At 39.2% G+C, this 230,686-nt stretch carries 223 protein-coding genes, 1 tRNA gene, 2 pseudogenes, 1 riboswitch and 1 other annotated feature (2 of these 228 running past the window's edge); of the genes and pseudogenes, 153 read left to right on the top strand and 73 right to left on the bottom strand.

What is annotated here, in order from left to right; genetic code table 11:
* Positions 1 to 922 carry the 5' portion of a YeiH family protein gene (locus A5N88_RS11475; RefSeq protein WP_066266076.1) on the bottom strand. Its footprint begins 116 nt before the window's first position, so only the first 922 of its 1,038 coding nucleotides appear in the window; it begins with the start codon at positions 920 to 922; the stop codon falls past the left edge of the window.
* A 117-nt stretch (positions 923 to 1,039) separates the two neighbouring features.
* Here A5N88_RS11475 and A5N88_RS11470 point away from each other — a divergent pair, with 117 nt between their 5' ends.
* The 4 genes from A5N88_RS11470 (at position 1,040) to A5N88_RS11455 (ending at position 5,033) form a co-directional block, all read left to right on the top strand.
* Positions 1,040 to 1,948, top strand: coding sequence for a LysR family transcriptional regulator (locus tag A5N88_RS11470; protein ID WP_066266075.1), 909 nt, complete (start codon positions 1,040 to 1,042; stop codon positions 1,946 to 1,948).
* A gap of 394 nt (positions 1,949 to 2,342) precedes the next feature.
* Entirely contained in the window at positions 2,343 to 3,149 is an 807-nt protein-coding gene (locus A5N88_RS11465) for an SGNH/GDSL hydrolase family protein (protein WP_066266073.1), read from the top strand.
* On the top strand, positions 3,146 to 4,072 hold the full coding sequence (locus tag A5N88_RS11460; RefSeq protein WP_066266071.1) for an ABC transporter ATP-binding protein: 927 nt from the start codon (positions 3,146 to 3,148) through the stop codon (positions 4,070 to 4,072). The genes A5N88_RS11465 and A5N88_RS11460 overlap by 4 nt, the downstream gene beginning before the upstream one ends.
* Positions 4,053 to 5,033, top strand: coding sequence for an ABC transporter permease (locus A5N88_RS11455; RefSeq protein ID WP_066266069.1), 981 nt, complete (start codon positions 4,053 to 4,055; stop codon positions 5,031 to 5,033). The genes A5N88_RS11460 and A5N88_RS11455 overlap by 20 nt, the downstream gene beginning before the upstream one ends.
* A gap of 291 nt (positions 5,034 to 5,324) precedes the next feature.
* Here the strand turns inward: A5N88_RS11455 and A5N88_RS11450 are convergent, their stop codons facing one another.
* On the bottom strand, positions 5,325 to 6,134 hold the full coding sequence (locus A5N88_RS11450; RefSeq protein WP_066266067.1) for a YitT family protein: 810 nt from the start codon (positions 6,132 to 6,134) through the stop codon (positions 5,325 to 5,327).
* 246 nt (positions 6,135 to 6,380) lie between these two features.
* Here A5N88_RS11450 and A5N88_RS11445 point away from each other — a divergent pair, with 246 nt between their 5' ends.
* From A5N88_RS11445 to A5N88_RS11420, 6 genes are all read left to right on the top strand, one after another.
* A complete protein-coding gene (locus A5N88_RS11445) occupies positions 6,381 to 7,643 on the top strand; it encodes a glycoside hydrolase family 18 protein (protein ID WP_066266065.1) in 1,263 nt (420 codons plus the stop codon).
* Positions 7,644 to 8,002: 359 nt separating this feature from the next.
* Positions 8,003 to 8,311: a hypothetical protein gene (locus A5N88_RS11440; protein ID WP_066266063.1), complete on the top strand. Its 309-nt coding sequence runs from the start codon at positions 8,003 to 8,005 to the stop codon at positions 8,309 to 8,311.
* Between the two features lie 268 nt (positions 8,312 to 8,579).
* The gene (locus A5N88_RS11435) at positions 8,580 to 9,329 is read left to right on the top strand and encodes a GTP cyclohydrolase II (RefSeq protein ID WP_066266060.1); all 750 of its coding nucleotides are present in this window, start codon (positions 8,580 to 8,582) and stop codon (positions 9,327 to 9,329) included.
* Complete coding sequence (gene ribD, locus A5N88_RS11430; RefSeq protein WP_066266054.1) at positions 9,326 to 10,423, top strand: bifunctional diaminohydroxyphosphoribosylaminopyrimidine deaminase/5-amino-6-(5-phosphoribosylamino)uracil reductase RibD; 1,098 nt, start codon at positions 9,326 to 9,328, stop codon at positions 10,421 to 10,423. The genes A5N88_RS11435 and ribD overlap by 4 nt, the downstream gene beginning before the upstream one ends.
* Positions 10,424 to 10,910: 487 nt before the next feature.
* Positions 10,911 to 11,060, top strand: a complete 150-nt coding sequence (locus A5N88_RS24895) for a hypothetical protein (RefSeq protein WP_157090660.1) — start codon at positions 10,911 to 10,913, stop codon at positions 11,058 to 11,060.
* Between the two features lie 434 nt (positions 11,061 to 11,494).
* Positions 11,495 to 11,568: transfer RNA gene (locus A5N88_RS11420), tRNA-Gly, on the top strand.
* Positions 11,569 to 11,899: 331 nt separating this feature from the next.
* On the opposite strand, the gene A5N88_RS11415 is transcribed toward A5N88_RS11420, so the two are convergent.
* The gene (locus tag A5N88_RS11415; RefSeq protein ID WP_066266049.1) at positions 11,900 to 12,568 is read right to left on the bottom strand and encodes a B3/B4 domain-containing protein; all 669 of its coding nucleotides are present in this window, start codon (positions 12,566 to 12,568) and stop codon (positions 11,900 to 11,902) included.
* A 269-nt stretch (positions 12,569 to 12,837) separates the two neighbouring features.
* On the opposite strand from A5N88_RS11415, the gene queG reads away from it, so the two are divergent.
* From queG to A5N88_RS11295, 24 genes are all read left to right on the top strand, one after another.
* Positions 12,838 to 13,962, top strand: a complete 1,125-nt coding sequence (gene queG / locus A5N88_RS11410) for a tRNA epoxyqueuosine(34) reductase QueG (protein WP_066266046.1) — start codon at positions 12,838 to 12,840, stop codon at positions 13,960 to 13,962.
* A gap of 190 nt (positions 13,963 to 14,152) precedes the next feature.
* On the top strand, positions 14,153 to 15,031 hold the full coding sequence (locus tag A5N88_RS11405) for an amidase domain-containing protein (protein ID WP_066266044.1): 879 nt from the start codon (positions 14,153 to 14,155) through the stop codon (positions 15,029 to 15,031).
* 90 nt (positions 15,032 to 15,121) lie between these two features.
* Positions 15,122 to 15,595 carry a tRNA (uridine(34)/cytosine(34)/5-carboxymethylaminomethyluridine(34)-2'-O)-methyltransferase TrmL gene (gene trmL, locus A5N88_RS11400; RefSeq protein ID WP_157090659.1) on the top strand — a complete coding sequence of 158 codons (474 nt, stop codon included), beginning with the start codon at positions 15,122 to 15,124 and terminating at the stop codon, positions 15,593 to 15,595.
* Between the two features lie 554 nt (positions 15,596 to 16,149).
* Positions 16,150 to 18,045: a PrkA family serine protein kinase gene (locus tag A5N88_RS11395; RefSeq protein ID WP_066266040.1), complete on the top strand. Its 1,896-nt coding sequence runs from the start codon at positions 16,150 to 16,152 to the stop codon at positions 18,043 to 18,045.
* A 525-nt stretch (positions 18,046 to 18,570) separates the two neighbouring features.
* A complete protein-coding gene (gene yhbH / locus A5N88_RS11390; protein ID WP_066266038.1) occupies positions 18,571 to 19,740 on the top strand; it encodes a sporulation protein YhbH in 1,170 nt (389 codons plus the stop codon).
* A 1,013-nt stretch (positions 19,741 to 20,753) separates the two neighbouring features.
* On the top strand, positions 20,754 to 22,136 hold the full coding sequence (locus A5N88_RS11385; protein ID WP_066266033.1) for a peptide MFS transporter: 1,383 nt from the start codon (positions 20,754 to 20,756) through the stop codon (positions 22,134 to 22,136).
* 778 nt (positions 22,137 to 22,914) lie between these two features.
* Positions 22,915 to 24,246 (top strand): phenylacetate--CoA ligase family protein, encoded by a 1,332-nt coding sequence (locus tag A5N88_RS11380; RefSeq protein WP_066266031.1) that lies wholly within the window; start codon positions 22,915 to 22,917, stop codon positions 24,244 to 24,246.
* A 76-nt stretch (positions 24,247 to 24,322) separates the two neighbouring features.
* The gene (paaA, locus tag A5N88_RS11375) at positions 24,323 to 25,276 is read left to right on the top strand and encodes a 1,2-phenylacetyl-CoA epoxidase subunit PaaA (protein ID WP_066266028.1); all 954 of its coding nucleotides are present in this window, start codon (positions 24,323 to 24,325) and stop codon (positions 25,274 to 25,276) included.
* Positions 25,277 to 25,296: 20 nt separating this feature from the next.
* The gene (gene paaB / locus A5N88_RS11370; protein ID WP_066266025.1) at positions 25,297 to 25,689 is read left to right on the top strand and encodes a 1,2-phenylacetyl-CoA epoxidase subunit PaaB; all 393 of its coding nucleotides are present in this window, start codon (positions 25,297 to 25,299) and stop codon (positions 25,687 to 25,689) included.
* Complete coding sequence (paaC, locus tag A5N88_RS11365) at positions 25,613 to 26,473, top strand: 1,2-phenylacetyl-CoA epoxidase subunit PaaC (protein ID WP_083953126.1); 861 nt, start codon at positions 25,613 to 25,615, stop codon at positions 26,471 to 26,473. Before paaB ends, paaC begins: the two co-directional genes overlap by 77 nt.
* A 10-nt stretch (positions 26,474 to 26,483) precedes the next feature.
* Positions 26,484 to 26,981, top strand: a complete 498-nt coding sequence (gene paaD, locus A5N88_RS11360; protein WP_066266022.1) for a 1,2-phenylacetyl-CoA epoxidase subunit PaaD — start codon at positions 26,484 to 26,486, stop codon at positions 26,979 to 26,981.
* Positions 26,982 to 27,000: 19 nt separating this feature from the next.
* Entirely contained in the window at positions 27,001 to 27,294 is a 294-nt protein-coding gene (locus A5N88_RS11355; RefSeq protein WP_066266020.1) for an EthD family reductase, read from the top strand.
* Complete coding sequence (locus A5N88_RS11350) at positions 27,287 to 28,063, top strand: enoyl-CoA hydratase/isomerase family protein (RefSeq protein ID WP_066266014.1); 777 nt, start codon at positions 27,287 to 27,289, stop codon at positions 28,061 to 28,063. Before A5N88_RS11355 ends, A5N88_RS11350 begins: the two co-directional genes overlap by 8 nt.
* 2 nt (positions 28,064 to 28,065) lie before the next feature.
* Positions 28,066 to 28,851, top strand: coding sequence for an enoyl-CoA hydratase-related protein (locus tag A5N88_RS11345; RefSeq protein ID WP_066266011.1), 786 nt, complete (start codon positions 28,066 to 28,068; stop codon positions 28,849 to 28,851).
* 32 nt (positions 28,852 to 28,883) lie between these two features.
* A complete protein-coding gene (locus A5N88_RS11340; RefSeq protein ID WP_066266009.1) occupies positions 28,884 to 29,747 on the top strand; it encodes a 3-hydroxyacyl-CoA dehydrogenase in 864 nt (287 codons plus the stop codon).
* Positions 29,748 to 29,781: 34 nt separating this feature from the next.
* Positions 29,782 to 30,981, top strand: a complete 1,200-nt coding sequence (locus tag A5N88_RS11335; RefSeq protein ID WP_198160248.1) for an acetyl-CoA C-acyltransferase — start codon at positions 29,782 to 29,784, stop codon at positions 30,979 to 30,981.
* Positions 30,982 to 31,049: 68 nt separating this feature from the next.
* Positions 31,050 to 31,913 (top strand): phenylacetic acid degradation operon negative regulatory protein PaaX, encoded by an 864-nt coding sequence (gene paaX / locus A5N88_RS11330; protein ID WP_066270459.1) that lies wholly within the window; start codon positions 31,050 to 31,052, stop codon positions 31,911 to 31,913.
* A gap of 22 nt (positions 31,914 to 31,935) precedes the next feature.
* Positions 31,936 to 32,907 carry an NAD(P)H-dependent flavin oxidoreductase gene (locus tag A5N88_RS11325; protein WP_066266004.1) on the top strand — a complete coding sequence of 324 codons (972 nt, stop codon included), beginning with the start codon at positions 31,936 to 31,938 and terminating at the stop codon, positions 32,905 to 32,907.
* Positions 32,908 to 33,275: 368 nt separating this feature from the next.
* The gene (locus tag A5N88_RS11320) at positions 33,276 to 33,677 is read left to right on the top strand and encodes a thioesterase family protein (protein ID WP_066266002.1); all 402 of its coding nucleotides are present in this window, start codon (positions 33,276 to 33,278) and stop codon (positions 33,675 to 33,677) included.
* A gap of 43 nt (positions 33,678 to 33,720) precedes the next feature.
* Positions 33,721 to 34,833 (top strand): Leu/Phe/Val dehydrogenase, encoded by a 1,113-nt coding sequence (locus A5N88_RS11315; RefSeq protein ID WP_066266001.1) that lies wholly within the window; start codon positions 33,721 to 33,723, stop codon positions 34,831 to 34,833.
* 23 nt (positions 34,834 to 34,856) lie between these two features.
* Complete coding sequence (pdhA, locus tag A5N88_RS11310; RefSeq protein WP_066266000.1) at positions 34,857 to 35,924, top strand: pyruvate dehydrogenase (acetyl-transferring) E1 component subunit alpha; 1,068 nt, start codon at positions 34,857 to 34,859, stop codon at positions 35,922 to 35,924.
* Positions 35,921 to 36,916, top strand: a complete 996-nt coding sequence (locus A5N88_RS11305) for an alpha-ketoacid dehydrogenase subunit beta (RefSeq protein ID WP_066265999.1) — start codon at positions 35,921 to 35,923, stop codon at positions 36,914 to 36,916. Before pdhA ends, A5N88_RS11305 begins: the two co-directional genes overlap by 4 nt.
* Positions 36,917 to 36,957: 41 nt before the next feature.
* Complete coding sequence (locus tag A5N88_RS11300; protein WP_066270457.1) at positions 36,958 to 38,202, top strand: dihydrolipoamide acetyltransferase family protein; 1,245 nt, start codon at positions 36,958 to 36,960, stop codon at positions 38,200 to 38,202.
* A 1-nt stretch (position 38,203) separates the two neighbouring features.
* Positions 38,204 to 39,646, top strand: coding sequence for a dihydrolipoyl dehydrogenase family protein (locus A5N88_RS11295; protein ID WP_066265997.1), 1,443 nt, complete (start codon positions 38,204 to 38,206; stop codon positions 39,644 to 39,646).
* A gap of 737 nt (positions 39,647 to 40,383) precedes the next feature.
* Here A5N88_RS11295 and A5N88_RS11290 read toward each other — a convergent pair.
* Complete coding sequence (locus A5N88_RS11290; protein WP_066265995.1) at positions 40,384 to 41,673, bottom strand: NCS2 family permease; 1,290 nt, start codon at positions 41,671 to 41,673, stop codon at positions 40,384 to 40,386.
* A 225-nt stretch (positions 41,674 to 41,898) separates the two neighbouring features.
* On the opposite strand from A5N88_RS11290, the gene A5N88_RS11285 reads away from it, so the two are divergent.
* Complete coding sequence (locus tag A5N88_RS11285) at positions 41,899 to 42,549, top strand: HAD family hydrolase (RefSeq protein WP_066265992.1); 651 nt, start codon at positions 41,899 to 41,901, stop codon at positions 42,547 to 42,549.
* Between the two features lie 280 nt (positions 42,550 to 42,829).
* On the opposite strand, the gene A5N88_RS11280 is transcribed toward A5N88_RS11285, so the two are convergent.
* Positions 42,830 to 43,210: a Na-translocating system protein MpsC family protein gene (locus A5N88_RS11280; protein ID WP_066265990.1), complete on the bottom strand. Its 381-nt coding sequence runs from the start codon at positions 43,208 to 43,210 to the stop codon at positions 42,830 to 42,832.
* Between the two features lie 233 nt (positions 43,211 to 43,443).
* Positions 43,444 to 43,586, top strand: a riboswitch (cyclic di-AMP (ydaO/yuaA leader).
* Between the two features lie 1,818 nt (positions 43,587 to 45,404).
* On the opposite strand from A5N88_RS11280, the gene A5N88_RS11270 reads away from it, so the two are divergent.
* A complete protein-coding gene (locus tag A5N88_RS11270; protein WP_066265982.1) occupies positions 45,405 to 45,830 on the top strand; it encodes a CBS domain-containing protein in 426 nt (141 codons plus the stop codon).
* Positions 45,831 to 46,010: 180 nt separating this feature from the next.
* Here the strand turns inward: A5N88_RS11270 and A5N88_RS11265 are convergent, their stop codons facing one another.
* Positions 46,011 to 47,012, bottom strand: a complete 1,002-nt coding sequence (locus tag A5N88_RS11265) for an inorganic phosphate transporter (protein ID WP_066265980.1) — start codon at positions 47,010 to 47,012, stop codon at positions 46,011 to 46,013.
* A 6-nt stretch (positions 47,013 to 47,018) separates the two neighbouring features.
* A complete protein-coding gene (locus A5N88_RS11260) occupies positions 47,019 to 47,639 on the bottom strand; it encodes a DUF47 domain-containing protein (protein ID WP_066265977.1) in 621 nt (206 codons plus the stop codon).
* A 782-nt stretch (positions 47,640 to 48,421) separates the two neighbouring features.
* Here A5N88_RS11260 and A5N88_RS11255 point away from each other — a divergent pair.
* Genes A5N88_RS11255 through A5N88_RS11245 form a run of 3 tightly spaced genes read left to right on the top strand, consistent with a single transcriptional unit; the run spans position 48,422 to position 52,358 of the window.
* Positions 48,422 to 49,609 carry a CaiB/BaiF CoA transferase family protein gene (locus tag A5N88_RS11255; RefSeq protein ID WP_066265975.1) on the top strand — a complete coding sequence of 396 codons (1,188 nt, stop codon included), beginning with the start codon at positions 48,422 to 48,424 and terminating at the stop codon, positions 49,607 to 49,609.
* Between the two features lie 13 nt (positions 49,610 to 49,622).
* Entirely contained in the window at positions 49,623 to 50,837 is a 1,215-nt protein-coding gene (locus A5N88_RS11250; protein ID WP_066265973.1) for an acyl-CoA dehydrogenase family protein, read from the top strand.
* Between the two features lie 51 nt (positions 50,838 to 50,888).
* Positions 50,889 to 52,358, top strand: coding sequence for an NAD-dependent succinate-semialdehyde dehydrogenase (locus tag A5N88_RS11245; RefSeq protein ID WP_066265971.1), 1,470 nt, complete (start codon positions 50,889 to 50,891; stop codon positions 52,356 to 52,358).
* 355 nt (positions 52,359 to 52,713) lie between these two features.
* On the opposite strand, the gene A5N88_RS11240 is transcribed toward A5N88_RS11245, so the two are convergent.
* Positions 52,714 to 53,622, bottom strand: coding sequence for an RluA family pseudouridine synthase (locus A5N88_RS11240; protein ID WP_066265967.1), 909 nt, complete (start codon positions 53,620 to 53,622; stop codon positions 52,714 to 52,716).
* A gap of 246 nt (positions 53,623 to 53,868) precedes the next feature.
* On the opposite strand from A5N88_RS11240, the gene A5N88_RS11235 reads away from it, so the two are divergent.
* Entirely contained in the window at positions 53,869 to 54,276 is a 408-nt protein-coding gene (locus A5N88_RS11235) for a DUF5365 family protein (protein WP_066265964.1), read from the top strand.
* Between the two features lie 223 nt (positions 54,277 to 54,499).
* Here A5N88_RS11235 and A5N88_RS11230 read toward each other — a convergent pair whose 3' ends face one another.
* Positions 54,500 to 54,757 carry a YhdB family protein gene (locus A5N88_RS11230; RefSeq protein ID WP_066265961.1) on the bottom strand — a complete coding sequence of 86 codons (258 nt, stop codon included), beginning with the start codon at positions 54,755 to 54,757 and terminating at the stop codon, positions 54,500 to 54,502.
* A gap of 391 nt (positions 54,758 to 55,148) precedes the next feature.
* On the opposite strand from A5N88_RS11230, the gene A5N88_RS11225 reads away from it, so the two are divergent.
* Both A5N88_RS11225 and A5N88_RS11220 read left to right on the top strand, forming a co-directional pair.
* Positions 55,149 to 56,369, top strand: coding sequence for an MFS transporter (locus A5N88_RS11225; RefSeq protein ID WP_066265959.1), 1,221 nt, complete (start codon positions 55,149 to 55,151; stop codon positions 56,367 to 56,369).
* Positions 56,370 to 56,607: 238 nt separating this feature from the next.
* Positions 56,608 to 58,023, top strand: coding sequence for a SpoVR family protein (locus tag A5N88_RS11220; RefSeq protein WP_066265958.1), 1,416 nt, complete (start codon positions 56,608 to 56,610; stop codon positions 58,021 to 58,023).
* 696 nt (positions 58,024 to 58,719) lie between these two features.
* On the opposite strand, the gene A5N88_RS11210 is transcribed toward A5N88_RS11220, so the two are convergent.
* Positions 58,720 to 59,901 carry a chromate transporter gene (locus tag A5N88_RS11210; protein ID WP_066265955.1) on the bottom strand — a complete coding sequence of 394 codons (1,182 nt, stop codon included), beginning with the start codon at positions 59,899 to 59,901 and terminating at the stop codon, positions 58,720 to 58,722.
* Between the two features lie 12 nt (positions 59,902 to 59,913).
* Positions 59,914 to 60,222 (bottom strand): PadR family transcriptional regulator, encoded by a 309-nt coding sequence (locus tag A5N88_RS11205; RefSeq protein WP_066265954.1) that lies wholly within the window; start codon positions 60,220 to 60,222, stop codon positions 59,914 to 59,916.
* A 227-nt stretch (positions 60,223 to 60,449) separates the two neighbouring features.
* Here A5N88_RS11205 and A5N88_RS24335 point away from each other — a divergent pair.
* A pseudogene (locus A5N88_RS24335) lies at positions 60,450 to 60,671 on the top strand (transposase); the annotation flags it as partial.
* A 108-nt stretch (positions 60,672 to 60,779) separates the two neighbouring features.
* On the opposite strand, the gene A5N88_RS11200 reads toward A5N88_RS24335, so the two are convergent.
* Positions 60,780 to 61,301: a hypothetical protein gene (locus tag A5N88_RS11200; RefSeq protein WP_066265952.1), complete on the bottom strand. Its 522-nt coding sequence runs from the start codon at positions 61,299 to 61,301 to the stop codon at positions 60,780 to 60,782.
* A 176-nt stretch (positions 61,302 to 61,477) separates the two neighbouring features.
* Positions 61,478 to 62,449, bottom strand: a complete 972-nt coding sequence (locus tag A5N88_RS11195; RefSeq protein WP_066265950.1) for an FTR1 family iron permease — start codon at positions 62,447 to 62,449, stop codon at positions 61,478 to 61,480.
* 261 nt (positions 62,450 to 62,710) lie between these two features.
* Between A5N88_RS11195 and A5N88_RS11190 the strand changes: the two genes are divergently transcribed.
* The 4 genes from A5N88_RS11190 (at position 62,711) to A5N88_RS11175 (ending at position 66,153) form a co-directional block, all read left to right on the top strand.
* On the top strand, positions 62,711 to 63,034 hold the full coding sequence (locus tag A5N88_RS11190; RefSeq protein ID WP_066265948.1) for a metal-sensitive transcriptional regulator: 324 nt from the start codon (positions 62,711 to 62,713) through the stop codon (positions 63,032 to 63,034).
* Between the two features lie 13 nt (positions 63,035 to 63,047).
* On the top strand, positions 63,048 to 63,272 hold the full coding sequence (copZ, locus tag A5N88_RS11185; protein WP_066265947.1) for a copper chaperone CopZ: 225 nt from the start codon (positions 63,048 to 63,050) through the stop codon (positions 63,270 to 63,272).
* Positions 63,273 to 63,337: 65 nt separating this feature from the next.
* Positions 63,338 to 65,755, top strand: coding sequence for a heavy metal translocating P-type ATPase (locus A5N88_RS11180; RefSeq protein ID WP_066265945.1), 2,418 nt, complete (start codon positions 63,338 to 63,340; stop codon positions 65,753 to 65,755).
* Positions 65,756 to 65,928: 173 nt separating this feature from the next.
* Entirely contained in the window at positions 65,929 to 66,153 is a 225-nt protein-coding gene (locus tag A5N88_RS11175) for a hypothetical protein (protein ID WP_066265943.1), read from the top strand.
* Between the two features lie 190 nt (positions 66,154 to 66,343).
* Here the strand turns inward: A5N88_RS11175 and A5N88_RS11170 are convergent, their stop codons facing one another.
* A complete protein-coding gene (locus tag A5N88_RS11170; protein ID WP_066265942.1) occupies positions 66,344 to 67,141 on the bottom strand; it encodes a DUF4652 domain-containing protein in 798 nt (265 codons plus the stop codon).
* 174 nt (positions 67,142 to 67,315) lie between these two features.
* On the opposite strand from A5N88_RS11170, the gene A5N88_RS24890 reads away from it, so the two are divergent.
* From A5N88_RS24890 to A5N88_RS11155, 4 genes are all read left to right on the top strand, one after another.
* Positions 67,316 to 67,492 carry a hypothetical protein gene (locus A5N88_RS24890; RefSeq protein WP_157090658.1) on the top strand — a complete coding sequence of 59 codons (177 nt, stop codon included), beginning with the start codon at positions 67,316 to 67,318 and terminating at the stop codon, positions 67,490 to 67,492.
* A 362-nt stretch (positions 67,493 to 67,854) separates the two neighbouring features.
* The gene (locus A5N88_RS11165) at positions 67,855 to 69,330 is read left to right on the top strand and encodes a SulP family inorganic anion transporter (protein ID WP_066265941.1); all 1,476 of its coding nucleotides are present in this window, start codon (positions 67,855 to 67,857) and stop codon (positions 69,328 to 69,330) included.
* Between the two features lie 366 nt (positions 69,331 to 69,696).
* The gene (locus A5N88_RS11160) at positions 69,697 to 70,155 is read left to right on the top strand and encodes a hypothetical protein (protein ID WP_066265936.1); all 459 of its coding nucleotides are present in this window, start codon (positions 69,697 to 69,699) and stop codon (positions 70,153 to 70,155) included.
* A 155-nt stretch (positions 70,156 to 70,310) separates the two neighbouring features.
* On the top strand, positions 70,311 to 70,562 hold the full coding sequence (locus tag A5N88_RS11155) for a hypothetical protein (RefSeq protein WP_066265934.1): 252 nt from the start codon (positions 70,311 to 70,313) through the stop codon (positions 70,560 to 70,562).
* 359 nt (positions 70,563 to 70,921) lie between these two features.
* Here the strand turns inward: A5N88_RS11155 and A5N88_RS11150 are convergent, their stop codons facing one another.
* Together A5N88_RS11150 and A5N88_RS11145 are read right to left on the bottom strand one after the other, a co-directional pair.
* The gene (locus A5N88_RS11150) at positions 70,922 to 71,776 is read right to left on the bottom strand and encodes a CAP domain-containing protein (RefSeq protein WP_232317571.1); all 855 of its coding nucleotides are present in this window, start codon (positions 71,774 to 71,776) and stop codon (positions 70,922 to 70,924) included.
* A gap of 336 nt (positions 71,777 to 72,112) precedes the next feature.
* Positions 72,113 to 72,304 (bottom strand): hypothetical protein, encoded by a 192-nt coding sequence (locus A5N88_RS11145; RefSeq protein WP_066265924.1) that lies wholly within the window; start codon positions 72,302 to 72,304, stop codon positions 72,113 to 72,115.
* 178 nt (positions 72,305 to 72,482) lie between these two features.
* On the opposite strand from A5N88_RS11145, the gene A5N88_RS11140 reads away from it, so the two are divergent.
* A complete protein-coding gene (locus A5N88_RS11140; RefSeq protein WP_066265923.1) occupies positions 72,483 to 73,337 on the top strand; it encodes a VOC family protein in 855 nt (284 codons plus the stop codon).
* Between the two features lie 74 nt (positions 73,338 to 73,411).
* Here A5N88_RS11140 and A5N88_RS11135 read toward each other — a convergent pair whose 3' ends face one another.
* A complete protein-coding gene (locus tag A5N88_RS11135; protein WP_157090657.1) occupies positions 73,412 to 73,753 on the bottom strand; it encodes a YckD family protein in 342 nt (113 codons plus the stop codon).
* A 252-nt stretch (positions 73,754 to 74,005) separates the two neighbouring features.
* On the opposite strand from A5N88_RS11135, the gene A5N88_RS11130 reads away from it, so the two are divergent.
* On the top strand, positions 74,006 to 74,428 hold the full coding sequence (locus tag A5N88_RS11130) for a general stress protein (protein ID WP_066265920.1): 423 nt from the start codon (positions 74,006 to 74,008) through the stop codon (positions 74,426 to 74,428).
* 353 nt (positions 74,429 to 74,781) lie between these two features.
* Entirely contained in the window at positions 74,782 to 75,318 is a 537-nt protein-coding gene (locus A5N88_RS11125) for a DUF2812 domain-containing protein (RefSeq protein WP_066265918.1), read from the top strand.
* Between the two features lie 675 nt (positions 75,319 to 75,993).
* On the opposite strand, the gene A5N88_RS11120 is transcribed toward A5N88_RS11125, so the two are convergent.
* On the bottom strand, positions 75,994 to 76,629 hold the full coding sequence (locus A5N88_RS11120; RefSeq protein ID WP_066265916.1) for an FMN-dependent NADH-azoreductase: 636 nt from the start codon (positions 76,627 to 76,629) through the stop codon (positions 75,994 to 75,996).
* Between the two features lie 301 nt (positions 76,630 to 76,930).
* Positions 76,931 to 77,068: a hypothetical protein gene (locus A5N88_RS25520; RefSeq protein ID WP_198160246.1), complete on the bottom strand. Its 138-nt coding sequence runs from the start codon at positions 77,066 to 77,068 to the stop codon at positions 76,931 to 76,933.
* Between the two features lie 300 nt (positions 77,069 to 77,368).
* On the opposite strand from A5N88_RS25520, the gene A5N88_RS11115 reads away from it, so the two are divergent.
* Together A5N88_RS11115 and A5N88_RS11110 are read left to right on the top strand one after the other, a co-directional pair.
* On the top strand, positions 77,369 to 78,064 hold the full coding sequence (locus tag A5N88_RS11115; RefSeq protein ID WP_066265914.1) for a DsbA family protein: 696 nt from the start codon (positions 77,369 to 77,371) through the stop codon (positions 78,062 to 78,064).
* The gene (locus A5N88_RS11110; RefSeq protein ID WP_066265911.1) at positions 78,065 to 78,481 is read left to right on the top strand and encodes a disulfide oxidoreductase; all 417 of its coding nucleotides are present in this window, start codon (positions 78,065 to 78,067) and stop codon (positions 78,479 to 78,481) included.
* A 115-nt stretch (positions 78,482 to 78,596) separates the two neighbouring features.
* On the opposite strand, the gene A5N88_RS11105 is transcribed toward A5N88_RS11110, so the two are convergent.
* Positions 78,597 to 78,923: a winged helix-turn-helix transcriptional regulator gene (locus A5N88_RS11105; RefSeq protein ID WP_066265909.1), complete on the bottom strand. Its 327-nt coding sequence runs from the start codon at positions 78,921 to 78,923 to the stop codon at positions 78,597 to 78,599.
* Between the two features lie 193 nt (positions 78,924 to 79,116).
* Between A5N88_RS11105 and A5N88_RS11100 the strand changes: the two genes are divergently transcribed.
* Positions 79,117 to 79,647: a YceI family protein gene (locus A5N88_RS11100; RefSeq protein ID WP_066265907.1), complete on the top strand. Its 531-nt coding sequence runs from the start codon at positions 79,117 to 79,119 to the stop codon at positions 79,645 to 79,647.
* A 468-nt stretch (positions 79,648 to 80,115) separates the two neighbouring features.
* On the opposite strand, the gene A5N88_RS11095 is transcribed toward A5N88_RS11100, so the two are convergent.
* The gene (locus tag A5N88_RS11095) at positions 80,116 to 81,000 is read right to left on the bottom strand and encodes a YitT family protein (RefSeq protein WP_066265904.1); all 885 of its coding nucleotides are present in this window, start codon (positions 80,998 to 81,000) and stop codon (positions 80,116 to 80,118) included.
* A gap of 549 nt (positions 81,001 to 81,549) precedes the next feature.
* On the opposite strand from A5N88_RS11095, the gene A5N88_RS11090 reads away from it, so the two are divergent.
* The 6 genes from A5N88_RS11090 to A5N88_RS25515 all read left to right on the top strand — a co-directional run bounded on the left by A5N88_RS11090 (position 81,550) and on the right by A5N88_RS25515 (position 86,674).
* Positions 81,550 to 82,284, top strand: a complete 735-nt coding sequence (locus A5N88_RS11090; RefSeq protein WP_232317570.1) for an acyltransferase family protein — start codon at positions 81,550 to 81,552, stop codon at positions 82,282 to 82,284.
* Positions 82,285 to 82,703: 419 nt separating this feature from the next.
* Positions 82,704 to 83,258 carry a GNAT family N-acetyltransferase gene (locus tag A5N88_RS11085; RefSeq protein ID WP_066265899.1) on the top strand — a complete coding sequence of 185 codons (555 nt, stop codon included), beginning with the start codon at positions 82,704 to 82,706 and terminating at the stop codon, positions 83,256 to 83,258.
* A gap of 429 nt (positions 83,259 to 83,687) precedes the next feature.
* Positions 83,688 to 84,725, top strand: a complete 1,038-nt coding sequence (locus A5N88_RS11080) for an STAS domain-containing protein (RefSeq protein ID WP_066265896.1) — start codon at positions 83,688 to 83,690, stop codon at positions 84,723 to 84,725.
* A 106-nt stretch (positions 84,726 to 84,831) separates the two neighbouring features.
* The gene (locus tag A5N88_RS11075) at positions 84,832 to 85,500 is read left to right on the top strand and encodes a DNA alkylation repair protein (protein WP_066265894.1); all 669 of its coding nucleotides are present in this window, start codon (positions 84,832 to 84,834) and stop codon (positions 85,498 to 85,500) included.
* Between the two features lie 308 nt (positions 85,501 to 85,808).
* Positions 85,809 to 86,360, top strand: coding sequence for a superoxide dismutase family protein (locus tag A5N88_RS11070; protein WP_083953124.1), 552 nt, complete (start codon positions 85,809 to 85,811; stop codon positions 86,358 to 86,360).
* A 155-nt stretch (positions 86,361 to 86,515) separates the two neighbouring features.
* On the top strand, positions 86,516 to 86,674 hold the full coding sequence (locus tag A5N88_RS25515) for a hypothetical protein (protein ID WP_198160244.1): 159 nt from the start codon (positions 86,516 to 86,518) through the stop codon (positions 86,672 to 86,674).
* 273 nt (positions 86,675 to 86,947) lie between these two features.
* On the opposite strand, the gene A5N88_RS11065 is transcribed toward A5N88_RS25515, so the two are convergent.
* Both A5N88_RS11065 and corA read right to left on the bottom strand, forming a co-directional pair.
* Entirely contained in the window at positions 86,948 to 87,640 is a 693-nt protein-coding gene (locus A5N88_RS11065) for an SGNH/GDSL hydrolase family protein (RefSeq protein ID WP_066265887.1), read from the bottom strand.
* Between the two features lie 39 nt (positions 87,641 to 87,679).
* Positions 87,680 to 88,630, bottom strand: coding sequence for a magnesium/cobalt transporter CorA (gene corA, locus A5N88_RS11060; RefSeq protein WP_066265884.1), 951 nt, complete (start codon positions 88,628 to 88,630; stop codon positions 87,680 to 87,682).
* Between the two features lie 358 nt (positions 88,631 to 88,988).
* On the opposite strand from corA, the gene A5N88_RS11055 reads away from it, so the two are divergent.
* From A5N88_RS11055 to A5N88_RS11035, 6 genes are all read left to right on the top strand, one after another.
* On the top strand, positions 88,989 to 89,177 hold the full coding sequence (locus A5N88_RS11055; RefSeq protein WP_066265879.1) for a hypothetical protein: 189 nt from the start codon (positions 88,989 to 88,991) through the stop codon (positions 89,175 to 89,177).
* Between the two features lie 551 nt (positions 89,178 to 89,728).
* Positions 89,729 to 90,433, top strand: a complete 705-nt coding sequence (locus A5N88_RS11050) for a gamma-glutamyl-gamma-aminobutyrate hydrolase family protein (RefSeq protein ID WP_066265877.1) — start codon at positions 89,729 to 89,731, stop codon at positions 90,431 to 90,433.
* 17 nt (positions 90,434 to 90,450) lie between these two features.
* Positions 90,451 to 91,383, top strand: a complete 933-nt coding sequence (locus A5N88_RS11045; protein WP_066265876.1) for a dipeptidase — start codon at positions 90,451 to 90,453, stop codon at positions 91,381 to 91,383.
* Between the two features lie 310 nt (positions 91,384 to 91,693).
* Positions 91,694 to 92,317 (top strand): GDSL-type esterase/lipase family protein, encoded by a 624-nt coding sequence (locus tag A5N88_RS11040; protein WP_066265873.1) that lies wholly within the window; start codon positions 91,694 to 91,696, stop codon positions 92,315 to 92,317.
* A 272-nt stretch (positions 92,318 to 92,589) separates the two neighbouring features.
* Positions 92,590 to 92,733: a YjcZ family sporulation protein gene (locus A5N88_RS24330; protein WP_083953122.1), complete on the top strand. Its 144-nt coding sequence runs from the start codon at positions 92,590 to 92,592 to the stop codon at positions 92,731 to 92,733.
* Between the two features lie 391 nt (positions 92,734 to 93,124).
* Complete coding sequence (locus A5N88_RS11035; RefSeq protein WP_066265871.1) at positions 93,125 to 93,382, top strand: hypothetical protein; 258 nt, start codon at positions 93,125 to 93,127, stop codon at positions 93,380 to 93,382.
* 175 nt (positions 93,383 to 93,557) lie between these two features.
* Here the strand turns inward: A5N88_RS11035 and A5N88_RS11030 are convergent, their stop codons facing one another.
* Together A5N88_RS11030 and A5N88_RS11025 are read right to left on the bottom strand one after the other, a co-directional pair.
* Positions 93,558 to 94,667 carry a histidine kinase N-terminal domain-containing protein gene (locus A5N88_RS11030; RefSeq protein ID WP_066265866.1) on the bottom strand — a complete coding sequence of 370 codons (1,110 nt, stop codon included), beginning with the start codon at positions 94,665 to 94,667 and terminating at the stop codon, positions 93,558 to 93,560.
* Between the two features lie 665 nt (positions 94,668 to 95,332).
* The gene (locus A5N88_RS11025; protein ID WP_066265864.1) at positions 95,333 to 95,842 is read right to left on the bottom strand and encodes a universal stress protein; all 510 of its coding nucleotides are present in this window, start codon (positions 95,840 to 95,842) and stop codon (positions 95,333 to 95,335) included.
* A gap of 351 nt (positions 95,843 to 96,193) precedes the next feature.
* Here A5N88_RS11025 and A5N88_RS11020 point away from each other — a divergent pair, with 351 nt between their 5' ends.
* The 4 genes from A5N88_RS11020 to A5N88_RS11010 all read left to right on the top strand — a co-directional run bounded on the left by A5N88_RS11020 (position 96,194) and on the right by A5N88_RS11010 (position 101,300).
* On the top strand, positions 96,194 to 98,260 hold the full coding sequence (locus A5N88_RS11020; protein WP_066265862.1) for a transglycosylase domain-containing protein: 2,067 nt from the start codon (positions 96,194 to 96,196) through the stop codon (positions 98,258 to 98,260).
* A gap of 213 nt (positions 98,261 to 98,473) precedes the next feature.
* The gene (locus tag A5N88_RS24885) at positions 98,474 to 98,785 is read left to right on the top strand and encodes a hypothetical protein (protein WP_157090656.1); all 312 of its coding nucleotides are present in this window, start codon (positions 98,474 to 98,476) and stop codon (positions 98,783 to 98,785) included.
* 265 nt (positions 98,786 to 99,050) lie between these two features.
* Complete coding sequence (gene fumC, locus A5N88_RS11015; protein ID WP_066265860.1) at positions 99,051 to 100,439, top strand: class II fumarate hydratase; 1,389 nt, start codon at positions 99,051 to 99,053, stop codon at positions 100,437 to 100,439.
* 651 nt (positions 100,440 to 101,090) lie between these two features.
* Positions 101,091 to 101,300, top strand: a complete 210-nt coding sequence (locus A5N88_RS11010; protein WP_066265858.1) for a YozQ family protein — start codon at positions 101,091 to 101,093, stop codon at positions 101,298 to 101,300.
* Positions 101,301 to 101,537: 237 nt separating this feature from the next.
* On the opposite strand, the gene A5N88_RS11005 is transcribed toward A5N88_RS11010, so the two are convergent.
* Entirely contained in the window at positions 101,538 to 101,741 is a 204-nt protein-coding gene (locus tag A5N88_RS11005) for an alpha/beta-type small acid-soluble spore protein (protein ID WP_066265851.1), read from the bottom strand.
* A 538-nt stretch (positions 101,742 to 102,279) separates the two neighbouring features.
* On the opposite strand from A5N88_RS11005, the gene A5N88_RS11000 reads away from it, so the two are divergent.
* Positions 102,280 to 102,534, top strand: coding sequence for a hypothetical protein (locus A5N88_RS11000; RefSeq protein WP_066265844.1), 255 nt, complete (start codon positions 102,280 to 102,282; stop codon positions 102,532 to 102,534).
* Between the two features lie 55 nt (positions 102,535 to 102,589).
* Here the strand turns inward: A5N88_RS11000 and A5N88_RS10995 are convergent, their stop codons facing one another.
* The 8 genes from A5N88_RS10995 to A5N88_RS10960 form a co-directional block, all read right to left on the bottom strand.
* Positions 102,590 to 103,690, bottom strand: a complete 1,101-nt coding sequence (locus A5N88_RS10995) for an ABC transporter ATP-binding protein (protein ID WP_066265843.1) — start codon at positions 103,688 to 103,690, stop codon at positions 102,590 to 102,592.
* Between the two features lie 103 nt (positions 103,691 to 103,793).
* Positions 103,794 to 104,705 (bottom strand): PucR family transcriptional regulator, encoded by a 912-nt coding sequence (locus tag A5N88_RS10990; protein WP_066265837.1) that lies wholly within the window; start codon positions 104,703 to 104,705, stop codon positions 103,794 to 103,796.
* Between the two features lie 438 nt (positions 104,706 to 105,143).
* Entirely contained in the window at positions 105,144 to 105,341 is a 198-nt protein-coding gene (locus A5N88_RS10985) for a hypothetical protein (protein ID WP_066265833.1), read from the bottom strand.
* Between the two features lie 137 nt (positions 105,342 to 105,478).
* Positions 105,479 to 105,688, bottom strand: coding sequence for a DUF5342 family protein (locus A5N88_RS10980; protein ID WP_066265830.1), 210 nt, complete (start codon positions 105,686 to 105,688; stop codon positions 105,479 to 105,481).
* Between the two features lie 366 nt (positions 105,689 to 106,054).
* Positions 106,055 to 107,257, bottom strand: a complete 1,203-nt coding sequence (locus A5N88_RS10975) for a YheC/YheD family endospore coat-associated protein (RefSeq protein ID WP_083953121.1) — start codon at positions 107,255 to 107,257, stop codon at positions 106,055 to 106,057.
* A complete protein-coding gene (locus A5N88_RS10970; protein ID WP_066265828.1) occupies positions 107,254 to 108,615 on the bottom strand; it encodes a YheC/YheD family endospore coat-associated protein in 1,362 nt (453 codons plus the stop codon). Before A5N88_RS10970 ends, A5N88_RS10975 begins: the two co-directional genes overlap by 4 nt.
* Before the next feature lie 95 nt (positions 108,616 to 108,710).
* The gene (locus A5N88_RS10965) at positions 108,711 to 109,808 is read right to left on the bottom strand and encodes a YheC/YheD family endospore coat-associated protein (protein ID WP_157090655.1); all 1,098 of its coding nucleotides are present in this window, start codon (positions 109,806 to 109,808) and stop codon (positions 108,711 to 108,713) included.
* A complete protein-coding gene (locus A5N88_RS10960; protein ID WP_198160242.1) occupies positions 109,805 to 111,166 on the bottom strand; it encodes a YheC/YheD family endospore coat-associated protein in 1,362 nt (453 codons plus the stop codon). Before A5N88_RS10960 ends, A5N88_RS10965 begins: the two co-directional genes overlap by 4 nt.
* 702 nt (positions 111,167 to 111,868) lie before the next feature.
* On the opposite strand from A5N88_RS10960, the gene A5N88_RS10955 reads away from it, so the two are divergent.
* The 5 genes from A5N88_RS10955 to A5N88_RS10935 all read left to right on the top strand — a co-directional run bounded on the left by A5N88_RS10955 (position 111,869) and on the right by A5N88_RS10935 (position 116,570).
* Positions 111,869 to 112,222 (top strand): YlbF/YmcA family competence regulator, encoded by a 354-nt coding sequence (locus tag A5N88_RS10955; protein WP_066265826.1) that lies wholly within the window; start codon positions 111,869 to 111,871, stop codon positions 112,220 to 112,222.
* A 358-nt stretch (positions 112,223 to 112,580) separates the two neighbouring features.
* Entirely contained in the window at positions 112,581 to 113,447 is an 867-nt protein-coding gene (locus A5N88_RS10950; protein WP_066265823.1) for a Cof-type HAD-IIB family hydrolase, read from the top strand.
* A 286-nt stretch (positions 113,448 to 113,733) separates the two neighbouring features.
* Positions 113,734 to 115,251, top strand: a complete 1,518-nt coding sequence (locus A5N88_RS10945) for a coproporphyrinogen III oxidase (RefSeq protein WP_066265821.1) — start codon at positions 113,734 to 113,736, stop codon at positions 115,249 to 115,251.
* Between the two features lie 324 nt (positions 115,252 to 115,575).
* A complete protein-coding gene (locus A5N88_RS10940) occupies positions 115,576 to 116,358 on the top strand; it encodes an enoyl-CoA hydratase (RefSeq protein ID WP_066265820.1) in 783 nt (260 codons plus the stop codon).
* Positions 116,359 to 116,384: 26 nt separating this feature from the next.
* A complete protein-coding gene (locus A5N88_RS10935; protein ID WP_066265814.1) occupies positions 116,385 to 116,570 on the top strand; it encodes a YhzD family protein in 186 nt (61 codons plus the stop codon).
* Between the two features lie 86 nt (positions 116,571 to 116,656).
* Here the strand turns inward: A5N88_RS10935 and A5N88_RS10930 are convergent, their stop codons facing one another.
* Positions 116,657 to 117,325 carry a TerC family protein gene (locus tag A5N88_RS10930; RefSeq protein ID WP_066270448.1) on the bottom strand — a complete coding sequence of 223 codons (669 nt, stop codon included), beginning with the start codon at positions 117,323 to 117,325 and terminating at the stop codon, positions 116,657 to 116,659.
* 221 nt (positions 117,326 to 117,546) lie between these two features.
* On the opposite strand from A5N88_RS10930, the gene A5N88_RS10925 reads away from it, so the two are divergent.
* From A5N88_RS10925 to A5N88_RS10890, 8 genes are all read left to right on the top strand, one after another.
* The gene (locus A5N88_RS10925; protein WP_066265812.1) at positions 117,547 to 118,446 is read left to right on the top strand and encodes an ABC transporter ATP-binding protein; all 900 of its coding nucleotides are present in this window, start codon (positions 117,547 to 117,549) and stop codon (positions 118,444 to 118,446) included.
* A complete protein-coding gene (locus tag A5N88_RS10920) occupies positions 118,439 to 119,686 on the top strand; it encodes an ABC transporter permease (protein WP_066265810.1) in 1,248 nt (415 codons plus the stop codon). Before A5N88_RS10925 ends, A5N88_RS10920 begins: the two co-directional genes overlap by 8 nt.
* Before the next feature lie 752 nt (positions 119,687 to 120,438).
* Complete coding sequence (locus tag A5N88_RS10915; RefSeq protein WP_232317569.1) at positions 120,439 to 121,362, top strand: permease; 924 nt, start codon at positions 120,439 to 120,441, stop codon at positions 121,360 to 121,362.
* Between the two features lie 119 nt (positions 121,363 to 121,481).
* Positions 121,482 to 122,525 carry a TIGR03943 family putative permease subunit gene (locus A5N88_RS10910; RefSeq protein ID WP_198160348.1) on the top strand — a complete coding sequence of 348 codons (1,044 nt, stop codon included), beginning with the start codon at positions 121,482 to 121,484 and terminating at the stop codon, positions 122,523 to 122,525.
* Between the two features lie 177 nt (positions 122,526 to 122,702).
* On the top strand, positions 122,703 to 123,929 hold the full coding sequence (locus A5N88_RS10905) for a metallophosphoesterase family protein (RefSeq protein ID WP_066265806.1): 1,227 nt from the start codon (positions 122,703 to 122,705) through the stop codon (positions 123,927 to 123,929).
* Positions 123,930 to 123,985: 56 nt separating this feature from the next.
* Entirely contained in the window at positions 123,986 to 126,952 is a 2,967-nt protein-coding gene (locus tag A5N88_RS10900) for an ATP-binding protein (protein ID WP_066265804.1), read from the top strand.
* Between the two features lie 400 nt (positions 126,953 to 127,352).
* Positions 127,353 to 128,297: a 3'-5' exoribonuclease YhaM gene (yhaM, locus tag A5N88_RS10895; protein WP_066265799.1), complete on the top strand. Its 945-nt coding sequence runs from the start codon at positions 127,353 to 127,355 to the stop codon at positions 128,295 to 128,297.
* Positions 128,298 to 128,387: 90 nt separating this feature from the next.
* Positions 128,388 to 128,573 (top strand): sporulation YhaL family protein, encoded by a 186-nt coding sequence (locus A5N88_RS10890; protein ID WP_066265796.1) that lies wholly within the window; start codon positions 128,388 to 128,390, stop codon positions 128,571 to 128,573.
* Positions 128,574 to 128,722: 149 nt separating this feature from the next.
* On the opposite strand, the gene A5N88_RS10885 is transcribed toward A5N88_RS10890, so the two are convergent.
* A complete protein-coding gene (locus tag A5N88_RS10885) occupies positions 128,723 to 129,616 on the bottom strand; it encodes a peptidylprolyl isomerase (protein ID WP_066265793.1) in 894 nt (297 codons plus the stop codon).
* A gap of 463 nt (positions 129,617 to 130,079) precedes the next feature.
* Between A5N88_RS10885 and A5N88_RS24325 the strand changes: the two genes are divergently transcribed.
* Positions 130,080 to 130,166 carry a YjcZ family sporulation protein gene (locus A5N88_RS24325; protein WP_083953117.1) on the top strand — a complete coding sequence of 29 codons (87 nt, stop codon included), beginning with the start codon at positions 130,080 to 130,082 and terminating at the stop codon, positions 130,164 to 130,166.
* A gap of 263 nt (positions 130,167 to 130,429) precedes the next feature.
* Here A5N88_RS24325 and A5N88_RS25835 read toward each other — a convergent pair whose 3' ends face one another.
* On the bottom strand, positions 130,430 to 130,609 hold the full coding sequence (locus A5N88_RS25835; protein WP_066265790.1) for a hypothetical protein: 180 nt from the start codon (positions 130,607 to 130,609) through the stop codon (positions 130,430 to 130,432).
* Between the two features lie 471 nt (positions 130,610 to 131,080).
* Here A5N88_RS25835 and A5N88_RS26120 point away from each other — a divergent pair, with 471 nt between their 5' ends.
* Both A5N88_RS26120 and A5N88_RS10875 read left to right on the top strand, forming a co-directional pair.
* The gene (locus A5N88_RS26120) at positions 131,081 to 131,212 is read left to right on the top strand and encodes a hypothetical protein (protein WP_260525553.1); all 132 of its coding nucleotides are present in this window, start codon (positions 131,081 to 131,083) and stop codon (positions 131,210 to 131,212) included.
* Between the two features lie 31 nt (positions 131,213 to 131,243).
* Positions 131,244 to 131,594, top strand: a complete 351-nt coding sequence (locus A5N88_RS10875) for a DUF1878 family protein (RefSeq protein WP_083953116.1) — start codon at positions 131,244 to 131,246, stop codon at positions 131,592 to 131,594.
* On the opposite strand, the gene A5N88_RS10870 is transcribed toward A5N88_RS10875, so the two are convergent.
* Together A5N88_RS10870 and A5N88_RS10865 are read right to left on the bottom strand one after the other, a co-directional pair.
* On the bottom strand, positions 131,591 to 132,172 hold the full coding sequence (locus tag A5N88_RS10870; protein ID WP_066265788.1) for an HTH-type transcriptional regulator Hpr: 582 nt from the start codon (positions 132,170 to 132,172) through the stop codon (positions 131,591 to 131,593). The two genes, A5N88_RS10875 and A5N88_RS10870, sit on opposite strands and share 4 nt — an antisense overlap.
* 278 nt (positions 132,173 to 132,450) lie before the next feature.
* Positions 132,451 to 132,825, bottom strand: coding sequence for a YtxH domain-containing protein (locus A5N88_RS10865; protein WP_066265786.1), 375 nt, complete (start codon positions 132,823 to 132,825; stop codon positions 132,451 to 132,453).
* Positions 132,826 to 132,965: 140 nt separating this feature from the next.
* Between A5N88_RS10865 and yhzF the strand changes: the two genes are divergently transcribed.
* Positions 132,966 to 133,187, top strand: a complete 222-nt coding sequence (yhzF, locus tag A5N88_RS26570; protein WP_496197089.1) for a membrane protein YhzF — start codon at positions 132,966 to 132,968, stop codon at positions 133,185 to 133,187.
* Between the two features lie 146 nt (positions 133,188 to 133,333).
* Here the strand turns inward: yhzF and A5N88_RS10855 are convergent, their stop codons facing one another.
* Together A5N88_RS10855 and A5N88_RS10850 are read right to left on the bottom strand one after the other, a co-directional pair.
* Entirely contained in the window at positions 133,334 to 133,849 is a 516-nt protein-coding gene (locus A5N88_RS10855; protein WP_066265783.1) for a tryptophan transporter, read from the bottom strand.
* A 166-nt stretch (positions 133,850 to 134,015) separates the two neighbouring features.
* Positions 134,016 to 134,438 (bottom strand): HIT family protein, encoded by a 423-nt coding sequence (locus A5N88_RS10850; RefSeq protein WP_066265781.1) that lies wholly within the window; start codon positions 134,436 to 134,438, stop codon positions 134,016 to 134,018.
* A gap of 1,068 nt (positions 134,439 to 135,506) precedes the next feature.
* Between A5N88_RS10850 and A5N88_RS10845 the strand changes: the two genes are divergently transcribed.
* The 3 genes from A5N88_RS10845 to A5N88_RS10835 are packed head-to-tail and all read left to right on the top strand — an operon-like array spanning position 135,507 to position 138,241.
* On the top strand, positions 135,507 to 136,244 hold the full coding sequence (locus A5N88_RS10845; protein ID WP_066265779.1) for an ABC transporter ATP-binding protein: 738 nt from the start codon (positions 135,507 to 135,509) through the stop codon (positions 136,242 to 136,244).
* Positions 136,241 to 137,470, top strand: coding sequence for an ABC transporter permease (locus A5N88_RS10840; RefSeq protein ID WP_066265778.1), 1,230 nt, complete (start codon positions 136,241 to 136,243; stop codon positions 137,468 to 137,470). Before A5N88_RS10845 ends, A5N88_RS10840 begins: the two co-directional genes overlap by 4 nt.
* A 24-nt stretch (positions 137,471 to 137,494) precedes the next feature.
* The gene (locus tag A5N88_RS10835) at positions 137,495 to 138,241 is read left to right on the top strand and encodes an EcsC family protein (RefSeq protein ID WP_066265776.1); all 747 of its coding nucleotides are present in this window, start codon (positions 137,495 to 137,497) and stop codon (positions 138,239 to 138,241) included.
* A gap of 202 nt (positions 138,242 to 138,443) precedes the next feature.
* On the opposite strand, the gene A5N88_RS10830 is transcribed toward A5N88_RS10835, so the two are convergent.
* Positions 138,444 to 139,649 carry a M20 family metallopeptidase gene (locus tag A5N88_RS10830; RefSeq protein ID WP_066265773.1) on the bottom strand — a complete coding sequence of 402 codons (1,206 nt, stop codon included), beginning with the start codon at positions 139,647 to 139,649 and terminating at the stop codon, positions 138,444 to 138,446.
* Between the two features lie 830 nt (positions 139,650 to 140,479).
* Complete coding sequence (locus tag A5N88_RS10825; RefSeq protein WP_066265771.1) at positions 140,480 to 140,968, bottom strand: antibiotic biosynthesis monooxygenase family protein; 489 nt, start codon at positions 140,966 to 140,968, stop codon at positions 140,480 to 140,482.
* 284 nt (positions 140,969 to 141,252) lie between these two features.
* Between A5N88_RS10825 and hemE the strand changes: the two genes are divergently transcribed.
* The 5 genes from hemE (at position 141,253) to A5N88_RS10800 (ending at position 148,280) form a co-directional block, all read left to right on the top strand.
* Complete coding sequence (gene hemE, locus A5N88_RS10820) at positions 141,253 to 142,299, top strand: uroporphyrinogen decarboxylase (protein WP_066265769.1); 1,047 nt, start codon at positions 141,253 to 141,255, stop codon at positions 142,297 to 142,299.
* 292 nt (positions 142,300 to 142,591) lie between these two features.
* Positions 142,592 to 143,527, top strand: a complete 936-nt coding sequence (hemH, locus tag A5N88_RS10815; RefSeq protein ID WP_066265768.1) for a ferrochelatase — start codon at positions 142,592 to 142,594, stop codon at positions 143,525 to 143,527.
* A gap of 63 nt (positions 143,528 to 143,590) precedes the next feature.
* The gene (gene hemY / locus A5N88_RS10810; protein WP_066265767.1) at positions 143,591 to 145,009 is read left to right on the top strand and encodes a protoporphyrinogen oxidase; all 1,419 of its coding nucleotides are present in this window, start codon (positions 143,591 to 143,593) and stop codon (positions 145,007 to 145,009) included.
* A gap of 230 nt (positions 145,010 to 145,239) precedes the next feature.
* A complete protein-coding gene (locus tag A5N88_RS10805; RefSeq protein ID WP_066265762.1) occupies positions 145,240 to 145,812 on the top strand; it encodes a TetR/AcrR family transcriptional regulator in 573 nt (190 codons plus the stop codon).
* Between the two features lie 80 nt (positions 145,813 to 145,892).
* The gene (locus tag A5N88_RS10800) at positions 145,893 to 148,280 is read left to right on the top strand and encodes a YhgE/Pip domain-containing protein (RefSeq protein WP_066265757.1); all 2,388 of its coding nucleotides are present in this window, start codon (positions 145,893 to 145,895) and stop codon (positions 148,278 to 148,280) included.
* 156 nt (positions 148,281 to 148,436) lie between these two features.
* Here A5N88_RS10800 and A5N88_RS10795 read toward each other — a convergent pair whose 3' ends face one another.
* Positions 148,437 to 149,021: an SCO family protein gene (locus A5N88_RS10795; protein WP_083953115.1), complete on the bottom strand. Its 585-nt coding sequence runs from the start codon at positions 149,019 to 149,021 to the stop codon at positions 148,437 to 148,439.
* Between the two features lie 533 nt (positions 149,022 to 149,554).
* Here A5N88_RS10795 and A5N88_RS10790 point away from each other — a divergent pair.
* Positions 149,555 to 149,956 carry a FixH family protein gene (locus A5N88_RS10790; protein ID WP_066265751.1) on the top strand — a complete coding sequence of 134 codons (402 nt, stop codon included), beginning with the start codon at positions 149,555 to 149,557 and terminating at the stop codon, positions 149,954 to 149,956.
* A gap of 326 nt (positions 149,957 to 150,282) precedes the next feature.
* Here A5N88_RS10790 and yhfH read toward each other — a convergent pair whose 3' ends face one another.
* The gene (yhfH, locus tag A5N88_RS24320; protein WP_083953113.1) at positions 150,283 to 150,414 is read right to left on the bottom strand and encodes a protein YhfH; all 132 of its coding nucleotides are present in this window, start codon (positions 150,412 to 150,414) and stop codon (positions 150,283 to 150,285) included.
* A 184-nt stretch (positions 150,415 to 150,598) separates the two neighbouring features.
* On the opposite strand from yhfH, the gene A5N88_RS10785 reads away from it, so the two are divergent.
* From A5N88_RS10785 to A5N88_RS10750, 8 genes are all read left to right on the top strand, one after another.
* Positions 150,599 to 151,333, top strand: a complete 735-nt coding sequence (locus tag A5N88_RS10785) for an MBL fold metallo-hydrolase (RefSeq protein ID WP_066265749.1) — start codon at positions 150,599 to 150,601, stop codon at positions 151,331 to 151,333.
* A gap of 82 nt (positions 151,334 to 151,415) precedes the next feature.
* Entirely contained in the window at positions 151,416 to 152,402 is a 987-nt protein-coding gene (lplA, locus tag A5N88_RS10780; RefSeq protein WP_066265746.1) for a lipoate--protein ligase, read from the top strand.
* Positions 152,403 to 152,967: 565 nt separating this feature from the next.
* Positions 152,968 to 154,512 (top strand): fatty acid--CoA ligase family protein, encoded by a 1,545-nt coding sequence (locus A5N88_RS10775; RefSeq protein ID WP_066265744.1) that lies wholly within the window; start codon positions 152,968 to 152,970, stop codon positions 154,510 to 154,512.
* Between the two features lie 350 nt (positions 154,513 to 154,862).
* Positions 154,863 to 155,639 (top strand): enoyl-CoA hydratase-related protein, encoded by a 777-nt coding sequence (locus A5N88_RS10770; protein ID WP_066265737.1) that lies wholly within the window; start codon positions 154,863 to 154,865, stop codon positions 155,637 to 155,639.
* A gap of 177 nt (positions 155,640 to 155,816) precedes the next feature.
* A complete protein-coding gene (locus A5N88_RS10765) occupies positions 155,817 to 156,545 on the top strand; it encodes an AzlC family ABC transporter permease (protein WP_066265734.1) in 729 nt (242 codons plus the stop codon).
* Complete coding sequence (locus A5N88_RS10760; RefSeq protein ID WP_066265731.1) at positions 156,538 to 156,843, top strand: AzlD domain-containing protein; 306 nt, start codon at positions 156,538 to 156,540, stop codon at positions 156,841 to 156,843. The genes A5N88_RS10765 and A5N88_RS10760 overlap by 8 nt, the downstream gene beginning before the upstream one ends.
* A gap of 88 nt (positions 156,844 to 156,931) precedes the next feature.
* On the top strand, positions 156,932 to 157,600 hold the full coding sequence (locus A5N88_RS10755) for a GDSL-type esterase/lipase family protein (protein ID WP_066265727.1): 669 nt from the start codon (positions 156,932 to 156,934) through the stop codon (positions 157,598 to 157,600).
* Between the two features lie 212 nt (positions 157,601 to 157,812).
* Positions 157,813 to 158,238 (top strand): organic hydroperoxide resistance protein, encoded by a 426-nt coding sequence (locus A5N88_RS10750; protein WP_066265723.1) that lies wholly within the window; start codon positions 157,813 to 157,815, stop codon positions 158,236 to 158,238.
* A gap of 35 nt (positions 158,239 to 158,273) precedes the next feature.
* Here A5N88_RS10750 and A5N88_RS10745 read toward each other — a convergent pair whose 3' ends face one another.
* Together A5N88_RS10745 and A5N88_RS10740 are read right to left on the bottom strand one after the other, a co-directional pair.
* Positions 158,274 to 158,720, bottom strand: coding sequence for a MarR family winged helix-turn-helix transcriptional regulator (locus tag A5N88_RS10745; RefSeq protein ID WP_066265720.1), 447 nt, complete (start codon positions 158,718 to 158,720; stop codon positions 158,274 to 158,276).
* A gap of 147 nt (positions 158,721 to 158,867) precedes the next feature.
* Positions 158,868 to 159,404, bottom strand: coding sequence for a cupin domain-containing protein (locus A5N88_RS10740; RefSeq protein WP_066265718.1), 537 nt, complete (start codon positions 159,402 to 159,404; stop codon positions 158,868 to 158,870).
* Positions 159,405 to 159,601: 197 nt separating this feature from the next.
* On the opposite strand from A5N88_RS10740, the gene A5N88_RS10735 reads away from it, so the two are divergent.
* The 8 genes from A5N88_RS10735 (at position 159,602) to A5N88_RS10700 (ending at position 165,707) form a co-directional block, all read left to right on the top strand.
* Entirely contained in the window at positions 159,602 to 160,126 is a 525-nt protein-coding gene (locus tag A5N88_RS10735; RefSeq protein WP_232317568.1) for an alpha/beta hydrolase, read from the top strand.
* Between the two features lie 178 nt (positions 160,127 to 160,304).
* Complete coding sequence (locus A5N88_RS10730) at positions 160,305 to 161,087, top strand: dioxygenase family protein (protein WP_066265712.1); 783 nt, start codon at positions 160,305 to 160,307, stop codon at positions 161,085 to 161,087.
* An 11-nt stretch (positions 161,088 to 161,098) separates the two neighbouring features.
* Positions 161,099 to 161,884 carry a 2-keto-4-pentenoate hydratase gene (locus tag A5N88_RS10725; protein WP_232317567.1) on the top strand — a complete coding sequence of 262 codons (786 nt, stop codon included), beginning with the start codon at positions 161,099 to 161,101 and terminating at the stop codon, positions 161,882 to 161,884.
* A gap of 15 nt (positions 161,885 to 161,899) precedes the next feature.
* Positions 161,900 to 162,094, top strand: a complete 195-nt coding sequence (locus tag A5N88_RS10720) for a tautomerase family protein (RefSeq protein WP_066265710.1) — start codon at positions 161,900 to 161,902, stop codon at positions 162,092 to 162,094.
* A gap of 238 nt (positions 162,095 to 162,332) precedes the next feature.
* Positions 162,333 to 162,596, top strand: a complete 264-nt coding sequence (locus A5N88_RS10715) for a DoxX family protein (protein WP_232317566.1) — start codon at positions 162,333 to 162,335, stop codon at positions 162,594 to 162,596.
* 194 nt (positions 162,597 to 162,790) lie between these two features.
* A complete protein-coding gene (locus A5N88_RS10710) occupies positions 162,791 to 163,210 on the top strand; it encodes an RrF2 family transcriptional regulator (protein ID WP_066265708.1) in 420 nt (139 codons plus the stop codon).
* 109 nt (positions 163,211 to 163,319) lie between these two features.
* The gene (locus tag A5N88_RS10705; protein ID WP_198160240.1) at positions 163,320 to 164,027 is read left to right on the top strand and encodes a nitroreductase family protein; all 708 of its coding nucleotides are present in this window, start codon (positions 163,320 to 163,322) and stop codon (positions 164,025 to 164,027) included.
* 420 nt (positions 164,028 to 164,447) lie between these two features.
* Positions 164,448 to 165,707: a M48 family metallopeptidase gene (locus A5N88_RS10700; RefSeq protein WP_066265704.1), complete on the top strand. Its 1,260-nt coding sequence runs from the start codon at positions 164,448 to 164,450 to the stop codon at positions 165,705 to 165,707.
* A gap of 184 nt (positions 165,708 to 165,891) precedes the next feature.
* On the opposite strand, the gene A5N88_RS10695 is transcribed toward A5N88_RS10700, so the two are convergent.
* Complete coding sequence (locus A5N88_RS10695) at positions 165,892 to 166,125, bottom strand: IDEAL domain-containing protein (protein WP_066265702.1); 234 nt, start codon at positions 166,123 to 166,125, stop codon at positions 165,892 to 165,894.
* 352 nt (positions 166,126 to 166,477) lie between these two features.
* Between A5N88_RS10695 and A5N88_RS10690 the strand changes: the two genes are divergently transcribed.
* A complete protein-coding gene (locus tag A5N88_RS10690) occupies positions 166,478 to 167,047 on the top strand; it encodes a competence protein ComK (RefSeq protein ID WP_066270438.1) in 570 nt (189 codons plus the stop codon).
* Positions 167,048 to 167,087: 40 nt separating this feature from the next.
* Here the strand turns inward: A5N88_RS10690 and A5N88_RS10685 are convergent, their stop codons facing one another.
* Entirely contained in the window at positions 167,088 to 167,492 is a 405-nt protein-coding gene (locus A5N88_RS10685; protein ID WP_066265701.1) for a YhjD family protein, read from the bottom strand.
* A 447-nt stretch (positions 167,493 to 167,939) separates the two neighbouring features.
* On the opposite strand from A5N88_RS10685, the gene A5N88_RS10680 reads away from it, so the two are divergent.
* From A5N88_RS10680 to A5N88_RS10655, 5 genes are all read left to right on the top strand, one after another.
* Positions 167,940 to 169,931, top strand: coding sequence for a S9 family peptidase (locus A5N88_RS10680; RefSeq protein WP_066265699.1), 1,992 nt, complete (start codon positions 167,940 to 167,942; stop codon positions 169,929 to 169,931).
* 174 nt (positions 169,932 to 170,105) lie between these two features.
* Positions 170,106 to 171,284, top strand: a complete 1,179-nt coding sequence (locus tag A5N88_RS10675; RefSeq protein ID WP_066265697.1) for a thiolase family protein — start codon at positions 170,106 to 170,108, stop codon at positions 171,282 to 171,284.
* A gap of 454 nt (positions 171,285 to 171,738) precedes the next feature.
* Positions 171,739 to 175,224: a helicase-exonuclease AddAB subunit AddB gene (gene addB, locus A5N88_RS10670; protein WP_066265695.1), complete on the top strand. Its 3,486-nt coding sequence runs from the start codon at positions 171,739 to 171,741 to the stop codon at positions 175,222 to 175,224.
* A complete protein-coding gene (gene addA / locus A5N88_RS10665; protein ID WP_066265692.1) occupies positions 175,221 to 178,976 on the top strand; it encodes a helicase-exonuclease AddAB subunit AddA in 3,756 nt (1,251 codons plus the stop codon). Before addB ends, addA begins: the two co-directional genes overlap by 4 nt.
* Before the next feature lie 960 nt (positions 178,977 to 179,936).
* A complete protein-coding gene (locus tag A5N88_RS10655) occupies positions 179,937 to 180,551 on the top strand; it encodes an FMN-binding negative transcriptional regulator (protein ID WP_066265688.1) in 615 nt (204 codons plus the stop codon).
* Positions 180,552 to 180,781: 230 nt separating this feature from the next.
* On the opposite strand, the gene A5N88_RS10650 is transcribed toward A5N88_RS10655, so the two are convergent.
* From A5N88_RS10650 to A5N88_RS10630, 5 genes are all read right to left on the bottom strand, one after another.
* Entirely contained in the window at positions 180,782 to 181,174 is a 393-nt protein-coding gene (locus A5N88_RS10650; RefSeq protein ID WP_083953112.1) for a spore germination protein GerPE, read from the bottom strand.
* Between the two features lie 5 nt (positions 181,175 to 181,179).
* The gene (locus A5N88_RS10645) at positions 181,180 to 181,356 is read right to left on the bottom strand and encodes a spore germination protein GerPD (RefSeq protein ID WP_066265682.1); all 177 of its coding nucleotides are present in this window, start codon (positions 181,354 to 181,356) and stop codon (positions 181,180 to 181,182) included.
* Entirely contained in the window at positions 181,346 to 181,963 is a 618-nt protein-coding gene (gene gerPC, locus A5N88_RS10640; RefSeq protein ID WP_066265676.1) for a spore germination protein GerPC, read from the bottom strand. The genes A5N88_RS10645 and gerPC overlap by 11 nt, the downstream gene beginning before the upstream one ends.
* 72 nt (positions 181,964 to 182,035) lie before the next feature.
* Positions 182,036 to 182,260 carry a spore germination protein GerPB gene (locus tag A5N88_RS10635; protein ID WP_066265672.1) on the bottom strand — a complete coding sequence of 75 codons (225 nt, stop codon included), beginning with the start codon at positions 182,258 to 182,260 and terminating at the stop codon, positions 182,036 to 182,038.
* Between the two features lie 41 nt (positions 182,261 to 182,301).
* Positions 182,302 to 182,523 carry a spore germination protein gene (locus tag A5N88_RS10630; RefSeq protein ID WP_066265669.1) on the bottom strand — a complete coding sequence of 74 codons (222 nt, stop codon included), beginning with the start codon at positions 182,521 to 182,523 and terminating at the stop codon, positions 182,302 to 182,304.
* A 162-nt stretch (positions 182,524 to 182,685) separates the two neighbouring features.
* On the opposite strand from A5N88_RS10630, the gene A5N88_RS10625 reads away from it, so the two are divergent.
* The 3 genes from A5N88_RS10625 to A5N88_RS10615 all read left to right on the top strand — a co-directional run bounded on the left by A5N88_RS10625 (position 182,686) and on the right by A5N88_RS10615 (position 185,350).
* Positions 182,686 to 183,891, top strand: a complete 1,206-nt coding sequence (locus A5N88_RS10625; protein WP_232317565.1) for a DUF418 domain-containing protein — start codon at positions 182,686 to 182,688, stop codon at positions 183,889 to 183,891.
* A 73-nt stretch (positions 183,892 to 183,964) separates the two neighbouring features.
* Positions 183,965 to 184,861, top strand: a complete 897-nt coding sequence (locus A5N88_RS10620; RefSeq protein ID WP_066265656.1) for a fumarylacetoacetate hydrolase family protein — start codon at positions 183,965 to 183,967, stop codon at positions 184,859 to 184,861.
* Between the two features lie 117 nt (positions 184,862 to 184,978).
* Positions 184,979 to 185,350 (top strand): YisL family protein, encoded by a 372-nt coding sequence (locus tag A5N88_RS10615; protein ID WP_066265652.1) that lies wholly within the window; start codon positions 184,979 to 184,981, stop codon positions 185,348 to 185,350.
* Between the two features lie 348 nt (positions 185,351 to 185,698).
* Here A5N88_RS10615 and A5N88_RS10610 read toward each other — a convergent pair whose 3' ends face one another.
* Positions 185,699 to 186,265: a DUF2777 domain-containing protein gene (locus A5N88_RS10610; RefSeq protein WP_066265650.1), complete on the bottom strand. Its 567-nt coding sequence runs from the start codon at positions 186,263 to 186,265 to the stop codon at positions 185,699 to 185,701.
* Positions 186,266 to 186,618: 353 nt separating this feature from the next.
* On the opposite strand from A5N88_RS10610, the gene A5N88_RS10605 reads away from it, so the two are divergent.
* Complete coding sequence (locus A5N88_RS10605) at positions 186,619 to 188,163, top strand: alpha-amylase family glycosyl hydrolase (protein ID WP_083953111.1); 1,545 nt, start codon at positions 186,619 to 186,621, stop codon at positions 188,161 to 188,163.
* Between the two features lie 79 nt (positions 188,164 to 188,242).
* Here A5N88_RS10605 and A5N88_RS10600 read toward each other — a convergent pair whose 3' ends face one another.
* The 4 genes from A5N88_RS10600 to A5N88_RS10590 all read right to left on the bottom strand — a co-directional run bounded on the left by A5N88_RS10600 (position 188,243) and on the right by A5N88_RS10590 (position 191,436).
* Positions 188,243 to 189,115: an SDR family oxidoreductase gene (locus A5N88_RS10600; protein ID WP_066265649.1), complete on the bottom strand. Its 873-nt coding sequence runs from the start codon at positions 189,113 to 189,115 to the stop codon at positions 188,243 to 188,245.
* 565 nt (positions 189,116 to 189,680) lie between these two features.
* Positions 189,681 to 190,172 carry a YajQ family cyclic di-GMP-binding protein gene (locus A5N88_RS10595; protein ID WP_066265647.1) on the bottom strand — a complete coding sequence of 164 codons (492 nt, stop codon included), beginning with the start codon at positions 190,170 to 190,172 and terminating at the stop codon, positions 189,681 to 189,683.
* A gap of 191 nt (positions 190,173 to 190,363) precedes the next feature.
* On the bottom strand, positions 190,364 to 190,495 hold the full coding sequence (locus A5N88_RS24315; protein ID WP_083953110.1) for a DUF3941 domain-containing protein: 132 nt from the start codon (positions 190,493 to 190,495) through the stop codon (positions 190,364 to 190,366).
* Positions 190,496 to 190,578: 83 nt separating this feature from the next.
* Positions 190,579 to 191,436 carry a DegV family protein gene (locus A5N88_RS10590; protein WP_066265645.1) on the bottom strand — a complete coding sequence of 286 codons (858 nt, stop codon included), beginning with the start codon at positions 191,434 to 191,436 and terminating at the stop codon, positions 190,579 to 190,581.
* A gap of 192 nt (positions 191,437 to 191,628) precedes the next feature.
* Between A5N88_RS10590 and A5N88_RS10585 the strand changes: the two genes are divergently transcribed.
* The 3 genes and pseudogenes from A5N88_RS10585 to A5N88_RS24880 all read left to right on the top strand — a co-directional run.
* On the top strand, positions 191,629 to 192,483 hold the full coding sequence (locus A5N88_RS10585) for a YitT family protein (protein ID WP_066265642.1): 855 nt from the start codon (positions 191,629 to 191,631) through the stop codon (positions 192,481 to 192,483).
* Between the two features lie 56 nt (positions 192,484 to 192,539).
* The gene (locus tag A5N88_RS25510; protein ID WP_066265640.1) at positions 192,540 to 192,764 is read left to right on the top strand and encodes a hypothetical protein; all 225 of its coding nucleotides are present in this window, start codon (positions 192,540 to 192,542) and stop codon (positions 192,762 to 192,764) included.
* 12 nt (positions 192,765 to 192,776) lie between these two features.
* Positions 192,777 to 192,983 (top strand): annotated as a pseudogene (locus A5N88_RS24880) (hypothetical protein); the annotation flags it as partial.
* A 16-nt stretch (positions 192,984 to 192,999) separates the two neighbouring features.
* Here A5N88_RS24880 and A5N88_RS10575 read toward each other — a convergent pair.
* From A5N88_RS10575 to A5N88_RS10570, 3 genes are all read right to left on the bottom strand, one after another.
* Positions 193,000 to 193,197, bottom strand: coding sequence for a DUF3813 domain-containing protein (locus A5N88_RS10575; RefSeq protein WP_066265639.1), 198 nt, complete (start codon positions 193,195 to 193,197; stop codon positions 193,000 to 193,002).
* Entirely contained in the window at positions 193,197 to 193,352 is a 156-nt protein-coding gene (locus tag A5N88_RS25505; RefSeq protein WP_198160237.1) for a hypothetical protein, read from the bottom strand. Before A5N88_RS25505 ends, A5N88_RS10575 begins: the two co-directional genes overlap by 1 nt.
* 97 nt (positions 193,353 to 193,449) lie before the next feature.
* Positions 193,450 to 194,259 carry a Cof-type HAD-IIB family hydrolase gene (locus A5N88_RS10570; RefSeq protein ID WP_066265633.1) on the bottom strand — a complete coding sequence of 270 codons (810 nt, stop codon included), beginning with the start codon at positions 194,257 to 194,259 and terminating at the stop codon, positions 193,450 to 193,452.
* Positions 194,260 to 194,609: 350 nt separating this feature from the next.
* Here A5N88_RS10570 and A5N88_RS10565 point away from each other — a divergent pair, with 350 nt between their 5' ends.
* The 4 genes from A5N88_RS10565 (at position 194,610) to clpB (ending at position 199,128) form a co-directional block, all read left to right on the top strand.
* Positions 194,610 to 195,377 (top strand): alpha/beta fold hydrolase, encoded by a 768-nt coding sequence (locus tag A5N88_RS10565; RefSeq protein ID WP_066265631.1) that lies wholly within the window; start codon positions 194,610 to 194,612, stop codon positions 195,375 to 195,377.
* Between the two features lie 63 nt (positions 195,378 to 195,440).
* Entirely contained in the window at positions 195,441 to 195,749 is a 309-nt protein-coding gene (locus A5N88_RS10560) for a metal-sulfur cluster assembly factor (RefSeq protein ID WP_066265629.1), read from the top strand.
* Positions 195,750 to 196,045: 296 nt separating this feature from the next.
* A complete protein-coding gene (locus A5N88_RS10555) occupies positions 196,046 to 196,225 on the top strand; it encodes a YjzC family protein (RefSeq protein WP_066265627.1) in 180 nt (59 codons plus the stop codon).
* A 302-nt stretch (positions 196,226 to 196,527) separates the two neighbouring features.
* Complete coding sequence (clpB, locus tag A5N88_RS10550; protein WP_066265619.1) at positions 196,528 to 199,128, top strand: ATP-dependent chaperone ClpB; 2,601 nt, start codon at positions 196,528 to 196,530, stop codon at positions 199,126 to 199,128.
* 43 nt (positions 199,129 to 199,171) lie between these two features.
* Here clpB and A5N88_RS10545 read toward each other — a convergent pair whose 3' ends face one another.
* Positions 199,172 to 199,351 carry a YjzD family protein gene (locus A5N88_RS10545; RefSeq protein ID WP_066265616.1) on the bottom strand — a complete coding sequence of 60 codons (180 nt, stop codon included), beginning with the start codon at positions 199,349 to 199,351 and terminating at the stop codon, positions 199,172 to 199,174.
* A gap of 175 nt (positions 199,352 to 199,526) precedes the next feature.
* Between A5N88_RS10545 and A5N88_RS10540 the strand changes: the two genes are divergently transcribed.
* Both A5N88_RS10540 and A5N88_RS10535 read left to right on the top strand, forming a co-directional pair.
* Positions 199,527 to 200,267, top strand: a complete 741-nt coding sequence (locus tag A5N88_RS10540; RefSeq protein ID WP_066265614.1) for an alpha/beta fold hydrolase — start codon at positions 199,527 to 199,529, stop codon at positions 200,265 to 200,267.
* 126 nt (positions 200,268 to 200,393) lie between these two features.
* The gene (locus A5N88_RS10535) at positions 200,394 to 201,191 is read left to right on the top strand and encodes a type 2 periplasmic-binding domain-containing protein (RefSeq protein WP_066265611.1); all 798 of its coding nucleotides are present in this window, start codon (positions 200,394 to 200,396) and stop codon (positions 201,189 to 201,191) included.
* Positions 201,192 to 201,267: 76 nt separating this feature from the next.
* On the opposite strand, the gene A5N88_RS10530 is transcribed toward A5N88_RS10535, so the two are convergent.
* Positions 201,268 to 201,615 (bottom strand): hypothetical protein, encoded by a 348-nt coding sequence (locus tag A5N88_RS10530; RefSeq protein WP_066265608.1) that lies wholly within the window; start codon positions 201,613 to 201,615, stop codon positions 201,268 to 201,270.
* Between the two features lie 304 nt (positions 201,616 to 201,919).
* Here A5N88_RS10530 and A5N88_RS10525 point away from each other — a divergent pair, with 304 nt between their 5' ends.
* The 9 genes from A5N88_RS10525 to A5N88_RS10485 all read left to right on the top strand — a co-directional run bounded on the left by A5N88_RS10525 (position 201,920) and on the right by A5N88_RS10485 (position 211,915).
* Positions 201,920 to 202,858, top strand: coding sequence for a beta-ketoacyl-ACP synthase III (locus tag A5N88_RS10525; RefSeq protein ID WP_066265604.1), 939 nt, complete (start codon positions 201,920 to 201,922; stop codon positions 202,856 to 202,858).
* A 123-nt stretch (positions 202,859 to 202,981) separates the two neighbouring features.
* Positions 202,982 to 204,223 carry a beta-ketoacyl-ACP synthase II gene (fabF, locus tag A5N88_RS10520; RefSeq protein WP_066265601.1) on the top strand — a complete coding sequence of 414 codons (1,242 nt, stop codon included), beginning with the start codon at positions 202,982 to 202,984 and terminating at the stop codon, positions 204,221 to 204,223.
* A gap of 132 nt (positions 204,224 to 204,355) precedes the next feature.
* A complete protein-coding gene (locus A5N88_RS10515; protein WP_066265598.1) occupies positions 204,356 to 205,138 on the top strand; it encodes a DUF2268 domain-containing putative Zn-dependent protease in 783 nt (260 codons plus the stop codon).
* Between the two features lie 183 nt (positions 205,139 to 205,321).
* Complete coding sequence (locus A5N88_RS10510; protein ID WP_066265595.1) at positions 205,322 to 206,344, top strand: ABC transporter ATP-binding protein; 1,023 nt, start codon at positions 205,322 to 205,324, stop codon at positions 206,342 to 206,344.
* Complete coding sequence (locus A5N88_RS10505) at positions 206,331 to 207,257, top strand: ABC transporter ATP-binding protein (RefSeq protein WP_066265593.1); 927 nt, start codon at positions 206,331 to 206,333, stop codon at positions 207,255 to 207,257. Before A5N88_RS10510 ends, A5N88_RS10505 begins: the two co-directional genes overlap by 14 nt.
* Before the next feature lie 14 nt (positions 207,258 to 207,271).
* Positions 207,272 to 208,237, top strand: a complete 966-nt coding sequence (gene opp4B / locus A5N88_RS10500; RefSeq protein ID WP_066265591.1) for an oligopeptide ABC transporter permease — start codon at positions 207,272 to 207,274, stop codon at positions 208,235 to 208,237.
* Positions 208,238 to 208,256: 19 nt separating this feature from the next.
* Positions 208,257 to 209,165, top strand: a complete 909-nt coding sequence (locus A5N88_RS10495; RefSeq protein ID WP_066265589.1) for an ABC transporter permease — start codon at positions 208,257 to 208,259, stop codon at positions 209,163 to 209,165.
* A 16-nt stretch (positions 209,166 to 209,181) separates the two neighbouring features.
* Entirely contained in the window at positions 209,182 to 210,981 is a 1,800-nt protein-coding gene (gene opp4A / locus A5N88_RS10490; RefSeq protein ID WP_066265583.1) for an oligopeptide ABC transporter substrate-binding protein, read from the top strand.
* A gap of 181 nt (positions 210,982 to 211,162) precedes the next feature.
* Positions 211,163 to 211,915, top strand: coding sequence for a YjbA family protein (locus A5N88_RS10485; RefSeq protein ID WP_066265581.1), 753 nt, complete (start codon positions 211,163 to 211,165; stop codon positions 211,913 to 211,915).
* 66 nt (positions 211,916 to 211,981) lie between these two features.
* On the opposite strand, the gene trpS is transcribed toward A5N88_RS10485, so the two are convergent.
* Together trpS and A5N88_RS10475 are read right to left on the bottom strand one after the other, a co-directional pair.
* The gene (trpS, locus tag A5N88_RS10480) at positions 211,982 to 212,971 is read right to left on the bottom strand and encodes a tryptophan--tRNA ligase (RefSeq protein WP_066265576.1); all 990 of its coding nucleotides are present in this window, start codon (positions 212,969 to 212,971) and stop codon (positions 211,982 to 211,984) included.
* Positions 212,972 to 213,077: 106 nt separating this feature from the next.
* Positions 213,078 to 213,313, bottom strand: a binding site (T-box leader).
* A gap of 53 nt (positions 213,314 to 213,366) precedes the next feature.
* On the bottom strand, positions 213,367 to 213,714 hold the full coding sequence (locus A5N88_RS10475) for a DUF3899 domain-containing protein (RefSeq protein ID WP_066265574.1): 348 nt from the start codon (positions 213,712 to 213,714) through the stop codon (positions 213,367 to 213,369).
* Between the two features lie 552 nt (positions 213,715 to 214,266).
* Here A5N88_RS10475 and A5N88_RS10470 point away from each other — a divergent pair.
* From A5N88_RS10470 to pepF, 9 genes are all read left to right on the top strand, one after another.
* Complete coding sequence (locus A5N88_RS10470) at positions 214,267 to 215,955, top strand: peptide ABC transporter substrate-binding protein (RefSeq protein WP_066265572.1); 1,689 nt, start codon at positions 214,267 to 214,269, stop codon at positions 215,953 to 215,955.
* Positions 215,956 to 216,091: 136 nt separating this feature from the next.
* On the top strand, positions 216,092 to 217,021 hold the full coding sequence (gene opp3b, locus A5N88_RS10465) for an oligopeptide ABC transporter permease (RefSeq protein ID WP_066265570.1): 930 nt from the start codon (positions 216,092 to 216,094) through the stop codon (positions 217,019 to 217,021).
* Positions 217,021 to 218,034, top strand: a complete 1,014-nt coding sequence (gene opp3C, locus A5N88_RS10460) for an oligopeptide ABC transporter permease (RefSeq protein ID WP_066265569.1) — start codon at positions 217,021 to 217,023, stop codon at positions 218,032 to 218,034. The genes opp3b and opp3C overlap by 1 nt, the downstream gene beginning before the upstream one ends.
* Positions 218,035 to 218,050: 16 nt before the next feature.
* A complete protein-coding gene (locus tag A5N88_RS10455; protein WP_066265568.1) occupies positions 218,051 to 219,121 on the top strand; it encodes an ABC transporter ATP-binding protein in 1,071 nt (356 codons plus the stop codon).
* A 3-nt stretch (positions 219,122 to 219,124) separates the two neighbouring features.
* Positions 219,125 to 220,066 carry an ABC transporter ATP-binding protein gene (locus A5N88_RS10450; protein WP_066265564.1) on the top strand — a complete coding sequence of 314 codons (942 nt, stop codon included), beginning with the start codon at positions 219,125 to 219,127 and terminating at the stop codon, positions 220,064 to 220,066.
* Between the two features lie 1,124 nt (positions 220,067 to 221,190).
* Positions 221,191 to 221,586, top strand: a complete 396-nt coding sequence (gene spxA / locus A5N88_RS10445; protein WP_066265562.1) for a transcriptional regulator SpxA — start codon at positions 221,191 to 221,193, stop codon at positions 221,584 to 221,586.
* A 306-nt stretch (positions 221,587 to 221,892) separates the two neighbouring features.
* On the top strand, positions 221,893 to 222,549 hold the full coding sequence (gene mecA / locus A5N88_RS10440; RefSeq protein WP_066265559.1) for an adaptor protein MecA: 657 nt from the start codon (positions 221,893 to 221,895) through the stop codon (positions 222,547 to 222,549).
* A gap of 235 nt (positions 222,550 to 222,784) precedes the next feature.
* A complete protein-coding gene (locus A5N88_RS10435) occupies positions 222,785 to 223,999 on the top strand; it encodes a competence protein CoiA (RefSeq protein WP_066265556.1) in 1,215 nt (404 codons plus the stop codon).
* An 86-nt stretch (positions 224,000 to 224,085) separates the two neighbouring features.
* Positions 224,086 to 225,906, top strand: a complete 1,821-nt coding sequence (pepF, locus tag A5N88_RS10430; protein ID WP_066265554.1) for an oligoendopeptidase F — start codon at positions 224,086 to 224,088, stop codon at positions 225,904 to 225,906.
* A 182-nt stretch (positions 225,907 to 226,088) separates the two neighbouring features.
* Here pepF and A5N88_RS25500 read toward each other — a convergent pair whose 3' ends face one another.
* The 7 genes from A5N88_RS25500 to A5N88_RS10400 form a co-directional block, all read right to left on the bottom strand.
* Complete coding sequence (locus A5N88_RS25500) at positions 226,089 to 226,256, bottom strand: hypothetical protein (RefSeq protein WP_198160235.1); 168 nt, start codon at positions 226,254 to 226,256, stop codon at positions 226,089 to 226,091.
* 602 nt (positions 226,257 to 226,858) lie between these two features.
* Positions 226,859 to 227,005, bottom strand: a complete 147-nt coding sequence (locus A5N88_RS24875) for a hypothetical protein (RefSeq protein ID WP_157090651.1) — start codon at positions 227,003 to 227,005, stop codon at positions 226,859 to 226,861.
* 36 nt (positions 227,006 to 227,041) lie between these two features.
* Positions 227,042 to 227,344 (bottom strand): hypothetical protein, encoded by a 303-nt coding sequence (locus A5N88_RS10420; RefSeq protein ID WP_066265550.1) that lies wholly within the window; start codon positions 227,342 to 227,344, stop codon positions 227,042 to 227,044.
* A 281-nt stretch (positions 227,345 to 227,625) separates the two neighbouring features.
* A complete protein-coding gene (locus A5N88_RS10415; protein WP_066270435.1) occupies positions 227,626 to 228,471 on the bottom strand; it encodes a ClpXP adapter SpxH family protein in 846 nt (281 codons plus the stop codon).
* Between the two features lie 14 nt (positions 228,472 to 228,485).
* The gene (locus A5N88_RS10410; protein WP_066265548.1) at positions 228,486 to 228,887 is read right to left on the bottom strand and encodes a globin domain-containing protein; all 402 of its coding nucleotides are present in this window, start codon (positions 228,885 to 228,887) and stop codon (positions 228,486 to 228,488) included.
* 416 nt (positions 228,888 to 229,303) lie between these two features.
* Positions 229,304 to 230,290 carry a lytic transglycosylase domain-containing protein gene (locus tag A5N88_RS10405; RefSeq protein WP_232317564.1) on the bottom strand — a complete coding sequence of 329 codons (987 nt, stop codon included), beginning with the start codon at positions 230,288 to 230,290 and terminating at the stop codon, positions 229,304 to 229,306.
* A 303-nt stretch (positions 230,291 to 230,593) separates the two neighbouring features.
* Positions 230,594 to 230,686, bottom strand: the 3' end of a protein-coding gene (locus A5N88_RS10400; protein WP_066265547.1) for a CYTH domain-containing protein. It continues 495 nt past the right edge of the window; the window shows 93 of its 588 coding nt (coding positions 496-588); the start codon falls outside the window, past its right edge — the gene reads right to left on this strand; it ends in the stop codon at positions 230,594 to 230,596.

Genomic DNA, 230,686 nt, shown 5'->3' with positions numbered 1-230,686 from the left:
CCATAGCAGAAGTCAAAATAAATGTCGTAGCATTTGACAGAAAAACAAGAACAGTATTGGGTACATGAACTGTTTTTCCAAGAACATAACTCCCAAACAAGCTCATAGCAATGAATCCAACTAAAAACCATGGGAATTCAATTCTTGCTTTACTTTCTGAGTCCGCATTTTTCCGTTTTATCCAAAACATGAAAATAAAACACACAGGAATCAGAAGAAGAACACGCCCTAGCTTTGCCATTAAGGCGACAGCTAAGGCATTGGGACCTGCAGGTGCACCTGCAAGGGCCACCTGGGCAATCTCATGCAGACTGATTCCGCTCCAAATTCCATAATGAAGAGCGGATATGGAAAGAATAGGGCGAATGAAAGTGTAAACAATAGAAAATATAGTGCCAATTAATGCTATAATCCCTACACTCATTGCAGTATCTTCCTCTTTTGCTTTTAGAATAGGCGATACTGCAGCAATGGCAGCTGCTCCGCATATACCTGTTCCGACTCCCAGCAATAGTGTAAGTGAAGCTTCTGCTTTTAGCAATTTGCCTGCCAGAACGGTAGCGGCTATAGCAAAAGCAATGACACAGGCGTCACGCAGAAGGATGCCCATTCCTTGATGGATGATCAGATTAATATTTAATTTTAAGCCAAATAGGATAATAGCAAGCCGCAGAAGCCTCTTAGCAGAAAATTGAATTCCCTGGCGTATAGCTTCCGGATAACCAAACAACTGTCTATACATAATGGCAATGAAAATAGCACAGGCAAGAGGGCCGATATGCTGAAGAACCGGAATCTCTGCCAGCATAAAGCTCACTAGAGCGATTAAAAATGTAAAGGCAACACCGGCAATCCATCGTATTCTGGAAGTTGAATTCGAAGGCTTTTCCTTCGAGCTGTGATGTTCTTGAAATTTCTCCATGTTTTTTCCCCCAATGTATTTGCTGTCTACAATTTTAAATCGACCCATTAAATAAGGGAAATAATTTATTATAATATGGATAATAAGTAAATAGTTATAATTGAAGGGGGATAAAAAATGGATCAGCATCTTTATGTGTTTGTGACGGTTGCAGAGAAGCAGAATTTCTCACGGGCTGCAGAAGAGCTTCATATGACCCAGCCTGCAGTCAGCCAATACATACGTACACTGGAGCAAACAATGGGGACTCGGCTGTTAGAAAGGTCTAATAAATATGTCCGTTTAAACAAAGCGGGAGAAATTGTGTACCACCATGCAAAGGAAATTCTTGGACTTCACACGAAAATGCAGGGATTAATTGATGATTTAACAATGAAGGCAAAGGGCCCATTGGCAATCGGATCAAGCTATACTTTTGGAGAATATATACTTCCACACATCATTGCCAGGCTAAAAAAACAATATCCCCTAATTCAGCCTGCTATCACTATCCACAATACATCGGAAATAGCAGAGCTGGTAGAGAATCATCAGTTGGATATAGGCATTATTGAAGGACAATTTAAGCATAGCCGTGTAGACACAAGGAAGATTGCAGAGGACTCAATGGTATTAGTTGCACCTCCAGGGCATCCTTTGTCTGAAAAAAGTGAAATTGATATACACGAAGTAAAAGGGGAAACCTGGATACTGAGGGAGAAAGGGTCAGGTACACGGGAGGCCGCGGAAAACCTATTTTATCAATATGGAATAGAACCGGAACAGGTTATGGAATTCGGAAGCACACAGTTGATAAAGGAATCAGTTGAAGCGGGTCTTGGCATTTCTTTATTATCAAGCTGGACCATTCAAAAAGAGATGAAGAATGGTTATATCAGCATGCTTCCGGTAAGGGGCCTTCCGTTTAAACGCCATTTTTCAATTTTGACCAACTCACCATTTCAAACCAAAGCGTTAAAAACGTTTTTAGAATTAATGGAAGATTATTTGGAAGAGAATAAAAAAGAAAAGAATGGGAATCCTTAAAGCGATTTTACTTTTTGTTAATGCTCTTTTCGTAAACCTTATAGCTATTTAACACAATTAAAAGTATTAAAACGTGTGAATAGCTTACGAAAGATGCCGCGAAAACATACAGCATATGGAATTATCTTTTGTACGTAAAGAAACATTTTTACGAAAGCGCATTTGTTAAGTTTGACTGATTCGCAACCATGGGACACGCAACATAAAAGAGTCTATTTTTTTAATTTCTCTGAAAACTACTGTAAAATGGATAGATATGGTGGAACAATATTAAGATTCTGACAGTCCCTTTTAAAGGGAAGGCACTGTTAAATTTGTCTGTTGATTTCCTGCGGAGTCTTGCAATAAGAGTTTAGCGCAATATGGAAAGATTATTGAACGAAGGGGATGCAGGATGAAGAAACGTCTGATTACTACCATTATATTTATTTCACTATGTTCAACAGTTGTTTTCCTTTTCGGTCTTGGCTGGGTAATGAAGGACCAGCTTGTTAGTGCAGGAGCAGCGAATGCACCGGTAAAGCCTTTGAAGATGCCTGAAAGTAAAAGCAGCAGTCAAAGTAAACAGATTCATATTGTAGCACTTGGAGATTCATTGACCAGAGGAACGGGTGATCCTGAAGGAAAAGGCTACATCGGCTATATGATCAATGATTTAAAAACGAAAACCAAGAAGCCCATCCTTTTAACGAATGTAGCTGTAAAAGGTGCAACGACTGCTAATTTGCTCGCACAATTAAAACAGCCGCAAATACAAAGAGAAGTAAAAGGGGCGGATATTGTCCTTTTCACCATTGGGGGAAACGATCTTTTTCAGGGAGGAAATGCTCTGACGCATTTAGACACGTCTTATATGAAAAAGATTGAAAAATCATACTTGGTCAATTTGAACAGTATTTATTCCGAAATACGTTCAATTAATAAGCAGGCGACCGTCTTCCACATAGGGCTTTACAATCCGTTCAATGATCTGCAACAGTCGAAATTGACTTCTTCCATCGTACGGCAGTGGAATACAGACTCTGCAAATGAAGCAGCTAACTATAAGGAGATCGTTTATGTACCGACATTTGATTTGTTTGAACTCCATGTAAACGACTATCTCTTTAATGACAAATTCCACCCCAATACAGCAGGCTATAAATTGATAGGGGAAAGAGTAGCATCGCTGATTACCTTTAGCCAGGAGGGAAACAAATGAGCAGCATCCCAGCATTGGAAGTCAACAATTTAAAGAAAACAATTGGGAAAAGAGAAATTATTAAGGGGATTTCCTTCAGGCTTTTTCCCGGTGAGGTATTTGGGTTTTTAGGCCCGAATGGTGCAGGTAAAACGACTACCATTCGAATGCTGGTAGGGCTTATTAAGCCGACAGAAGGTTCAATTTTTATATCCGGAAAAAATGTTCAGACAAATTTTACAGAGGCAATGAAAAAACTGGGCTGCATTGTAGAAAATCCTGAACTTTATCCCTATCTTTCCGGCTGGGAAAATCTCGAGTACTTTGCAAGGATGGATCCTTCAATTCCGAAACATAGGCTGATGGAGGTGGCTAAGCTGGTTGGATTGGAAAAACGCATCCATGACAGGGTCAGTACGTATTCTTTAGGCATGCGGCAGCGTTTAGGGATTGCACAGGCATTGCTTGGGGAACCTCATCTATTAATATTGGACGAGCCTACCAATGGATTGGATCCTGCCGGTATACGGGAAATGAGGGAGTTTATTCGGTACTTGGCGAAAAAAGAAAAGTTAAGTGTACTTGTTTCTTCTCATTTGCTCAGTGAGGTTCAGCTTTTATGTGATCGAGTCGCCATTATACTAGATGGAGAAATTATTAGAACAGACACAGTGGAGGCACTTCTTGATGAGCAGGAGAAAGTCATTTGGAGGGTAGAGCCCCTTGAATTGGCAAAAGCTCTTCTGGAAGAGGAAACAGAGGTGAAGCTTGATGCAGATGGATCCCTCATTACACTATACAACGAGGAGGAAGTAGCGGAGTGGAATAAAAAGCTTGTAGATGCCGGGGTGCAAGTAAAAGAAATGTCTGCAAAGCTGCCAGCTCTTGAAGACCTATTCCTTGAATTGACAGGAGGCGGCAGCCATGATGAATCTCATTTATAATGAGCAGTTGAAAATTTTTCGGAAGAAACGTTTGTTTGTTATTATTTTAATTGTCGCTATTCTTGTTCCTCTTTTTACATATGCACAGTATAAACAGAATAAATCTGCAATGGAGAAGCTTGGTACAAAGGATTGGAGGGTCCATCTTCAACAGGACATTGTAGACATTCAAAATAGGCTCAGCTCGAGCACCTTGCAGTCTGATTGGGCGCAATTTTTGAAGATTGAACTGAGCCAGGATCAGTATTATCTTGATCACAATATTAATCCGAGCGCCCCGGGAGCTCCCACGTTCATGAGAGTATTCGCTGAAAATTCAATCGACTTATTGCTGCCGCTGCTTGTGATGGTGGTGGCTGCTGATATAGTGTCATCTGAAGCGAGTGGAGGAACCATGAAGCTCCTTTTAACAAGGCCGGTCAAAAGGTGGAAAATTTTATTAAGTAAATACATTGCCTTGCTGCTGTCTGTTTCACTCATTGTGCTGTGTGTAGCTATACTTTCTTATGTTATATCCGGGATTGTCTTTGGCTATGGAGGATGGAACATGCCGATGCTGACGGGATTTACTACAAAGGGAGAGGATTTACTGACAAACCACGTCCATCTCATCCCTCAATGGGTATACATTCTGATGGAATTTGGGCTGGTGTGGTTTGTGTGTGTAGTAGTAGGCAGTTTAACGTTTATGCTTTCGGTTTTAATCAAGAGCACTGCAGCTGTAATGGGTACGATGCTTGCTGCTCTCATTGCAGGTGCCATCCTTACCAATATGGTGTCTTCCTGGGAGAGTGCGAAGTACTTATTTATGGTGAATCTGGAGCTTACCGACTACGTAAGCGGAACCAAGCCTCCTATTGAAGGAATGACACTTGGCTTTTCAATGGCTGTTCTTTTTATATGGATGGCTGCATCACTAATCGTTTCTTTTACTGTTTTTACAAAAAGGGATATGTATTAGCATCTAATTGGTAAAGGCTCTTTTCGTAAACTTTGTTGCTATTGGACACAAAAATATCATTTTAAACATATATTCATTATTAAAATTTGTGAAGATCTTACGAAAAGATGCCACGAAGACAGACAACTCAAGGAATCATTCTTTGTACGTAAAACAACAACAATCTATGCGAAAACAGCCTTGGATAAAAGAAAATGAGCTGTTATCAACATAGAAATTTCACAGAGCCATATAAAAAGGACAAAGGCTGCGCTTTAGATTAAGCACAGTCTTTGTCCTTTTCTTCATTTCTCAGGTTCGATGGAACGACCCTATTACTTCGGTTGTTTCCGTTATGTTTACAAATGCACTTGAGTCGATTTGATTAATAATAGATTTTACGTCGGTTAATTGATAACGTGTAATCACGGTAATTAAGATTTTGCGGTTTTCCCCTGAATAAGCGCCTTCGCTGTCCAGGATGGTAACCCCTCTATAAAGATTGGAAAGAAGCTGTTTCTTCATTTCTTCCCCTTTTTTTGTAATGATCATTAATGTCAGCTTGATGTGTTTTGTATGGATGGCATCAATCACTTTGCCAGTCGCATATATGGCTATGATTGTGTTTAAGGCAGCATCCCATGTGAATACAAAGCCTGCTGCAAGAATGACAATCCCATTCATGGCCGATATTATGGTTCCGAGAGGGAAATCTTTTTTCTTAGCCAATAGCATTGCGATTATGTCAAAGCCCCCGGATGAGCCGGAAACCCTGAAAATTAAGCCTATTCCGATACCGGTCAATACTCCTCCGAATAACGAGGAAAGAATCGGCTCTGTAGATATTTCTTTTACGGGAATGACATAGAGACTCACAGACAAGGTAATAACAGACAATATTGTGTAAAGAATGAATCTTTTGCCCAACTTTAATAATCCGAGTATTAAGAGTGGGAGATTCAGCAGCAGGTTTAATATACCTGTATTAATGGGAGTAATTAAACCAAGCATAATGGCGATTCCGCTTATTCCGCTGCTTAGTATATGGTGAGGTATGAGAAAAAAATTATACGCAAATCCTACAATAATAGACCCAGCAATGATGACAAGAATCTTATACATATTTTCCCCCTGTTTCCGAAAAACTTTTCCCTATTTGCTTCATTATAGTAAAGGAATGGCCAAAACCTAAAATAAAAGTTTTTTCAGAAATGAGCGGAAATGGAAAAGCTACAGTAATGGCCATTTTGCCAGCAGAATCCATGAAGCATGGATTCGGTGAGGGCCATGTTAATTGTTTAGGAGAAGAATTCATGGCACAGAGGACAAAAGACGGAAATAGACTAATATAACAAAGGGGGGATCGTTATGTTTGTCTATACTGTAAAAACAGGAGATACGCTTTTTTCTATAAGCAAAAAATTTGATATTCCCACTGAAAACATTCGGCTTGTCAATGGATTGGCAGAGTTCAATATCGTCCCTGGTCAAGCTTTACTAATGAATTCGAAAATCTATATCGTGCAGCCGGGAGACACCTTGTTTTCGATTGCGCTTGCAGCCTCTGTTTCACTTGAAGAGATCAAAAAGGCAAACTCTGGCATAAGCCCTGCTATGCTGCAGCCAGGTATGAAGGTGAAACTGCCCCAAATACCTCAAACCAAAATTTCAACACTTGGGTATATATATATTACCGGCACACCACATGACCAGGAATTGATTCGGGATTTTGCTCCATACTTAACTTATTATCCATTTTTTGAATATCATTTTACAAGTGAGGGATCACTAAGCGAGTTAAATGATCTGCGGGCCATTGAAGCAGCATGGAGAAGCAGAACCATTCCGCTTGCGACCATAACAAATCTTACCCAAGCTGGTTTTAGTCCGCAGCTAGCCAGTCAGGTACTGAGAAATCCGAAAGCGAGAAATAGGCTGATTGAAAATATTTTCGCTCTTGTGTCGGAAAAAGGCTACGGTGGAGTGAATATTGATATAGAAGGTGTCAGGGCTGAGGACCGTGATCGTTTTTCTGGTTTTTTGCATGATTTAAAAGAGCGTTTGCATACAAAAGGCTTGCGACTTTCCATTGCGGTTCCTGCAAAAACAAGTGAGGATATTCCCTGGCTTAAAGGATTCGATTATGGCGCCATTGGCTCAGCTGTCGATTTCATGTTTATCATGGCGTATGACTGGCATTATTTAGGGAGTGAACCAGGTCCTGTTGCACCAATAGACCAGGTTATCAGAACCCTTGAATTTGCTCTTGAAAGAGTGCCGAGAAATAAGATTCTTATGGGGGTTCCTCTCTATGGATATGATTGGGTTATTCCATATAGTCCGGAGACCTCAGCCAAAACGGTTTCCAATCAGCAGGCTGTGGAACTGGCTATGAAAACAGGGTCACCTATTCAGTATTCAGAAGAATACCAGTCTCCATACTTCCACTATACGGATGATCAGGGCTTGCGGCATGTTGTTTGGTTTGAAGATACACGAAGTATAAGGAGAAAATTCAAGCTTGTGCGTGATTACAAACTATGGGGATTGGGTGCTTGGCAAATCAGTCTTGGATTTCCTCAAGGGCCTTGGCTCATTAGGGATTTCTTCACCATTCGGATTGTCAAATAACACCACTAGCGAGCAAAAGAGGAATGACTTTAGTGCGTTTAAGTGATAAAAGGGTCAGACCTCTTTCATGGTTTAACGCGCAATAGTGAATCTGAATGGGGTGATCATAAGGTGTTTATAGCGGCCTTTTGAGTCACCTCTTTTGTACTTTTGGACAGAAAAAGGGGAGAAGAACAATTAATTCGAATAATACCATGGGTCCGTATGTAGAAAATTTTTATGAGCATAAAAGAACAAGCAGGACGAACATCGCTGAGCATATCGAGTAATACCAGAAGATCGTATGGATTCAACGTTGATTAGAGTAGAAGGCAAAAGACATCTGCAGGTTAAGCAAGTTTAGGAGATTTCCCATAAGCATGCAACGATGTAGTTCCATTACCGCCAACGAAAAGCGAGTATTCGTTGTGAAAATCAACCTGCAGGAAAATCAGAACGCAGCCTTATCTATGTACAATCCTAATTTTGATTTAATTCAAAAGTTGATTGGAGAGGAAGGTGCGAGACTCCTGCGGGAAAAGCTGGCCAAAGGGAGACCCCGCAGGAGCTTGCGACGAGAAGGCTCCCGGCCGCCCGCGGAAAGCGAGCGCCTGCAGCGGAAATCAACCTGCAGGAAAATCAGAGCGCAGCCTATATCTATGTACAATCCTAATTTTGATTTAACTTAATGGTTGATTGAAGCAAAAAGAAATGTTTGCAGTGGAAACCAACAAACAAAAAAGTTGCTGTAGCCAGGGTCCCTTGATATCATTTGCATCATTTGGGCCAACCTCTTTTTATGCACGTTTTCATTCTATTAAGCTGTCAGCCACTTTTAGTGTACATATATATGGATAACTTGACTCTTTCGTCAGTACCATTGTACGCTTAGTTACATAAAGTAAGTCAGCAAACACAACACATGAAAAGAAAAGAAAAGTAAAAGAGGGGATAGAAATGATAGCAAAGGAAGTTAAAGACCTTCTTACAAATAAAATGACCATCATTTCAAGGGGAGAGGAAAAAAGCTTATGCTTGGTAGGTCCAGTAAAACTCCCCGTTCAGCTCGATGATGAAGTTATCCATTTTAACTGGTATACCTGGCTCCCTCTTGATGATAAAAAAATGGACAAAGAAACAGTTCTTGAGTCCTTGTCTGAGAAAAATCTTGCCGCTTTGCAGCAGTCTTCGGTTTTGGTGTATGGTGACCTTGAAAATGCTGATAAAGCTCTTGTGAGGATGCATAGCATTTGCCATACGGGAGATATATTTGGCAGCAAACGATGTGACTGTGGATATCAGCTGCGGCAGTCTATGAGAATGATTGCAGAAAATGGATGCGGGGCTCTGTTTTATCTTGCGGATCATGAAGGAAGAGGAATTGGGCTGGTTTCCAAAACCTTTGCCTACCTTCTGCAGCAGGAGGGATATGATACAGTTGAAGCAAACCATGCCCTGGGCTTTGATGACGACATCCGTAGCTATGATGATGCCCTAAGTGTATTAAATTACCTTCGAAATAAACCCGTTACCTTAATTACCAATAATCCAAAAAAGCTCGCTGCACTCGTAGCTAGAGGATTATCAGCAGAGGATCACCTTTCATTATGGGGGGATATCTCGGAATTCAATCAGCATTACCTGAAAACAAAAATTGAAAAAGCAGGGCATATACCTGAAAAAACAGCGGGGAGCTTTATTGGATGAAAACAGATCACGATTTTATGAGGCTCGCACTGGATATGGCAGGAACAGCAAAGGGCAAAACTAATCCTAATCCTATGGTGGGCGCTGTAGTCGTCAAGGATGGACAAATTGTCGGAACAGGGATTCACCGCAAGGCCGGGGAGCCTCATGCAGAGGTTCATGCTTTTCGTATGGCGGGAGAACATGCAAAGGGTGCCACCCTTTATGTGACACTCGAACCCTGCTCGCATTATGGGAAAACCCCGCCTTGTGCCATTCTTGTTAAGGATTCCGGTGTGAAAAGAGTAGTAATTGCGATGGAAGATCCGAATCCACAGGTAGCAGGAAGGGGGATTCGCCTCCTTCGCGAAGCAGGCATTGAAGTGGAAGTAGGGGTATTAGAGGAGGAATCTAAAAGGCTTAATGAGCGTTTTGTTCATAATATGCTCACCGGAAGGCCTTTTGTGATTTCCAAAGCAGCCATGACGCTGGATGGGAAAATAGCTGCATACAATGGGCACTCGAAGTGGGTAACTGGTGAGGAAGCGAGAAAAAATGTTCATGAGCTTCGTCATCAAACAGATGCCATTCTTGTCGGGATTAACACAGTGCTTGCCGATAATCCAAGGTTAACAACCAGATTGGAAACGGGTGCAGGAAAAAATCCCGTAAGAGTGATTTTGGATTCAGAACTAAGAACTCCTCTAGATGCCTTGTTAACAGATTGCTCTGAAGCCAGTACGTGGATCGCAGCCGCAAGTGATGCAGACCCTGTCAAGGCAAAGGCATTGGAGGAAAAAGGTGTTGAAATCCTTCTCCTTTCCAGAAATGAACATGGCCTCGACCTAAAGGAGCTACTGGCCGAGATTTATCAAAAGGGCATTACGGATATCATTGTGGAAGGCGGAAGCCGGGTGAACAGTGCTTTTTTAAGAGAAGGGCTGATCGATAAATTCATTGTGTACATTGCACCTAAAATATTGGGAGGACTTCACTCTCTTACTCCTTTTGCTGGAAGTGATCCAGAAAGAATGGGGGAAGCCGTAGATCTTCGAATTGAGAAGATAGAACAATACGGCGAAGATTTGTGCCTGACTGCTTATCCAAAAAATTAAAGGATGCAAGCTTTTGGAGATAAATATGCATTGGAAAAAAATGAGGGTGACTCAAAATACGATAGAGTCACCTCTTTTTTATTTTGGAACAGAAAAAGGAAAAAGGGAGAAGAACAATGGGTGCGAATGATACATGGTGTCTCTATTAAAAATTAATTTGACAGAAACGAACAGGCAACACGAGTGAAAATCAACCTCCAGGAAGATCAGAGCGTTGACTGTATCTATGTACAATCCCAATTAAGATTTATTTCAAAGTTGATTGGAGAGGAAGGCACGAGACTCCTGCGGGATCAGCATGTTTGGAGAGACCCCGCAGGAGCTTGCGAGGCCACTGAAAAAGTTCTTTTTAATAAAAAACTACAATTTTCGAAAAACCAAAACCCAAAAAACAAGTGTTTTTCACTTGAGAAGTGGGGGATAACATAATGTTTACAATGCATTTCATAAACCAAAGTAGGGCTGTATTTTTCAGGAAAATACCTTTGTGAAAAATTCTTGGACTTTTTCAGTGGCCTCGGAGCTTGCGACGAGGAGGCTCTCCAACCGCCCCGCGGCAAGCGAGTGCCTGCAGCGGAAATCAACCCAGCAGGATGAACGGAACGCTGCCTATATCTATGTACAATCCCAATCTTGATATTGCACCTTTTGGGACAGCCTCGTTTTTTATAGTCTCTGTAAGCATGATCCTTTCGCACTCTTCACCAGGGCATCAAATTTACAATAATCGTTTTTTGCCATTACGAAAAAAGGGTGTATTGTTTTTTGGATGCAAGCAGGAATCTGCCTAGTTACCATGATAACGCTATTGTTGAAACATTTTTTGATGAATTGCTTCTAAAGCTTCTATTATTATCATAGACTCATCATAAAGAATTGCTAAAACCCCCTATTTGAAGCTCTATCTTTTGGGAATACTTAAATTAACCAGTGAATGTATATAAATCCTTTGCTAGAGAAATCCAAGTAATATATTAAAGGTTAAACCGTTTTTGAAAAAAAACTTGAAATATGACGAAATTTGTTGTAAATTAAAATAGTTGAAACAAAGACTTGTAAAAAATTAAATATGCGGGTGTAGTTTAGTGGTAAAACTACAGCCTTCCAAGCTGTTGTCGTGGGTTCGATTCCCATCACCCGCTCCATACATACTTGAGCATAACGCAGTATCTCGTTTCCAAAGCAGAACGAGGTATTGCGTTTTTTAATTTGTTTTCTTTTTTGTATAAGGCTCTTTAAGTAAACTTTGTTGCTATATGATGCAAAAGAAATGATTGTATTAAAACTTGTGAATAGTTTACGAAAAGATGCCGCGAAGACAGACAACATACGGAATAATCCTTTGTACGTAAAGAAACAATCTATGCAAAAACAGCATTGTATAGAGTGAAGGTATCAGCACATGTAAAATGATTTAATTTTTGCCTGCTTTTAAATCACTCGTCTTTCTAAATAGAGAAAAGGATGCCTCAAATTCTAGCATCCTGAAATCGATATTTTGCTTTCTCCCCCATGGAACTGGAAAAAGAGCTTGCTCATCCCATTTAATAGCTTAAGGGCTTCTTCCATATCCATTGATGGCCGCAAATACACTATCTGTAAAGCATTTTGGGTTGAAGAAGTAACGGCTGTTCGGGCAGAGTCCACAAAAGGGCTTCCAAATGCGCCATTATCATCTGAGGAAATAATTATATTCTCTAATGAATTGGATCTCCCGTTTAACCCATCATAGGAGTCTCCGGATGTCCCCACACGGATGGAAATATTGCCGCTAAGCTTGTCTGCATCATAAATCCCAATAGGAATTTGGCATTGGAGGGAATACAGATTGTTAATGTCAATCGCCGTGTTGACTGTAGGCAAATAGCTTTGTTTCTTAATTCTCCGATATAAAGCTTCAGCAGAATGCCGGTAACGGTTAGGATCTTTCCCTGTAGCTTTAAATAGGCTTCTCCATTCCATAATTCCTTCAAGCTCTGTAACTGCCTGGCTGTCCAGGTCCAGGAAAAGGGATTCCTGAAAATATTGGAGCCGCCCCCTAAGCATTTGAGGAGATTCCCCCACAACAATATCTTTATACTCAATAATCCCAGCCTTAAATTTAGGGATGATACGGCATAATGGATCTTCTATATGTATTTCCAAGCTTTCCACCTCCAAATTCTTTTTAAAATAGTTTATTATAGATAACGACCTGATTTCAATTGAACCGTTCTAAAATGGTCTTAAGAAATGGCTGTTTTCTTATAGATTGCTGCTTTACGTACAAAAGATTATTCTGTATATTGCCTGTCTTCGGGGAATCTTATCGTAAGCTGTTCACAAATTTTATTGCTTAACCTGGAGTTTTAATCATTATTAATATTAAATAACACCATAGATAAAATAATAGCGAAACGAGGTGAATGAGTGCTATGAATATTACCATGCTGCAGAAAGAAGTTATTGAATATAGTAAATCGATCGGCATAGATAAAATTGGTTTTACCACAGCGGACCCCTTTACTGAGATGAAAAATCGGCTGATCCGCCAGCAGGAGCTGAATTACCAGTCTGGTTTTGAAGAGAAGGACCTGGAGAAAAGGGTGACACCCTCTTTGATTCTGGAAGAGCCGCGTTCGATTATTGCGATTGCATTGGCGTATCCTTCCAAATTGCCGGATCCCCCAAAAGGAAAAAAAGGAGAGCGCAGGGGAGTTTTTTGCAAGGCCTCCTGGGGTGTTGACTACCACACCATTTTAAAGGAAAAACTGAAAAAATTAGAAACATTTATCCTCTCTAAAGTACCGAATGCCCGATTTAAATCAATGGTGGATACCGGGGAACTGGTGGACCGAGCAGTAGCTGAGCGTGCAGGAATCGGCTGGAGCGGAAAAAACTGTTCCATTATTACACCTGAATTTGGTTCTTATGTGTATCTGGGAGAAACCATTACAAATATTCCTTTTGATCCCGATCAGCCAATGGAGGATCAATGCGGAACATGCACGAAATGCCTGGATGCTTGTCCGACAGGTGCTTTGGTGCAGGCGGGTCAGCTGGATTCCCAAAAGTGCATCGCATTTTTAACTCAAACCAAAGGATTTCTCGAAGAGCAATATCGTGTCAAATTGGGAAATCGTTTATATGGCTGTGATACGTGCCAAACGGTGTGTCCTAAGAATAAGGGGATGGATTTTCACCTGCACGAGGAGATGGAACCGGAGCCTGAATTGGCGAAACCTCTCTTAACCCCTTTTCTGAGCATGGGAAACCGTGAATTTAAAGAAACCTTTGGCCATGTGTCAGGTTCATGGAGAGGTAAAAAGCCTATCCAGAGAAATGCCGTCATTGCATTGGGGCATTTTAAAGAAGAAAGTGCGGTTCCTGATTTAATCGAAGTATTATTAAAGGATCCGCGTCCCGTCTTGCGCGGAACGGCGGCATGGACCCTTGGAAGAATTGGCGGAGAAGAGGTAATTGCTGCCTTGGAAGCTGCGAAACAATCTGAAAGAGACGAAGAAGTATTAGAGGAAATTCAGAAAGCAATGGCCAACTAGAGTAGTCTTTTCACAATTTTTTGTGTTGCTCCTTCCTTTTTTCACATATTTATAGAAAGGCACTGTTAAATTTCTATGTTGATAAAGCTTGTTTTTTTCGCTCATTTGTGAGAAACGTACGTATCACACAAATGACCGGAAAAACAGCAGAATCCTTTAACAAAGCCTCTAGAAAAAGGAGGGGGACAGCATGAAAGAACAACTGAGAATCCATTTGGCAAGAAGGCTGGATCAATTTGTTGGTTCCTGCAGAGATATTACATACTCAGATGTGGAAAAGAAGATTGACTCGCTATCTAAACGAAATGCCGAATTAGTAAAAGTCGATGCAAATGCAAAAATTAAGCGAGTGCATAAAGAGGAGGGACATTCCCTTATTGATTATGACGTGCACATGCGTTTTCTAATTAAACAGAAAAATAAGCTGTATATTGAAGAGGCTATTGAACACCGGGAGGCCTCATTTTATCAGGATCGACTGTATAATGATAATGAAAAAACAGTTGATTTCTCTGTGCCTGCGCCATCAATAGAAGAGTCTTTGAATGATAGCCATGAGGAAATGGCAGGTGAAATGAGGGGCTTCTATTATGACCGCCGAAAAGCAGTCCAGTATGCAGAAAAGTGGTGGAACAGCTATAATCCAGCATATAAAACCTTTGAGGTGGACTGTACAAATTTCATTTCACAATGCCTGCATGCCGGCGGATCGCCCATGAGAGGATATCCAAACAAAGGTCACGGCTGGTGGCTTCAAAATAGTCAGTGGAGCTTTAGCTGGGCCGTTGCCAATTCTTTGAGATTATATCTTGCCAGCTCCCGTAAAGGCCTGCATGCCAGGCAGGTTCAATCCCCTGAGGAGCTGTTATTAGGAGATGTTATCTGTTATGATTTTCAGGGAGATGGCCGCTTTGATCATAACACGGTGGTAACGGGTAAGGATGCAAACGGAATGCCGCTGGTGAACGCGCACACGTATAATAGCCGGGCGAGATATTGGGCTTATGAAGATTCAACTGCCTATACCCCCAATATAAAATACAAGTTTTTTTCTATTATAAGTGAATAAAATTTATAAATAGACAGCAAATTTTTTAGTGCTGCTACTGATTCAGAAGACTTTTTAAGAAATGCAGAGTAAATGTTTGAGGTGACATTTGTGGCAAATCATGTAGTTTTATATCAACCGGAAATCCCAGCTAATACTGGTAATATTGCAAGAACCTGTGCAGGAACAGGAACAAAGCTTCATTTAATTCGCCCCTTGGGCTTTTCAACGGATGACAAGATGCTGAAACGGGCAGGTCTGGATTATTGGAGATTTGTGGATATAACGTATTATGATTCATTGGAAGAATTCTTTATAAAGAATGAAGGCGGAAAGTTTTATTATATTGAAACCTTTGGCGAAAAGGCCCACTCTGATTTCGACTTTTCAAATGTTCAGGCCGATTATTACTTTATGTTTGGCCGTGAAACAACTGGACTGCCTCAGGAGCTCATAGAACAGAATAAGGATTACTGCTTAAGAATTCCAATGAATACCAATATCCGCTCATTAAATCTATCGAATACTGCCGCCATTTTAATTTATGAAGCGCTGCGGCAGCAGGGGTATCCAGAGCTTGGATAAATCGAAACTCACTCAATAAAAAAATCTTCCCAAGTGGAAGATTTTTTTATATGGCTGGAAAAGGATTATTGCTTATTCACGCCTGGCTTATCTTCATATCCAGCAGTAAAAATAGAAGATAAAAATGTTATCGTTACCAGAATGATAATAAATGTGTTCATTTATGAAATAAGCCTCCTTTTAAAATGTAGACGTACTAAAATAAATTATAGCACCTTTTTCCATCCGGTGTGTATGGTAATAGTAAGTTTTTTCTGAAAATTAATTATTGTTCAATTGAATTTATTGTTATCGGTATAGATTTGTTAGACTCATTTGTTTGAAGCCGCCGTTTCACCTGATAAGCTAAAAAACAAGCAGTTGCCAAAAAATTAAAAAAGCCATCAAAAGAATAAAAAGTGCAGCGAGCCCTTTTTTCAAGCGCTGATCATCTTTTTTATAATGGCCGAACATATTCAAATTTCAGCTGTCTTACTAAAACATTCATGTTCGTTTGCTTGGAAGCATAGAGTATATTAATCTCGTCTCTCAACAAGTGATAAGGGGAGGAAAATATGGATATTTTAAAAAGACTCGATACCTATCGTGAACAAGAAGAGAAGCTGAAGTGGGAAGGGACATTTGAGGAGTATTTGGAATTAATTAAGGAAAGACCATGGGTAGCACAATCGGCTCATTCAAGAGTTTACAATATGATTAACGATGCCGGAGTAGAAGAAGTGAATGGAAGAAAGTCCTACAGCTTCTTTAACAATCAGTTATTTGGGCTGGAAGAAGCACTTGAGAAACTGGTTGAGGAGTATTTTCACCCCGCAGCCAAACGTTTGGATGTACGTAAAAGGGTCTTGCTCTTAATGGGGCCGGTAAGCGGCGGTAAATCCACCCTTGTTACAATGCTGAAAAGAGGCCTTGAAGCATATGCCCGTACGGACCGTGGAGCTGTCTATGCTATTAAAGGCTGCCCAATGCATGAAGATCCTCTTCACTTGATTCCTCATTATCTCAGGGACGATTTTTATAAGGAATACGGCATTCGGATTGAAGGCAATCTGTCGCCGCTCAACTTAATGAGACTGGAACAGGAATACGGTGGCAGAGTGGAAGATGTTATGGTTCAGCGGGTTCTGTTTTCTGAAGACAAGCGGGTTGGGATTGGTACATTTAGCCCGTCGGATCCTAAATCACAGGATATTGCAGACCTGACAGGGAGCATTGACTTTTCTACGATTGCTGAATATGGGTCTGAATCAGATCCGCGAGCTTACCGCTTTGATGGTGAATTAAATAAAGCCAACCGTGGATTAATGGAATTCCAGGAAATGCTGAAATGTGATGAAAAATTCTTGTGGAATCTCCTGTCTTTGACACAGGAAGGAAACTTTAAAGCAGGGCGATTTGCATTAATTTCTGCCGATGAGCTGATTGTGGCACATACAAATGAAACGGAGTACCGTTCTTTTATCTCAAATAAGAAAAATGAGGCGCTTCATTCCCGTATCATTGTCATGCCTGTACCTTATAATTTAAAGGTATCACAGGAAGAAAAAATTTATGAAAAAATGATTAATGAGAGTGATGTGGCGGATGTGCATATTGCGCCGCATACACTGAAAGTAGCTGCGATGTTTACCATCCTAACAAGATTGAAAGAGCCCAAACGCGGGGATATTGATCTGCTGAAGAAAATGAGGCTGTATGATGGAGAAAGCCTTGAAGGATTCAATTCAGCTGATATAGATGAATTGAGAAAAGAGTATCAGGAGGAAGGGATGAGCGGCATCGATCCCCGATATGTCATTAACCGGATTTCGTCCACAATCATCCGGAAGGAAGTACAGTCCATCAATGCTCTGGATGTCCTCAGATCATTAAAGGAAGGACTCGATCAGCATGCATCGATTACCGCTGAATTAAAGGAAAAGTATTTGAATTTTATCTCCCTGGCAAGAAAAGAGTACGATGACATTGCAAAAAGTGAAGTGCAGAAGGCTTTTGTTTATTCTTATGAAGAGTCTGCTAAAACGCTTATGGATAACTACTTGGACAATGTAGAAGCTTATTGCAATAAAGCAAAGCTGCGTGATCCTCTGACAGGAGAAGAAATAAATCCAGATGAAAAGCTGATGCGTTCGATTGAAGAACAGATTGGGATTTCGGAAAATGCTAAAAAAGCATTCCGAGAAGAAATTTTAATAAGAATTTCCGCTTATGCACGTAAAGGAAAACGATTTGATTATAATTCCCATGACCGCTTGCGTGAAGCAATCCAGAAGAAGCTGTTTGCCGATTTAAAAGATGTCGTAAAAATCACTACATCGACAAAAACGCCAGATGAACAGCAATTGAAGAAAATTAATGAAGTCGTGGTACGTTTGATAGACGAGTATGGATACAATTCCACATCTGCCAATGAGCTGCTGCGATATGTCGGCAGCCTGCTAAACCGATAAATAGATTGAAGAGGGTAGGATCCTGATCCTACCTTTGTTTCATCATAAGAATGTAATATTTTTTAGTAGGCTTTGGTAGAGGAATCTGTTGTTTTTTAGCTCATTCGTGTGAAACGGCTGTTTCATACGCCTTTTTAGCAGGTTAATTACAGGTTTAATTCTGAACCTGTTGTTTTTATCAAATCAAATAGCAACAAAGGTAATGGAAAGATCCTTAATAAAATGTATCGTTCGTTTACCTGCAAATATTGCCCTCTTATACCCATTGACAAGACCTGCGCATGAAAATCCACCAGGAAGCTGCCGTCACCCATTTGAGATGCTTGTACCAGGATGTTGACACTAATTGCTTGTCCTATTTCCTCTGGGCCTTTTTACTAAAGTCGCAATTTTTTGTAAATATATTTCTCTTGTTGCATAGGATAGAGTAATCAACATTCTACAAGGATTTAGATAGCCAAAATAGTTTATGCAAGACGCTTGTCGTATGTGATTAAAATTGAAAAATTTTTAGGGGGGCATTGCATGTCACAGTCAGAGCATCAACCGTTTGTTATTTCACAAGAAGATTGGTCCCTCCACCGGAAAGGGCATGATGATCAGGTTCGTCACCAGGAAAAGGTCCAGGAAGCGATCAAAAATAATTTGCCTGATCTAATAACGGAAGAAAGCATTATCATGTCAGACGGTCGTGATGTGGTCAAAATTCCGATACGTTCATTGGATGAGTATAAGATTCGCTACAATTATGATAAAAATAAGCATGTAGGCCAGGGGACAGGAGACAGTCAGGTCGGAGATGTTATAGCAAGGGATGGTGCACCTCAGAAGGGACCCGGAAAAGGCGAGGGGGCAGGAGATCAGCCTGGGGAAGACTACTATGAAGCAGAAGTGTCTTTATTGGAGCTGGAGGAAGCCCTTTTTAAGCAGCTTGAGCTGCCAAGGCTGGAAAGAAAGGAACAGGATCTTAATAACATCGAAGACATTGAATTCAATGATATTCGAAAAACAGGTCTTATGGGCAATATTGATAAAAAAAGAACAATGATGACTGCGTTCAAACGGAATGCCATGAGCGGGAAACCGGCTTTTTATCCCATTATTCCCGAGGATTTGAAATTCAGGACATGGAATGAAATTCAAAAGCCGGATTCAAAGGCAGTCGTACTGGCCATGATGGATACAAGCGGCTCCATGGGAATCTGGGAAAAATACATGACCAGAAGCTTCTTTTTCTGGATGACACGATTCCTGCGTACAAAATATGAAACAGTGGAGATTGAATTTATCGCACATCATACAGAAGCAAAGGTGGTCTCTGAAGAAGACTTTTTCTCTAAGGGTGAGAGCGGCGGCACCATTTGTTCATCAGCATACCGAAAGGCATTAAGCTTGATTGAAGAGAAATATGACCCTTCACGATTTAATATTTATCCTTTCCATTTTTCAGACGGGGATAACCTTACCTCTGATAATGCACGCTGTGTAAAGCTGGTCGAAGAACTGATGAAGGTGTCGAATATGTTTGGCTACGGGGAAGTCAATCAATACAATCGCCATTCGACACTCATGTCAGCTTATAAAAATATAAAAAATGAAAAGTTCCTTTATTACATTTTGAAACAAAAAGCAGACGTGTTCCATGCGATGAAAAGCTTTTTTAAAAAGGAAGAAGAAACAGGGATATATGCGTAGAATAAGGACAGTCGAGAATTTCTCGGCTGTCCTGTTTATCGTATTATGCAATTTTATGGAGGTATACTTTTGCCATAGATTCATGCTAATCATGCAAATGGATAAATCCTTATTTAGTCAGTCATCCGAATCCCTTTTGCCTATTATTCAACAGTTTACATACTAAACCAGTGTTTTATCTGTTTTTAAGAACAAATAATATTGATTAAATTCATCTTCCATTAAAAACAAGTTGTTATCCAGATGGATATTGCAAATGATAAGAGCAAATCAATTGGAAGTTTACGCGAAAAGAAGAATTGTTTAAATGGCATAGTGAAATATTGTGTTACTGAAAGGACTACTACTTTAAAAGGTTCTGCTAAGGCTGTTTTCGCAAAGATTGTTGCTTTTCGCAAAAATGTTAAATTATGTGTAAAGAGAGTCTTCGTGGCATCTTTTCTAAACAATTCACAGGTTTACTACAGAGTCTGTGAAATTCATTATTTTTTGTTGTTAAATAGTAACAAAGTTTACGAAAAGAGCCTTTGCTAAAGATCAATGTTGATTTTACACCCAAATTGGTGCGGTATATACAAGGCACCTGATTAGTTGGGGAAAAATCCGCAGAGCTTTCGACATAGGTGGTGCACAGCCCGCGGAAAATGAGTACTTGGAGATGGAAACAACAAGCAGGAAGAACATAAGCGCTTCCAATATCATAGTACAACCCAGTTAAATCCGAAGTTGATTGAAGAGAGTGCCTGAAGTGGAAATCAACCAGCAGGAAACCTAGAGCCAACCATTAACAGCCGTAAGCTAAAGCTTTATGGTAATTTAAACGTATTATACAATATTTAATCTTGGATGGAATTGGTTGATATTATTATATAAGAATAATTAAAGTCGTAAGTAAAATGTTTCATTAATTAGAAATCATTCTAATTTTATTTTATCTCAATATATTATTGACTGTTAGTTAATTCACATTATGATTATTATTATGCCAAAAAACTATCTATGGGGGTCCCTGAATGGAAGCAACTACATTAGAGAAACAACTGGATTCCAGAAATAGGAAGAAAAAACATCCTCCTGGTCTTTATCTATTATTCGCAACGGAAGCATGGGAACGTTTTAGTTATTACGGAATGAGAGCCATCCTTGTCCTTTATTTAACTAAATCACTTGTCGAGGGCGGCCTAGGAATGAACCAGGCCTTTGCTTTAAGCTTATATGGATTTTTTACAGGTGCTGTATACTTAACTCCGTTAGTGGGCGGATGGTTGTCGGACCGCTTTCTTGGACAGCGGCTGGCCATTACCCTTGGCGGGATTGTCATGGCACTTGGAAATTTCGTTTTGTTCGCACATCACAGCCAGGCGGCGGTTTATGCGGGACTGATTATTCTAGTTATCGGGAATGGATTTTTCAAACCGAATATTTCCACTATCGTCGGAGAGCTTTATGACAAAGAAGATACGCGCCGAGATGCAGCATTTACGATTTTTTATATGGGTATTAACCTGGGGGCATTCTTTTCCCCTCTTGTTATAGGATTTATAACAGATAAATTATTTGCTGTTAACCATAATGGACATATTGCATCAGGCTATCAATACGGATTTCTTACATCTGCCATTGGCATGGTCATTGGACAAGTTCTGTTCAATGCCTTAGGAAATCGTTATCTTGGAGACATAGGGAAAAAACCAACAGCTAAGCGTAAAGTGGAAACACAAGGTGAAAAAATTACTGCACCTTTAACAAAAAAGGAAAAGCAAAGAACGGCAGTCGTTGTGATTCTTACAGCATTTGTTATCTTTTTCTGGGCAGGATTTGAACAAGCCGGCGGTGCTTTAACTGTTTATACAGATGAATTCGTTAACCGTGATGTTTTTGGCTTTGTCATTCCGACAGAGTGGTTTCAATCTGTAAATCCTTTATTTATTATTATTTTTGCACCAATGGTTTCAGCATTATGGATTAAGCTTTCCAGATCTAATCGTGATTTGCCGGTACCAGTTAAAATGGGTCTTGGTATGATCCTGTTAGGTCTTGGGTATCTGGTCCTCCTTTTAGCGATCATGAAAACAGGCAGCGATGAACACCATATTGTTAACAAAGCAAACCTCTTATATATTATTGTGACATACTTCTTCCAAACAGTAGGTGAATTATTTCTCTCACCAGTTGGATTGTCGACAACCAGTAAAATTTCTCCTCCAAAATATGCATCCTTATTAATGGGTGTATGGCTTGCAAGCTCGGGTATTGCAAATATTCTTGCTGGCCAGCTGGGCGGATTGACTGCAAGTCTTGGGTACTTGGAAGTGTTTGGTTTGATTGGGCTGGTTACCATTACTTTTGGCCTGATTCTTCTTGCATTTTCCAAAAAAGTTGTTCAATTAATGTAATGAAAAGTGTATCAAATAATGAGGGTGACTCAAAATGCGATTAAGCGGATTTTTGAGTCACCTCTTTTTTATAAGGAAAAGGGGACAATAACAATTGGTACGAATATTAGCATAGTGTCGCTCTGTTGAAAATTAGAAAAGAACAAGTAGGACGAATAGCGCTGAGCATATGTAGTAATCCCCAAAGATCGTTTGAATTCAACGCGGCTGGGAGCCCCCTTGTCATAGCTCCTGCGGGTCCCCCTAAGGCCGGCTGATCCCGCAGGAGTCCCGCACCTTCCTCTCCAATCAACCTTGGAATTAAATCAAAGATGGGGTTGTACATAGACATAGGCAGTGTTCTGATTGTCCTGCTGGGTTGATTTCCATTGCGTGGCTCTCTTTCCGTGGACGGTAGTGGAACCACATCGTTACATGCTTATGGGGGATACCCCAATAACTTGATTAACTTGAAGGATTCTTCTGTCCTTCCCCTCTAATTAACAGCGAAAAGAAATGCTTGCAGTGGAAACCAACAAGCAAAAAAGTTTCTGTAGCCAATGTCACAATATCACCGCACCATTTGGGACAGCCTCTTTATTTGTTCCTTACTATAGTTTCAAACAAATGAGCTAAAAAAGAGCAGTTTTCAACATAGAAGATTAACAGAGCTTTCAGAAAAAAATAATTGACAGCGCTTACATATAGGCCTATGCTAAATATATATGACGTTATTTGTAATAGACGGAATAAATACGTCATACGAATAATGTGTACTATGGACGCAAGGAGGGTGAATATGATATTGCATGAAATGGAGACTGCAAATCGAAACCTCATTGAAAAACAGCAGCTTCAAGATTTGCAGACAACTCTAATAAGCGTATACGAACATGTACCGTTATATCGCAGCCGATTTCAAGAATTGAATCTAACACCTCAGAATTTACAATCACTTCAAGACATTCAATCATTTCCCTTCACCACGAAAAAGGATCTACATAGACACTATCCATTTGGCCTTATGGCCGTAAAAACAAATACACTTGCCCGCATCCATGCATCTTCAGGCACTAGCGGAAAGCCAACGGTCGTGGGCTACACAAAACAGGATATACATAACTGGGCAAAGCTTGTAGCAAGGGCGATCTCTATAGCTGGAGGACAGCCGGGAGATATGCTGCAAAATGCATATGGATACGGTTTGTTTACCGGCGGGCTTGGTCTTCATCATGGTGCTGAAGAGCTGGGTGTAACGGTCATTCCGATATCTGGCGGCAATACTGATAGACAGATTATGATATTGGAAGACCTGCAGCCGACTATCTTATCTGCAACCCCGTCCTACGCTCTCAATATTGCCGAAAGAATGATAGAGCTTGGAAAGGATCCAAGAAAATCTTCCATTAAGATTGGCATGTTTGGTGCAGAACCATGGTCTGAAGAAATGAGAAAGACACTGGAGGAAATGTTCGCTATTAAAGCATGTGATATATACGGTTTAAGTGAGGTGCTTGGACCTGGGGTGGCGATGGAATGCTGTGAAGGTCAGGATGGACTGCATCTGGCAGAAGATCAATTTTTAATTGAGGTAATCGATCCGGAAACATTGAAGCCGCTTCCGGAGGGTCAGGCAGGAGAGCTTGTATTTACAAGCTTAAAAAAACAAGCGTTTCCAATTGTGAGATACCGAACAGGAGATATAGCCTCTCTGACTACAGAAAAGTGCAAATGCGGCAGAACAACTGCAAGAATGTCCAGGGTAAAGGGTCGCATAGATGACATGATGATTGTCCGTGGAGTTAATGTCTTCCCATCTCAAATCGAACATTATCTCATACAAGTAAAGAATATTGCCCCGCATTACCAGGTGTGTTTGAAAAAAAGTGCGACATTGGATGAAGTAGAGCTTCACGCAGAAATAACGGAAGACCTGTATAGTGCAGCGGGCTGTGATCTTTTCAATCCGCTAATCAAAGGGCTGGAAATGGAAATACAAGAAATCATGAAGTCAAAGTGTTTAGTTTCCATGAAAGTTATTCTGCATCCCCCAAAAAGCCTTCCGCGTTCTGAGGGAAAAGCAGTCCGAATTGTCGATCAGCGGAAACAGTCATTAAAGGCAACATTATAAGACGGTTTTTACAGTAAATGTCTTTAGGAAATAGTGCAGGAAGTAATCAAAATAGAAAAACAGAAAGGAGATTTACATGAGTCTAGCCGGTTTTAATCAATTGACAGAGCAGGAAAAAATGGATCGATTTATGGAACGGATTGAAAAGGGAGACAAGATAGAAGCCGATGATTGGATGCCGGATGATTATCGCATGGTTCTAATCAAACTGATTTCCATGCATGGCATTAGTGAAATTATGGGCGCACTGCCAGAGAAAGAGTGGGTGCCAAAAGCGCCATCCCTTCAGAAAAAATTGGGAATTATGGCAAAGGTTCAAGATGAAATGGGGCATGGACAGCTATTGCTAAGGGTAGTGGAGGATTTACTCGAGCCTCTGGGAAAAAGCAGGGAAGATCTAATGGAGGATTTATTTACAGGAGAATTGAAGTTTCATAATGTTTTCCACATGCCATCCCCTACATGGGGCGATGCAGGAATGATTGCATGGCTGGTGGATGGGGCAGCCATTATGACACAGACCAATATGCTTCAGGCATCCTATGGGCCATACGCCCGTGCCCTCCACAGAATTTGCGCAGAAGAGGTATTTCATGCACAGCATGGTGAATCGATTATTATGGCTCTTGCAGAAGGAACAGGCATGCAGAAGAAGATGCTTCAGGAATCCCTTAACCGTTGGTGGGAGTCATTATTGATGTTCTTTGGTCCTGCCACGGCTAAAACCACGGGTACATCTAAACAGGACCTAACAATCAAGTACAGGATTCGAACAAAGACAAATGAACAGCTCAGGCAGGATTTCTTCACGAAATATGTTCCAAGAGTACTTGCTATTGGATTACAGCTTCCGGATGAAACGATGTATTTCGATCAGGAAAAAGGAGAATGGATTTATCGGCAGCCTGATTGGGCAGAATTCAAGAATATTATTGCCAATAACGGTCCTATGTCAAAGTCGAGGCTTAGGCTGAGAAAAATTGCATACGAAAATAACCAGTGGGTCCGAGAGGCACTGGCGAATCCATAAGCCAAAGGAGTGGGGTTACCTTGAAAAAAACAGATGAAAAGCATTCATTTTATGAAGTTTTTGAGGTTTTCAGCAAGCGAAATTTCAAGTCGGAGTTCCAGCATCAATTTAGCCTATTGGCCCCGAATCATGAGGTGGCAATCGTGATGGCACAAGAAAATTTTATGCGGAGAGAGCCGGTGGTCGACATTTGGGTTGTCAAAAGGTCGGATGTACGCAAACTTGACCCGGAGGAAAAGGCATCGCTCCAGCGACTTGATAACAAAGAATACCGCCTGACCAAGGGATATGGATATTTGAAAAAGAAGTGGCGGCAATATGAACAACAAGTACTGGATGAAAAAGAAATTTTGTCCTGGGGAGGGGAACAGGGTGCACCAAATCCAAACAGCACAGGAAGCAATCCAAAATAATGATTATAAAAAAGCCCTGACAGAGCTATTGTATCAGCTGGCAGACGATGATTTCCTGCTTGCATTCCGCGGATCTGAGTGGCTTGGGCTAGCTCCGCATATCGAAGAGGACATCGCCTATTCTTCTATTAATCAGGATACGATGGGGCATGCAGTAATGTATTACCAGCTTTTGGAGGAACTTGGTGAGGGCAGTGCCGACAGTCTGGCACATGGACGCATTGCAAGCGAAAGAAAGAATGCGATTTTTACAGAGCTTGCAAACGGATCGGGTACTTACTTGGAAGAACCAAGATACGACTGGGCATTTGCGGTTGTCCGGCACTATTTCTATGACATTTATAAAAAATTAAAATTGGAATCTCTCCAAAAGTCTTCCTATCAGCCTTTGGTCACAGCTGCAGCAAAAATGAAGATGGAGCTGTACTACCATATCATGCATTGGAAGGTTTGGTTCAATCAGCTTTGTTTAAGCGGGGGAGAGGGAAAAACAAGGATGGGTGCCGCCATTCAAAAGGCTTGGGAAGAGATAGGGGGACTGTTGTCCAGTGGGCCTGATGAACGTTTAATGGCCGGCTTCGGACTGATTGAGGAGCCCTCCGCCTTTTTAGCCCGCTGGGAAAAGGAAATGAAACAGGTTTTTGAAGATGCAGGCCTTTCTTATCCCGGATCACCGCAAATGAAGCAGGGGGATGGAAGAGCCGGTACACATTCCAAAGATTTAAATCAGGCATTGGATACACTGAATGAGGTGTATGCCTTGGATCCCCAGGCATCCTGGTAAAGGCGGTGAAATGAGCATGTTGACGGAACGAAAGGATAAAGTATTAGAATGCCTTCTGGAAGTAAAAGATCCTGAAATGCCTTCTGTCAGTATTGTCGATCTTGGAATGATCAGCAGTGTCCATCTTCATGATAGGGGAGTAACCATCTATGTTTTACCGACTTTTACAGGATGTCCCGCATTGGAGATTATCCGAAAAAACATTAAAGAGAAGGTTGGTCGGTTGGAGGAAGCAGGGGTAGTTGAAGTCGAGTATGTATACGACCCTCCCTGGACTTCAGACCGGATTACCGACAAGGGAAGGGAAGAACTGAAGAAATACGGGATTGCACCGCCTCCGGAGTTTCTGAAGGAAAGCGGCATTTGGGAAGTGGATTGTCCTTATTGCGGATCACCGTATACCATGATGGAAAATCTTTTTGGGCCGACAGCCTGCAGAAGCATTCTTTATTGCAAAACCTGCCGCAATCCTTTTGAAGCAATGAAACCCATTTTAACCAATATGTAAAAATGAGAGGGGAAACAATATGTATAAAATGATCGCATTATTTAAAAATCCAGAAAATCCAGCCGAATTTGATGAGCACTATTTTCACACACATATTCCGTTAACGGAGAAAATTCCGGGATTAAGAAAAATGGAAGTCACAAAATTTAAAAGCGGAAGCCCTTACTATCTGATGAACGTTATGTATTACGATAGCAAGGAAGCCTTCAAGGAGGCATCAAAAACAGAAGAATCCAAGGCGTCAGGCAAGGACGTGATGTCTTTTGCAGGAGATTTAGCCACATTTATGTTTGGTGAGGATGTCAATGAGTGAACCGGCCTTTATCCAGGTTGAAAAAGAAGAGAAAATAGGAATCATTCGACTTAATCGGCCCAAGCAGCTGAATGCGATTAACCGAAAGATGGTCAGTGAAATTACGCAAGCTCTTGAAGAAATGGATAAGGATGAAGATATACGGGCAGTGGTCCTGACTGGAAATGGAAGGGCCTTTGCTGCCGGGGCAGATATTGATGAGATGGCCGAGGATACTTCTGTAAGCCTGGAAATGCTAAATCAGTTTGCTGACTGGGACAGAATTCATTGTTTCAAAAAGCCATTGATTGGAGCAATCCAAGGTTTTGCTCTTGGAGGAGGATTTGAACTGGCGCTTGCCTGTGATCTTCTATTTTGCGGTGAGGATGCACAGTTTGGCTTCCCGGAAATCAAATTGGCAGTGATGCCGGGTGCGGGCGGTACTCAGAAGCTCACAAAGCTGATGGGGAGAACAAAGGCACTTGAGTGGCTCTGGTCTGGAGAAATGATGACATGTAAAGAAGCGGTGAAATACGGAATTGTAAATAGAGTTATGCCTGCAGAATTACTGTGGGAGGAGACCATAAAATACGCTCATACCCTTGCTGATAAGCCGCCGCTTTCAGTGAGACTAATAAAGGATGCAGTCAACAAGGCAGTCGATTACACTCTCTATGAAGGCATGCAGTATGAGCGCAAGAATTTTTACCTGCTATTTTCCTCAGAGGATCAAAAAGAAGGAATGAAAGCCTTTATGGAAAAACGAAAACCGGATTTTAAGGGGAGATAGGGATGGAAAGGGAAGCATTCGAAACCATTTTATATGAAGTGAAAGAGGGAGCCGGGTGGATTACTCTTAACCGCCCGGATGTGCTCAATGCTTTTAATGCGCAAATGAATAAAGAAGTGACAAAGGTCTTAAAAGAGGCTTCCCGGGACCCTGAAGTAAGGGCGATTGTCATTACAGGCGCAGGACGTGCCTTTTGCTCAGGGCAGGATCTTCAATCTGTGAAAGAGGAAGCTGATTTTGGAGACGTACTTCGCAAACTATATAACCCGATGATTCAGCAGCTGGCCGCCATTGAAAAACCGGTGATTGCAGCAATTAATGGAACAGCTGCAGGTGCCGGTATGAGCCTTGCGCTTGCCTGTGATTTCCGATTGGCCTCCGAAAAAGCAAGCTTTCTCGAGGCTTTTATCCATGTAGGTCTGGTTCCGGATTCAGGAAATTTATATTATTTGCCCCGGATGGTCGGCCATGCAAAAGCCCTAGAGCTTGCCGTATTAGGAGAGAAAATTTCTGCTGAAACGGCAAAGGATTATGGATTGGTAACAAAAGTGATTCCCCTGGACACCTGGGAGGAAGAAGTTCATACATTTGTTCAACGCCTGGCAAACATGCCGACAAAAGCAATTGGCCTGATTAAACGCTACCTCATGCAAAGCTGGGATGCAGATCTTTATGAAATGCTGGAAAAAGAAGCGTATGCCCAGGCGATAGCTGGCCAAACATTGGATTATCAAGAAGGGGTAAAAGCCTTTATAGAAAAGAGAAAGGCGAGGTTTCAAGGCAGCTAAAACAATACTTTTTCAGGAGGGGGGAATGGATAATGATCGAACGGATTGCCGTCATTGGTTCAGGCGTCATGGGCAGAGGGATTGCCTATGTAGCAGCTGCCGCAGGATTTTCTGTTAAGCTTTTTGATGTTCAGGAAGAAATGCTTCTGAACGCAAGAGAAGAAATCAATCTGATTTTTCACAAGGGCATTGCTAGAAAAAAGCTTACTGAAACGGAAGCAGCTGCCGCAAAAGAAAGGCTCACACTGGAAACAAACCTTGAACTGGCTGTAAAAGATGCGGATATGGTTATTGAAGCAGTTCCAGAAAAAATGGAGATTAAAAAAGCAGTATTTGAGGAGATAGACCGCCTTGCAGGTTCCCATTGCATTTTTGCCACCAACACGTCAACCATGAGTCCGACAGAAATTGGGTCGTTTACAAGCCGGCCGCAAAAAGTGGCAGCGATGCATTTTTTTAATCCCGTCCATAAAATGCCGCTTGTTGAAATAATAAAAGGGCTGGAAACGAATGAAGAAACAGCAGAAATTATACGTTCTACAGCTAAAAAAATGGGGAAAGAGACAGTACTGGTTAATGAATTTCCCGGATTTGTAACAAGCCGTATCAGTGCATTAGTCGGAAACGAAGCTTTTTATATGCTTCAGGAGGGCATTGGCACACCTGAGGAAATTGATAAAGCGATAAAGCTTGGATTAAATTACCCGATGGGACCATTTGAATTGGCGGACCTGGTAGGGCTGGATACCCGTCTGCACAACTTGAATTATCTCCATCAGACACTGGGGGAAAAATATCGTCCGGCTCCTCTGCTTATTCAATATGTGAAAGCGGGCAGGCTTGGAAAGAAAGTTGGACGCGGTGTCTACGATTATCACGATAATGCAGAGTCCTAGAAGGACAGAGCTTTTTTGAAAGAGGTGAATGAAAGTGGAAACAGCTGTTATTATTGATGCTATTAGAACTCCGATTGGCCGCTATAAAGGTGCCTTAAAGCATGTTCGTCCGGATGACCTTGGGGCACATGCCATACGTGCGCTGCTTGATCGCAATCCCTCTGTTCCGGTTCAGGAAATAGAAGAAGTGGTGCTGGGGAATGCCAATCAAGCAGGAGAGGATAATCGAAATGTAGCGAGGATGTCTGCCCTGCTGGCAGGTATTCCAATTGAAACAGCAGCTACTACCGTCAACCGGCTTTGCGGATCTGGATTGGATGCGGTTATTTATGCAGCAAGAGCCATCGCAATAGGTGATGGTGATATTTTCATTGCCGGAGGAACAGAAAGTATGTCGAGAGCGCCATTTGTAATGGCGAAGCCCGAACATGATTTTCCGAGAGGCAATATGGAAATGTTTGATACCACAATCGGCTGGCGCTTTGTGAATCCAAAGCTGAAAGCCATGTATGGAACAGATTCCATGCCGGAAACTGCTGAGAACGTGGCACGAAAGTTTGGTATAAGCCGGGAGAGTCAGGATATTTTTGCCTATGAAAGCCAAATAAAAGCAAAAAAGGCAATAGAATCCCGGAAATTTGAGCAGGAGATAGCTCCCGTTTCCTGGAAGGATCGAAAAGGCAATATAATAGAGTTTACAGAGGATGAACATCCGCGGTTTGATACCACAATGGAGAAGCTTTCGAAATTGAAGCCTTTATTTGAAAATGGAACGGTCACAGCCGGGAATGCTTCGGGTGTGAATGATGGAGCAGCAGCCTTGCTGCTCATGAGTGAATCCAAAGCGAAAAAGCTCGGACTAAAGCCGCTCGCAAAAATAAAAGCTTCTGCAGTAGCAGGAACAGAGCCGGCACTAATGGGCCTCGGTCCTGTTTTTTCTACAAAAAAAGCATTTAAAAGAGCGGGAATTACCATTCGCCATATTCAATTGGCAGAACTGAATGAGGCATTTGCTTCTCAATCTCTGGAGTGCATCCGCCAGCTGGAGCTGGATTCTGCCATAGTAAATGTAAATGGTGGGGCCATTGCCCTTGGCCATCCTCTTGGAGCCAGCGGAGCAAGGATTTTGACTACACTCCTTTATGAGATGAAACGGAGAAACATGGAAATAGCCCTGGCAACGATGTGTGTAGGTGTAGGGCAGGGAATATCCCTTATTATAGAAAACCAGTAATCTGAAAAATAGTTATAGATAATAAAGGTAGTGAAGTTGAATTGAGCAGCCAATTAAATACGAGATCGATGATTTTTACACTTTACGGCGATTACATCCGCCATTACGGAAATGAGATTTGGATTGGAAGCTTGATTAGGCTTCTAAAGGAATTTGGCCATAATGAACAGTCAATCCGCGCAGCTATGTCAAGGATGTATAAGCAAGGCTGGGTCGATTCAAGAAAAAGCGGAAATAAAAGCTATTATTATTTAACAAAACGCGGCATGGAAAGAATGGAGGAAGCGGCTAAAAGAATTTTTAAGCTGAGTCCGGAGAAATGGGATGGAAAGTGGAGAATGCTGATCTATTCCATACCAGAAGAAAAAAGGAACATACGCGATGAAATTCGCAAGGAGCTTGTATGGAGCGGTTTTGGTAATTTGTCCAACAGTACATGGATTTCACCTAATGACCTAACGAAGCAGGTATATAGCTTAGTAGATAAATATGGTATTCAGGAATATGTCCATTACTTTATATCCAATTATGATGGGCCTCATCAGAACGAGCGCTTACTCAATGCATGCTGGGATATTTCTGAAATTAACGAGCATTATTCCGATTTTATCCGCCGCTATCAAAATCAATACGAAAAAGATGCCATAAAGCTGAAAAACAATGAGATGACGGAGGCAGAATGCTTTGTAGAAAGAACAAGGCTCGTTCATGAATATAGAAAATTTCTTTTCATCGATCCCGGCTTGCCAGAAGAGCTTTTGCCAGAAAAGTGGCTGGGAAATGAGGCAGCCAGCCTTTTTAGTGACTATTACCGCTTACTTGCGAAGCCTTCGGGAACATTTTTCGAATCTGTCTTTCAAAAGGGGAATGAGCTTGATAGAAAAGACAAGGAATACAATATGTATCAGCATCCTCTTATGATAGAAGGATAGTGGCAGAGAAGGGAGCCTCGTTATGGATTTAAAGAAAATACTCGGAATTGACCGTCCCATCATCCAGGGGGGGATGGGAAATATCAGCAATGCCCTTCTTACTTCGGCTGTTTCCAATGCAGGTGGGCTTGGTACAATCGGTGCAGGGACCAGGCCGCCTGCTGAGGTGGAACGAATAATCCAAGAAACCAAGGCTAGAACGGACCGGCCTTTTGCATTAAACATAGCTTTATCTGTCAGTCCGCATACAAAGGAGTTAATGCTGCTTGCAGAAAAGTATCAAATCCCGGTAATTTCCCTGTCTGCCGGCAATCCGGTTCCATACATACCGTTTCTTCATCAGATAGGTGCTAAAGTGATGGCGGTAACGGGAAGTGTAAAGCATGCCTTGAAGGCTGAAGCAGCGGGAGCCGATGTAATTGTTGCAGAAGGAGTGGAGGCAGCGGGAATCAATTCGCCCTATGAATCTACAACAATGGTTCTTATTCCGCAAATAACAGACGCTGTTACCATTCCAGTTGTGGCTGCAGGAGGGATTGCAGACGGGAGAGGAATGCTGGCTGCCTTTTCCCTGGGAGCACAGGGGGTGCAGCTCGGTACAAGATTCATAGCCACAAAGGAAGCTCCTTTTGCAAGTGCTTATAAAGAAAGGATAGTAGGAGCGGGAGATACAAGCACTATCATTATCGGCCGCACACTGGGGAGAATTAGGAGAGTCTTGGACGGCCCTTTTGCAAAGCGGATTGCTGTCAAAGAAAAAAGCGGATTAAGTCTAGAAGAATATGAAAAAGCGACAACTGAAATGCAGCACTGCCTGGGTGCTTTAGAAGGAAATGAAGAAGACGGGTTTATGAACAGCGGACAAATTGCAGGTCTTATAAAGGATATTCCATCTGTTCAAGAGCTCTTGGATCAGATAGAAGCAGAATACAGAACACAGCTTGAAAAACTGGCGGGAGTCCTCCCTGTTAAAAATCAGGCGGACAGAAACTAATTAACACTGTGCTGCAGTAAGTAATACTAAATACAAGACATTTTTAAGGCTTTGTTAGCGTAAGGCAAAATACTCCTGCGAGACTAGAGAGATCTCGCAGGAGCATGCGACGAGGAGGCTCCCGACCGCAAGCTTAAAGCGAGTGCCTGAAGCGTGAATCAACCAGCAGGAAGAACAAAGTAATTTTTTGAAAATGTAAGCGGTTTCTAAAAAGCTCGATGAAAGCAATTATTGCAGATCTTTTTAAAATGACTCTGTTCCATTTTTTAGTTGATAACTGTCAGTTTTTTAGTTGAGCTGAAAGGGCGAAACGGACGTTTTTAGCCTAAAAAAAACCAATCACCTGTAATTTAAAAGGAGGGAACTAGATGAAATCAGGAATGGAAATAGGCAGAACTTCCAATATTACATTTACTGTTACTCCGGAAATGTTTGCCCAATTTGAGGGTGAGATTGTACATGAGGCCTATTCCACTGTTTCCATGGTTTATCACATGGAGTGGGCCTCCAGGAAAATCATCCTTCCTTTTTTAGAGGAGGATGAGGAAGGAATCGGCGGAGCGGTTGAGGTCAAGCACATTGCTCCAACTGGTCCCGGAACCATTGTGAACATAAAGGCAACTCTAACAAAAGTGAAGGAGAACGTCATTATCACAGAAACGGAAGCAACGAACGAAAAAGGATTGATTGGAAAAGGCCGGGTTAAACAGGTCGTACTAAAAAAAGCGGATATTCATCGCAAATTAATGGAATCCGGAATCAAAAACTAGTCAATTACCCCTAGTAAAGAAAGCGAAAAAGGGAGAGATAGAAATGGATTTATTTAACCAAATATCGGAGCATGAACAGGTCGTATTTTGCAATGATCCAAAAACAGGGCTAAAAGCAATTATTGCTATACATAATACAACACTTGGTCCCGCAACAGGGGGCTGCAGAATGTATCCCTACGCATCGTTTGACCAGGCATTAAATGATGCCCTAAGGCTGTCACGGGGAATGACGTATAAATGTGCTGCTGCAGATGTCGACTTTGGCGGCGGCAAAACAGTGATCATAGGGGATCCCAGGAAAGATAAAACTCCTGAGCTTTTCAGATCTCTGGGACAATATATTGATTCACTTAACGGCCGCTATTATACAGGCACGGATATGGGAACTTCACCAGAGGATTTTGTTCATGCTATGAAAGAAACCAACTGTATAGTCGGCATCCCTGAAGAATACGGGGGCAGCGGTGACTCTTCCATTCCTACTGCGCAGGGTGTCATTTACGGAATAAAGGCAACCAACCAAGTATTGGACGGTTCCAATGAGATCGGCACAAAAACTTACGCTATTCAAGGACTAGGCAAAGTAGGATTCAAAGTGGCTGTTCAGCTGCTTGAAGAAGGCGCATCCCTTTATGTTTCAGATATCAATTCTGCTGCGGTAGAAGAATTAAAAAAATTTGGCAAAGGAATTGGGAATGAAGCCATTAAAGAAGTGGAAGGAAATGATATATATGGGATCGAGGCAGACGTATTCGTTCCTTGTGCCCTTGGCGGAATCGTCTCTGACGAATCTATTGAACGATTAAACGTGAAAGCTGTGGTAGGTTCAGCGAACAATCAATTAAAAGAAGAACGCCGGCATGGTGATGCGCTTCGGGCAAAGGGCATCCTTTATGCACCTGATTATATTGTTAACGCTGGAGGGTTGATTCAGGTATCCGATGAATTATACGGTCCCAGCAAGAAGAGGGTAATGGATAAAACGAAGGCCATCTATACTTCTTTATTGGAAATCTATAAAACTTCCGAAAACCATGGAATCTCTACGGTAGAGGCAGCAAACCATTTTGTTGAAAACAGAATTGAAGCAAGGAAGCAGAGAAACAGCTTCTTTTCCCATCATAAGCGGCCAAAGTGGAACATTAAACATTAAGCGCTTCCAAGGAGGAATAAGAGATGACGCAATTTAAAACTATATCCTATCTCGACACGGAGGGCAATCTATTAAATCAGGATATTAAGCCTTTCTTATCAAAAGATTTCATTCAAGCGCTATATCAAAAATTAATAACGGCCAGAACGTTTGACCGTAAAGCAATCAGCCTGCAGCGCCAAGGGAGGCTGGGAACCTATGCGCCCTTTGAAGGACAGGAAGCTGCGCAGGTGGGAAGTGCGATGGCTCTTTCCAGTGAGGACTGGCTTTTTCCAACCTACCGCGACCATGCCGCTTCCATTACCTTTGGACATTCCCTGAAAACGATCCTTTTGTATTGGAATGGAAGAGTAGAAGGATGTATTCCGCCAGAAGGAAAAAAAATATTTCCGCCGGCAGTTCCGATTGCGACGCAGCTGCCGCATGCAACAGGAGCTGCACTGGCAGAAAAGTGGAAAGGGACGAGAAATGCAGCCATTGTCTATTTTGGAGATGGCGCCACATCAGAAGGGGATTTTCATGAAGGCTTAAATTTTGCCAGTGTGTTTAAAGCACCTGTTGTCTTTTTTAATCAAAATAACCAATTCGCCATTTCAGTTCCAATAGAAAAACAGATGAATTCAAAAACGATTGCCCAAAAATCAGTAGCTTATGGCATCCCTGGCATAAGGATAGACGGAAATGATATATTGGCCGTTTATTTTGAAACTCAAAAGGCACTTGAAAAAGCAAGGGATGGAGAAGGACCCGTCTTAATTGAAGCTGTTACGTGGAGGTATGGAGCACATACCACTACAGATGATCCGACTAAATATCGCGACCAAGGTCTAAGCGAAATGAAAAGAGAAGAAAGCGATCCTATTGTCCGCTTGGAAAGATATATGAAAAATACAGGGATCTGGGATGAAGAATGGACCCATAAGGTTCAAGAGGCTGCCGCTGCAGAAATTGAAGAGGCTATTGCAGAAATGGAAGCATTCCCTAAGCCGAATGTGGAAGATTTATTTGATCATGTCTTTGAAAAAGCAACTTGGACCATTGAAGAACAGAAAGAAGACTATCTTGATTTCCTAAGAGGTGTTAATCAATGATTGCGACTGAAAAAACAAAGAAATTATCGTTGGTTCAAGCGGTGACGGATGGATTAAGAACCATGATGGCTGAAAAAAAGGAAATTATTGTTATGGGAGAGGATGTTGGCAGGAATGGAGGCGTTTTTCGTGCAACGGAGGGCCTCCTTGAAGAATTCGGTGAACAAAGAATTATTGATACGCCTTTGAGTGAAGCGGGCATAGTTGGAACAGGGATAGGCCTTGCCATTAATGGATTTATTCCTGTTGTGGAGATGCAGTTTTTGGGATTCATCTATCCTGCTTTTGAGCAAATTATGACACATGCTACCCGCATCCGAATGCGGACCCAGGGGCATTTTCATGTACCAATGGTCATTCGGGCGCCATATGGGGCGGGGATCCGTGCACCAGAAATTCACTCAGACAGTGTAGAAGCTCTTTTTACTCATATGCCGGGAATTAAAGTGGTCTGTCCATCAAACCCTTACGATGCAAAGGGTTTATTAATTGCCAGCATAGAAGATCCGGATCCTGTTTTGTTTTTAGAATCCTTAAGATCCTACAGGGCCTTTAAAGAAGAGGTGCCGGTTGAGAAATATACCATTGAAATTGGGAAAGCAAGCACCATTATCGAAGGGGAAGACCTTACTCTCATTGCCTGGGGAGCGATGGTGCCGGTAGCCATGAAAGCCGCCGAACTGGCTAGAGCTCAAGGTATACATTGCGAGGTCATTGATTTGCGTACGCTGTATCCATTAGATAAGGAAGCCATTGCTAAATCCGTCCAAAAAACAGGCAGAGCGGTTATTGTCCATGAAGCGCATGCCACCAGCGGATTAGGCGCAGACATACTATCCCTTATACAGGATACGTCCTTTCTGTATTTGAAGGCACCGATAGAAAGAGTCACAGGTTTTGACGTTCCGGTTCCTTTTTACTCCTTGGAAAAACACTATCTGCCTAACGAAGGAAGAATTCTCAGAGCCATTGAAAAAACGATCCATTTTTAAAAGTACATTCGATAAAGATAAGAGAGCTGGTGATTAAATTGATAGAGGTAAAGCTTCATGATATTGGAGAAGGCATGACAGAAGGAGAGGTCCTTGCTTATTTTGTGAAAGTTGGAGATCAGGTTGTAAGCGATCAGCCAATAGTGGAAGTTCAAACGGACAAAATGACCGCTGAGCTTCCTTCCCCTGTTTCAGGAACGGTGAAAGAAATTCTGGTAGAAGCCGGTACGAATGTGGATGTTGGTACAACACTCCTGCTTATTGATTCTGGCTCGGGGATGAAAAATAACCAAGTGGAAAAGAAGGAGCCTGTTGCCTTTCAGATTGGGAATGTGATTTCGGGAACAAAAAAGGAATTGTCCGTAACTTTAAGTCAGGCACCTACTCAGAAAGTGATATTAGCAGCTCCTTATACAAGGAAAATAGCAAGAGAATTAGGAATCGATTTGGGTGAGATCAAGGGGACAGGGCCCGCTGGACGCATTACAGATGAGGATGTATACGGTTATGTAAATCGTAAGCATGAAAAACCAGCCGTAATGCAGGAAGAAATGGAAACAATGGAACCCGCTCCAATTTTGCCTGAATCCCAATCTGTAGAGAAGACATTGCCTTTTAAAGGCCGCAGAAAACAAATTGCATCTAAAATGGCAAAATCACTTTACACCATTCCTCATGTTACTCATTTTGAAGAGGTGGATGTTACCAGGCTCATTTCTTTAAGAAGCGAATGGAAGGACCAGGGGAAAACAATTTCTGTAGCTGCTTTTTTTATAAAGGCTCTTCAGCTTGCCCTTGTAAAGTTTCCAATTTTTAATGCAAGACTGGATGAGGAACAGCAATTGATTCGATTGAATAGCGAGTGCAATATTGGAGTCGCAGTCGATACGGAAGAAGGGTTAATTGTTCCTGTAATTCACCAAGCCGGACAAAAAAGCATACTCGAAATTCATGCCGAAATGAAAGAGCTCATTCACAAAGCACAAAGCAATGAACTGACAGCCCGCGAAATTTCAGGTGGAACCTTTACCATGAGCAATGTAGGTCCGCTTGGCGGGATAGGTGCAACACCGATTATCAATTTTCCAGAAGTGGCTTTGATCTCTTTCCATAAAACAAAGCAGCAGCCAGTTGTAAGGAATAATGAAATTGTGATTCGATCGATGATGAATCTCTCGATGTCTTTTGATCATCGTGTCGCAGACGGTGCAACTGCAGTTGGTTTTACAAATTATTTTAGCGAGCTGATTGAAAATCCTGCAAGTATGTTATTGGAGTTGAAGTGAGATGGTTGTAGGGGAAATGATTCAAGAAAAGCAGGTTGTAGTAATTGGTGGAGGGCCGGCAGGGTACACGGCAGCGATAAGGGCAGCACAATTAGGAAAAGATGTCATGCTTATAGAAAAAAATAGGCTTGGCGGAATTTGCTTGAATGAAGGCTGCATTCCCTCCAAAACGCTGGCTTATGCTGCGGCACAGCTGAAACATACAGATGTCATGAAACAGATAGGTATACAATTTGACCAGGCAACAATGGACTTTGAGGTGTTTCGTAAACATCGTGACGGGGTTGTAGAGCAGCTGCGTAAAGGGGTAGAGGCTTTATGCAAGGAAAACATGCTTGAGGTTATCTATGGAGATGCACACTTTCTTGAAGAAGACCGTATCGCAATTGAGAGAGGACAGCAATTCGATATTGTTCAATTTGAAAAAGCGATTGTTGCCACAGGAGCTTCACGGGAAATGGATGAAGTGAAGTATGAAAGAAAGCTTAGCTCCGCGCATGTATTTCATTTGGATGAAATACCTGAAACACTTATATTGGCCGGGATAGACTATATCGTTCTCGAGGCGGCCTTTGCTTACTCATCTTTGGGGACAGAGGTTGTTATTCTTATGGACAAAAAAGAGCATTTTCCTGTTGATAAGGATATAGAGAAGGAATTAATCCGCCAGATCAAGAAACAAAAAATTAAATTTCATTCAGGCGTAACGGATCTGTCTCTAGCAGAGGACGAGAAAGCCATTACCTGTACTTTCAGGAATGAAAAAGGGGAATTAAATTCATTAACAGCTGAGTATATGTACGTACGTGAAGGCTGGAAAGGAAATACGGAAAGCCTTGGTCTAAATAGAATTGGACTTTTAACAGATCAAAAAGGTTTTATTAAAGTAGACCAGCAATGCAAAACGAACCTACCTTCTATCTATGCTGCAGGAGATGTAACGGGTGCTCCTCTTCTTGCCATAAAAGGCATTAAGCAAGGCAAGGCAGCAGCTGAAGCCATTTGCGGCATCCCTTCAGAAACAGACTTTACATGGATTCCAAGTGTTATTCACACTAGTCCTCCGATTGCGTATGCAGGCCTTACAGAACAACAAGCAGCCACATATGGATATTCCATTCAAACGGGACAATACCGGTTGAATGGAAATGGGTATGCAGTATTAACAGGTAAGCGGGATGGTTTATTAAAATTGGTGAAGGAATCAGAGTCGGGACGACTTTTGGGTATGCATATCATAGGCGAAGGGGCTATCGAATTAATTTCAGCTGGTGTGTTAGGCGGGGAGATGGTAGCCCGTGATGAAGATTTTCTATTCCCCAGCTATCCTCATCCAAGTTTTAACGAAGGAATTCTGGAGGCAATGGAGGATATGGCAGGTTTGTCTATTCATCAAAAGCCGAAAAAGAGAGAGCTCGCTAACCGTGTAGGTATGCGGCAATAATATATAAAAATTAATAGGCCGGGCAACCATTTTGGTTGCCTGCTTTTTTTAGTGCAGAGTGCGGGGCATTTACATATTGGCCTATCTCTTACAAGTGATAAAGGAAATAGCGCGCTGGTGTCCAGCGCGGCAAGTCCTTCATCGAGGGGATGAAGGACGAAAGGTCGAGAATAGAAACGAGAAAAGTCCTTCATAAAGGGGATGAAGGACGAAAGGACGAGGAGAGAAGCGAGAAAAGTCCTTCATCGAGGGGATGAAGGACAAAAGGACGAGGAGAGAAGCGAGAAAAGTCCTTCATAGAGGGAACGAAGGACGAAAGGACGAGGAGAGAAGCGAGAAAAGTCCTTCATCGAGGGGATGAAGGACGAAAGGACGAGGAGAGAAGCGAGAAAAGTCCTTCATCGAGGGGATGAAGGACAAAAGGGAGAGGAGAGAAGTGAGAAAAGTCCTTCATAGAGGGAATGAAGGACAAAAGGGAGAGGAGAGAAGTGAGAAAAGTCCTTCATAGAGGGAATGAAGGACGAAAGGGAGAGGAGTACAGCGCGCAAAGTCCTTTATTAAACCCTATAAAGAACCATAACTCCAACAAAAGCCTAAAACTTCACCCAGCTCTTCATAACGAACATTTGAAATGATTATCTGTGTCCTCTATATTTTTCGCCATAAAAAACAGCCTCGCAAATTTGCAAGGCTGTTGTTCGAACTTCGTTTTTAACCAGTGCTTGTCCGATTATGAATTACAAGAAGATAAGCTGATACAAGAACAGCACGGCAAAAATATAAACTAAGGGGTGAACCTCCCGCCACTTTCCTTTTACCAGCTTCAGTACAGGGTATGAGATAAAGCCTAAAGAAATTCCTGTTGCAATGCTGGATGTAAGCGGCATGCTTAAAATAATGATAAAGGCAGGGAAGGCATCATCAATTGTTCCCCATTTAATATGAGAAACACTTGCGATCATTAAACTTCCAACGATGATAAGCGCTGGAGCTGTAATCGCCGATAAACCGGAAACAGCACTGACTAATGGTCCAAAAAACATGGAAAGCAAGAATAAAATACCGATTGTCAGTGAAGTAAGTCCAGTACGACCTCCAGCCGCAACACCAGAGGAGGATTCGATAAATGCACTTGTTGGGCTGGTTCCAAAAATAGCCCCAACTGTAGTGGCAATAGAATCGGAAAGCAGAGCCTGGCGAGCGCGAGGCAGTGTTTTTCCTTTCATCAGACCTGCCTGCTGGGCAACTCCGACCATGGTTCCTGTGGTATCAAAGATCGTAACGAGCAAGAAAGAGAATACAACTGCGTATAAACTATGATGGATAACATCGCCAAATGCATGGAAAGGATTATGAATTACGACTCCTAACGGCATTTTAGGCATGGATACGACTCCTGTAAATTTCAAGTCGCCAATAAAAAAGGCAATAAGACCTGTAACGATCATGCCAATAAACAAAGCTCCTGGAACATTAAGAGTCATTAAAATTAAGGTTACAGCAAGTCCAATAATGGCTAAAACAGCAGATGTAGTATGCAAATTTCCAAGCTTCACCAGGTTATCCGGATCGGCAGCTATAATGCCAGTCATACGAAGCCCAATAAAGGCAATAAACAATCCCATACCCGCTGTGATTCCGTGCTTTAAATTTTCGGGAATAGCTTCTATTAATTTTTGACGGAAGGGGGTTAAAGATAGAATGATGAAAATAATCCCTGCAACAAATACAGCACCAAATGCCGTTTCATAGGTAATCCCATTTTTTCCTACGACTGAAAAAGCAAAGTAGGCATTCATCCCCATTCCTGGTGCGATGGCAATCGGATAATTCGCAGCAAGAGCCATCCACAATGTACCAAGGGCTGTAGCAATAACGGTTGCCATAAATACTTGATCAAAAGGAACACCGGCCTTAGAAAGTATGGCTGGGTTTACAATCACAATATATACCATGGTTAAAAAGGTAGTAAAACCGCCAACTATCTCCGTTTTGACAGTGGTGTTATTTTCCTTTAATTTAAACATGAAGTAAAACCTCCGGAACACGAACATTTTTTAAACACAGATTATATAATATTCGTTTTTGTAGTGTGTTGCAAGGGAAAATAAGATTTTGGATAAAAAAGTTGAGAGGTGAGAACAGGAAGGCGATAATAAAACTAAATTTTATTATTTACTTATTACTTATCCTGAAGCATAAAAAATATACTTTATTCTATATATGTAAAAAATGTAAAAGGGAGAGAAAACATGAAAGCAATTATATTTGACTTTGACGGTACGATTATTGATACAGAATCTGTATGGTATGAACAGTCCAAAAAGCTGCTTCTAGAACAGTATGAATTTGAACTAGAGCTGGAAGTATTTGCGCGATTTATTGGAACACATGAGGATGGAATTAATGTCTACTACAAAAAATCTGTTGGCGAAAGTTTTGATATTAAACAGTTTAATCAACAATTAAATGAAAGGGTCAATGAACATGTTCAGGCCATTTCTGCTAGAGAGGGATTTTCAACATTATTTGAAAAAGCAAAAGAAATAGGATTGAAAATTGGACTTGCAACAAGTTCAGGACAACAGTGGATTGAGCCTTTTCTTGCGAGGTTTGGCATATTAAATCAATTTGATGCCATTTGCACTCGAGATGAGGTATCGAGAGTCAAGCCTGATCCAGAGCTTTATGAGCTTGCCTTAAAAAAATTAAGGGTAGACCCTTCAGAGGCTGTCGCAATTGAGGACTCAGTTAATGGGTCACTATCTGCTTTGGGGGCAGGTTTGTCTTGCATTGTCATCCCTAATCCCGTCACAAGTCATTCTAGCTTTCATGCCGACACAATAAAACATCAGGATTTTAAAAGCGTATTGGAAGAAATAATCACATTAACAAATAAATGAGCTAATCACTCACTTTTTTCTTTAACCGATTAAAAGGAATAAGTTTAGTGGAAACCTTATTTTGTAGTATGCCAAATAAGCCTGCTTATTATTAAAGCCGTAAACAGGGTAGGAAAGTAGGATCCATCCTTTTTTTCCTCAAAAGGATGGATCCGATTATTTATTTAGGCTTTGTTAAAGGACTCGTTGTTTTTCAGCTCAACTGAAAAAAGTAGGGACTTAACTAAGCCTTGATGTAGGAAATGACAGAATACAAATAAGCTGTAAACGCTTAATTTTATTATTTTTTGCTTTCTTGTTCCAGGAGTTTTTCCAGATTGTGATCTAAAATAAATACCTCAATTCTTTCACCTGTTTTGGTGCTAATGTCACTATGGCTGGATAAAACAGTGCAGTCTGTATACTTTTCGACGATTTCTTCAAATTCCTCGCTGTGCATCTCACGAAGTACCTGTCTCATTTGTTTCACAAGCTTTCTCCCGTACTGGTTGCTTACAAGGTGTTTCTCTTCAATCGTCAATACGCCTTTGAATCTTGCGATGATCATATCCTGGACAATATAGGTTTTTATTTCCTGAGGGCCTCGCCCAATTAGATCACGGTGTAGCTTTATAAATGCCTCTGATAGTTCTACTTCAAGCTTCTTCTTAGACAATGCCATTTTTCTTTTTTCACCCCAATCCGTTTGTACAATGGAAAATATATAACTTTGATAATTAGAATGTCAATATAAATTTTTTACAGTAGCTATTTTGAGCATTTGCTTGTAAATGTTAGATATTATAAAAAAATATGCGCTTTTTGCTCGAATAAGCATTATTTTGAGCAATTTTGATTAAAAATAGTGTTTTACAATAAATTTCCTTGTAAGTAAAATTACCGCATAGAACAAAACAACTGAATCGGCCTAATCTCCTTTTGGAGAACGGAGGAACCATTTTTTTGGGGTTAATTCTGCAGCATTGCAGAAGGGATGAGATTTTCTCTTTCGCCATCCTACCCGTCAGCTAACTTCGTCGGCTAATGCGAAGGGGTCATAAAGACCGCCTTTACAAGGGGCTTTTTTTATTGGGAAAACAGTAAAAGAGCAGCTTGGTTGAAAAAGCAGGTCTTTTGTTATGCCTATTTTCAAGAAAAACGATGCAGAGAAGACAGAATGCAAAGAGAGCGAACGCTGGCTGGGCATTAGGTAGACTACTGTGTGCTTTTTTCCTGATGGTAATAAAACAGGGGATTTTTAATCTATTTCATGTAATGGAAATAAATAGATTCCCCCTTGGCGCCATTGGAGAAAGTATGCATTAGTCTATTTTTTAAGAGGGCAATCTGAGCCTTGCTGTTACTCAAATAATCTGCAATGGAAAAATAATTCAGAAGAGAAAAAGCCGATTGCTTTTCAAAAAAATGTTGTAGCATTGATTGCTGCTTTCACGTATAAAGGGTAAATCTGTATTTTGTCCGGCTTCGATATATCTTTTGATAAACTATCAGAAAGTTTCAGTGCAAAACTTTTTGCATTGTCAAGGCTCTGTGAATCTTACCTGTTGATTTCCGATGTAGGCAGTCGCTTTCTGCTGGCGTTAGGGGAGGATCCTCGGCTGAATCTTAACACTCTTTTCTAAGAAAGAGTCTGGCTCTTACCGCTCCAATCAATATTGTTCTTTATCAAACCCTTTTCCAAATAGCAACAAATTTCACAAAAAGAGTCTATCGAAAACATAGCCATACAGAATGTAAAACATTTTTCACTATATGACGGAGGTAATCACATGTTGGCCTTATGGATGGTTTCACTGCTTTTCGGAGGATTTATTCTTTTATTTCTGTATATCCTTTGGTGTGAAAGATTAAGTAATGATAAAAAAGGCTGATTCCGTTAATGTCTTTTTACTTTTGATATTACAGAAGCAAAGATTGTTATGTTTAATCATTCCGATACTGGCCGCCATGCATCTTTTTAAAAAGGCCGGTGTGAGGTTTTCGTCCATTATGGTAAATATTAAGTGAAATAATAGGCTGCTGCGTATATGGAGCTTTTAATGAGAAGTAAAGTTTGATGTGAAATCCTAAATAGGAATTGTGGGGCTGTATACTAGGCCTAGGAGAACAAATTTTCATTTTAAACTGTTATAGGAAAAATGAAGCCGCATGTATAAATATTTAGATAGGGGCGGTATGCTGTCCCTCCTTGAACCTCTTTCATTTTCAATGATCGTATCATGAATTCGTTGCTTGTCCGTGGGGGAAAATAAGTAACAGTAGCTTTATATACTGCTTATTTTTAGAAAAAAGGATAATGCAGCTGGCTAGAGATACGTTTCATGATGATTAATATGGACGGACCGAAAGGAGACTGACTCCTAATGCGGCAGTCAGTCTTTCTTATGCAGGAAAGAAAAATTGTTCCATTCATTTTCTCTGCATAAATTTATTTATGCGCCAAAGCCGGTCTGTGAATAATATACGAAAGGTTTTTTTATAACATTGAGCATGGATACGGAGCATTCATTCAAAATCATAAGAAATCTCAATCAAATGATATCAATCACTTCATAATGGGTATAGAAATACATATGTTTCCGCTTTCGAAAAAAGCGCAGAACACTTACTATTATAATGAAGAGTGATAAAATATGTAGGCTGTGTAATTCGGTACCGTATGCGTTGACGAAGTTTCTGCAGCGAAGGTTATGTTAGCAACTGCATTTTTATGCTCTTTCCTCTTTTCGGGAATATCTCGTTTTGGGAAAAAATGTATGAATCCAGCTAGGTGGTTTAATGAATTTTTAATCTTAAGCTAAGAAAGTTGAATTATAATTTAAAAGGTAAATGCAAAGAGAAGAAGGAGAATGAAGTTGAATATTGCCTTTTTTTTAATCCCTAAACATGAATTAGCGTATATCCATTTTGAATCAACAATGAGACAAGCACTCGAAAAAATGGAGTATCATCGATTTACAGCTGTTCCTCTTGTAGATAAGAAAGGAAAATACATGGGGACGCTGACAGAAGGGGATCTTTTATGGAAAATAAAAAATACTCCACAGCTCCATTTTGAAAATATTGAAAAGGTGTGGCTCAAGGATGTCCCCCTTCATCGTCGAAACGAAGCCATTTCGGTTAATGCTGAAATGGAAGACATCATTACAAAAGCGCTTGATCAAAATTTTGTTCCTGTTGTGGATGATAACCAAATATTCATAGGGATTATTACCAGAAGAGAGATTATCGAATATTTAAGAGGCCAGGTTGCTAAGAAAGAAAAGAACCTGGAGGAATAGAACAAAAAATAAAGAGCTCCGGATTTATTTAGCGGAGCTCTTTCTTTTTAGCCGGCTTTGTTAAAGCTCTTTGCTAATATTAATTATAGGATAATTATAGCAAGCGGCGCTATTTTTACAGGAAAGCCGGTTAAGGGCCCCATGCTTCAGAACCGTCCTTTATGAAGCGGGAGCCAGCTATTACGTTAAAAAATGGCTGGCTATAAAGTAAATAATGGCTGATAGTAAAGCAGAGATTGGCAGAGTAATGATCCATGTAATGACCATTCGTTTTGCAGTATCCCATTTTACCCCTTTGACTCTGTGAGAAGTACCCACACCCAGAATAGCGGAAGAGATGACGTGCGTTGTACTGACCGGTAAATGTATGTAGGTGGCACCAAAGATAATTAAAGCAGAACTGATATCTGCAGCCACCCCATTAATAGGACGGATTTTCATAATGTTTTTACCGACGGTTTTAATGATTTTCCAGCCTCCAATAGAGGTTCCGAGCCCCATGGATGCTGCACAGGCAACTTGAACCCATAAAGGAATATCGCTGGATGTCACATAATGATTGGCAATCAGCGCCATCGTGATAATCCCCATTGATTTCTGTGCATCGTTCGTCCCGTGGCTGTAGGATTGAAGAGCAGCAGTTAAAATTTGAACAATCCTGAAATTACGGTTTGTTTTTGCCAGATTAAACTGCCTGAATACCACCTTGAAAATACTATAAATAATAAATCCAATGAAGAAGGCAAGAAAGGGAGAAATAAGTAAACCCTCGATAATTTTTAAGAAGCCTGCATACTTCAAAGATCCAAAACCCTCTGCTGCAATGGCAGCACCGGCAATAGCCCCAATGATCGCGTGAGAAGAACTGCTGGGGATTCCGAAATACCATGTAATAAGATTCCATGCAACAGCAGCTATCAAAGCAGATATAATGACGGCAGAGCCATGTGGTATTTTAAAGGGATCGACAATGTCGCTTGTAATGGTTTTTGCCACTCCGGTAAATGTCAGAGCACCTAGGAAATTCATGAATGTTGCAAGGACAATTGCATGCCTCGGCTTCAAGGCCTTTGTAGAGACCGAGGTAGCAATTGCGTTAGCGGTATCATGAAAACCATTAATAAAATCAAATGATAGAGCAAGGACAACAATTATTAAGGTAACGATAAAAACACTGCTCATTTTGGCCTACGCGTTCTTCATTATGATGGTCTCTAAGGTGTTGGCAACAGTTTGGCAGTTATCTGCAATTTCTTCCAGGTCATCATAAATATCTTTATATTTAATTAGGCGAATGGGATCTTTTTCATTAGTAAATAGATGCTTGATCGATTCTCTGAGTACATCGTCGCATTCGGACTCATATGCTTTGATTTTAATGGAATGCTCGCGCATCGCAGGAAGTTTTTTATTAAACATTAATTCAATGGCTTTTTCAATTTCGATAACGGCATTGCGGATAGCATCCACAAATCTGAGCATAAACTCATCTGCATGAGTGATGGAGTACATTTCAAACAGACCAGCACATTGTTCAATTCCATCCAGCACATCATCCAGGCTGTTAGTTAGAGCCAACAAATCTTCTCGTTCAATAGGTGTGATGAAAGCATCGTTTAACTCAAGGATCATTTCGTGAACAAAGTTATCGCCTATTGTTTCGTATTCCTTCATCTTTTGTGCAAAAATCTTAAGATCGCTTTCATTATTTAATTTATAATCAGCAAAATAATTTGTGCTTTCTCGAAGATTTTCCGCAATGTTTCCCAGAAGAACGGCAAACTTGTCTTTTTTATTTTTAAAAACCATGAATAAGCCTCCTGTATTTAAAGCTTTAATTATCAAACAGATTTATTTTATCTGATTTTACTCGAAGATAAAAGAAAAATGTCGAATTTTTTTAGAACTGATCCAACAAAGAAATGAAAAGCTTTATTATTTTTTGCAAATAACTTCAGAAAGTGAAAGCTATCTTCTCCATGTAATTCTAATAAAAGAAAAGTTCCCCAGATAGTTGATTACTTCCCCAATTCTCTAATTGTAAACAAATGCATGTTTTTATTATGCGTGCATTTAAAAATAATTACTCCTCCATAATTTGAGGAATTTCACTTCAATGCATTAACGCGAAGAAGGGGTCAGACCCCTTTAGTGCTTTAAAGGAGTACATTTTCGGCTAGCGAATTTCTCCGTCATCTCCCTGCGATAAGTCAACATCATCTCGTTCCTCGCTGTGTTTCCTTTATCTCAGTCGAAGACTATGAAATTCGTACGCCGATAAGCAAGGCGCTTCCGCTTTTCATTGTCTAGCTCCAGCGCCTATCGGCTAGCGAATTTCTCCGTCATCTCCCTGCGATAAGTCAACATCATCTCGTTCCTCGCTGTGTTTCCTTTATCTCGGTCGAAGACTATGAAATTCGTACGCCGATAAGCAAGGCGCTTCCGCTTTTCTTGTGAAAAAACAGAAATATAAAGAAGAGGCTTATCATATATTGAAATGGGACAGCCAGTTATTCGCACCTTTTTCCATCTGCAGCAGGATTTCTTGCATCCGTAATCTATTAATCAGAGCATGTGAGGAGTGATGAAGCATGGGCAGCGCACTAAGTGGTATAAAAGTGCTTGATTTAACAAGAGTCTTAGCAGGCCCATTATGTACGATGACTCTGGGGGACCTGGGCGCCGAAATCATTAAGGTGGAAGCACCGGGAGGAAGTGATGATACACGGTACTGGGGGCCTCCTTTTCAAAATAATATCAGCGCCTATTATCTTTGTGCCAATCGCAATAAGAAAAGCCTGACTGTTAATTTAAAAGCGGACAAGGGAAAGGAAATTATCAAAAAGCTTGCTTTGGAGTCAGACGTCATTATCCACAATTTTAAAACAGGGACGATGGAGCGTCTTGGGCTGTCTTATGATGTACTATCCGAATTGAATCCCCGGGCTGTCTATTGTTCTATTACAGGGTTTGGGGAAACAGGTCCATATAAAGAGCTTGCAGGATATGACTTTATTATTCAGGCGATGTGCGGTTTTATGAGTATTACAGGCAGCAAGGAATCAGGGCCGCAAAAAGCAGGAGTGGCAATTACTGATATTTTGACTGGATTGAATGCGTGTATTGCCATACAGGCAGCTTTGCTTGAAAGAAGCCGTTCAGGTAAGGGGCAAAAAATTGATATCTCTTTATTTGATAGCGGAGTAGCATCGCTTGTGAATATTGCAAGCAATTACTTGATGTCGGGCTCCATTCCTAAACCTCTCGGCAACCATCATGCCAATATTGTACCCTATCAAACCTTTGATACTTCTGATGGGAAAATGGTGATTGCAGTAGGAAATAACTCTCAATTTGAAAAACTCTGCTCATTACTAGGCCTTGTTCATCTGTCATCTGATGAGCGTTTCCGTACGAATTCCGACAGAGTAAAAAATAGAGAGGAACTCGTTGGGATTCTGCAGAATATCTTGATAAAGAATGCCACCCGCCACTGGCAAAATTTGTGCAATGATAACGGAATTCCAAGCGGACCGATCTACAATGTCGAGGAGGTTTTCCAAAGTCCTCAAATAAAAGCACGTGAAATGATTGTAGAAATGGAACATCCCGAAGCAGGAATTATACAGCTTGTGGGAACTCCCTTAAAGCTATCAAGAACCCCTGTTACAATGAAGCACCATCCGCCATCTCCAGGAGAGCATTCGCAAGAAATCTTGGACAGGCTTGGATACTCTGAGGAAGAAGTGAAAGAATTCGCAGAACACCATATCATTTGAGGAGTGAAGAAAAATGGAAGCTAAATTAAGAGAAGAGCATGGAATGCTAAGAAACACGGTACGCAGCTTTGTCGATAAAGAGATTATCCCTTATATTGCAGAGTGGGACGCCAAAGGCCATTTTGAACCCGCTGTCATGAAAAGGCTTGCAGAATTAGGGTTTATGGGGGTTTGTATACCGGAGGCTTATGGTGGGAGCGGTATGGATTATAATTCTTTGGCCATCGTATGCGAAGAACTGGAAAGAGGAGATACGGCCTATCGGACAGCTGTTTCGGTTCATACTGGTTTAAATAGTCTGACACTGCTGCAGTGGGGGACAGAAGAGCAAAAACAAAAGTATCTCGTTCCACAGGCAAACGGAGTGAAGGTGGGAGCATTCGGGCTGACAGAGCCTGGTGCAGGATCGGATGTAGCCTCTTTAAATACGACAGCAGTGAGGGACGGAGACCATTACATTTTAAATGGACAAAAGACATGGATTTCTCTATGTGATGTTGCAGACCACTTTTTAGTTTTTGCTTATACGGACAAAAGTAAGCATCATCACGGCATATCTGCCTTTATTGTAGAACGGACAATGCCTGGTTTTTCTTCTAAGGCAATAAAAGGCAAGCTTGGCATTCGCGCAGGAAACACTGGTGAAATATTTTTTGACAGTGTAAGAGTGCCGAAGGAAAACCTACTGGGAAAAGAAGGAGAAGGGTTTAAAATCGCTATGTCAGCACTGGACAACGGCAGGTTTACAGTTGCTGCAGGAGCCTGCGGACTTATTATGGCTTCAATGGAAGCAAGTGTTAAGTATTGCAAAGAGCGAAAGACCTTTGGGAAAGAAATTGGAAGGCATCAGCTGGTTCAGCAAATGGTGGCCAATATGGAAGCAGGACTGCAAATTGGCAGGCTTTTGGTTCATCAGGCTGGTGAGTTGAAGAATCAGGGGAAACGAAATACACGTGAAACGTCTCTGGCAAAATGGCAGGCGTGTGACTATGCCAATAAAGCAGCGGATGATGCAGTCCAAATCCACGGGGCGTATGGATACTCTGATGAATATCCTGTTGCTCGTTATTTAAGAAACTCAAAAGCACCCGTTATATATGAAGGAACACGTGAAATCCATACCATTATGCAAGCGGAATATGTATTAGGCTACAGGGAAGATAAGCCTTTAAACAAAATGCTTCCTGCCTGGCCATTTGAAGTCGATAAGGCAGCAGCAAAATCTTGAATAAACTCTATGATTGATTCCTTGAGAATATGGTTATGGGAGGCGCGAAAAATGAAGATAAACGGTATAAAAGAAAACACCATCTTTATAGATGGCGTTTGGAGAGAGGCCGCCGGAGGAAAAACAGAAGCCGTTTTAAACCCGGCAACACTTGAGCACATCATGTCTTTTTCATATGGCGATGAAAAGGATGCCAGGCTCGCAGTTCAGGCCGCAAAGGACGCGCTCCCTTTATGGTCGGCTAAAACAGCAAGGGAGCGATCCGGATATTTATATCGAGCCTATCAGCTCATGATGGAAAGGCAGGAGGACTTAGCCGTTATTTTAACAACGGAACAAGGGAAGCCCCTGGCTGAATCGAGAGGAGAAATAGCCTCTGCTGCAAGCTACTTGCTCTGGTATGCAGAAGAAGCAAACCGGATATACGGAGAAATGATCCCCTCCTCCAATAAGGGGAAAAGGTTGTTTACGATTCCTCAACCTATAGGAGTCGTTGCTGCCATTACTCCATGGAATTTTCCCAGCTCTATGATTGCGAGAAAACTGGGTCCAGCGTTAGCAGCCGGCTGTACGGTTGTTTTAAAACCGGCAGAACAAACGCCGTTATCAGCAGTTGGGCTTGTGAAAATTTTTGAGGAGGCTGGTCTTCCAAAAGGAGTCTTAAACCTGGTAACGGGTGATCCTGCTTCAATAGGAAAAGCATGGCTGGAAGAACAGGATGTGAGGCTGATAACGTTCACGGGATCCACAGAGGTGGGAAAACATCTAATGCGGAGCAGTGCCGATAATGTAAAAAAGCTTTCTCTGGAGCTGGGGGGCCACGCTCCCATTCTTGTTTTTGAAGATGCAGATATTGACCAGGCTGTAAGCTTGTCGCTCATGAGTAAATTTAGAAATGCTGGACAAACCTGCATCTGTGCAAACAGAATTTATGTCCAAGAATCCATTTACAATCATTTTGTAAAAAAGCTCGTTGAAAAAGTGAAGCAATTGAAGATGGGGAATGGACTGGAAACCGGAATCGAGATAGGGCCATTGATAGACAATCATGCTCTTGAAAAAGTACAAAGCCATGTCCAGGATGCAATAAATAAGGGAGCCTCCATCACCGCAGGAGGCAATCGTCCATCTCTTTCAAAAAATTTAAAAGGCTTCTATTATACGCCTACCGTTTTAACAGGAATTACGGACGAGATGCTGGTAATGAAAGAGGAAACATTTGGTCCTGTAGTGCCTATCCAGTCTTTTACAAGTGAAGAAGAAGCCATAGAAAAAGCTAATCTGACAAGCTACGGATTAGCATCATATGTATTTACAGAGAATATTAATCGGGCATGGCGGGTCATGGAGCAGCTGGAGTATGGAATTATTGGGATAAATGATGTATTCCCTGCAGCGGCTGAAGCGCCGTTTGGCGGAATAAAACAATCTGGACAGGGAAAAGAAGGCGGGCGAGAGGGAATGATGGAATATGTGGAAATGAAATATATTTCCATGGGGCTAAAGGAAGCAGAGTATTAAGAGATGTCCCTTTTTGTTCTTTTCTTAATTGGTAACACAAGGAAGGGATGGAAAAAGGAAACAAAGTTTTTAGTTTGTTTCCTTTTTTCGGTAAATACTTATCCGGTTTATTCTCTGTCCAGCTCCAGTGCCTATCGGAAAGCGGATATCTGAGTTTTTTTAGATTGTTGCTTTACGTACAAGGCATCATTCCGTATGTTGTCTGTCTTCGTTGCATCTTTTCGTAAGATATTTTTACGATAAGAGTCTTTCCCTAAATATACTGGCTTAATAAATTTCATTATTAGACGATGAAAAAAGTAAGTACTTTAAATCAAAGGAAGCTTAATCCACTTTGAATACGATTCTTTCCGAGCTATTTAAGAAAGGCTTCAAAGATAGGAGGTTCATCAAGAAAAGGTGCAGTACACTCTATGTTTACCTTAGTAAAAGGATGCACAAATTGAAGCTTTCGTGCATGAAGAGCCTGCCTTTGATAGATAGGTTTCCCTCCATATAATGTATCGCCAGCCAGAGGATGCCCTAAAAAACTCATATGAACCCTAATTTGATGAGTTCTTCCAGTATCCAGGGTACATGCAACTAGTGAAAGTTTTTCCTTTTTAATAGTATCTAACACATGATAATGGGTAATGGCGTGCTGGCCAGATGGAGATACCCTTCTCCTTGTAGGATGGTGTCGATCGCGGCCAATGGCTTTATTAATTAGACCAGAGTCAGGATTTAAAAAGCCATGTACCAGTGCCCAGTATGTTCTTTTTACTTTTCTTTCAGTCAGCATGTGATCCAGGATAGCATGGCTCCAGGCAGTCTTAGCAAAAAGGACAGCCCCGGTGGTATCCCTGTCGAGGCGATGGACATGGCGCACTCTGCAGGATATATTGTTTTTTTCATAATAATAAGCAACCGCATTAGCCAAAGTATCTGTTTGTTCATCATTATTGGGGTGGGTATCCATTCCTTCCGGCTTATTGACAACCAGCAGGTGGTCGTCCTCAAACAATACATCAATAGGTCTTTTCCAGGCTGTAACACCTGGATCTTCATCCTTAAAGATGGCTATAGAAAATTTGTCTCCTGCAGATAAAGGGGCAGTCCAGCTCTTGTAATCGCCATTAATCATAACGGACTTCTCCATTCGAATTTGATGGAGCAGCTTTTTGGGCGTCGGCCAATATTCTCTAAGGATTCTTTCAATGGTAAAACCATTTAATTCCTTTGGTATAACAACATTGAATAAAGTGCCGTTTTTTGTTATCTCCATAAAATAATTCCTTTCTTATGGGCATAATTACCACGGTTAACGTCTTGAATTGTGTGATATATTCACTATATAAATTAACGTGTTTACCTAAATGTTCATCATATTTCCAATTTTTAAACAGAGTACTTCCTACTAATTGCCATACTTATTATACAAAGAAATACCTTGATTCGCACACAAGTTATTTGTGAATAGTTTAGAAAAAAAAATGGGAGATAAGCTACATTAGATAAGGGTGTGTTAAGAGTGAAAATTTTATATGCATCTACGGATGAGCAGCAACAAAAAATAATTGAACTAATGGAATATATGTATACAGAAATTTTTCCGCAGTTTTATTCTGGTGAAGAAATTGCTAATTTTAGGGATTTGAATATCCTTTGTCCCTCCTCATGCCGATTTGATTATTTCAGTACATTAAAGGGTTCCTACAGAGTGATAGCCAGTTTACAAACAATTATTACGATTTTAGAATTAAGAATTTTTAAAAAAGATGCAGTTGATTATGAAGTACTGTTTAATCGTAATCGAGCGATACTTGAGGAATATGACATTACGTTTCCGTTTTGTTATTCTCAATTTGAAATGTCGGTTCGATCGCTTCATTCCGCTTTTAGTATGTTTAAAAAACCCGCAAATGAATTGTTAATTTAATGTTTGGAGCTGGTTTTGAACTTTAACAATCTTTCCTGTTGATTTTGGCTTCAGATGCAACGACGGATAGGGTGCTTACAGCAGGAGTCTTGTGTATCCGCTATATTCCCCAGTGTGTCCAAATCAACACTAATAAAAAGCCTGCATTTAGGAGACCCTAAAAGCAGGCTTTTATTGGTGGATTTCTTTTGTTTGGATCTTCATGGCAGCCCAGCCATCTTGCCTACGTGTATAAATAACCATCCCCGGTAATTTCTTGTGTTGTTTTTAAGGCACCATTTGCATGATCAATATAGCGGAGGAGTGAATATAAACTCCTTTCGATAACATTATAATCATGTGAAAAATGGTACGCATGCAGAAGATGCTCAATTCGCTTCGATAGTAAATCGTCTTTTGTCCTTACCATTAAAATCAGCAGGTTATCCCACTCGGAACGATGGGTGTAATAAAGGGCACGATCATAATCAACATAAACCATTCGTCAGCCCCTCCTTTATTTAAGGAGTTGATGTTAGTGTATGTAGTTAGGCTTTTTTTTGTCGCTGTAAAAGTTGGAGATTATGCTGAATTTTGATCAGCGAGTATAAGAATAATCCGCTGTTAAATTAGTTCGTTCTTTGCAACTTCTGCATTTAACATTGAATTGATTTAGAAAAGTTGAACGCAAGTACGGACAAAACACGAATTAGTTATTTGAAAGTAAAAGCATCAAATTAATAGCAAAGAGCCTTAATGAACATTCATGATATAATAAAGGTAATTTAAACCATGAGAATGGGGATTCTTCCCATTCTAAGAAAGGTGATAATGTCCAATGTGATTTTCCTTCCTTCATTTAATCAACTAAATATTTTTAAGGAGGAAAGGAAATGCGTAATAAAGCCTTCCGGTATTTATGGGTAGGTCAATCCTGTGCCAATCTCGGAGATGTTCTGTATATTGTCGCCTTAATTGCGGTGGTGTATCAGTTAACCGGCTCGGCAGTTCAAATGGCATTGGTGCCTTTTATTATCACCTTCGCGAAATTTTTAAGCAGCATAATAGCCCCTATTGTTTTGGATCGATATACACTAAAAAATCTTCTCGCAGGAACACAGGGGTTAAAAACCATACTTCTGTTTTGTTTATTCTTTTTAATCTTTATGCATTATGACGGCCTGTTGTCCATCTTTATTTTAGCTGCGCTCATTGCGTTTCTGGATGGCTGGGCGCTTCCTGCTGCCAATGTATTGGTACCATTTATTGTCAGGCGTGAAGACCTGCTTAAGTCAAATGGCTTCCTTTCTACACTTGACCAAGCCATTCAATTTGCCGGCTGGACTGCGGGAGGGATGATGACTGCCATTATTCAGCCTGAAGGAACTATGTTGGTAACTGGTGTATGCTACATTATCAGTACTTTTTTTATGATGACCATCCCTGTGATAATGAACGATCAGAAGTCTGCTCATAGAGAAACTGTCACTGGTTATTTTGAAAAAGTAACAGAGGGTTTTTATGAATTATGGAGAAACAAACCTTTACGCTTCACGCAGATGGTTTATCTTCTTGAGTCAGCAGCAGGTGTGGTATGGATTGCGGCTATTCTATATATTTACGTGGAGAAACAGCTTCATACAAGTGTAGAATGGTGGGGATTTATCAATGGCGCCTTTTGTACAGGGCTTATTTTTGCCAGTCTTGCTTTGATAAAAATTCATTCGTTGATAGCAGGAAGGCAGGTAAGGATTTTCTGGGTATCAAGCTTTGTGACCGCGCTGGTAACAGCGGTGTTCGGGCTGACCCATAATTCCATATTTGCCCTTATTTTGTCATTGCTTTTTGGTTTTTTTGATCAAGTAAAAGGAATTATTTTACACACGTTTATACAAGCCGAAGCTTCTCTTGATAAGCTTCCAAATGTATTTGCCGCGCAGGGAGCCATTACAACACTTGTATTTGGCTTAGCCAGCCTGGGAGCGGGATGGCTGCTGCAGCATGCCGGAATTGAATGGGTCTTTATTTTATCATCGTGCCTTTTGTTTATTAGTATACTGCCGGTGTTTCTAGCTGGTATGCATGCTGGTGCACAAGGGAATAAAAGATTATAAAATTTGAGAAGGATTTGGTATTATAGCCAAATCCTTTTTGGGCTGATTGAAATGACTATTTGCATGATAAAGTCATAAAGCCATTTTGAAATTGATTTCCCCCGTTTGGAAAAAAATACTTTAATCGTTGCAGCCCCTGCTTTTAGAATACCACTGGAGGAAGTTTCGCTTTTCCTGTTTCATGATTTCCTTCTTTTTTTCATACATTGTCTTAAGAAGAAAAAAGGGGGAATGGCGAGTGAATCAAAGTGAGCATAAGGCATTGGAATATGCTATTGCTGAAATTACGGAAATCGCTTCTGGCTTTGGGCTGGATTTCTATCCAATGAGGTATGAAATCTGCCCAGCTGATATTATTTATACCTTTGGTGCTTATGGGATGCCTACTCGATTTTCCCATTGGAGTTTTGGAAAGCAGTTTTTTAAGATGAAGCTGCAATATGACTTAGGCTTAAGCAAGATATATGAGCTGGTCATCAATTCGAATCCATGCTATGCTTTTTTGCTGGATTCTAATTCGCTTATACAAAATAAACTGATTGTAGCCCACGTATTGGCACATTGCGACTTTTTTAAAAATAACATTCGTTTTGGAAATACAAAAAGAGATATGGTGGAAAGCATGGCTGCCACAGCTGAAAGGATTCGTGCTTATGAACTGAAATACGGTAAACGGGAAGTGGAAACGTTTGTTGATGCGGTTTTGGCTATTGAAGAGCATATTGATCCTTCATTAATGCGGCCAAAGCTGGCCTGGACGCTTGACGACGAGGATATATGGGAAGAGGAAGAGCGTGAAAAGTCTTCTCCCTATGATGATTTATGGTCATTGGATTCAAAGGAGAAAAAAGAACCTCCAAAGAAAAGAAAAAAGAAACTGCCCCCTCAGCCGGAAAAAGATATTGTGCTGTTTATTGAACAATACAGCCGGGAACTAACGGAGTGGCAGCGCGATATCATGACGATGATTCGCGAAGAAATGCTGTATTTCTGGCCTCAGCTTGAAACTAAGATCATGAATGAGGGCTGGGCATCGTTCTGGCATCAGCGGATTTTGCGTGAGTTGGACCTTACCAGCGATGAGGCCATTGAGTTTGCTAAGTTAAACGCAGGCGTTGTACAGCCATCCAGAACAGGGATTAACCCTTATTATTTGGGGATTAAGATTTTTGAGGATATTGAAGAGCGCTGGAATAACCCGACTGAAGAAATGAAGAAATTGGGGGAAAAGCCCAATTCCGGCAGGGAGAAAATGTTTGAGGTCAGGGAAGTTGAATCGGATATCTCTTTTTTGCGAAATTATTTGACCAAGGATTTAGTCACAAGGGAAGACATGTATTTATTCCAAAAACAAGGAAGGGACTACAAAGTAATTGATAAGGAATGGAAAAATGTGCGGGATCAGCTCGTAAGCATGCGGGTAAACGGAGGTTTTCCTTACATTACGGTCCTGGATGGGGACTATTTGCGTAATGGGGAACTTTATTTAAAGCACTGGTATGAAGGGGTGGAATTAGATCTCAAATACCTTGAAAAGGTTTTGCCGTATATCCATCAGCTTTGGGGCAGGAGTGTGCATATGGAATCTGTAGTAGAAGGCAAGGAAATGGTCTTTAGCTACGATGGCAGAGCGGTGCAAAGGAAATATCTATAATTGAAGACTTAGATACAAATATTCTAGATCTTTCTCTAGGGATTGGTAGCTATTTGTTACCAATCTTTTTTAGTGAAAACATTATAAAACTGGATTCACCCTCCATTTAAGTTGAGCTAACATTCAGGGAGCCTGTAAAGAGGCGCTTATTTGTATAGACAGAAGGGTTATTATTATCAAGACGGAAATGATGACTGGTCAACCTTTTGGGGCAAAAATATTTCAATTGACATATGCTCAAATTGCTGAGGTTCAAGTTAACCATAATTTTTGAGTCAAACGAAAAAATTGGGATTCTGCAAATACTCCCAACTATTTCTCAATCATGAGACGAAAATTTTAAATCCTGCAAATTTTTCATCACAAATATTTTCTCCTTTAACGAAGCAAAAAGATGATGCGATATCAATGGTAAAAAAACTTGGAGAACACAAAGAAGCAGGAATTATTCCAAAAGAAGAAATTTAAGTTTAAAAAGATGAATTACTAACATGAATTTGATACATAACAGAGACCTACCTTGAACTGCACCCCATTTGTTAGCCGTAACTACCAGTTAGAGGTGCAGTGTAAACTGAATTTTTTTCTTTGTTGCACTAACGTCTGTTCAGTAAGCATTGTTTCACAGATATGAATTTTTGATAGGTAATCTAAACATATATCGACCATTTATAAATTGTTTTGTGGATTTATCTCCTAAGCAAGAGCGGATATTACGATCCCGCCAAGTGCAGAAATAATTACAACAATCCAAGGCGGAAGTTTCCAAATCATGAGTAAACCAAATGCGATGAGTGCTAGACAGAAATCATATGGGGTCTTGATTGCACTCGTCCAAACAGGGTTATATAAGGCAGCAATTAAGATACCGACCACAGATGCATTGATTCCAGCAAGTGCTGATTGGAATCCTGGTCTAGAACGAAGGGTATTCCAAAAGGGAAGTGCACCTGCTACAAGTAAAAATGCAGGCAGGAAAATGGCAATGAGTGCTAGCACACCGCCAGTAATGCCGTTAGGAAACGTTTTTGACACAAAACCAAGGTAGGAGGAAAAGGTAAACAAAGGACCTGGCATTGCTTGTGTTGCTCCGTAACCTGCTAGAAATTGTGAATTTGTCATCCAGCCTGTTGGCACTACATCTCTTTGTAATAACGGCAGGACAACGTGACCTCCACCAAAAACTAATGCCCCTGCGCGGTAAAAGCTATCAAACATTGCCAATCCCTGATTGTGAATACCCAGTCTTAATAGAGGTAAAACAATTAGAAATCCAAAGAATAGCGTAAGAAAAGTAATGCCTGTTTTTTGGCTAATCGGAATTTTTATCGGTTGGATTTCTTGTGACGCATTTTTTTCGAAGAATTTCCATCCGATGATTCCTGATACAATAATAAGAAGAACTTGAATCATGGATGTAGGTACCAATAGTGTAGCGATAGCGGAAAGTATTGCAATCGTGCTTCGTAATCTCCCTGTTGCAAGCTTACTTGCCATTCCCCAGACCGCTTGAGCGACAACAGCAACAGCTACAATCATCAAACCATGCAACCAACCTGCGTGCTGGATATTTAGTCCTTTAAGTACCCAAGCAAACACCATTAGTGTAATGGCAGAGGGGAGGGTAAAACCAATCCAGGCCATAAGCCCACCGATCAATCCAGCGCGTTGAATACCGATGGCAATTCCAACTTGACTGCTTGCAGGTCCAGGAAGGAATTGACAAAGAGCAACCAAATCTGCATAACTCTTTTCATCTAACCAATTTCTACGTTTTACATACTCCTCATGAAAGTATCCCAAGTGTGCAATTGGTCCTCCAAATGATGTGAGTCCTAATCGGGTGGAAACCTTTAAAACCTCCAATATCCGTTTCAACTGACATTCCCCCTAATCTTTAATCTCTTTAAACAACTCGTATGCCTTTTTTCTGGCTTCATCAAGAACTTCCGTACCGAGAGTGGTTGTGGTGTAATATTTTCTGATTTTTCCTTCTACAAGCCGATTTTCTTTAAATAGAAGACCTTCCTTTTCCATCGTGTGTAATACGGGATACAACGTACCAGCACTTAAGTTGTATCCGTGTTCCGCTAATTCCTCTAACATCCACATGCCATAAATGGGTTCCATTTTTGCGTGATGCAAAATGTGAATTTGAATAAATCCAAGAAACAATTTTCGTAGAACACGTTCCTCGATATTATCACCTCATTTCGTACTTCGATATCGAATTTCGATATCAATTTATCAGAATAATTATATATTGTATAGAGTCTATATCAGTAGGTAACTAGTCCATTTTATTTGTCGTACATTAATTGATTGTACGATGTGTAAGTAAGAATCTAAAATCTGTTGACTTTGAAATGATGTCCATGTAAATGATTTCGGTGAGAGAAATGGATTTATACGAAGAATAGATAAAGTTGACTCAAAGTATGTCACGAGTAGGCAGAAGTATAGATAACGGACCTATGGAATCCTTTTGAGGCACCTTGAAATCTGAGAAGTATTACTTACATAAATATTCGACCTTTGAAGAGCTTTCTAACGCGATAGATGAATATATTCATTTCTATAATAATGACCGATATCAAAAACGACTAAACGGCCTTAGCCCTATGGAATATAGAGCTAAAGCCGCTTAGAGTATTTTTTATTATTTCCACTGTCTACTTGACGCGTTTTATTCTTGGTGATGAAGCCTTTGAGATATTATAAAGGAAGGTTCTGTATAATTAGAAACTAATCTATCGTTAATGATTGATCAAATTATCAAAGTTAGTTAGGTCTTCTTTTTCATCGTTATAGTTGTGAATATTCAACTTGGCAGTTGATAATTGATCATTGTGAAGAATAGTGGAAACAAGGCTTTTAATATCGTAATAATGTTTTTCTTCACTTGATGGAATGACCATATCAATGGTGATTGGTGAATTTTGCACACTAACATAAACGACATCATAATTTTGGGATTTCAACTCTTTAATTATTTGATTTGTAACTTGCCCAGCTGTGTCCGTATTTTGATGTGTAGTTTTTGAGCGCTCTGGAACTTTTTTTGTACTGGTTTGATATTGTTGGAAATGAGATAAATTGACGTGGGAAATAAACGAAAAAGTATTTAGCGGCAATAATTTTAAAACGATAAAAAGAGTCAATACTAATAAGATGATGGAAAAATATCCACTCTTATTTCTTGGGGGATTCGTCGATCTTTTTTGAACATTTACTTTTTGATGTCCAAAAGATTTTTTGTTAGCTCCAGCTCCATGCATTACACTATATACCCCCTATTAATTATGATTTGACTACGTAAAAGTATGTCCATGTTATTTTTATTCATTAAAAATCCTAGGTATTCTAAGGTATTGCTTTTTATTTGATCCAACGTGCTCTTGTAATATAAAAAAGGAGCAACTAAAAAAGTTGCTCCTTTTTGTTCTACTACATCTTAAGCTGTTTTTACTGAACTTAACTTTTTTAATGCTTTCCGCTTAGTAAGATAACGTTGTAAGAAATAAGAACCCACAACATAAACGACTGCAACTGCTTGAAGGGATAATCCTTCAACGTTAGGGAAGACACAGAACCATACTCCAAGCCAATCAGGAAAATGTAAGCCAATTTGTGTAGTGCTCATCCATCCAGCCTGCTGCATTTCTTGTACGGTTTCTCCCACCATCACGGCAAGAACCATAACCAAAAGTACTCCTGTAAATACCAGCATTTTTTTGTGAGGCAATTTCTTCTGGAACAAAAAGGTTAGTACTCCTACAACCATAGTGAAAGCCAATCCAATTAAAGTACCTTGAAGAATAATATCGGAACCCACTTTTAATCGTAAGTTTTGTAGGAACAGCACAACTTCGAAACCTTCTCTATAGACAGATGTTAAACCAACTATAAATAGAGACCAGAATGCGCTTGCAGATACTTCTGTATTTTTCTGACCGATCAATTGTTGTTTCTTATTATTGTGAAGCTTAATCCAACCAGTCCAATATATTTTATGGAAGAACCAATTAAGAATAATTAATAAAACAACTACTGCTAAAATTCCTGTAAAAGCTTGTATGTTTAATTGTGAAGCATTGACTGAAGAGATGATTGCAACAACGATAAACCAAGTAGCAAGAGTGGCAATGAATGAAACACCTGCTCCGATAGAAATCGGTTTCCAGTAATCATCTTGTTTTTTACGAATGAGCCCAGAGATAATAGCGGCTAAAACAAGTATAGCTTCTAGTCCTTCTCTAAACACTAATATGGCGGTATTGATAACAGCAGCTGTTGGAGAGATGTGCTTAGCGGTAGGATCAGGATTTCCATTGAAATAAACTCCCTGCCAAACCAAAACACCAATCAAAACAAGCACTGAAACGGTAATTAAGATTGTTTTGATGTTGATGATCTTGTTGTGCATTCTTAATCCTCCTATGTAAATACGATAATGATAATCGTTATCAATTGATTATTACTTACATCATAACTGTTTATAATTGTTAAGGTCAATAAGAAATATTGGAAGAATATATATTAGTTCTTAAAATGGGAACTCTTTTAACAGGTTTATACTCTTTAGAAAGGGGATATGTGAAATTGTATAGTACAAATGAATTCTAATTAACGCCTTTACATAGGGTAGGGGGGTATGGTAAAATGAATATATAAAGGAGGCATTGTTATGGAAAATAATGAAAATTTTGAGCGTCCTCTAGAACACAGTGACAAGAATAGCCACCATTCTGATAAAATTAAGAAAAATTTAGTCACACGTCTAAATAGAGTGGAAGGCCAGGTACGAGGAATAAAAGGACTAATTGAAAAAGATACTTACTGCGATGATGTCATTAATCAAATCGCTGCTACGCAATCTGCATTGAATAGTGTAGCAAAAATTCTTTTAGAAGGTCATCTAAAAGGATGCGTACTGGATCGGCTTAATCAAGGAGATACAGATGTGTTGGATGAATTCTTAGGAACTGTCCAACGGTTATTAAAAAAATAAAGGAGTGTTATGAATGGAAAAAATCACTTTAGAAGTACAAGGAATGTCATGTGGTCATTGCGTTAAAGCAGTTGAAGGAAGTGTTGGTGCTTTAGAGGGTGTTAAAGAGGTAAAAGTACACTTAAGCGAAAGTTTAGTAGATATAGAATACAATATAGAAAAAGTTTCACTCGATACGATCAAAGAAACCATTGATGACCAAGGATATGATGTTATCAAGGAACGTGCGCATGCTTAATGCATGTTTTCTTTTTTAATAAAATATACCCCTATGAGGTATAATGAAGGAAGGTGAAAAATAATATGAGTGTGAAAGAAAAAGAAGTTCAAATTCAAATTGGCGGAATGACGTGTGCTGCTTGTGCAAATCGAATTGAAAAAGGATTAAATAAGGTTGAAGGTGTAAATGAAGCGAATGTAAACTTTGCTTTAGAAAATGCAAAAATTAAATTTAATCCTGAAGTGACAAATGTAGGAGAATTCCAAGTGAAAGTCAAAAATCTTGGTTACAATGTCGAGCTGGATAAAAGTGATTTTATGATCACAGGCATGACATGTGCTGCTTGTGCTAACAGGATTGAAAAAGGGTTAAATAAGCTTAATGGGGTAACGAAGGCCAACGTAAATCTTGCCTTGGAAAATGCAACGGTTGAATATAATTCATCTGAAATTTCAACAGCAGATATTATTAAGAAAGTTCAAAGTTTGGGCTATGACGCTTCACTAAAAGATGAAAACAGCGGAGATAAAGCCGTTGATCATAAAGAAAAAGAAATTAAGAAGCAAAGAAACAAATTTATCTTTTCAGCTGTTCTATCACTCCCATTATTATGGGTAATGGTGAGTCACTTCAGCATTACATCTTTCATCTATGTTCCCAATCTATTAATGAATCCATGGGTTCAGTTAGTGCTAGCAACACCCGTACAATTTTTTATCGGAAAACAATTTTATATCGGAGCTTACAAGGCTTTGAAAAATAAAAGTGCCAATATGGATGTGCTCGTTGCACTTGGTACTACAGCAGCCTACTTTTATAGCTTGTATTTAACAATCCTTTCAATCGGTTCACAGGGATCAACCGAGCTGTACTTTGAAACAAGTTCTATTTTAATTACCTTAATTCTTCTTGGGAAACTGTTTGAAGCAAAAGCCAAAGGAAGATCTTCAGAAGCGATTAAAAAGCTGATGGGATTACAGCCCAAAACAGCGTTAGTGGAAAGGGAGGGAGTCGAACTAGAGATTCCTCTTGATCAAGTGGGGATAAACGACATTGTACTTGTTAAGCCAGGAAATAAAATACCTGTTGACGGTGTAGTTGTCGAAGGTAATTCTGCCGTCGATGAATCCATGATAACAGGTGAAAGTATTCCTGTTGATAAATCAATTGGCGATAACGCAATTGGGGCAACGATTAATAAAAATGGATATTTAAAGATTAGAGCAAAAAAAGTTGGGAAGGAAACTGCCCTGGCTCAAATCATAAAAATTGTTGAAGATGCACAGGGATCGAAAGCACCAATCCAACGTCTTGCTGACCAAATATCAGGTGTTTTTGTTCCTATTGTCGTAGGAATAGCGGCTCTTACATTTTTAACTTGGTTTATCTGGGTAAATCCTGGTGATTTCCCTTCTGCTCTTGAAAAGTTTATAGCCGTATTGGTCATTGCATGTCCATGTGCATTAGGTCTCGCCACCCCAACGTCCATTATGGCAGGTTCAGGTCGAGCAGCAGAAATTGGTGTCTTATTTAAAGGTGGAGAACACCTGGAAAAAACACATGATATTGACACAATTGTTCTTGATAAAACAGGAACTGTAACTAATGGTGAACCAATTTTAACTGATGTAGTTGTAAAGGATGGTTTTAATGAGAATCTGCTTTTTCAACTAATTGCTTCTGCCGAAAGGCAATCAGAACACCCAGTAGCGCAAGCTATTGTTCAGGGTGTGACAGAAAAAGGAACCGTATTTTCTCAAGTAGAGTCCTTTGAAAATGTTCCTGGATATGGAATTCAGGCTACTGTAAACGGATATTCACTATTAATTGGAACGCAGAAATTAATGAATCAACACAAAGTTGAATTTACATCCGTTCTAGACACTGTTAACCTATTGGAATCAAACGGAAAAACGGTTATGCTCGTAGCAGTGAACCAGGAATATGCAGGGGTCATTGCGGTGGCAGATACGGTTAAAGAAAATTCTAAGGATGCCATCAACCGACTAAAGAACATGGGATTAGAGGTTTTCATGATAACAGGTGATAATAAAAGAACCGCGTCCTATATTAGCGAGCAAGTCGAAATTGATCATGTCATTGCAGAAGTTTTACCAAGCGGTAAAGCAGAAGAGGTTAAAAAATTACAGCAACGAGGAAGAAAAGTGGCGATGGTAGGTGACGGTATCAATGATGCACCAGCACTTGCGACCGCAGATGTCGGCATGGCGATAGGTACTGGGACTGATGTAGCAATGGAAGCCGCAGACATAACGTTGATCCGTGGGGATTTGAATAGTATTGCAGATGCCATATTTATGAGTAAAAAAACCATTCACAATATTAAACAGAATTTGTTTTGGGCACTTGCTTATAATGCAATAGGAATTCCAATAGCCGCATATGGATTTCTCGCTCCTTGGCTTGCAGGAGCAGCCATGGCTTTTAGTTCCGTTTCTGTTGTTTTAAATGCTCTAAGATTACAAAAGGTAAAACTTTAAACATGTAAAAATAATAGCCAGTGACAGATTTTTTTATAATCAGCTGTCACTGGCTTTTTACATATCTCGATAGGGTTGTTTAAGAAAATTATATTTATTTTTACTTTGAATAAGAAAAGGCGGATTGAATATAATTTATCGGCGCTATGAGATAAATCAGCAGGATCGCTGGAATGGAGGTACCTGTCACACTTAAACCATCATATTCAGGCTGTCCTGTTGGATGCGGTGAACCTGTGGTAAATGATAGTGCAGTTCTTAAACGTGGAGAGAGGTTTGATATATTTATAGGTGGAAAGGCTAAAGGGCTAAAAGCCGAGTTAGGTCAGCTGTTTAAATCAAATCTTCAGGCTTTTGAAGTGTACGAAGTAATGGAGTGGGTTGATTGGATTTTATAAGGAGATTGGCAAAAAAAAGAAGACTTCTACAGGTTTGTCCAAAGAATTGGAGTTTTAGAATTCATATTAGTGTCACAGAATATTTTTAGGGAAACTTGTTTATTGTTTTTTTTTTGAGGCTGTATCAGTAACTACTTAATAATTATTGATACAGCCTTCACTTTTGTATTTATATCTAACCAATGTCTAACTAGTTTTGTCCTTCTGGAACTTTACCTTCAACTATATAAGATTTTGTGAAATTATCATCTGTATATACATTCTTTTTATACATAAAAACGTTATTGCTATTTTTATATACAGAGATGATCTCCTCTTTTTTAGGTAAATTAATTATTACAGGAGTAAGGGCATGGGTATCAATATTTAATTCATATAGATTCCCGCCTTCAGAAATAGTTCCATATGGATAACCAATAATAACATATAGAATATGGTTATTTTTCCATTCCACAAATTTAGGTGTTTGTGAATTCGCTACCGCACCTGTTAAAGAATATAGAGTAGTATGTTCTGTATCCGTATTTTCCACTAGAATGGTTCCTTGCCCTTCTTCTCCTGCATTTTCACCTCTCCCATCAATGGCTGCCTGATATGGAGATGAAGAAGATGTTTTCCAAGATGAAGGAAATTGAGGTGTATATTTGCCTTTTTCCTCTATATGAAAGGTTAATGAACTAACTGGTGCTTTTTTTGTTTGCACACTGTCGTTTGTATCAATCTTTGTAGCTTTGTCTTGGTTTGCTGTCACGTGATTTCTTGCAGTAGTTGTTTTTGTAGCGTTATCTTTTTTCTCAACGGCTGCTGTTTGTTCAGCAGTTGCTTCTTTGGAACTCTCTGATTTTGTTTGATCCTCAGAATTCGTATGTTTTTCAACAGCAACTTTGTTATCCGAAGCCACAGATGTATTTGTATGTGCACATCCTACAAATAAAACGGAAGATGCGACGATAAGACTGGTAAACAATGCTTTCTTGGAATGATTCATTTGGTGTAGTTCTCCTTCAGTTAGTTTGTTTCCATTAGTGAACATATCATATAAATATAGTATAAACAACGGGATTTTGGAGGATCTGGAATATTTTATTAATAAAAATCAGATGTTTTCATTTAGGGTAGGGGGGTATCCTAAATGAAAAGTTGTTTATAGGAGGGGCATTTAGTGAGTTTACTCATCACAATAGCTTATATCTGTGTTTTTGTTGGGATAATTTCAGCACTGGTCATTTTAGTGGATATTTTTAAAAATCCTCAACCCATGAAAATAATGAATATTGTCTGGGGTATTAACGGGCTTTATCTTGGTCCTTATGTGCGGGAAAATCTAGATAAAAGATAAAAACATTAAATCTTTCTTTAAGGATTGGTAGCTATTTGTTACTGATTTTTTTTGTGTTTAAGGAAAACAATTATTTTTTCGTAAACTTGGCTGCAATCTAAGCTCTATATAGAAACTTTTAAATAAAACTATGCTCGATGAATAACAATAAGGATTTGTCCATTGCACGAAAAGTAGTAATCTGTGCAAGAACAACCTTAGATAAAACAGTGGTACCAAGTACAAGTGCCAGCTAAACGTATCCATGTAATTACATTTTCTTCAATTTGTAGTTTATGTTATAATGGCTTTCGTTATCAACGGCCCCGACTTTCATGAGAGTTGAAAGTCATCAAATTTTGAACATATGGAGTGAGTTGTTTTTGAATCTTAATAAAATTAAATATGAATGGTTTGGCAATGTAAGAGGGGATATCTTGTCCGGGTTAGTTGTGGGATTAGCCTTAATACCAGAAGCCATCGCTTTTTCCATTATTGCGGGAGTCCCGCCGATGATAGGTTTATATGCATCATTTTGTATTGCTTTTGTTATAGCTTTGGTTGGGGGAAGACCTGCGATGATATCAGCTGCTACAGGAGCAACGGCCTTGTTAATGGGGGGATTGGTACGAGGCCATGGCCTCCAATATCTTTTGGCAGCAACTATTTTGACAGGAATTATCCAAATTATACTAGGATCAATGAAAATTTCCAGGTTAATGAAGTTTATTCCCCGTTCTGTTATGGTCGGATTTGTAAATGCATTAGCCATTCTAATTTTTATGGCTCAGCTGCCGCATTTCAAGGGAGCTACATGGGTAATGTATGCCATGGTGACAGGAGGTCTTGCCATTATCTATTTGTTTCCGCGGGTGACAAAAGTTGTTCCTTCACCACTGGTAGCCATTATTGTGGTTACTATTATTGCGGTTGCAACAGGAGCTCACGTACGAACTGTGGGAGATTTAGGACAAATTACCCCTTCTCTCCCAAGCTTTCTGCTTCCGCATGTGCCGATGAACTTTGAGACTCTTGCTATTATTTTTCCATATTCATTTGGAATAGCTCTAGTAGGGTTAATTGAATCCCTATTAACAGCGCAAATTGTGGATGATTTTACGGATACAGACAGTGATAAAAATAAGGAAGCCCGTGGCCAGGGAATGGCCAATATTGTTTCGGGATTGTTCGGAGGTATGGCCGGCTGCGCCATGATTGGGCAATCGGGAATTAACGTAAGATCTGGAGGGCGGGGAAGACTTTCCACTTTTGTAGCTGCTGTCTTTCTAATGGTTTTAATCGTTGCATTAAATCATGTCCTAGTTAAAATTCCGATGGCGGCTCTTGTATCAGTAATGATTATGGTGTGTATTGGAACGTTTGACTGGTCCTCTTTAACTAAACTACACATATTGCCAAAAACAGATTCTGCCGTCATGATCATTACAGTTATTACTGTCGTTGCCACTAATAATTTATCGATTGGGGTACTGGTTGGCGTAATTTTAAGTGCTGTCTTCTTTGCTGTGAAAATTTCAAAGATAGAAGTAAAACTAATGTCCAGCAATTCAATTAGACAAATATATAAAGTCACAGGACAGCTTTTCTTTGCATCAGTTACAGATTTTGTGAATGCTTTTGATTTTAAAGAAAATGTGAAAGAAATTGTTATTGATCTTTCACATGCTCATATTTGGGATGATACAGCAGTAGGCGCAATAGACAAAGTCATCATCAAATACAAGGAGCATGGAACAAGAGTCATCATCGATGGGCTGAATCAGGAAAGCTATCGCCTTGTTGAAAAAATATCTGTATTGGAAATGTCCAAGGTGCTGGGAAAAGTGGTTGGAGAGTAATAACTATACGCATGTAAAAACCACCTTTATGATAAAAGGTGGTTTTTTGCGGCTGTAACAGTCTGATTGAAGGGAAAAGGTGATGATTGATTTCGGTAAAGCATTAAAGGGGTCAGCCCCTAGTGTTAAAGCGGCATTATCCTATTTTCTGCGCCACTTTTTTTGTTTTTTAACTGCTCTTCTCTTGTATTACATGTCTGTACTTTAATCCTCTTGTTTTAACTGTTTGTGAGCACAAATATCACCAAGGTTAAAAGAATCTTTGAAAAAGTAAACATCATTATTAACCAGCAGAAACTGGTGATGGTAAAATTAGATCATTGTTATTTAATTATGAATACACTATAGTGATTATGGTGATCAAGTATGAAGAAGCGAAAAAGTTTGACAATAAAAATTAAAGCTCTAAGAAAACATGCAAACTATGAAAAGCTGCAAAGAAAAGCTTATTTTGATCTGCTGGTATTAGAGGAATATTACGGAAAATGGAATATTGAACAGAAGAAGGTCTTTCTTGAGATGAAAAAACATCTTGAAGCACAGCAAAAAGCCGATTCTTATTTTGGATTTAGAGGTTTTACAATCGGACTGATTGTGGCGCTTATTGTTTATTTGTTTATTGTTCAAATACCGACAAAATTTCTTTTTCTTAAGGAGCTTTCAGGAAGCTGGTTTTTAAAAACGGCAGGAGCCGTTATCGGGCTTGTTCTCATTATTTTATATTCTTTTATTGATAGAGAAAGAAGAAAACAAATTTATATTAGAGAATACATGGTCAAACTCATTGATGAAAAAATAGAGTGTAATAAAAGAGAAAACAGTTGATGCGCCTTATTATTAGGTGCTTTTTTTCTATATAAGATTTCAAATACGTTTGTCCTATTCCAATGCTTTGACAAAATGGTCCAAGAGTACCATGAAAAATCTAAAGGAAATCAATAGTCCTTGTCGAATTATTTGTTATGAGGAAGGTGAAAGGAATGCCAACTGAAATAGGCAACCAGATGCACAGCATATTTAATGCTTTAGAAAATGGAATAATGGATATGATGTTTCACTATTTTATTCTTCCATTATTCATTGTTTGGGTCATAAGCAAATATTTACTAAAGATTCGTGGAATCCCTTTTAAAACCATCATGGTTATAACTACCTTTACATGTTTCTATTTTTTTTCAAAGGAAGGATTAGGAACAGTGCTTAAAACATTTGCGGATAGTATTAGCCGCTAAGATATTAATTATAAAAAAATTTTGCTGCTATTATAATGAAAAAGTGGGTAAAACAGCGTTTCACTATACAAAATTAAATTTTCGCCAAAATCGGTTAGAAACCTGGCGTAATTTTATACTATTGTACGAAAACCAACATTCTATGCGAAAACAGCCTAAGGTGAAAAAATGCTTGGTATGCTTTAATGTGATAGGCTTTATAGGAAGCGAATACATTGAAATACAAGAGGAAGATAAACCCGGCCAGGTGTGATTTTTAAACGCTTTTCCGTAGATTAGCCGGCAAGGGAATAAAAAAAAGAAAACCGGGAAGAAAGCTAAGATTTCCTCTTTCCAGCTCCGATTTCCTTTTTCTTTATTTACTTACCAGTAAACATTTGTGACCAATAATTTCCATTTGTGTCATATCCTACACCGATATTAGTGAAATTAGGATTAAGAATATTTTTGCGATGCCCTTCGCTATTCATCCACTGATTTACTACATCCTGTGCCGATTGTTGTCCCTTTGCAATGTTTTCTCCAGCGGTATTATAGGTTACTCCAAAATCGCGCATCATATCAAAAGGAGACCCATAGGTAGGGCTTGTATGGGAAAAATAGTGGTTTTGCTCCATATCAGTTGCCTTTTTATCGGCAACTCCGCTTAATTGCTTATCTGCTTTTAAAGCAGGAAGTCCGTTTTGTTTCCTCTGCTGGTTTGTTAAATCAATTACCTGCTTGGCCATATTTCCAATAGAAGCGTTATTTTGGGCAGGAGACTGATTCTGTGTTCCAGGACTTGCGAGGTTGCCCCCATTTTGACTTGTTGAATTTCCTCCTGGAGATATACCTGCCTGTACTCCCGGAATGGGGCCTGCCTGAAAGCCTATCGCATTCTCTGGATTAACCGGTACTGATTCATATTTAGCATCCTGTGTTAACACTGCTTTTGTTTGCGGATAAACCGAGCTTGACTGGTTAGTATCCATAGCAGATATATTTACCCCTACAAGCCTATCCGGATAGCGGTACCTGGTTTTATCATTTTGATTGTGTGTAATTACACCTCTATGATAGGGATGCGGTACATTTCCTTCATTATAACTGACATTACGCAAAGCTCTGTCATCACGGGTATTATCCATGGCAGAGTTGTTCCCTTGATGATTGCAGGCAGCAAGGCCCAACAATAGCACAGGTGCTGCAAACAGCCTTTTCTTTCCTTTTATCAATGTTATCGCCTCCTTGTGGGATGTAGCTCCCATTTTATTTTTTTACAAGTTCGACGAAATATAGATGGTAATAATCGTACAAAAAGGAAAAGGATGAGGAATTGAAAGATTTAAACGGAAGAAGAATAAGAAGAAGTATAAAAAATGGCGGGTTTATGGATAGGTTGGATTTGCTTAGAAAGTGAAAAATGTCCAATGAATAAATATGTACTTATTGGTTAATCTATTTTATTAACTAATTCATTGAGAAACTGCACCAAAGCACACAAAAAGGATATGCTAAACAAAAGGCAGGATTCTTTTTAATGATTCCTGCCCGCTACGAAGTATTTTGCTTTACACGCATTGTTGATATTCTCCTAACCCGTTAAATAATTTTTCATACCGAATATATGTGTCAGCAAGCATTTTTTCATACTCTGAATCTCCATGGTAATCCCCATTTTCAATAGCTAAATAAATTCCATGTCCGCATTTACAATATACTCCGTTAACCATTCCTTTGTTTCCACAGATATCACATCTCATGAATATCACCTCCTCTCCATTTAACTATCTATACCCGTTTTTTTGGATAATAACCTCATAGATTCTGAAAAATCAATAAACTATATAAACTAGGAGGAACTTACTGCTTGACGTAATGTATTATCAAATATATAGTTACTTACATAAAGTAAGTTAATATAGAAAGGAATACTATAAAATGACATTTCACCAGCCCCCCAATATCTTTGCTGCATCCATTAACTTAATAGTAGAGGATATAGAAAAATCGATTGTATTCTATCAGGGTATACTAGGCTTAAAAATTCTACAGCAATTTGAACAAAAAGTTCTCTTAACAGCAGATGGTTATCAACCTCTGTTGACGCTCGAGCAGCCTGAGGGTGTGCTCCCGAAAGAATCAAGAAGAACAGGACTTTACCATTTCGCGCTTTTGTTGCCAAACCGTTCAGAGCTGGGTGTGTTTTTGTACCACCTTCTAAGGACTGGATATCCAATTCAGGGAGCATCTTATCATCTGGTTAGTGAAGCCATTTATCTGCAGTATCCTGATGGAAATGGTATTGAGGTTTATGCAGACCGGCCTTCTGAGGAGTGGGAATGGACGGAGGGCCAAGTGGTAATGGCGACAGAGCCCATTCAGGCTCAAGATTTGCTTGCGCAGGGGAAAGAAAAGGAATGGCTTGGTTTGCCGAAAGACACAATCATGGGCCACATTCATCTGCACGTAGCAAATCTAAAGGATGCAGGGGATTTTTATGTAAGTGGCCTTGGATTTAATATTGTCCAAAAGCTTAGTAATCATGCCTTATTTATATCGACAGGAGAATATCATCACCACATCGGTTTAAACATTTGGAATGGTGAAGGAATACCCGCACCATCGAAAAAAAGTGCAGGACTTCATTATTTCACTATTGTTTTAAGTGATAAAGAAACATTGAATCATATCATTTCAACATTAAGTTCCATGAAAGTAAAGATACAAGAGGAAAACAAAGCTTACTTTGTTCACGATCCTTCAGGCAATCTAATACAGTTAAAGGTTCATTAAAAGAAAAAAGGGGGGTGACAAAAAAGTCACTCCCCTTTGATTTGAAATTTCTCTTCATTCAACCAAGAATTTAATTAATCTTGATGATGCTGATGATGCTCATGATGATGCTTCCATTGAGGAATAAATCCATTTTTGTCCATTTCAGCGTAACGTTTGTCTAAATGGGCAATGATTTTGTCAGCCTTTTCTTTCGGAATTACACCAAATTCGGCGTATTTACTCACTAATTGTTTTTTCTTTTCCATTAAATCCTTTGTCAGATTTGCCAATTCTGCTTTTTGTTTTGCTGTGAGTTTTACATGCTGTTGTTCCATTGGCTGCTGCTTTGCTGTTTCCTGAGCATGAACGGAGGAAAATCCGGCAGCGGCTAATACCACGACTAGGGCCATAATGATCACTCTGATTTTATTCATTTTATCATCTCCTTATAAATGTTTAGTTATAGGTTGTTCCTCTTTTTGGATTTCATACACTATTTTTCAATATCATGAAAAAAATCTTAAGAAGAGCAGGCATAACTGTAAAACTTTGTTATCTAGATGAAATATGTACACAATAAAGTTGTAAAAGAAATACGTTATCCTGTTTAAAAAGGTAGAGTAAGTGGTAAGGGATGTTGTTTTAAACCTGCAGTCGAAAGAATTGATAAAGGAGGAAAAGGGTGGATGGATATGCAAAAAGTCGGTTCATTTTATACTGCTGAGGAAACGATCAGCTATATCTATCATTTATTGCTGGAAGGCTTTGAATGCGGTCAAATATCTGTCGTATCAAAAGCTGTTCATGACATGGAAGTCATTACCCAGACCATGCAGGTTTCAGAAAAACAGGCAATCAGCCACCGCTTCCTCGGCATACTATCAGGTTTGCTTGCTGGTCTTGGAGGTATTTTTATTCTTCCCCAGCTGCTTAATCCCGGCATTGGCCATATCCTGGCCGCAGCTCCAATAGCCTCTTATGTCTATGGGGAAACCCATGATGATCTGAAGCATCTGTTAGCAAGCTATGGGTGCCTTGATGAGGAAGCGGAAATGACAGTATCGGAGCTGGAGGTTGGAAAAATTGTTGTCTTACTTGAACTGAATTAAACTCTTATAATCCGGGTTTCGCTGTTTTATCAATGGATATATAGTTAACAGTTCCTTAAAAACCCGGCACCTACTGTCTCCATTCTGTATAACATTCTTCTTGTTCTTCTACTATTGTGTTCTCCGATTGTTCCAGCTTCTAATACAATAGGTTCTTTTCTAAAGTCTCCTTTCGTAAACTTTGTTGTATAGCCTTAAGATAACGGGTCCTGCGTTATAATTATGAATTGCTTCCGAAATAGCCTTGAAAAAAATAAACAATATGTTCATAAATAGCCCTTCAATGGATGGAGGAAAAGGGCTTTATATAATAAAATATAAGATATAAACTAAGCTTTAGAGGAAGGGAAATAATGAAAAAAAGAGTTTTTAAACCTTTTTTTGCCTGGCAAATTAAAAAGGAGGAAGACTGGCTGAAACAAATGGCCAGAAACGGCTGGATTTTAAAAGGCTGCCGCTATTTTTACTATTATTTTGAAAAAACTAACCAGCAACGATTTAAATATAGAACGGATTATGAGTGGATAAGGAGTAAACATAAGCAGGAGTATCTTAATATTTTTCAAAAAGCAGGCTGGACACACACTGCTGAATGGCTTGGATGGCATTACTTTCAAGCGGAAAGGGAGAACGTCTGTTTTCCTGATATTTCGATAAATGGCATTGCTAAGCTAAGAAAACTTAAAAAAATGAAAAATCAACTAGTCTTTGGTTTGCTGTTGGCTTTTGTTCTAGTCATCCTGGCCACTATTACTGTCATACTGACTGGAAAACTTTCAGCTGTTATGGTTTTGATTGTTTCTGGCCTTGTCCTGATGTCCATCCTTCATTTAATAGCTAATATCAGTGCAAGAATTGTACAGATGCAAAAAGAAGATTCGCTTACTTAAGAATAGCTTATGCGTCTTGCATATTGGTGTACGTTTCGTAGTCTTTCTGCTGGTTGATTTGCGCTGCAGGCACTAGCTTTCCGCGGAGCGGTAGTGGAGCCTCCTCGTCGCTGCGCTTCTGCGGGGTCTCCCCTTACCGTTGATCCCGCAGGAGTCTCGTGCCTTTAGCTCCAGTCAACGTTAGATTTACATTACCAATGGCCATTTACTTAGACTTGGGTATTGCTCTGTTCGTTTTGGTGGTTGATTATCGGTTAAGGTTCCAGCTTTTGAAAGCGAGAGGGGGGATTCGTCGTCCCTTTGCTTCTTGTAGGAAACTTCCTTAGACGAGGAAGTTCACGAGCTGATGATGACTTATCGGAAGGAAGAGACGTATAAATAAGCTAGCCGCTGAAGCTAAACTGAGACTACATTGGTTGAATTTTTAAGAATAAAAAATTTTATAATGGCTGTTTTCGCATAGGCCGTTACTTTACGTACAATGATTTTTTCTTACGTTGTCTATCTTCGTGACATCTTTTCATGTGCTATTCACAAGTTTTAATACTGAATATATATTAAAATGATTTTTTTGTCTCCAATAGCAACAAAGTATATGAAAAGAGCCTTTATAATAAAAATAAAAAGGACAGGATTTAGCCTGTCCTTTTACGCATTAATGGGTAATTAAACCAATTAAAATGTTTTTGCTGCGTCTTTTGCACGAGCAATTGCGTTCTCTTTGATTTCTTGAGCTTTATCTGGTTGTGCATTATGGCCTTCAACAAAGATTCCTTCGAAAGAAGGTACACCGAAGAAGCCCATGATTACGTTCAGGTAACGATGTCCCATTTCAAACTCTGCTGCAGGGCCTTCAGAGTAGAAGCCGCCGCGCGCTTGAATGTGAATCGCTTTTTTATCTGTTAAGAGACCAACTGGACCTTCTGCTGTATACTTGAAAGTTTTTCCTGCAACAGAAACTGAATCTAAATAAGCTTTCATAACAGGAGGGAAGGAGAAGTTCCATAAAGGAGTAACAAATACGTATTTATCTGCAGAAACGAATTGTTCGCTCAATTCAGAAAGACGGCTAACTTTTGCTTTTTCGTCAGCAGAAAGCTCTTCAAATCCTTTTCCTGATTGAAGCTTGCCCCATCCGCTGAATACGTCAGCATCAATGTGTGGAATATTTTCTTTATAAAGATCCACTCGTACGATTTCGTCATTTGGATTTGCTTCTTTGTAGCTCTCGATGAATGCTTTACCAACAGCCATGCTGTAAGATACGCTATCATCATGTGGATGTGCTGTGATGTATAGTACTTTTGTCATTACTTTCGACACCTTTCTTTTATCAATTTGATAATTTATTTTGTCACAAAGGGTAACAAAATAAACCTCCAAAATTTATTTTGGAATGAATTATCTTTAATTCAAGATAATAATATTCCATATTAAAAGCTATGTCAACAGATTAACTCTGTAGAAAAATTATTATCAAATATATTAGGAGTTTAGTCCCTTTAGATCTGGCTTGTTCTTAAAACTTTCTCACACACAAATACAAAAAAAGGACTACCTTTGTGTAGGCAGCCATAAACCAAACTCGCTAATAAATTTATTATTCAGTCAATTAGAAGGAAAAAGGATTTGCTGCCAGATTCTTGCGCACTTCGTCGGTAATAGGAAATGGAGAAGGAGTAACAGTCTCCTCATTCGAGGTTTCTTCAACATGAAAGCTTCCATCATAAAAAAACGCCTTTTGGTCCATATGCTTTTTCACCTCCAAGGAAATATTACTTATATAATATACTTTTTTTACCTTTATTTATATAGTGTTCCCAGTAAAATAGAAATTATTTAGTTAAATAATGTAAAAAAATTACACTTAGTTCTCTCATTCCAGTGGAGTTATTCCTTAAAATATGCTCCGCCAAAAAGAAGATTCCGGGTATGTTCTATCCTTGACGTAATAGGATTGATATAATATATTTACTTACTAATAGCAGGGCATCACGCTTTGCTTACTATAGAGGCAGTCTGATAAAATTGATATAAAAAGGGTGAAAAAATGGCGAATAAAACGAAAAATAAAAATCAATCATCACGTGCATTTTTTTATTGGATGGTAGGATTAGTCGTTGTCTGTATCGGTACGATCATCCTATTGGCAAAGGTCAATTCTGCCAGTCATCAGGATGCAACTTTCAATTATAATAATGAACCTTATTTGGGAAACAAAAATGCTCCAGTAAATATCGTGGAGTTTGGAGACTATAAATGTCCAGTTTGTAAAAATTTCAATGCAACAGTTTTTCCTGATATTATAAAAGATTTAGTCCAAACTGGAAAAGCAAAATACTATTTTATGAATGATCCTTTTATTTATAGGGATTCAACTCGTGCGGCCCAATTTGCAGAAACCGTTTATATAGAGTTAGGGAACACTGCTTTTTGGAAGTTTCATGATCATCTTTATGAAAAGCAGCCTGATGGATCAAAATATGAAAGCACAGACGTTTATTCTTTAAATTTTCTCCAAGACACCTTGAAGGATGTCGCTGGAGATAAGGATACTCAAAAAGTGGTTACAGCCTTCAAACAGCAAAAATATAAAGCGGCACTGAAAAAAGACATCAACTATGTTAATAAACTTAAAATAGACGGTACTCCTACTATTTTTGTTGATGGCAAACTATTTAAAGGACAATCCTACAGTGACCTAATAAACCTGGTAAACAAGAAGGCGAAAGAGAAGGGTATGTAGATGAGCAAATATTTGGGGATTGCTTGGATTGCTGCCATTTTTTCGATGTCAGGAAGCCTGTTTTTTAGTGAAGTCATGAATTTTGTTCCTTGTACCCTGTGCTGGTATCAAAGGATTTTAATGTATCCTCTCGTTTTTATTCTGGGGGTTGCTGTTTATAAAAGGGATTTTCGTGTATACCGGTATGTAATGCCGTTATCTGGTATTGGAATGTTGATTTCTCTCTATCATTACAGCATTCAAAAGATTCCTTTTATGAGAGAAGTACAAATTTGCAAATCTGGAATTCCCTGCACAGAGCAATATATTAATTGGCTGGGCTTTATTACAATACCTCTGCTGGCTTTAGTTGGATTTATTATTATTACTGTGAGCATGTTTTTATTGCGAAAACAATTTAAAAAGTCTATGCATTGATCAAAAAGTCACCATTCAATTTGAATGGTGACTTTTTAATTAGCACTTTTTACAGCTCAGTTAAATAAAAAGCCAATATTAAAAATAAACCGATTGTCTTGTAGGACAAATCGGTTTATTCCTCTACAGGTTCTATTTCAAGCCAGTTCTGTGACCAGCTTTCTATCCCTTTAAGAATTGGTTCTAATGCAAGTCCTTTTTTGGTGAGTGAGTATTCAATTCTTACGGGTGTTTCTGGAAAAACCTCCCGCTTTATAATTCCCTCATGTTCTAAGTCCTTTAACCTTTCTGAGAGGACGCGTGCACTGATAGTAGTTGCAGATTCTAAGTTGCAAAAACGCTGCGGTCCAATCAGCAGCTGATAAATAATTAGTCCAGTCCATCTTTGGCTCAAGATATTCATTGCCTTTTCAAATCTTGGACAAATGGCAGATTGATTCATATATATCACTCCTGGATTCCATTATACCTTATTAAACCAATAATATAAAAATAATTACTTTTTTCAATTTTATTACTTTACACAATTTGTTATCATATGTATACTTACTTACATAAAGTAAGTTGGTTTTAATTATATAGAATATTGGCTAGTGAAACCACTTATAACTGTTAAACTAAGGAGGTCATTAAAAATGACAAAACAAAAATGGGCAGTAGACGCAGTACATAGCAGTATTGATTTTTCCGTTAAACATTTAGTTATTGCGAAAGCAAAAGGAAATTTTCAAAGCTTTGAAGCAACAATTGATGCAGAACCGGAGGATTTAACAACTGCAGATATTGAATTTGTCATCGATATTGCAAGTATTGATACAAGAAATGCCGATCGTGATAATCATTTAAGATCCGCTGATTTTTTTGATGTTGAAAATTATCCAAAATTGACCTTTAAATCTACGAAAATAGTAAAAACAGATGATGGGGAATATAATGTTACAGGGGACCTTTCCCTGCATGGGGTGACTCGCCCGGAAACCTTTAAGGTGACGTATGAAGGTACAGCAAAAGATCCATGGGGAAATGAGAAGGTAGGATTTAGCGGAAGTGGAGCCATTAACCGCGAAGATTACGGGTTAACGTATAACGCTGCGTTAGAAACAGGTGGAGTATTACTTGGAAGCAAGGTCAACATCACCATTGAAATTGAAGCACAAAAAGCGTAAATAGACATCGAAAGGCCCTTTCCGAAATTTGAAAGGGGCCTTTTTATTTGCCGGTCTGTTGAAGTTATTTCTGCTAAAATAATTGCATCTGTTCGGAGGAGATGTTAATTAATATCGGAAATGTTTCCATTATCTCAGTCGAGGCCGACTAGTCTGTACGTCTCTGAACGGGCGCTTTCCGCTTTTCAATTGTCTAGCTCCAAGCGCCATCGTCTCGAGTCATAAGCTAATCCAGCCAGAAGGTTAAAGAGCAAACCTTCCTGTCTGGATCATCTTATGCTGGTCGACGATAACCAGGCGCTTTCCGCTTTTCTATTGTCCAGCTCCAAGCGCCCAGAGACTAGCAGACAACCCATCCTCTCCCTACGATAAGTCAACATCGAAAAGCTATTACTTTTCGTGTTTCCATTATCTCAGTCGAGGCCGACTAGTCTGTACGTCTCTGAACGGGCGCTTTCCGCTTTTCTACTAATGTATATCCCTCTTTTTGAAGTTGCCTCCACGCACTTCGGAAATGTCTCCTACTGCCAGGAAAGCAGAAGGATCTATTTCTTCTATGATGGTTTTTAATTTGGCTTCTTCCAGTCGGTTAATAATACAGAAAATTACTTTTTTGTTATCTTCGGTAAAGGCTCCCTCACCGTTTAGATAAGTAACACCGCGGCCTAGCCGAGCGAGTATGGTTTCTCCGATATCCTTTGCTTTATCACTGATAATCCAGGCCGATTTGGATTCATCCAGTCCCTGTACTACGACATCAATAGTTTTTGTAGCAATAATATAAGCCAGTATGGAATACATGGAACGATCCCATGAAAACACAAAGCCTGCTATTCCTAAGATGAAAACATTTATCACCATAATGATTTCGCCAACAGAAAAAGGAAATTTTTTATTAAGCAGGATAGCAAGAATTTCGGTTCCATCCAGAGCGCCTCCGAATCGAATGACAATTCCGACACCGACGCCTACAACGATACCGCCAAAAATAGTCGCTAACAGAATATCATCTGTAAATGGAGGAATAGGTGTAAATAATGCAGTAAAGAAGGAGAGAACTGCAATTCCAAAAAGAGTTGAAATCGCAAATGTTTTTCCTATTTGTTTACGGCCAAGGAAGAAAAATGGCAGGTTTAGTATGAAGATAAAAACACCTAGTGGAAGACCTGTAAGATGGGCTAGCATAATTGAAACCCCTGTAATTCCCCCGTCTATTACACTATTAGGAATTAAAAAGATTTCCAAACCGACAGCCATAATAACTGCTCCAATGAAAATGGCAACGGCTCTTTTAAGAATTTTTGATTTGGACAACGATCTGTGCCTGTAATTCAACTTCTCGAGTTCTGTCATTTGTTCGCTCCTTTCATTATTTATAAATATAATTATACCAAACATTGATATTATAAAAAAAATATTGCCTATATGAAAAATTTATTCCTTTTCTTTATCAACCTATTCATTGACCTTTTATCTTCATTACAAAATTTTCTGTTCATTGATTTCTTTTTTATGGTTTTTAGTATCCATCAAACGTGATCAAATTTTTCAGCAAGCCGAAATAATCATATTTTGCAGGTCATTTACTGCAATGAAAATTATGGCGCTCCATGATCCTTTTGTAAGAAAGGCTGTAAGTATCTTAAGAAACAAAAATTTTTAAGGCAGTGTGAATAAACTTAGACAGGCTGCCTGTCTATTTAATTTTCCTGTAACGAAAAAATAAAGGACTTTTTATACTAATGGCAGTCCCTTAATCCTCTTGTAATACAGATATTATAAAGTTAAAACGGAAGATAGAGAGAAGTTCAGTTGAATTTAAAAATAGAATGACAGATTAAAGGAGATTATGAAGGGGGGATGTTAATAAACAGCATTAAAGCTATAGCAAGGAGGGGATAAGTGGCTTCTCTTACGAATCGAAGTAAGTACTTTGATAATGCTAAATTGATCTTGATTTTTTTAGTGGTTTTTGGACATGTCATTAGTCCGTTAAAAGATAATGATAGTATTTTATTCACTTTGTATTCAGTCATCTTTCTTTTTCATATGCCCGCATTTATATTTATTTCCGGATTTTATTCGAAGGGCTACCGTAAAAAAGGCTTCTTCTTTAAATCTATTAAAATAGTTCTAATTCCCTATATTATTTTTCAAGTGATCTATTCGTTTTTCTACTATTATAAAGGTGGCGACGCAAAACTTAATATTAATTTACTTCAGCCGCATTGGACATTATGCTTTTTATTAAGTCTATTTTGCTGGAACATGCTGCTTATTGTTTTTGGAAGATTACGCTGGTATGGATTGGCCATTGCTTTTGCAGTTGGAATTGCTGCAGGTTATTTTCCGAACATTGGAGGATATTTGAGTCTGTCAAGGACCCTGGTGTTTTTCCCTTATTTCTTATTTGGATTTTTACTGGATAGGGAGCATATTAAAAATCTGGAAAAATCCAAGTTTTCCCTTCCGCTGGGACTGACTATCATTTCAGTGACGCTAGTGGTTTTTGGAGTTGCTTTTCCTAAGGATGCAGTGCCCTGGCTGTTAGGCTCACAGTCTTATGCGGGAATGGGGGAGGAACATTTCTGGGATGGATTTATACGTGCAGGCCAATATGCACTGCCTTTGATGTAACCTTCGGATTTCTATCGCTTGTACCAAAGGCAGAATTTAAATTAACGGTTATTGGGCAAAGAACCTTATAGTTTATCTGCTGCATGGCTTTATTATTAAAACGATAGAGGCTCGATGACTCCCTTAATGGTTACTCGCAAAATTATTTGCTGCTGCTGATTTTTTCAGGAATCATTTGCTTATTACTGGGAAATTATTTTACCAAAAAATATACCCGGTCATTCATTGAATTAAAGTTATGAAAAATTATTAAAGAGGACAGTGACGTGTGTTTTGGATACGTCCTTTTTTTTAATTTAAAGAGAATTCATACGTGTTAATCAATAGATGAGTGGTATCGTAGAACAGTAACAGTATAATTGTATCCTCAGTTAATTTAGAGGAAGGTTCATTTAATAAAATTTCATGAGGTGAGATGTATGCGATTGGTTTCTGACCGTATCTATATTCAAAAATTAACATTGGATGATCTTCAGCCATTACTGGATTTTAAACTACGTAATAGTAAGTTCTTTCAGCCTTTTGAACCCATTGCTCCTAGATCGCTCTACACTCTAGAAGGCCAGCGGGAAGCACTAAAGAAGCTGCAAGAGAATTGGGAAATGGAATTAGGCTACGGCTTTGGTGTTTTCTTAAATAGCAGTAACCTGCTCATTGGAAGGGTTAATTTGAGCAATGTTGTTTGGGGAGCGTGGGAAAGCTGTACAATGGGATATTCCTTGGATGAGAAATATAATGGACAAGGGTTGACTACAGAAGCTGTTCGTTTGGCTATTCAATTCGCCTTTGGATCTGCAGGGCTGCATAGGGTACAAGCAGCGGTATTGCCTCGAAACAAAGGCTCCATACGAGTTTTGGAAAAAGCGGGATTTCGATATGACGGTTTCTCGGAGTATTACCTGAAAATTAATGGTTTATGGGAACATCACAATTTATACAGCATTACATGTGAACATTGGCAAAGTATGAAATGAAAAGCATAGTATGAAATTTTTATAATTGGTTTTGAATGATTTATAGGTAAAAAGACTGTCTGACTATGGGTTTTTTTTTGAACATTTTTACCTGGTGTATTAGAATAAAATGTATAGATTCTTTCCTAAATAGCATGCTTATGCACAAATGACTCAAAGGAGCTGCAGGAAAAGCATCAATCTGGAAAGTTTGAATTTATAAAAAAAAGGTATTCTTAAAATCGATGTAGATTGTAAAACTAGATTGATTGGAGTGGAAGGCGCGAGAGTCCTGTATAGAAAATGAGTTAGGGAAGACCTCAGCAGGAGTATGTGCCTCGGAATCCCCCTGGATCCCGAGGCAATCTTGTACCCCAAAAGGAAATGAACAGGAACAAGAAAAAAATAAATTTTATAATAGAAACAGAGAATGAGAGGATGTACCTGTAAATGGAAGAAGAGTTGAGTAAAGGTAAAATAATAACAGAGGTAACTGTAGCTGGACAAAACTTTTCCTGGAATACGGAGGAAGGCAATTTCAACTTCCAAGGAGAAGCGGCTGTTCTATTTTGGATTTCCAGTGCTATGAAATCTTTTTTTGATACGATTGAAGAAGTGTCTGGCCATGAATCTGCGCGAATCGTTTTGGAAACAACAGGTTTTAGGCAGGGAATTGTGGTAGGGGATTATTTTAAAAGCCAAAATTTTTCCATTAAAGAGGTAGCGGAAGTTCTTCCTAATACATATGCATCCGCCGGATGGGGCAAGATCACCGTTAAAAGCATTTGCCAAAAAGAGAATAAGGCAATCATTCAAATGAAAGACAGCTGGGAATACCAAATTAATAAAGCACAAGGAAAAGAACAATACGGTACATTTATACCTGGACATTTTGCAGGAATGCTGACCGGTCTGTATGGAATGAATATTTGGTATCGTGTTAACAAGAGTCAAATTGAAGGGGAACCCTATTGCGAATTTGAATTTTTTCCATCAGAACAAACAATTGAGCGAAATATACATGACTTGGCAAGAAAGGAGCAGGCACAGCAGATTATCTCTCTTGAAAGACTCGTTGATGAGCGGACTCAGGAGTTAAATGAACTGGTAAAAGAAATTTCCTCCCCCATCATTCCCGTTCTCGAAGGAATTGTTGTCGTCCCTTTATTGGGAAAATATGATGAGAACCGTTCAGAGGATTTGATCCAGACTACTCTTTTTAACCTTCCAAAGTATCGTGCAGAGTATTTAATACTGGATTTAACAGGTTTAAATAAGGAAATTAGCCAGTATACTATTGAATTTCTCAACAAACTCGCTTCATCAGCTTCCCTGATTGGTACTCAGACCATTCTTGTAGGAATTTCTCCGCAGCTAGGGATTGCTATTACGGAGACGAACTTTAACCTTTCAAAATTTCATTGCTTTACTAATTTACAGTATGGTATTTATTTTGCATTATCACAGCAAGGAAGGAAAATACAATAAAATAGAGGTATCTGTAAAGGCTCTAGTTAAGGATCTAGAGCCTTTTCTGTGTCATTATGAAGAGCGATAGAATACAGTAAAACAAACCAAAAAAGGAGAAAAAAGCGTGGGAGATATAGAAGTATTGAAAAGTTTGTTTAAAGAGCGGGCAAATAAAGAGAATGCAGCCTCAATGGAAAAGTATATGAAGAACCATTTTATATTCTTGGGAATTAAAGCACCTGTAAGAAGGGATCTGATGAAGGAGTTTTATTTAAAAACAGGAATCCTTAAAAAAGATTTCTACGTTGATTTTGTGAAGGAAGTGTGGAGACTCTCTGAACGGGAATATCAATATGCAGCACTGGATTACGGATCGAAATTTCTGAGAAAGCTGGATCCTTCTCATTTGGCATTGTTGATGAGCTTCATTACAAGCAAGTCATGGTGGGATACCGTTGATCCTCTGGCTTCTAACTTTATAGGGACGCTTGCTTCGCGTTTCCCGGAGCTGATAGAGCAAATTGATCAGTGGGCGGTGGATGAAAATATGTGGCTGAGGAGGACAGCTATCTTATTTCAGCTTAAGTACAAAGGCAATACAGATGAAGAACGCCTATATAGAAACATCCTATTAAATGCAAACAGCAAGGAATTTTTTATCCAGAAAGCAATGGGCTGGACTTTAAGGGAGTATTCAAAAACAAATCCTGAGTCTGTTCAAATGTTTATTGAGAAAAATGAACTGCCAAGGCTCACTATCAGAGAAGGAAGCAAATATCTTGAAGTGGATTAAAGAAGACCGCAGGCAAGACTAAATGCATGACTTAGGCTCTTCTCGTAAACTTTAGTACTATTTGATAATATTCACAGGTTCGGTCGTAAAACCTGTGAATTACTAACCAAAAATTGCCTTGAAGGCAGACAAAATATAGATTTATGCTCATGTTGTTTAGAGCTGATACATAAGACTCCTGCTTTGAAAAACAAGTGCCTGAGCGGACAACGACACTCAGGATTAACAGACCTAAAATCAAACTCACATGGATAAGCATCCTTTCATATTATTTAGGCAGATGCACTAAATAGGGAGGGATGTTCACGATGGTTAATTATCATAATCGATACTATTATTACCCTACGCCTTCATACGTACCATTCAGAGCCCCGTCTACGGTAGCTCTTGCAAAAATTACAGGAGGACCCTTAGCCAGTCAGCTTCAGGGTAATGTCTTTTTTATGGAAAACCCTCATGGAACAGAGGTTTTTGCAGAAGTATTTGGACTTCCGGCCTACCAGCCTGCAAAAGACGGAAAAAAACCAATAGGGCCTCATGGCTTCCATATTCATGAAAATGGGACTTGTGAAGTAGGAGATCCTCAAACACCTTTCGAGGCAGCAGGCGGGCACTGGAATCCTCATAACCAGCCGCATGGAAACCATGCAGGAGATTTTCCAGCTCTTTTTTCAAATAATGGCTATGCAAGGATGTCATTCTTTACAAATAAATTTACAGTAGAGGAAGTTATTGGGAAATCAGTTATCATTCATGAAAGCCCCGATGACTACCGTACTCAGCCTGCAGGGGATGCTGGCAGGAGACTTGGATGCGGCATCATAAGGAAGGTTCAATTTCAAAATCAGCCCAAGCAATAAAAATGCCTAATTTGTTTCAAGGTAAATTAGGCACTAAGGGAGTCCGTTCATCATTCAGAATTACAGCTTATATTTAATTATGTATAAATAAATCTCTTCCATGGACAATAAAGGAGACAGGCAGGTAATGTTTTATGTTCAGGAGGAGAGAAATAGTGAAAAAGTGGAATGAAGAGGCGGCTACAAACAATAATCTTGGAGAAGACACGCTAAAGTTCGGCAAGAAAAAGGATGAACGAAATGCAGAGTTCGCAGAAGAACTGGCTGATGGAGGAGAAAGAAACAAATATATTGAAAATAGGCATAAAAAATAATATCAATTCACTAAAAAAGACAGCCTTGGGTGCAGTCTTTTTTAAAAGGATAACAAAGTATAAAATGTTTTATTAAAATCCGTACGCCGATGATCCAGGCGCCTCCGCTTTTCTTAGTGTCCAGCTTCAGCGCCTATCGGCTAGCGGATTTCTGCGTCCCCTCCCTACGATAAGTCAACATCAGCTCGTAAAAGACCTCGCTGTGTTTCCTTTATCTCAGTCAGAGACTCTGAAATCCGTACGCCGATGAGCCAGGCGCCTCCGCTTTTCTTATCATAGGCAGGCAGGGAATATGCGTGAAATGAGATCGCTGTGAATTTTTTGGCTTATAACGGAATACCCCTCAGGTGTTGGATGAATTCCATCATCACTTATCAAGCCTTTTAAATCTCCTGCTTTTTTTAAAGCACTGCGTACGTCAATACTCATAACATTCATCTGCTGAATGAGAGCATTAAGGCTTCGATTGTAAAGTCCATGCCAATGCTCAATTCCTCCAACTAAGCTAATCCAGTGGCTGATAGCATTTCCGTGAGTATTGGAAATGAAGCGGTAATACCTTGTGGGGTCAAGAGGCGGAAGTGTTACTAGAATAGGAGCAATGCCTTTGTCCCTGATTTTGCTCACAATGGTTTTTACATTTTTGATGTAGGATTCAATGGGGACAATAGGAATATGCTTGTCATCAGGAGCACAAGCTACTTCATCCCATTTAAAGTTACAATCGTTTCCTCCAATACAAATGAGAACTAAATCAGGCTTTTCTTGAAGGATATCTTTTTCAAGCCTTTGAATTAGGAGATTTGAATTATCATTGAAAACACCTTTATTTTGTATAATGATTTCCGGTGCTGTATGAAACAACTGCTGTAAGAAGGAGGGGTAATTTTGCTTAATGATTCTTAGCCGACCTTTTGCATATGATACCCCGCGTGTAATGCTGTCGCCAAAACAGGAAATATACATTACTGCGTCCACCTCTCAATAAAAAATTATTTTACAAAATTATTTAAACCAGCCCTTAAGGGTAAACCATAACCACATGCCTGACGAGATGACAACCATTAAGCCAAGGGTAAAAAAATAACCAGGCTTCCATTCGAGCTCAGGCATATATTTGAAGTTCATGCCGTAAATTCCTGCTATGAGTGTTAATGGCATGAAGATGGTCGTGATAACTGTGAGTACCTTCATAACTTTATTGGTTTGATGTGCATTCATGGATAAATAGCTGTCCCGGATGTCAGCTGTTATTTCTCTGCTCGCATCAATTAAACTGGATATTTTAAGCAAATGGTCATATATATCAGAGAAATAGGCTGTTTTCTTCTTAATTCCAGTTAAGCGATGGGAATTTAACATTCGATAGACTAGTTCACTCATCGGTGTTACGGAATGCCTCATTGCCAATAGATCATGGCGTATCGCAAATAAGCCTTCGAGCAAGTCCTCCATGGACTGCTTTGTTGAATTGGCTTCTATATGGTTAAGCTCATCTTCCAATTGATAGATAATGGGAAAATAATTATCTACAATTTTATCCAGGACATGATATAGAATTAAGTAAGGATCCCATTTCGCTGCATCCTTTGCTGCTTCCAATCGGTTCCATATTTCGTCAATTTCCTTTGAAACAGAATGGTGAAAGGTGACAGTATAGGTTTCACCTAAAAAAAGATTAAGCTCTTCCTTCTCCAGATTGTAGGGGAGAATGCAGTGCATGACAAAAAAGGTATACTCATCATAATAATCCAGCTTGGGTCGCTGTAGAGTGTGAATACAATCTTCAATGGCCAATGGATGAAAATTAAGGGGACTTCTAAGCTTTGCGATTTCCTCTTCAGCCGGCTGGTCGAAGTCAATCCAATACCATAAATAGTCATCAGATAAAATTTCTTCAATTGGCTTTCCTTTTACAATTTGATGCGTTTTAGTAATGGCAATCGTTCTAATCATAATGCCCCTCTTTATCTCCGAAATAATACTCTTTTACATTATAGCTTGATTTCCTTTGAAAAGAAAAATTATGGAATATATTGTCGGATGAAAACAAAAACAGATAGCCAGTTATAAATGACTCTTTAAGCTTGTTTTTACTTGAATAGCTTTCTATATGAGTGAGAGCTGTTTCTAATAATATTCATGGGCTTGCTCACCAAACCTTTTTAAGCCGCCATTAACAACAAAGATTGTAAAAAGCATACAAAAAAGTGCTTAAAAAAGAGAGAGAAGGGTACGGATAAGAATAGGAGTTCTAGAAGTTAAACCTTTGTGATCTTTTAGTTATATATAATGGAGAGAAGGTGCAGGAGATATGACCGATATCCGGCCAGAATTTATGGACAGTCCCTATTTTGTAGATCAACCAGGTAATTGGCATCTTAAACCTGAGGCACCTGAAAAATTAAAAAAAGAATTTGAAAGCTATATGCAAGACATGGAGGGAGAAAATGTACCGGGTGCGATAAATGGTGTACACATTGATTACCCTTATGAAAAATAAATTAAATAAAGGTAAGAAATAAAAAAGCAATGGCACTAAGCCTTTGCTTTTTTTTACGTAATTTTTTTCACTCATGTCTTTAAGTTGGGGTTACGGATTTGCCGGGGGCCAAGTGCTTTTTCTTAGTAAGATTGATAAACCTTGGTGTAAAAAAGACCAGTAAAAACATAAACTAATGATGAGAAGATGATAAAGCTATTGCGAAGGCTCTTTCGTAAACCTTTTAGCTGTTTAACACAAAAAATAATTAAAAATCTGGTTTAAGTAATAAATTTTTGAATAGATAACGAAAAGATGCAAAGAAGACAGACAACATACGGATTGATCCTTTGCACGTGAAAACACTTTTTGCAAAAACAGCCTATGCTAAAAATAAAAAAAAGTAGATTAGTGTGCAGGCTTATGAATAGTGGGCTAAAAGCTTCCTGCGAAGACAGACAAAATACTGGATCGTCCATTATACGCGGGCAACAATCTATGCAAGAGCAGACTTTGCGTAAGAGGACTGCATACCATATGTTCAGAAAACTAAACAAGTGGGAGAGTGAATGATGAAACCAATTATTGGTATCACATCAGATGTAGACTTAAACTCCAAGCATATTCTTTCAAATGATTATCCGCAGGCTGTTATACAAAATGGCGGTGTTCCGGTTATTCTGCCGATTGGCATTGATGAGAACGTAAGACAGATAGCTGAAACCATAGATGGTTTATTGCTAAGCGGTGGAGGAGATATTGATCCTGCCTTTTTTGGAGAAGAACCTATTCAGGGACTTGGTGAAATTTCTCCAGGCAGGGATAGCTTAGAGCTGCAGCTGGTCAAGGAGATGCTGGAAATAGATAAACCTGTGCTTGCCATTTGCCGGGGAATCCAAGTCTTAAATGTGGCCGCAGGCGGAGATATGTATCAGGATATCTTTAGCCAAGCATCAAACCCTATCCTTCAGCATAAACAGAAGGCAGCAAGAACGCATTTGTCGCATTCTGTAAATGTAGTTGAGCAAAGTATACTTGCATGTGTGGCGGGGCAAACCCATTTTAAAGTAAACTCTTTTCATCACCAGGCAATTCGAAAGGTTCCTAAACCCTTCATTGTGACGGCCTGGTCTTCTGATGGCATCATTGAGGCAATTGAAAGCAAAGAACACAAATTTGTACTTGGAGTCCAATGGCACCCGGAAAATTTAGCAGTGAATGGCGACATCATTTCCAAGAGACTTTTTGAACAGTTTATTGAAGCAAGCTTTGATTAGAAGGGGGAAGGGCAACTTTGCAAATAGTTGATTTACATTGTGACGCTCTCATGAAAATGTGGGAAGGTAAAGGAAGAATGTCTTTTTTGAATTCTCCTGAACTGGATACCAATAAAAACAGATTGTCTGATGGCGAAATAAAAATTCAATGTTTTGCTATTTTTATACCTCCTGAAGTCAAGTCTGATGAAAAATTTCAGGCGGCACTTGACCAAATTCATTATTTTTACACTGAGGTTCTTGGAAAGCATTCGGAAATGAAGCAAATAAAAGACTGGGAAGACATTCAGCTTTTGGCTCCAGGGGAAATAGGCATTATGCTGACTTTAGAGGGAGTGGATCCAATAGGAAATGATCTTCATCGTCTCCATATTCTTTATCAACTGGGGGTGCGTTCTGTCGGACTGACTTGGAATTATGCCAATCTTGCAGCAGATGGTGCAAGAGAGCCTCGAGGGGGAGGACTTACATTATTGGGGGAGGAAATTGTCCGTTTCCATAATGAACATAAAATTCTTACAGATGTCTCTCATCTCAGTGAAAAAGCTTTTTGGGATGTAATGGATCTTGCAGAATATCCAATTGCGAGCCATTCCAATGCAAGGGCACTTTGTAATCATCCGCGAAATTTAAACGATTCCCAAAGCTGTGCCATGTTCTCTAAGGGAGGAATGATCCATGTTGTTTTCTGTCCATATTTCGTAAAAAAAGAAGGAACTGTTTTTATATCAGATCTAATTAAGCATATTGACCATTTTTGTTCGCTTGGCGGGGTCAAGAAAATTGGTTTTGGATCTGATTTCGACGGAATTGATTCTTATATTAAAGGCCTGGAGAATGCATCCTGCTATCAGAACCTGATAAATGAATTGTTGAAGTATTACAGCGAGGAGCAGGTTGCGGGATTTGCCCATCAAAATTTTATCAATTATGTGAGTAATATTGGTTAATATTGTAATCTTTTAAGAATCAAGTTGATTTATACCCCATTGTTGATTGGAAAGCAAAGCGAGTGTCTGCAGCAGAAAATCAACAGGGAAGAATAAAAGAGTTTTTATATGAAAGGCAGCAATTTAGGAGCCAACCAATCAATCCCTCCAAAAAAATTGCTGCTGTTCCCTTTTAGGATCCCCCTTTATAAAAGCAATTAGGGAATCCGTTTATATAGAGCAAGCCTATTTTAATAAAATGGGTCGCTTCTCACTAATTATTGAATACATATAATTAATGAGATTTTGTGATATTTGGAGGGGGGATTTCATGAAATACTTAGCCATAGGTGATGGTTTATGTGCAGGAATGGGTGCATCTTTTTTGGCACCAGGGTTTGTTCAAAGGCATGCCCGTCTGTTAGAAAACTCTTTAAAAGAAAAGGTTCAAGTAACCACTATTGCCCGTGCTTCCAACCGTTCGAAAGATGTAATGGAGCTTCTGGATAATACTTTTGTTTTGGGTAAAGTGAAAGAAAGTGACTATATTGTTCTATCGGCAGGACAACAGGATTTTTTGGATGCTGTGAAAACCTTTAAAGTAGATAACAATGAAGAAGGATTTCAAAAAACATTAAGACAATGTAAACATAATATTGATGATACGATTAATAAAATCAAGGAAGTAAAAGCGAACCAAAGCTATACGATTACACTTTTAGGGTTTCATAATCCTTATCATGAAGATCCACTTGCTGAAAAGTGGATAAGGCACTTTCATAAGCATATGGCATGCCGGGCATGTTCTTCACATGTACAATCTATAAATCTGCATCAGCATTTTAAAGGGCAGGAGAAAAAATGGTGTACAAAAGACTCCCTGTATCCAAACAATGAAGGGCATATTGAAATTTCAAAAAAATTACATGAGCTGGGAACCGGTAATACAGAGTAAGCGGGGGGCCTTGCAAAGAATGTTTTATTATAATCATTCAATCTGTACAAAGCCTAAAATTAAGGCTTTTTTCTTTTGATCTCTTCTTGATAAGAATAAGGCAGTCTGCGTTCCAAGCTGTTAAAAGCAAAATCGTAAAACATAGTCTAAACGAAATATGATAATTATGTTTTAGTTGAAAATCTCCACATACGTCCATACCAATAGACGTTAAATGAATATTGTAAGGGTGTAAGGTAATTATCGCTACAAATGCCGGGAGGTGAAAAAGAATGTGCGGTAGATGTGGTGGCTATGGCGGTTATGGCTATGGCGGTTATGGTTATGGCGGAGGATATGGTGCCGGAGCTGGATTTGCTCTAATTGTAGTATTATTTATCCTTCTGATTATTGTTGGTGCAGCATACGTTTATTAATAACAAATAAAGAAGCCTTTCCTACACAGTGGAAAGGCTTCTTTTGCATGGGGAGATGGACGGACCGGTTATTATGGCTGTTTTTGCATAAATGGTATCTGTTTTTTTCTAACTTTTGTATACTAGGCATGTATTTGACTCAAATAGGGACTACATTTACGAGAAGAGTCTTATTTAAAGGCTTTTTTATCCTATAGGCCGATTTCCGCTGCTCTCCAGCGTGGTGTACATATTATCCTGAATACTTCTCCTCCATTCAAGTGGAGGTAAAAGTAACATTGATTTAACGAGTTTTATTAAAAATAGACAAACACCCTGTACGTTTGTCCCTCTCAAAAGCTTTTCAAAACCATACATTAAAGTGTAGGGACATATAACTGGAGGTGAACATATGAATTATTATCATCAATGCCGTGGGGGCATCGGAAAACCGGTAGAAATTCGTACTGTTGACGGGAGAATTCACAGAGGGGTCATTCATAGAGTCGATAATCGCCACGTATATCTTCGACCATTCCCAGGAAGAAATTATGGGGGATTCGGCTATCCATATTACGGCGGCTATGGCTGGGGCTGGGGAGCTGGCTTTGGTTGGGGCGTTGCATTAGGTGCAATTGCCAGCATAGCTTTTTTAGGATTATTCTGGTAAGTTTAAATGAAAATGAATTTATACTGAAGGAATGCCCCCTTTTAAAAGAAGGGGGCATTCCTTCAGTATATTGTAAAAAAGTATCTTCTTAAGTAAAAGAAGGATTTGATAAAGGCTCTGTTGTTTTTATCATATAAAAGAGCCGAAGTTTTTCAATATATGAGCACAACAGAGTCTAGTTTAAAGGAAGGAGTATTGTGAAATTTGTCCATCGATCATCTGAATGGCAGGTTAATGTACCCCTGTGCTTTTCAATTATTTCTTTGCATACGAATAGGCCAATCCCTGTACCGGATTTCTTCGTAGTAAAGAAGGGCTCAAAAATATTATCCAAAAGACTTTCAGGAATTTTTGGACCGTTGTTCGAAATCTGTATTTGAATGAAACCATTTTCTTCAGCCAGATGAATACGGATGGTAGGCATAGCTTTCTCTGCTAACACATCAATAGCATTAAAAATAATATTCACCAGTACCTGCCGGATCTCGTCCTTATACCCTTGAAAAGTATAATCCATTTCAATTTCTTTTATAATTTCGACATTGACCTCTAAGATACGGGGATACAGGAAGGATAAAACTTCCTCCAACAGTTCTTTAAATCGAAAGGCTATCTTTTCTTGCTCTATGATTTCCCGCTTAGATAGCAGTAAGAATTGGGAGATGCTGAACTTTAGCTGATCAAGTTCATTTTCAATGATATCTAAATAGGGAAGATTCGGCTGTTCCGCACGAAGAAGCTGAATAAACCCCAGAATGGATGTCAATGGATTACGGAATTCATGTACAAAACTAGATGTCATTTGGCCGAGGATTGTTAGTCTTTCTTGATGGGTAGAAGTTATGTATTGATTTTTTTCTTCTATAATTTGATTTTTTTTATCAGTATAAACAGTCACAGTATAGTACAGAAAGTAGCTAAAAGCATAACTAATGGATTCTATAACTTCTGGTAAATGCGGCCAATTTGGATAGGAGGAATGAAGCATTTTATAAAGGATGGTTTTTGCTGCTTCGACATTGTATACAAAATCTCCTATATTTGTTTTTCCTTCCAGCTTCGTCTTTGCAATTTTATTTGCCAGGTCTTCGATTAAATAATTGAGTTCTTTCTTAGGCAACATAAGAGACTGCTGAATAACTTCATAAAACATCTCCATGTTAGGGATCACAAAGCTTTCTGAAACTCCCTTGTCAGATTCGATAATCTCCTTTTTCCAATTAGAAAAAAATTCCTCTTTTGTGGTGGCCAAATGGTTTAAAATGCTTTCACTGACAGATTGCATATTTATCACCCCGTTCCATCTTCATTTAGTGAAATTTTTACAATAGGGAAAAAGCCTTACTTGGTTATGTATAAATGGTAATTAACTAACAAAATCAACAAGACAGATTTTAGTCTTAATATATCAAAATTATTGGAATATTTACAAGCGTATTTGAATATTTAAATTGAATTCTTTTTATTATGACAAATTGTGGCATCATTCTGTAGGCTTTTTCGTGAAGTTTGTTGATATTTGACAAGGCTCTTTTCGTAAATTTGGTACCTATTTAACAAAAAAATAATGAAATTTACAGGCTCTGTTATAAACCTGTAAATTGCTTATGAAAAGATGCCCCGAAGATAGACCAAATACGGACTTATCCATGTTGAGTATGGCAGAAATCTATCCGGTTTTGCTGGATTTGGTGTGAAATTTTTCTATGGAAACAAGATAAAAAGCGGCTTGCATTCAAGAATATTGTCTGCAAACCGCCTCTGTATACTTTTTTCAGACTCTGTTCATCTTGCCTGTTGATTTCCGCTGCAGCGGAGCCTTCTCGCCACAAGCTCCTGCGGAGGCTCTTTAGACACGCTGTTCTAAGCAGGAATTTCGCTTTTAAGCTCCAATCAAGGTAGGTTTAAAATCAAGATTGTTCTTTAACAAAGCCTTTTTTAAAGAAAGTGTTATTTTACAATCAGGATATCAATGTCCGTGCTTTTCATAATATCCTCACTGACGCTGCCGAGGAAAAACTTTTTAAAGGCACTTTTTTCACTTGAACCAACAATAATTAAATCGGTATCCGTACTTTCCGCAAAGCCGCAAATATTATCAACTGTATGGCCATCCAGCACCTGATATTCTGCTTTAATTCCCAGCGGCTCCAGTATTTGTTTTGCGTGCTGAATAGCTGTATCAACACTGTCTTCGATGATTTGATGGGTATTTTCTCTCTTTGGAACAGTATCGACCGGCATTGAACCTGTAAACACGCCAGCATCAATACGCGGCAATGATACATATTCATCTCTTACTCCCTGAATTGAGGGAGTCGTTGTTAGAGCTCTTTCTTTGTTTACATGTACAACGGTTAATTGAGAATTTTCTATAGCCGAGCATATTTGGCCAGCTCTTTCAAGTGCATGCCTGCTTGTTTCTGAGTTATCAAAGGCTACTAAAATTTTGTTATACATTGCAGTCACCTCATTTAATTTTATTTTAATGAAAGCATTGTAATCTACCTATACCCTTTTAAAAAAAAACATAACGGCCAATAGATTTATTGGGAATATTTACTTCTGTTTGTTGTTACCATTGATTTTTTATCCTATTAATACTATGCTTTTGCATAGATGAAAGATTGAGCTTTCATCTTTTTTTCTAGCTTCAGTTCGTAAAAGGATGGGATACCGTATCTTTTATCGCCATTGTGTAAAAATAAAAAAAGCAATCTCTGACATAAAGGAAGCGGTCTGTTTAGAGATTGCAAATGGATTCCTAAGAAGGATTCAGCCTATCGTCATAATGAAAGGGCAGGGAAGAAAATGGATATATTACAGCGGATTTGGACAGCTGTAAAGCGGCTTTGGAAAAAAGCCCATATGAATCAGATTGTCATTTTAATCGTGTCAGTCGGACTGCTGGTATTTTTGGCGTTTTTTGCTTATTTTGCCAGTACTGTAAATATTGCTGCATTGAAAAAGGGATTATCGCAATCCACAGAAATCATTGATAAGGATGGCAATGTTGCAAGTAGGATATCGTCTACTCAAATGGACCATGTCTCAATTAAAGAAGTACCAAAAAATATGCAAGATGCCATTGTTGCAATAGAGGATCATCGTTTTTATCAGCATCATGGCTTTGATATTATCGGAACAACAAGTGCATTATTAAAAGATATAACTGCAGGAGGAGTTAGGGCAGGAGGAAGTACGATTACCCAGCAATTAACAAAAAATGCCCTTCTTACTTCACAACGGACATTTAAGAGGAAAATTGAGGAATTATTTTTAGCAGTTGAAATTGAAAAACATTATACAAAAAGTGAAATATTGGAAATGTATCTCAACCAGGTTTACTTTGGAAGCGGTGCTTGGGGCATACAAAATGCTTCGAGAAGATATTTTGGGACGGATGTTCAAAATATTGATTTGAGTGAAGCCGCAACACTTGCCGGACTAGTCAATGCTCCAACGGCTTTAAACCCTTACCTGCATATGGATAGTGCCATTAATAGAAGGAACCTGGTTCTCGGAGCAATGAAGAAATATGGTATGATAACAGACAGCCAGTATAACTCGGCTGTTGCAGAGAAGTTGGTACTAAAGGATAAAGGGGAGGACCCTTTAAAGGGAAAATATCCGTACTATGTGGATGCCGTGATTAATGAGGCTATGTCAAAATATGGCCTTTCCCAGGACGAGATTTTAACAAGAGGATATAAAATATATACAGAATTAGATCAGAATATCCAATCTGGCCTTGAACGTGTATATAAGAATGACAGCTTATTCCCGCAAGGAATGGGCGGCCAGATGGTTCAGAGCGGTGCTGTCCTGATGGATCCCCATACAGGCGGTGTCCGAGCGCTTGTAGGTGGAAGAGGGGAGAAGGTTTTTCTTGGCTTTAACCGTGCAACTCAGCTGCAAAGGCAGCCTGGTTCAACTATGAAGCCTCTAGCAGTCTATACTCCCGCTTTGGAGCAGGGATATACGCCGGAATCCATGTTAAATGACACAAAAATGTCCTTTGGATCCTATCATCCACAAAATTATGATAATCAATATTTAGGACAAGTTCCAATGTACAGGGCATTGGAGGATTCAATCAATATTCCTGCTGTCTGGCTTTTGGACCAGATTGGAATTGATAAAGGGATGGATGCCGTTAAGCGTTTCGGTCTTCCGTTAACAAACCAGGATAGGCAGCTCGGGCTTGCCCTTGGAGGCATCCAAAACGGAGTTTCGCCATTCCAGATGGCTCAGGCCTTTTCTACCTTCCCTAATAACGGTGTAGAAGAAAAAGGGCATTTAATTACAAAAATCATTGGACCAACCGGTAACGTGATTGCTCAAAATCAACAGCAGGAAACAAAGGTCACTTCCAAAAAGGTCACAGATCAAATGACTTCCATGATGTTAAATGTTGTGGAATCAGGAACCGGTAAAGGAATCAATGTTCCTGGCTACCGCATTGCAGGGAAATCAGGCTCTACGCAAGTGGACTTTAGCAGGAATGGAACAAAAGATCAATGGTTTGTTGGCTACACCCCTAATTTGGTCGGAGCCGTCTGGCTAGGGTATGACCGTACGGACCCACAGCACTATCTAATGGGGTTAAGTGAACAGGGAGTAGTACCAATCTTTCAGGCAGTTATGCAAAATACCCTTCATTATACTAAGCCGGGAAGTTTTGATGCTCAATCGGTAAACCAGATACTCAAGCAACAACAAGCTACAACTAACCATCCTTTTACAGAACGAGCTAAAGAATTTAATCAAAAAATGCAGCAAGAGGCACAGAATATTAAAAAGAAAATAGAAGAAAATAAAGGCCGGTGGAAGGATCTTGAAGATACAGTGAGAAACTTTTTAAGCGGCAAACACTAAGGAAAGAGGGTGACTCAAAAGGCGGTTATATAAGCGGCCTTTTGAGTCCCCTCTTTTTTATTTTTAGGTACAAAAGAAGAAGAGGGGAAGAACACTTGGTGTTAATAATAGCAGGGTGTCTCTTTCATTAATTTTATTTGAGCAGAAAAGAACAAGCAGGACTAATAGCGCAAAGCATATCTAGTAATACCCAAATCTCGTTTGGATTCAACGTTGATTAGAGTGGAAGACAAAAGACTACTGCAAGTTAAGCAAGTTATTAGAGGGATTCCGCAAAAGCATGCAACGATGTGGTCCCCTACCGTCAACGAAAATCGAGTATTTGGAATGAAAATAATCGGCAGGACGATTAGAACGCTGCCTATATCTTTATACAATCCCAATTTGGATTTAATACAAAGGTTGATTGGAGAGAAAGGTGCGAGACTCCTGCGGGATCAGCTGGCCTTAGGGAGACCCCGCAGGAGCTTGCGACGAGGAGGCTCCCTTAGGCCGCGGAAAGCGAGCGCATGCAGCGGAAATTAACCCAGCAGGAAGATCAGAACGCTGTTTATGTCTAAAGTCTATGTCTATGTAAAATCCTAATTTGGAATTAACTGACAGTTTCGCACAACATTTATATAAGAGCAAACTCCTGAATGACAGCATAGCCTTACAATGCAAAATAAAAATCAATATTCATGCAATTTCAACACGAATATGGGAAAATATAGCTGTATTAGCAAAGACTCTTTTTTTTCGGTTTACAGAGTTAGGCTGAAGTTATCTCTAAGAAGGAGGAGTAAGGACTATGGATTATCGCATAGAGAAAGACACTCTTGGTGAAGTAAAGGTTCCTGCTGATAAATATTGGGGAGCCCAGACACAGCGAAGCAAAGATAATTTTAAAATAGGATCAGAAAAAATGCCTCTTGAGTTAATTCAGGCATTTGCACAATTGAAAAAATCTGCAGCTGTTGTAAATTGCAAATTGGGCAAGTTGTCCAGGACCAAAATGAAAGCAATTGTCCAAGCGTGTGAAGAAGTTTTAGATGGCAGATTTGATGATCATTTTCCTTTAGTAGTCTGGCAAACGGGAAGTGGGACGCAGTCCAATATGAATGTAAATGAAGTGTTGGCAAGACGGGCAAATGAAATCCTTCAAGAAGTAGCAAGTGATGAAAGCATTCATCCGAATGACGACATAAATATGTCCCAAAGCTCTAATGACACATTCCCTACAGCGATGCATATTGCCGTTTATTCTGAAATACAAAAACTTCTTATTCCTTCTTTGAGACAGATAAAGAAAACGCTGTTGAAAAAAGAACATACCTATATGAATGTCATTAAAATTGGGAGAACCCATTTACAGGATGCAACCCCATTGACACTTGGCCAGGAAATTAGCGGCTGGAGGGCAATGATAGAAAGAACGGAAAGGATGATTGAAGAAAGCTCCAGGCACATTCTTTCACTTGCTATTGGAGGAACAGCTGTGGGAACCGGAATTAATGCAGACCCTGCTTTTGGAGATAAAGTAGCAGAACAATTAAAGGAACAAACGGGCTATCCGTTTATGTCATCGAATAATAAATTTCATGCCTTAACAAGTCATGATGAAATCGTTTATGTGCATGGTGCTTTAAAAGCACTTGCCGCAGATATGATGAAAATCGCTAATGATGTCAGGTGGCTGGCAAGCGGACCACGAAGCGGAATTGGAGAAATTACCATACCTGCAAACGAACCAGGGAGCTCAATTATGCCGGGAAAAGTAAACCCAACTCAAAGTGAAGCCATGACTATGGTGGCAGTCCAGGTATTTGGAAATGATGCCACCATTGGATTTGCTGCAAGTCAGGGAAATTTTGAGCTAAATGTTTTCAAGCCTGTCATTCTCTTTAATGTATTGCAATCCATTCACCTTTTAAGTGGCGCTATTATTTCATTCGACGAGCATTGCCTTCAGGGATTGGAAGCAAATTACGATACGATCGAGGAAAATGTAAATCGTTCTCTTATGCTGGTAACGGCCTTGAATCCTCACATAGGTTATGAAAAGGCTGCTATGATTGCAAAACTAGCATTTAAAGAAGGATTAACTCTAAAAGAAGCTGCAATAAAAACGGGTTATGTAACGGAAGAACAATACGATAAATGGATTGACCCTGTTAAAATGGTCAACTTGCCTGATTAATTTTGCAAACCATATCCTCTTTTTCTTTGAAGAGTACAGGCAGAGTTTTTTTTCTTAATGTCAACTCCTTAACCTTAAGAGAATGTATGTGAAACCTGCAGCTAGGTGTAAGTATTAAGAGAACCTTAAAGGACTAAGTGAAGAGGAGGCTCATGGACAGACAGCTTGAGCGTAGGAAGAACAATGTGCCCCCAATGTCTCTGTTAAAGCCCAAATAGTGATTTGATCCTATTGTTAATTAAATAAGACACCAGCCGCTAGAGAAGGCGATAAAGGGATACGACGCAGGCTGCAGAGTGACAGGAGTCTCCTGTAACGGCCGTCTGCTAAAAGCTGGCACAGGAATAGGTGTTCATTAGAAAAATGAACAGAGTCCAATGGAAAAGTTTCAGTCTTCCCTCATAATCGTTGTTTTCGTTGGATAGTTTATTTCTGTTTAGCCAATAGTAAGAAGGGAATAGAATGTATAGGCAGAGGATATTTCCGAAAAGCCTCTTTTCGTCAGCTTTGTTGCTATTTCACACAAAAATTATCGAATTATGTAGTACTTATGATTGGTTTACGAAAAGATGCCAAGAATACGGATTTATCTATAATACGTAAAACAACAATCGATGCGAAAGCAGCTTACGCAAAGAAGGAGGAAGAACATTGGACAACAAAAAAGATAAACTCGATACATCAAAAATTGCTGGACGCACCTTTGAAAAGGATGATTACAACAGAGAAGATGAAACTTCTTCAGGGCTGGCGACGACTCATGAGCAGGCGAATGATAATTATGCAGAAGGAACAATAGATGGCAAGATTGAGAAAGAAAATGGAGAAATAATTGACATTCCAAGAAAAGGCAATAGCTGAGGACATTTTCCTCAGTTATTTTTTTAGAGAAAATAGTCCAATTTATTAGCAAATCTCTAAGGTATGATTAGTTTTTCTTAGGATGGTTAAAGAGGCACCCTTTTATATGATGAAGTGCTGCAAGCTATTTCAAACCAATTTATAAGCTATTTGCTTTTGGAAACATTGGTAGAAAAAATGGACGGGAGACACCATAAGGCGCCTCCCGAATAGCCAAATAATATGATGTTTTAATAATTATTTTTGGTATCCGCCAAGTTGAGATTCAGCCATAGATACTAGGCGTTTAGTGATTTCTCCACCAACAGATCCGTTTGCACGAGATGTAGTGTCTGCACCAAGGCTTACACCAAATTCTTGAGCGATTTCGTATTTCATTTGATCGATTGCTTTTTGTGCTCCTGGAGCAACTAGGTTGTTAGAGCTGTTGTTGTTTGCCATAATTCTGTCATCTCCTAAGTTGAGTTTTGTAATGGTTGGGTTAGCCGGAATTGCACCAGCCCACAAATTAAATTGACTTGTATTTAATTTATGACCTTCTTAGGTGTAACCCAGTGATGTGATGCGGTTGTTACTAAGTATTATGTTTATTTAGAAGTCAAATATACAAAGAGTAATAATGGTAATTTAACCCTTTTTTGTAGGGGAGAAAAGTATAAAATTTTTTTATTTAACAGGCTTTGTTAAAGATTAATGTTGAGTTTACATCCACACTGATTGGAGCTGCAGAGGCGAGACTCCAGCTTAAGAATGCAGGTTAGGGGAGACTTCGCAGGAGCAAGCGACGAAGAGGCTCCCCTTCCGTCTGTGAAAAGCGAGTGCCTTCAATATCTAGTTTCCTTTATCTCAATTGAAGATTAAGAAATTCGTACGTGGATGAGCAAGACGCTATCGTTTTTCTTAAAGCAGCAATAGCAGGGATATTTTCAGCTATTCATGCACACCTTATACATAACAATGTTTACAGCAGGTGATATGGATGGAATGGTGCGGTCTTTGCAATGGGGTGATGGAACTGACAATCCTCTGTCCCGAATGCGGAACCAACATGGAAGAAGAGGGAAGAATATTTGATTATTATGATGATTATAGTCCATACATGGAAATTGATTCGATGATGCTTGTAGATGGCGATCCGGATAGCTCTAAGAAAAAGGAGTGCTATCATGTATATAAATGTAATCATTGCGGTCATAGTCTAACTAAAGCGGTAAGCTATGCAAACTTTTTATAAAAACAAAAAGCAATCGTAAATAATACGATTGCTTTTTTTACTATATTGGCTAAGCTTAAGCTAAACCAATATTCGCTTCTGTTTCAACATCGAAGAAATGAGCTTTATTCATGTCAAAAGCAAGATCGATTTTATCTCCAGGGCGTACAATGGTTCTAGAATCAATTCTTGAAATAAAGTCCTGTCCGTCAATTTGTGAATAAAGCATTGTTTCTGCACCAAGCAGTTCAGATACTTCAATGGTTGCAGAAATTTTTGTACCTTCTGAGGCACTGATGAATACAGGCTCATCATGGATATCTTCTGGACGAATACCCAAAGTAACTTTTTTGCCTACATAGTTTTTAAGGAATTTCATTTTACCTTCTGGAATAGCAATTTTTGCTTGGTTAGAAATTACAAAGGCACCATTTTCAACTGTTCCTTTTAGGAAGTTCATTGCTGGCGATCCGATAAATCCGCCTACGAACATATTTATAGGATTGTCATACACTTCTTTTGGTGTTCCTACCTGCTGGATAACACCATCCTTCATAATAACGATCCTTGTTGCCATTGTCATCGCTTCAGTTTGGTCATGTGTTACATAGATTGTTGTTGTTTGAAGACGCTGATGCAGTTTTGCGATTTCGGCACGCATTTGTACACGAAGCTTTGCATCAAGGTTTGATAATGGTTCATCCATCAAGAATACTTTTGCATCACGCACAATCGCACGGCCTAGGGCAACACGCTGGCGCTGACCGCCTGAAAGAGCTTTAGGCTTTCTCTCTAAATACGTTTCAAGGCCAAGAATCTTTGCGGCTTCTTTTACGCGTTTATCAATCTCCGGCTTAGGAATTTTACGGAGCTTCAAACCAAATGCCATGTTATCATAAACACTCATGTGAGGATACAATGCATAGTTTTGGAAAACCATCGCAATATCGCGGTCTTTTGGAGCTACGTCGTTTACACGTTTTCCATCGATTAAGAAATCTCCTTTTGAAATTTCTTCAAGTCCAGCGATCATACGAAGGGTAGTAGATTTACCACAACCAGACGGGCCTACGAAAACGATGAATTCCTTATCTTGAATATGAAGATTGAAATCGCTTACTGCGGTTACCTTATTATCATAGATTTTATAAATATGTTCTAATTGTAATTCAGCCATTTGAAAGCCCTCCCTTATTTCTTTCTTTTATTGTAATGAAAGGCCTTTCATTAGGCTATGGTCACATTGCACAAAAAGGACGGAACATTTTTGGCAAGTTGTACTAAAGCTGATGTTCATTTTTAAAATCGAGGCAGGCGAGATAGACAGTAACAGCGTCCTTAAAGGACTTTAGGTCAAAGCCTGTGCGTTCTGTAAATTTATCAATACGGTATTGAAGGCTATTTCTGTGCATAAAAAGCTGTTTTGCTGTAAGACTCGCGTTTGAATTGTTCTCGATATAAAGCTTAATGGTCCTCCAAATGTCCTTGTCTTCTTGAAAGATAGATGTTAAAGGAGAGAAGCAGCTTTCTTTTGCTTTATAAGAAACACTTTTTAAAAGATACAACGGAAATATACTAGATAGAGTATATAATCTTTCTTTCCTCATTTCTCTTCTGCCAAATTCAAACAACTTCTTTTCAAATAAGAAATCATTCTGAATTTGATTATCTAAATCCCGAAACGGCCCAATAAAGAAATGGACAGTAAAGTAAAAATCACTTTCAAACGCTTCGATGGAGGATTTCAATTCTTCCTCTGATAAAACAAAACTGGCAGCTGTTTCTATTATCGTTCCGGAAGATGATGAAAGATAGACGAGGGTAACATTATTTGAAAATAAGCTTTTGACTGCTTCTTCCCAGGCAATTCGATCAAACCCTTCCTTTGTGGAATGAATAGCAAACTGAATAAACCGTAATCGGCTGCCTTCTTTAACAGGAAATTCAACATTTTTTCCGGATAAAAAATTATGCCAGTTCTGTGACTCAGTTGTGGGATTTATTAGCTTCTCTGCTTTGAAAATAGGGAATAGAGTGCCAAGCAGCTCCTTTTCCTCAGAGGTCATATCACTATCAGGAATTCCGAGATATTGGTGTTCATTTTCTATATGAAACCATGTGATGCCGGGGTGCAGAACTGGATATGTTTCCAAAATTGATTTTGGATACCTTTTTTGTAATTGTGTAATCATGGTCTCTCCTCTTTATGAAAGGCAGTTGCTCCTTGTTTAGTACTGAATAAAAAAATGCCTTTATATTCAGTAATCTTATTTTAAACATCTTAGGCTTCTTAAGCAAAAAATTGAGTCTCGTTTTCCGCTACATTCAACATTGGTTTCAATGCAAAATAGGGGTTAAAGGAATACATGGCGAGTGCTTTGATCTTCCTGCTCGTTGATTTAAGCTGCAGGCATTCGCTTTCCGCGGGCGGCCTGGGAGCAATCAAGTTTGCTTTTGTGTCCTTGCTTTACTGTAAAATAAGCTAAAAAACGAGCAGATTCACCATTAAAATTCAACTGAAAAGCAGCCCTATTGGAAAATAGGACTGCTTTCAACATCCGCGTCTTACGGTTTTACCTGTCGGCATGTAACCATTTGTCGGTCTCTATATGCCACAGAAAACGAGTCGCCTACGCTTTTTCCTCCGGCTGTGATTCTTCAAAAAACTCAACTGCTTCTTCAATGTTTGTGCAGTCCTGCCTCATATGAACAGAACCACCGGAAAGCCCTTCGTTAATGATTCGATCCACATCCAGATAGGCTTTATCTTTTCCTTCATAAACTGTATCTGGAAGGAACTCTAGCTCATCTTTGTTTTGGCTGTCCATATACCGTCCTCCTCATGAGAAGAAATGCAAGAGTGTACATTGTAAAGAACGGAATAAATTGCGTTCCGCGTTTATAGTTTAAGCAATAAAGCGGAAGAAACACTCAAAAAGGATTCTGGTAATTTTCCCTAAATTTCTTAGTGATCATAAACATGGTACAGCATTAAAGCATGTATTTGCTCTTTTAATTGTTCTTCATTCGGAATAGCTTCTTCTTGATTCCATTCGATGTTTCCATCTGGATGATATAGGCCTGTGTATTTCTTTCTCTTGTAAATAAAGGAAAAGGACCACCCTGGAAGCTGCTTGTTTGAGTAAAGGGACTGGAATTGGAAATGTTGAATCATAAATACACTCCTTGCTTTTATGTAGACGCAGTTAATCCTTCAGGTTAATTTCCGCTTCAGGTTCCTGAAATGAGAGGGGGAATGAGCTGCACTGCAGCTTCACTCAAGCTAAAGACTGCGTTTCACCCGCTTTTCCCTGCAGAAGTTTTTTAGGGTTTCAGTCACCAAGAATCTAACTCAGCCTTTAAATAAAAATGTATTGAAAGGGCTTTAATCTTGTATAGTCATTATAACGCAATGCAATCAAAGATTCATATAGGCTGTTTTCGCATAGATTATTGCTTTACACCTTTGTGGCAGTATTTCGTAGGCAATTGAAAAGCTTTAAAAAAGGCAGCCTATGCAAATGAAAGCACTGCTGCCTTGTTAACGATTATATAAAGTGTGTGTCAATTCGTGAAAAAGTCTTGATAAGCTTTTGATTTTATTTTCTTCAATGTCCTTTTCATCAAAAGCCATTGGTTTAGCGTTAACTTCATAAAGCCACAGCTTTCCATCTTTATCTTCCCCTACATCGAGGGTAAACTCTCCAAAAAAACCATATTCTTTCGTTAAAGCTTTACCGCATTCATTGGCAATCCATTCAAACTGTTTATCCAGGTCAGGATTTTGCAATTCTTTGTAGGGATAAAGGGTCCCGCCCCTTGGGACATGTGTAGTCAAGCCATTTTCTTTCGCAACCCTTATTCCAATACCGGTTAGGAGATAGCGTCCTTTATGATAATGAGAAAGAATTCTGTAATCGAATTTTCTTCCATTTAGTAAACGGCTTTCAATGGTTTTTTGTGCAAGGAAAGAGGTAAACCTGGAGTCACTTTGATGGTGCTTCCAGAATGCCTCAAAGGTAGGGAAACTCACTTCCTTTTTAGCAGTGGTAACATGTACCATGTCAAAACTGCTTTTTTTGATTCTCTTAATCCCGTTTCCTTGTGAACTGCTTGTAGGCTTGATATAAAGGTCTGTATGCTCTGAAAGAAAAGCATCCAATATGGAAGCATCATTGTCAATAAGAATAGTTGGAGGCAGGAGAGAGGATAATGTTTTATGTTTGGAAAAAAGGGAGTAGAGTGAAAATTTATCTATATAAGAAGGATTAAAGAAAGAGAGCGTTTTTTGCTTCATCTTTTCCTTAAACTGTATAAAGGATTGCTCCTTTTCTCCAAGACGTGAGGGGAGTCGATTGTAGATAATGTTGGGCAGGGGAAAAGTGGAGCGAATCCATTTCTTTTTCAAGGGTATATAACAGGTACCTTCTATATAATGATCAAAACAATCCTCCAATGTAAAAAGGAAAGAAACTCCTCCTGACTCCTGAAGTTCATTTTGTAAATTCATGAAAAGGCGGCGATTGCCCATCAACTCGCCGCTCTTCATTTTTCCGCACAAAATTCCTACCAGAGGACCTAGCCTTTTTCTTTTTTCCTGAAAATGAAGTGTCCATTCTTCCTGTATTTCTTCTCCCTTGACGTTATGCACCAATTCATCGTCAGCCCCCCAAAATAAATGCCCTAGTTCTGGTCTGGCATGAACAAAGGTATTGCGTTTTGGATCAAAGGAAACGGTAATCATGTAAATAGTTCCTCAGGTGTGTGAAGCCATCTATCAGTTAGATAAACAGAGTAAGCAAGGCTCAGCCTTCGTGTAAGGATATCGAATTCCTTCAATTCGGGATGGGAAAATATTGATCGTCCGGGCTTTGAATTTGCCTCAAAAAGCCAGATATGCCCATCGGAATCTATGCCAAAATCAAAACCTATTTCACCAATTATGCCATTCAAATTTTCTTCCAATGACACAGCAATCTCTAATGCTGCTGTTTCCAATCCTTCCTTTAGCTGTCTTTTCAGCCCAGAATCTGCAAAAAGCTCATCAATGGTTTTAATCGTTCCGCCATTTTTTATATGAGTGGTCGGACTGCCTACCCCTGCAACTTTTGCAGCTATGGCACTTATTTTCCAGGCACCTTTTGTATCCTTATTGGCATGAACTCTAAAATCAACAGGTCTATGCTGATAGCGGATGAGATCGATGCCCTGCTGAATAATCATTCGATCTAGCTGTTTATTCCTGAAAACACGGTCCATCAGCTGTTCAAGAGTAGGGTACTTAAGAAGGCGATTTTCAGTATCATGGAACTTGCAATAATAGGCTGCCTTTTGCCGGTCATAAATGATTTGGTGAATACCTAAACCGAGACTTCCATTTATTGGTTTTACATATACATGCCCATATCGTGAAAGCATTTGTTCCACTTGATGATACGAAACAAAAGGAGAGGTATCTGGAAGATATTCTGCCACCTTTTCATCCTGAAATAAATGTTCGTAAACATCAAGTTTGCTAAAAAAGCCTGGATTATACCATGGAATGAGATAATCTTTTTCAAGCTTTTCCTTCACTTCTCTAGACCCCTGTGTGCTTTCACTTTTTCGGTTGGGAAGGCGATCGTAAATTACATTGGGAAAAGGAACATTCCTTGTTTCCCATCCGGAATTTCCCTGGAAAAAACCTTCTATTTGCCCTTTTTCCCAATCAATATGCTGCTCACCAAATAAAAACGGGACAACCCCGACGGAAGACTGGACTGATAAAAGCTTCGTGAATAATTCGGACCGCTCCCCTATGGGATTTTCCTGAAATGGTGTAAAACCTGAGGAAAAAATACCAACTAATGGCCCCAATAAAAGCTGATCACTATTTTCAAATGCATATAAGGTTTTTATAAATTCAGGTATTTGCAAAAGCTCTGCCAATGCAGAACTAATAGAAAGCGTATTCCTGTCATATGGCTGCTGTTTACAGTCGGCATCGACAATGTTAGAGCCAAACGCAATTCTTTTAGGATCTTCTTCTAAACCAAAATTTGCTGGGTAATACATTATCGGTTCGTTCTGATCAAAAAATTCAACTTTATAACGTTTAGGCATTACATCACACCTCTTTTTGAAGGGAATATTTTCCCGAATTTGCTGAACCATATAAATTTCGTCCATCTTATCTGTCCGTGTCCCTTAAAATTAGATTAATTCAGTTTAATTGCTGCTGAATCAATAGACTGTTGGTTAGCTAAAAACTGACAGTACGCGAGGGGCGCTTTGTATAATGACTCTAATTCGTTTGGATGATTCAAACTGATAATTTTCCTTCCGGGTTTGGAATTCATATCCAATATCCACAGAGATTGGTCTCTGGCAATAATAATGTCGATGCCCAGTTCAAATAATGGGTGAAAGCTTTTTTCTAATTCTATGGGTAGGATGGAAAGCAGGCTCTGAAGTTCATTGGAAAGGTAGTGATGATCAAATGAAGGAACCGTAGGCAGCCATGAATGATAGGTTTGAACACTTGCTCCTGCACTAATATTTGTCAATAAGCCATATTTTTTTCCATTACGTACACCGCGGCCAACTTCCTTCCAATTTCCTTCTGGATCCTTTTGAATAAAGACCCTCAGATCAAAGGGTTCATTATTTTTATTGCGGTTATCCAATCGGGGCTGGATAAGAAATATATGTTTTATAAGGAGACTTTCCAGCCAAGGAGATATTTGTTCAATGTTCTCGAATTTTTTCTCCACAATCTTCCCTTTTTTGGTTGTTTTTACAACAATAGCTTTCCCGTCAGATCGTATGGAATAGACTGCATATCCATGTGCGCCATCTATAGGCTTCAGAATAATTTCTTCATATTTACTTAATTCATTTATTACTTTTTCAGCGGATGATGCTTTCGTCGTCATTGGCAGATAAGGAGAAATGAGAGGGTGATTTTTTAATCCCTCATAGAGAATCCATTTATTGGGTAACCCATAACCCAAAAATGTGATATCCTTGCGTGCCTTCAGCCAGGAAACGATCGTTTTAGCTTCTTTTGATCCTCTGTCAGCACCATAAAAGCATCGGTCATATAAAAAATGGGGGATACTAAACTCTGTTTTTATCCATTCTGCATTATCCGCATCAAATTGATATCCAAAAATAAGGCTGTTTTCCGGCTTAATATTTAAAGGAGAAAACAGGTATAGAGCAATATCAAATTCTACAGCTCTTTTTCCGATTTCTTTAAAATAGCCATCATTCTCCTCAGGTGTTAGAGTTAAAATTCCCATTGGAATTGTCACCGTTCATAGCTCCTTTCATTCCATCTATTTTCACAATAATGATATATAGCCTTTACAGAGGGACGGATTGCAGGACTAGGCTCATCCCTTAATTTAGAAGGCTTAATATTTATTTCTATTAAAAAAGGACTGCCATTCAAATCAACTCCGATATCCATGCCAAGTTCAGCCATGAGCCCATCTGTTCTCTCACTCAGTACAGCTGCTGCTTCGAGTGCCAATTCAGACATTAACTGCTGAGCCTGCCTTGCTTTTTCTTTAGGAAACATATCTTCCAACACTTTAGCTGGTCTTTCCAGCAGCCCGCCTTGAGCAAGATTGGATACAAATTGATGGTCGCCGGAAATTCTGGCAATAGATGAGGTCACTTTCCAGTTGTCAGCATTTACTTTATGGCAAAGAAGCCTGAAATCGACCTTTCTTCCATTAAATGATGCCAAAGGCAAACCCTGCTGGAGAATATAAGGCTTGTTTTGGAGCCATGTTTCAATTTTTAATAAGAGCTTAGAAAAGGAATGGAATGTTAGGGGCGAATCATTCGAAAAGGTCGTCTGTTCAAGATGATAGTTGTGGCCATTTCTATAAATATGAATAATATTTCTTCCCTGGCTTCCATGGATAGGCTTAAGATAGACATCCTGATATTGGTGTAGGAATTCCTCTAAGACAGGCGCTGTATAAATATCTGTGGTGGGAAGAAAGGGGTGCAGGTTTTCTTTTTTATTAATGATTTGATGGATCTCCCATTTAGATAGATAACGATCGTTAAAATAAGGAATCCCATCTGCTTGCCATTGTTTAGCCAAGTCTTTAAATACAGTGGTTTTTTCCTTAATCCGGGAATGAATTCGATTATAAATAATGTCAGGGCGGGGAACAGGGCCCTTTTGCCATTTCCCAGTGGAAAAGTAATAGCCTTCCCCAGGATAAAGTGACATGCTGGTTAAGTATATGAAACCTCCGCACTGTTCAATATATTCCTGAAGCTCTGTGCAAAAAGTGTGCAGTGTTCCAAAGTGGGCTGCTTCTTCTTCAAAGGCTTTCCATTCTGTTAAGATAGCGATGACTGGCCCAATGCAGAGATAATCATTCTTGACAGCTGCTTGAAAAGAAAAAGAGGAATAAGGCAGCCGCAGTTGTTGAAAACAAGCTTTATTCATCCAAATAATATTATTACTTGTTTCATTTGAAGGAGGGGCTAAGTGCACGACAGCTGTTTCTGTTCCCGCCCTTAATATAAGCTTTTTGCCAGGAGACATTGAAATATTCAGCTTCTTCATCAGTCCTTCTGAAATGGCAATGAAGGAAGACGTCCCCTTGTTGCTGGAAGAAGGAATAACCGTTATTTGATGAGCCATTGTCGTTTCCCCGCTTGCATCAAAATTTATGCCTGAATCCCGGCCGGCAATCGACTGCATTCCGGTTTGGCACTATGGCATGGTTTCTCAGTTTTTTCTCATTTGTTACCGATGACAGTTTTAAAAAGTGCAGCAACTAAGAATGAAAAATGGGCTTTTGCTGATATCCTATGTCGTTTAGGAGGAAAGGGTTCATCAAAAACTGTAGTGTAACCACGTAAAATTCTATCTTTGATAACCTTGCTGGACGATTCCCTGCTCTGGCATTTAGTTCTGTTATAGATTATTGTTGATTTTCCCAATGGCTGCTTCTGCATAGATTGTTGCTTTTCTTACATTGAATATATCCGTATTCTGTCAGTTTACATGGAATATTTTTGTAAACTATACAAAAGTTTACATATTGAACATTTTGTTTCACTCACTTTTTTAGCGGAAATAGCACAAAGTTTACGAAAAGAGCCATCCCATTTGTTGATTGGAGAGAAAGGCACGAGAGTAATGCTGAAACGGGTTAGGAGAGACCTCACTGGAGCATGTGAGAACCTGCTCTGCCGTCTGCAGAAAGGGGTTGCCTGCAGCGGAAATCAGCCGACAGGATTAACAGAGCCGGTTTTAAAGAGCTGGGTGTGTGTCATATTCGCATTCATACACATACTTTGTTATAGTGATAAGAGCTGAATTTTTTAGGAGGTTTTATTTTTGCCTACAACGAATCTGTATGATTATGCATATGAATTAGAAAAAGCATTGAGAACAAGCCAGGAATACCTGCATCTAAAAGCGATGTATGACAATGTCAACAATGATCCAGCTGCGAAGAAGCTTTTTGATGAATTTCGCCAAATCCAAATGACCCTTCAGGAAAAACAAATGACGGGGCAGGAAATCGGGCAGCAAGAGGTTCAAAAAGCCCAGAACATAGCCGCTGTTGTCCAGCAAAATGAAAAAATTGTGAAGCTGATGGATGCAGAGCAGCATATGAGTATGGCTATTAATGAATTAAATAAAATCATCATGAAACCTTTAGATGAACTATATGGTTCTATGAGATAAACACATAAAAGGAAACGGTCAGGTGACTGTTTCCTTTTATCTTTCTTTAAAGGGATAACCTGCTGTTTAATTTCTTTTAATACATTAAAGCAAGAAAGGGGTCAGACCCCTTTAATGCATTAAAGGGGCAAGATGGACCGTTTCGGAGTACGCATGCCTGCTATCCTATTGAGGTGATCTCCAGCACCCTTACTCAGGGGTTTTCAACGATGGAGTCTGTCTAGAGCTTTTATTTCTATTGCACTTGTTCTATAATATTGGGCTTTTTCATAAAACTATAGAAAGGGCAGGCTCAAGATATATTAACAAGAAAAGTCCATGAGTTCTATGACATGACACCATGATAAGGGGGAGCATCATGCTTTATAAAATGTTAGCATTGAATATTGATGGTACCTTGTTACAAGGTAATGGCCGTTTAAATAAAACAACAAAGGAAGCAATTGAATATGCCGGAAGTAAAGGGATTGCAGTCACGCTGGTTACGTCAAGGGATTTTTCGTCAGCTAATCGTATTGCAAAGGCCCTCAAGCTGAATACCTTTTTGGTTACTCATCAAGGCTCATACATTGCTGCAGACCTCAAGAAGCCTATGTTTGTAAAAAGGATCAGTGAGGAATCCTGTGCTGAATTAGTTCGCTTCCTTGAAAAGTTTCCGTCCAGAATACGGCTAGTTCATGAACATTATTCCCTTGCCAATAGAGTGAAGCTGCCAAGTAATTTGGTAGGCAAGGTTATGTTCCAAACCAGCAATGCGTTTTCATACTCAGAGCGTTACGTCGACTCATTAAGCGAGTCGCTCGCTGAATCGCCCATGTCTCCGCCTAAAATAGAAGTGATTTTTGAAGATACAGAAGATCGTCAGGACTGCAAAAAAGCCATCAATGCAATGTTTGATGAAGTAGATTGTATAGAAAATGAAGATGGAAAACTGGAAATCGTACCATCAGGAGTTTCGAAGCTAAAAGGTGTTCTTTATATATGTGATCGATTAAATATTCACCGTGAAGAGGTCGTCATGATCGGATCCGGTCCAGATGATTTGCCGCTCATTGAGTGGGCCGGTTTAGGGGTAGCCATGGGAAATGCATCACCCAAAATAAAGCGTGCTGCAGATTGGATAACCAGATCCAATAATGAAAACGGAGTATCCTATATGGTAAAGGAACATTTCCGTAAGCAGCAGCCAATACAATTTTTGCGAAAAATGAAACAAATGAAATAATATGACAAAGGGTCTCCTTTCTGGCAGAATGGATGGCCCTATTTTTATGTAAGTCTCTATTAAGGTTTCATGTTAATTGCGAAAAACCCAAAGACACGAGACAGCTGCTAAAAAAGCAGGTTAAGGGAGGCAATGGAGGCCAAGAACACCGAGGATGCTCCCGAGCAACTATTATCTCTCTAACATTCAGCATTACATACTCTCAAACCCAGCTTCATCGTTAGTTGACCTGACTAAGGTCATTCCAGTACACTTAAAGAAGTTTTTAAGGTGAAAGGTGATATCCATGAAAATTCAAATAGATGGACTGGAGGACGAACGATTTAAACGTCCCTTGCAAAATATAGCAAATTTATTTTTTGAGGAAACAGACATTTTTTTAGGTCAAGATAGTGATGCTGATATAAAAGTAGAAATTCTCCTTGATATAAAGGAGAATACAGTAACTGTTTCTGTATCCCTAGTAAAATCGGGCGATTCAGAAGTATATAGGGCAGCGTATTCCAAAGAGATAGAAGAGGGACTATCAGAAAAGGATTTTTTTACAAAAGTAAAAAATGCGGTCTCACATGTTTACTTATCCGTGTTGCAGAATTTCACTGGCATTTATCAAAAATGGGGAGTCCTTACAGGGGTACGCCCTACAAAACTTATGCACAAAAAAGTGCGGATGGGAATTGACAGGGAGCTGGCGCATAGTCAACTAAAAGAAGAATACATGCTTTCTGATGAAAAAATTGAGCTTATGCAATCCATCGTTGACCTCCAGCTTAAGGTAATACCCGACCTGTACACCTTACAGGATGAAGTCAGCATTTATATTGGTATCCCATTTTGCCCGACCAAGTGTGCGTATTGCACATTTCCTGCGTATGCCATTCTGGGCAAGCAGGGCCGTGTGGATTCCTTTCTAAGCGGTCTCCACTATGAAATGAGGGAAACGGGAAAATGGCTGAAGGAAAGAGGGATCAAAATTACAACTGTATACTTTGGCGGAGGGACCCCAACCTCTATTACGGCTGAAGAAATGGATCTTTTATATGAAGAAATGCATCAATCCTTCCCAGAAGTTTCTTCTATACGAGAGGTTACAGTTGAAGCTGGCAGGCCTGATACGATTACCCCTGAAAAGCTGGAAATTTTAAAAAAATGGAATATTGACCGAATCAGCATTAATCCACAGTCCTATACAAACGAAACGTTAAAGGCAATTGGACGGCACCACAGTGTAGAAGAAACCATTGATAAATTCCATTTAGCAAGAAGCATGGGCATGAACAATATCAACATGGATTTAATAATTGGACTCCCCGGTGAAGGGGTATCGGAATTCCAGCATTCCTTGGATGAAACGGACAAATTAATGCCCGAGTCCTTAACAGTGCATACCCTTTCCTTTAAACGTGCTTCTGAAATGACAAGAAATAAAGAAAAATACAAAGTGGCTGACCGAAGTGAAACGGAACAAATGATGTCGCTGGCTGAGAACTGGACGAAACAGCATCAATATGCACCTTATTATCTCTACAGGCAAAAAAATATCCTGGGAAACCTTGAAAATGTCGGGTATTCTCTTGAAAATCAAGAAAGCCTTTATAACATTATTATTATGGAAGAAGTACAAACCATTATTGGAATTGGATGCGGAGCAGCGAGCAAATTTATTGATCCTAAAACGGGACATATTCAGCAGTTCTCCAATCCAAAGGATCCCAAATCCTATAATGAAAACTTTAAGGAATATACAGAGAAAAAAATAGCTATTTTAGAAGAGCTTTATCCCGCACAAAGCACCCAAAAATAGCGTAATGTAAACCTGGCAGCTATATGCTTGCCAGGTTTATATTTTTGGTTCAGTTGTCTTGATGAGCGTTTTCTCCTGCAAAATTTGAAAGCTTCCAGGGCCTGTTTTAAACGTTCACTGCCAATGCCTGCTTTTTTAAGTTTCTTCAAGTGAAACGTTCATTTCACTTGTCATACAGCTAAGCTGAAAAAGATGTTATTAACATAAGAAATTTACATTGCCAAATTAAATAGCTGGAAATTTGAAAAAAGTGAAAAAGATATTGAAAAATGAATGGTCATTCAGTTATGCTATAGATAGAAAATTGTTAAAGGAGAGTGTACTATGATTTCCACTTATGAAACAATTGAAATTGATATACAGAAAGAAACAGCCTATATATCCTTGAATCGGCCCAAATCTCTTAACGCCCTGAATTCTACTCTTATTAGAGAATTACTTGATGGACTTAAATCCATTTCAATTAATCCAAATGTTAAAATCGTAGTGCTTAAAGGAAATGGAAGCGCTTTTTCGTCAGGGGGCGATATAAAAGAAATGCTTCAGATGAGCGGAGAGGATCTGTTTAAATCATTTATGGACCACATCAATGACTTAGTGACCACCCTTTATGGCATGCCAAAAATTACTATTGCTGCGATAAGCGGGGCTGCAGCAGGGCTTGGTCTTAGCATTGCGCTTGCATGTGACCATATCGTAGCGGAAAAGGATAGTAAGATCGCAATGAACTTTATCGGAATTGGACTTGTACCTGACGGGGGAGGTCATTTTTTACTTGAGAGAAGGATCGGCCAGGAAAAAGCTAAAAAGCTTATTTGGGAAGGAAAAGTCCTTTCAGGAGAAGAGGCAATAAATCTAGAAATTATTGATTCGGTGACAGATGACATTCATAGCGAGTTGGGAGTACTGCTGAAGGTATGGAAAGCAAAACCTCTTCTTGCCATGATTAAAACAAAAAAAATCTATACAGAATTAAATCGTCCAAAGTTTTTAAAATCCCTTGAGCTTGAAAAGGCTGCACAATGGAAGATGAGGCAAACCAAGGATCATTCAGAAGGAATTCAGGCGTTTGTAGAAAAAAGAAAACCTGAGTTTCATGGTGAATAGAGAAAGAACATGGAAGGAGAACGGGTATGGCTATTTTTAAATTAACTGCATTTGAACCAGATGGAGAAAAAATTCTTGATGAGTCTTTTGAAGCGGCATCTGAACAGGAGGCGAAACAAAAAGGAGAAACGCTGCTTAAGGAAAAGGGGGCCTTTGAAAAAACCCATCGGTGCACATCGCCTGCAGGTAAATTAATCTTGTTTCATCGATAGACCAGCAATTCACATACAAAACAATAAACGCAGCGGTTCATATACCGGCTGCGTTTTCTCTTATTAGGATGGGACTATTTCCTCGTTTAATGACTATGATGGAACCTGCGCTTTGAAGCCCGCCGGTTCACCCCGTATCCAGCGGCTACAACAGTAATGGTCACCACTCCAGTTAGGAAGTAGGTGAAATAGCCTTGGTCAAGATTAATTAGATTAAGGAACTGCTCGTCCTTAAAAAGCATATTGGCTCCTGTCCATGCCAGGATTCCAGAGCCAATGTAAGCAATCCAGCTATACTTATTCATCAGCTGTACAATTAACTTTGAAAAGAAAATCATGATAGGAATGCTGAAGGTTACGCCTATTGCAATGAGTCCTATATGGCCGTTTGAAGCTCCGGCAAGAGCTACGACATTATCTAGGCTCATGATTGCGTCTGCAGCAATAATAGTGCAAATGGCTTTTAATAGGCTGGATTCTGATTTTACCTTTACATTTTCCTCTCCGCCCACTAGAACCTTGTACGAAATCCATAAAAGAAGGATTCCGCCAATAACATTTACATAAGGAATTTTCATCAGTTCAACAATCACAAGAGCAAGGAGAATTCGAATAACAACGGCTCCAATTGTTCCAAATAAAATTCCTTTATTTTGTTGTTTGTCTGGCAGATTACGAGTAGCCATCGCAATCACAACAGCATTGTCTCCTGATAGGACGATATCAATTGCAATTATTTTTATGATTAACAGCATGGAAGCTGCAGAAAATTGAATATCATGGATCAAGAAATATACTCCTCTCTATTGCAGTCATATATCTATTCAATTTATCTTAACATAAAGAATTAACGATAGAAAAAATTTAATAGGATTTCTGAATAGAGTAAAAAATGGATCTTTTTTAGGGATGATTCGTATAACATAGAAGAGCAACAAAAGAAATTATTATAGAGAAGGAACCAGGGGGGAGTAGTTTGGTTTTAAAGCTGGAGAATGTAACAAAAAGGTTTAATGATTTTACCGCTGTTGATCAGCTGTCGCTAACCATACCAGAAAATGAAATGTTCGGATTTTTAGGTGCCAATGGAGCAGGAAAAACGACCACCTTTCGCATGATACTTGGGCTTTTGGAGCCTAATGAAGGGAGCGTTACATGGAATGGCAGCAAAATTGATTATTCGGCAAGTCCATATATCGGTTATTTGCCGGAAGAGCGGGGACTTTATCCGAAGCAGAAGGTGAAGGACCAACTAGTGTACCTGGCCAGACTTCGCGGAATGGAGAAGCAGGCTGCTGAAAAAGAGCTGTCAAAGTGGCTGGAAAAGTTTCATGTACCTGAGTATTCCGAAAAAAAATTAGATGAATTATCCAAAGGGAACCAACAAAAAATTCAATTTATTGCTGCTGTTTTGCATAGACCGCGGCTGCTTATTTTAGATGAACCTTTTAGTGGATTGGATCCCGTAAATGTTGAACTTTTAAAAAGTGCAGTTTGGGACTTGAAACACTCAGGTACAACCATTGTATTTTCAAGCCATAGAATGGAGCACGTGGAAGAGCTCTGTGAAAATCTTTGTATTATGCACCATGGCAGGCCGGTCGTTTACGGAAGGCTGAGGGATATTAAGAAATCCTTTGGCAAAAAAAGTATTTCAATCCATGCAGATTTTGACTTGGGCTTTTTAAAGAATTTAGAGGGGATAACAGCGTGCAAACTAACAGCACAGGGAGCAGTACTACAGTTAGAAAAGGAAGAACTCGCCCAAACAGTCTTGATAAAGTTATGTGAAAAAGGGTTCGTTCGTAAGTTTGAGCTGGAAGAACCCTCTTTAAATGATATCTTTATAGAAAAGGTGGGGGACCAGCATGGATAAGTTCTTTTTAATTCTGTCTTACACATATACGACAAAATTGAAGACAAAAGCCTTCATCATTACCACCATAATCATGATTGCATGTGTTACTCTAATGGGGAATATGAGCAGAATTATGGATATGTTTAAGGGGAATGATGTTAAAAAAATTGCCATTATTGATCAAAGTCATATACTTTTCCAGGTCTATGCCCTTCAGTTAAAGAAGATAAATAAGGACATAGAGCCTGTTCAGGTAAATAGTTCAGAAAAGCAGCTGCAAAAGGACGTCTTTAAAGGCAAATATGACGGATATCTTGTTCTATCTTTAAATGAGGGGCTGCCTTCCGCGATATATAAAGCACCGACACTTACGGATACTGATTTTTCAAATTATCTTGAGCAGGCACTTCAAATTGTTAAGGGAGGCGTTGCGGCAGCCAAACTGAATCTCTCGCCGCAACAGTTATCTTTACTGAGCGATCCGGTAAGCTTTAAACAGATGACTCTCGGGAAGAACGGAAAAACATCAGCACAGCTGGCAGAGGCAAGAGGGCTTGTGTATGTCCTGCTGTTTGCCATTTATTTTGCTGTATTGTCCTATGCCAATATGGTCGGTACAGAAATAGCAAAAGAAAAAGCGACGAGGGTAATGGAAATTTTGATATCCAGCGCAGCCCCAGTTCAGCAAATGTTTGCAAAAATTGCAGGGATAGCTTTACTGGGACTGACCCAAATGGCTGTTTTGCTGGGGATCGGCTACCTTGTGTTAAAGCAAAATATGAATACTATGCAGGGATCATTTTTCTCAGTGTTTGGATTTGGAAATACATCTCCGGCAACGATTTTGTATGCCATTATCTTTTTCTTGCTCGGATACTTATTGTATGCTACATTAGCTGCTTTTTTAGGCTCTTTAGTCAGCAGAATAGAAGATGTACAGCAAGTAATGCTGCCTATGACATTTTTGGTTATGATCGGATTCTTTATCGCCATGTCAGGACTGGGAAACCCTGAAGCTGGTTTTGTGACTGTTACATCCTATATCCCATTTTTTACACCGATGATTATGTTCATGAGAATGGGTATGCTTGACCTGCCAATTTGGCAAGGACTTATAGGAATCCTGATTTTAGTTGTTTCTATCCTGATTTTTGCTTTAATTGGAGCAAAAATATATCGCGGCGGTGTCCTAATGTATGGAAAAAACACCTATTTAAAAAATATTAAAAAAGCGCTGCAGCTATCCAAAAGCAAATGAGACAAAGAAAAGCGGATAGCGCCGTTAATCGGCGACCAGCATAAGACGATCCGGCCAGAAGGTTTGCTCTTTAACCTTTTGGCCGGAGTGGCTTATGACCTCGAGCCGATGGCGCAAGGAGCTGGACAAAGAAAAGCGGATTGCGCCGTTAATCGGCGACCCATAGGGGATCGCATATAGGATGGAAGCTATCATGTCAGTATTAAGAGACTTTAAGAACTTTTCTTTGTTCTTTAAAGTCTTTTTTTAGGATGGTTACCTTGAAAAAACAAACATTCTCTGGTAATAATCATTGTATTATTGTTATGTCGAGCACACATTTTCATGCGCCATAGTTCGAATGTGATTATCATGATGCTCTCTGTTAAAGAAGAATGTTGATTGGAACAGATACGCAAGGCTCCTGCTTAGAAAAGCGTGTTAGGAGAGAACTCCGCAGAAGCATGCGGCGAGGAGGCTCCCCTACCGCCTGCGGAAAGCGAGTGTCTGCAACAGAAATCAACAGGCAAGATTAATAGAGCCTTAATAAAAGTATAAAATTAGGGTGAAAGACAGGGATTTTCAATTATTGAGAAGGGCATCCATTTACCAAAACTCTATTTTATAGTATCCTTATCCACAGACGTTTTAGACTTATTTTAATTCGTAGCTTACTAGTACGAATCTGTCAGAATCAATGAAATACACTTCGCTATACTATTTAAGAGATAATGTAAATGTTTAGTGAATGGAAGTAGAGGGAGAGAACAACCTTGTTAAATCAATCCTTTTTACAAATGAATACAATTTTTATTAGTATTATTATTGAAGCACTGCCGTTTATTGTATTAGGTGTATTCATAGCAGCATTTATCCAAATGTTTATTACAGAAGAAATGATAGCAAAAATTATGCCAAAGAACCGATTTTTATCGATAGCAATAGGGACAGGCATCGGTTCATTGTTCCCTGCTTGTGAATGCGGGATTGTCCCCATTACACAAAGGCTTGTAAAGAAAAACGTTCCTCTTTATTCCGCAATGGCATTTATGTTGACGGGCCCCATCATTAATCCAGTAGTTATATTCTCTACGTTTATTGCTTTTGGTGATAGCTGGAAAATGGCGTTATACCGCAGTGCCCTGGCAATTGCGGTGGCAGTTGTCGTTTCAATTATTATTTCCTATGTATTTACGGAAAACCAATTAAGAGAATATATTGAAAAGAAAGTGAGCGGACTTACCCACTCACATGATCATTCCCATCATGACCATTCCAATATGAAATTCTCTGAGAAGCTAAAAGATATGGTTAATCATGCGATTGACGAATTCTTTTCTGTAGGTAAGTTTCTTGTCTTCGGAGCATTGATTTCATCAGCAATGCAAACCTTCATTAAGACAAGCACACTTCTTTCTTTAGGCCACACAAAGGCTACCGCTATTTTAGTCATGATGCTTTTAGCCTTTATTTTATCCATCTGTTCCGAAGCGGATGCCTTTATTGCGTCTTCTTTCAGCGGAATGTTTGGTACAGGCCCTATCATTGCTTTTCTGGTTTTTGGAGCAATGGTTGATATAAAAAATCTGTTTATGATGCTGGATGTATTTAAAAGAAAATTTGTCCTTGCTCTTATTGGGTTAATCTTTGTTTCGGTATTTATAGGCTCTTTGTTTTTATCAAGCTTTATTAATTAACAGATTAGACGCTCTATTAAATTTCGAAATTGATAACTGCTTGTTTTTTAACAGAGCCAATCGTTTAGTAGAGTGGAGGCCAACATTATCACTCTCAATGTTTATTGGAGGTGGACATTCTGATACGCTTTATCATTTTATTTGGATTTACGTACTTTTTTCTTCAACTGCATGTTTCTGGGAATATCAGTAAATATATTAATATGAAATATTCATATCTGTCCTTTTCTATGATCTTTGTAATGGGATTTCTATCCATCTATCAATTGGTCAAATGGGTAAAGGAAGGCGACGAGAAGGAAAAGGAAAGAGAAATTAAAAAGCAGTTAAAAAAGCAAAAGAAACTGGAAAAGAAGCAGGGGAAAGTACAGCCGCCTGTTGAAAAAGATGATTTATTCCACAACAGCCAAAAGGCTCATATTCAAGATGTGCATCACAGTCACGATCATCATCACACACACGAGCACGATCATGAGCACCACCACCACGATCATGGACATAGTCACAACGGTCATCATAGCCATGATCACTCGCATGAAGAAAACACTTGGTACAAAAAGGTTTTTGTATACGGACTGCTTCTCATTCCGTTGATTACAGGCTTGTTTTTGCCTGTCGCCACACTAAATTCGACGATTGTAAAAGCAAAGGGTTTTCACTTTGCAGCCATAGAGGATGATGATCCATACTCTAATCATCAGGTTTTACGCCCGAATTCCAGTCTTTATTATGGAAAAGATGAGTATTCATCCATGGAGCAATCAGACCTGAAAACCTATGGGTCTAAGCAGCATGTAACGCTAAATGATGGGAACTATTTCAGAGCCTTAGAAAGTATTTATAATTATCCTGGAAACTATGAAAATAAAACGATTACGCTAAAAGGATTCGTCTATCGTGCCGGTGATTTAAGTAATAATCAGCTTTATCTCCTGCGCTTTGGTATCATTCACTGTATTGCAGATGCAGGAGTATACGGCATGATGGTTGATTTTCCGAAAGATATGAAAGCAGAAAAGGAAAATACCTGGCTGCAAGTAACCGGAACACTAAGTACCATCTACAATCATCAATTCCAGGGAACCATTCCTTATTTACAGGTGACAAGCTGGAAAGTAATTCAGCAGCCGTCTGATCCGTATGTATATCGAAAATATAATTAAATTGAGTGGTAAGAGCCGTATCCATTTCGGCTCTTATTTTTCTATAATAAGAATAGAATCAGCTCCCTTTTTCCATGCTGATTCTATTGCAAAACCATGATGTTTAATGTTTAGAAAACAAGAATGTTCGTTTATAATAATAAGGGAACGTATATTCGAGAAATAGGAGTGGTCCAAGTGAAACAAATTCGTTTTATTCATGCAGCCGACCTCCATTTGGACAGCCCCTATGCAGGTTTAAGGAAGCTGCCTAAAGGCATTTTTAAAAGAGTCCAGGAAAGTACTTTTTCTTCTATGGAAAAAATGGTTGAGTTTGCAATAAGGACAAGAGTTGATTTTATGCTTCTGGTCGGTGATTTATTCGATGGGGAAGACAGAAGTATAAAAGCACAGGCAAGACTTAGAAAACAAATGGAAAAACTTCTTGAACATAATATAGAGATCTTCGTTTTGCATGGAAACCATGATCATTTATCAGGATCCTGGACGACTATTCATATGCCTGAGAATGTGCACACCTTCTCCGCTGAGGCCGAAAAGCTTGAATACAAGGCAAAAGACGGCACCAAGGTTAACTTATATGGTTTCAGTTATCCCACAAGACATGTCCTGGAAAAAGTGATCGATACGTATCCGCAAGCAGAAGGGGCAGATTTTCACATTGGCCTGTTACACGGACAGCTTGAAGGAGGAAACACTGATCACCAGCCATATGCTCCTTTTACTGTTCCTGACCTTCTTGAAAAAGGCATGGATTATTGGGCGCTTGGGCATATACATAAGCATCAAATCCTGCATGAAGATCCTTATATTGTCTATCCGGGAAATATACAGGGGCGCAACCGAAAAGAGTCCGGTCCCAAGGGCTGTACCATGGTTACCCTAACAGACGAAACTGCTTCGCTTCAGTTTGTTGAGACTTCAGATATTGTATGGCATTCAGCAGAAATATATATACAGGGAATCAACGATTTCTCTGCACTATATTTGGAATGCAGAGAGCAGGTGGAAAAGGTAAGGAGGAAAGAACAGGGAACCCTTCTGAAAATTGTACTTCATGACGATGGGAGCCTGGACGAAGAGTCAGTACAAAAAATGAAAAACGGCGAGCTTTTGGATGTGCTGCAGGATGGAGAAGAAGAGGAAGATGCTTTTGTATGGGTGTATGATATTGAACGGAAAATGAATGATGTCTCTCACCAAAACCAGGAAGCATCTTTCCTAAAAGAAATTTCACGTACAGAAGAGCATCTGATAGAGCGCAATGCATTTGAAGCTGCTCTAGGAGAATTGTATTTACAAAGGTATGCAAGCAGATATTTGGAAGAAATATCGGAAGAGGAGCAAAAACAATTGCTTGAAGAGGCACATGAGCTGATTTCCTTTTATATTGCCAAGTCATAAAAACAAAGAACTGTGCAAAAAATGAAGAAAATTTCATTGAAAAGGAGGAAAGACATTTGAAGATCAAAGAAATACAAATATATGGATATGGGAAGATAGTAGAATTGAATGTTGTCAATATTCACTCCCTCCAGGTGATTTTCGGAAAAAATGAAGCGGGGAAATCGACTATGATGGCTTTCATTCATGCGATTTTCTTTGGTTTTCCTACCAAGCAAAGCTCTGATTTGCGGTACGAACCAAAGAGCCATTCAAATTACGGAGGAAAAATTCTACTGGAAACGGATTCGCATGGCCATATCATAATTGAAAGGATAAGAGGCAAGGCTGCTGGAGATGTTCTGGTCCAATTGGAGGATGGAGAAACAGGCGGGGAAGAATTATTAAAACAAATTCTTAATGGAATAGATAAGTCTGCTTATCAATCTATTTTTTCCTTTAATGTTCAAGGGCTTCAAAATGTTGGGAAAATAAAAGCAGAGGATTTGGGCAGATATCTGTTTGCAGCAGGGACTATGGGAACAGACAGAATGTTACAGGCAGAACAGCAGCTGCAAAAGCAGCTCGATCTTCTTTTTAAACCAAGTGGACGCAAACCTGAGATGAACCAGCTCTTGGAGGAATTAAAGGAAAAGGACCGTGAATTAAAAACGGCAAAATCCAAGAACCAGGATTACTCATTGCTGCTTTCGAAAAAGGCTGACCTTCAAGCTATGCTTTCCGCATTACAGGCAGAAAGCAAAAATTTGCAAAACAGACTCAATAAAACGGAAGCACTGATTAAGGAATGGCCTTTATTTAAAGAGATGGAGCAGTTTCAAAGTAAATTAGTGTCATTAGGGAATACCGAGCCTTTTCCGATTGATGGGCTATCAAGAATGGAAAAGCTCGAAGATAAATATAGGAATGCAAAGAGTGAGCTTTCCAATATAAACATGCGATTGTCCGAGCTGGATGCCCCCTTATTGAATACCAAACCCGACCCTTTAATAAAAGAGCATCAGGAGGAAATTGATCACTATTGTGAGAACTGGCAGCATGTCCTCCAATGGAAGGATGCCGCTGTTTCGTGGTCATTTGAGCTAGAAAAATGCAGAGATCAAATCCAGCAGCTAAAAAAAGAACTCCACTTCCAAGATGAAGAGATGTCCAGGTTGTCCAAGATAGATTTGGGAATTAGTATGAAAGAGAATCTGCGTCTGGCTGTAAGGGAGGATGTATCTTTGAATGCCTCTCGCAACGATTTGAATGCAAGACTGGCAAAAGAGGGAGCAGAGCTCTCTGAAATTGAAAAATTGTGTGACAAACTGGAAGCACAAATGCTTTCGGAAGAACAATTTCGCCGCATGGCAGAACAGCAGCAAAATCTCTCCAACCACAAAATGTGGAGTGATGAATACGAACGTATCCATGACAAGCTCAGCTTTCTTATGAAATTAGAAAAGGATAGTCCAAAAAATTCATCTATACCTTATATCATCCTATGTATTTTCTTTATGATTCTCTTGGGAACGGGGATTATGACCAGGCAAATGTTACTTGCAGGAGGTTCTTTGGCAGGCGTATTCATCTCCTTCCTGTATCTTATAGTCCTTAAAAAGAAGAGCGATAATGGAAACACTAGCAAAGACATTAAAGTGCTGAAGGACAAAGAACGGGCGCTGAAAGCAAAGCTTTCAACTATTCAAGATACAGCTGGTACCGAAGAATATGCAGCTCAAATAAGGCTTAGGGAAGAATGGAAGGAAAGAATTCTTCAGTTAGAAAAACAGCAGAATAAGTATACAGAAATAAAAGAAAACTGGAAGCAATTAATGCAAAAACAAGAGGAAAATGACCGTCTTCTTATGGGAATCAAGCAGAGTCTTTTCTTAAAGAGCGATTTTTCTTCAGAGCAGCTAATGGACGCTTTCAATCTTTTGGAAAAACTAATTCAAATGGTGAGAAAAGAAGATGAGATTCTCAAAAAAATTGACCATCTTAAAAGAAAAATAAAAGAGTGGGAAACGAAATTTGTGGAGGTTATGTCAACCATTAAGGCCGACCTGCAGCCAACTGAAGAGGGCGTTATTCAGCTGAAAACACTTATAAAGATAGAGAAGGAAAAGCAAGTAAATTATAGGGAGCTAAATTCCTTATGCAATGATCTTTCTATCCAGAAAACAAAATGGCAATCAGAGTATGATGCGAATGTCCAGTCCATCCAGGAATTGTTGCGTTCTGCCGAGGAAAAGGATATAGAAGGCTACAGAGAAAAGGGACAACGGGTCATTCAAGCGGCAAAACTGCGGGAGCATCTTTCAATCATAAAGGACAAACTGAAAAAAGAAGATATTCAGCTATTGGTGGAAGCCGGTTCATTGCAAAATTTAGAAGAAGAGCATGTTCTATTAGAGCAAAGCCTTAAGAAAACAACGAAAAATACGGAAGAGGCTCAAACAGAATTGGCAAGGTTGGCTTATGAGATCGACCGTATGGAGGAAGGGGGAACCTTTACCGATAAACTCCATGAATTCTACCAGCTTAAATCGGAATTCAACGAGAAGGCAAAGGAATGGGGCAGACTCGCTCTATCAAAGAAAATCCTTTCTCAAACGCTCAGCAGATTAAAGGAAGAACGTTTTCCAAAGGTGATTCAAGCAGCAGAAAAATATCTGCAGATTCTGACTGGAGCGAACTATGATCATATCATTCTTCAAAAGGATGGCAGCATTCTTATTGAAAGAACTGACCATGTCTTATTTGAGCCAGGAGAGCTAAGCCAGGCAACGGCGGAGCAATTGTACGTAGCCCTGCGTTTTGCTTTGATTCAAATCTTAAAAGATGACTGCCCTCTTCCCATTATTATTGATGATAGCTTTGTAAACTTTGATAAAGAAAGGACATTACAGGTAATTCAGCTTTTAGAGGAAATGAGCGAATCGGTACAAATCCTCTTTTTTACCTGTCATGAACACCTTTTAAAATTATTCTCAAAAACTGGGGTGATTAATATTTCAGAAACGATGCAAATCGCTAGATAAACCATTTTTCAGAGGATAAATATAAAATATATATAAAATATGCTCGCGGCCTCGCTGTGTATTCTTTGTATCAGTAGGAGACTGTGAAATCCTTACGCCGATGAGCAAGGCGCCTGCGCTTTTCATTGTCCAGCTCCAACGCCTATCGGCTAGAGGATTTCTACGTCTTCTCCCTGCGATAAGTCAACATCAGCTCGTGACCTCACTGTGTTTCCTTTATCTCAGTCGGAGACAGCGTAATCCTTACGCCGATGAGCAAGGCGCCTGCGCTTTTCTTTTCGTGCTGCAGTGGTTATATTTTCAATTGCCAACAAGAAAAACATATGTGATATACTCAAATTATTGAATAGATCGAGAATCATGATAACAAGAATCTTGAGAAGAATTCGGGGGAATCTTAATGTCAAAAGGACTATTAGAACATGAAGTAGGAGAACAAGCAGAGCTTTTCTTATTGGTGAAAAACAGTACAAAGGGAATTGCAAGCAATGGCAAACCTTTTTTAACTCTGATATTACAGGATAGGACTGGAGATATAGAAGCAAAACTATGGGATGTTTCTGATCAGGATGAACAAAACTATAAGGCAGAGACAATCGTAAAGGTATCCGGTGAACTGCATAATTACCGCGGCCGTTTGCAATTGAAAATCCGGCAGCTGAGGCCAGCATCGCCGCAGGATGGAATGAAGATATCTGATTTTCTTGAAACAGCACCAGTAAGCCAGGACGAAATGATGGGGAAAATTACACAATATATTTTTGATATGAAGAACCCTAATATTCAAAGAATTACCAGGCATCTGTTAAAAAAATATAGTCAAGAATTTCTGGTATATCCTGCAGCTACCAAAAACCATCATGAATTTGTATCGGGATTAGCCTATCACGTTATATCCATGCTTGACTTGGCAAAAGTTATTTCCGGATTATATCCTTCTTTAGACCGAGACCTCCTTTATTCAGGAGTAATCCTTCATGACCTTGGAAAAGTGACTGAGCTCTCAGGGCCTATATCTACCGCTTATACAACAGAAGGAAACCTTCTTGGACATATTACCATCATGGTAAATGAAATTGGAAAAGCAGCAGAAGAGCTTGGCATTAAAGGGGAAGAAGTCGTTGTCCTGCAGCACCTCGTTCTAAGCCACCATGGTAAAATGGAATGGGGAAGCGCAAAGCCTCCAATGATTAAAGAAGCGGAAATTCTTCATTATATTGATAATCTGGATGCAAAAATGAATATGATGGACCGCGCTTTGCGCCATGTAAAACCAGGAGAGTTTACAGAAAGAGTGTTTGCTCTCGACAACCGGTCATTTTACAAACCTACTTTCCATCAATAAAGATGAATACCTCTATAATAGAGGTATTTTTTTTTGTAAGAAGCATACAATGTAGCAATAGGACAAACTGGGAAAAGGGGGAGACCGAAGATGGATTTGCCAATCTGGATATATTTTGTTGTTGCAGGTGTCCTTATTAGTGCATTTATGGCCATAAAGACATCGAAGGAAGATAGGGATCATGAAATGGAATGGATTGAGAAAGAAGGAGAAGTTTACATGAACCGGCTCGAGGAAGAGAAGGAACGCCGTAAACAAGTAACAGAAGCAGGATGATTTACAAGTCGAAGGTCTGCACCTATATTTATGAGGCCCCGTTAAATTTCTAGATTAATAATTGCTCGTTTTTCAGTTCGTTGAAAACAACAGAGTCCTTAAAATCCTAAAAGAAAGAACAAGGCCGGATAGCCTTGTTCTTTTTTGATTTATTGTCCTGAACCTGGAGTAGAAGTAGGAGCTGGCTGGGATAGAGAGTCAAAGGTGCTCTTTAAATCTTTATCCTCAATTTTAACACCAGCATCTTTTAATTCATTCTTCATGGCATTTTGAATATCCGTTTGAGTCACTTTGGAATCTTTTACTTCCTGAGTAATTTCATCCTTCATTTTGTTAAATGGCTCTTTGGTTTTTTCGCCTGTCAGTTTAATAATGTGCCAGCCATACTGAGACTTCACAGGATTACTGATTTGTCCAACCTTCAGCTTATAAGCTGCTGCTTCAAAGGCAGGGTCCATTTTTCCAGTTCCAAACCAGCCTACATCGCCGCCCTGATTTTTAGAACCGGTATCTTGAGAATATTTCTTGGCTAAAGTAGCAAAATCTGCTCCCTTATCAAGCTGAGCTTTAATGCTTTCAGCTGTTTTTTCATCACTAACCAGAATGTGGCTTGCTCTAATTTCCGGCTTAATGTTGTTGTAATAATCTTTAAGTTCTTTGTCTGTTACTTTTATGTTTTGTGTAGCTGCTTTTTCCTGAAGAAGGCTTAGCTTAATGCTATTACGGAAATCATTTTCGTCCTTGTATCCGTATTGAGCAAGGGCCTGGTCAAATTGGTCCCCCAATTGCTGTTTAGCTTGATTTACTTGCTTATCTATTTCGCTTTTAGAAACAGAATACTTTTTAGACAAAACTTTTTCATAAACTAACTGCTGAAGAACTTGCTGACCGTATTTATCTTTCATAGCAGTGTATAGTTCGTCTTTAGTAATGTTGCCAGCAGAAGTTTTGACAACAGCTGAATTGTCAGCTGCACTATTTCCACAGGCTGCCAGTCCAATCATACTTGCTGCAAGTGAAAGGGATAATACCCATTTCTTCATGTTTAAAACAACTCCCTATTAATTATTTCTTCCAGAAAAATCTACAAACCCTACTATACCATAAACCTAAACAGAAGAGAAATAGTATATTGGAATTCTAATGGAATTCTTCCTAGCTGGTTAAAGGGGAAATTCCAGATGATCATCAAGAAGACAAGCCAACGCCTTTATGCTGTTTTTCATATCTTGACTAGAAACCATAAGATTATGCACAGCTATTCAACAACAGATAATACGAAACGAATCTTAAAAAATAATGAATGAAAAAATAGGCATTTTCTTTAGGCAATTTGCTTAATGCTACATAAGATACATTATAGAAAATAAAAAGGCATTCAAAACAAGGGTTAGCTGCTTATAATTTGGTTTTTTCGCAGTTGATTTTCCTTATTAGCCAGAAAGCAGAAAATGGATGTGAATGCCTAAAAAAGTGGAAAATAATCTATTCAGGAGGTGTGTGCAGATGGGTGGAGCATACGGTGGAGGATTTGCATTGCTGGTGGTATTGTTCATTTTATTAATCATTATCGGGGCAGCTTGGATCTGTTAAAACCCCCGTTTAAGTATTTCAAGTCATAATAAATTGATGTGGAAATTTAACAGTCAGCTTTAACTGATTCTATAAAAAAAATGTCGGGTTCACCAGAACCCGACATTTTATTATTAGAATCTGTTTAATTATTGTGTTGATAGCTGCTCTTTTTTAGCTCGCATTTCAGCAAGAACGAAAATCAACCAATTGTTTAAACAAAGCCTATTATAAATGATACAAATAATAACAAGCCCTCCATTAAGAGGGAATTATGAATCCCGTTATGTAAAAAGGATTCCTACATAAGATGAAACCAAAAGAATTGTTATGAGAATATTGATCATCCTGAATATTTGAGGCTGTCTCTCTTCTGGTATTTCCTTTTGAACGCATAGTGAATTTGTCATTTTATTTATAAGGTAAACAATTATGACTGCAAAAAGTATGAAAGCGGAGACCATACTAAAAACCCCTCCTATTATCTCCTATATCTATAAAGATAACATAAAAATAGTCCAAAAAGATAGACTTATTCCTCATTTGAAGATGATCAATGCATGCGCTTACTAGGAAAATAATGAATAGATGAATGACAAACGGCCTAATCTGCGAAATATGATGGAAGGCTGACAAATAATAAGAAGTAGTGCACTTTCCTTGCTAAAGGGCGTATAATCATACTATAGTGAAATTCTCACAATTTAACAGCTTTTGATAAGTATGTTATTTTCAAATATAGACTTTGACACAGCTCAATGTTGATGTGGATGCTAATTAGACTAGAGCGTAGAATACGCGAGACTCTTGTGGGAAAAGCGCTAAAGGCTCACATGAACCTCGCGCTAAAAAGCGAAAGTCTGAAGTGGAAATCAAAAGACAAAATGAGGAGAGTTTTAATATAAAAGATTGCCTTTTCTATAAAGGAATTTGATATGTTAAAGACGAATGATACTTATGAAAAGGCACCGGAGAAGTTTTATATTGACTTTGCCTCAATTATCATTGAGGTGACAAGCAGGCACTTGGAGTGGAAATCCACAGGCATGATGAACACGGTCCGGTAAAAAAAGAAAAAGCCAAAGGGGAATATACATAGTGGAAGTAAGGGGAAACACAACAGAATTGCTTGAGCAAAAAATAGCCAGTCTTAAGTTTCACCAAAGACTTTTAATGAAGATGGTAAAAAAAGAAGGGAATGAATTTTTTACCCTAGTAATTGAAGAGAAGCTATCTGAAATGGAAGTTCAAGACTTTTATAAACTTTGTGAAACACTGAGCAAAGAATACAAAGAACAAAAAGCGGATAAATTCGTCTTTTTCTTCCCGCTTTTTAAAAAATTTATTGAAGAGCTGAATCCGAAATTAGACGCAAAAGAAACCATTATTGCCTGCCTGAAACAGAAGCTTTATCCGGAGCTCATGGAGGTTTTGGAGAAAAATCTCTAGCTCTTGGCAAAGTCTTCATTCTTATAACCTATCTTTTTAATTTTTCCCTCATCTTCGAAAAATTCTGACCCAATATTATGGAATGACCTTTCAAATATTTCCATAAAATCCTCTCCGTATATATTTCGGACAATAGCCATCAATTCAATGATATCAGGGAATTTCCCATAAATCTTACGAAGTGGAAGTGCCCCTTGGAACACGGAATTGTCTTCAGGATTAAATTTTTCTATGGATTCGAGTAAAATGTTTTCACCTTTTTCCGTAAGCTGAATATAGGTGTTGCGTTTATCGTTCTCTCTTTTTGAGAACTCTAGCAATCCCCGTTCTTCTAATTTTTTTGAGAAATTAAATGCAGTAGATACATGCATGACTCCGAATTTTGCAACGTCTGATATAGACGCCCCTTTTAAATGATAAGAAATCCATAAAATGTGATGCTCGTTTATATTTAGGTCATAAGGCTTAATCCATTGCTGCCAATCTTTTTCAATTGTTTTCCATAAAGCCTTTCCAAGCTGTGCCATTCTTTGGCTGAAAAGCAGTGCTTCTATGAGCGTGGCTTGTCCTTCTTTCATTCTTTCACCTTCTTTTTCTCTTTTTTATTATTATGCCAATAAAATAAAGATTAATAAAGATAAAAATTAACAAAATTTTTAGAACGTATTGTCAGGAAATAATCTGCTTATGGAATTGTTTAATTGTAAAGGTTGAATGGGCTTACAATTTGATTTCGAAAATGGAAGGGAAAAGGCAACCTTGCTTTTTACTTAATTATCTTTAAATAAGGTCTGACAAAGAGTATATGAAAAATGATTGTCAGACCTGAAAAGATTCTTGATATTATCTTTTAAAACTATTCCTCTTTTATTATTTCATTTTCCTGAAGCTTTTGCTCTAGTTCTTCAATGGTGGATTGAATCTCTGAGATATCCCTGTGTAAGTGTTGTTTATTGGGTTCTATGGATTCTTGCCAATCGTTTAGATTTACTTTAATGTCTGAAAGCAGATCTTTAACGATTACTTTACCTTCTTCCGTTAAAGCAGTAATAGACTTCTTTAAATCTTTTAGATTTTCCGAGATATCCTTCGTCATCTGTACCCATTCCTGTGTAGTGGCTTTAGCCTGTTTACGCAAATGCTTACCGGAAATGGGAGTAGTCAGAAGGGTTGTAAGTGCTCCTACAGTACCTCCAATCAAGATTCCATATGTAAATTGCCTTTTATTCATGTTTTTCACCTCGATAGCTAAGTTTCTCTATTTAATTCTTCTACAAAATGTTTCAAATTCCTTCCGGATACTTTTACCCCATTTAATCATGTCAACACTTTTTCAGGCATAGTTTTTAAAACAAGGATTGTTGTTCGAGGATGAAAAAGTGGCGTGAGGAGGAGAGAGGTATGGGCAGTATTATCGTTTTAATGTTTTTATTAAGTTTTTTTTTCCTGTTGGGTTTTTTAAAAAGTGTTCTTGCATTCCAGCGTCCAGGAATATATCCTTCAAAAAATGTTTTAAAGCAGAGACTTACCCTTTTTGGGAGCGGAAGTGCAATTTGTTTAGGACTCGCCATTATTCTTGTGCTGCTTTTTTAGATATTTCCATGGGAAGTAAATAAATCTACATGTTGAAATGAAATATAAAAAGACGCGTCAGACTAAGAAAGGTCTTTACGCGTCTTTATTTAAGGATAAAAATATGAAGCTATTAAAACATTATTTAACTCATGTAGTCTCTGTCACTAGTTTTGTGCAAGACTTGTTCGTTTAAATATTGACGAGACGATTGGATAAATGATGAACATGGTAACAGCATTTATAACTGTTGCAGGCAGCACAACCGTAGCAAACAATGTAACAAATGGACCTGGCAAACCTACGATGTAATACGCAGAACCCAAGAATGCTGATCCTGATACAAGGGTGCCTACTGCAGTCAGCAAAGCGATTTTTATTACTGATGTTGAACGGGGAGCAATTGCTAAGTACAATCCGTAAAAAACAAAAGCTGTAATCAATTTATCAATAATATTTGGCACTAAGCCTCCCGGGAAGCTGGTTGTAAGACCGGAAATAATGCCGGCTACAGCGCCAAGCAGAAACACATTTTTCTTATCTGTAAAAAAGATAATTCCCAAAAAGAGCATTGTTAGCATCATATCAGGCTTAATGCTATAAAATATCGGGGGCACAATCACGTGAAGCACAGTACCTATGCCAACCAGTAAAGCCATCCCAACCAGTGTTTTTGTATTCATTTTTAATCTCTCCTCTTCTCTTCTTCCTCAGCTGCTTTCCTGCTGTGCACTCATTGCCAACAGCGAAAGATGCACTCATTATATCATATAACAATATGAAATTGAATTGGAAACTCCCAATTAAAGATGAAAAATCCTGCCATTTTATGCAGGATTTTTAGATGCTTTAGTGAATATGATTGGAGATTGAATCTGCAATTTGTTTAAGATCTTCTGAGTTATACTGGTCCTGGTGACTTTTCCATACCGCCCCAAAACCATCTCCTTTTCCATATCTCGGAATAAGATGAAGATGGAAATGAAAAACGGATTGTCCGGCAAACTCACCATTATTATTGAGAGTGTTTAACCCAATTGGATTAAATTCCTCTTTAATAGCATTAGCGATAGCAGGAACTGCTTCATAAAAATTTCTTGCTATTTCTGGCGTAATTTCAAAAATATTCTCTTTATGTATCTTTGGTATGACAAGTGTATGTCCTTTTGTAACCTGGCTTAAGTCCAAGAAAGCAAGGACATGTTCATTTTCATAAACCTTTGAGCAGGGAAGCTCTCCATTTACAATTTTGCAAAAAATACAATCAGACATCGGTCATGCCGCCTTTCCTCTTGTTTAGTGCGAATTGGGCTGCCAATGAGAGTATTGGCTTATTAAGAATGATATTATTATACCTTATTCGGTTCGTGCTGGAAAAGGCTCAAACGAAATTTCAACTTCATAACAAAAAGGGACGGGATCACGTAAGTATCCCGTCCCGGTGAAGGGGGTTATAAAAGGGTTTTTACATCGACTTCTTTACCTTTGATAAACACCTCATTTTCATAAGTGTGTATATATCAATGGAATAAATGATCTTTGTTCAAAGCTACCATCCCCTAATTGTTTTAAAGTACCTTACAGTGACGTTTAAAACAGCAGATGATCTTCGATAAACACCTCATTTGATGTGTTTTTGTCCAGAATCATTTCAGTCAAGTGACTTGCCCAAACGCTTTTATTACGGATATAGGTCTTTAACAACCACCCCGATATGCGGTTTTTGTAACCCCTTCGAATATTATGATGCACCAATAATCTTGATTTATACATCAAGAAAAATAAAAAACAACTTTGGAAAATGTTTTGATTAAGCACAATGCGTAAGTGACACGAAATAACCAAAGCAGGAAGATATTTTGCGTAAGCAGAAATTAAAAGAGGGAAAAGATAGGATATAACCAATGCTATTGATTACACATAAATAATGTTAAAATGTCTGTAGTATAAGCTTTTTTAAAAGCAGTACTAGTGAGAAAAGTCCTTCATGAGGTCGATGAAGGCCAAATTGAGGTTAGGATCAACGAGAAAAGTCCTTCATAAGGTCGATGAAGGCCAAAACGAGGTTAGAATCATTGAGAAAAGTCCTTCATAAGGTCGATGAAGGCCAAAACCAGGTTAGAATCAACGAAGAAAAGTCCTTCATAGCCACGTTGTAGCCTTCTCTGTTGTTTTTTGGTCATTTGTGTGAAACACTCCCTCTATAGCTAAGCTGAAAGGTTACAGTAAATAAAGGAAACTAAAGCAACAAGGTTTACTTACTGTGAATTGAGCTAAAAACGAACAGTTATCAAATTAGAAATTTAACGGAGCTTTAGTACATAAGAAAGGATGTTGAATATGCCTTTACTAGAGGTTGAGCATTTAACCGGAGGCTATACAAAGAAGCCAGTATTAAAAGACATTTCCTTTACTATAGAAAAGAATCAGATTATTGGGTTGATTGGATTAAATGGTGCTGGAAAAAGTACAACCATTAAGCATATTATCGGTTTAATGGACCCTAAAAAGGGATCTGTGCAAATTAATCAAAAGCACTTGAGGCAAGCTCCTGATGAGTATAGAAAACAGTTTTCCTATATACCTGAAACACCTATTTTATACGAAGAACTGACATTGGAGGAACACTTAAAACTGACGGCCATGGCTTACGGCCTGAATGAAGAGGATTATCTTATACGTGCAGAGCCTTTACTGAAGGAGTTTCGTTTGGACAAAAAACTCAAATGGTTTCCTGCACATTTTTCTAAAGGGATGAAACAAAAGGTAATGATCCTGTGTGCCTTTTTAGTTGAACCTAGCCTTTATATCATAGATGAGCCTTTTTTAGGACTGGATCCCCTCGGAATTCAATCCTTGCTGGATTTAATGAAGAGAATGAAGGAGAAGGGGGCAGGAATTTTGATGTCTACCCATATCCTTTCCACTGCAGAAAGGTATTGTGACGGCTTTATTATTTTACATAATGGGGAAGTAAGAGCAAAGGGCACGCTGAAGCAATTGCAGGATGAATTCCAAATGCCTGACGCTACGCTGGATGACCTTTATATTCAACTAACAAAGGAAGAGATTGAATGAAAAAAATTGAAAATCTGTGGCGAGAAAGACTTCAATTATTTTCCCAGGAGCTCCGGCGCTATCTGAAGTACATTTTTAATGACCACTTATTATTTGTGGCTATTTTTGGTATTGCAGGTGGAGCATATTATTACAGCCAATGGGTAAAGACATTAGATACAAGCTTTCCAATTGGCTGGGTGATGGGACTAATCCTAGGGATTCTGCTCACAGTAAGTCCGCGGTTTACCTTGTTAAAGGAAGCCGATAAGGTTTTCCTTTTACCTATTGAATCGAAATTGAAGGGGTATTTTAAAAAATCGCTGTCATTGAGTTTTTTTATACAGGCCTATGTTCTGCTGGTCGGGCTTGCCATCTTGATGCCCATGTATGTTGCTGCCACTAGGCATGGCTTTCGATCATTTATTTACCTTTACTTTATTTTGCTGGCAGTGAAGTACTGGAATCTGGTACTTCAATGGCAAGTGCTTAAATATCAGGATTCCAATATATTGCTTATGGATGGTATCATCCGATTTGCTTTAAATGCTGTCCTAATCTTTTTCATTACAGTGGATGCACCGTTATGGCTGGCTGCTGTGGTGGCAGCTGTAATGGCAGGGCTTCTTGTTTATTTTTACAAAGCTGGAAAGGAAAAGACCCTGAACTGGGATCGATTAATTGAGCTTGAGGAAAAAAGGCTTATGGCCTTTTACCGCTTTGCGAATTTATTCACTGATGTTCCAAAGCTGAAAGGGCAGGTGAAACGCAGAAGCTGGCTGGACTTCTCATTAAAATTTCTCGGCTATGGACAAACTCATTCCTTTTCCTATTTATATGCCAGAACATTTATCCGAACAAATGCGTATTTTGGATTGTTTGCACGTCTAACCATTATTGGAGCCATTCTTTTATATGTAAGTGATCAAAGGTACTTGTTGATTGGACTTTCTCTTTTGTTCTTATATTTAACAGGATTTCAGCTCATCCCCATGGTGCAACATCATGATTTGAAAATTTGGGTACGCCTATATCCATTAAATCCAAAATTAAAGATAGAATCCTTTATGAAAGTTCTCAGGATTTGCTTGCTGATCCAGGCTATTATATTTAGCATTGTCGTTTTTGTTAGCAGCACCTATCTGAATGGGATTTATACCCTTGTCATTAATGTTATTTTCTCGTTTATTTTTGTGAAGCTTTATTTACCAGGGCGGATTCGAAGGCTGGTAAGTGAGAGAATATAAAGGAATCGCTAGGAGGCTCATGTTATGGAATACGAAAAGCTTGTAAGAGGAGATGTTGAGCTATGGAAACGAAAATTGATGAAGCGATCCAGTTTATTAAACCGCACCGCAAAAAAAGCGCAAACCAAAATGAATGGTCTTATTCCTGAAAAAGCCAATTCGGTTATTACTGAAAGTATTAAGAAAATGGTACAGGGGGCATTATTTGGTTCGGAATATTTGACTAAAACAAAAGCGGTACGGGCGGCCACCCTTGAAGAATTAGATAAAGAGGTAAAGGAAAAATTAAATTTTTATAAAAAAGCAGCAGCTGTAGAGGGGGCAGGAACGGGCGGTGCTGGTATTCTTCTGGGTCTTGCAGATTTCCCGCTCCTTCTTTCCATTAAAATGAAATACCTGTTTGAAGTAGCAGCATTATATGGATATGATACAAAACAATATGAAGAGCGCCTGTTCATCTTATATGTTTTCCAACTGGCATTTTCAAGTGATCAGACCAGGATGGAGACGATGGATAAAATAGATCACTGGGAAACATACAAGGAGGATGCTGAAGAAATTGACTGGCGGGTATTTCAGCAGGAATACAGGGACTATCTCGATCTTGTAAAGCTTTTGCAGCTTGTTCCTGGAATTGGAGCCATTGTGGGTGCGTATGCGAATTATAATCTTATGGATCAATTAGGGGAGACAGCCTTAAACGCTTATAGGCTCAGGTGGTTTAATGAACGTGAAAATGGTCAAAAACAAGAAAAGCAGTCAGGCCTGTAGCATGCCTGGCTGCTTTTATATTAAAGAAACAATAAGGTTTAAATTGAATGCCCTATAACAACAGAGTCCATAAGACTCACTCGTAAACTTTTTTGCTTTTGTCACAAAAAATGGTGAATAACAGGCTTTGGATTCAACAATGTGAATTCCTTATTTATAAAAACTTCATTGAAAAATGCCAATCAATGTGAAACTTCCTTCATTAAAAAGCTGCTAGTTTATCCTTATTTTCAGCTGTTTGATAACTGATAGCTGCATTTCCTAAAGTCTTAGCCGCATTCAGCATGGCTTTTTCATTAATATTGAATTTTGGATGATGGTGTGGATAAGCTACATCTGCATCATCGGGCTTTGCTCCTGTAAAAAAGAAGGTACCCTTCACTTTTTGCAAGTAATACGCAAAATCTTCGCCGCCCATTTCTGGTGATGCCTCTTCAATATTTGTCAGTTCTGAAACATCGTTTGCACAGTTGATAAGAAAATCTGTTTCATCTGAATGATTCACAACAGCAGGATATCCGCGTTCATATAAATAATCGTAATCACAGCCGGCAGCTAAGCAGGTGCCTTTTATAATTTGTTCTATTTCAGTTTCTATTTGATCGCGGACCTCTTCATTAAAGGTTCTAACGGTACCGATTAGTGTTGCGGTATCGGCAATTACATTAAAGGCATTGTCAGCAGTGAAGGATCCCACACTCAAAACGGCAGAGTGTATAGGATTTACTCTTCTGCTTACAACCTGCTGCAGGTTTATAACAAGCTGGGATGCTGTCACAATAGCATCCTTTGTTTTATGGGGCTGTGCTCCATGGCCTCCATATCCAAGAATCTTAATTGTAAATCGATCTGCTGCTGCCATAATAGGTCCTTTTCGATATTGAAGTGTTCCACATGGAACGGGTGCCCATAGGTGTGTGCCAAAAATGACATCGACCCCATTTAAGCAGCCATCCTCAATCATGGAAATTGCCCCTCCTGGAGCGTATTCTTCTGCATGCTGGTGTATAAGGATATATTCTCCCGATAACTCTTCTCTTAATTCGTGTAGAACTTTTCCGACAATAAGCAGGGTAGCTGTGTGTCCATCGTGTCCACAGGCATGCATAACACCGGGGACAAGAGATTTATAGGGAAGGTCGTTCTCTTCCTGTATAGGTAGCGCATCAAAGTCGGCTCGCAAAGCAACGGTTTTACCCGGATACTTTCCTTTTATCCTCGCCACCACTCCATTTCCTCCAACATGCTTTTGAACCTGTACCCCTATGTTTGTATAAAAATCACTAATGTATTTGGCGGTTTTCAATTCTTTAAAAGATAATTCAGGGTTTTGATGAAGGTAGCGCCTGATTTCAACCATTTCATTGTAATAAGACTCCAGCTTTTCAAAAACTTTTTGTTGAAGCATCTGTTTCACTCCTCATAAGCATGGTTTTACTCATTATAACATTTAATGGAGAAAATTATGATTTATGAGAATTATTTGCGAAAAAGCAATGATACAGATAAGTAACAGTAACATGATAGGTAAGAAGCTCGAGTGTCATTTCCTGGGGAATAAATAAAGGATTTGTCACATTAATTAAACAAGCTGAAGTGTTTATTGCCTATGAAGATAAAAGGAACCAAATAAAGAAAATGCAGGTTTGAAAGCAGGAATTTTATTTAGTATATAGAAATAAAAGGAAGAGAAGGAAGAGGATGAGTTTAAATAGAGGATTTGAAAAAGTTCTAATTGAAATTTATTTTCACCAAATTAAAAGGCTGGTTTATTAAAAATTTAGCAGCACAAAAATTTATAGCCTAAAACAAATTTAAAATAAAGACTCAGTTAGAGATATTGATTGAGCGGAAATGAACAGGCAGAAGAAACAGCGCAACGAATATCATAGTAAAACCAATATTAATTTAAATACAACGTTGATTGCGGTGTAAGGCACGAGACTCTGCTTAGAAAAGCGTGCAAAGTGTGACCTCCGCAGGAGCTTGCGATAAGGAAACTCCAACTCCACTACAGCCCGCGGAAATCAACAAGCAAGATTAACAGAAGCAAAATAAAAAAGCAGAGTCATTCTCTGCTTTTAAACAGGTTTAATCATTGTGATCTCTAACTGGCTCCAGCGCCTATCTGATTTATACGTTTAGTCTCTGGGATAAGTTAACATTGAGTTTTTCTTATCTCAGTCGAAGGCTGCGAAATCGTACGCTGTTGTAGCATTGCGCCTGCGCTTTTCTTGCTTACTCTTCGTTTTCAGTAATACTGTACTGTGAAACAAAGGTTGGATCTGCCAGTACACTTTGATTCTCTCCGACAATCTCCTGGCTGTCCAGGTTGTTGGCAAGGCTGGATTGAGAATAAGCGCCTGGGTTTTCCCATACAGTCAGAAATAAATACGTATCACCGTTTATAGGACGTAATAGTCTGTGAGCTGTGAGGCCTGATTCCTTTTCAAGCTTTGAGGCTTTGTCCTTAAATTGATATTCAAATACTGGACGCCCTTCTTCTCTTACTGGCACATGCAGAATCACAGCAAAACCAGAGTGGATATTTCCAGAGGCATCAAAGACTTCATACGTTCTGGGAGCCTGGAAAACGGTCTTCCCCTCTGTTTCGTGTATAAGCAAAGTTTCTTGGGCATTTTGCAATAAAACAATATCCTGGTCAGAATGTTCTTCTTTAATTTTTGCCATAAAGCTGTGTGTTCCCGATGTTATGTAAGTATTCATTCTATCATCCCCCCATATGTCTATTATAGTATTTCAAGTAAGAAAATTTATATACTTAGTTACCTTTTACCCAGTAACATTTGAGATAAAACTATTTATCAAACGGTCATTCGACAGATAAAAGGGACAAATTTATGACATTTGATTGGTAATAGTGTACTTTTAAAAATAAAACAACTATAGTGTAAACGGATATACACATTAGAGACGTGATTTTTTCTTTTTTAGAAGATTTATTATACAATGGGTAGAGATTTTCAGCCCGAAAGGAAGCCGTGAAAAAAATGACCAGAATAACGAATGATGCTCTTTTAAAGGCAGCTAGAGGAGAGGAGACGGACGTTACCCCAGTTTGGTTTATGAGGCAGGCAGGACGTTCACAGCCTGAGTACCGTGCGCTAAAAGAAAAATATTCTTTATTTGAAATAACACATCAGCCTGAATTGTGTGCATATGTTACGCGGCTGCCAGTGGAGCAATATGATGTCGATGCGGCTATCTTATATAAAGATATTATGACACCACTTCCTTCAATTGGTGTAGACGTAGAAATAAAGTCAGGTATCGGGCCTGTAATCAGCAATCCGATCACCTCTCTCCAAGACGTTGAAAAATTGGGAGAACACCATCCCAAGGAAGATGTGCCATATGTATTGGAGACCATTAAGCTTTTGACTGAGGAGCAATTAACTGTGCCGTTGATTGGTTTTTCCGGCGCTCCGTTTACACTTTCAAGCTATATGATTGAAGGGGGACCTTCGAAAGATTATAAAAAGACAAAGGCCTTTATGTATTCAGAACCGAAGGCATGGTTTTTGTTAATGGATAAGCTCGCGGATATGATCATTACTTATGTAAAAGCCCAGATTAAAGCCGGTGCAAGTGCCATTCAAATCTTTGATTCCTGGGTAGGTGCTCTGCATGCGGAGGATTATCGGTATTTTATAAAGCCTATTATGCAGCATATTTTTAGTGAGCTTAAAGAAGAAAACGTTCCTCTCATTATGTTTGGGGTGGGGGCAAGCCATCTTGCTTTAGAATGGAATGACCTCCCTGTAGATGTTGTAGGGCTTGATTGGAGGCTTCCGATTCAAGAGGCAAGAGCGAATGGAATCAGCAAGCCAGTTCAAGGCAATCTTGATCCTGCTGTTTTAATGGCTCCTTGGCCGGTGATAGAGGAACGGGCAAAAGCCATTATTGATGCAGGGCTGGAAAAACCTGGTCATATCTTCAACCTGGGACATGGAGTATTCCCTCAAGTACAGCCGGAAACGCTTAAAAGGCTGACTGCCTTTATTCATGAATATAGTGCAATGAGAAGATTTAAATAATAGGCACTGATAAAAATCACTGTTTATTTTGGACATAATTTGATTGTAGCTGGCGGAAAGCGAGTGAATTTGCGGTTATCAGCAGGCAAGATTAACAGAAGCTAAATAAAAGGCTCTTTCGTAAACTTTGTGGCTATTTGACACAATAAAATCCTGTTTCAGTATTAAAATTTGTTAATCGCTTACGTAAAGATGCCACCAGGTAGAATAAGGAATTACCATTTGTACGTAAAGCAACAATCTATGGGAAAACCGCCTTAATCAAAGCGAATAAAAAGTGAGGTATAAAGACATGGCAAAGAAGAAAATGGGACTATTGGTCATGGCATATGGAACTCCTTACCAAGAAGAAGATATTGAAAGATATTATACACATATACGCCATGGAAGAAAGCCTTCCCAAGAAATGCTTGACGATCTTACAAACCGTTATAAGGCAATCGGAGGAATTTCTCCTCTTGCAAAAATTACAGAAAATCAGGCATTTACACTACAGAATCATTTAAATCAAATACAAGATAAAATTGAATATACTGCGTATATAGGACTAAAACACATTGAGCCGTTTATTGAAGATGCAGTAAAGAAAATGAATGAAGATGGAATTGAAGAAGCAGTTTCTCTTGTCCTTGCCCCGCATTTTTCCACGTTCAGCGTGAAATCTTACAATGAGCGGGCTAAGCAGGCTGCAGAATCATTTGGAGGCCCAGCGATTACTTCTATTGAAAGCTGGTATGATGAACCAAAGTTTATTGATTACTGGGTAACAAAAGTGAGAGAAACCTACGAATCTATGCCTCCTGAAGAAAAAGAGCATGCCTGTTTAATTGTTTCTGCACACAGCCTGCCTGAGAAAATTCTTCAATATGGCGACCCATATCCGGAACAGCTTAATGAAACTGCCAAGCTGATAGCAGAAGGAGCTGGCATAAAGGAATATGCGGTCGGATGGCAAAGTGCCGGAAATACACCAGATCCATGGCTTGGGCCGGATGTTCAGGATTTAACACGAGACTTGTATAAAAAAAAGCAATATAAAGCCTTTGTTTACATTCCGGTTGGGTTTGTCGCGGAACACCTGGAGGTCCTTTATGATAATGACTACGAATGCAAGGTGGTTACAGAGGAAATTGGCGCTTCCTATTATCGTCCGCTAATGCCAAATGCTCGTGAAGAGTTTATCGACGTATTGTCAGATGTTGTATTGAAGCATTTAAATGAAAAATAATCTCTTTACTTTTATCTTTACTGCTCATTCAAGCAGTATGACCGAATAAGAAGGTGCTTATGGATGCCAAAAGGACAGCGGAAAGTTGCAGTTATAGGTGCTGGAATAACCGGATTAGCAACTGCTTATTATTTACAGCAGGCTATTAAGGAAAAAAAACTGTCTATTCAAGTATATTTAATAGAAAGAAGCCATCGTCTCGGAGGGAAGATTCAAACAGTCCGGCAAGATGGTTATATTATTGAAAAAGGACCTGAATCCTTTTTGACAAGGAAAAAAAGTGCCGCTAGATTAGCAGAACATGTAGGGATGGGAAATAAACTTGTCAGAAGTATTAATGGGAAAACCTATGTGCTTATTAATGATAAGCTTCATCCAATTCCTTCGGGTGCTGCAACCGGCCTGCCGTCAAAATGGAAGCCGTTTCTTTTCTCTAACCTTTTTTCCATCACAGGAAAACTGAGGGCCTCAGCAGATTTGATATTGCCGAGGTCCAAGGAAAGGCGAGATCAATCCCTTGGAGGCTTCTTTAAGCGGCGCCTGGGCGCAGATGTGGTGGAAAACTTAATAGAACCTCTTGTTTCAGGCATGTATGCAGGAGATATTGATCAATTGAGCCTTTTATCTACTTTCCCACAATATTATGAAGCGGAAAAAAGGTATCGAAGCCTGCTAATTGGTATGAAAAAGAAAGCCTTTAGTGTACCTCATGATAATTATGAAGATAAGGATTCTGATGATTTCTTGACATTGGAAGAAGGCCTTGAATCATTGGTCGAAGCCATTGAGAAAAAACTGGAGCCTGACTCTGTCATAAAAGGATTAAAGGTAGATTCAATTAAACATCAACAGCATAAAAATGACTATATTATATCCTTAAACAATGATGAAAAGTTGATTGTTGACAGCGTAGTTGTAACATTGCCGCATTATACTCTCCCAACGCTTTTTCCCGATCAAGATTTTTTTGAACCCTTCCGGCATGTCCCTGCTACAAGTGTTGCTACCGTTACGATGGCATTTCCAGAAGAAGCCATAAAAAATAAAATTGATGGGATTGGGTTTATGGTGGCAAGAAGCAGTGACTCTACCATCACCTCATGTACTTTAACGCATAAAAAGTGGCCGCATGCAGTTCCAAAAGGGAAAGCCTTGTTAAGATGCTATGTGGGCAGATCAGGTGCTGAAACGATTGTAGATTTATCGGATGATGAAATAGAACATATTGTTCTGGAGGATATCAAGGATACCCTCGGGATATCTGTAAAACCTGATTTTACGATTGTTTCCAGATGGGTACATGCTATGCCACAGTATACTGTAGGGCACTCTGAAAGATTAGAAGAATTACGACGCAATATAAAAAGTGAATTGCCTGGAATTTTTATTGCTGGCAGCTCTTACTATGGTGCAGGAATACCTGACTGTATTGACCAGGGAGAAGAAGCGGTAAAACAGGTATTGGAATATTTAGGGGAATAAAAATGACTGCAAAGGCAGTCATTTTTTTATTCGTTTTTTATTTTTTCAAAAAGGATTAGGAACTTTCATACAGTAAAGCGTAAAAGGGGTCTGACCCTTTTTGTATGTTAAAGCGTTAAAGTGCGTTTCTTCAAATTATTTACTTGTTTGAAATAAGGCAATATGGTATATTTTACAGGTAGTTAAAATGACTGAATTGTTCATATGGTCAATATTTTGAGGTGAGGATTGTGGCAGTGGATAGAAGGCAATTGATTATAGAGGCAGCAACAAAGTCTTTTTCCTTATTCGGCTATAAGGCAACAACAATGGATCAGGTAGCAAAGATTGCCAATGTGGGCAAGGGTACAATTTATACATTCTTTAAAAATAAGGAAGACCTGTTTGATGAAATTATAACTACGTTAATTAAAGAAATGCGGGTAGCAGCTGAGGAAGTAATGGATAAAAAGCTTTCACTGCACGAAAATGCTAATTTAGCTTTGTTTAAGCTGTTGGAGTTTCGAAAGGATCACCAATTGACCATTAAGCTTTTGCAAGAAGAAAGAGATATGGGAACACCTGCTGTGAGGGAAGTACTTAGAAAAGTGGAGCAGGCAATTATCAATTATATAAGTAACATTATTCAAGCAGCCATTGACAAGGGCGAAATTAAACCATGCAATCCGGAAATGACTGCCTTTGTTATGCTTAAGCTTTATACTTCACTTATCTTTGATTGGGAACAGTTTCATCGTCCATTGGAAAAAGAGGAGATATCAGAGCTTTTCGAGCTGTATTTGTTTAAAGGATTATCCCTTTAATGACAGATTTCTGTCATATTTTTAACTAAAAATGACTAAATGAATAATATAGTCATTATTTTTTGGAGGTGCACCCATCAATGAAAAAATCTTTATTTCTTGCAGAATGGGGAAGAATTTTTAAAAGTCCTCGGGATATCGTTCAAATTTCTGCCATCCTTTTAATCCCCATTTTATATGCAGGAATGTTTATTTGGGCATTTTGGGATCCATATGGCCATTTGAACAAACTGCCCGTTGCAGTTGTCAATAGTGATCAGGGAGCCAGCATGGAAGGGAAAAAACTTGAGTTGGGATCCAAGCTTGTTGACAATCTTAAGGAAAAAAAGGAACTTGATTTTCATTTTCTCAGCAAAAAAGAAGCTTACAGCGATTTAAATAAGCGTAAATATTACATGGTCATCGAAATACCTGAAAACTTTTCTTCAAATGCTACAACGCTTCTCGACAAGCATCCAAAGAAGCTCGAACTAAAGTATGTTCAAAATCCTAGTATGAACTATACCTCTTCAAAGATTGAAGATTCTGCTGTGAAAGAGATAAAGGCGGGCATTGCAAAAGAAGTTACAACAACCTATGCTGAAGAAATGTTTAAAAATATGAAGCAAATGGCAAATGGTTTTGCGAAAGCGAGAGATGGCGCAGGTAAATTGAATGTAGGTGCCATAAATGTAAACGATGGCTCCAATAAATTAAAAGAAAATTTAGAGACACTTGCCTCAAAATCAATCGACTTTAATAATGGTTTGAATAAAGCAGGCTCAGGTGCCGACAGTCTTGCACAAGTCTCCAATACTTTATCAAAAGGGCTAAATCAGCTTGCAACAGGCAGCAATCAGCTCCTGAATGCATCTAAACAGGTTGAGAATGGAACAGGTCAGGTTGCAAGCGGTTCTGCTAAACTGGAAAATGGTTTAGGAAATGTCGATAAAAACCTGCCTGCCTTAATAAGCGGAACTGACAAGGCAAAACAAGGGGCCCAGCAAATTCAAAATCAGCTCCCTGATGGTATTGCGTCCGGTATTAATCAACAATTGACTTCTAGTACCCAGCAGCTTAATGCCGGTTTAGATCAGCTCCAAACCCAATTAGGTTCACAATTATCACAAGGGATAGCAGATCAGATTTATCAGCAGCAAACCAGCCAGATTCAGCAGCTCTTTGCCTCCCTTAAAGGAAAGGTACCGGACAGTATGCTTGCGGAGCTGCAAAATCAGGTGCTGCAAAACGCACCTTCTAAGGATTCCTTAAAGCAGCAGCTTTCTAAAGGAATTAACAATGGATTAGATCAAGGCTTTAGCCAGTTTAAAGATCAGGTCAACAAGCAGATGTCGAGTTCTGCAGCTGGTATCCAAAACCAAATTAAACAGCAAATTGCGCCTTCCTTTAATCAATTAACAAGCGGTCTGGAAACGATCAACCAGAACCAGGTGAAACTGAAAAACGGTATAGATCAATTGTATAAAGGATCACAGGACTTAAATCAAGGGGCACAGAAGCTGAATGCGGGTCAGCAGAAATATGTTGATAACATGAATGAATTTAATCAGCAGTTAAATCGGGCTGCTAATGGCTCTCAATCGATCGCTTCAGGTGCAAGCCAGCTGGCAAGCGGGATTGGCCAGCTTCAAAATGGTTCTTCACAGTTACAAAATGGTGCAGGGCGCCTCGCCGATGGTTCAAAGCAGCTAGCTGATGGAACATCAAAATTAAACAATGGCTCAAATGATTTGAAAAACAGCTTAGGGGATGCTGCCAAAAAGGCTGGATCCATACATTCAAACAATGACACGTACAACATGGTAGGAGATCCTGTACTCTTAGATAAGAGTAACCTGAATTCCGTTCCGAATTATGGTACTGGATTAACCCCTTATTTCTTATCGCTTGGATTGTTTGTAGGTGCGTTATTACTAACTATTGTTTATCAAATAAAAGATCCTGTCCTTATGCCGAGAAACGGATTTACATGGTATTTGGGCAAATTTGGAGTAATGGTTTGTGTAGGGGTTATCCAATCCCTTATAGCAGATGCCATTTTATTGATGGGAATAGGAATTGAAGTTAAAAATGTTCCTCTCTTTATTATAAGCACCATTGTCACCAGTCTTACCTACATGGCCATTATCCAATTCCTTGTTGGTCTTCTGGGAAATCCGGGACGCTACCTGGCCATTATCGTATTAATTTTGCAGCTGACAACAAGCGCAGGAACCTTCCCGCTTGAATTATTGCCTCAAGGATTGCAGCATCTTCATTATGCACTGCCGATGGCATACTCACTGCAGGCATTTAAAGCAGTCATCTCTAGCGGTGATTTCTCGTTTATGTGGCACAATATAGAAATTCTGTGTACATTTATGCTGAGCTTTATGGTATTAACCCTTGTTTATTTCATCGTAAAACTCAGGGACAGTAAAGAAAGTATCATACTAATAGAGCAAGGTCAGGCAACTGAATCCCATTAAAATGAAGATTTTAAAAAGCAGGAGTAGACTGTTTTAAGCATCATTGGATCAAAAATCAATAAACTTTAAAAAGAAAAAAGGTTAGGGCGCAGCTAAAAGAAGAATTTTCTCTTAGGCACCCTAACCTTTTTGGCGCTTTTGCTTTTTTTACACATATTAACGAAGTGCATTTATATCGTTCATGATTTTATCTGCATCAAAGGGGTTTTTCCCTGTATTTGTTCCTGAGTAATCTGAAACGACCTGCCCCTTTTTATTGACTAGATAGAAGCTTGTTCCGTGGATGACCTGGTCGTCATTATCAGGTTTTACGACAATTTCTTTAAAATTATCTTTTGCAAAGTTTTCGATTTTGTTTTGAGAATAGCCTGTTAGGAAATGCCAGTCAGAAAGATTATTTGTAAATTTTAATCCATAGGTTTTTAAAGCCTTAGGTGTGTCCACAGAAGGATCGATGCTATATGAGACCAGCTGCACGTCTTTATACCCTTTATCCAAAATTTTCTTTTGCAGCTCACTCATATTGTAAGTCATTGGGGGACAAATCGTCTTACAGCTAGTAAATATAAAATCGACTATTGTAACCTTGCCCTTTAAATCCTTAAGACTAAATGATTTGCCATTTTGATCGGTAAAAGAAAAATTTTTAATGGGTATGCCTTCTTTATTAACGGAAGAACATGCTGACAGTACAAGCATAAGCATAAGAAACAAAAATAATGACATATACGATTTCTTCATTTTATCCCTCCCAATCATACTGACCAATTTTATTATAGACGATATGAGATTAAGAAGGGTTAAAATTCTGAATTTTACACTATGTACACAAAATGTTCATAATTTTCTGTTTTAATTTATGTGATATGAAAATTAAAATAATGATAAGATGAAAATATCTCTTTACTAGTACAATCTAAATGTTTAATTTAACGCCAATGCTTTAGCAATTCTAATCATAAAATATTATTTTTTATAATAGTCTCTTAAAGGTAAAGCTATTTTTATTTTTAGCACAATCTTGATTTTAACACTATGTTAATTGGAGAGGATGAGCGACACTCCTTTTTAAAAAACGCATGAAGGGAGCAACGTAGTCTGAGAATCATAGAGGAGACTCAAGGACAGCCCGCGAAAAAGCGAGCACCTGGAGAAGAAACCAACAACAAAATTAACAGAGCCTTTAGTTAAAAAGCTGAGAGTTAATAGTCAGAAACATATCAATTTCCAATTTGAAATCTAATTTGGATGAGGCAAGGAGGAGAATGAGAAAAATGAAGAAAATAGTATTCCTTTCTATTTTGGCTGTGATGATGGCAGTTACATCTGCCTGCAGTACATCAAACAGCAGCAGTGAACTGACGAAAACAATGCCTGAACCCATAGCCGTTACGTTGAAGGTTCAAAGCAAAGCCTCAGTTAATCAGGAGATCCCTTTAAAGTCCATCGTAAAACAGGGGAAAGATATGGTGAAGGATGCCGATGAAGTGATGTATGAAACCTGGAAGGAAAATCAGAAAGATAAAGACAGTATGCTGGATGCCAAAAACGAAAAGGATGGAACGTATACTGCCACAGTGAAATTTGATCAGCCGGGTGTTTATTATGTACAGGTTCATGTGACAGCCCGAAGCATGCATGACATGCCTAAAACGAAGATTGTTATCAGGAAGTGAATAGATAATACTTTGCTAAAGGCTGTTTTCGCATAGATTGTTGCTTTACGTATAAAGGATTATTTCGTGTGTTGTCTGTCTTCGTGGCATCTTTTCGTATGCTATTCACAAGTATTAATACTGAATATATATTTAAAATGATATTTACGAAAAGAGCCTTACAAAAAGACCTTGGCGGCAAAGCTAAGGTCTTTTTTTAGCCAGTATTAAAAAGTGCTCTGTATATCTTCAAATTATTTCGCTCCATTGCCATTGGTACAAAGTTTTTAATAAAGACTTATAGATGAGTGCCTTTGTTAATCGTTATTAGCTTCTTTTTCACAGAATTACCTTTTTACTTTTAAACAGTTAGTACACTTATTCCCGTAGCATTCATGCTGTTCTTCCATCTCTTCTCCACAGTCCATACAGTATTTTGGGGGCAGATTCCTAAAAAAATCAACAACATTATTTAACATAAAAACCTCTCCCTTACCTGATTTTTTTGTTATATAACTGTTATAATCTTATTGATTTGTATTATAACAACAAAAAGATGATTTTGTCTATACCGATTTTGAATTATGTGAAAATGGGTAAAATGAAGTATAGTAAATGGAGAACGCTGCAACAGTAAAGTATATTTTTAAAGGAGGGATAGGCATGAAACTGACTATAATTGGCCATTGGGGTGGATATCCAAAGCTGAATGAAGCCACAACAGGCTATTTACTCGAGCATGAAGGATTTAAGATGTTAATTGATTGCGGAAGCGCCGTTTTCTCCGCCATGCAGCAATTTGTGTTGCCTGAAGAGCTGGATGCGGTGATTATTTCCCACTATCATGAAGATCATGTTGCTGATATTGGCGTATTGCAATATTCTCTTTTAAATGGAAAATATTTAGGGAAAAAAACAGGCACCCTGCCGATTTACGGCCATTTAGAGGATCAAATGGGCTTTGACCGCTTATCCTTCAGGGATATTACTGAGGGAGTGGTATATCATCCTGATGAAATTCTTCAAGTAGGTCCCTTTTCCATTCGTTTTTTGAAGACGAAGCATCCTGTTCCGTGTTATGCAATGAGAATTGAAGCTGGCAATCAAGTTCTTGTATACACTGCAGATTCTGCTTTTATACATGACTTTATTCCCTTTTCAAGAGACGCAGATCTGTTATTGTGTGAATGCAATTTTTATGGAGATATGAATGGGGAACAAGCCGGCCACATGACAAGCTATCAGGCGGGGGAAATGGCTGAAGGGGCAAAAGTGAAGAAATTGGTACTAACACATCTTCCGCAATTTGGAGAAGTGGAACAATTGAAACAGGAAGCATCGGAACGGTTTTCCGGTGAAGTAGAGCTGGCAGCACTGGGACTAGCTCTGGAATTGTAGTTCCTTGTTTATAGTAATCTTGCAGCATAATGTAGAAGCCATATGCAAAGAAAATGCAGTGCAATAAAGGAGTGAGATAGGATTGTTATTTATAGATAATAAAGGAATTACAGATCCCCGTATTAATTTGGCGATAGAAGAATATGCGGTTAAAAATTTGGATATTAATGAGAGCTTTCTTTTGTTTTACATTAACCAGCCTTCCATTATTATCGGGAAGAATCAAAATACCATAGAAGAAATTAATACAGAGTATGTGGAAAAAAATAATGTTATTGTTGTTAGGCGACTTTCAGGAGGGGGAGCCGTTTATCATGATCTTGGAAATCTAAATTTCAGCTTTATTACCAAGGATGACGGCGAAAGCTTTCATAACTTCCTGAAATTTACCGAACCGGTTATAGCAGCATTAAAAAAGCTTGGAGTAGACGCAAAACTGAGCGGGCGGAATGATATTCAGGTAGGGGAAAGAAAAATTTCAGGTAATGCCCAATTTTCCACAAAAGGAAGAATGTTCAGCCATGGAACTCTCATGCTGAATTGTGAGCTGGACCATGTAACTCAGGCCTTAAAAGTGAAAAAAGACAAGATAGAGTCGAAAGGGATAAAATCGATAAGGAGCAGGGTGGCAAATATATCGGAATTCTTAGATCAACCGCTTTCCATTGAGGAGTTCCGCCAAATCCTCCTTGAAAATATTTTCGGTGGACAAGAAATTCCTGAATATACCCTGACCTCAGAAGATTGGGAGAAGATTCATCAATTATCAAAAAATCGTTACCAGCAATGGGACTGGAATTATGGTAAATCACCAAGTTTTAATCTCCAGCATTCCCGCAGATTTCCTGCCGGAAGTATTGACATCCGCCTTGATGTACAAAAGGGATTAATTGATGATTGTAAGATTTATGGGGACTTTTTTGGTGTCGGTGATGTAAGTGAGATTGAAAATAAACTTATGGGTACCCGATATGAGAAAAAGGAAATTGAAAAAGCAATCCAAAACACGGATGTAAGTCACTATTTTGGCAACATAACAAAAGAAGACTTAGTTGAATTAATCTATTAGGCTCTTCTTGTAAGGCTCTTTTCGTATACTTTGTTGCTATTGGTCACAAAAATATCATTTTAAATATATATTCAGTATTAAAAGCAGGTGAATAGCACACGAAAAGATGCCACGAAGACAGACAACATACGGAATAATCCTTTGTACATAGAGCAACAATCTATATAAAAACAGCCATCTATTAAAACAAAGCTGTCCTCCTCTTGGCAGGGCAGCTTTGTTTTTGTGCATATAAAAGTATAATTTTTACATTATTTAACCAGTGTCGTCTCTGTCCAGATCCAGCGCCTATCAGCTAGTGAACCCTGAAATAGGTCAGCATCAGCTCTAAAACAGTCTCACTGTGTTTCCTTTATCTCAGTTTTGAAGACGACGAAATCCGTACACTGATGAGCAAGGCGTGTGCGCTTTTCTTAGCTGTTAAAGCTGGATTCAGGGGAGAAACTCTATGAAATAAAAATTTTAAGTAAATCTGTGCGCCACTTGAATATGTAATATTCTTTCATTATAATTAATTTAGAAAATTTAAATGAATGATTATTCATTCAGGAAGGGGAAGGGAAAAATGAATTTAGCTTCTCACTTAAAAAAGACAGCAGCTGAAAATGCAGATAAAACGGTTTATTATTTTTTAGATAAACCTACTACATATGCAGAATTTGATACGGCTGTTACTAAATTTGCCGATGGTCTAAGTAAGCTGGGTATTAAAAAAGGCGACCATATTGCACTTCTTCTTGGAAACTCACCTCACTTTGTCATCTCCTTATATGGGGCAATGAGACTGGGGGCAACGGTCATCCCTATTAATCCTATTTACACTCCGGAGGAAATCGGCTATATCATCAACAATGGGGATGTAAAGGCCGTTATTTCGCTGGACCTTTTAGTTCCGCTTGCAGGAAAGCTTGGGGCAATGCTTCCTAAGGTGGAACACTATATCATATGCGAAACGAACCCTGCCAGCCCGCCGGATTTATCTGTTCACCCAAAATTGAAATCGTTTACAGAAGTGCTTGTATCAGGCAAAACAGATTTTCAAGCAGCAGATACTGACACGGATGATGTGGCAGTCATCCTTTATACATCGGGGACAACCGGTAAGCCAAAAGGGGCAATGCTTACACATAAGAATCTCTACTCCAATGCAAGTGACATCAGTAACTATCTGAAAATCAATGATCAGGATCGTGTCATTACCACATTGCCGATGTTCCATGTATTCAGTTTAACAGTTGTAGTAAATGCACCAATCATCAGTGGTGCAACAATGCTGATCATACCTAGATTCAGCCCGAAAGAAATATTCAGAGTGTCAAAAAAATACCAAGCGACTGTATTTGCTGGTGTGCCAACTATGTATAACTTTTTATATCAATATCCGGAGGGAGATCCAAAGGATTTTTCCACTTTTCGTCTGTGCATCTCGGGAGGGGCCTCTATGCCAGTAGCTCTATTGAAAAATTTTGAGACAAAGTTTAACGTCTTAATCTCTGAAGGGTATGGACTATCTGAGGCATCACCGGTCACAGCATTTAACCCTTTGGATCGACCAAGAAAACCTGGTTCCATTGGAACGTCCATCATGAATGTAAAGAACAAAGTAGTAAATGAGCTCGGTGAAGAGGTTCCAATAGGACAGGTAGGAGAGCTTGTGGTGCAGGGACCGAATGTCATGAAGGGATATTATAAAATGCCCGAAGAAACCGCTGCAGCAATACGTGATGGCTGGCTGTATACCGGCGACTTGGCAAAAATGGACGAGGACGGCTATTTCTTTATTGTCGATCGGAAAAAGGATATGGTCATAGTTGGCGGCTTCAACGTTTATCCCCGTGAAGTGGAAGAAGTACTCTATGAACATCCAGATATTGTTGAGGCAGCAGTTATCGGGGCTCCTCATCCCGAGCAAGGAGAGGTCATTAAATGCTTTGTTGTAACAAACAACACGTTATTGACTGAGAAACAGTTAATAGCCTACTGCAAAGAACGCCTTGCTAAGTATAAACTGCCCGCATCAATCGAGTTTTTAGAAGAACTTCCCAAAAATACAACCGGTAAAATTTTGCGGCGTGCACTGAAGGATAAGGTTCTTAACCAGCAGGCGTAATAGGTTAAAAGAATGCAGTGAAGATGAAAATATTTTCACTGCTTTTTTAACTGTTTTATTCTGATTACTAGTTGTCCAGTTCGGGCAGGAAGGTTACAAACAAATCTGCCTTGGCAGGATACAGTTCAATCATCCTAACTAAAGCGACTAGACGGCTTCTGTCTTTGCCCTCGGATAAGTCAACATCGAAAAGAAGCACTTTGCATTCCCTTTATCTCAGTCTAACCCGTAAAATCGGTACCCAGCTAAACAAGTGTCCTCTGCTTTCTGCCTTTTTGGAAGGTTTTTCAGTCAACTGTGTGGAATAAGTAGAGAGCATACTTACACTTTTAGAAGAATGGGGGATTTTCATGGAAAACATATTAGTGGATATTCATCATCATACTGCAACGGTTACCCTTAATCGTCCAGAAGCGATGAATGCTTTTAATTATGATACATTGTGTGAACTGGCAGGCACAGTAGAAAATCTTCGTACAAACCAGGATGTGCGAATAGTCATCTTCCGGGGATCAGGCGAAAGGGCATTTAGTGTAGGGGCAGATTTAAAAGAACGAAAAACGCTCTCAGAACAAGATGTCCGCCGAAATGTTTATAAAATTGGAGAGGTATTTTCTGCGGTTGAAAAACTGCCTCAGCCTACGATTGCGGCTATGAATGGACATGCCTTTGGAGGCGGTATGGAGCTTGCTCTTGCCTGTGATTTCCGCATTGTAGTGAAGGAAGCGCTCATGGGGCTAACCGAAACCAGCCTTGCCATTATTCCTGGTGCTGGTGGGACACAGCGTCTTCCAAGATTGATCGGCGAGTCAAAAGCTCTCGAGCTAATTTTAACAGCTAAAAGAATGACAGCAGAGGAAGCGCTTCATATGGGTATCGTAACATACGCAGAAGACAGAGAACATTTCGAGGAGTGTATAGATCAGTTTGTGAGTAAAATACAGGCCAATGGTCCGATTGCCGTGCAGCAGGCAAAGTTCGCTGTGAAAAATGGGATGAACACGGATTTGCAGACAGGACTTGAAATTGAAAGAAAAGCCTATGAGTTAACCATTCCCACAGAAGACCGGATTGAGGCTCTTGAAGCCTTTGCTGAAAAACGAAAACCTCAATTTAAAGGGAAATAAAATGAATCAAAGCCGCTATCTTGATGGCGGTTTTAGTTTCGACTGCTGCTTCAAGGCTTTAAAGCGCAAAAGGGGTCAGACCCCTTTAGTGGAGTAAAGTATTCTTGTATACTAAAAATTTAAAACATATAATAAATAGAATATAAGAAATGATTTGCAAAGGAAGGGTTGGAACGTATGGAAGCATCGGCTGCAGAAAGCAGTAATTCAAACTTTAGAAAAGGACTTCAAAGTGGCTTAAGTATTGCCATTGGCTATTTTCCTATCGCCTTAACCTTTGGGTTGCTGTCTAAAACGACGGGATTGAGCTTTTATGAAACGGTCTTGATGAGCCTGGTTGTATTCGCGGGTGCGAGCCAGTATATGTCATTAAGCCTCCTGGCAGCTGGTACCAATCCTATTCTGATCGTTTTGACAACCTTTATTGTGAATATACGGCATTTGCTTATGTCGGCATCCCTTAATGCCAAGGTTGAGGATGAAAAGATATGGAAAAAGGCTGTTTACGCCTTTGGAATCACCGATGAAACCTTTTCAGTTATGGCGACCAAAGACCAGACTGTCTCTACAGGTTTCGCATTCGGTGTAATCCTCATTTCTTATTTGAGCTGGGTAGTGAATTCCGGTATTGGCTTTATTATTGGTGCTGCACTCCCTAAGGTATTACAAGAGGGAATGACCGTGGCTCTTTACGCTATGTTTATTGGATTGCTGGTACCATCCATGAAAAAAAGCTTTAAGGTTGTATTTCTAGCCGGTTTGGCTGCCTTCTTTAATAGTTTCTTTTTTTTCTATAAGATTCTTGGAACAGGATGGGCAATTATTATTTCTACAATTCTATCAGCGGTAATAGTTGAAGTGGTAGAAACTATGAAACGAAAGAGGGGGCTGGAAGCAAATGAATAGTACGATTATCTGGATCATTATTGGTATGGGGCTCGTTACATACATTCCAAGAATGCTTCCGCTTGTCATCTTTCGCGGGAAAGAATTGCCTCCTTTTTTTGAAGGGATTTTAAAAAATGTTCCGTTCGCTATTTTAGGTGCATTGATTTTTCCTAATATCTTGATGATCCAACACAGTATTTGGTTTGGAATAACAGGGGCTGCAGCTGCCTTTATTCTGGCTGCATTAGGGGCAAATGTCATCATTGTGGTAGTAGGTTCGATTGCTGTTTTAAGTTTGTATTCGATCTTTTTTTAACACCCATTGTTTATGTCTACAGGCATTTTTCGTGTCCAACTAGCACAGCTCGAATATATAAATAGAAAAGGCCAGTTGGGGTGAATACATGTATACATCAATATCAGGAAAAAGAAGGGCATTAGGCTATTGCGCACTCGGAGATTCGCTCACAGCGGCAGTGGGATCCTCTTATTTTATGTATGGCTTTATTACCCGTTATCTTTATTTGACCAGGCAGGCATTTTCGGTTCCCATATTCCCAAACTTATTTGGAAAAAGCGGCGCCACTTCTCTAGAGATTGCAAAAAGTGTTCAGTTCCCTGTGATAAGAGAAGCGATTAAACATGCTGATATTATAACCATTACTGCAGGGGGCAACGACCTTATTCATGCTGCAAAAGCATTCTTGAAAACAAAAAATCAACAGGAGTTTATGAAGGCTTTGGACCATTGCCACGTAAATATCCAGCAGCTTCTCCATGAGATTGACTATATTAAGGGAAGGGACCCGTATATTATTCGTGCGTTGAATCTATACAATCCTTTTACGAGCATATCTGGCACCGATCAATGGGTCACGGCCTTTAACCGAAATATTGAAGGACTCTTAAGCCGGAAAAATGGCAGGGTAGCTGATATCCATAGCCTGTTTTTCGGAAAGGAGAAGGAATTGCTCGCCGGAGATCACTTCCATCCTAACGATAAGGGATATATTATTATTGCAAATGCTCTTCATGGCCTTGGTTATGGGGGCCTAGAGAAAATGGTAAACTAGAAGCAAGCAGAATAGTACACTTTATTCCCTGGTTTTTACCAGGGGTTTTTTTATGGAAAACTTTCCAGCCTATTTGGTTAGACACATCGGAACGAACAGCAGCCTTTTTATGTAAATAAATGCAAGGGGATTGAATTTCTTAAAAAAATTGTGTACAATTAAATTGTGCACAACCAAAATGATTTGATGTACAAGAAAAGGAGAGAGCAATTATGACAGAACCATTATTTACTTCTTCAGTAACAGCTATCGGAGGCAGAGAGGGAAGGGTGCAGTCGTCTGAGGGAAATCTTGCATGGGAAATCGCTATGCCGGGTACTTCCAGGAAGAAAAACATCCCAGAAGCTACGAATCCTGAACAGTTGTTTGCGGCAGGGTATTCTGCTTGTTTTGACAGCGCTCTGCAGTTAATAGCTAGAAAGGAAAGGATAAGCTTCGAGTCCGAGGTTACGGCGAATGTGAGTCTTTTGAAGGATGAAGAGGATCAAGGCTTTAAATTAGCAGTAACACTACAAGTAAAAGGTATAGGTGCTGACCGCGGTATATTAGAAGAGCTTGTTCGTAAAGCTCATGCGTTTTGTCCGTATTCAAAAGCTACAAGAGGCAATATAACTGTTGAATTAGAAGTAATAGAATAAAGTATAAAAAAGGTGCCTAGTCGAAAAGCACCTTTTTATTCATTATGTTGATGAAGGATATTCAACAGCTTTGTAAGAGATGCTTTTAAAGATTGGTATTCTTCCTCATTGTTACCAGAGAGTTCAAATATCCTTGCAGGAATACCTGAAGCTTTGTTTTTCATGGAATGTCCTTTTTCTGTAAGAGTTACTGTAACAGAACGCTGGTCTTCTGCGGTGCGTTCTCTCGTAACAAGTCCCTGCTGTTCCATCCTTTTCAACATAGGAGTCAAAGTACCAGAATCAAGATAAAGCAGTTCTCCCATCTTTTTAACACTCATTTCATCTTGTTCCCACAATAATAAGAGAACCAGATACTGAGGATACGTAACATCTAGTGCCTCCAGCAGCGGTTTATACTGTTTAGTCATCTCCCTGGAAGCGGCATAAAGCAGGAAACAAAGCTGATTATCCAGCTTTAGCTGTTCAAATTCTTTTACCATTATCTCTTCTCACCAACCTATAATTTTTAGATTAATAAATGAAAGCGGACCCATCGCTACCCTTTTCATTTTCCTATACATTAAATAAAATGTTTTAGTAAATCAACATGGAAACTTCCAATGTCTTTAAAACTCCCTTAGCATTTATTACTCGACCAAATTTGTTTTATAAACTGCGATTAGAATAACAGCTGTCTCATCCCCGATATTTTTAACAAAATGAGGCACACTTGCGCTCCAACTGAAAGTATCTCCCTCTCCAAGAATATAAGAATCTTCTCCCTGCTCAGCAAGGATTTGTCCTTTTATAACCAGGTGGCACTCTTCCCCTTCGTGGGCAATGCTTTCACCCGTTGATGTCCCGGGCGGAAAATCAACAAGCCGTAAGCTTAGTCCTCCTTGTGAGGCAAGGTGCTCAACCTTTAAGTCAGCGTCCTGTGAAACGGTGGACTTTCTTTCCTTTTTTCTAACTACGCTCATATGTTGGTCTTTTTCTAAAAGCAGATATGGGAGCGGGACTTTCAGGAAATTAGAGATTGTTTGTAGGGTATTAATGGATGGGGAGGTATTATTGTTCTCAACGTTACTTATAAATCCTTTTGAAAGTCCCGTTTCCTCACACATTTGCGCAATTGTTATTTTTTTTCTATTTCGGATTGCGCGAATCTTGGAACCAATATTCATCTTCATCACTCCGATAGTTTCTTATTAGTAAACATAATTACATATTAGCAAAAAAATGATTGACAATCCACTTGTTCGTTGGTATTCTTTTTGAGAACAATTATTCATATTTAAAAACAAATTTTATTTTTTATTTAAAAGTTCACTAATATGAAACTTTGTTTTTGTAAAAAATACAAAAAGAAGGTGAAGATGCAATGGAAGCCCCTATGTTATATGAACTCCGGCGTCCAAATCCTGTTAAGCCGGAAAAGAAATACCCTGCTTTATTTGTTATGCATGGCATTGGAAGCAATGAGCTCAATATGCTGCCGCTGGTAGAGGACCTAAAGGAAAACTTCTATATATTTAGTATAAGAGGCCACCTGCCGCAGACAACCGGTTACGCCTACTTTACGATTCAGGGATATGGCAAGCCGCATAGAGAGAGCTTTGACGATGGCATGGATCAGCTATCGAAATTTATTCAATATGCCTCTGATACGTATCCTCTTGATTTAAATGAGATCTATTTACTTGGATTCAGCCAGGGAGCTATTTCTGCTATGACTCTGGGAATAACACTTGGAGACAAAATAAAAGGTGTAGTTGCACTCAGCGGGCACATCCCTTTATTTGTGAAGGAAGAGTATCCCGTTCAGACTGGCAGCCACTTAAATGCCTTTGTATCCCATGGGGAATATGATCAAATTTTGCCGTACGAATGGGGAAGGAGAATGTAGAGTATTTTAAAAGGTTAGGTGTACCGGTTACCTTTAAAACCTACCCGGAAGCACACACGATATCTACCGAAAATATGAAAGACATTCAAGCATGGCTTCTAGATCATGTGAAACATTTATAAGTGCAAGTTTAAAAATAACCATCTTCATAACCATATTGATTAAGGAGGAAGTTAAGATGATGCCATCTTTATTTATCGCTCATGGAGCGCCATTGATTGCCATTGAAAAAAACGAATATACAAGTTTCATACATCAGTTAGGAAAATCATTGCCACGCCCTAAGGCAGTGGTTTTATTTTCAGCTCACTGGGAATCTCCTATTCAAAAAGTGAGTGATGTTCAGCAATATACCACTATTCATGATTTTGGAGGCTTTGATCCAGCCTTATTTAATATTGAGTACCCTGCAAGAGGTGAACATCAAGTGACGGAAGAAATTAAAGCACTTTTTAATGAGAGTGGGATTCAATTTGAGATCGACGGCCAACGTGGTTTAGACCACGGGGCATGGGTGGTACTCCGCCTCCTGTATCCAGAAGCGGATGTACCAGTGATCTCCATGTCCGTTAATCCGATACTTTCTCCCGAGGAGCAGTATAAAGTGGGAAAAGCATTGTCCGTGTTAAGATCCAGTGACATTTTAATCATTGGAAGCGGGGGAACGGTTCATAATTTAAGGGCATTAGATTGGGCGGATGATAAAAAAGTGGAATCAAGGGCACTTGATTTTGATAATTGGCTTGCAGAGCACTTAAATAAGTGGGATACAGAAGCTTTATTCCACTACAATACGCTTGCGCCATCAGCAGATTTTGCGGTACCTCCATTTGGCAAGGAGCATTTCATTCCTCTTTTCTATGCCATGGGGGCGGCAGATGAGAGCAGGAAAGCCGCCTTACTGCACAGGAGTTACCGATATGGAAACCTGAGCCACAGTGTATGGCAGTTTGGGGAATAGGATATGAAGGAATGATGATCAAAAAGGATATTAACATGATTGCCTCTGTAATAGCCCATCATCAAAAAAAGGCAGTAGAGCTTGAAAAAATCACATCCAAATACCTTGATATAACCCTGGAGGATGCTTACCTTATCCAGAAAGAATATATAGCTAAAGCTATTGAAGCCGGCGACCAGTCAGTTGGCTGGAAAATGGGATTGACGAGCCTTGCAAAACAAAGATCTGTAGGAGTAAACCAGCCAATTTACGGAAGACTGTTAAAATCGATGGAAATTACTGGGGAAATTCTTAACTTGAAGGGCTTAATCCACCCACGTGTGGAACCGGAACTGGCATTTTTTGTGAAAAAGGAACTGAAGGGACCGAATGTCCAGGAACAGGACGTGTGGGAGGCAACCGGATGTATAGCTCCGGCCTTAGAGGTGATTGACAGCAGATACAAGGACTTCTCATTCAGCCACATGGATGTTGTGGCCGACAATGCGTCAAGTGCTCGATTCATTCTTTCCGGTCTTTCTTTACCTCCAGGCCAATATAATTGGGACGAAATTGATGTCGTCATGAAGAAAAATAACCGGGTTGTTCAAGAAGGAAGAAGCTCAGCTGTTTTGGGCCATCCTGTCCAATCCATTATAAAACTCGTTCACATGCTTGCTGTTTCGGGACTTGGCATTGAGCCTGGCAGCTGGGTGCTGACAGGAGGAATGACGGAAGCGGTACAGGTAGAGAATGGAGATCATCTATCTATTGAATTTTGCGGCCTGGACACAATGCAAGTCCATGTAAGGCCCTAACAAAGGAGCTAGTAAATGCCAATTATTCACATCTATTTACGAGAAGGCAGGTCTAAGGAAATAAAGCGGGAATTACTATCGGAAATCACTGCAGCTGCCAGCAGGACGCTGGGAAACTCTCCAGAAACAATCAGGGTTCTATTGCAGGAAATTCCTGATGATCATTGGGGAGTAAATGGAAAGCCGATTAGTGATAGGGAAAACGGGTAACTTATAGGTTCCATTGATTTAATATCTCAGTTTAAAAATGATTGTTATCAAGATAAACTTGGTATTTTTTGAAGGAAAAGGAAATGACAAAGAGCGATTAAAAAGAGATAGGAACTTTTATTATACGTATTTGTTTAGGGATACCCTTCTTTATCCACGGATTTATGAAGTTTAGAGGAGGATTATCAATATTGTCCATTGGTTCCAAAGTATAAGATTACCGGGATTTATGGCATATATGGCAGGAATAGAAGTAATTGGAGGGTTAGCTTTAATCATTGGCTTTGCCACCAGGTATATCGCAGCATTAGATGTTTTGATAATGGCAGGTGCCACTATCAAAACATCTAATGCTGCAGGTTTTATGGGAAACACTCAGATGGCAGGATATGAGTTGGAATTATCCTTTTTAAGTATGGCGCTGTTCCTTGTTATTAACGGGGGTAAGTGGCTATTTATTGGCCATCTCATAATAAGGAAACATTTAGATAAGACTCATTAATATAAAAGAGATGATAACGGAAATGGTCTGCTGTGGTGGATCTCTTTTGTTTAAAATAAAAAAGCCACATCAGGCCGAATGGCTCGCCGTTCTTTTTCATCAGGCCAAAAAGGCAGCCCCTAATTATTTTAACCATTTTGACACAAGCCATTTCTATATCTAAAATAGGATTAGAGCAGTAGAGAGGTGAGGAAATGGTTAATAAGGTTTCTAGTTTAAAGTGGTTTGGTCTTGCGGTACAAGCGTTAATTGTTCTTGCCGATCGTGAAGAATTATGCCCGAGCGGAGCGGTAGCAGAACAATTAGGGACCCATTCCAATCTATTGAGAAAAATTTTGCCTCATTTAGTAAAGGCAAATCTTATTAAGGCAAAAGAAGGCAGGGATGGAGGCTATCTTTTAGCAAAAGATCCAGCCCATATTACGTTAGCGGATGTGTATTTTGCCATGAGATCTGAACCTTTTTCCAAAGGGTTTCTCGATACAAACGCAACGGATTGTTTTACTTCGTCAACACAGGATGCTTTGTGCAGTTTAAAAAATGAAATGGAAGGCTGGATTGTAGAAGGATTAAAGAAGAAAACCATCGCAAATCTGCTGGCAGACAAATCATGAGGGCGAAACAGCAGGTTTCTTTTTTTACCTATAACTGTGCTTGACAATAGAACAGTTAAAAACATATACTGTTCTTGTGAATAGAACAGTTAAAGGAGTGTATATAGATATGTCTAGTAAAACACTAAGCAAGGAAGAGTATCTTACAAAGGCAAAAGATTTATTGAGCGGAAACCAAAAGCCTTTGCAGCTTGAAAGCGCTGATTTTTTTTTAGTGGCAAAGGAAAGAAGGTCTGTGCGAAGCTATGATCCAACGTTTCAAATGCCTGATGAAGACATTCTTGAAATTTTGGAAACAGCCATTCAAGCACCTTCATCCTCGAATTTACAGCCATGGAGATTCCTTGTTATTAAGGATCAGGAATTAAAGCAAGAACTCCTTCCAATCGCCAACAATCAGCAGCAGGTAGTGGAAGCATCAGCTGTCATTGCCGTTTTATCTGATATAGAGGGCTACAAGAATGCAGATAAGATCTATGGGAAGTTGGCTGAAGAGGGCATGATGGATAAAGATTTAAAAGATGCCTACGTTAACTCCATTATCAAAGGATATGGCAGTTTTTCACCTGAAAAAGCACTTCAGGTAGCTATGATTGACGGAGGTTTAGTTTCCATGCAAATTATGCTTGCAGCAAAAGCAATGGGTTATGACACAGTCGCAATGGGCGGATATGATGAAGGTAAATTCGTAGAGGCATTCCATGTACCAGCGAATTTCAAGCCTGTCATGCTGATTGCTCTTGGGAAAGGGGAAAAAGCAGGCAGAGTGAAAAATCGTATGCCGCTTGAAGATGTGTTAACCTGGAATAAATACTAAGTATGTAGATTTTTTCGTTAAATTGATAAAATCAGATATCCGCCCTCTTTGTTTAGAATGTCTAAACAAAGAGGGCCTTTTTTGGTTTTATATATGGTGAATATAGGTTTTTATTCTAATGATTGGAGAGGAAAGCGAGTGCCTTCAGCGGAAATCAATAGCCAATTTTTTTAATTTAGATAGCAGCTTTTTGCGTCTTGCCTAGAATATCATGAAATGCAAAACCTGTGGATATTTTTCTTGTCTAGCTTCTGGGCAAGATTATTAAAAATGAATTTAACGTGCAGAGGAGAATATAGTTCTAATTTATAAAGCTTGTATCTACATTTATAAAGAGGACAAGGAGGAAACCTTTTTAAAGATTTATTTTTTGAGAATGGATGAACAAGTTGATTCTCATCCAGGAGGGTGGAGTAAAAAATGAAAAAGTGGGCATTACGGGCAATCGGCGTTTATATTTTATTTGGGATTTTAATGTATGTATACCTTTTTCACATAGCCAGTTCAACAATTCCGCATTCACTTAAAGGAACGAGTATGGATCCGGCCACTTTTCTAACCAAAAGACAATTAGTATTAAGTCAAGATTATTCCAGGATTCGCAATTTATTATTTTTCCTGAGCACACCGTATGAATGGCTATTCTATTTTTTGATCCTTATCCTGGGATGTTCGAGAGCCTTTGAAAAATGGGCAGTGAATACCTCACGCTTTCAAGTAATTCAATCTGCGGTGTATTTATTTTGGCTGTCGCTTGTATCTTTTATTGCAACCTACCCATTTGGATATGTGTCCTATAGGTTTTCGAAGGCATACCAAATGTCAAATCAGACCTTTGGAGAGTGGATGAAAGATCAGGTCATTGATTTTTGGGTGAACTATCTCCTCATGTTTATTGTCGTCGCTGTCCTATATGGTTTAATGAGAAAATTTAAAAAGCGTTGGTGGCTTCCTGCCTGGCTGCTGTCGATTCCCTTTACCATTACCGTAATGTTTGTTCAGCCCGTTGTCATCGATCCGCTTTATAACCACTTTTATCCGCTGCAGGATAAGGCACTTGAAACAAAGATTCTTGCTCTTGCAAATAAGGCTCACATACCGGCGAACCATGTGTACGAAGTAGATATGTCATCGAAAACCAATTCCTTAAATGCTTATGTGACCGGCATTGGCTCAAACGCCCGCATTGTCCTGTGGGATACCACCTTAAAGCAGTTAAATGACAGGGAAATCCTTTTTATCATGGCACATGAAATGGGACATTATGTGGAGCATCACATTTATTACGGCCTTGCGGGTTATTCACTTTTAACTCTGTTAGGGTTATGGTTAACAGCTAATATTATGAGATGGACCATTCAAAAAAACAATGGACGTTTTAAGGTATCGGAAGTTTCCAATTTAAGCAGCCTTCCTTTGTTCCTGCTTATTACCTCGGTTTTATTATTTGCAGTGAGTCCCATTACAAATGGGGTTTCGAGATATGAGGAAACACGCGCAGACAGCTATGCTTTAAAAACAACCCATGATAAAAAGGCCGCTGTCCAAACGTTTCAGGATTTGACAAGATCAGGTTTGAGCCAGGTCAATCCTCCGTTTTTAGTAAAATTCTTTCGATACGACCATCCCACCATGCTGGATCGTATCCATATGGTGGAACAATATCCTCTGAAAAAGTAATTTTTATTGAAAGCGTGTAAAAACCCATTCGTTTGAATGGGTTTTTGTTTCCGGCCTTTAAGCTATGCTGAAAGGTGTATGAAACGGCGTTTAAATGAGTTAATGAAGAACAATATATCCTTAACAAGTCTTATAAATAGAATAAAAATCCCGGCTTATTTTGGCCGGGATTTTCTGTTAAAGCTTATCCAAATTGTTTAGTCAAGCCTTTCAGTTCTTCTGTTAACAGCTTGAACGTCTCTTTATCCTTATTATCCAAAGCATCATCTATCTTTTTTAATAAACGTTCTTTCTTCGTGCTCAGCAGGAGTTCATTCAGCATCATGTCTGTAAAAAGCTCTTCCATAAAACGTTCACTCTGGATTCGTGTCATCGCGTAGGCTTTTACAATTTCAGCATAGGATTTCTTTTTTTCCATTAAGGATCACCCCTGGGCTTTTTATTATTATATGGGGTAGAAGGGGAAAAATCACTATAAAATTTGCAGCTTTTGAAGAAGAGAATATTTTTGGGCTGTATGTAGCTGAAAGAATTTTTTAAATCAAATAAACTATAAAACGTCACAGGCTCTGTTAATTTTCTTCGTTGAAAACAACTGGGGTCCTTGCATAATGTAATTTGAAAAGAAAATATCCATAAAAAACACAAAAAAGAAAATAAAAAGACAAAATTTTTAATTTTATGGTAAAAAAGTCACACAAGAACATGGGAATATGGTACGATATTATTGTTCTTGGAGAAATTTGGAGAAAAGGGAGGAAATAATATTGATGAAAAAAAATAATTTAATAGAAGAATATGAGATTAATCCCCATACGATGGCCATTCTGCCAACGACTTATGGTTCGAAGACGTATTCAGAAATATTGGAAATTGACAATCAATGTATTTCACCATTTAAACCATTGGAAATTGTGAAAAAAAGCTGTGAGTACTTTGGAAGCTCCTATGATGGAAGAAAAGATGGATCTAGAAGACTTACCGGGATTACTCACAAAGCCCCAATCATCGTGGATCCTCATACCGGTATTTTTTTATTCCCAACTACATCACCGTCAAATCCCCTATGCATATGGATTTCTCATGAGCACGTGTTATCATGGGAGCCTGGTGACAATAATATGACAGTTGTTACTTTCCGGAACAAACAAAAATTATTGATACCTATGTCCATTCGTTCCTTTGATAACCAGATGAGCAGAACATCCCGCCTGCGTATCAGCTTTATGCAGCATATTCAGTACATGGATCAAAAATATCCCATAAGGCCTGGAGCGATTATGCAGTTTGAGGCCTCTGAAAATAGAAGGCCATATAGAATTAGCCAGGACTTTAAATAAAATGAAGTGATGAAGCAATTGTGTGCAGGATGTTGCTTCATCATTTCCCGGTTTGCATTCTCGCAGCTTTGGAATCAAGGGGTGCTTCACCAAACCGTCCGTATAAATAGTAGCGGAGCAATTCCTCTGTCCTATTGCGCAAGCGGGGGTTGAAATAGTTGTGGTGCTCCTCATATCCCCTATATAAAAACATATACATGGTAAAAGCCTCATCGCTTTTTAGACGTTCCACCTTCATTTTATGTTTCTTCATATAGTATTTCGTTTGGGCCAGATCTTTCTGAATGACCCTCATTGTTTCCTCTACCCATTCCAGATAAGGTTTTTGCAGTTTAAAAGGACTTTTCTGAATTACAACTAAATCTCGATTCAATACAGTAAGCACCATTGGCAGGTATATTGCTTTCTCCAATATGTCTCGGTCGTATTCGGGTATTTTAGTCATAATGCAATCCTTCTTTCAGTGAAAAATAATAAACAAAGAACATATGTTCCTACTTATTTTAACGATTAAATAAAAGGTTATCAAGTAAATTATTTCGCTATTTTTCCCCAAAAAACACGATTTCATAAGAAAACACTTTGGAAAATTATTTATTAGCTTTGTTCATTCGGGTAGTTCCCGCTTCAAGCGCTGTGGTCCTGCGGGTCTTCCTTTTGAAACTCTCGCAATCGTTCCAATTACCATCGGAATACCGGCATGAGCTATAAGAAAGCTATTCCACAAGAAGATTTTGTGGAAATTTTCGAATAAAAGGAGGGGAATTTGTTTTGGTTATCGAAATAATTTTAATGGAATAAGTCTTTCGTTTCATACCGCAGTTAAGCTAAAAGGTACAATAGAATGGAACATGGCGAATAATCTAAATAGAAGAAGGAAAGGTGAAATGGTATGGGAAACAAAACAGGTATCCAGCCAGAAGATTTATATCAGCTAAAGTCACTTACAGATCCTCAGGTTTCTCCTGACGGCAAAGGAGTTATATACGTACAAACCCACATAGACGAAGAAAAAAAGGAATATGCCTCGAACCTCTATTACATAAGATTAGATGAAAAGAAGCCGGTACAATGGACATATGGCAGTGAACGCAATTATTCGCCGCGGTGGTCACCGGATGGAAGCCAGCTTGCATTTATTTCTACTCGAAAAGGAACACCGCAGATATTTCTCCTTTCCTCACATGGAGGAGAAGCAAAACAGCTAACGCATTGTAAGCATGGTACGCGAAATCCCGTCTGGTCTCCATGCGGGAAGAAACTTGCTTTTTCAGTGATCATTGGAAAAGATGAATCCATCCATGACACACAAGAAAAGGAAAAAGAGAAAGAAGTACTTAAGCCGCTTGAAGTGGATAGAATGAAGTACAAATCGGACAGCGGCGGCTTTTTAAATGCCTCCAATTATACTCAAATTGGTATTCTTGATATTGAAACCAATGGGCTTGAACAAATAACAAGCGGAAACAGCGATTATGAACTCGACTCTTGGTCACCTGACGGAAAATATATCGCCTACCATGCAGATTTATCCGAGGAACGTGATTTTTCATTTGCATCTGATTTTTACTTTTATAATGTTGAGACAAAAGAAGCAAAGGCCATTACAAAGGGAGATAGTGGATTCTGGCAAGGATCATGGTCTCCTGACAGCCAGTATTTCTCCTTTTTAGGAAGCCGGCAGGAATTTAAGAATGCGACACAAAGCAAGATTTGGATTTATGAAGTTAAGACAGAAGAGCTTCTATGCTTTACAAGTGATTTGGATGTACCGGTGGGAGACTATGTTGTGGGGGACTTCCAGCAGGGTGCGTCACTTCCCGGTGTAACATGGGCAGAGGATAATCAAAGCTTTTATTTCACTGCTTCAGACCATGGAAATACCATTGTATATTACGGAAATTTATCAGGAGAAATTTACCCTGCTCTCCATGAAGATCAGCATGTTTACGGCTTTTCTTTAAATAAAAAGGACCATACGGCTATTGCTGCAATCAGCAATCCTGAGCTGCCGGGGGAATTGTTTACGATAGATCTTCAAACAGGTGAAAAGAAACAGCTTACTCATGTGAATGATGGTTTCCTTAAGGATAAGCTCCTTTCTAAACCAGAGGCCTTTGAATTCCAAGGATCGAATGGGTTTACTGTACAGGGATGGCTGATGAAGCCCGCTGGCTTTGTTGAAGGGAAAAAATATCCCCTTGTTCTTGAAATCCATGGCGGTCCGCATGCAATGTATGCCAATACCTATATGAATGAGTTTCAAATTCTTGCAGGTGCAGGGTTTGCCGTTTTATATGCCAATCCGCGCGGCAGCCATGGCTATGGACAAAAATTTGTTGACGCGGTTCGTGGTGATTATGGAGGAAACGACTATAAGGACCTCATGGATGCACTGGACTATGCTCTTGAAAACTACAACTTTATAGATAAAGAAAAGTTAGGTGTGACTGGAGGAAGTTACGGCGGCTTTATGACAAACTGGATAGTAGGTCATACAAATCGGTTTAAGGCTGCGGTAACGCAGCGCTCCATTTCAAACTGGATCAGCTTCTATGGCGTCAGTGATATTGGTTATTATTTTACAGAATGGCAAATTCTATCAGATTTAAAGGACATTGAAAAGCTGTGGAAGCATTCCCCTCTAGCATATGCAGAGAATATACAAACGCCTTTGCTGATTCTCCACAGCGAAAAAGATTACCGTTGCCCGATTGAACAGGCTGAGCAGCTGTTTATTTCATTGAAACGGCAGAAAAAGAAGACGAAATTTATTCGTTTTCCGGAGTCAAATCATGAGCTTTCAAGAAGTGGAAACCCTGATCTTCGCATTAAACGGCTGGAATATATCAAAGAGTGGTTTATCGATTATTTAAGTGAATGATCTCTTGTAAGTCCCTAAGGCATAGCTTTAGGGATTTTTCTCTATTATCAGGATTGAATGGGATGACAGGAGTCCCTAAGAAATACCTTATACAGAAGGATTTATCCTGTGGTATGTAGAAAAAGTGAAGAAGGAGTTATGCGTTTTCATCGAGAAGGAATTGGAGGGGTTTTAATGAGAAATGTAGTGATCACATCGGCCTATAGAACACCTATCGGCACATTTGGCGGGGTATTTAAAGATCTTTTGCCAACGGATTTAATTGTACCGGTTCTGAAAAGAGCAGCACAGGACAGTCAACTGGAAAATGACGCGATTGATGAAGTTATTTTGGGCCATTGTATCCAAAGGTCGGACCAGCCAAATACGGCAAGAACAGCAGCTTTGTTGGCGGGTTTTTCAGAGGCGGTACCGGGATATACCATTCAGCGGCAATGTGCAAGCGGGATGCAGGCGGTTATTTCAGCTGCTATGCAAATTCAAACGGGCGCTTCCGATGTCATCATAGCAGGCGGAGTAGAGGCCATGAGCTCAAGCCCTTACCTTTTAAAGCAATACCGATGGGGCCAGCGTATGCAGCATGGTGAGATCAGAGATTCTGTATGGGAAACGCTTGAAGACCCGATACATCACATTCTTATGGGGGAAACGGCGGAAAATCTTGCGGAGCGCTACTCTATTTCAAGAGAGCAGCAGGATGAACTTGCTCTTTTATCCCACCAAAGAGCGAGCTATGCTTTGGAACGGGGATATTTTGAACAGCAAATTGTACCCATCACAGTGAAGAACAGGAAAAGTGAACTGGAGATTTCCAGTGATGAAAATCCGCGAACAGGCTTGACATCAGAGAAGCTATCAAGCCTAAAACCGGCCTTCCGAAAAAACGGAACCGTGACCGCCGGGAATGCTTCAAGCCTAAACGATGGAGCGGCTGCCCTTGTCTTAATGGCGGAAGAGGAAGCGGAGAAACGGGGCCTTATGCCTCTTGCAAAAATCGCTGGTTATTCTGTTGCCGGTGTAGATCCTAAGATGATGGGAATCGGTCCGGTACCAGCCATTCAAAATGGACTAAAGAAAATTGGCTGGAAATTGGAGGAGGCGGATCTGATCGAAATTAATGAAGCCTTTGCTGCCCAATATCTTTCTGTTGAAAAAGAATTGAAACTAAACAGGGAAATTACAAATGTAAATGGAAGCGGCATTAGTCTCGGTCATCCTGTCGGGTGTACGGGTGCCAGAATTCTTGTTTCCCTTGTTCACGAGCTTAGGAGGAGGCAAAAACAGAAAGGGATTGCTTCTTTATGTGTAGGCGGAGGTATGGGATCTGCTGTTTTCGTTGAAGCGTACTCGTAAGCAGTTCTTGCCTGGACCTTTTTAAAGGGTTATTCCTGTAAACTCTCTCTGATTACAGAAAATCTTAAGGAATGGGAAGGGTGTACCCTGATGAGTAGGCGGATGATGAGCTTCAATACAAAGCAAAATGGTATGGCAAAAAAGTAGTGGCTGTAGAGAAGAGGATCAACAGACGAGGGAAGCCTGACCAAAGGACTTTTTGGTTTGTTTGACGGAGACTAAAGAGCTATAAGGGCGGTAAAATAGATAGGCGTTTGAAAAGAAGCGAGAGGATTTTCCTTGAGCTTTTTTCTTTTGCCGCTTAAGAGGCAGAAAGATGGAAAAAGCGCGAAAATAAGAGTATGATAGAGTGAGAACGAATGTTTGGTTTTTCAAAAATATTCCCATCACGGTGCAGGTTATTTATATATTATAATAGTAGATATGCGATTGGAAAGATAAAGGGGTTGAAAACATGTCCTTTCGTTTTATAATTGGACGTTCAGGAACGGGAAAAACAACATACATCCTTGATGAAATACAAAAAAAATTAAAGGAGGAACCAAATGGTTCCCCTATACTTTATATAGTGCCAGACCAAATGACATTCTTATCTGAATACAGCATGGCATCATTGCCCGGCTTAGAGGGGATGATTCGTTCACAGGTTTACAGCTTTACGCGACTTGCCTGGCGAATCCTTCAGGAAACGGGAGGCGTAAGCAGAATCCATCTCTCCAGTGCAGGGTTAAATATGCTGCTCAGAAAAATAATAGAGGATAAAAAAGAGGATTTAAAGCTTTTTAATCGGGCAGCAGATAAAGCGGGATTCTTAGAGCATGTTGAAATGATGATGGCAGAATTTAAGCGCTACTGCATAGCGCCGGAGGATTTGCTTGAAAAGAAACGGATCGTAGAAGAAGAATCTCATACGAAAGCACTGACTGACAAGCTTCATGATCTTGAACTGATCTACAGCGAGTTTGAACGGAACCTCCAAGGTAAATACCTTGACGCTGATGATTATTTAAGGCTTCTTTCGGAATCTATCGACAAGTCTGCTTATCTAGAGAATGCAGAGATCTATGTAGACGGATTTCATAGCTTTACCCCTCAGGAATACCTTGTACTAGGCGAACTGGCAAAGAAATGCTCCCGCGTTTCGGTGGCATTAACAACAGATCAGTCTTATCGATATGAGGTGCCGAATGACCTCCATCTATTCAGAATGACAGGAGAAACGTATTCTTCTCTTTATCAAATGGTGTTAAATAACGGGATATCAGTGGAAGAAGACACTGTTCTTTCTCATACTTTGCGTTACCGGAGCCCTAGTATAAAGTTTCTGGAGGGGAATTTTGAATCAAGGCCGATTCAAGCATTTCATGATCATGCAGACATTCTTCTTTCACAGGCAGCGAACCGCCGTGCAGAGATAGAAGGTGTAGCAAGGGAAATTAGGCGGCTGGTGAGAGAGGGTTTAAAATATCAGGATATAGCTGTACTGGTTCGCAATGGGACTGATTATCAGGAACTGATTGAAACCATATTTTACGATAATGAAATTCCTTTTTTCATTGATGAAAAAAGGCCGATGCTGAATCACCCGCTGATAGAGCTTATTCGCTCTACCTTGGAAATAATGAATTCCCATTGGCGCTATGAACCGGTGTTCAGGGCAGTGAAAACAGATTTGCTGTTTCCTCTTGAAAGTCGGTTCCAGGAATTGCGGGAGAAAATGGACCGTCTTGAAAATTATGTTCTGGCACACGGCATCCAAGGGGATAAATGGGTTAGCAAAGAGCGCTGGCCATACAGGAGAATACGCGGATTGGAAATGGAAACTATCCCTCAAACCGATGCTGAAAGGGAAATTGAGCATGAAATAAATGAATTGCGCTTGTTTATTTCTGCTCCAATCCTAAGGTTTTCAAGGAGGCTGAAGCGTGCAAAAGATGGACGCAGCCTTTGTGAAGCTCTTTATCTTTATCTTGAAGAGCTCGATATTCCTGGCAAGCTTGAAAAGCTGCGATTGGAAGCAGAAGATCGTGAAGATCTGGTAACGGCACGTGAACACGATCAGGCATGGAACTCAGTCATTGATTTGATGGATCAATTTGTAGAAATGCTTGGAGATCAATCTATTACCTTAAAACAATTCTCTAAAATTATCGATGCAGGCTTGGAATCTATGAAATTTGCTATAGTACCTCCAGCGCTGGACCAGGTTCTTGTTGCGAATTTGGAGCTTTCAAGGCTTTCAAATATAACGGCCGCTTTTATGCTTGGATTAAATGATGGAGTTATCCCTGCAAGAATAACAGAAGATGGCATACTGGCGGATGATGATCGGGAAGCCCTTCTAAGTAAAGGTTTGTCCATTGCTCCAAGCAGCAAAACAAGGCTATTGGATGAAGAATTTATTGCATACAAAGCATTAACGACACCGTCACAGCAATTATTTATATCTTATCCATTGGCAAATGAGGAAGGTAAGGCCTTGCTTCCATCCTCCTATATTAAAAGATTGAAAGAGATGTTTCCTTATATCCAGGAAAAATTAGATGTAAATGAACCATCTGAACTAATGGAAGACATGCAGATAGACTATATATCTCACCCTAATACGGCTATTTCCTATTTAACAGCACAGCTTCAGTTGAAAAAACGCCTGTATCCTGTTGCGGATTTCTGGTGGGATGTCTATAACTTTTATGTGGAAAGCACAAAGTGGAAAGAGAAGGCTGTTCATGTCCTATCAAGTATATTCTTCCAAAACAAGGCTTTGCCGCTGTCAGAGACTACAAGCAAGAGCCTTTATGGCGAGGAGATATTGGCAAGTGTTTCAAGGATGGAGCTTTTTCATGGATGTCCGTTTTCACATTTCGCGACACATGGACTAAAGCTTCGGGAAAGAGAAATTTACCGCCTGGAGGCGCCGGATATCGGAGATCTTTTCCATGGGGCGCTGAAATGGATTTCTGAGGAGATTCTGCGGCAGGGATTAACATGGGCCTCTTTATCAAAACAACAGTGTGCATATCTTGCAAAGGAGGCAGTGAACTTTTTGGCTCCCAAGCTTCAGCACCAAATTTTGTTAAGCTCGAACAGGCATTTTTATATAAAAAGAAAATTAGAGCAGGTAATCGGGAGAGCATCTCACATCCTTAGTGAGCACGCAAAGGTGAGCGGCTTTGTTCCCGTTGGCATGGAGCTTGCATTTGGCCCGGAAGCCGCTTTGCCTCCGCTTAGTTTCTCATTACGGAATGGAACTAGGATGCAGCTGCAGGGTCGGATTGACAGAGTGGATAAAGCGGAGGACTCAAACGGAGTGTACTTGAGAATTATTGATTACAAATCAAGCTCCCGTGACCTTGAGCTGACAGAAGTTTACTATGGCCTTGCCCTACAGATGCTTACGTATTTGGATGTCATTGTGACGCATTCAAACAAACTGGTGGGATCGGAAGCTGTCCCTGCCGGCGTCTTATATTTCCATCTCCATAATCCTGTTGTTTCAAGCAACAAGGTCCTTACGATGGAGGAAATTGAAGAAGAAATTTTCAAGAGCTTTAAGATGAAAGGCTTGCTTTTAGGCAATACAGATATCATTAAGCTGATGGATCAGACTCTTGAAACGGGCAGTTCGCAAATTATCTCAGCAGGTCTAAAAAAGGATGGGAACTTAGCCGCCCATTCTCAGACAGCCAGCCAGGATGAATTTAAGCATTTAAAAAAATACGTTCGCAATCTCTACGAATCATCTGGAAATGCCATTGCATCGGGAACAGTGGATATCTCGCCGTATAAATTAAAAAAGAAAACGCCATGCGAGTTTTGTTCATTCCGGTCTGTCTGCCAATTCGATCAATCTTTGGAGGATAACCAGTATCGGATGTTGACACCGCAAAAATCAGGCGATGTATTAGCTCGCATAAAGGAGGAGGCTGGCCCAGTATGAAAACAAACATACCGGTTAAACCGGAAAATGCCACTTGGACCGATGACCAGTGGAAGGCAGTAATGGCCAAAGATCAGGATATCTTGGTCGCAGCTGCAGCGGGATCAGGAAAAACGGCGGTCCTTGTCGAAAGAATGATCCGCAAGATGCTGGCGGAAGAGAAACCTATTGATGTAGACCAGCTGTTAGTTGTAACCTTTACAAATGCATCGGCAGCAGAGATGAAGCACCGGATTGGTGAGGCTCTTGAAAAAGCCATTGACAGGCAGCCTGGCTCCTCTCATTTACGCAAGCAGTTATCGCTTTTGAATCGTGCTTCCATCTCTACACTCCATTCATTTTGCTTGGAGGTCATTCGCAAGTATTATTATTTAACGGATATTGACCCTGGCTTTCGAATTGCCGATGCAACGGAAGCCGAGCTTCTAAGAGATGAAGTTTTAGATGAGTTATTCGAGTCAGAGTATGGCAAGGAAAACAACGAGTCCTTTTATTTGGCCGTGGATACCTTTACAAATGATCGCAGTGATTTAGCCTTGCAAAATCTTATTCGTAAGCTGTACGACTTTTCACTTTCCCATCCTAATCCCGACAGGTGGCTGGACAAGCTGGTACAGATGTATGACATATCTGAAGATGCGACAATTGACTCCCTTCCATTTGCTGATATATTACGCTTTGATATTAACCTGCAGTTAAAGGGTGCATGTGATATGTTAAGGGAGGCGTTGGAGCTCTCGAAACAGCCAGGTGGTCCCTCTCCAAGGGCAGAGAACTATCTGGAGGACCTTGCCATCGTGGAAAGGCTGATGAGTGCAAGCAGTAAGACATGGGAAGATCTATTTGCTGAAATGCATGTTTGGAAATTTTCCAGGGCAAAGACCTGTAAAGGGGATGAATACGATCCAGCTCTTGTTAAAGCGGCGGATGACCTGAGAAAAAACGCAAAAGGGCTGCTTGAAAAGGTCCGGGATGAACTGTTTTCGAGGAAGCCTGAATATTTTATCCGCGACATGAGGGAAATGCGCGGAGTCATTGCAACCCTGATTGATCTGGTGAAGAAGTTTTCTGAACGGTTCTTGGCAGTAAAAAAAGAAAAGGGTCTTGTGGACTTTTCCGATTTGGAGCACTATTGTCTGGAAATACTGACGGAGCCTGGGGAAGCAGGCGAAGCCAGAGTGCCTTCTGAAGCAGCCAAAGCGTACAGGAAGCAATTTAAAGAAGTTCTCGTAGACGAATACCAGGATACAAACATGGTGCAGGAAACCATTTTAAACCTTGTTACGAAAGACAGTGAATATGACGGGAACCTATTCATGGTGGGGGACGTAAAACAATCTATTTATCGATTCAGGCTTGCCGAACCTAATCTGTTTTTAAATAAATATCAACGGTTTACAACGGATGGAGAACAGTCCGGACTGCGGATTGACTTGTCTCAGAACTTCAGGAGCCGCTCGGAGGTTTTAGAGGGAACTAACTTTTTATTCAAGCAGATCATGGGAGTCCAGGTGGGAGAAATCAACTATGACCGCCAGGCGGAGCTTGTAAAAGGAGCGGCTTATCCAGAAGCTGCAGCTTTCCCGATTGAACTATCTGTCATTGATCAATCGGATACCTTAGCAGCAGAGGATGATACCGCCGAAAATGATACAGTCGACGGCTTTGATGCTGCAGAGCTGGAACAGTCACAGCTGGAAGCAAGGTTATTGATTCGCAAAATTAAACATCTAATTAACGAAAGTAAACCGGTCTATGATCCTAAAACAGGAACGGAACGTCCTATTCAGTACAGGGATATGGTTGTTTTGGTACGTTCCATGACCTGGGCTCCAGAAATAATGGAGGAATTCAAGCAAGCGGGCATCCCGCTTTATGCAAACCTATCAATTGGTTATTTTGATGCGACAGAAGTCGCCATCATGCTCTCGCTGTTAAAAGTTATTGATAACCCATATCAGGACATTCCATTAGCCTCCGTATTGCGGTCACCCATTATCGGATTGAATGAAGAGCAGCTCGCACGTATTCGGATCCATTCTAAGCAGGGCACCTTTTATGAGGCAGTAAAACAGTTTACTGCGCAAAGGCCTGAACCGCAAGATGAAGAGATATACGATAAACTAAGGCGCTTTCTGGAGAGGTTAAGCAGATGGAGGACGATTGCACGGCAGGGTGCACTTTCTGAGCTGATTTGGCAGCTTTACCGGGAAACGCATTTTTACGACTTTGTAGGAGGGCTGCCAGGAGGCAAGCAAAGGCAGGCAAACCTTCGTGCTTTCCATGACAGAGCCAGACAATATGAAGAAACCTCCTTCCGAGGGTTATTCCGATTCCTGCGCTTTATTGAGAGGATGCAGGAACGGGGAGATGATTTAGGAGCTGCTCGTGCATTAAGCGAGCAGGAAGATGTCGTCCGTTTGATGACCATCCATTCAAGTAAAGGTCTTGAATTCCCAGTGGTTTTTGTGATTGGACTATCAAGGAAATTTAATATGATGGATATTAATCATTCCTTTTTGCTTGATAAAGATTATGGTCTTGCATGCAAGTATACAAATGCTGAAAAACGAATTACCTATCCTTCGTTGGCACAGCTGGCCTTCAAACGAAAGAAAAAGCTTGAAACCATAGCGGAAGAAATGCGTGTTTTATACGTTGCTTTAACAAGGGCTAAGGAAAAGTTATATTTAATAGGCAGCGTGAAAAATGCGGATAAAATGCTTGAAAAGTGGAAAACAGCCATGGTGCCGTCTGAATGGCTGCTTAAGGAATATTCACGTGCCCAGGCCTCTAATTATCTTGATTGGATTGGCCCCGCACTTCTAAGGCATCGTGACTGCACCTTTCTTCAAGAACCCATTTCAGGAATCAATAAGGAAGTGGCTGAACACTTATCGAAATGGCAAACAGAAATTTTAACAAAGCAAGCACTGCAGGATGCTGAAAACCTGAATGCAGAAGAGGACGGCAGCTGGACAGAGCATGTTAAAATGGGAAAGAAAATGGATAGTACTTCAACATTTAAAGATGAAGTGCATGAAAGACTACTGTGGAAGTATTCCAATATACAAGCAACAAAAATGCGTTCTAAGCAAACCGTATCAGAATTGAAAAGGATGTACGAAATAAGAGATGATGCTGCAGCCACGGATCTTTCGAAAAAGTATCAAAAGCCTATTTTTAATCGGCCAAAGTTCATGCAGGACAAATCTCTTTCCCCGGCAGAACGGGGAACTGCCATGCATATGGTCATGCAGCATATCCCATTTACGGAAACACCTAGTGAAGAGAGTATTGGCGCCTTACTAGACTCCATGCAATCGAAGGAGCTATTGACCGAAGAACAAAGGGAGGCTATTCCTTGCCAGCAGCTTGAGAAATTCTTTTATACAGAGCTTGGCAGAAGCCTGTTAACTGCTGAACATGTCCATAGAGAGACGCCTTTTAGTTTGGCCATTCCTGCATCGGAAATTTATGGTGCCGATAGCGTAGGGGATCAGTCCATCCTTGTTCAGGGAATTATTGATTGTATTATTGAGGAAGACGGCGGCTTGATTTTATTGGATTACAAATCTGATTCCATCGAGGAACGTTATAAAGGCGGTTTTGAGCAAGCAAAACCTATCCTTGAAGACCGCTATAGAACCCAGTTGGACTTCTACCAAAAAGCGTTAGAGAGGATCTGGAAAAAGCCTGTTTTGGAAAAGTACTTATACTTTTTTGACGGAGGGCATTTGCTCAAGCTGTAAGGCTCTTTTCGTATACTTTGTTGCTATTGGACACAAAAATACCATTTTAAATATATATTCAGTATTAATACTTGTGAATAGTATACGAAAAGATGCCACGAAGACAGATAACGTAAGGGAAAATTCTTTGTCCGTAAAGCAGCAATTTATGCGAAAACAGCCAACTGTATTGAGTTAAGAAAAACCGAAAAGGCAATGACTCAATACCGGTTTCTGTATTCAAGTGCTAAATATCTAAAACTTAGGAAAAGGGCTATCAATCGCAAAGATTTGGTAGTCCTTTTTTGCAGTATACTGAATGAATTATTCCATAAAGGTGTTATGGACGGAGCGTAAAGTTCATATATAAATAAAGCAGTTACAATGCTTTATGGCACATGATATTAGACTGTTTTTTACAAGTCTAATAATCTTGCCCACGATTTTCGTAAAAGGATATAAAACAATTCTAAAAAATTTTATTTACAATAATTTCACAATACCTTAACTATTTTCCTATTTCTTTATACCTGCATTTCGAAATAAAATGGAAACGAATTCAAATGGAGGTGGATAATAGTGGGCGAAGACAAAGTATATGTAGGAATTTTCATAATCTTAGTCTATTTGAGGGATTATATTTTTAGTTTCGCTTTTATCAGTATATTTGTTCTTCTTTTTAACTCTCCATATAATTTGCTTGAAAATGTTATTATTTGTGCAGTACTCTCAGTTATCCCAACATACAAAGAATATAAGGGAATAAGCAATGTTGAGTGACTATTCCAATTATTGGTATATGTATTGAATTCAATTGATTTGACTCCAAAGCTTTAATCTCAAGATAAAGAGAATTTTTGCCAACACTACACGAATTCACTGATCTCTTAAAATATTTGTAATCTGGTACTAACATAGGAACAGATTAACTTATAAAATGTGAATGAAAAGATATTTATTCTGGTACAAGGTGGAATCATTATGTATATACCTGATTTTTTTAAAATTGATAATGAAAAAATAATATATGATTTTATTGAGAATTATAGTTTTGCAACTTTATTTTCTCAGCATAATGGAGAACCGTATGCTACTCATCTTCCACTGATTTTAAACAAATCGGAAAATGCATTATACGGTCATTTTGCTCGTCCTAACAAACAATGGAAAGATGCTGAAAATCAAACTGTTCTTGCGGTTTTCCAAGGTCCTCACTGTTATATTTCACCTTCATGGTATGAAATAATGAAAGCGGTACCCACTTGGAATTATGTGTCTATCCACTTATATGGGAAGATGGAGATTATCGATGAGAGAAAAATAGTATTCAATTTTTTAAATGACTTAGTGAATAAATATGAAAATCCTGATTCTCAATATAATTTAAATAATATAGAATCAAGCTATATTGAAGGGATGAGTAAAGGAATTGTTGTGTTCAAAATAAATATCAGCAAGATAGAAGCGAAAGCTAAATTAAGCCAAAATCATCCTGCGGATCGCCAAGAGTTAGTAATTAAGCATCTAGAAAACACTTCTAACCAAGAAAACATACAAGTGGCGACTCTTATGAAGAAAAATCTACAAAAAAAGTAATAAAAGCTAGTTTCCTGTTTATTGAACGAATGGGTTCAGAAGCAGACCTTTCATTTAATTCACAATAAAAACACTGCAAAAATGAAATGTCCCAGATTTTTAATCGTATCTACTCAATTTGGGACCTTTCAAATTGCGGTGTTTTTGATTGTTATTTAGTATGCTTTTTGGCTTACTTTTTCGAGTTACGTACTTCGAAATAGAACCCGTTATCATTTTAATGCCTTTTTCTATTCATTTGGGACTCCCGGGGCAGCATGAGAATTTTCCAATTGTCTAATATGATGGATTCTGGATTCTAAGTATGCATCTCCCGTATTGCCAATTTGAAAAACAGTAGAGGTAGATAAACCTATAATATCAACTTTGGAAACGTGGATCGAAGACCTTGAATTATCCCGTTTTATCATGACTGGCTCGGTTATCGGAGGAAGGGGAATTACCTCCGTGTAAACAGGATATGGATCCAGTGATCCTTCAAAGCCATAGTCAATCTCTTTTTGCCTTTGTACAGCAAATACATAAGACCTGCAAAGGATTTGTTCAGAATCACCTATTATAAAAGAAGAACTGATGGCAATATCATTCACTTCAACTCGATCAACATATGAATTTCTTTTCATGATTCTTATCTTGGTGTAAATGGTACGAATGGGCCGATGATAAGGGACTCTGCAGGCGTATCGAATGTAGCTGCCTGCTGAATGGTATCAGCATCCCCTATAAGAAAAAGCGACGAACTTGATACACCAATAACATTAATCTCACCCACACATAATTCCCTGTTTATAAAGTTAATTTCCATTTTGATTTCCTCCATTCATCGTTTTGGGCAGTTTGGATAAAAACATAAATACCGCTTGTTGGATATCCGCTTTCATTTGATCAAAAATTTGATTAGAGATTTGGTCTTCTGTCACATTGCTGAGGTTTTGATTGGAAAGCATTTGAATATAATGGTCGACACGCTGAGGGATTTGTCCTGTTAGATCCTGATAAATAAAATCATGGTAATCTTGGGTCAACCTCATATTTAATTGGTTTTCGGTATCCTGAATGAGTTCTTTGAGGTTTTCATTTAAATATTGCTGGATTCTGCCGGCCGCTTGAGATTTGAATTCGGGTGCATTAAAAAATGGAGGAGGGGTAGGGGCCTGGGCTGCTGGCAGTCCCATATCCTCAATGTTCCCTAAATCGGTTGGACTAAGACCGATATTTAACGTTCCATCCAATCTTTCAATTTTCAGCTGGTCAAATTTATATTCAATCTTTTCCACGTTAATAGGAGGCTTTTCCTTTAAGGTTTGGATTTCGTTGCTTAGTTTTTCAATCAGCTTCTCAAAATTTGCAATCTTGCCTTCCTGGTAGTGGATATATTCATAAAGCTGGTTTAATTGTGTTCTAAAATCCATCTATTAGGATACCTCGCTCTCATTACAATTTTTAAAGAGAATAAGAGGAGATAACCCGAGGGGAAATTTCCTCTATCTTGATGGTGTCGGAGAGATTGAAGGAGTAAACAACGGCGGAGTTGTCTGTCCCTGTGGCCCGCCAACTGTTGGAGCAGGCTGAGTATAGCCCCCGGTATTATAAAGATACGATGCCGGTTTAATGATCCCGGCACTCCCTATTTGAAATACAGACGAGTTAGAAATGCCGCCAATTTTTATCATCCTTATTTGAATACTTTGCTGCACATAGATATTCATATCATCACCTGTATATGGTTGGATTTTTTACCTGGCGTACGTTATAAATTCAAATAATTTCCTTGGTCAATGCCATCCATATCGTATGTGTTGGTGGAAGATTGCTGATTGTTAATGTTTAAGTTTTCCCCTGTATTAAATGACCCAGCCCCTGCAAATGTCTTAACAACAGAATTCGGCTGAATCTGAAAGACATCACCGATATGGAAGACCCCGCTTGAACCAATACTCAGTACCTGAACGGCACCTACAAAACCGGGCATAGCCGTTCACTTCCTTTTGCTTTATTGCTTATATCATATGAGAAGGAGCGCGAAAGGTGATTCATTCGCCTAAATAGACGGAAAGTGTGAAAAGAAATATAATGAAATAAAAGTGTGAATTATTGAATAATTTAACCATCAAAAAAAAGGAGGTAAAAGCTGGTGAGACCTATTGAACCAAGTAACCGCATCCTTTCTTTGGATATACTGAGGGGCTTTAGTTTGCTGGGTATATATATCGTCAATATGATTTCGTTTCATTCCCCATTTTTATACTATGATCCATTAGAATGGTGGAGATTTGAGGAGAAAACAGCTTATGAATGGATAGAGGTTCTCGCGGAGTCCAGCTTTTACCCCATTTTCGCCATGATGTTTGGATATGGTCTAAGTATGATCCGGGATAGAGTGATTCAGAAAAGTGAAAATTATTATCGTGTGGCAGTCAGGCGCCTTGTTATTCTGTTATGTATTGGCTGTATACATGCTTTTCTTATTTGGTCTGGGGATATCCTTATCACCTATGCCATTTGCGGCCTGTTGGTACTTGGCTTCTTGAAATATTCAGGGAAAACGCTCCTTTTTTCCGGTATTGCCCTTTTTCTTTTCCCAAATTTATTATTTGGTTTGTATTTACTTTGGTCGGCACTTGTATCTCCCAATCAGGCAGGAATCTATGCTGACATTACGAATATACAATCCTCTATTTCCGCTTATGGGTCAGGGGGGCTTGGCGCTATTATGAAGCAGCGGCTGACGGATTGGCTGGCAGTAAATGGTCCTGACAATCTCATATTTTTGATTTTTGGGATTATACCGTTTATTCTTATAGGAGCAGGAGCTTCAAAGCAAAAATGGTTGGAGACGGCAAAAGGAGATCAGAAAAAATGGATGGTTATACTTTGCTTTTCTGCAGCTGCTGGCATATTTCTTAAATTGCTTCCCATTGTTCTAACTGAGAATCTTGCCTATCAATTCATAGCAGAAAAAATGGGAGGACCTGTACTGAGTTTTGCCTACATAGCGTTGATTTTGCTGATTACGAATTGGAAGTGGGGAGCCATCTGTTTAAAACCGCTTGCTGCTGCTGGAAGAATGTCTTTGACAGTTTATCTGCTCCAATCCATTATCGGAACACTTATTTTTTATCATTATGGTCTGGATCTATACGGACAAGTAACCATTGAGGATGGAACCTATCTGGCAATCGGAATTTATTTTATTTTAGTCATTCTAGCCGATTGCTGGTTTTTAAAGTTTCGTTATGGCCCTTTAGAAAAAATTTGGCGCAGCTTAACCTATGGCTCTGTCTTTTCAAAACGAAAAGAGACGCCTGCCTACTTTATTGGAAATAAATACAGTAAGTGATAAGATCAAATGGAGGCCGAAAGCTTGTCTCTTTTCTAGACTTTGAAACTATGTATCTGATAGGAGTGAAAGTATGCGTTTTTTAACATTTCACGCAAACGGCAAAGAGCAATTTGGAATACTATTCGATCAAGACAGCACCATTTTAAATTTGTCACTTTATGGACAGCGTCACCAGGATTTTTCATTTCCTGCAACTTTATTAGAGGCCATTAAACAAGGTGATGCTTTTTTGAATGCTATATCCGGTATACTTGAAACGGACCGGGACGAATTGATGCCATATCTTATTGGATTGAAGGACATTAGCCTTCTTGCTCCTATTCCCACACCGGTAAAAAACATATTCTGCATTGGAAAGAATTATCGCGACCATGCTATTGAAATGGGAAGCGCAACAGATATTCCCACAGAGATGATTGTTTTTACAAAAGCACCGACAACGGTGATAGGACATCTTTCTGAAATCGATTCACATCCAGAAGTGACCTCACAACTGGATTATGAGGGAGAGCTGGCAGTGGTGATTGGAAAGAAGGGGAAAAGTATCCCTCAGGATGAAGCCATGGAGCATATATTCGGCTACACCATTATTAACGATATAACGGCACGGGACCTTCAGGAAAAGCATAAACAATATTTTATCGGAAAAAGTCTGGATACATCATGCCCGATGGGACCGTGGATTGTGTCACGTTCTGAAATTGAAAATCCAGAGCAGTTATCCATTACCACAAAAGTAAATGGTAATCTTCGCCAAGATTCCAATACAGAACATTTTATCTTTCCGATAAGAGAAATGATCTCGGTTCTATCAAAGGGAATGACCCTTGAACCGGGAGATATTATTGCAACAGGAACACCAGCTGGGGTTGGAAAAGGTTTCAAACCTCCGAAATTCCTTGCAAAGGGCGACAAAATTGAGGTCACTGTCGAGATGATTGGAACTTTGACAAACGTGGTGAAATAAAGTAACGTGTAAAAGGAATGGTTGCAGTCTATTGCTGCTGCCCATGCATGTTTTTGGATAAGCTGTATAACTGATTGGAAAATTGAAAGGAATATTCTTGAAAAAGGAGGTGCCGATATGCTTCATAACACAGACGCCCATATCACCACATGGGTCATAACCTTAATTTTATTTATCGTTGCATTATTTTTACATAACAGCAAGAATGAAAAAGGCTTTAAAATCGTCCATATGGTCATCAGACTATTCTACATTCTGATTATTATCACAGGAGGCCTCTTATTTTTTAACAACCAAAGCCTGAATCCGGCTCTTTATGGCGTGAAAATGCTTGTAGGCCTGCTGGTTATTGCTGTAATGGAGATGCTGTTAATACGCTTGAAAAAAGGGAAGGGAACAGGCCTTTTTTGGGTACTATTCATAATCCTTCTCCTTGCTGTATTCTACTTAGGCCTTAGGCTTCCATTAGGCTGGCATCCTTTTGCTTAATGAATAGGCTCTGTTGAAAGATCAATGTTGATTTTTCACTCATATTGATTGGCGCGGCAGGCGCGAGGCTCTTCGCGGAAAGCGAGTGCCTGCACGGAAATCAACTGGCAATGCTAAAGAATAAAAACGAAATACACATAAAAAAGAACCAGCAAGATGCAGGTTCTTTTTTATTAAATCAATTATTTAACCACTGTAGTTGCTGTCTAGCTCTAGCTTCTAGCGAATTTCTACGTCTTCTCCCTACGATAAGTCAACATCAGCTCGTGAATGGCCTCGCTGTGATTCCTTTATCTCAGTCAAAGACTCTGAAATCCGTACGCCGATGAACAAGGCGCTTGCGCTTTTCTAATATGGATTCATCTTTTCCACTATTACTCTCTTGCCACAGTTTAAGGTATATTCAAAACGCTCCTTTGCCGGCTCTGGATGATTGAAATGGTGTTGAACGGCGCAAATCTTCTCGCCGTTATCAAAAACCAAGAAGTTTACACCATGTTTGTTCTCCTCTGCAGGAAAAAAAGATAAATGGTTATAGCAATAAATGCAGTCATAAATGGAAAATTCAAGAGCATTCAGATTTTGAAGAAAATAAACAAACGTGTCATCTGAGTATTCATCCAAAAGCATCTCAAAGGAATAAAGCAGCTTTTTCCTGATTCTAAGATTCATTTGATCCATCAAAAAAACAGTTTCGTTAAAAAGCTGTATTTGTCCGTCCTCTGCCAGAATACCTTTAAACCATTTATGATGCCTGAACACTTCAATCTCTTGGTTTAAATACTCATCGAGCATCATAGCTTCATCTGTTTCTTCATCAAAAAAGACCCACTGATCGTTAATGATTTCAATTGTCCCCATATGAAACGCCCGTGATTGATGTTCAATAAAACGCATTCTTTGTTGTGGATTCATGCCATTCCTCCAAGAAGATGTATACATCCGTTTTTGACAAAGTTAAGGCATTTCATACCTTCTTTTTTCTTTTGGCTGTGTTAAATTTCAATGTTGATTTCTGCTCGTTTTTTAGCTCATTTTACAGTAAAAGAAAGAATAAGCTAAAAAACAACAGAGCCTATAACAAAGCCTTTCCTTTGAAAAATATGGATAGCCCAAAGCACCAGTTCAACAAAACGAAGCTCTCATAAGAAGAAAAGATGTGAAATTAAAGGATTTAGCCAATAATTACAGAATTTTATAATATAAATAGTTTTGAGCACAAATAGTGCTAAAGAGAACGAATGAATGCATCCAAGTGATATTTCAAAATGTATAAAGAAACAGAGGTTTTAAAAGACATTTTTATGAACCGCGGGGGGACAAATTTGCTGGGAAAATTGCTCATTCGAATCTTTTTGCCATTTCTCCTTTTTTGCTTACTGCCTGTAAGCGCAATAGCGAAAGAAGAATACCATTCGCAAACAGGACCGATTTATTATTTAAATGTGGACCGCTTTAAAGATGGCAATACCTTAAACGATTTAAAAGATGTTAATACAAAAGATCCAGAAAGCTACCAGGGAGGAGACTTCCAGGGAATTATAGATGAACTGGATTATATTAAGGGGATGGGGTTCAAAATAGTGATGCTAAACTCCATTTTTAATGGCGGCCCAATAGGTGGCCGGCATCCCCAGACTCTGGACCTTTCAAAGCCGGATGCTCATTATGGATCTGCAGCTGAGTTTAAGAAGCTGGTAAAAGAAGCTCATAAGAAAGGCTTGAAGATGATTGTGGAACTGGATGTACAATCCGGGCCGAACCATGTGATGATCCATAAGACAACGAAAAACAGCCGGCTGCGGTTTCCAAATCAAAACGAAGCTTTACGGTTGACGGATAATGACAGCGAAAAGTCCCTGATTGATGGAGCGAAGGAATGGATCCGGGAAACAGATCTAGATGGTTATTTTCTTCCAAATGCTGATCAATCCTCCGTTCTTTTTTGGAGAAAGTTTTCGCAGGGAATGAAGTCCGCAAAATCAACATTTATACTGCTGGGGGAACTTAACTCGAATAACCCTAGTGATATGGCTTCTTTTCAAGATGAAGCAGGGTTTGATGTCATTTTAAACAACGCTCTCAACGATCCTTTACGGAATGCTTTTTCAAAGCCTGATGCAGCTTCCCAGCCATTATTTCAGACATGGAGCCTTGAGCAAAAACTGTTTAAGAATCCCTCTGTACTTGCTGCTTACTTTGATAATGAACAGACAGATCGATTTACGAGAGATATGTTGAAAAATAACCAATATCCTGTGACGCGATGGGAGCTCGCACTTACCTATCTATATACTCAGCCTGAAATTCCGGTTGTTTATTACGGATCAGAAATTGCAATAGACGGCGGGAATAGCCCGGATAATCAAAGAGTGATGAATTTTAATGCGGACCAAACCCTCATCTCGTATATTAATCAAGTAAGCGGGCTGAGAAGTAAATATCCGGCCTTGTCAAAAGGGAGCATGAAGGTATTGGCTGTAGAGGGCGGTATGAGTGTATATCAAAGGCAATATAAAGGTCAAACCATGGTCATTGCTATTAATAATACCAGCAAATCACAGTCTGTTAATTTAAATGCTAATCAGTTCCCGGCCAATACGGAGCTTCACGGTGAACTGAACGGAGACCTTGTGAGAAATGAAAAAGGGAAATTTAATATTGTTTTGGATAGAGAATCGTCTGAAGTGTATCTGATAACGAAAGAAACAGGCATACATTATTGGTTTTTTGTTGTGTTAATCGCCATTTGGCTTGGTTTTTATTTATTTGTAAGACTGGCTAAAAACAAAGGGAAGAAAAGAGTTTCATAATGGCTGTCAAACTGCTGCAGCCAAAAAGCCGATTGGATTCAAGTCCAACCGGCTTTTCTCTTTTGTTACTGGTATTCTCTTATCCGTTTACTACATCCCCGCCATTTATGTGAATGGTTTGCCCGGACACATAGCTTGAATCATCGGAGGCTAAATAAACGTATGCAGGCGCCAGCTCGGATGGTTGGCCAGGGCGCTGCAGGGGAGTGTCTCCTCCGAAATTTTCCACTTGGTCAGCACTAAAGGTAGAAGGGATTAACGGGGTCCAAATAGGTCCCGGTGCAACTGCATTAACCCGAATGCCTTTAGAGGCTAATGATTGGGACAGGGCTCGAGTAAAAGAAAGTATTGCTCCTTTAGTCGAAGAATAATCAATAAGCTGTGGGTTTCCTTTATACGCAGTAATAGAGGTAGTATTAATAATGCTGCTGCCCTTTTGTAGATGAGGGAGAGCCGCTTTTGTCATATAGAAAAAGGAAAAGATATTGGTCCGGAAGGTTTTCTCGAGCTGTTCAGATGTAATATCCAGCAGGCTTTCCTGCGGATGCTGCTCTGCTCCATTATTAACCAAGATATCAAGCTTGCCAAACTTTTCAATTACCTGCTTAACAGCTTCCTGGCAATGCTGCTCATGTCCCATATCTCCTGGAATTAACAGACATTCTCTTCCTTCCTTTTGAATGAGCTCTCGCGTAGTTTTTGCATCCTCATGTTCATTTAGATACAGAATGGCTACATTAGCCCCTTCACGAGCAAAGTAGATGGCAGCGGATTTGCCAATACCGCTGTCCCCGCCGGTAATAATAGCTACCTTTCCATCCAGCTTGCCGCTTCCTTTATAGCTACTGCGAATGTATTCTGGCTGAGGATTCATTTCTTTTTCCGTACCTGGCTGATGATCCTGATGCTGCTTTGGCAATGTTTTTTTGGATTGACTTTGCTGGCTGCTCAATGCTCTCACTCCAATATAAATTAATTTGAAAAATAAAGAAGCAACACATTGATTGCTCCCATCACACTATTAAAGTTTACCCAATCACATTTCTTATTAACGTTAAAATAAGAATAAATAGAGGGAAAGGAAGAAGTGGATGCTTTAATGCTTTATTTTAATAAAGTATGAATAAAGTTAGATGTATCGAGTAGGTGTATTTACCTATATCGTCCGAATAAGGCTAAATTTCGCCCGTAAAATTCTTATATTCAGTTTATTCGTTAAAGAAACACACATTGTAAACAGGAAACTAATGATTATTTGCGTGCAGCATGCTTATAAAAAAGAAAACCTGTCCAATAATGGACAGGTAATCATCATTTTAAGTGTAGATCTATTTCAATGTTAACGTTTGATGGTATAACTGGTCGCCGAAAAGCAACGCCCTCCGCCTTTCCTATGTCCAGCTCCGGGTGCTATCGGCTTGAAACCATAAGCCAATCCGGCTGAGAGATTGAATAGCAAACCCACCAGCCGGCTCTCGACTTATGCTGGTCTCCGATAACCGTTACCCTCCGCTTTTCTATCGATAATTCACAAATTGGACATCAATCGGCAAATCTGCTCCACGGATGGCAGCCATGATTTGCTGTAAATCATCGCGGCTTTTGCCAGTTACGCGAATTTGGTCATCCTGAACCTGGCTTTTCACTTTGACTCCGCTATTTTTTATAATCGTGTTAATGGCTTTGGCATTCTCTTTATCAATTCCTTGAACAAGCTTTGCCCGCTGGCGTACAGTGGCACCTGCAGCCGCTTCCATTTTACCGTAATCCAAATTTTTCACAGGAACGCCGCGTTTGATTAGTTTACTAAACAGGACATCCTTCAGTTGATCCATTTTAAATTCGTCATCAGAAACAAGAACTAGTTCGTCTTTATCCAATTTAATATCACTTTTGCTGCCTTTGAAATCATAACGGGTCGTAATTTCCTTCATGGCAATTTGAATGGCATTGCTTACTTCCGACAAATCAACATTTGAAACGATATCAAAAGAACTTTCTTTAGCCATGGAAAACCTCCAAAAATAAATAATTTTTCCATCATCATTATAGACAATAATATATCATCAGACAACTTTCATCCCCATTTTCCAAGAGGAAAGCCATTTCAGTACAGACCATTAATGATTGGAAACACATAAAAAGGCATATCACCTTTTTTTAAAAAGTGAAATGCCTTTTTAACATTTACATAAAAAATTTATAAGTGATCGGTTTTTTTAGAGTATTGATCTCTGCCCGCTTTGCGGTTTTTTTCTCGCTCCATGTTTTTTTCATGGCGAAGGGCATTATTATCACGCGCTTTTTTATCATTATCGGATGTGTGAGACATCGAGAATCCCCCTTTCAAAGCAATGCATTAGCGTGCTGCATACTACTACTATTTCCAGGGGGAATAGAAATATGTATAAGGGATCAATGCGTATCGTTTAAAAAGAATAAGGCCATTGTACCCGGACCGGCGTGAGACCCAACTGCGGCACCAATTGTATTAATGTAGAATGCAGTTGTCCCAAATCTCTCTTCTATAAGCTGCTTTAATTCCAAGGCTGCTGCTTCATCATCGCCGTGGCTGATTCCCACCACTTGATTTTGCAGGTCTGTCCCTCTTTCTTCCATAACGTCAAGCATTCTTTTTAATAGCTTTTTTTTGCCGCGCAGCTTTTCGAGAGGAATCAATTTTCCATTTTCAACATGCAGCAAAGGCTTAATATTTAAAAGACCTCCTAAAAAAGCAGAGGCTTTAGAAAGTCTTCCTCCACGGGCCAAGAAGTCCAGATCCTCCACGGTAAACAAATGCTCCATGTGCTCGCTTCTAGATTCAGCTGTTTTAATAATTTCTTCCTTAGATGCTCCGTTCAAAGCAAGCTCTGCTGCATGCTGAACCACAAGCCCATAGCCAATGGAAGCACATTTCGTATCAATTATAGTAAGATCCAGATCGGGAAAGTCTTCTTTTACTTGATCCCTGACCATTATAGCTGTCTGGCACGTTCCTGAAAGCTCAGATGAGAAAGCCATATAAATGCCCGGCTCTCCTGAAACGGCAAGCTCTTTAAATAAATCCTGGAATGTTTGTGGATTAGGCTGAGACGTTTTTGGCAGTTTTCCTTCACGAATTTCTTTGAAGATATCCTTTGGATCGATTGTTTCTAAATCTTTATATAAGCGATCATCAATGTTGACCTGCAAAGGAATCAAGGTTACATTTTTTTCTTTAAAAAAAGACAGTGGTAAATCACATGCACTGTCAGCGAATAATCGAACGTTCATATTAGCCACCTTCTAAATTGTTTTATCAACAGTGTACCTATTTTTCCCTAAAACCACAATATTTTCGGAAAAAGCTATTAAAAAGCCAAGAGAGAAAAATAATAAGCAAAAAGGATATTTCATGTTAGTTTAAACCGAAGATGGGAATGGATAGAAAAGAGCAGATAATTGTAGCGTATGGAGGGAAGTAAAATGAAACAAGAATTAATTTGGGAGCATACCAAGAAACTAGTGGTCGTGTTTGCAGGCGCTGTTTTTAACGCAATTGCGATGAACTGGTTTTTAAAGCCTGCTAATGTGTATGCAAGTGGATTTACAGGGATTGCCCAGTTGATTTCGAAAATTGTAACAGAGTATACCCCGCTTCACCTTACAACAGGGTTGCTCCTGTTTTTGTTTAACATACCAGTTGCCATATTAGGATGGATGAAGGTGGGAAGATCCTTTACTTTATACAGTTTTATATCCGTCATTTTTATGTCTGTGCTGCTGGAAGTAATTCCGATTCATCATGCTACAGGCGATATTCTCCTTTATTCGGTATTTGGAGGAATTCTGGCAGCTATTGGAGTGGGAATCACGTTGAAATTCGGTGCGTCTACCGGGGGATTAGACATTATTGCAATGGTGCTTTCCAGAATGAAGGACAAACCCGTAGGCAATTATTTTTTTATGTTGAATGGTGTCATCATTATAACTGCAGGTGCACTTTACGGCTGGGATAAAGCTCTTTATACGCTTGTCTCTTTATATGCAAGCATTCGGGTGATTGATGCTATACATACAAGATATCAGAAGCTGACCGTTATGATTATTACCAAAAAATCGGATGAGATGAAGAAAGCGATACATAGCAAGCTTGTTCGGGGGATTACCGTGCTGCCGGCAAAGGGGGCATTTTCCAACGAAGATAGAAATATGCTGATGATTGTCATTACTCGCTATGAGCTTTACGATTTGGAACGAATTATAAAAGATGTGGACAACAAGGCCTTTACAAACATTGTAGAAACTACAAACGTTTTTGGATTTTTTCGAAAGGATTGATATGGCTGCAGTAAGAGTATCTTTCATTAGGACAGGGGGCTTTCGCGATTTTAAAAGTGATTGGATTACTGGCTGTACTTCTGTTTCAACACCAGGGATATCCGCTTGATTCGAAAAAGGAGTTAGAATGGGAGATTCGAACAACAGATACTGGCTCCAGCCTGCAGCTTGAGCTAATAGCAGAAAATAAGTCGACTACGACGGTGTCATTGGTTTTTCCAACGACTAAATTTTTTGATTTCACCATATATGATAATGGCCGTGTCAAAATTTTCACTTAAAGTCATGGAAAGTATTATTTACAGGCTATCCAGCATATTACATTGCGTCCCGGAGAGAAAAAATTGTGGAAAGCTGAATGGAATTACACCAAGAACGATGGCATCCCTGGAGGACATTACGTATTAAGAGCCAGTCTTCTTCCCAGACAAATAAATGGACGAGCAGTAAGGCATCCATTTATCGCAGTAAAGGAATTTGAAATCCATCCAAAAAAATAGCTGCCAAGGCTGGCAGCTATTTTAATTGCTCTAGTTCATTTGATAATTCGCGTAATTGCTGCTGTTCAGCGGTTGTAGAATTAGCATAAGCTGAGCTTAAAGCATTTTTTGCTTTTTCAGCAGCAGAAAGCTGTTCTGTTTTATTTCCCTCAGAGGCCGCTTCTTTTGCCAGTTCAACGAATTGTCTGGCTTGTTGGAAAAGCCTGTTTGCCATTATTCAATTCCTCCCAATGAGGATTCCTTCATAAAGTCTATTTGACGCGCTTCTGCTTCAGCGTATGTGGAACGATACGGAAATTGTTCAGCGTGCTTTGTGACTGCATCTTTTCCTTGTTGAACAAAACGTTTCGATTTATTCCTTTTACCCAAGCGAAACACCGCCTTATAGTAGAAGTTGAACACATAACCTGTGCTCAAATCTTAGTATAACCCTGTCTTGTTGTGATAATCAGGTAATAAATGACGATTAGAGGTTAAAATAATTTTCTAAAAACACTGCTATTCCGTCTTCCTCATTGGATAAAGTCACTTCATTAGAAATATTTTTTAATGCCTCAATTGCATTATCCATAGCGACTCCAATTCCCGCATACTCAAGCATCTCAAGGTCATTGTCTTCATCGCCAAAGGCAATAATATTTTCTCTTGGAATTTGATAATAATCAGCAACACGCTGAATCCCCAGTGCTTTATTTAACCCTGCCTTCACGATCTCAATGATGTGAAAAGGAGCGCCCCAGCGCCGATGATCAATTACTTCGGCATGGACGTCGCTTAAATGCTTTCGTATTGAGGGTACATCCTTTACATCTGCGTGTATTAACAAGCTCGTAGGATCTTCACGTAAAAAAGTTCTTAGATCCCCTGTTGTAATTCTGGGTTTGTCTTTGCAGAAAATTTCAAGCAGTTTTTCATCATGATAATGAAGATAAACATCATCAATAACTTCTGCAATGATGTTAAATAATTTAAAATTATGGCTGGCATTCACAATGTCCTTCGCTACATCAAGGGACATTGGCTGGTGATAAATACCCCATTCCCGGTTTAATGGATGGTGTACGAATGCTCCGTTAAAGTTTACGATTGGGGAATCCAGCTGCAGCTCATTATAAAACTGGACACTTGAGCGAAACGGCCTGCCTGTAGAAATCATAAAAATATGACCCTGATTTCTGACTTTTGCGATGGTTTCTTTTGTTCTTGCTGTGATTGTTTTTTTGTCTGTCAACAAGGTTCCGTCTAAGTCTAAAGCAATTAAATATGGGCTCGTCATCCTGAATTCTCCTCATTTCTATTCTATCTGTTTTATGTTAAGAAGTAGCGCCCTGAAAAACTCCAAGCGCTTTTTCCTTAGCATCCCATTCCCTTTTAAATGCAGGCTCTGTTCATCTTGTCTGTTGATTTCCTCTGAAGGCAGGGAAGCCTCCTCATTGCGAGCTCCTGCAGGGTCTCACTTATCAGTTCTAATCAACATTGTTCTTTATCAGAGCCTAAATGTAAGGAATAATGATTTTGTATGTATATGTTTAGGAAAAGAAAAAGAGATTTGATAAACTAGATGATAATTACAATATACTAAAAAATGGTGCTCATTAGAAGGGTTAGCTATTGAAGGAGAAAGATATGATAAATATTACGAAAGAAACAGTCAACGATGTTCCTTTATTGCATATTGTACAAGCATCAAATCAAAATGCCAAATTGCCCTTTATCCTTTTTTTACATGGCTTTACTTCCGCTAAAGAACATAATCTACATTATGCTTATTTATATGCAGAAAAAGGGTTCAGAGTGGTGTTGCCTGAAGCACCAGGGCATGGTGAAAGGGATGCGGGCCTTAATGAATCCGAACTGATGTATCAGTTTTGGCATATTGTTATGCAGCTGATTGAGGAAGCAGGAACCATAAAGAATTTTTACGTGGCAAAAGGATTGGCGGACGAAGAAAGAATTGGTTTGGTAGGTACCTCCATGGGGGGGATTGCTGTCTTTGGGGCTATTACTCAATATAATTGGATAAAAGCAGCCGTCAGTTTGATGGGATGTCCTCAATATGAAAGGCTTGCCCGAGCCCAAATTGCTCACTTGAAAGAAAATAATGTGCAGCTGCCGTTCAGTGATTCAGAGCTGGAAGAACAGTTTAAGCTGGTACGTCCTTATGATGTAAGCAATCAGACGGAAAAGCTTCGGCATATGCCCCTTCTTTTTTGGCATGGAATAAAGGATCCTTTAGTGCCTTATCAGTTTGCCCATGAGTTCTATGAGTCCATTCAAGATGAATATAAAGGCAGGGAAGATAGACTTGGCTTTATAACAGATCCACAGGCTGGACATAAGGTATCCAGGAAGGGTGTTCTTGAATCCGTAAAGTGGTTCGAAAAATGGTTATAGCCATTTGCTTTATACAATGCATTAAATTTGTTAAGATAAAATTTAGAAAGGAAGTGGGTAGGAATGAATGAAGATCTTAAAGAAAATATATATGGTGCATTAGAACAAGTAATTGATCCGGAAATTGGCATAGATATTGTTAATTTAGGTTTAGTATATGATGTAGAGCTGGATGATGAAGGCAAGCTTACTGTAACAATGACTTTAACCGCAATGGGCTGTCCTCTTGCAGGAGTAATTGTCGACCAGGTTCAAGCAGCTCTTCGCGATATTCCTGAAGTAAAGGATACAGAAGTAAATATAGTCTGGAATCCGCCATGGTCTAAGGATCGCATGTCCAGATATGCGAAGATTGCACTTGGTTTAACGTAAATAGTGTTGTTCTCGCAAGTCCGTTAAATTTAGATATTAGCTCATTTTAAAGGAAAGAAAGGAACCAGTAGCAAAAACTGGTTCCTTTCTTTCCTTTAATGTTTCATCAGAGCTAAAAAGGGGGCCGTTTCACACGAATGAGCAAAAAACAACAAGTCCTTTTCTGGCACAATGATAATTGGATCGAAAAATCATTTGGCAAAATAAACAGGTCGGCTGGAAAAAAGTAATGCTTATGCAATCGGTGATTTTACATAGAATAAAAAAGTCTAAAGACGAATTAAGGAGGCAGGAGAATGGGGCAAAAGAAACGTTTTCACTCAGGAGATAAAGCGCCAAACAATGGAGTTTATATTGAGGTTGGTGAAAATGGGAGCAATGTTGTGAATCCCAAAAGTGTCCGTTTAAAAGCCGGTGACCATTTTCCGGAAACTTCAAATGATGAGCGTCATTGGACATATAGAAGAAAGCCTTAAACCATCCTTCGGGGTGGTTTTTCTTAATTGAAGGCTGTTTTTGCATAGATTGTTTCTTTACGTACCAGACAACATTCCGTATGTTGTCTGTCTTCGTGGCATCTTTTCGGCAGCTATTCACATCATTTAATACTAAATCATGATTTTAAATCATTTTTTTGTGTCAATTAGCAACAAAGTTTACGAAAAGAGCCTACTTGAAAATCAAATGGAAAATCGCAGAAACTGCAGCCTAACTTTTTGCTTTGAAGGCAGCAGATGGCATAAAATGAAAGATAAGTGATGTTTAGTGGGGTGACAGGATGGATATTGAGAAATACACATTTACAGTACAGGAAAGTCTCGCTGCAGCCCAGCAGCTTGCAATACAAAGGAACAGTCCTGAAATTACCATTGCGCATGTATGGAAGGCATTGTTAGAAAGGCCTGATAGCCTGCTCATGACAATTTATGAAAGAGCAGGTATTAATAAAGAAGATTTGTCAGCTTTTTTGGAGACTGAATTGAAAAAGCTTCCCGAAATCAGCGGAAGTACTTTAACTGGACAATATATATCGAGCGGTCTTCAGCACCTGCTTGCTAAGGCGGATGAAGAAGCAACCTCTTTTGGCGATCAATTTATTTCAGTGGAACACCTAGCTGCCGCCTTAATGGAGCAAAAAACCAACCCAATTACGGAGTATCTACATAAACAAAAAATCAGCAAAAAGTCTTTGTTAAAACAAATAATGGCGATAAGGGGGCAACAAAAAGTGGAAACGCAAAATCCTGAAGCGACCTATGAAACATTAAAGAAATATGGCAGAGATCTGGTTGCTGCAGTAAAAGAAGGAAAAATAGACCCTGTTATTGGAAGGGATACTGAGATTAGGAATGTCATACGAATTTTATCCCGCAAAACCAAAAACAATCCTGTCTTAATAGGAGAGCCCGGCGTTGGAAAAACAGCTATAGTGGAAGGTCTTGCTCAGCGAATTGTCCGCAGGGATGTTCCTGAAGGCTTGAAGGATAAAACCATTTTTGCTCTCGATATGGGAGCTCTTGTGGCAGGAGCTAAATTTCGAGGAGAGTTCGAGGAACGCTTAAAGGCTGTTCTTCATGAGGTGAAAAAAAGTGAAGGGCGCATCCTTTTGTTTATTGATGAACTGCATACCATTGTGGGCGCGGGTAAAACAGAAGGAGCAATGGATGCAGGAAACATGCTAAAACCTATGCTTGCAAGGGGTGAACTGCATTGTATAGGAGCGACAACTCTGGATGAATACAGGCAATATATTGAAAAAGATCCGGCTTTGGAACGCCGTTTTCAGCAGGTTCTTGTTCAGGAGCCTACCGTCGAAGATACCATTTCCATTTTGCGTGGTTTAAAAGAACGATTTGAAGTGCATCATGGGGTCAATATCCATGACCGTGCTCTTGTCGCAGCAGCCACATTATCCAACCGCTATATCACCGATCGTTATTTGCCTGATAAAGCCATCGACCTGGTAGATGAAGCGTGTGCAACGATTCGTGTTGAAATTGACTCTATGCCGAGTGAATTGGATGAAGTGACGCGCCGGGTCATGCAGCTGGAAATTGAAGAAGCTGCATTAAAAAAGGAAAAGGATGAAGCAAGCAAAGAGCGCCTATCCATTCTTCAGAAAGATCTTGCAGACCTTAAAGAAAAAGCCAATGAAATGAAAGCAAGATGGCAGTCTGAAAAAACAGAGCTTCAGCAAATTCAAGAGAAAAGAGAGCAGCTTGAAAAAATGCGCAGAGAGCTGGAGGAAGCAGAAAATCAATATGATTTAAACCGTGCTGCTGAGCTGAGGCATGGAAAAATCCCTGCATTTGAAAAGGAGCTTAGAGATCTTGAGTCTGCATTGGCCAGCAAGCAAACTGAAAACCGACTACTTCGCGAGGAAGTCACTGAGGATGAAATTGCCGCTATCGTCGGACACTGGACAGGAATTCCGGTATCCAAGCTGGTGGAAGGAGAAAGAGAAAAGCTATTAAAACTTGAAAGTATTTTACATGAACGGGTAATTGGCCAGGATGAGGCCGTTCAGCTTGTCAGTGATGCTGTCCTGAGAGCAAGAGCAGGGATAAAGGATCCAAACCGGCCGATTGGTTCATTTCTTTTCTTAGGGCCGACTGGGGTGGGAAAAACAGAGCTGGCCAAAACATTAGCGCAAACTTTATTTGACAGCGAGGATCAAATGATCCGAATTGATATGTCAGAGTACATGGAAAAACATACTGTTTCAAGGCTGATTGGTGCTCCTCCAGGCTATGTTGGATATGAGGAAGGGGGGCAGTTGACCGAAGCCGTCAGGAGAAAACCTTACTCTGTTATACTTCTTGATGAAATTGAAAAAGCGCATCCTGAGGTATTTAATGTACTGCTTCAAATTCTGGATGACGGCAGGGTAACGGATTCACAGGGGCGAACAGTCAATTTTAAAAACACAGTGATTATCATGACATCGAATCTGGGATCTCATTTTTTACTCGAAAGGAGCCAAGAGAGTGATGATATATCAGAAGAAGCGAAAGAAAAGGTCTTTAGCCAACTGCGAGCTTCCTTCCGTCCTGAATTTTTGAACCGTGTGGATGATATTGTCCTCTTTAAACCGCTTAATATAGACAATATTAAAGGAATTATTTCTAAACTAATTCAAGAACTCCAATCCAGGCTGAGCGAACAACATATTCAAATTGAAATGACAGAAGAAGCAAAAGAATGGATTGCGGAATCTGCCTATGATCCGGTATACGGAGCCCGGCCGTTAAAAAGGTATATTCAACGTCAAATTGAAACAAAGCTTGCAAGAGAAATGATAGCAGGCAATATTCTGCCTTATCAAACGGTCGAAGTAAGGAAAGCTCATGATAAACTTGATATCCTTGTTAAGCATTAAGGCTGTAAAAAAAGAAAAAACCTTCCATTCAAAGGAAGGTTTTTTAATGCTCGTTTGATGCTTTTGGTATGCTTGAACTGACTGCAATAATAAGAATAGTGAAGATTACAGAAAGAATTGTTGCAGTTTGGAAGCTATAGCCTGTATTAGTCATAGAGCTTGTCACATAAAAAAGCATTTGAACTAAAAGGAAAGTCCAGATCAATGTAAAGACATATTTCATTTCTATCACCCCAAATATCATCAATTAAAGATGGGTATTAACTCAAAAATCCTCACTTTAGATTACCACAACTCCATTTATTAATAAAGTGAATTCTTTTAGGCTATTTTCTCTTCCAATACCAATCCTTATGCATATGGTAAATTGATTTATACTGCAAGAAGGAGACATCCTTATGAGGCAAGAATCATTTTTATTTAATAAGCAATGGTGCAATGTGCATTACCCTGAAAAGCCGAATGGTTTTGCGATTTTCATCATTGGCGACCAGCAGCACTTTGTTCAAGAAGAGACAAGTTACTGGACACAAAATGCAGACAGAGAGGCCATGATTCACAATTTAACAAATGCCGGCTATCTTGTATACTATTCTAACCTATATGGAAACCATTGGGGAAACGCTGCTTCCGTTCAGCTTGCCAGGGGATTGTATCACCTAATCATGAAGAAAGCGATCTTAAATGAAAAAATCCATATCCTTGCGGAAGGGATGGGTGCGTTGACGGCGATCAAGCTACTTCCATTTTTACAGGATAGGCTTCGGTCAATCGTTCTTTTAAATCCTTGCATTTCATTGAGAGCGCATATTGACCAGGAAAAAAACAGGATATTTTTTTACAAAAAACTTTTGAAGGAGATTCAAACCGCCTACGGTGAATGCGGTATGGATTTTGTCATAGACAATTATTATGAGGATTCATCCCGGATTTTAGCAGATATGGAAGTTCCGCTGTATATCCTTCAAATCATTGACCGGAATATGTATACGAAGCAGAAAGAGTTCCTTGAAAAGATATACGAAAAGAGAAAGACGGAGCATTTGCAGGTAATGTGCCATTATCTCCTTTTTGAAAATCGTCTTGGCATTCCTAGAAAGATGGCTGCTTTTTTCCATGAATACGAAAAACAATTATAGCTTGTTATTTTGACTAATGATTTCCTTCCAATTAAAAAAAAGGAAAGTTCAGCAACTAAAGTTAAAATTTTTTATGCTGTTCAGCATAGCATATAAGGTAAGCGGGGAGTTAGGGGGGGCTCTTTTTTGAACAGTGTGGTATTGTCGGCAAGAGAGTTTCTTGGTTTTGAAATTTGTAAGGCACTTCTGGAAGAAGGCAGCTGTGTTTATGCGTTTGATTATGGAGAATGGGACAGCGGATTATATGAAGAAAAATGGCTTGAGATTGGAAGAAATGCAAATCTGACTTTTTCGCCAGTATTGGAAGAAGCAATGATCCCAGAGAAAGTAACCTGTTTTATTCCTCTATTTGATTATGCGACAAGAATGGATGAAGAATCTATTTACTTCTTAAAAAAAGATCTCATTACTTTTATGAAATCTGCTCGAGACCGTATTGAATTAACTGTTTTCATTGCTCCGAGCCAGCTATTGAACGATAACAGGGATGAATATAAAGTGATTTATTCAATGCTTCAGGAGTGTATGGAGATAATAAAAGAACAAAAGTGGCAAGTGGTATATGTTCCAACTTTGTTTGGGCCATGGCAGCCTGAGGGTTATTTGTTTCAACAGATTTTAAATGAAGATATAAAGGACCGGTTTCTTGATGATCCTGAGGATGCCATCTTTATCACAGATGCAGTTCATACTTTAATTAAGGAATCTAGAAAAGGAGATAATAAATCCAGGTTTTTGCTTAAGAGTGAAAAGGAAGGAAACTGGCTTTTATGTCTTGAGGCCTTGAAAAAGGGCTATAAGGAGGACAGAATCATTCTTGAAAAGAACCTCAGTGATGTAAAAGTAATACCTGTTGCTGAAACGGTGTCCCCATTACAGGTTTTTAGAATTCAAAAGCAGCGGGTGAATGATTTTTGTAAATAATCCCGGTCCTGCCTATCCAAAAATAAAAGAGCAGATAAGGACCTTTCATTAAACTCCTTATCTGCTCTTTTTCGAATTATTTATCCTTTTGGAGGAATTTTTCCATAAAAGGCGTGACTTTTTTAAACATTGGGCGCAATTCACTGAGAGAAACCATTAATTTATCGACATGATTTAACATCTCATCAAAGTCGATATTTTTAAATGTTTCATTATTGAGTATTCCGTCAAGCATTCCGTCTATGGAGCCTGAATTAGCTGGTTCCTGTTCTTTTTGGACCAGTCCTCTCCTATTCTGTATGCCTCTCCTTCCAAAAAACATCCGATCAAAAGGATGGACTCCGACTGTATTACCAACCTCTTGAACACTTTCCTCCATTGGAGATTCCATAATGGTTTCTTCTCTTTGTATGTCTTCACTCATCTGGCTATACACCCCCTATTCTTTGTCAATACACCATATGCACAAAAAAGGAATGGGGATGGACGAATGTCATGGGTGATTTTCGACAATGTTTGATGGATGACAAAATGTATTCAGACTGCTATAATTAGTATCAGGTCATAATAATTGATATAAAAGCTTAGGCATGATAATTATTTAAAATTTTCTTGGTGTTTATGTACAAAATAAGAAGAGAATTTTAGGTTTATATTAAGAAAGAAAACAAATGCACTGTTGTAGAAGCAGCAGGAAGTGAAATTTTTACGGAAAGAAGGAAATGTCGATGAATGCAGGGATTATTGGAGTTGGAAAATATAATCCGGAAAAAGTGTTAACCAACTTTGATTTGGAAAAGATAATGGATACCTCTGACGAATGGATCCGCACTCGTACAGGTATTGAAGAACGCCGCATTGCTTCCGATGACTATGATACATCAGACTTGGCCTATGAGGCAGCAGTTAAGGCAATTGAAAATGCGGGAATTACTCCTGAAGAAATTGATATGATTTTAGTGGCTACAGTAACACCGGACACTCCTTTTCCTTCGGTTTCCTGCATGCTGCAGGAGCGGCTCGGTGCAAAAAAAGCAGCGGCAATGGATATTAGCGCTGCCTGCTCAGGATTTATGTACGGTGTTGCAACAGCCAAGCAATTTATTGAGTCAAATGCTTATAAGTATGTTTTAATAGTGGGTGTTGAAAAGCTTTCAAAGATTACAAACTGGGAAGACCGAAATACAGCCGTTCTGTTTGGTGACGGTGCCGGTGCTGCCGTAATGGGCCCTGTCTCAGAAGGTAAAGGAATTTTATCTTTTGAATTGGGTGCTGACGGCACAGGTGGAAAATACCTTTATGAAGATGAAAACAAACATATTGTCATGAACGGGCGGGAAGTATTTAAATTTGCCGTAAGACAAATGGGGGAATCCAGCCTGAATGTTTTAGAAAAAGCAGGCCTTACAAAAGAAGATGTGAACTTTCTTATCCCGCATCAAGCTAATATTCGTATTATGGAATCTTCAAGACAGCGTTTGGAGCTGCCAATTGAAAAAATGTCCAAAACAGTTCATAAGTATGGAAATACTTCCTCGGCATCCATTCCAATGTCATTAGTGGATGAACTGGAAGCAGGAAATATCAAAGATGGTGACGTTCTGGTATTGGTTGGCTTTGGCGGAGGACTAACTTGGGGAGCCATTGCTATGCGATGGGGACGTTAACAAGTTATTAGTGAGTAGTGATTTATTCATATTTGCATTATAATGAGAAAAAAGGAAGAGATTATCTGTAAAAAATATGGCTTAACATTTAATCTTCTTGGTTAAGTGAAGGAGATGGATAAAATGGAAAATAAACGTGTAGTAATTACAGGAATTGGAGCCGTGACTCCACTTGGAAATGACGTGGATACAACCTGGAAGAATCTTATCGATGGAAAATCAGGCATTGGCCCTCTAACAAGGCTGAATCCTGAAGATTATCCTGCAAAGGTTGCAGCGGAAGTGAAGGATTTTGACATTGAGGCTTACTTAGAAAAGAAAGAAGCCCGTAAAATGGATCGCTTTACACATTATGCCATCGCTGCTTCGACGATGGCAGTTAAGGATGCCAATCTCACCATTAATGAAGAAAACGCTGAAAGGGTTGGCGTTTGGATTGGTTCTGGCATTGGAGGAATGGAGACTTTCGAGCAGCAGTTTGAAGTCTTTTTAAATCGCGGCTACCGCCGTGTCAGCCCATTCTTCGTGCCAATGATGATTCCGGATATGGCTGCAGGTCAGGTTTCTATTTTGCTCGGAGCAAAGGGAATTAACTCCTGCACAGTAACCGCATGTGCAACTGGGACAAATTCAATTGGAGATGCCTTTAAGGCAATCCAGCGCGGAGATGCAGATGTAATGATTTCCGGTGGTGCAGAAGCCCCTATTACAAGAATGTCACTTGCTGGTTTCTCAGCAAATACAGCTCTTTCGACAAATCCTGATCCCAACACGGCAAGCAGGCCATTTGATTTAAATCGTGACGGATTTGTTATCGGAGAAGGTGCCGGGATTGTTGTGCTGGAAGAAATGGAATACGCGCTGGCTCGCGGTGCAAAAATATACGCTGAGGTTGTAGGATATGGATCAACTGGGGATGCCCATCATATCACTGCTCCTGCTCCTGGAGGCGAAGGCGGCGCGCGTGCGATGAAAATGGCGCTGAATGATGGAGAGTTATCTCCAGAGTCAGTAGACTATATTAATGCGCATGGAACAAGTACAGGTTATAACGACAAGTATGAAACGATGGCTGTAAAAGAGGTCTTTGGCGATCATGCTTATAAGCTTGCCATGAGTTCGACAAAATCCATGACAGGCCATTTACTGGGTGCTGCTGGCGGTATTGAAGCTATATTTTCCGTACTGGCTATTAAAGACGGAAAAATACCTCCAACCATTAACTTGGAAACACCTGATCCTGAGTGTGATTTGGACTATGTTGCTAATGAAGCACGAAACGGCAATGTAAATGTCGTAATGAGCAACTCTTTGGGATTTGGCGGACATAATGCAACACTTGTATTTAAAAAGTTTGAAAAATAATGCAGAAGACAGGGACATGTTGGTTCCTGTCTTTTTCTTTGAATTATATGAAAGCATGTAATCCTAAACCCATTCCATTACTTCAGCATATGATAACAACAAATATGAGGGGAAGAGGAGAACTGAAAAATAATGGGTGTTATTAGGACAGATAAATGGCTGGATGAACACTTTTATAAACCAATCGATTTACTGAAAAAAACAAGCTCATTCAGAACGGATGAAGTGAGCGGCTTTTATGATTATCTAAAATTTTTTGGCATGTACCAGCCATCTGGACACTCCAAGGTTGTTTATGAAGAATTGAAAACTGTCAAGGCATGGGAAATCATTGAAAACTTATATTTGAAATATAAAAAGATATTTAATGGCCCGGAAGTGAATATCTACATTTTTCCGATAAATGTAACGAATCGACAATTAATGCGCCAAACCAATGGAAAATCTGGAGTTACAATTGAAAAAGATTTATACTTGTTCCTTTCTCCACTTGCCGATAAAAAAGAGTGGGAAGCGCTGTTTATCCATGAATATCATCACGCTGCTCGAATTCAAAAACTGAGAAAGAAGCCGTTTGATTTTACTTTGCTCGATTCCATGGTGCTCGAGGGGCTTGCTGAACATGCAGTTGAAGAATACTGCGGGGAAAAGTATGTAGCAAAAATGAGCAAAGGACATTCAGATAAACTCCTGAAGCGTTTCTGGAACAGTGATTTTAAGGGCAGGTTAAATGTCTTGAAGAAAGAGAGAATCCATGATGATTTGCTATTCGGTAAAAGACTGGTTCCACACATGATGGGCTATGCTCTAGGGTATAAAATAATAGAGGAATATAAGAAGAATTATCCATTTTCTACACAAGAAAAAATCGACATTCCTTCAAAAGACTTACTAATTAGAAATTTTTTGGAATAACAAAAGCCCTATAGAACAGGGTTTTCAGCCTACGTATTTGTCGAAAATAGTAAGATAATTAAAAAAACACTTGCAACTGTAAACTAATTGTAATATTATTTTATTCAAATATATCAATTAAATATAAGTCTTTAGACTTTTTGGAATATTGCATCTAGTACTTTCAAATTAGGGGGCTGTTAAATGGGGAACACACCACTTTTACAAATCCGAAATCTTTGTACCTCATTCCGCATACAGGAACATTATCATGCAGCAGTGGATGATGTTACTTTAACTATTAATGAAAATGAAGTTGTGGCAATAGTAGGTGAATCAGGGTGCGGGAAGAGTGCTCTAGCCCTTTCTGTAATGGGGCTTCATCCAAAAGAACGTACGAAAATAGATGGAAAAATAGATTTCAATGGAATAGATTTATTATCTTTGAATGATCAAAAATTAAATAAAATTCGGGGAAAGGATATCGGTATGATATTCCAGGATCCTTTATCTGCATTAAATCCATTAATGAGAGTGGGGAAACAAATTGAAGAAAGCATGAGTTACCATTTAAAGCTTTCTCCATCTCAAAAAAAGAAGAGGACTTTGGATTTGTTAAAGCAAGTGGGAATTCCCGTTCCTGAACGTACGTACATGCAGTTTCCTCATGAACTATCTGGAGGGATGAGACAAAGGATTGTTATTGCCATTGCAATTGCTTGTGAACCTTCATTAATTATTGCAGATGAACCGACAACTGCACTTGATGTTACTATTCAGGCACAAATAATGGACTTGTTGAAGGATCTCCAAAAACAGCTGAAAACAGGCATTGTACTAATCACCCATGATTTGGGAGTTGTTTCGGAAATGGCTGATCGCGTAGCTGTAATGTATGCAGGAGAAATTGTTGAAATGGCCGATGTTTATACAATTTTTCATAATCCTTTACATCCATATACCCGATCTTTGCTAAATTCAATCCCCTCTTCCAAAAGTGACGCGGACCGCTTACATGTAATAGAAGGAATTGTACCCCCGTTGACCAAATTGCCAAGAACCGGGTGCAGATTTAAGTCACGTATTCCATGGATTAACCAAAATGAACATGAAGAAAATCCTGTTCTGCAAGAGATAGAACCGAACCATTATGTAAGATGTTCCTGCTATAAAAACTTCCACTTCCCAGATCAAAAAGTAGGAGAGCAAAACTATGACATTTCTTAAAGTAAATAACTTAAAAGTTTATTATCCGGTTCGAGGTGGTTTTTTTCGAAGAGTTGTAGAAAATGTGAAAGCTGTTGATGGAATCAGCTTCGAACTGAATAAAGGAGAAACATATGGACTTGTAGGAGAATCTGGCTGTGGAAAGTCTACAACCGGCAGAACGCTTATAGGCCTAAATCGAGCAACCTCCGGAGAAATCAATTATAAGGGCAAAAATTTAGCTGCTATCAAGCCAAAGGAATTTAACCAGTACCGAAAAGAAATTCAAATGATTTTTCAGGATCCATATTCGTCATTAAATCCTAAAAAGAGAGTACTTGATATTATAGCAGAACCTCTTCGGAATTTTTATAAGCTTACCGCAGGAGAAGAAATGCATAAAGTACAAGAGGTAATTGAAAAAGTCGGCCTTAATTCGGAGAGCATTTACAAATATCCACATGAGTTTTCAGGAGGACAAAGGCAAAGGATTGGAATCGCAAGGGCCCTGACGCTTAATCCGCAACTAATTATAGCAGATGAACCTGTTTCTGCCTTAGACGTTTCTGTACAAGCCCAGGTAATAAATTTTATGAAGGATATACAAAAGGAGTTCAATCTAACTTATTTATTTATAAGCCATGATCTTGGTGTCATCCGTCATATGTGTGACAGGATTGGAATTATGTATAAAGGCCAGCTGGTTGAGGAAGGCAACAGCCAGGACATATATGACAATCCTATGCATATATATACAAAGAGGTTAATTGCTGCAATACCGGAAATTAATCCTTCTGATCGTCTGAATAAGATTAAATACCGCAAAGAAGTTTCTGAAGAATACAATAACCATTCAAATAAATTCTTTACTGAAGAAGGGAAAGCCTACCAGTTGAAACCAGTTTCTAAAACACATCTTGTAGCGCTGCCGTAAGGGGGAATAAGGCAATGATCAAATTTATTATCCGCAGGATTCTTATTATGATCCCTCAGTTATTTATTTTAAGTATATTGATATTTTGCTTAGCTAAGGCTATGCCGGGGGATGCTTTGACGGGTGCCGCTTTTAACCCTCATATGAGCCAGCAGGCTTTACAGGAAATGAAACAAAAATTGGGGTTAAATGACCCTATGCCTGTACAATATGGGCGTTGGATTGAGGGAATATTCCATGGGAACCTGGGGACATCATATGCTAATCAAAGGCCAGTAACAGATATTATTAACGAGCGTCTTTCAAATACACTGACTCTGTCCATTTGTATATTAATAGTTACATATTTAATTGCTATCCCTTTAGGAATAGTAAGTGGGCGATGGCCAAATTCTTGGTCTGATAAATTGATAACTGGCTATAATTATGTAACCTTTGCCACCCCTTTATTTATATTTGCATTGCTGGTTTTATTTCTTTTTGGGTTTGTACTTCAATGGTTTCCTACAGGAGGAAGTGTTGACATCCAGCTTACACAAGGGTCATTTGCATATTATGTAAATAAAATTGACCATCTAGTTCTACCGACTATTTCAGGGGCAATTATTCAAACAGTTGGTACAGTACAGTATTTAAAAAGCGAAATTATTGATACAAAGTATAAGGATTTTATTAAAACGGCGCGTGCTAAAGGAGTTCCTGAATCAAAAATTTATACAAGACATATCCTGCGGAATTCGATTCTTCCAATTGCTGCTTTTCTTGGGTATGATATTACACTTGTTATTGGAGGAAATATCATCCTAGAAGGGATATACAGCTTTCCGGGACTTGGTCAGTTGTTTTTACAATCAGTCACTTCAAGGGACTTCAGTGTGGTAAATGCACTTGTAATGTTGACCGGACTTGCTAGTTTATTTGGAACATTGCTGTCAGACATCATTCTTAGCGCAGTAGATCCTCGCATTCGCATCGAGTAAAGGGCTGGAGGGAGTTAAAATGAAAGTAGTAGAAGAAAGTATAAAACCTGGCAATGTCCTAATTACAAAAAGTCCATCTGCGGTTTCGATCATGTGGCGGGAGATTGTTAAAGATCGAATGGCATTATTTTCTTTAATATTACTTGCTTTAATACTAATAGCCATTTATGGAACATCATTGGTGTTAAGTCAAGATGCCATTACTAAAGTAGATATTTTAGCCAGTGAATCACCGCCATCCGCTGCTCACTGGCTTGGTACTGATACCGGAGGCCGTGATATATTCGGATTGCTTATCATTGGAGGGAGAAACTCCTTTACCATTGGCTTGTCCATTACATTGATAACAGGTTTTATTGGCCTCGTGGTAGGTTTGATAGCAGGATATTTTGGAGGCTGGGTGGATAATGTCATAATGCGTATCATTGACTTTATCCTTGTGCTGCCATTTTTAATGTTAATTATCGTATTCGTTACTTTAGTCCCTAAATATAATGTGTTTTCCTTCATTATAATTATGTCTGCCTTTTATTGGGTTGGTAAAGCTAGATTAATAAGGTCTAAAGTACTTGCTGAAAGGGAGTTAGATTACGTAAATGCCTCTAAAACGCTTGGAACACCAAATTGGAAAATTATAATCAGAGAAATACTACCTAATATGAGTTCAATAATCATTGTAAGCTTGACTTTAAACTTAGCTGGAAATATTGGAATTGAATCAGCGCTTAGCTTCCTGGGATTTGGTTTGCCTGCAAGTTCTCCAAGCTTAGGTACACTTGTGAGCTATGCACAGGATCCAGATGTCATTCAAAATCAATGGTGGGTATGGTTACCTGCATCTGCATTAATTTTAGTGCTGATGCTGTGTATAAATTTTATTGGCCAAGCTTTAAAAAGGGCTGCCGATGCAAAACAAAGGTTAGGATAAAAAGGGGGAAGAAAAGTTGAATAAGAAAAAAAGTTTTACTTTGGCGAGTATAACACTTAGTGCAGGGTTGTTACTGGCCGCATGTAATAGCTCGACTACAGGGGGAAATACTTCAGTAACGGGAAAGGATGGCAAGCTTGATACCAGCAAATTTCCGATTATGGTTTCGAGCAATAAGGCTCCAATTAAAGGTGGTACACTTAACTACGGTTTAATATCAGATACTCCGTTCCAGGGTACCTTAAGTGAAGAGTTTGAATCGGGTGCACCAGACCAAGAAGTACTTCAGTTCGTTGAGGAATCAATTTTTTCAACAAACAAAAACTATGAAATTACCAATGATGGAGCATGTACTTTCACAATTGGAAGCGACAATAAATCCATTACCATAAAAGTAAAAGACGGTGTAAAGTGGTCTGATGGACAGCCGCTTACTGCAGATGATATTATCTTTCCTTATGAGGTAATGGGAAGCAAAGATTATAATGGTGTTCGATATGGCGATAACACAATCACGCAGGATATTGTCGGAATGGCAGCATACCATGCTGGAAAAGCTAAAACGATTTCCGGTCTGCAAAAAATCGATGATAAAACTGTCAAAATTTCTTTTAATCACGTAAATCCAGGACTTTTAACAGGTATCTGGTCCTATGCAATGCCAAAGCATTACTTTAAAGGCGTGCCAATCAGCAAAATGGCTACTTCGGATCAAGTGCGTAAGAAACCGATTGGTTTTGGACCATTTGAGGTATCAAAAATTGTTCCAGGGGAATCCGTGGAATTTACGGCAAATCCAAATTACTACAAAGGGAAGCCTTTATTAAATAAAGTAATCCTAAAAGTGGTGAACCCACAGGTTGTAGTGAAATCCCTTCAAAACGGAGATATTGATATTGCTGAATTCCCAAGCAGTTCTTATAAAGGCAATGAAAATCCTAAAAACTACAAATATATTGCCCGGTTAAATTATGCATATTCATATATTGGCTTTAAACTCGGACATTGGGATGCTAAAAACAATGTAGCTGTAGCAGATCCGAATTCACCAATGGCTAATAAATCTCTTCGCCAGGCATTAGGTTATGCTCTTGATATGAAGACTATTTCTCAAAAATTTTATCAAGGTTTAAGCTTCCCGGCTAACTCAATTATTCCTTCATTCTTCAGTCGTTATCATGATGATAACATTAAAGGCTACACATTTGACCCTGAAAAGGCTAAAAAGCTTTTAGATGCAGCTGGTTATAAGGATATTGACAAAGATGGTTACAGAGAAGATCCGAAAGGCCATAAACTTGTATTAAACTTTGCTGGTATGAGTGGAAGCAAGGTTGCAGAACCTCTTGCTCAGTATTATATCCAAGCATGGAAAGCAATTGGAATTCATGTTCAACTACTCGATGGCCGTCTGCAGGAATTCAACACCTTCTATGACAGAGTAGGAGATACAGGAAAAGATGATCCGAAGATTAATATTTATGCAGGATCTTGGCTGACAGGTACAGATCCGGATCCATCTGGATTATATTCAAAAACATCCCTGTTTAACTTCCCTCGTTTTGTGAATAATGAAAATGAAAAGCTTTTACAAGAAGGCATCAGTGCCAAAGCAATGGATCCAAATTACAGAAAACAAGTGTATGACCAATGGCAACAGCTTATGTTTGATCAAGCTCCTGTAATTCCGACTCTATATCAATATCAAGTATATGGTGTTAACAACCGTGTAACTGGATATACTGCGGATACTGCAAGTCTGTGGTGGTATAAAGTTGGCGTAACATCAGATAAACCGGCAACAGCAAACAACTAATAATATTGAAAAGAACAGCTTGAGGGCTGTTCTTTTTATTTTGACTGTAAAAGAAAATGTCCAGAAAATTACTAAATGGATACAGCGCAAAAGTGAATTATCTTTTCATGGAGAAACAGGAATAAATTAACTTAGGACTGCCTATACTGAATGACAAACAGTAGTGAAGCGAGGGGTTAAGATGCTGTATCTTCATGATGTATGGGTTAATTGGTTTGAAGGAGAAGAAAATGGTTACAATGTTTGCTATTTTCATGAATGGCGGAGAGATGATGTTATAGAACTGTTAGATCAAGTTCCGCTGATTCTGGTAGAAAGTGTATTGTATCATTACATAGAAAATGAATTAGGGGAATTGCCTCAGGGATTGTTAAATGACATCTACCAAAAAGCTTATTTAAGAAAAAACCATGAACGGGTTCAATTGGAACATTGCTTTGTGGTAACAGATGGCAAAGGGATCCTGGCTGTAGACACAATAGGATACAATATTCCAATTAGAAAGAGCCGATTGATTCCACGGCAGGAACAGCTAGTGTACGACATGATTGAGCAGCATGAGCCTGTAAATTATCATTTTGAAAGAGAAGAAGGAACAAAAGAGTATCATATACTTTCACCAGAACCTTCTTTAATGAAAGGCTTGACTAGAAAAGAACGTCAGCTCAAGCAGTTATTATTTATGGCCCTTGATCAGCTATACAGCTCCAAAAATGTGGCTGAAGTACGATATTGGTACACAGAATGGTCGCCGGTAGGCTATCAGGAAATTCAGGAAATGGAATTTTTAGATGTTTGGAATCGTTTATATGAAGAAGTAAAAACAGGCTGGTCGGACAAGCATGAATTGCTCTGTGAAAATCTTGTAAAGGGACAGCCTTTTTTTGAAAAGCTGTGGGAAATGGAGCATAGTGAGAAAAGTGAATTAACATAGAAAAGAAGGTGCATGGTTATATAAGCTTTTAACCTGCACCTTTTTTTGTCTTTATCTAAACTGAAATTACTTTCTTTTTCGTCCTAATCCCATTGCATTTTCCATCTTTTTCACCATTTTATTGGCTACAAAATTGGCTTTTTCTGCGCCCTTATCCAAAAGTTCATCCAATTCTTCGGAGTTCATTAGTTTATAATACTTTTCCTGAATAGGAGCAAGGGTTTGGACAACTACTTCCGCCAAATCGCTTTTAAATTCTCCGTAGCCTTTCCCATTGTACTTTTCTTCGAGCTCAGGGATGGAATAATTGCTTAAAATGGAATAGATTGCAAGAAGATTGGAGATTCCCGGCTTATTAACTGTATCGTATTTCACAATGCCTTCTGAATCTGTCACAGCACTCTTAATTTTTTTCTCAATTTGTTTCGGTTCGTCCAGCATAGAAATAAAAGCTTTCGTGTTTGGGTCTGATTTACTCATTTTTTTAAGTGGATCCTGTAAGGACATTACTCTTGCGCCAACATCCGCAATTTTAACTTCCGGGATCGTGAAGATGTCGTTATATTTTTTATTAAAACGTTCAGCCAGATCCCTTGTTAATTCAAGATGCTGCTTTTGGTCTTCTCCTACCGGAACTAAATCTGTCCCATACAGCAGAATATCAGCAGCCATTAATGGAGGGTAGGTTAACAAGCCCGCAGAAACCGCTTCTTTCCCGTTTGATTTATCCTTGAACTGTGTCATTCTTTCTAATTCGCCGATGTAGGCAACACATTGAAGCATCCATCCTGCCTGGGCATGTGCGGGAACTTCTGATTGAACAAACAGAATTGCCTTTTCGGGATCAATTCCTACAGCGATATACATAGCAGCAAGGCTCTTAATGTTCTTTCTTAGCTCCAATCTGTCTTGAGGGACGGTAATAGCATGTTGATCTACAATACAAAAGTAACAGTTGTAATCATTTTGCAGCTCAACAAACTGCCGCATGGCTCCAATATAATTGCCAAGTGTAATGGTACCGCTTGGCTGAATGCCTGAAAAAATTGTTTTCATCCAATAATCCTCCTTATATCCTAATGCCTGTTTTTCGCTCCAATCCTTATGGGGGCAATTAGCCTTTAATAGGGGCAAATCCATAAAAAAAAACCTTCATCTCTTATCTAGGGACGAATGGTTTTCCGCGGTGCCACCCTAAGTGCTGTAAAGCCTCTTAGTTCCATGTAGTAACATGGTGTCTTTTTAACGCAAGACATGCGCCAAAAACTAATAAGAGGAAGCTCTTTTCATTTTTGAAGCTCAAAAGTCCATTCCATAAGCTGGCTTGTTTGTTCACACCATCCACAAACTCTCTTTAAAGCCGTCGGCTTATGTACTATTCTTTATCTCTGCTGATAGGATATTTTTTATAAATATTATATTGAAGTTATCCCTTAATTGCAACCTAATCCCTAATGGTAATAAACAAACAGTGCAAGCAGCATAATGGCAATCATAACACACCCGTTTAGTAAAAGAGGAGAAAAATTGAAATCCAAAATTTCAGAAAGGGGCTTATGTTCCTCGTCCTCTTCTTCTTTTCTTCTGCTTTTAAATACCTTTCGGAAAGAGGCATGGGAAATGTCGAAAAATCCGCTGCCGGCAAGGAAAAGAAAAATAGCACAAAAGAAGAAAATTCCTCCAATGACGAAGGAAATATTAATATAATGAAGCAGGGTTACTGAGTGATACTTAATGAGAGAAACAATTAAGACCACTATTTCGGATGGAATAAGCCAGAACAATAGTTTTTTAAACAAATTATCACCTCAGATAAAATATAACCTCCACTATCCAAATAATCAATATCTCGGATTCGGTCATTTAAAGAGAAGGCTCAAGAAATTTTGCCTGTGATTTCCACACCGGGCGCTCCGTTTGGGTTCGTCCTCTCTGCTTAGCTTTTTCTTGATCACTCAATTCGGATTTTTTTTAACAAAAGTATTGCATATTACGTTTCAATTAACATGGCAAAAGCATTAATAGTGGCGTTCGGTATTCATAAAACATCCTGCTGGTTGATTTGCGCTGAAGGCTCTCGCTTTCCGCGGGCGGCAGGGGAGCTTTGCTATCTTAAGCTCCTGCGGGGGTCTTAACATATTTAGTTTAATAGTCGAATTAAGTTATATTGAGAAAATATAAAAAAGTAAAAAAATACATTATTTATGGTAATTCGAACCAAATAATAGCGGAATGTTTCGAATTTTATTTTTTTATAATAATTTTACAAAAAAATATGTACAATCTTGAAAAAAAATGTATAATAGACAATGTAATAATTTTTCTGAAAAATAGAAAAAGGGAGGTCAATTATGAAAAGTACAAAATCAAAATTGACATTGTTGCTTTGCTTGTCACTGGTACTAAGCTTTATCTTAGCAGCTTGTGGAAGCAAGAACACTGATTCTGCCGGTTCTTCAGGAACATCAGGCGGGACAAACAGCACAGGTGGTAAAAAAGTTTTCAATACAATGGAAACTGCAGAAATTCCGACAATGAATACATATATGTCACAGGATGCTGCTTCCTACAACGTTGAAAACCAAGTATTTGAGGGTCTTATGCGATTAGATCAGCAAAACAAACCTACTTTGGGAATGGCAGCAGCTGAGCCTACAGTAAATAAAGACAAAACAGTTTATACTTTTAAACTTCGTGATGCGAAATGGTCCAATGGCGACCCTGTCACAGCAAATGATTTCGTATACGCTTGGAGACAAGCGATTGATCCGAAAAATGCTTCACCATACGGCGCGTACATGATGAGCGGAGTAATCAAAAACGCTACTCAAATAAATGCTAATAAGATGACGCCAGATCAATTGGGCGTAAAAGCAGTAGATGATAAAACACTTGTTGTTACTTTGGAACATCCAATCAACTATTTCCTATCTTTAATGACATTTCCGTTATTTGATCCAATCGATCAAAAATATGCGGAGAAGGAAGGCAAGAACTACGCTTCAAACAGCGATAACCTAGTGTACAATGGACCATTCACATTAACAAAATGGAATGGTACAGGTGATAACTGGACATATGAAAAGAACCCTACTTACTGGGATAAAGATAACGTAAAAGTTGATGAAATTAATGTAAATGTTATCAAAGATCCAGGTGCCGCAGTAAACCTGTATCAAACAGGAAAGCTTGACTGGGCGCAGCTTAGCGGTGAATATGCAGCTCAAGAAAAAACAGATAAAGATGCTAAAATTTTACCAGAGCCAACAGTATTCTACTTAAAATTCAATCAATTAAGAAATGGCAAGAAAACTCCTCTAGCTAATAAAGATATTCGTCAAGCAATCGGAACAGCATTCGACAAAGAAGCTATGGCAAAAACAATCAATGCTGACGGATCGTCTGCAGCTTATGGTTTAGTACCAAAAGGATTTATTAAAGACCCTGTAACTGGCCAGGATTTCCGTGATGAAAACGGCAAGTTCATGGTATTCAATGCAGCAGATGCTAAAAAGCATTGGGAAGCCGGCTTGAAAGCAATCGGACAAAAGAGTGTTACGCTTGAGTTGCTTGGCGGGGACACTACACTTTCTAAGAAATTGGATGCTTACCTGAAAAGTACTTTAGAACAAAATCTTCCAGGCCTGCACTTAACAATTAAAGAGCCGCCGTTTAAAGTTCGTCTATCTCTTGATAATCAAGAGAACTATGATATTGAGTTTGCTGGATGGGGACCTGACTATCAGGATCCATACACATTTACTGACTTATTCTTAACAGGTGGAGAACAAAATAAAATGGGCTACTCTGATCCTAAGTACGATAAATTAGTTAATGATGCATACACCAAATTAGCAACAAACCCAGAAGCTTACTGGAAAAACAACCTGGAAGCTGAAAAGGTATTGTTTGACGATGCAGCAATTGCTCCTGTTTACCAAAGATCACTTGTTGTACTTCAAAGACCGACTATTAAAGGAATTGTAAAAAATCAATTTGGTCCAGATTACAGCTACAAATGGGTTACTGTAGGCCAATAATCAGAGTACATTGATAGGTGAAAAAAGAGAGTATGTGAAAACATATACTCTCTTTTTACCTGTATCAGAATTGTCGAAATATGTTGAATCTTCATTTTAGAGAGAACATACTCTATCTATTCAGGAGGTGCAAGTAATGGCTAAATATATCACACAGCGAGTCATCTATATGATTATTACACTGTTTTTAATTGCTTCGTTAACGTTTTTCCTCATGAAACTATTGCCGGGAACACCTTTTACCGCTCAATCAAAGCTTACGCCGGACCAAATTCATATCATGAATGAAAAGTACGGTCTTAATGATCCTGTACCTGTACAATATGCACATTACATGTTGAATTTGTTAAAAGGTGACTTGGGTACTTCATTCCAATTTGATAACCGCGATGTTTCCACACTTATTGCCGAGAGAATCGGGCCATCCCTTACTTTAGGTATTGAGTCAATGATCATAGGAACTGTGCTCGGAGTCCTGCTAGGATTACTGGCAGCGTTGAAACAAAACACTTGGATAGATTATTTATGTACGTTTGTTGCCGTTGTTGGAAAATCAATTCCTTCATTCGTATTTGCGGCATTGCTTCAATATTGGGTAGGGGTTAAATTAGGCATCTTGCCTGTCGGCTACTGGAATGGTTTTTCCTATACAATCCTGCCGTCCATTTCACTCGCTATGTTCCCACTTGCCATTGTCGCAAGGTTTATGAGAACGGAAATGATTGATGTTTTAGGCTCTGAATATATTGTTCTTGCCAAAGCAAAGGGAGCAAGCGGTGCAGAAATTGCATTTAAGCACGGATTAAGGAACGCTTTAATCCCTATCATTACTTTAATTGGCCCTTTAGCAGTCAGCCTAATGACGGGTTCATTGGTAATTGAAAACATCTTCGTAATACCGGGAATTGGTAATCAATTTGTTACATCTATTACTACAAATGACTTTGGTGTCATCATGGGTACAACCATATTATTTGCGGTTATGCTTGTTGTTGTCATTTTAATTGTGGATTTACTATATGGTGTGATTGATCCGCGAATCCGCTTATCGGGAGGGAAGAAATAATGATTGAACAAAATATTTCAAGAGAGCACTTCGAGCCCGCCCGTATCGATAGTTCACTTAGAGAAACGGTGGAAAAGCCAAGCTTGAATTTTTGGCAGGACGCGTGGCTTCGAATCAAGAAGAATAAGGGAGCATTAGTCAGCGCTGTTGTGCTTGTTCTAATCATAATAATGGCACTCATCGGCCCGCACATCTCTGGATATGGAGTTTATGAACAAAACCTGCAATATGCCAACCTGCCGCCAAAAGTGCCCGGCCTTGATAAACTGGGGATCTTTGATGGGAAACAAATGATAGGCGGACATAAAGTAGACGTTTACCAGCAAAATGGTGTGAAAAAATATTTCTGGTTCGGAACGGATGGACTTGGCCATGATTTATTTACCCGTGTTTGGGCTGGAACACAAATTTCATTATACATTGCCCTCCTTGCGGCAGTTATAAACATGGTAATCGGTGTAGCATACGGTGCAATATCTGGATATTATGGCGGCCGTGTGGATAATGTTTTACAAAGGATCGTAGAAATTTTATCAGGAATTCCTGATCTTGTTGTGGTAATTCTTATGATTCTAGTATTGAATCCAGGTATTATCTCAATTACAGCAGCATTGACCATTACGGGCTGGGTAAACATGGCCCGGGTTGTCCGTGGCCAGGTGTTAAAATTAAAATCACAGGAATATATACTGGCAGCGAAAACGTTGGGTGCCAGTAATATGGTTATCATTTTTAAGCACCTTATTCCTAACCTTTTGAGTGTTATAATCATCAACACAATGTTTATTATTCCGAACGCAATCTTTTTTGAATCATTTTTAAGCTTTATTGGACTTGGATTGCAAGCTCCAGCAGCGTCACTTGGTACGCTAATTGAGGATGGTTTCAGAACTCTCCGCTTCCAGCCGTATATGATTCTGTACCCTGCTGTAGTAATGAGCCTATTAATGATAACGGTTAATATAATGGCAGACGGTCTTCGTGATGCGTTTGATCCGAAAATGCGCGATTAAAAGTGAGGTGGAACTAATGGAAATAAAAAAGAAAGTATTAGAAGTGAATGATTTGCATATTTCCTTTCATACCTTTGCAGGTGAAGTTCAAGCCATTCGCGGAGTGAATTTTGATTTATACGAGGGTGAAACACTGGCGATCGTTGGAGAATCCGGTTCTGGAAAATCGGTTACGACAAAATCCATTATGAGATTGCTTCCTGAACATAATTCTCAAATTAAATCCGGAGAAATCCTCTTTAATAATGAAAATTTAGCGAAGCTTTCTGATAAAAAAATGCAAAAAATTAGAGGTAAAGAAATCTCTATGATTTTTCAGGATCCAATGACTTCTTTAAATCCGACAATGACTGTTGGAAAGCAAATCATGGAGCCTTTATTAAAGCATCAAAATATGAGTAAAGCAGAAGCGAAAAGCCGTGCCATTGAGCTAATAAAAATGGTCGGAATTCCAAAAGCAGAGCTTCGTTTCAAACAATATCCGCACCAATTTTCAGGCGGTATGAGACAGCGTGTGGTAATTGCCATCGCTTTGGCTTGTAACCCGAAGGTATTGATCGCAGATGAGCCTACGACGGCGCTGGATGTTACGATCCAAGCTCAAATCCTTGAATTAATGAAGGATTTGCAGTCCAAAATTAATACATCCATCATATTTATTACCCATGATTTAGGTGTTGTGGCAAATGTTGCGGATCGCGTAGCTGTCATGTATGGCGGGAAAATCGTTGAAGTTGGAACGGTAGATGAGATCTTTTATAATCCGAAACATCCATATACTTGGGGATTAATCAGCTCAATGCCAAGTCTTGATTCAGATGATGAAGATTTATATGCAATACCTGGAACCCCTCCGGATTTATTAAATCCGCCAAAAGGCGATGCATTTGCACCACGTAATGAATATGCTCTTAAAATAGATTTGGAACAGCAGCCTCCGATGTACAAGGTATCGGACACGCATTATGCTGCTACTTGGCTCTTGCATCCTAATGCACCTAAGGTTGAGCCTCCTCTGGCTGTAAGAAAAAGAATGCATCAGTTTAAACAAGACAACAGCCTGGTTTCTACAAAGGAGGGAAGATAACATATGGCATCTGCAGAAAAACTTCTGGAAATAAAAAATCTAAAACAGTACTTTAATATGGGGAAGTCAAACGAAGTTCGAGCCATCGATGACATTTCTTTTGATATTTTTAAAGGAGAGACACTTGGCCTTGTAGGAGAATCCGGCTGTGGAAAGTCTACAACGGGGCGAACGATCATCCGCCTTTATGATGCAACGGACGGAGAGGTCCTGTTTGATGGAGATAATGTCCATGGTAAAAAGTCGAAGGCAGACCTTAAAAAATTCAACAGAAAAATGCAAATGATTTTTCAGGATCCATATGCTTCCTTAAATCCTCGCATGAAGATTGCTGACATCATTGCAGAAGGCATAGATATTCATGGGCTGGCTAAAACGAAGGCTGAAAGAAATAATAAGGTTTACAGCTTGCTTGAAACCGTAGGATTAAACCGCGAGCATGCCAACCGCTATCCTCATGAATTTTCCGGCGGACAAAGGCAGCGTATCGGTATTGCCCGCGCCCTTGCAGTAGAGCCTGAATTTATTATTGCTGATGAACCAATTTCTGCTTTGGATGTATCCATTCAAGCACAGGTTGTAAACCTAATGAAGAAGCTGCAAAAGGAAAAGGGATTAACCTACCTCTTTATTGCACATGACCTTTCAATGGTTAAATATATCAGTGACCGGATTGGTGTTATGTATTTTGGCAAGCTGGTAGAGTTGGCGCCTGCAAATGAGCTTTACAATAATCCTTTGCATCCATATACTCAATCATTGCTGTCAGCCATTCCTCTTCCGGATCCTGATTATGAGCGTACCCGTGTACGTAAGACGTATGATCCAATCGTCCATCAGTATACTGATGGAGAAAAGCTTGAAATGAGAGAGATTACTCCTGGGCATTTTGTTTATTGCTCTGAAAAAGAATTTGTGCACTACCAGAGTATAAGTATGAAGTAAGAATTAGAGGGTGACTCAAAGAGCGGTTATAAGCGGCCTTTTGAGTCACCTCTTTTTTATTTTTGGACAGAAAGAGGAAAAATGGAGAAGAACAATTGATGCGAATATAGCATGCTGTCTATCTGCTATTATTTTATTTGAGCAGAAAAGAACAGACAGGACGAATAGCGCGGAGTCTAATAGTACCCAAAGATCGTTTGAATTCAACGTTAATTAGAGTGGAAGGCAAATGACTCCTGCAAGTTAAGCAAGTTATTGTGGGGATGCCGCAAAGTCATGCAACGATGTGGTTCCACTACCGCCGACTTAAATCGAGTATTCGGAGTGAAAATCAACCTGCAGGAGGATCAGAACGTTGCCTATGTCTAAGTTCAATCCCAATATGGATTTATTTAAAAGGTTACTCTGTCTATATCTATGTACAATCCCAATTTTGATTTAACTTAAAGTTTGATTGAAGCGAAAAGAAATGCTTGCAGTAGAAACCAACAAGCAAAAAAAGTTGCTGTAGCCAAGGTCACTTGATATCATTGCAGTATTTGGGACAGCCTCTTTTTGTAATGTGTTTACACTATTCAATAATGGTATTAAACAAACAGTGATGAATTTTTACGCTGAATTCCTTAGGAAAAGCGGACCAAGTTAGTTGGCTAAGAATTTCCCAAACATCAAGAGGAATGTGGAAGCTTGGGAGGAGCTTAGCTTATCAAGATATACAACCGTTTTGGCTTATTGTTATTTGGCTTTCCACAACGAGGTTTTAGTGGAAAAGCTGGTTTCTTTACAGTATTTCCCGGGGAAAAATGAAAGCTGAAAAATTAATTTACAGAATAGATTTCTTTTTCAAGCATTCCAAATTTTTTTGACCCATAAGAACTAACATTTTAATCTTTTTTAAAAAAGGTTTAAAGGGCTTTATATGTGGTATTAAGAAAATGTACTAAGTAAGAAGGAATATGTTTGTACAACGGATGAATCATTTTTTTGAAAAAATATATGATTTGCTAGACAAATGTTGTATAATACATAATAGATATTGTTTATTTACATTAATTTTAATCTAAGGGACCATATCCTGTAGATTGGGACAATATAAAAAATACATTAGGAGTGTGAATGACTAAATGGTAACATTATACACTTCACCTAGTTGTACATCATGCAGAAAAGCACGAACTTGGCTTGAAGAAAACAATATTGAATATACAGAGCGTAATATTTTTTCTGAACCTCTTGGTTTAGAAGAAATCAAGGAAATTTTAAGGATGACAGAGGACGGAACGGATGAAATTATTTCAACTCGTTCTAAAACATTCCAAAAATTAAATGTAGATGTTGATACGCTTCCTTTACAGGAACTTTATACGCTTATTCAACAGAATCCTGGTTTGCTTCGCCGTCCCATTATTCTGGATGAAAAACGCCTGCAGGTTGGTTATAACGAAGATGAAATCCGCCGCTTCCTGCCAAGAAGAGTGAGAACGTACCAATTAAGGGAAGCTCAAAAGCTTGTCAATTAATTTTATTTCATAATATAAACAAAACGCCTTCATGTTACTGGGGGCGTTTTATTTCTTCATTAAAGGGTAAAGAATTCTTGAATTATCAGGTTTTCTTGGGTAAAATAATTTAAATACCCTTTTATTATCTGGGTATTAATGGATTTTTTAAAAATTGAGTTTTTATATTTCCAATTATTTAATTTTTATCATAAAATGAAGGTACAAGGTATTATACCTGAAAGCTTTATTTTCAGAAACATACTCATTGCCTTTTGTAAGGGAAATGTCCCTTCAACCACTTTAAGCAGAAGGGAGAGTTGATGTATGGATATCGAACGTATTAATGAAAATACAGTGAAGTTTTATATATCGTATGTTGATATAGAAAAAAGAGGGTTTAATCGTGAAGAAATATGGTATGATCGCGAGAGGAGCGAAGAACTGTTCTGGGAAATGATGGATGAAATTCATCATGAAGAAGAGTTTGTTCCCGAAGGTCCTTTATGGATTCAAGTGCAGGCACTGGATAAAGGACTGGAAGTATTAGTAACCAAAGCACAAATTTCCAAGGATGGACAACGATTTGAACTTCCTATACCAGAGGACAAATTTAAGGATCTGCCAATTAACGAGCGCATAGAGGAATTCCTGGATGAGCATTTTCAGGATCAAGTGAATGCGGAAGGAGATGGCACTTTAGAATTCACCATGTCGTTTAGGGATTTTGAAGACGTAATCTCCTTATCCAAGCGTACCAGTCTTGATAGTTTAGAGACAAAACTTTTTTCATATAATAACACGTACTATTTATATGTGGAATTTCCTGATGATATTTTCGAAGAAGAAGAAGACATTGATAATGCTTTAAGTATACTTCTTGAATACGGTGAAGAATCTTCGTATACCGTTCATCGGCTACAGGAGTACGGAAAATTAATTATTGATCAGAATGTATTTTCTAAGCTGAGAGAATTCTTTTAAATGAAACATTACCGGTTTTTGTGCCGGTAATGTTTTTTTTGGCAGGATAAGATGAATAAATTCTTAAAGCAAAGTTGTCTCTGTGTAGCTTCAACGCCTATCGGCCAGCGATTCTTTCCTTTATCTAAGCAGAAGTCTGCGAAATTCGTACACCCGTTTTGCAATGCGCTCACGCTTCTCTAAGCAGGAATATAGAAAGGCAAGATAGAATTAGAGTAGGAAAGGAAGGTGATATATGCTTATTGCACTAACGGAAAAAGGTATTGCAGTAAACTTGGTTTTTATAAAGAATCCAGCAGAGCTATTGAAATTAAAAGAGAAAGGAAAATTTTATTGTCCCCAATGTCAAAATTCTCTCCATTTAAAAATTGGTACTCAAAAAATTCCCCATTTTGCTCATACACGGCATTCCCATTGTCCAGGTTCAACTGAGGCAGAGAGCCCCATGCATTTAAAGGGTAAGCAGGATTTATTTCTATGGTTTAGAAAAAAGGGATGGGTGGCTGAGTTGGAACACTATGTACCTGAAATTCGGCAACGAGCAGATATTCTGGTTTCTAAAAATGGCCGTTCATTTGCAATTGAATACCAATGTTCTGTCATTCCTATCTCTCAATTGCAAGAAAGATCGAGGGGGTATTATTCACAAGGAATGACGCCTATGTGGATTCTTGGGGGATTTCCGTATCAAAGAATTCTTTCAGAAAGGGAACGATTGTACCGCATTACAGATTTTCAAATGTCATTTGCTTTCTTTCAAATGAATTCAGGTTTCTGCCTTTTGAGTTACCACCCATTTAACAAGCGTATGTATCAACTAATTCACATTCACCCCTTGACCGCAACAAAGGTCTTTGCGTATCTGGCCTGCCAACCCCTTGAAACGGTCTTACCCTCTATGCCTTTTCTATTAAATCTCACCAATCATGTGCAATATGAAGTATTTGACTTGCCTCAATGGTTCAAAGAAAAATCCAATTGGCTTCAAACGAAAATCTATTATGCAAGTTCAGGAAAAGACCCCTTTTTATTCGAAGTATATAAAAATGGACTCCATCCTTTGCTTCTTAATCCTGTAATTGGGATGCCTGTAGAGAGAATGGGAGTATGCAAATCCCATCCTATTGAATGGCAGTTTTATCTTTGGATAGATGCTTTGATTAAAATTCCAGCCGGAAAAACCTTTTCATTAGCGTTTATTCTTAATCTCTTTCACCGCCGAGTATCCAGTAAGCATCTCATTTTAAGAGAACTCCCCTTTATTTCCAGAAATCATATAACGGAAATGATCAGGCAGTATCTAGATTTATTAGTTCAATTAGATTATTTAAAACGTGAAGAACGGGGAATATATAAAATGATGAAAACAATCTCCCTTGCAAAAAATATAATGGAAGCAGAGGAATTAAGGAACCAGTTATTGAAAGCATTAAGGAGAGAAGAAAGATAGTTTATTTTATTGGTATTATTCAAAAAAATGGAATAAAATATTAAAGGTATTATATAATCTATACAGTTTAGAATGGGGGCATTGAAATGGCTAATGGAACAGATACAAAATCTCTGCCGCTTCGAAAGGAAGTCGCTGAAAAATTAACTTGGCGGTTAGAAGATATTTTTTCATCGGACGAGCAGTGGGAAAAAGAATACGATGAGGTAAAGGGATTATTGCAGAAGGCTTCTTCATTTAAAGGGACGCTGGGTGAGAATGCAGATCATCTCTTTTCTGCACTTAAGTTTCAGGATGAAGTAAGTGAGCGCTTTGGAAAGCTTTATTCATACTCACATATGAGATATGACCAGGATACGACTAATTCCCATTACCAAGGACTTGATAGCAGAGCTAAAAGTTTGGGAGCTGAGACAGCAAGTGCTTTTTCTTATTTAGTACCAGAGCTGCTCTCGATCGATGAGAGCAAGCTTAAACAGTTTATTCAAGAAAAAGAAGAACTTACATTATATGAGCATGCATTGGAAGAAATTAATTTACAAAGACCCCATGTTTTATCTGCAGAGCAGGAGGCTTTATTAGCGCAGGCTTCCGAGGTCTTTAATGCTTCGAGCAATACTTTTGGTATGCTGAATAATGCTGATCTTGAGTTCCCTACAATTAAGGATGAACAAGGGGACGAGGTTCAAATTACACATGGGCGCTATTCACGCTTTCTTGAAAGTAAGGATCAAAGGGTTCGGAAGGAAGCTTTTGAAAAAGTGTACAAAACATACGGAGATTTTAGAAATACCTTCTCCAGTACATTGGGCGGCCAGGTAAAGCGGGATAATTTTAATGCCAGGGTAAGAAATTTCAAATCTGCCCGTGAAGCAGCTTTATCTGCTAATAACATACCTGAAAGTGTCTATGAAAACCTTGTTGAAACAGTAAATAAAAATCTCCATTTGCTCCACAGATATGTGAAACTACGCAAAAAGGTTCTCGGTTTGGAAGAATTGCATATGTATGACCTCTATACACCATTGGTTCAGGATGTCGACATGAAAATCCCGTATGACAAGGCAAAGGATATGGTCATCGAAGGACTTGCGCCATTAGGCGAGGAGTATCTCGATGTATTAAAACAGGGGTTTGAGAGCCGCTGGGTTGACGTTGTTGAAAATAAAGGGAAAAGAAGCGGGGCTTATTCATCAGGAACATATGGAACGAATCCATACATTTTGATGAACTGGCAGGACAATGTAAATAACCTGTTTACTCTTGCTCATGAATTTGGCCATAGTGTACACAGCTACTATACGAGAAAAAACCAGCCTTATCCTTATGGTGATTATTCTATTTTTGTTGCGGAAGTGGCATCTACATGTAATGAGGCGTTATTAAATGATTATCTTTTAAAAACCATCGATGACGAAAAGAAAAAAATTTATTTATTGAATCATTACTTAGAAGGGTTCAGAGGTACCGTTTTCCGTCAAACCATGTTTGCTGAATTTGAACATCTAATCCATCAAAAAGAGCAGCAGGGTGAAGCGTTAACTTCAGATCTGTTAACGAAAGAGTATTACGCTTTAAATAAAAAATACTACGGTGAAGAAGATATCGTTGTAGATGAAGAAATCGGCTTGGAATGGGCAAGAATTCCACATTTCTATTACAACTACTATGTGTACCAATATGCAACTGGCTTCAGTGCTGCGACCGCTTTAAGCAAACAGATACTGGAAGAGGGAGAAACAGCTGTCAAGAGATATGTTGGTTTCTTAAGTGCAGGGAGCTCAGATTACCCTATTGAGGTACTAAAAAAGGCTGGCGTTGATATGACTTCTTCTGAGCCTATTGAAGAAGCGTGTAAAGTATTTGAAGAGAAATTGGGCGAGCTCGAGACACTATTATCTAAATAATTATAAGCGGTAAGAAACAAAGGTCCCCTTTAAGATAGCAGTATGACAGGCTCACACGACTTTGTGAAGCTGTGCTGTCTCTTAAAGGGGATTTTTTCAAAAGATAGGTTTATAATTTCTTTGTTAAAAGTATGTGTCCAACACCTATCAGCTAGTGGATGGGCAAAGCGGTTGCGCTTTTTTCAACGAAAGCCTTTAAACCTTTTCCTTACATTTAAATAGTAAAAGAAGGATAGCAGTGAAAGAAACAGGAATGGAGAAGTAATGTATAAGGGGATCACTTTTAATAGTCCCAGGATATTTAATACAAAAGCCAGTACGATCATACTTAAAAAAATCCAGACAGCCATATTTTCACTCCTTAGTAATCGCTCTTATGCACATATAGTATGTTGATTCCTTAGAGATAAGACATGCCAATACCATTATATTACTGTTAAAGGGTTGCAATTCCACCTTTATGACAATATTGTGAAAGGAAGAACAAACTGCTTCACAATGATATTATTCGGTGATATAGTATTAGATGTGAAGTTGATCACAAGCAAACATATACCCCTTTGTTTGACCGTGAAAAATTTCTCCCATCCCCTTTGTTCGTGTTTATAAAAAAGGCCCTGCATTTTGCAGGGCCTTTTCGTATAAAAAAAATATTCATTTATTTCACATTTGTAAGCTGTCTGTTGGTTTTGATTCGGGTATAGTAATGAAGAAATAACAGGAGAATGGTTATTTGAGGCAATTCTAAAAAGAGGCTGTCCCAAAAGGTACAATGATATCAGATTACTGAGGATACAGCATCTTTTTTCCTGCTGTTTGATTTCCGCTGTGGGCACTCGCTTTCCGCGGGGGGCCGGGAGCCTCCTCGTCGCAAGCTCCTGCGGGGTCTCCCTTTGGCCAGCTTTTCCCGCAGGAGTCTCGCGTATCCGCTCCAATCAACCTTTAAATTAAATCAAAAATTGGCTTGTACATAGATATAGGCAGCGTTTTGATCATCCTGCTGTTTGATATCCGCTGTAGGCGCACGCTTTCCGCGGTGGGTTGGGAGCCTCATCATAGCAAGCTCCTGCAGGGTCCCCCAATGGCCTGCTGATTCCACGGGAGTCTCGCGTATCCGCTCCAATCAAGCTTTGAATTAAATCAAATGGGGCTTGTACATAGATATAGGCAGCGTTTTGATCATCCTGCTGTTTGATTTCCACTTTAGGCGCTCGCTTTCCGCGGTGCGGTAGGGAGCCTCATCATAGCAAGCTCCTGCATGGTCCCCTAATGGCCTGCTGATTCCGCGGGAGTCTCGCGTATCCGCTCCAATCAAGCTTTGAATTAAATCAAATGGGGCTTGTACATAGACATAGGCAGCGTTCAGATTGTCCTGCCGGTTGATTTTCACTCTGAATAATCGCTTTCCGTAGGAGGTAGTGATTCCACATCGTTGCATTCTTTTACAGCATCCCCCAATAATTTGCTTAACCTGCAGGAGTTATTTGTCTTCCACTCTAATCACGTTGAATGAAAACGAGCATTGGGTATTACTAGATATGACTAGCGCTATTATTCCTTCCTGCTCTTTTCTGCTCAGATAAATTTTTTAAAAAGACCACGCTATTATTCACACCAATTGTTCTTTTCCCCTTTTCTTTTTATATCCAAAAATAAAAAAGGGGTGATTCAAAAGTCCACTTATAATCGCCTTTTGAATCACCTCTTTTGATTTTAATGCTATTCTTTTCCAATATATCTCCAGAATGGCCCATGTTTTCCGGGGATCATAAGAAGTTTTTGCTGGAGAACCAGCTTTTTCAGTTCTTTTTCTGCTTCCGGAATGGTTAGGTTATAAACAGTGGATACTTCCTTTGAAGCAGTCACATTATTAAATTTTAAAAAGGCTTCCAGTGGTGGCAGAGCAGCCGGAGATGGCTTTTCATTTAACATTTCTTGTATAACCTGAACGTATACCTCGTAAGGATATAATCCGCTGATCTTTAACCCTTCATCTTCAATATTTTCATTAAAGAAAACAAGAGATGGAATTTCCGTTACCTGCATTTCCGAAGTGATTTTTAAATCACATTGCAGGGCTTTTGCAGCACTTTTGGAATTCATATCATTTAGGAATTCTTCCATGTCGAGATCAGCCTTTTTCCCGCATTCCATTAAAACAGACAGTTCGGAAACGTTTTTGGTTTCTAAAAATAAAACCTCTTGAATTTTTCGAAGAAAACGTGCACCTGCCCGCTTTCCCTGCAATTCGGCGGCCTTAATGGCAAGTGATGTCAGAAATGGAGATGAAATTGGATTGTTAAGCCATAGGGTGCCGTCACAGCACATCCCTGTTTCATGTGAGACCTTTTCCCAATACTTTGCCATGGCCTCATGCTGCTTGGAGCTTACGTTTAAGTTTGTAAGCTTCCCGGTTAATATATGCCTTACTTTAAAGTAGTTTCCATATTCTATTCTCAGTTTCTGCAGTATAGGTTCCAAAGCCCAGCATTGAGGACAAATAGGGTCAACAAATACGTAAATTTCCAGAGGCTTGTTTTCGGGATTGCAGCTTTTTGAGTTCATTTGTAGGTTTTCCTTCAATGGAACTCACCTAATGGCTTATCAGGAGTATTGACCATATGCTGAGCTGTTAGTACTAATTTTGAAAAAAACCCTTCACGTAATGGACCTTCTAATTTTACCTCATCCATTGCTTCACTCATGCACCGGAGCCATGCTTTAGCTCTTGTTGGAGTGATTTCATGGGGCAAGTGGCGTGCGCGCATCATAGGGTGTCCGTGTTCTTCAGTATACAACGGGGGGCCGCCAAGATACTGGGTCAGAAATTGCTTCTGCTTTCGTGCGATCTCAGTAAAATCGCTCGGGAAAATAGGCTGTAAATCAGGATGATTCGCTACCTTTGAATAAAAAGCATCTACAAGCTCATTCAGCTTTGCTTCCCCAATTGCTTCATACGGCACTATACGTTTTTCTACCATATGATTAACTCCTTTAATAAAAGATTGTTTGTGTATGATCTATTTATAATGTCTTGTCAGGTTCCCTTTCGGACGAATAAAATCATCATAAGTCTCTAATGACCATAAGCCAGTCGTTTTCTCAACGTTTTTAAGATCAAAAGTTATATCGTATATTTATTGTAGCAATCACTATTTAATAACACAAACAAATCGATTTGCTATTATTATTCACTTGGAAAATGAGCTTATTCCACAGGGGAATATAGGCATTTAACAAAGTAAGTAGTTAAAGGGAAAAACGCTCAGGATTATATTAACCTGAGCGTTTTTAGGCGATAAGAATATTATCTTATTTGATGATTGAATGGATTGAAGTCTCAAATTAGAATTTCATATTTTTTAAAAACTCGGTATTACGCATAGCTATTTCTATATTACACTCCATAAAAATCGCTGGTGATGTTTTTTACATAATTTTGCGTTTCATTAAAAGGAGGAACACCATTATAGCGATCGACATTTCCCGGCCCGGCATTATAGGCTGCAAGTGCAAGCTCAATATTGCCTTTGTAGCGTGTTAATAGGCTTTTTAGATATTTTGTACCTGCTTCTACATTTTCAGCAGGATCGAGCACGTTATTTACGCCAAGGCTTTTGGCTGTAGATGGCATGAGCTGCATAAGCCCTGCTGCACCAGAAGCATTAATGGCCGATGGGTTAAAATTGGACTCCTGCTTTACAACGGCGTTTACAAGACTTGCAGGGATCTGGTATTTCTTCGCGGCAGCTTCAATAATAGAGCCAATATCTGCTGCCGGCCCATTTGCCGATTCTGTATAGGTTAATGAATTATTTGTGCTTTCCCCTGATGGATTTACCTCATTCAAGTAAGATAATGGGACCGTGCTTTGAGCTGCTGTTAGCGCACTAAGTGGTGACGCGGCTGCATCATCACTTTCATTAAGAGAGTTTCCTAATAACCCTTCTGCAAGAGAAGTGATTAAAGAGGAGCTTTCACCTGTTGTTGAACCTGTATTGGCAGTATCAAGAGAACTTCCCAATAACCCCTCTGCAAGAGAGCCGAATAAAGAAGAAGTGTCACCTGTTGATGTTGATCCTGTATCAGCACTTTCAAGAGAATTACCTAATAGACCATCTAAAAGGGAAGCGGTATTACTGGACGAATTAGAAGAACTCAATAATGACAAAGGCATTGTGCTTTGAAATGCGGTTAAGGAACTGAGTGGAGAAGAAGAATCTCCATTTGAATTTGTTTCCATATTATCAAGAGCGTTTACCAGCAATTCCTGAAAGAGTGAGCTGGCATTTTGCTCCTGATTGGCAGATGGCAATAACGGGTTTGTTACAGCCTGGGATGCTTGAAGGTGGGGGACTGTCTTTAAATGATTATGAATAGTCATGATTTACCCTCTTTACTGTGACATTTTCAAGTAATTGTGTACGTCTTCTTTTACTTTACTAGAGTTAGCTTCCGAACCGATTGTTTTTTATGAACAGCAGGGGCCTTGACGGTGGCGAGAAGGCCCTGATTTTTAATTATAGGCTGTTTTTGCATAGATTGTTGCTTTTCGCAAAAGTATTACATTCGTGTAAAGTGAGTCTTCGTGGCATCTTTTCGTAAGTAATTCACAGATTTACTACAGAGCCTGTGAATTTCATTATTTTTTATGTGTTTAAATAGCAACAAAGTTTACGAAAAGAGCCTAATTATTTTGGGATAGGAGCTTTTCTTTATAAAATCGCACTACTTTATTATCGGTTTTTCTGATAGGAATGTTAGCATTTTGCATAAGCAA

Origin of the sequence: Heyndrickxia acidicola, assembly GCF_001636425.1 — a bacterium.
Lineage (GTDB): Bacteria > Bacillota > Bacilli > Bacillales > Bacillaceae_C > Bacillus_AE > Bacillus_AE acidicola.
Note: the sequence above shows the minus strand (reverse complement) of the source record. Positions and strands in the feature narration are given on the sequence as shown.

Bases quoted from the DNA above. Each gene is read 5' to 3' on its own strand.
- A5N88_RS11470 (WP_066266075.1), top strand. From the start codon at position 1,040: ATGGATCAGCATCTTTATGTGTTTGTGACGGTTGCAGAGAAGCAGAAT.
- A5N88_RS11465 (WP_066266073.1), top strand. From the start codon at position 2,343: ATGAAGAAACGTCTGATTACTACCATTATATTTATTTCACTATGTTCA.
- A5N88_RS11460 (WP_066266071.1), top strand. From the start codon at position 3,146: ATGAGCAGCATCCCAGCATTGGAAGTCAACAATTTAAAGAAAACAATT.
- A5N88_RS11455 (WP_066266069.1), top strand. From the start codon at position 4,053: ATGATGAATCTCATTTATAATGAGCAGTTGAAAATTTTTCGGAAGAAA.
- A5N88_RS11450 (WP_066266067.1), bottom strand. From the start codon at position 6,134: ATGTATAAGATTCTTGTCATCATTGCTGGGTCTATTATTGTAGGATTT.
- A5N88_RS11445 (WP_066266065.1), top strand. From the start codon at position 6,381: ATGTTTGTCTATACTGTAAAAACAGGAGATACGCTTTTTTCTATAAGC.
- A5N88_RS11440 (WP_066266063.1), top strand. From the start codon at position 8,003: ATGCAACGATGTAGTTCCATTACCGCCAACGAAAAGCGAGTATTCGTT.
- A5N88_RS11435 (WP_066266060.1), top strand. From the start codon at position 8,580: ATGATAGCAAAGGAAGTTAAAGACCTTCTTACAAATAAAATGACCATC.
- ribD (WP_066266054.1), top strand. From the start codon at position 9,326: ATGAAAACAGATCACGATTTTATGAGGCTCGCACTGGATATGGCAGGA.
- queG (WP_066266046.1), top strand. From the start codon at position 12,838: ATGAATATTACCATGCTGCAGAAAGAAGTTATTGAATATAGTAAATCG.
- A5N88_RS11405 (WP_066266044.1), top strand. From the start codon at position 14,153: ATGAAAGAACAACTGAGAATCCATTTGGCAAGAAGGCTGGATCAATTT.
- A5N88_RS11395 (WP_066266040.1), top strand. From the start codon at position 16,150: ATGGATATTTTAAAAAGACTCGATACCTATCGTGAACAAGAAGAGAAG.
- yhbH (WP_066266038.1), top strand. From the start codon at position 18,571: ATGTCACAGTCAGAGCATCAACCGTTTGTTATTTCACAAGAAGATTGG.
- A5N88_RS11385 (WP_066266033.1), top strand. From the start codon at position 20,754: ATGGAAGCAACTACATTAGAGAAACAACTGGATTCCAGAAATAGGAAG.
- A5N88_RS11380 (WP_066266031.1), top strand. From the start codon at position 22,915: ATGATATTGCATGAAATGGAGACTGCAAATCGAAACCTCATTGAAAAA.
- paaA (WP_066266028.1), top strand. From the start codon at position 24,323: ATGAGTCTAGCCGGTTTTAATCAATTGACAGAGCAGGAAAAAATGGAT.
- paaC (WP_083953126.1), top strand. From the start codon at position 25,613: ATGAAAAAGAAATTTTGTCCTGGGGAGGGGAACAGGGTGCACCAAATC.
- paaD (WP_066266022.1), top strand. From the start codon at position 26,484: ATGAGCATGTTGACGGAACGAAAGGATAAAGTATTAGAATGCCTTCTG.
- A5N88_RS11355 (WP_066266020.1), top strand. From the start codon at position 27,001: ATGTATAAAATGATCGCATTATTTAAAAATCCAGAAAATCCAGCCGAA.
- A5N88_RS11350 (WP_066266014.1), top strand. From the start codon at position 27,287: ATGAGTGAACCGGCCTTTATCCAGGTTGAAAAAGAAGAGAAAATAGGA.
- A5N88_RS11345 (WP_066266011.1), top strand. From the start codon at position 28,066: ATGGAAAGGGAAGCATTCGAAACCATTTTATATGAAGTGAAAGAGGGA.
- A5N88_RS11340 (WP_066266009.1), top strand. From the start codon at position 28,884: ATGATCGAACGGATTGCCGTCATTGGTTCAGGCGTCATGGGCAGAGGG.
- paaX (WP_066270459.1), top strand. From the start codon at position 31,050: ATGATTTTTACACTTTACGGCGATTACATCCGCCATTACGGAAATGAG.
- A5N88_RS11325 (WP_066266004.1), top strand. From the start codon at position 31,936: ATGGATTTAAAGAAAATACTCGGAATTGACCGTCCCATCATCCAGGGG.
- A5N88_RS11320 (WP_066266002.1), top strand. From the start codon at position 33,276: ATGAAATCAGGAATGGAAATAGGCAGAACTTCCAATATTACATTTACT.
- A5N88_RS11315 (WP_066266001.1), top strand. From the start codon at position 33,721: ATGGATTTATTTAACCAAATATCGGAGCATGAACAGGTCGTATTTTGC.
- pdhA (WP_066266000.1), top strand. From the start codon at position 34,857: ATGACGCAATTTAAAACTATATCCTATCTCGACACGGAGGGCAATCTA.
- A5N88_RS11305 (WP_066265999.1), top strand. From the start codon at position 35,921: ATGATTGCGACTGAAAAAACAAAGAAATTATCGTTGGTTCAAGCGGTG.
- A5N88_RS11295 (WP_066265997.1), top strand. From the start codon at position 38,204: ATGGTTGTAGGGGAAATGATTCAAGAAAAGCAGGTTGTAGTAATTGGT.
- A5N88_RS11290 (WP_066265995.1), bottom strand. From the start codon at position 41,673: ATGTTTAAATTAAAGGAAAATAACACCACTGTCAAAACGGAGATAGTT.
- A5N88_RS11285 (WP_066265992.1), top strand. From the start codon at position 41,899: ATGAAAGCAATTATATTTGACTTTGACGGTACGATTATTGATACAGAA.
- A5N88_RS11280 (WP_066265990.1), bottom strand. From the start codon at position 43,210: ATGGCATTGTCTAAGAAGAAGCTTGAAGTAGAACTATCAGAGGCATTT.
- A5N88_RS11265 (WP_066265980.1), bottom strand. From the start codon at position 47,012: ATGAGCAGTGTTTTTATCGTTACCTTAATAATTGTTGTCCTTGCTCTA.
- A5N88_RS11260 (WP_066265977.1), bottom strand. From the start codon at position 47,639: ATGGTTTTTAAAAATAAAAAAGACAAGTTTGCCGTTCTTCTGGGAAAC.
- A5N88_RS11255 (WP_066265975.1), top strand. From the start codon at position 48,422: ATGGGCAGCGCACTAAGTGGTATAAAAGTGCTTGATTTAACAAGAGTC.
- A5N88_RS11250 (WP_066265973.1), top strand. From the start codon at position 49,623: ATGGAAGCTAAATTAAGAGAAGAGCATGGAATGCTAAGAAACACGGTA.
- A5N88_RS11245 (WP_066265971.1), top strand. From the start codon at position 50,889: ATGAAGATAAACGGTATAAAAGAAAACACCATCTTTATAGATGGCGTT.
- A5N88_RS11240 (WP_066265967.1), bottom strand. From the start codon at position 53,622: ATGGAGATAACAAAAAACGGCACTTTATTCAATGTTGTTATACCAAAG.
- A5N88_RS11230 (WP_066265961.1), bottom strand. From the start codon at position 54,757: ATGGTTTATGTTGATTATGATCGTGCCCTTTATTACACCCATCGTTCC.
- A5N88_RS11225 (WP_066265959.1), top strand. From the start codon at position 55,149: ATGCGTAATAAAGCCTTCCGGTATTTATGGGTAGGTCAATCCTGTGCC.
- A5N88_RS11200 (WP_066265952.1), bottom strand. From the start codon at position 61,301: ATGCATGGAGCTGGAGCTAACAAAAAATCTTTTGGACATCAAAAAGTA.
- A5N88_RS11195 (WP_066265950.1), bottom strand. From the start codon at position 62,449: ATGCACAACAAGATCATCAACATCAAAACAATCTTAATTACCGTTTCA.
- A5N88_RS11190 (WP_066265948.1), top strand. From the start codon at position 62,711: ATGGAAAATAATGAAAATTTTGAGCGTCCTCTAGAACACAGTGACAAG.
- copZ (WP_066265947.1), top strand. From the start codon at position 63,048: ATGGAAAAAATCACTTTAGAAGTACAAGGAATGTCATGTGGTCATTGC.
- A5N88_RS11180 (WP_066265945.1), top strand. From the start codon at position 63,338: ATGAGTGTGAAAGAAAAAGAAGTTCAAATTCAAATTGGCGGAATGACG.
- A5N88_RS11175 (WP_066265943.1), top strand. From the start codon at position 65,929: ATGGAGGTACCTGTCACACTTAAACCATCATATTCAGGCTGTCCTGTT.
- A5N88_RS11170 (WP_066265942.1), bottom strand. From the start codon at position 67,141: ATGAATCATTCCAAGAAAGCATTGTTTACCAGTCTTATCGTCGCATCT.
- A5N88_RS11160 (WP_066265936.1), top strand. From the start codon at position 69,697: ATGAAGAAGCGAAAAAGTTTGACAATAAAAATTAAAGCTCTAAGAAAA.
- A5N88_RS11155 (WP_066265934.1), top strand. From the start codon at position 70,311: ATGCCAACTGAAATAGGCAACCAGATGCACAGCATATTTAATGCTTTA.
- A5N88_RS11145 (WP_066265924.1), bottom strand. From the start codon at position 72,304: ATGAGATGTGATATCTGTGGAAACAAAGGAATGGTTAACGGAGTATAT.
- A5N88_RS11140 (WP_066265923.1), top strand. From the start codon at position 72,483: ATGACATTTCACCAGCCCCCCAATATCTTTGCTGCATCCATTAACTTA.
- A5N88_RS11135 (WP_157090657.1), bottom strand. From the start codon at position 73,753: ATGAATAAAATCAGAGTGATCATTATGGCCCTAGTCGTGGTATTAGCC.
- A5N88_RS11130 (WP_066265920.1), top strand. From the start codon at position 74,006: ATGGATATGCAAAAAGTCGGTTCATTTTATACTGCTGAGGAAACGATC.
- A5N88_RS11125 (WP_066265918.1), top strand. From the start codon at position 74,782: ATGAAAAAAAGAGTTTTTAAACCTTTTTTTGCCTGGCAAATTAAAAAG.
- A5N88_RS11120 (WP_066265916.1), bottom strand. From the start codon at position 76,629: ATGACAAAAGTACTATACATCACAGCACATCCACATGATGATAGCGTA.
- A5N88_RS25520 (WP_198160246.1), bottom strand. From the start codon at position 77,068: ATGGACCAAAAGGCGTTTTTTTATGATGGAAGCTTTCATGTTGAAGAA.
- A5N88_RS11115 (WP_066265914.1), top strand. From the start codon at position 77,369: ATGGCGAATAAAACGAAAAATAAAAATCAATCATCACGTGCATTTTTT.
- A5N88_RS11110 (WP_066265911.1), top strand. From the start codon at position 78,065: ATGAGCAAATATTTGGGGATTGCTTGGATTGCTGCCATTTTTTCGATG.
- A5N88_RS11105 (WP_066265909.1), bottom strand. From the start codon at position 78,923: ATGAATCAATCTGCCATTTGTCCAAGATTTGAAAAGGCAATGAATATC.
- A5N88_RS11100 (WP_066265907.1), top strand. From the start codon at position 79,117: ATGACAAAACAAAAATGGGCAGTAGACGCAGTACATAGCAGTATTGAT.
- A5N88_RS11095 (WP_066265904.1), bottom strand. From the start codon at position 81,000: ATGACAGAACTCGAGAAGTTGAATTACAGGCACAGATCGTTGTCCAAA.
- A5N88_RS11085 (WP_066265899.1), top strand. From the start codon at position 82,704: ATGCGATTGGTTTCTGACCGTATCTATATTCAAAAATTAACATTGGAT.
- A5N88_RS11080 (WP_066265896.1), top strand. From the start codon at position 83,688: ATGGAAGAAGAGTTGAGTAAAGGTAAAATAATAACAGAGGTAACTGTA.
- A5N88_RS11070 (WP_083953124.1), top strand. From the start codon at position 85,809: ATGGTTAATTATCATAATCGATACTATTATTACCCTACGCCTTCATAC.
- A5N88_RS11065 (WP_066265887.1), bottom strand. From the start codon at position 87,640: ATGTATATTTCCTGTTTTGGCGACAGCATTACACGCGGGGTATCATAT.
- corA (WP_066265884.1), bottom strand. From the start codon at position 88,630: ATGATTAGAACGATTGCCATTACTAAAACGCATCAAATTGTAAAAGGA.
- A5N88_RS11055 (WP_066265879.1), top strand. From the start codon at position 88,989: ATGACCGATATCCGGCCAGAATTTATGGACAGTCCCTATTTTGTAGAT.
- A5N88_RS11050 (WP_066265877.1), top strand. From the start codon at position 89,729: ATGAAACCAATTATTGGTATCACATCAGATGTAGACTTAAACTCCAAG.
- A5N88_RS11040 (WP_066265873.1), top strand. From the start codon at position 91,694: ATGAAATACTTAGCCATAGGTGATGGTTTATGTGCAGGAATGGGTGCA.
- A5N88_RS24330 (WP_083953122.1), top strand. From the start codon at position 92,590: ATGTGCGGTAGATGTGGTGGCTATGGCGGTTATGGCTATGGCGGTTAT.
- A5N88_RS11035 (WP_066265871.1), top strand. From the start codon at position 93,125: ATGAATTATTATCATCAATGCCGTGGGGGCATCGGAAAACCGGTAGAA.
- A5N88_RS11030 (WP_066265866.1), bottom strand. From the start codon at position 94,667: ATGCAATCTGTCAGTGAAAGCATTTTAAACCATTTGGCCACCACAAAA.
- A5N88_RS11025 (WP_066265864.1), bottom strand. From the start codon at position 95,842: ATGTATAACAAAATTTTAGTAGCCTTTGATAACTCAGAAACAAGCAGG.
- A5N88_RS11020 (WP_066265862.1), top strand. From the start codon at position 96,194: ATGGATATATTACAGCGGATTTGGACAGCTGTAAAGCGGCTTTGGAAA.
- fumC (WP_066265860.1), top strand. From the start codon at position 99,051: ATGGATTATCGCATAGAGAAAGACACTCTTGGTGAAGTAAAGGTTCCT.
- A5N88_RS11005 (WP_066265851.1), bottom strand. From the start codon at position 101,741: ATGGCAAACAACAACAGCTCTAACAACCTAGTTGCTCCAGGAGCACAA.
- A5N88_RS11000 (WP_066265844.1), top strand. From the start codon at position 102,280: ATGGAATGGTGCGGTCTTTGCAATGGGGTGATGGAACTGACAATCCTC.
- A5N88_RS10995 (WP_066265843.1), bottom strand. From the start codon at position 103,690: ATGGCTGAATTACAATTAGAACATATTTATAAAATCTATGATAATAAG.
- A5N88_RS10990 (WP_066265837.1), bottom strand. From the start codon at position 104,705: ATGATTACACAATTACAAAAAAGGTATCCAAAATCAATTTTGGAAACA.
- A5N88_RS10985 (WP_066265833.1), bottom strand. From the start codon at position 105,341: ATGGACAGCCAAAACAAAGATGAGCTAGAGTTCCTTCCAGATACAGTT.
- A5N88_RS10980 (WP_066265830.1), bottom strand. From the start codon at position 105,688: ATGATTCAACATTTCCAATTCCAGTCCCTTTACTCAAACAAGCAGCTT.
- A5N88_RS10975 (WP_083953121.1), bottom strand. From the start codon at position 107,257: ATGATTACCGTTTCCTTTGATCCAAAACGCAATACCTTTGTTCATGCC.
- A5N88_RS10970 (WP_066265828.1), bottom strand. From the start codon at position 108,615: ATGCCTAAACGTTATAAAGTTGAATTTTTTGATCAGAACGAACCGATA.
- A5N88_RS10960 (WP_198160242.1), bottom strand. From the start codon at position 111,166: ATGGCTCATCAAATAACGGTTATTCCTTCTTCCAGCAACAAGGGGACG.
- A5N88_RS10950 (WP_066265823.1), top strand. From the start codon at position 112,581: ATGCTTTATAAAATGTTAGCATTGAATATTGATGGTACCTTGTTACAA.
- A5N88_RS10945 (WP_066265821.1), top strand. From the start codon at position 113,734: ATGAAAATTCAAATAGATGGACTGGAGGACGAACGATTTAAACGTCCC.
- A5N88_RS10940 (WP_066265820.1), top strand. From the start codon at position 115,576: ATGATTTCCACTTATGAAACAATTGAAATTGATATACAGAAAGAAACA.
- A5N88_RS10935 (WP_066265814.1), top strand. From the start codon at position 116,385: ATGGCTATTTTTAAATTAACTGCATTTGAACCAGATGGAGAAAAAATT.
- A5N88_RS10930 (WP_066270448.1), bottom strand. From the start codon at position 117,325: ATGCTGTTAATCATAAAAATAATTGCAATTGATATCGTCCTATCAGGA.
- A5N88_RS10920 (WP_066265810.1), top strand. From the start codon at position 118,439: ATGGATAAGTTCTTTTTAATTCTGTCTTACACATATACGACAAAATTG.
- yhaM (WP_066265799.1), top strand. From the start codon at position 127,353: ATGTCAAAAGGACTATTAGAACATGAAGTAGGAGAACAAGCAGAGCTT.
- A5N88_RS10890 (WP_066265796.1), top strand. From the start codon at position 128,388: ATGGATTTGCCAATCTGGATATATTTTGTTGTTGCAGGTGTCCTTATT.
- A5N88_RS10885 (WP_066265793.1), bottom strand. From the start codon at position 129,616: ATGAAGAAATGGGTATTATCCCTTTCACTTGCAGCAAGTATGATTGGA.
- A5N88_RS24325 (WP_083953117.1), top strand. From the start codon at position 130,080: ATGGGTGGAGCATACGGTGGAGGATTTGCATTGCTGGTGGTATTGTTC.
- A5N88_RS25835 (WP_066265790.1), bottom strand. From the start codon at position 130,609: ATGGTCTCCGCTTTCATACTTTTTGCAGTCATAATTGTTTACCTTATA.
- A5N88_RS26120 (WP_260525553.1), top strand. From the start codon at position 131,081: ATGTTAAAGACGAATGATACTTATGAAAAGGCACCGGAGAAGTTTTAT.
- A5N88_RS10870 (WP_066265788.1), bottom strand. From the start codon at position 132,172: ATGAAAGAAGGACAAGCCACGCTCATAGAAGCACTGCTTTTCAGCCAA.
- A5N88_RS10865 (WP_066265786.1), bottom strand. From the start codon at position 132,825: ATGAATAAAAGGCAATTTACATATGGAATCTTGATTGGAGGTACTGTA.
- yhzF (WP_496197089.1), top strand. From the start codon at position 132,966: ATGAAAAAGTGGCGTGAGGAGGAGAGAGGTATGGGCAGTATTATCGTT.
- A5N88_RS10855 (WP_066265783.1), bottom strand. From the start codon at position 133,849: ATGAATACAAAAACACTGGTTGGGATGGCTTTACTGGTTGGCATAGGT.
- A5N88_RS10850 (WP_066265781.1), bottom strand. From the start codon at position 134,438: ATGTCTGATTGTATTTTTTGCAAAATTGTAAATGGAGAGCTTCCCTGC.
- A5N88_RS10845 (WP_066265779.1), top strand. From the start codon at position 135,507: ATGCCTTTACTAGAGGTTGAGCATTTAACCGGAGGCTATACAAAGAAG.
- A5N88_RS10840 (WP_066265778.1), top strand. From the start codon at position 136,241: ATGAAAAAAATTGAAAATCTGTGGCGAGAAAGACTTCAATTATTTTCC.
- A5N88_RS10835 (WP_066265776.1), top strand. From the start codon at position 137,495: ATGGAATACGAAAAGCTTGTAAGAGGAGATGTTGAGCTATGGAAACGA.
- A5N88_RS10830 (WP_066265773.1), bottom strand. From the start codon at position 139,649: ATGCTTCAACAAAAAGTTTTTGAAAAGCTGGAGTCTTATTACAATGAA.
- A5N88_RS10825 (WP_066265771.1), bottom strand. From the start codon at position 140,968: ATGAATACTTACATAACATCGGGAACACACAGCTTTATGGCAAAAATT.
- hemE (WP_066265769.1), top strand. From the start codon at position 141,253: ATGACCAGAATAACGAATGATGCTCTTTTAAAGGCAGCTAGAGGAGAG.
- hemH (WP_066265768.1), top strand. From the start codon at position 142,592: ATGGCAAAGAAGAAAATGGGACTATTGGTCATGGCATATGGAACTCCT.
- hemY (WP_066265767.1), top strand. From the start codon at position 143,591: ATGCCAAAAGGACAGCGGAAAGTTGCAGTTATAGGTGCTGGAATAACC.
- A5N88_RS10800 (WP_066265757.1), top strand. From the start codon at position 145,893: ATGAAAAAATCTTTATTTCTTGCAGAATGGGGAAGAATTTTTAAAAGT.
- A5N88_RS10795 (WP_083953115.1), bottom strand. From the start codon at position 149,021: ATGAAGAAATCGTATATGTCATTATTTTTGTTTCTTATGCTTATGCTT.
- A5N88_RS10790 (WP_066265751.1), top strand. From the start codon at position 149,555: ATGAAGAAAATAGTATTCCTTTCTATTTTGGCTGTGATGATGGCAGTT.
- yhfH (WP_083953113.1), bottom strand. From the start codon at position 150,414: ATGTTAAATAATGTTGTTGATTTTTTTAGGAATCTGCCCCCAAAATAC.
- A5N88_RS10785 (WP_066265749.1), top strand. From the start codon at position 150,599: ATGAAACTGACTATAATTGGCCATTGGGGTGGATATCCAAAGCTGAAT.
- A5N88_RS10775 (WP_066265744.1), top strand. From the start codon at position 152,968: ATGAATTTAGCTTCTCACTTAAAAAAGACAGCAGCTGAAAATGCAGAT.
- A5N88_RS10770 (WP_066265737.1), top strand. From the start codon at position 154,863: ATGGAAAACATATTAGTGGATATTCATCATCATACTGCAACGGTTACC.
- A5N88_RS10765 (WP_066265734.1), top strand. From the start codon at position 155,817: ATGGAAGCATCGGCTGCAGAAAGCAGTAATTCAAACTTTAGAAAAGGA.
- A5N88_RS10760 (WP_066265731.1), top strand. From the start codon at position 156,538: ATGAATAGTACGATTATCTGGATCATTATTGGTATGGGGCTCGTTACA.
- A5N88_RS10755 (WP_066265727.1), top strand. From the start codon at position 156,932: ATGTATACATCAATATCAGGAAAAAGAAGGGCATTAGGCTATTGCGCA.
- A5N88_RS10750 (WP_066265723.1), top strand. From the start codon at position 157,813: ATGACAGAACCATTATTTACTTCTTCAGTAACAGCTATCGGAGGCAGA.
- A5N88_RS10745 (WP_066265720.1), bottom strand. From the start codon at position 158,720: ATGGTAAAAGAATTTGAACAGCTAAAGCTGGATAATCAGCTTTGTTTC.
- A5N88_RS10740 (WP_066265718.1), bottom strand. From the start codon at position 159,404: ATGAATATTGGTTCCAAGATTCGCGCAATCCGAAATAGAAAAAAAATA.
- A5N88_RS10735 (WP_232317568.1), top strand. From the start codon at position 159,602: ATGGAAGCCCCTATGTTATATGAACTCCGGCGTCCAAATCCTGTTAAG.
- A5N88_RS10730 (WP_066265712.1), top strand. From the start codon at position 160,305: ATGATGCCATCTTTATTTATCGCTCATGGAGCGCCATTGATTGCCATT.
- A5N88_RS10725 (WP_232317567.1), top strand. From the start codon at position 161,099: ATGATGATCAAAAAGGATATTAACATGATTGCCTCTGTAATAGCCCAT.
- A5N88_RS10720 (WP_066265710.1), top strand. From the start codon at position 161,900: ATGCCAATTATTCACATCTATTTACGAGAAGGCAGGTCTAAGGAAATA.
- A5N88_RS10715 (WP_232317566.1), top strand. From the start codon at position 162,333: ATGGCAGGAATAGAAGTAATTGGAGGGTTAGCTTTAATCATTGGCTTT.
- A5N88_RS10710 (WP_066265708.1), top strand. From the start codon at position 162,791: ATGGTTAATAAGGTTTCTAGTTTAAAGTGGTTTGGTCTTGCGGTACAA.
- A5N88_RS10705 (WP_198160240.1), top strand. From the start codon at position 163,320: ATGTCTAGTAAAACACTAAGCAAGGAAGAGTATCTTACAAAGGCAAAA.
- A5N88_RS10700 (WP_066265704.1), top strand. From the start codon at position 164,448: ATGAAAAAGTGGGCATTACGGGCAATCGGCGTTTATATTTTATTTGGG.
- A5N88_RS10695 (WP_066265702.1), bottom strand. From the start codon at position 166,125: ATGGAAAAAAAGAAATCCTATGCTGAAATTGTAAAAGCCTACGCGATG.
- A5N88_RS10690 (WP_066270438.1), top strand. From the start codon at position 166,478: ATGAAAAAAAATAATTTAATAGAAGAATATGAGATTAATCCCCATACG.
- A5N88_RS10685 (WP_066265701.1), bottom strand. From the start codon at position 167,492: ATGACTAAAATACCCGAATACGACCGAGACATATTGGAGAAAGCAATA.
- A5N88_RS10680 (WP_066265699.1), top strand. From the start codon at position 167,940: ATGGGAAACAAAACAGGTATCCAGCCAGAAGATTTATATCAGCTAAAG.
- A5N88_RS10675 (WP_066265697.1), top strand. From the start codon at position 170,106: ATGAGAAATGTAGTGATCACATCGGCCTATAGAACACCTATCGGCACA.
- addB (WP_066265695.1), top strand. From the start codon at position 171,739: ATGTCCTTTCGTTTTATAATTGGACGTTCAGGAACGGGAAAAACAACA.
- addA (WP_066265692.1), top strand. From the start codon at position 175,221: ATGAAAACAAACATACCGGTTAAACCGGAAAATGCCACTTGGACCGAT.
- A5N88_RS10655 (WP_066265688.1), top strand. From the start codon at position 179,937: ATGTATATACCTGATTTTTTTAAAATTGATAATGAAAAAATAATATAT.
- A5N88_RS10650 (WP_083953112.1), bottom strand. From the start codon at position 181,174: ATGAAAAGAAATTCATATGTTGATCGAGTTGAAGTGAATGATATTGCC.
- A5N88_RS10645 (WP_066265682.1), bottom strand. From the start codon at position 181,356: ATGGAAATTAACTTTATAAACAGGGAATTATGTGTGGGTGAGATTAAT.
- gerPC (WP_066265676.1), bottom strand. From the start codon at position 181,963: ATGGATTTTAGAACACAATTAAACCAGCTTTATGAATATATCCACTAC.
- A5N88_RS10635 (WP_066265672.1), bottom strand. From the start codon at position 182,260: ATGAATATCTATGTGCAGCAAAGTATTCAAATAAGGATGATAAAAATT.
- A5N88_RS10630 (WP_066265669.1), bottom strand. From the start codon at position 182,523: ATGCCCGGTTTTGTAGGTGCCGTTCAGGTACTGAGTATTGGTTCAAGC.
- A5N88_RS10620 (WP_066265656.1), top strand. From the start codon at position 183,965: ATGCGTTTTTTAACATTTCACGCAAACGGCAAAGAGCAATTTGGAATA.
- A5N88_RS10615 (WP_066265652.1), top strand. From the start codon at position 184,979: ATGCTTCATAACACAGACGCCCATATCACCACATGGGTCATAACCTTA.
- A5N88_RS10610 (WP_066265650.1), bottom strand. From the start codon at position 186,265: ATGAATCCACAACAAAGAATGCGTTTTATTGAACATCAATCACGGGCG.
- A5N88_RS10605 (WP_083953111.1), top strand. From the start codon at position 186,619: ATGTATAAAGAAACAGAGGTTTTAAAAGACATTTTTATGAACCGCGGG.
- A5N88_RS10595 (WP_066265647.1), bottom strand. From the start codon at position 190,172: ATGGCTAAAGAAAGTTCTTTTGATATCGTTTCAAATGTTGATTTGTCG.
- A5N88_RS24315 (WP_083953110.1), bottom strand. From the start codon at position 190,495: ATGTCTCACACATCCGATAATGATAAAAAAGCGCGTGATAATAATGCC.
- A5N88_RS10590 (WP_066265645.1), bottom strand. From the start codon at position 191,436: ATGAACGTTCGATTATTCGCTGACAGTGCATGTGATTTACCACTGTCT.
- A5N88_RS10585 (WP_066265642.1), top strand. From the start codon at position 191,629: ATGAAACAAGAATTAATTTGGGAGCATACCAAGAAACTAGTGGTCGTG.
- A5N88_RS10575 (WP_066265639.1), bottom strand. From the start codon at position 193,197: ATGGCAAACAGGCTTTTCCAACAAGCCAGACAATTCGTTGAACTGGCA.
- A5N88_RS10570 (WP_066265633.1), bottom strand. From the start codon at position 194,259: ATGACGAGCCCATATTTAATTGCTTTAGACTTAGACGGAACCTTGTTG.
- A5N88_RS10565 (WP_066265631.1), top strand. From the start codon at position 194,610: ATGATAAATATTACGAAAGAAACAGTCAACGATGTTCCTTTATTGCAT.
- A5N88_RS10560 (WP_066265629.1), top strand. From the start codon at position 195,441: ATGAATGAAGATCTTAAAGAAAATATATATGGTGCATTAGAACAAGTA.
- A5N88_RS10555 (WP_066265627.1), top strand. From the start codon at position 196,046: ATGGGGCAAAAGAAACGTTTTCACTCAGGAGATAAAGCGCCAAACAAT.
- clpB (WP_066265619.1), top strand. From the start codon at position 196,528: ATGGATATTGAGAAATACACATTTACAGTACAGGAAAGTCTCGCTGCA.
- A5N88_RS10545 (WP_066265616.1), bottom strand. From the start codon at position 199,351: ATGAAATATGTCTTTACATTGATCTGGACTTTCCTTTTAGTTCAAATG.
- A5N88_RS10540 (WP_066265614.1), top strand. From the start codon at position 199,527: ATGAGGCAAGAATCATTTTTATTTAATAAGCAATGGTGCAATGTGCAT.
- A5N88_RS10530 (WP_066265608.1), bottom strand. From the start codon at position 201,615: ATGAGTGAAGACATACAAAGAGAAGAAACCATTATGGAATCTCCAATG.
- A5N88_RS10525 (WP_066265604.1), top strand. From the start codon at position 201,920: ATGAATGCAGGGATTATTGGAGTTGGAAAATATAATCCGGAAAAAGTG.
- fabF (WP_066265601.1), top strand. From the start codon at position 202,982: ATGGAAAATAAACGTGTAGTAATTACAGGAATTGGAGCCGTGACTCCA.
- A5N88_RS10515 (WP_066265598.1), top strand. From the start codon at position 204,356: ATGGGTGTTATTAGGACAGATAAATGGCTGGATGAACACTTTTATAAA.
- A5N88_RS10510 (WP_066265595.1), top strand. From the start codon at position 205,322: ATGGGGAACACACCACTTTTACAAATCCGAAATCTTTGTACCTCATTC.
- A5N88_RS10505 (WP_066265593.1), top strand. From the start codon at position 206,331: ATGACATTTCTTAAAGTAAATAACTTAAAAGTTTATTATCCGGTTCGA.
- opp4B (WP_066265591.1), top strand. From the start codon at position 207,272: ATGATCAAATTTATTATCCGCAGGATTCTTATTATGATCCCTCAGTTA.
- A5N88_RS10495 (WP_066265589.1), top strand. From the start codon at position 208,257: ATGAAAGTAGTAGAAGAAAGTATAAAACCTGGCAATGTCCTAATTACA.
- A5N88_RS10485 (WP_066265581.1), top strand. From the start codon at position 211,163: ATGCTGTATCTTCATGATGTATGGGTTAATTGGTTTGAAGGAGAAGAA.
- trpS (WP_066265576.1), bottom strand. From the start codon at position 212,971: ATGAAAACAATTTTTTCAGGCATTCAGCCAAGCGGTACCATTACACTT.
- A5N88_RS10470 (WP_066265572.1), top strand. From the start codon at position 214,267: ATGAAAAGTACAAAATCAAAATTGACATTGTTGCTTTGCTTGTCACTG.
- opp3b (WP_066265570.1), top strand. From the start codon at position 216,092: ATGGCTAAATATATCACACAGCGAGTCATCTATATGATTATTACACTG.
- opp3C (WP_066265569.1), top strand. From the start codon at position 217,021: ATGATTGAACAAAATATTTCAAGAGAGCACTTCGAGCCCGCCCGTATC.
- A5N88_RS10455 (WP_066265568.1), top strand. From the start codon at position 218,051: ATGGAAATAAAAAAGAAAGTATTAGAAGTGAATGATTTGCATATTTCC.
- A5N88_RS10450 (WP_066265564.1), top strand. From the start codon at position 219,125: ATGGCATCTGCAGAAAAACTTCTGGAAATAAAAAATCTAAAACAGTAC.
- spxA (WP_066265562.1), top strand. From the start codon at position 221,191: ATGGTAACATTATACACTTCACCTAGTTGTACATCATGCAGAAAAGCA.
- mecA (WP_066265559.1), top strand. From the start codon at position 221,893: ATGGATATCGAACGTATTAATGAAAATACAGTGAAGTTTTATATATCG.
- A5N88_RS10435 (WP_066265556.1), top strand. From the start codon at position 222,785: ATGCTTATTGCACTAACGGAAAAAGGTATTGCAGTAAACTTGGTTTTT.
- pepF (WP_066265554.1), top strand. From the start codon at position 224,086: ATGGCTAATGGAACAGATACAAAATCTCTGCCGCTTCGAAAGGAAGTC.
- A5N88_RS25500 (WP_198160235.1), bottom strand. From the start codon at position 226,256: ATGGCTGTCTGGATTTTTTTAAGTATGATCGTACTGGCTTTTGTATTA.
- A5N88_RS10420 (WP_066265550.1), bottom strand. From the start codon at position 227,344: ATGCAACGATGTGGAATCACTACCTCCTACGGAAAGCGATTATTCAGA.
- A5N88_RS10415 (WP_066270435.1), bottom strand. From the start codon at position 228,471: ATGAACTCAAAAAGCTGCAATCCCGAAAACAAGCCTCTGGAAATTTAC.
- A5N88_RS10410 (WP_066265548.1), bottom strand. From the start codon at position 228,887: ATGGTAGAAAAACGTATAGTGCCGTATGAAGCAATTGGGGAAGCAAAG.
- A5N88_RS10405 (WP_232317564.1), bottom strand. From the start codon at position 230,290: ATGACTATTCATAATCATTTAAAGACAGTCCCCCACCTTCAAGCATCC.